Consider the following 223,042-nt stretch of genomic DNA (forward strand, 5'->3'; position numbering starts at 1 on the left):
CGACGCCGTCAGCGACACGCTGAGCGTCAGCTCGCTCGACGGCACGGCCAGCCACAACATCGTCGTCGCCATCACCGGCGCAGATGATGGTCCAGCTAGGCAGGCGCCGACCGACATTAAGCTGACGCCTGTCGTTCCGGCGGATAGCGTTAACTTCAATAGTTTTGAGTTCAGTGGGCTGCTGACGGCGACTGATCCCGACGCAGGTGGATTCAGCTTCAGCATTGCCTCGCAGTCGAATCCGGGCTTGTTTTCGATTACCGACAATACGCTTCATTCGGATGCGCTATCGACGAACGGTACATTTTCAGTGACGGTAACGGCAACGCAGACCGGTGATCCTATAGGCCCGGCCTTCGAAAAGACCGAGACGTTCACGATTATCACCGGTGGCAATGGCAACTCAGTGGACAATCCGACCGGTGGAACGGGCGACGATATGCTCTACGGCGGTGGCGGTAACGATATGATGTTCGGGCTCGGAGGTGACGACACTCTTTTCGGACAAGACGGCAACGACACCCTAAACGGTGGTGCTGGCAACAACACCCTGACCGGGGGCGTGGGAAATGATACCTTCTTTTTCCAAAAGTTTGCCACCACCACGAACCATATGACTGACTTCAACGCTGGGACGAATAACACAACCGTGGACAGGTTCCAGTTGGACGTCGGAGGCGGCACGTTCGAGTTCGCCGTCGGCAACAACAATACAAACGTGGACAATGTGAAGGTGGGAAACAACGGCACGATCAATGTTGCCGGAACGGAGGTTGCCGTCAAAACGGACGTGAGCGTCACGAACGCAACCGTCCAGAGCACCATCAATGGTTACAGCAACATAACCACAGGGGCATTGTTCGTGTTCCACAACACGGATCTCGGCCATGCGGCGGTCTACTACGATCAGAACCCAAGTTCAGCCGGCGGCGCGGTGCTGGTTGCTGAATTCGACAACATCACCACCCTCAGCGGGCTTACAAATTTCAACTCGGGCGACTTCTTGTTTAGCTGAGGCGGTCTGTGATCACCACCAGCATTCATCGCAGACGCAGCCCAATGGAGACCTCGCCTGCGGCGTACGTACTCGGGCCTGACGGGGAGGTCCCGGACGTTTGTGCGCCCAGCGCGCTGGGCGCGACGGATTCATCGGGTAGTGGATAGCATCAGGTCACACGCGTTGCGGCAGCCTTCCGATCTCAATTGCCGTCGTTGGGCCGTGCCTTGGCGCTGTCATTGCTGCTGTCCGAGGCGGTTTTTCCGTCCGGCTGTTGGCCGAAATAGGTGCCGCCGAGGTGGCCGCCGGCGCTGGTGTTCTTGACCTGCTGTTCGGCGCGTTTCTGAAGTTCACGGGCGTTGGTCTTGCTCATTTTCGGCTCCATATTTGAGGTCGACCTGTGGTCAACCGATGGAGGCCGACACTGTTCCATATTTTTCTGCGCCAACGCCGGGGCTGGCTGTTCGGTGAGAGCAAAAGATCGGCCGACTGGCTGGCATTTGTGAGACTGGGCGGGAACAGTTCGGGGTTTTGCCTGTTGTTCGAATTCAACATGGAGAAACGAACATGGGCATGACGACACCGAAAGACGGCGCCCCCGGCACGACCGACCAGTCACCCCGCTGGGAAGGGCCGAGGGGGAATAAGCCTCGCGGCTACATGAAGGCCAAGGATGATCCGGATCGCGACCGTGACGCGCATGGCGAAAACAATCGCGACCCCGAGACCAGAGATCTCGGCGATGCGCTGAAGCAGAAGGGCGATTGACATGGCCAACCCCGAGAAAGACGCGACCGGCCAGTTCGCCAAGTCGCGGGCCGACCGGAAGAGCACCGGCGTCGCCAGCGCCAAGCCGACCGTCATCACCGGCTCCGAGGATGCGACGGTAAACAAGAACCCGCCCGGCAAGAAAAAGCCTGAGAAGGATTGGGACATTAATTACGATCCCGCCGATAGGAACGAGAGCCGGTCGCACTAGCTCGGGCTGCCGCCGGTTCTCCTCACGAGCCAAGCCGGGAGGCATTTCCGTTTTTTTCCAGTCACGGAAATGCTCCATTTTTATATGCGGGCACGGTTACGCTACCCACCGAAATAGGCCGGGTGGTCGATATCGGCGAGGAGGCCGGGCTGTTGCGGCTGCCAGCCGAGCAGCGCGCGGGTATGCTCGCTCGAGGTCGGGACGTCGAAGCCGGCAAACATGCCGAACCAGCCGAAATGCTCGGCCGCTTCTTCCCGTGAGAGCGAGACGGCGGGCACATCGAGCCGACGGCCGATGACCTCGGCGATCTGCCTGAAGGGAACTCCCTCTTCCGCGACTGCCAGGAACGGACCGCCGACGGCGCCGCGCTCGATCGCCAGTCGATAGACCCGGGCGGCATCGAGCCGGTGCACGGCCGGCCAGCGGTTCTCCCCTTCGCCGATATAGGCCGAGACGCCCTTGCGCCGGGCCAAATCGATCAGGATCGGCACGAAGCCGTGGTCGCCATGGCCATGCACCGAGGGCGGGAGCCGGACGGTGGAGGCGCGCACGCCGCGGGCGACAAGCGATACCGCGGTGATTTCGGAGGCGCGAGGGTAGGTCTCCGACGTCGGCATGGGCGGATCCTTCTCGGTGCCGACACGGCCGGGGGCAAAGCCGAGGCCGGCCGTGACCAGCAGCGGACGATCGGAGCCTTGGAGGGCTTCGCCGAGCGCCTCGATGGCGCGCCGGTCGGCGGCGCAGTTCTCGGCGAATTTCGAGAAATCGTGGTTGAAAGCCGTGTGGATCACGGCGTCCGCCTCAGCGGCACCGCTCTTCAGACTTCCCAGGTCGTCGAGCGTGCCGTGATGGACTTCGGCACCGGCTGCCGCCAGTTGATCCGCTCCCTTGTCGGAGCGGGTGAGGCCGAGCACCTTGTGGCCGGCGGCGATCAATTCATCGACGACGGCCGAGCCGACCCAGCCGGTGGCTCCAGTGACGAATATGCGCATGTGATATCTCCAGTTTTTGCCGGAGACACATATCGGCTCTGCCTGTATCATGGTAAAGTAGTGACATTATCATGGTATAAAGGCTAACAGGATGGGTAAATTCATCACCTCGGATAACCGGCTCGGCGCCTATCTGAAGGGTCGCCGCGTCAGGCTCGATCCCGCCGCCTTCGGCTTTGCGGGGGAGCGGCGGCGCACGCCGGGTCTGCGGCGCGAGGAGGTGGCGAGCCGCGCCAATATCAGCCCGACCTGGTACACCTGGCTGGAGCAGGGGCGCGGCGGTGCGCCGTCTGCCGACGTGCTCGACCGGATCTCGCGCGCGCTGATGCTGACCGATGTCGAGCGCGAGCATCTCTTCCTCATCGGTCTCGGCCGCCCGCCCGAGGTGCGTTACCACAGGCAAGAGGGCGTGACGCCCAGGCTGCAGGGCGTGCTCGATGCGCTGGACCCGAGCCCTGCGCTGATCCGCACTGCGATCTGGGACGTCGTCGGCTGGAACCGGGCGGCAACCGTGCTTCTGACCGATTACGGCGCGCTGCCACCTGAGGAGCGCAACGTGCTCCGCTTCATCTTCCTCGATCCGCGCGTGCGCGCCGCCCAATACGACTGGGAAAGTGTTGCCCGTTTCGTCGTCGCCGCCTTCCGCGTGGATGCGGCCCGCGCGGGTGCCGCGGCCGAGGTCGAGCCCCTCGTCGACGAACTCTGCCGCAAGAGCCCCGAATTCCTAGCGATGTGGCGCGACAACGACGTGCGCAGCCACGGCGAGGGCGCCAAGCACATCAAACACCCCATCCTCGGCCCACTCGCTTTCGAATATTCCGCCTTCCAGGTGGATGGCCGGCCGGATCTCAGCATGGTGGTGTACAACCCGGCGACGGCGGAGGATACGGCGAAGATCAAGGGGTTGGTGGGCTGAGGCGAGGGCAATTGGTCGATCGATGGTATTGCGGTCTTCATCGCCTCAGTCCCGACAAATCTGCAGTCATTCTGTGGATAGGCGCGCCCAAGATTTGAGCCGCGCGGATGGGGGATTTCAATGAATTCATATCTGCCGCGGTCTTGGGCGCCGCTTCGGGCTTGCTAGCATGACAAAGCTGTGAAAGGCTAAAATACCACTCCTGCTAGAAAATTTATTGACCGACCCGGTTTCAGCTGCTTTCCTCCCGATAGACCAAGGCGAATGGAGCTTGAAGGAGATATCCATGGCAGTGCTTGCAAAACCTGTGGCGGTCGATGATGTCAGGAGCGCTTCCGAGAATGATGTGATCTCAGGCAATCTGCTGGATAATGATCTGGCAGGGGGCTCCGGCAACATGTTTCTCAACTTCTTCGACGGCGAGAGGGTGCTTGCCAAGAAGGATGGTGCGATTACCGATATCGAGGGTGAATACGGCACGTTCCACGTCAAGGCAGACGGCTCTTACACCTATACGCTGAACGAGGCGGCCAAGGCGGGCTTCGTTGACGGAATGACGCTGACGGAGACGATCGGCTACAAAATCTCCGACGGCGCCGGCAATACCGATGTCGGCCATTTCACGCTCGACATTCACGGGGTCACGAGCCCGCCGGTCGCGGTCGACGACGCCTTCTCGTTCCGCGAAGGAAGCGAGATGGCCGGCAACGTGCTTGCCAATGATCACGCTGGAGAGGCGGGCACGCTTTTCCTGCGTTCGGTCGAGGGCACGAGCATTCCTGCCGGTCAGGGGCAAGGGCAGACAACCGACGTGGCGGGTGAATTCGGCACCTTCCATTTCGCAGGAGATGGAAGCTTCACCTACGATCTCGATCCGGCCGTAAAGGCGGGCCTCAACGACGGCGAGCATATCACGGAGAAACTCCAATATTACAAGGTCTCCGACGGCGCCGGTCACGCGGATGCCGGCGTGATCACGCTGACCGTCGACGGCGTGACGGACGGGAAGTCGTTGAACACCAATCATGTCGAGGCCCAGGCGGATGTGGTGCGCCCCTTCCTGGACCATTACGAACTCCAGGGGGTCGCGATCGATCCGCTAACCGGCAAGTATTACGTCAGTTCCGGCCATGGTTTCCCAGATGGTTCCATGGTGAGCATTTACGACAACGCAGCCGCATTTGAAGCCGACAACGCCAGCGGCGCCATCTCTCTCGGCGACTATGACAAGGGCGAATATGACATCGGCGGAACCTATTTTTCGGTCCGCGGCGGCGAGATCATCGGAAGAACCAACGAGGCGAGAGGCGAGGAGGACCCTTTCCCCGATCAGACCTATCTCGCAAAGTGGGATGCCGCCGACGGATCGCTCGATCAGAAGGGCGACCCGATTCCCGGCCTTATCGGTAAGAACGGGGCGGGTACGTTCGACTGGGGTGGATACACGGCCGTCAATACGATGCAGGATTCGACCGGCATTTACGTCGTCGGCCGCATCGATGATGCTACCTGGCAGGTCTCCAAGATCGATCCCGACACGCTCAACCCGATCGAATCCAAGACCTTCGCGGCCGGCGGGCTCGGCTACGGCTTTGCCGTCGACGGCACGTTCTTCTTCGGCGATTCCTCCAGCAGCGAGCATATCAGCACGGCCTTCGACTTTGAAACCGGGGTCAAGACAGCGGTCGACGTCAACATCGCCATACCGGGAGACGACTTGATCACCAACGTGGTCTATGATTCAGCGGCGGATAATCTCTACATCACCAACACCGGGATCGACGAAATCTCCGTGGTGCACAATATCTCGGACGTCCTGTTCGTCTAGCGCATCGGCCCGAAAATCGGAATCGATTTTCGGAAAGCGCGATGCGAGGATTGACAGGTGTTAGAGCGTCCTTTGTGCGTCCGAAAGGACGCACGGCGTTCTATTGGGCCTTACCGCTCGAATGCCGACCCCGCCCGTTCTCTTCACGGCGGGGCCTTTAACGGCGGCGTGAGGCGCGGATGCGGGCAGCGGGCTGCCTTCCAGGCCGGTCGCTACCACTGAGACGCGGAACTTGCCGTCGAGGCAGCGGTCGAGATCACCCCGACGTATGCAGTCTTGCCGTTCCGGACAAGGCCGCTCTCCTGCCAGTACGAGGCGTCTCCGGCTGTCCTGGCAGCAAGAGCGGCGGGCCGTGCGGAACATGGATGGCGGCCGACGCCTTCAGCCGGCCGCGTAGACCGGTCTCGGCCGATGATTTGGAACCATGATCCCGCCGTACTGTTTAACAGGAAGGCGCGGAAGCGCCGATAACGGGGATGCCGATTGCCGGCCAACCCGGTAATGACGATCGGCCTTTCGGTTCGCCTATGGAGGAGCACGACATGCAAACGACCCGATCGAAAGAACTGGCGGACGAATACCTGCGGCTTGGCGGCAAACGGCTGGCCAAAATCGATGACAATATTGTCAAGATCCGCCACTGGGATGATGACACGCCGGAGGCCGAGGCCTTCTGGCAGAAGCACATTGAGCCGTTGGATGACAAGCGCCGCGTAGAGGTCGAAACGCACCTTCCGACGATCAACGACCGGTGATCGCGGCGATTTCGCCGGAGCGCAGGACATTGAAGCACGACAGCGCCGCGCGTCTGAAAAGACGCGGCAGGCTGTCGTGCTCGGATATGTCGCGCCGCTGCGCTTACTGCAGCGTGCGCGTCTGGATCTGTTCGGCGGCGTGAGGCGCGGATGCGGGCAGGGGGCTGCCTTCCAGACCGGTCGCTACCACCGAGACGCGGAACTTGCCGTCGAGGCTGCGGTCGAAGATCGCGCCGACGACGATATCGGCGTCTTCCTGCACTTCGTCACGAATGCGGCTTGCCGCCTCATCCACTTCGAACAGCGTCATATCCGAACCGCCGGAGATCGAGATCAGTACGCCCCTGGCGCCCCGCATCGAGATATCGTCGAGAAGCGGGTTGGCAATTGCCGCTTCCGCCGCCTTCATTGCGCGGCTTTCACCGGAGGCTTCGCCAGTGCCCATCATGGCGCGGCCCATGCCTGACATGACCGACTTCACGTCGGCAAAATCTAGGTTGATCAGGCCTTCCTTGACGATCAGGTCGGTAATGCAGCCGACGCCCGCATAGAGCACGCGGTCGGCGGTCATGAAAGCATCGGCGAACGTCGTTTTTGCATCAGCAATTCGGAAGAGGTTTTGATTGGGAATAACGATGACCGTATCGGCCGCCTGGCGAAGCGCCTCGATGCCGATTTCCGCCATCCGCATGCGGCGGTTGCCTTCAAAGGTAAAGGGCTTGGTGACGACGCCAACCGTCAGGATGCCTGCGGCACGCGCAGCGCGGGCGATGACAGGTGCAGCACCCGTGCCCGTGCCGCCGCCCATGCCGGCGGTGACGAAGCACATGTGCGAGCCGGCCAGGTGATCCATGATCTCATCGAGCGACTCTTCGGCAGCCGCATGGCCGACCTCCGGCAACGAACCGGCGCCGAGACCCTCCGTCACATTCGCGCCAAGCTGGATGCGGCGCGTCGCCTTGGAGGTGGCCAGCACCTGAGCGTCCGTGTTCGCAGCGACGAATTCGACGCCCGCCAGCTTTTCCGCGATCATATTGTTGATCGCATTGCCACCACCGCCGCCGACGCCAATGACTGTAATATGCGGCCGTAGTCCAGAAATGCCGCTCTTGGCGTCCGTCATCGCGCTCTCCTTTGATGCTTCGTTCATGCCCACCCTCGTTTGCGGACGGCGAATCGGGCGTCAGGATACGCGAGCAACAAGGCAGAGGCGAGGCGAAAGACGTCTCAGCAGGAGTGGAGATGATCGGCATCGCCTCAGCCATAGGTCGCGACGAGCAGGTTTGAGCCAGAAGCGGCTGTTGCGATGCGACCAAAAGAGGGACGTCAGTCACCTTTTGCTGCAATGTGATTTTGCGTTAAAAGACGGCGTGCAATTACATCACGACGTCACCAGATTCGCTGCCATTCTCAGGAAGTTAGCACTGTTGCTTATGGCCAACGGTGCTGTCTTTTGGGCTAGCCATGTCGAGACATGTCTGCGGGCTGTCGAAAACTCTGACACCTGGGGATTGCGCCGTTTCAAGGAGATGTTTGGCGGCACGGGTTCTCTGAATGACCTCGTTCTTCAACGCGACGGTAGCCCGCTTCTGCAGGAGAACGATGAACTTCGTGCCCTCCTTGACGAGGCTTGGATTCTGGCGGACGAGCTTGCCAGAAGGGAGTTATAGCGCTTCGCTTGCGGTTACAGGGCTTGCAGCCTCCGCCATTCGCTCCGCTTCGGTGCCTCTTCGGATGATCGGGTCTCCGAACTCCCTCGCGTCGACCGTTTCCCCCAATGTTTCAAGGGAGTACGCCCTCAAGGGATACTGAAAATTTGAGCCTTGCCGTTCATGGTCCAGGCGTGAGTCTCTGATAGGGTTTCTCCCAACCTGCTATGGGAAGCGGCGATATCCCGGTCATTACGGGTGGAGAACAGATGCGTAGATATTTCCCGATCTCGCTCGTCGGCCTTGTGGTGACGGGGGGCGTCTTCGTGCTTCAGGCCATACCGTTCACAGGCATCTTTCTGATGTTCGCGTTCGCCATGGCCTGGTCGATCGTGCTGGTTAATGCCAGCATGATCGGCGTTGCCATCGAGGCGGTTGTCGGGCGCGTGTCGCGTCTGTGGCTTTTGCTGCCGCTGATCTTTTACGGAGGATACTGGACGGCTGCGGCGCTCGATCATTTCGCCTTGCGTGATCTCGCCAGCCGCACGGATTCCGCCAATGCGCAGGTCGTGACCGGATTTGATCCCGCTCGCCAGGCGCTGGTCTTCGCGAAAGGCGGGGCGTGGGATGGGGCGTGGCTAACCCAGAATTTCGCCCTACCGGTCGCTTACTCCGTCAATCCCAACTTTCCAGAGGGATATCTGTCCGATCGGATGATCGACAGCGCGGTTTGCGCCAAAGTCCGCGCCACACGCGCGCTGCAGTCGGCCTTCGTACAAGCGCTCGATTTCCATGACGGCGAAGCACTTGACGACAGGCGCACGGAAAATCGTTTCTGCAATCTATCCATGCCGGAAAAGCCACAGCTGCCCATCGTCACCGTCAGTCAGGAGGAGACGAAGGAATTCGAGAAAAGCCTGCCGGTGAGACGGATCACGACGACGATCACCATGCCGGACGGTCGACGCTTCCAGCTTCTCGGAGGTACGGCTGCACCGCTCAGCTGGATACCCATGCCGATCATCGGATGCTTTCTCAACTCTGGAGCGCCGAGCTGGGACTGCAGCGCGCAATTCACGCGAAACGGATTCACGTCCATCTTCTCGGGCGATAGCCCATACAAGGGCGATTCCACGGCGCTCGCCCGGGCTCTCGGCCTCAAGCCCGTGGCGGTCGAGAACCGGGTGGGAAGCGATAGCGCTGTCATCCTGGCGAAGATCGCTGCGACAGAGGAGGCGACCCTGGCGCGCCAGATTGCCAATGTCGACGCCATGATCGCCGATCCGGCCGCCAAGGTCACCGAATGGCAGGTCGATGTCCTCATCAATAGCACCGACGCGCTTACCTCCCGTGCCGACGCGATCATGACGGGCATTGAGCGGGCAGCCGCGATGACAGGGCGATTGCGTTCTTCGGCACGGGAGAGCGGCCGTATTCTGGCCCGCCTGGCAGCCGCCCTGCCGCCGGACAAATTCGTGGAACTCGGCCCCCGTCTTCTGTCGGTTTATGCTGCTGCCGACAACGACCACTGGCTTTGGGAGGCGGAGCCGCTCTTGCGCCGGCTCGGCGATCTCGGCCCCGGCGCTTTGCCCTACCTCGCCAATCCGCGCGCATCTCTGCCTTCGGTCAATGGCGCGGGCGTCGAAGGCCTGTGCCGGGTCGGCTCATCAGGGCGTGCTGTTGCCGAACCTGTCCTGCTCGCGCTGTGGGCGAAGCCCAATCTCGGCTACGACAGACTTGGCGATTTGTTCGCTGCAATGCGGCGCATGGGAATCACGCCGCCGCCTCTGGTCGATGACAAGCGCAAACTCTTCCCGAGGCTGCAGGCCGACTGGGCCGATGTCTCGCCATCGTCGCCGCCTCGGGTCTGCGCAACCCGCGCGGAACGCGGCGCCCGGCAACAGGAAAAGAACGGCGGCGTCCGGCGGAATAACCTTTACTGACAAGCCGTTCGAGAATTGGCAAGCGCGCCTTTTCCGCAAGGTCTGGTTGTTTGACAACGTTCACCCTCAGCACGCCATTTCCGACCTTTTCATTGGGGGATCGACGGACCGAACCCGCGAGAGCGGTGTGGGAGCCTGCAGCGGCGGCGCGCTTCGAGATCAGCGAAAACGGGGCAAATTTCCACGACTTCGCGCGGCTCTTCCGCGACCATCTGAAATGCCCCGATGCCTTGTTTCTGGATGGCGGGCGAGGGGTGGGGATCTACAATTCCGAGATGGGCCGTAACGACTGGTCCTGGCATGGTGGGTATGGGCCGATGTTTGGCGTGGTGGAATGACGGCAGTTGCGGGAATGCGGCTTGTCCCCGAAACGGCCGGCTGGCGGATGCGACGGTCAGTAGGGCTGGCTCTGGGCTCTTTTCGAAGAAGAGGATCGATGGTCCCTAAAATCGACGGGAGTCAATGGGACGATTTGGATAGCGGGTGCACAGTTTATTTTGAGAGTACTGTAAAGGCCGTTTTGCACGAAGCAACAATTATGAGAATCGTCTGATAAGTTGTATTGCTTACGGCATGCGCTCTTTGGTAATGCGGAAGCAGAATTACTATCTGGACGGAAGATGTGTCTTTTGCCGAAAAGCGTTTACGCAGGCAGAACTCACCGACGAGCACATCATCCCCGAAGCTATCAATGGCTCCTTGGTGATACGCTACGGTTCCTGCAAGGAATGCGCTACGCGCTCCAATCAAGAATACGAGAACCAAGCGCTCAATGTCGACCTTAAAGTCCCCAGGTTGCTATTAGGTCTCCGTGGCAAGTCGAAAGGTAGCGGACCGCGCGACGCGCGACATATGCCTGAGGTCTTTGCAGGCAATTCGGTGATGGGCGAGGAGGGAAAACGCCTTGATTTCCCGATCGAGGACTACCCGAAACATTTCTCGCTAGTGCAGTTTAGTCAGGCGGGGCTCTTAGTTGGAATCGATCGAGGGGCTACTCTTGTTGATCCACGGCTGGCGTTCTTCAGCTTAGGGGGCAACGGTCTCGAAAATGTCAGGACTAGGGTTCCGTTTATCAATGGTCCGTTCGCAATGATGATTGCAAAAATTGGCTATTGCTATGCGATGGCCGAATACGGCGATGATTATTTCGATGCCACGGATATCCGCGCGCTTTTGATGGGAACGCGTGATGACGTTTACAACTTTGTTGGCAACGCAGAGAATCCCGAAAGGTTATCGACACGGCATCTTCACGGTCTGTATTTCCGTCGCAGGGCTGAATGGTTGACGGTCTTGGTTCACCTATTTGCTTCCTGTCACTCGCAGCAAGGCACGAATATTTGTAATCCGTACGAGGTCGTAGTCGGGAGAGCGTTGTGACAAATGATGAGAACCCAAAAGACGCTGATCACTCCGCGGCACTTTCACCTTCTATCGAACCAGCCCAAGCCCTACCGCGCCAATCGCACCGCCACCGGCAAACACAGCACACATCGCAACCCCACCGCCTCATTCGCCCCCAGCACCAGAGACCCACCATAAAGCCCCGCAAGCTCGTTGACGATGCTGAGGCCAAAGCCGTTGCCGGGGACGCGTTCGTCTTCGCGAACGCCCGGCAGGAGGACGGCGGTGAGGCGGTCCGCGGGGATGCCGGGGCCGTCGTCTTCGATGGTGATACAGGCGATCGGGCCGTCGCGGCGGGCGCGGAGGGTGACGCGGGAGGCGGCCCATTTGAAGGCGTTGTCGATCAGGTTACCGAGCATTTCCTCGACATCGCTTTCGTCGCAGGCGACCCGCAGGCCTTGGGCGATATCGGTGTCGAAGGCGATCTTGCGTTCGGCATGAATCTGGCCGATCGCCCGGTGCAGATCGGCGACCGATGCCGCCATCTCAGTGCTGGCGACATTGTCCGACGAGGCCATCACCCGGCGGGCTGCGGCGAGGTGATGCTTGATCCTGTTATCGATCCGGGCGGCGATGCTGCGCAATGCGCCTTGCGGATCGTTTTTCTCGTCGAGCGCCAGCAGCAGGCTCGCCACCGGTGTCTTGAGGCCATGGGCAAGGTTGGCGAACTGCATGCGTGTTGCCGCCAGCCGCTCTTCGTTGGCCGCCAGCAGCGTGTTGGTTTTCAGTGAGAGCGGCGTAAGCTCGACGGTCGCCTCATCGGGCAGGCGGGCGCGTTCGCCCCGGTTGATGGCATCGATATTGGCCGCCATGGATTTCAGGGGGCGCAGGCCGAAGCGGATCTGCCAGAGCGTACCGGCCATCAGCACGAGGCCGAGCAGCAGCATACAGGGCACAAGCCAGAAGAGCGCGCGGAGCGCCGGACCGACGAGGGCGATCATTGGTGCCGTCGCGGTGATCGTCAGCGTCATGCCGTCGATGCTGCGCACCGCCTGGCGAAGATAGAGCGGCCCTCTTCCCCGATCACCGCCGCTGCCTGATGTCGGCATGCCCATCAGCAAAAGACGCAAATCCTGCCGTGGCGGCGGTGCGTCTATCGTGCCATTCATCAGGGAGCGGGAGGTCAGGCGTTGCCGCCCGTCGTCGATCTGCCAGTACCAGCCGGAGGAGGGGCGATCGAAGGGCGGCGCATCGAGCGGCGTGGAGAGGGCGATCCGTCCCTCAGCGTCGCGCGTCACCGCGCCGGCAAGGGCGCCGATCTGGATGTCCAAACGCTGGTCGACCTGCTCGCGCACCACCGTTTTCAGCGCCAGCCAGAGCACGATGGCGGCCACAGCGAGCGCCAGCGTCACGAAGATGCCGGAAAACATCAGCAGCCGGCCGGCGATCGATCTCGGCTTGAGGGACGGGGCCTTCATGCCGCCACTGCTGCCGTCAGCATATAGCCGCGGCCGCGCACCGTCTCGATCCGATCGGCTCCGAGCTTCTTGCGCAGGCGAGCGATGATGACTTCGATGGAATTGGAGTCGACTTCGGCATCGCCGTCATAGACGCGCTCGGTGAGTTCGCGCCGGTCGACGATCATCTCCTTGCGCAACATCAGACAGGAGAGCACCCGCCATTCCAGCGCCGTCAGCTTCAGCGGTAGTCCGTCGAGCTCGAAGGTGCCGAGCTGCGCATCGAAGACCAGTGCGCCGCAGACGAGCCGCGAGGCGGCATGGCCGGACGCCCGGCGCACCAGAGCGCGCAGGCGCAGCACCAGTTCTTCCACCTTGAAAGGTTTGGCGAGGAAATCGTCGGCGCCGGCCTTGAAGCTCGAGACCTTGTCCGGCCAGCCGTCGCGGGCCGTCAGCACCAGAACCGGCAGATTGCGATCGCCCTCGCGCCAGCCCTTCAGCACGCTGACGCCATCGATCTTCGGCAGGCCGAGGTCAAGGATCGCGACATCGAAGAGTTCGGTGAGCCCCGCATGGAGAGCGTCCTCGCCGTTGCGGGCGATATCGACGACGAAGTTTTCCGATCGCAGCACGGCGGCGATCCGGCCGCTCAGGTCTTCGTCATCTTCGACGAGCAATACGCGCATGGGGCAGGGCTTTCATCGCAGGGCATCTCTGAGGACGGGCCAAAACTATCGGGCCGAGCTTAACTCAATCTGAACGGAGAGGTTCAGGCAGGCGAGGGGGTGTGGCGGCTAGATTGCGGCCATTACTGAAGCAAGGAGCAGATATATGCCTGATGAAGACCAGGACAACGGACATCCCGAAGGCGCCGCCACGCCTATGCCGCCAGGATACCGCCGGCGCCGACTGGCGATCCCCGTGATCGCTGCCGCTGTGGCGCTTGTCATCGGTGCTGCCGGGGGCGCGAGCGCCGTGAAGATGATGCGTCCCACGCCTGAAATGGCGCCGCTGACGCCTGTGGCGATTTCGGCCATGCCGGCATCGAGCCTCATCACCATCAAGGGCAAGGTCGCCGAGATCTATGGCAACAAGTTCGTGCTGCAGGACGAGAGCGGCAAGGCGCTTGTTGAAACGGGCCGGGCCGGCGAGGGTGGCGCCCTCGTCACCCGGGATGAAGCCGTCACCGTTCAGGGACGCTTCGACGATGGCTTCGTGCATGCAAGCTACCTCGTTCGCCAGGACGGACGAACCGAAGCGCTGCGACCGCCGAAAGGTCCGCCGCACAGACGATTTGCCGATTTCGATCACAGGCCCTGACGGGCGTGAACCAAAGCCGCGCTGCGGTGTTTACAGACACGCCTCATAACTCCGAAAGGAAAGCTTCTCATGCAACGACTTCTCCTATCAGGCCTTGCCCTTGCCGCACTGGCCGGCACCGCCTTCGCCCAGCAGCCGCCCGCTCCGCCATCCGCCGGCACTCCGCCCGTGGCGGGCGATCCGGCGTCACCGCCGCCTCCGCCTCCGCCGTCTCCGTCCGCCTCTGATGACGATGAGCGGATGATGGGCGAGCCGGATGCGCGGCCGGGAGATCGCCCCGATTACCGCTGGCATGGTCGGAGAGGCGACATGGGCTTCCGTGGCGACATGGGCTTCCGTGGTCATCGCCCGCCACCGCCACCGCCGTCCAAGGCAGCCCATTTCCGGATCGAGGATGGGAACACCCGGATCGATCTGAAATGCGCCGAGGACGAACCGATGAAGGCCTGCGCCGATCTGCTGCTGCAGGTGATGGATCGCCTGCAGGGCCAGGACTGATCATCCGCGCTTGAGGCGGATGCCGTACAATAATGCAACCGTCCGCGTCTTTCTCGCGGGCGGTTTTGCGGGTTTCTCGGGGGCCGTGACACCGCCGTCGAAGTCAAACGCCATCCTGTAGACCTCAAGGAATGATGCCGCCGCTCGAATTGCTCGATCCCCCGCATGGTTTGCCCTCAGCGACCAAGGGGCCAACGGGCATTGGCCTTCGGCTCACCGTGTGACGCGGGCCGCCGACGTTCCCGAGTAGCGGTCGCCGTGGATCTCGATGCCTGAGAAGACCGAGTCGATCTCGGCCAGTTCTTCCGATGTGAAGGTGATGTCGGCGGCGGCGATGTTTTCTTCCAGCCGGTGCAGCTTGGTGGTGCCGGGAATGGGGACGATCCAGGGCTTGCGCGCCATCAGCCAGGCGATGGCGATCTGGGCCGCAGTCGCGTTCCTGCGGCTGGCAATCGCCTCGATCGCATCGACCACCGGCTGGTTTGCCTTGCGGTTTTCGGCCGAGAGGCGCGGATTGGTGTTGCGGTGGTCGTTGCCGCCTTCGAAACTGGTGTTCTCATCCATCTTGCCGGTGAGGAAGCCGCGGCCGAGCGGGCTATAGGGCACGAAGCCGATGCCGAGTTCTTCGACGATGGCCAGGATTTCCCGTTCCGGGTTACGCCACCACAGCGAATATTCGCTTTGCAACACGGTGACGGGCTGCACGGCATGGGCGCGGCGGATAGAGTCGGCATCGGCTTCGGAGAGGCCGAAATGCAGCACTTTGCCGGCGTCGATCAGATCCTTGACCGTGCCTGCCACCTCTTCGATCGGTACGGCAGGGTCGACCCGATGCTGGTAGAAGATATCGATGCGATCGGTGCGAAGCCGCGTGAGGGCTTCTTCGATAACCTGCCGGATGCGAACCGGCCGGCTATCCAGGCCCACATCAGGCCGGCCATCCTTGAAGCCGAATTTCGTCGCGATCACCACCTCATCACGGATCGGCGCCAGCGCCTCGCCGACGAGATCTTCGTTGGTGAACGGCCCGTAGGCCTCTGCCGTGTCGAAGAAGGTCACGCCCCGCTCATGCGCCGCCCTCAAGAGCGCAATGGCATCGCCGCGCTCCATCGCCGGCCCGCGATGATAGTTCAGCCCCATGCAGCCGAAACCGATCGCCGAAACGTCAGGGCCTCTTTGGCCGAGCTTGCGTTTGATCATGCGGATGTCCTCCTCAGGTTTGATCCTACCCTAAGGGCAAAGGCTGGTATCGATTAGCCGGTGATATCGGCATGGGCTTATGAGTTGGGTTCATGAATGTCGCCCGACGAACTGGAAAACGGCGAATTGCAAAAGGGCGGGCGAGGGCTGGTTTGCGCTGAAGGCCGATGGCGTGACGTCATGACGCCAGCCGGAAGGCTCCGCTTTGCACGGCTTCGATAACCGCGCCCAGCGTCTCTTTCCTGCCTTGCCCATCCGTCGACAGAACATGTCGCTCAAACGCACCCAGCGATGAGAACTGTCGATGGAGCTCTGCAATAGGGCCGGGATCGGTCAGCGTATCGCCGCCACGCTCCCGGCAGCGCCGGATGGCGACATCGAGCGGCGGACGCAGAATCACGTAGTGGAGGGGTGTCGCGATTTTCCGGAACGGTTCCAGGAACCACGGCCCGACAATGCCGTCCACGATGACGAAGTAGCCTCCGCCGGCATAGCCCGCCGCGGCCTTCGTCAACACGTCGACGACAACGATGTTCTGTTCATGAGCTTCCGGCAGATAGGGCGGGATCACGCCGTTCTTGATGAAATGCCAGAAGTCGTCGGAATGAAGATGGACCTTCGGCGAGCCGGGCTCGCTGGCGAGCGCCTCGGCCGTCGTGGTTTTTCCGGAGCCCGGCGGCCCGGTGAGAATGAGAACTTCACCCGTGTGATCCATCGCGTGGCAATTTCGCACGAAGCAGCATCGTTTCGCAATTAGCCGATAGGGGGTGGGTAATAGCCCGGTATGCCCCTTCGTTCCGAGGACGCCGCTGAAGCGGCAGCTACTCCGGCAGTCCCGCCATCCTGAGAGCCTCGATATATCGATTGCGATCGTCCGGTCGCCGGAATGGTGGCAGCACGTCGGCGAGATTGGAAAGCCGGAGGGCGGGGTCCATCAGGCACAGGCGAGTGATCGTTTCCCCGGCTTGCGCCAGCCGTCCGGCCATGGCCTGGCCCGCCGCCATCACGCGCATGGCGCTCGGGTAGTTCGGCTGGTGCCGTAGCGATTTTCCCGCCCAAGCGGCAGCGTCGTCATAATGGCCAGCGCAAAAATGCGCGAGGCCGGTGTTGAACTGCCAGGCGAACAAGCGCGGATCCAAAGGGCTGAGGCGCATGGCAAGAGCTGCGTGTTCGACGGCCTTATCGGGCTCGCCCAGGCAGGCCTTCACCCAGCTGCTGACGCCGAGCGCAGCGGCCAGGTTCGGGTTGAGAAAGACTGCGCGATCGATGCAGGCCGCACTGTCGTCAAGGTCACCGCCGACATAACCGATGACATATCCGCCGTAAGTGAGCGCAACCGCATCGTCCCAGCCGAGTTCGACCGCTCTGCGGGCCAGCCGGGTGGCTTCGGCGGTTTCCTCTGCGGGATTGAGCATCCAGCCGTTGCTCTTTCGGGTGGCGTAGCAGCGCGCCGCTCGGGCATGGGCTATGGCGAATTCCGGGTCACGCTCGATCGCCTTCATGAAAAGCCGTAGGGCCTCGTCGATGACCGATCTGTTGGTGATCGTCCGGTCGAAGGCCGCCAGGCCGCGGAGATAGTAGTCGTAGGCGTCGAGGCTCTCGGTCGGCTTGCGTTTGGCGCGCTCGATCTCAGCCTCCTCCACTTTCGGCGTTATGGCGCCGACGATGCTCGAGGCGACCTGATCCTGAAGATCGAAGACATTCGCCAGGGTTCCGTCAAAACGATCGGCCCAAAGATGTGTACCGGTCGACGTATCGATGAGCTGCCCGGCAATGCGCAGGCGGTCACCCGTCCGGCGCACACTTCCTTCGACCACATAGCGTACGTCCAGCTCGCGTCCGACCTGCTTTATGTCGACCGCCTGACCTTTGTAGGTGAAGCTCGAATTCCGTGCGATGACATAGAGGTGGCGGAATTGAGCGAGCGCGATGGTGATGTCCTCAACGATGCCGTCGGCAAAATATTCTTGCTCCGCATCACCGCTCAGATTCTGAAACGGCAATACGGCAACCGATGGCCGGTCGTGATGTTTCGCCGGGGCTGGGAAGACCTGCGGCTGTAAGGCCACGTCGAGGCTGGGTGCCGTCCGCTGATGTTCGGATCCCTGGCGCGATTGCAGCGAAGCGGCCAGGGAAAAGGTCTCTGCCTCGGGTTCTGCCTGAAGATGCTTCCTCAAGAACGCCCGACAGGCTTCGAACTGGCGCAAGGCCGCGTTTTCGTGACCCCTGAGAGCGTGGATCCGCATCAGCGCCCGATGGGCGGCCTCCACGGTCGGGTCCACAGCCAGCAGCCTCTCGGCGAGCCCTTCGCAAGCCGATTCTTCCGCGGAGCCCGGCTCGGAGAACGCGAGGCTCAACCGCTCCACCAACTGCAGCGCCTTGCGTTGATATGTGCTCCGATAGGGTCCAAACCACTCATCCAGCCCGTCCGGAATGGCCTCGCCTGCGAGCACCTCGCCGCGGTAGAGGTCGGCGGCGAAGGCGAGATCGGCCGTCCGGCCGGCCTCCAGTTTACGGTCGAAGATCGAAATGTCGGTTTCATCAGGACCTGTTATCAGCGCAACGGTCTCCTGATCCCCGTCGATGTAGACGGCGGCATCTCCCCCGCTCGGGAACGATCGTCTGATATCCACCAGCGCCTGCCGCAGGCTATTGCGGGACTGCTCACTGCCTCGTCCCGGCCAGAAGGCTTCGGAAAGCAGTTCCCTGCGATGGCCACGGCGGCCTGCAAGCGCCAGGGCAGCAAAAAGAAGTGACGTCTTGCGCGTGGTGAAGCGGATTTGCCGGTGCTCCCGGGACGTCACTTCAAGGCCACCCAGCAACCTGATGCGCACAGATCGTCTCCCAGATTTCGGCCGCCACCGCAGAATAGCATTTCGGCAGATAGATTTAACACCGATTTAGCGGCGGCTTGTCGAAGTTTTCCTGGCCGTTCACGCTGAACCGAACAGCCGCAATACGTCCGCGTGTCAGCCTCCCATCTGCAAATCTCACAAATGGGAGACTGAAAATGGCTCACACGGAAACTCACGCCGGCATCAGCGCGCCGAAAGGACAGTTGTTCGGGTTCAGGTCCAACAGCGTCGCAATGATCGTCGCTGCCCTGAGGAAGTGGCAGCGGAGCGTCGCAAGACGGAATGCATTGGCAGACATGACGCCCGACCAACTGAGGGACATCGGCCATCCCCGGGCCAATCGACCCGTGCTCGAAATCAAAGCGGGGCTGATGACGAAGTTGATGTCGATGCGATAATCGGAACGTTCCACCGTGCGGACGCGTCGGTTGTCGGTCGACAAGGCGAGGATCCAAGGCGCAAGCTTTGACCGAAGGCAATCATTGATTCCTCCGAGGATGTAATGCCGATCGATTTTCAGCATGCACAGCCCCGTCAATGATTGGCGGGGTTTGTTGCTGTTCGGCGGCAGGTGGGCTGTGGGTGTGGGCGAGTCCGCTCTGTCGGGGCAGGGACCGTTGATCTGGCATTCACCCTTCGCCATCAGAGTCGTCTGTTTTTCCGCTGCGGCGATTTCGACTATGATGGGGCGCTGGAACGATCGGGAGGGCACGGCATGATCGATCATATCACCATCGCAGTGAGTGACCTTGAGAAGAGCAAGCTGTTCTATGAGCGCGCTTTCGACCCTCTGGGTTATCGCCTCTCCTTCGGAAAGGAGGGCGTGTTCTGGGCCTTCGATGTCGGCGGCAGTCTGTTCGAAATCCAGCGCACTGACGACAAGCCACCTTTGACGCGTGTGCACGTTGCCTTCCGGGTTCGGAGCAGGGCGGAGGTCGAGGCGTTTTATCGGGCCGCGCTCGACGCCGGCGCCCGGGACAATGGCGCGCCCGGCCCGCGGCCGGAATATGAAGAGAACTATTATGCCTGCTTCGTTCTCGATCCCGACGGATACAATATCGAAGCGATGCTCAATGAGCCGGCGCCGCAAGGGTGAGGCGCAGGGCTCCGCCCAAAGAATGCAATCGAGGGGGAGGTGGATATGTCGAGTTTCAGGAACGCCGTCGTCTCTTTGCCCGGCAAGGAGCGCGTGGCGAGGACGCCCTTTGGCGCGAGGATCGTCATCCATGCCACGGCCGCCGAGACCGGCGGCGCGCTCGGGATGTGGGAAACCTTCACACCGCCCGGTCATGGCCCGGCCCCGCACACGCATACGCGGGAGACGGAAGTCTTTCGGGTCATCCGCGGGCTCTATCGATTCCAATGCGGCGACGAGGCGTTCGACGCGCCTGTGGGAACCGTCGTCGTTCTGCCGCCACATGTGCCGCACAGCTGGCGAAACATAGGCGACGAACCCGGCCAGATGTTCGGCACGGTCACGCCAGGCGGCTGCGAGCAATTGTTCATCGATATCGAGGCTTTTGGTGCTGATACGCCCGAGAAAATCGCGGTGATCGAAGCGCGACTGGGGATCATCAACGACATCACGCTTGCCCTCGGATTGACAGGCCCGCAACCGCGCTGATCGTCCATCAGGGTGTCGATCGGATCCAGTTCAGACCTGCGCCATCGCCCGCCACAACAAGTCTCATTGGAGCGGCTCTTTGACTTGGGCATCGGCCCTCTTGCATCTCAGCCTTCAGTTTCGATGACAGCGGCAAGATCGGCAGTTGTGAACGGCTTGGTCAGCACCGGTCGGCCGGCAAAGGCGGGATCGATACCCGCTGGCCCATATCCGGTCGCGAAGGCAAACGGGATACCGCGCTGCTGAAGGACTGCCGCCACCGGGAATGACTGATGCCCGGCGAGGTTCACATCGAGAATGACGAAATCAAGATTACCGTCGCCGGCAACCTCCAGCGCCGTGGGCAATCGCGCGGCTGTCGCGACCACTTCGTGACCGAGGTCCATGAGCATGTCCTCGATCATCATGGCGATGGTCATTTCATCTTCAACGACAAGGACGCGCTTGGCCATGTCATTCATTCCGCAGACGGTCTGCGGGAGCGTCGAGACGGAAGGAAAAACCCGTTTCGGCGAACGAGATATCCACACTGCCTCCGGTCTCCGCGGCAAGGCCGCGCTGGATGAGGACCGTGCCGAATCCCTTCCTCTTCGGCTGCTCGACACGCGGTCCGCCATGTTCGTCCCAGTTTATGCGGTAGCGTTGCGTTCCGTCGTCGATGATTTGGAGGGAGCATTTGACGCTGACGGCGCCGCCATCATTCGACCATGCGCCATGACGGACAGCGTTTGTGCCGAGTTCGTGAAAGGCCATGGTCAGCGCCAGGGCCGTTTTTGCGGAAACCCGGATATCGTCTCCGGTCAGCTTCCATCGCTCGCCGTCCGGCCGATGCGGAACGGTCGCCTGGTCGAGCGTCTGTTTCAACGACGCGCTGCTCCACAGTTCGCCTGTCAACAGATCATTGGCACGGCCGAGCGACACCAGCCGCGCCGTGAAACTGTCCAGTGCACGAGGGATGTCTTCAGCATCGCGGAAGGTGCGGTACGCAAAAGCCTGCACCATCGCCAGATTGTTCTTAACGCGATGGTTGAGCTCATGAACGATAAGTTCCAGCTGTTGCTGCTTGCGTCGCCGCTCGGTGATATCGGTCGCGGCCCCAAACCATTCGACGATAGCGCCGCCGTCATTCAAGACTGGAACCGCTCGTGACAGCACCCAGCCGGTACTGCCGTCGGCCCGCCGGACGCGATGCTCACATTCGAAAACACCCTTGCTTGCGATGGCCTCGTCGATTACCGCCTGGATCGCGGGAATGTCCTCGGGAAACAGATAGGCCTCCTGCCACGCGACAGTTGGATTGGCCGTGTCTGCGAGAACATTGCGACCGTCGAGCTGCTGCATCTCCTTCCAGTCGGCGCTCATACGGTAGACGATGTCGGTCGTCGCAGTCGTGAACGCCCTGAACCTCTCTTCGCTCTCGCGCAGCCGACGCTGGGCAAGGACGCTTTTCGTGGTTTCGACGACGATCGCGATGACGCCGGCGGGTTTTCCGCTTTCGTCGAGGACTGGCGAATAGTCGAGGTTCATCCAGGCAGGAGCCGGACTGCCGTGGCGCAACAACGTCAACTCCTGATTCTCGTAGGCGAGTGTTTTCCCTGACAGTCCGACCTTCATCACATTGTCATTAAAGTCGGCAATTTCGCTCCAGCCCTCGCGGACCTTCGAACCGAGAAGATCCGGATGACGGCTGCCTGCGAACACGGAGTAGGCGTCGTTATAGATCATCACGCCGTCTTCGCCCCATAGAAGAACGATTGGCACGGGTGAAAGCAAGAGCATATTGGTGGCCGTCTTCAGACTTTGCGGCCAGAGGTCGAGAGGACCGAGCGGCGTTTTGCTCCAGTCGCGGGTCTGGATCAGCCGGCCAATTTCTCCGCCACCGACAGGAAAGCGAGCTGTGAGTGGCTGAGGGGATTCGGAATCCAAGGCTCGCTCCAAATTTTGATGGTGTTTCTAATTAGCGCATCCCTTGATTTTTTCCACCCATGGATGTCGTGGCTTCTCCCTACCAACCTCTCTTGAGCATCGGCGCTTATTGAGCCGATCACCCTCTACGCCCGCGACATCGCCCGCCAGGCGGCCGGCGGGGTGGCGAAGGCGCGGGAGAAGGCGCGGTTGAAGGCGGCTTCGGTGGCATAGCCGGCCTCGTAAGCGATCGCCGCGATCGGCTGGCTTGTGGTGGCGAGCGCCACGCTTGCGAGGTAGAGCCGCCAGTCCCTGATATAGCGGATCGGCGAGGTCGAGAGCACCGTCTGGAAGCGATCGGCGAGGGCGCTGCGCGAGAGGCCAGAGGCCGCCGCCAGTTGCTCCAGCGACCAGTCGCGTTTGGGATCGCCATGAATGAGGGAGAGGCAGCGCGAGAGCGCGGGGTCGCCAAGCGCTGCCAGCCAGCCGACGGAACGCGACTCGGCCATCATGATCTGATGGCGCAGGATCTCGATGAAGATGATTTCGGTCAGTCGCGGTAGCATCGAGACGCCACCGGCGCGCCGCCTGTCGACCTCCTCGACCATCTGGCGGATGGTGGCGCGCAGCCAGTCGGCCGTCATTGGCTGCCCGTGTCCTGACATGGATCAGCCTGGGCAGCGCCTGGCGCAGCGGCGCAAAGCTCAGCCCGCCCCATTGCAGATAGCCGCAGAGCAGCCGCACGCCTTGCGCGGCCTCGCCGTAGCGCAGCACGGGAATCTCACGCCACGGCTTTTGCGGCAGGTCGCGGGTCGGCAGCACCAGCTTGCCGTCTCTTCCCGCGCCGAGCTGATGTCCGGTGCCGAAGGGAAAGACCAGCACGTCGCCCGCCTCGAGATCGGCCTCTTCACCTTCCGTCTTCAGCCAGCAGCGGCCCTCCACAACGATGTGAAACGGCATCGTGCCCGAAGCCTTCGCCGAAAGGCTCGCCAAGGCCGGCGTGGCATCGGTCTGCCAGTCGCCCGTCGGCATGAAGCAGAACTGCAGTGATCCCGACAGGCGGATCGTCGACAGCAGCGCCGACAGCACGTCGTCACGCGCGACACCCGCAGCGCCTGGATTTTCGGACAAGGCTTCACGCATTCCGGCCAAATACGCGCCCCGCGCACCCTCCTATCATCAGCTCGTTCAAACCGGGTGAACGCTGTTCACCCTGACAAACGGGAGAATACTATGCAAACCCAAAGCGACAAACTGGTCGTGCTCGTCACCAAAGGCATCGAATCCGAACTTTCCTCCGTCGCCTTCACCATTGCCAATGGCGGCATCACCGCCGGGCTGAAGGTCTCGGTGTTCCTCACCAGCACCGGGATCGACTTGGTGCGCAAGGGCGGCCAGCGCATGACGCATGTGCCGCCGCTCGATCCGCTGTCGAGCCTGATCGAGAATTTCCAGCAGCGCGGCGGCACGATCTGGGCTTGCCCGCCCTGTGTGACCTCGCGCGGTTATACGCAGGAAGACTTGCTCGACGGCGTCGTCATCGTCGGTGCCAGCGCCATGCATGCCGAGATCAAGGAAGGAGCTGCGACGCTATCGTTTTGACGATACTCCGTCGGGATGGGCGGGAGTTTGGGCGGCGTCTCCCACCGGTTTCTTCAGGCTTTGCGGATCGGCGACAGGTGCAGAGAAATACCAAGCGCCTATTCTTGCATTCGGCAATATACTTGTGAGATTGTATCGATATACGTGCGATAATGCCTGGAGCGGCAGCGCGGGGGCTTCGATGACATCCGTGAGGGTCAATGAGCTGATATCGGTGGCGGAGCAGCCCGACGCCGCAGGTTTTGCCGCCTTCGCGGCTGATGGTTTTGCCGCCGTCATCAATGCCCGACCGGATGGCGAGGAGCCGGGGCAGCCGGGCAATACCGCGGAAAAGGCTTCCGCCGCCACCGCCGGGCTCGCCTACAGCTTCGTGCCGGTGAAGGGAACCGAGATCACCGAGGCCGATATCCGTGCCTTCCAGGCAGCGATGGCGCAGGCCAAGGGACCGGTCGTCGCCCATTGCAAGAGCGGCACACGAGCGTTGACGCTCTATGCACTGGGCGAGGTGCTCGACGGGCGGATGAAGCCCGGAGATGTCGAGGCCTTCGGTCAAAACCTCGGCTTCGATCTTGCCGGCGCGCGCCGCTTTCTGGAAAAGCGGGCAGGGCAGGCGGCTCATGTGAAGGCCTTCTTCGAGCCCCGCACCTGCAGTGTACAATATGTCGTTTCCGACCCGGCGACGAAACGCTGCGCCATCATCGACCCGGTCCTCGATTTCGACGAGATGTCGGGGGCGACGGGAACGGCCAACGCCGACGCCATCCTCGCTCATATCAAAAGTGAGGGGCTGACGGTCGAGTGGATCCTCGACACGCATCCGCATGCCGATCATTTCTCCGCCGCGGATTATCTGCATGAGAAGACCGGCGCGCCGACGGCGATCGGCGCCCATGTCACCGACGTGCAGATGCTCTGGAAGGAGATCTACAACTGGCCGGCGCTTAAAGCCGACGGTTCGCAATGGGACCAGCTGTTTGCCGATGGCGACACCTTCGAGATCGGTGCGCTTAAAGCCCGCGTGATGTTTTCGCCCGGGCACACACTCGCCTCAGTGACCTATGTAATCGGCGACGCCGCCTTCGTGCACGACACAGTGTTCACGCCGGATTCCGGCACGGCGCGAACCGATTTTCCGGGCGGCAGCGCCAGTGCCCTCTGGCGCTCGATCCAGGCCATCCTATTGCTGCCCGAGGAGACCCGGCTCTTTTCCGGCCACGACTACCAGCCCGGCGGCCGCCACCCCCGCTGGGAAAGCACGGTGACCGCCCAGAAAAGCGCCAATCCTCATATCGCAGGCATCGACGAGGCTGGCTTCGTTGCGCTGCGCCAGGCGCGCGACCGCACGCTGCCGAAGCCGAAGCTGATGTTGCATGCGCTGCAGGTCAATATCCGCGGCGGGCGGTTGCCCGAGCCGGAGGAGAACGGCCGGCGGTATTTGAAGATACCGCTGGATGCGTTGTAGGGGCGGAGTGAATAGAACGGCGACGGCGTCTGGACGATTGCGCCGCCGGACAAAGGGCTGAGTATCAGGAACGACCTTTGCCATCGAGCAATTCTGATACTGGAAGCGGCAGGTCTGGATGTGCACGACATAAATCGAGCAGATCTTCTCTTGCATCAGGGTAATCCTGAAGCGCTGCGCGACGGTACCATTTGAAAGCCTCTGTCAGATTGATCTCGCAGCCCACGCCGTGCTCTTTCATTTGGGCTAGCCTGTATTGCGCACCGGCATGATCCTGGTTTGCGGCCTGGCCGTACCATCTCACGGCGTCTGTTGGATCGATATCGCAACCGTCGCCGTCCTCTCTCATCAAGCCCAATAAATACTGTGCGTCGGCATGGCCTTGACTGGCGGCTCTATCAAGCCACTCGACGCCTTCCGGCGCGCTCTGTGCAACGCCGTCCCCCATGAGATACAGGCCAGCCAGGAGGAATTGCGCATCGACATGACCTTGTTCGCCCGCTTTCCGAAGCCATCTCGCGCCTTCGGCTTTATCCCCGGTGACACCTTCACCTCGTGCGGTCATATGGCCTAATTCAAATTGTGCTTGTGCATCGCCTTGCTCGGCTGCTTGGCGAATTGCGTCTATCCTGGCTGCGGCGAGATCGGTGCTATCCGGATTGCTCATTGCTACATCAGACCTCGTTGAAATCGGTGGCGCCAAAGCTATGTCGGGGGCCCGCCTTCCGCAATCCGTCGTGACGCACGCCGACTGATGACCCGACGCCAGCGCCGCAGACGATAGCTTTTGCCCGAGGGTGCTGGCGAGTTTTGCTTCGAGGTCTCGCAATTTGCCGCGGTGGGCCGGCACGATCCTCCGCAATAATCATTGACGTTAGGCAGCTCTGCGACGTAACTGGGTTCGACGGTTCCCTGACGATGACTCCAAGGGGATTAATAGGGAACACGGTGAGGACGACCCAGTAGGGACCGAGACCGTGGCTGCCCCCGCAACTGTAAGCGGATTGTCGATCATCTCAGGAGTGGCCAGCGACTGGCCATCTCTGAAGGGCCTATGGCCCTGCCACTGCGGATATCGCGGGAAGGCGGATGTAACGACGGATATCCGCAAGCCAGGAGACCTGCCGTCAATCACGATCCAATCAACCGGGCGGGGATGCCCGGACAAGGAACAGATATGATTGACCTACTGAACCTTCGCCGAATTTCGGCATGCATCCGTCTCGATTGGGCCTCCTGCGGCTAGGGCACGCCTAAGCGTGCTTTCGGTCCGCGCACATGCGCGGAACGGCCGTCATTTTTTCCTTCATCGAGGTTTTCCATGCGCCAGATTCTCGCCGCCATGACATTTGCCTTCGGGCTCGCCGGCCTTGCGGCACCAAGCCTTGCCGCGACCCACTACCCCCTGACCGTCAGTAATTGCGGCCAGCAGGTGACTTTTCAGAAGGCGCCCGCCAGGATCGTTTCGATCGGCCAGGGCATGACCGAAATTCTTTTCTCGCTCAGCCTTGCCGACAAGATCGCCGGGACGGCCGTCTGGGTCGGTCCAGTCCTGCCGCAATATGCCGAGGCCAACGGTAAGATAAAGCGGCTTGCCGACAACGATCCGAGCTTCGAATCCGTCGTCGGGCAGGAGCCCGACCTGGTGGCGGCCGAGTTCGAATGGCATGTCGGCGCGCAGGGCTCCGTCGGCAAGCGGGAACAGTTCAAGGATCTCGGGATCAATACCTATCTCGCGCCGGCCGATTGCGTCGCCAAGGTCAACACAGATGGCGGCGACGGCGTGCGTGGGGAATTGTTCACGATGGACCTGATCTACCGGGAAATCGCCGAGCTCTCGGAGATTTTCGACGTGAAGGACCGCGGCGATGCGCTGATTTCGGCGCTGAAGAAGCGCGAGGCGGATGCTGTCGCGTCGATATCGGGCGCATCGGGCAAGAACCTGCCCGTCGTCTTCTGGTTCTCCAGCAAAGAGGTCAGCGGCGACGCCTTCATCGCCGGCAAGAACAGCGCGCCCGCCTATATCCTGAAGACGATCGGTGCGAAGAACGTCGTCACCACGGAAGAGGAATGGCCGCTGGTGGGTTGGGAAACCATCGCCCAGGCGAACCCTGCCGTCATCGTGCTCGCGACCATGGACCGCCGCCGTTATGCGGCTGACGATCCTAAGGTCAAGGTCGATTTTCTTGAGAACGACCCTGTGACCAAGGAGCTCGACGCGGTCAAAAACAAGCACTTCGTGATGATGGACGCGCAGTCGATGAACCCGACGATCCGCACGATCGATGGCATCGAGACATTGGCGAACGGCATCAAGTCTTTCGGCCTGGCGCAGTGAAGGCAATGTCGGTCAGGCAACAGGGATGGTGGGCGCTTGCCGCGCTCACCATTGCCGCACTTCTCCTGCTCGGGCTGATGATCAGCCTTGCCGTTTCCATCGGCGAGATCGCAATTCCCGTTGCGACCACGGCGGAGGCGGTCTCGAACCGGCTGTTCGGGACGAATTTCGAGCTCAGCCGCATCCACCAGGGCATCGTCTGGGATTATCGTCTGAGCCGCGCGCTCGTCGCGGCCAGCGCCGGCGCATCGCTCTCGCTTTGCGGTGCGATCCTGCAGGCACTGCTGCGCAATCCGCTGGCCGAACCCTATGTGCTCGGCATCTCCGCCGGCGCCTCGACGGGCGCCGTCTGCGTGATGATCCTCGGCTTCGGCTACGGTATTCTCGGCCTCTCGAGCGGCGCCTTCATCGGTGCGGTGATCGCCTTTCTGCTGGTCGGCTTCCTGGCAACGGGTGCGGGAGGACGCGGCGAGCGCATCATCCTTTGCGGCGTCGCCGGTTCGCAGCTCTTCAATGCGCTGACCTCCTACATCGTGACGACATCGGCGAATGCCGAGCAGGCGCGCGGCATCCTGTTCTGGCTTTTGGGTTCGCTCAGTGGCGTGCGCTGGCCCGATGTCTATCTGTCGGTGCCGATCGCGCTTGCCGGCTTCATCATCTGCATGGCCCATGTGCGGGCGCTAGACGCCTTCGCTTTCGGCACGGATGCTGCCGCCTCGCTCGGCATTGCCGTACGCCGCGTCCAAATCGTGCTGTTCGGGATGACGGCGGCGATGACGGCAAGCGTCGTCAGCATGGTGGGTTCGATCGGCTTCGTTGGCCTCGTCATCCCTCACGCCGCCCGCTTCCTCGTCGGGCCGGGGCATGGGCGGCTGCTGCCGGCAACAGCGCTCGGCGGTGCGATTTACATGGTCGGCGCCGATATTGTTTCGCGCGTCATCATACCGCAGCAAATCCTGCCGATCGGCGTCGTCACCGCGCTCTTCGGCGCGCCGGCCTTCGCCATCATCCTCTATCGCGTGCGAGGGAATGCATGAGCATCAGCGTCGACGAGGTAAGCTTTGCCGCCGGCGATACCGTCATCGTCAACGGCGTCAGCCTAACGGTGGAAAGGGGCAAGGTGTTCGGCCTGCTTGGGCCGAACGGTTCCGGCAAATCGAGCCTTCTCAGATTGATTTGCCGGCTGCGCAAGGTTCGCAGCGGCGTCATCCGGCTGGGTGATGACGATATATCCTCGCTGTCGCGCGCAGCGCTTGCGCGGCGCGTCGCCTTCGTCGAGCAGCAGACGACGACGGATACGCAATTGACGGTGCGCGACGTGGTGCGGCTCGGCCGCACGCCGCATCGCGGGCTGTTGTCGTCCTGGGGCGCCGGAGACGACGCAGCCGTCGACGAGGCCCTGTCGCGGACGGGCCATGCGGGAGAGGGCGGGCCAGCTCTGGCAGACGCTGTCGGGCGGTGAGCGCCAGCGCGTCCATATTGCCAGATCGCTGGCGCAGGCGCCGAGCGAACTGCTGCTCGACGAGCCGACCAACCATCTCGATATCCAGCATCAGCTCGACATTCTCTCGCTGATCTCGAAGCTCGGCATCACCTGCATCGTCGCGCTGCACGATCTCAATCTGGCGGCGATGTTCTGCGACAGGCTGGCGGTGCTTCAGAAAGGCGAGGTCGTCGCCTCGGGGGCGCCGGAGGAGGTGCTGACGGAGGATATGATCGGCCGGGTCTTCGGCGTTCGCGCCCATGTCCAGAAATCGACCGTGCACGGCCGGCATCATATCCAATACGTCATGGATTGAGGAATGGCGGGGAATTTCGATCTCAAGAGGAGGTATGGCCTCGCTAGCCTTTTTCCCGGACTGGCGTATTATTTCCTGCGGTCGAATGGAGTTTCGAGATGCTCGAACGAAATCAGCTTCCCCTGCGCCCTGTCGCACCCGGCTTCGCGGTCGCCTGGGTCGTCGTCATTTCAGGTGCGAGCGTCGCTCTCAGCCTGCTTTTCGCCTGCATAACGCCCTTCGTGGCCTTGGCGGCGGTATCGGCTGTCATTCTTCCCCGGCGGATGGCGGTGACGGCGGTTCTGCTGGCCTGGCTTGCCAACCAGATGGTCGGATATCTCGTACTCGGTTATCCCCAGACCTGGGACAGTTATGCCTGGGGTCTGGCGATCGGTATCGCGGCATTTGCGTGCCTGGCTACGGCGCTCGGGGTACTTCGTCTGTCGACAGATCTTACCGTTACGATGGCCGGCGCCTTCCTGGCCGGGTTCGTTGCCTATGAAGGCGCGCTGTTTGCTGCAACGGCGGTGCTTCCGTCAGGTGAGGGCGCGTTTTCGGCAGCGGTGGTGGCGAATGTTCTGCTGATCAATTCTCTCGCGGCGATCGGGCTCATCTGCCTGCATGCCGGCGCGGCGGCCAGCCGGGCGCTTGTCGCAAGACAGCCGGGAACGGTGTTGTCTTAGGCTTCAGGCGCCGAAAACCGCATTGTCTCCCGCAGCAGCCCGATGGCTTCTGAGACCGATGGCCCTTTGACCGGTGGCGGCTCTGCGCGTTCGCAGAACTCGCGCCAGACAAACAGCGTCAGTTCCGCGCCATCCGTTGCGGTTTCCCCTGGTCCCTCTGCGAAATTCTCGAGCAGACGATAGCGAGCGTCCTTCCAGAACAACTCCTCCACCCAGTCATATATCGGGATCACATGAAAATGGATCGGGTAACCAGGCGAGTGCCCGTATCGGCCGATATAGACGCGCTGAGCATTCAATTGCTGTTTCAAAACACTCTGAGCTCTTGCGAGCAAAGGGCCGAATTCAGCCAAAGCATCTTCGGACAAATCCGACAGATCGTTGGTGTCGGTCTTGGAGCTGATGATGAGGTAACCGGGAAGGGCAGAATTGATGCGGTGGTTCACAAACCATCCTGCCGTCTCGGCGACGTGAAAGTGCTGGGGAATCTCCACGGACTTACTCCTGATGCACCCTTCAGGGGCTTCGATGAATCCCGCTAGAGGCCGGTATCGCGGTTACGTCAGAAAGGACGCTGTAACACATTGGATTGCTGCATCATTTTATTCTTAAATCGACTCCGATTTAAGGTATGGGTTGAGATAGCAGCCGGCAACGGTTATTTGGTGCCGACCTGCAAGCGGACTCTCCGCGAACGACAAGGCGCATAGCTCCCATGATCCCCGATTTCCTCGTCACCCATTCCGGTGGCTTTCATGCCGACGAATTGCTGTCGAGTGTCATCCTGACCCGGCTTTTCCCGCAGGCGCGGATCGTCCGCAGCCGGGCGCCGGAGTGGATCACGCCGGGCGAAGACCGGATCATCTATGATGTCGGCGGAGCCTATGATCCCGCTGCCGGGATGTTCGATCACCACCAGCGCGGCGCGCCGCTGCGCGACGATGGCCAGCCCTACAGCTCGTTCGGCCTGATCTGGAAGCATTACGGCCGTGATTATCTCACAGCCTTCGGCCTTCCCGAAGCACATGTGGAAGCGATGCACGGCTCTTTCGACGCCAGCTTCGTGCTGCCGGTCGATCTGACTGATAATGGCGCGCTCAGCCCCTCGGGGCCGTTGGCCGGGTTGACGCTGCCGGCGCTGCTGGAGACCCTGAAACCGGTTTTCGACGAAGCGGACCCTGAGGCCGATAACCGCGCCTTCCACGCGGCCCTTGCCATTGCCCGCAGTTTCGTTGAGGCCAGGATCGCCCAGAGTGCCGCAAAATTGCGGGCCGAGGCGATTGTGCATCGGGCAATCGAAGCTGCGGGGCAGGGGCGTGTTTTGGAATTGCCGAGGGGCATGCCTTTCCGTCCCGCCATCGTCAAGGCGAGCGCCGATCACCTGCTGTTCGTCGTTCATCCGCGCGAAAAGGACTGGTGCGTGACCGGCATCCGGCGCGCCGAGGAGGGGTTCGAGCTCAGGGCTGATCTGCCGGCGGCCTGGGCCGGGCTCACCAATGGCGCACTGGAGGCGGTTTGCGGCATAGAGGGCGCAAGCTTCTGCCACAACGGCCGCTTCATCGCCGCCGCCAGGACCCGCGAGGCGGTGCTTGCCATGGCCGATTTGGCGGTCAAGGAGGCGCTTTCAATCGGGGCGTAGTTAAATGGCGGCGGTTGAGGTTGCGCGAGGCCAGTATCATATCCAGTCCCGGCGGCAGGTCGCTGATCCTGTTGCCGCCCTCCGGACGTTCGCCCAGCCTTTCTGTGACGAAGGCGGTTTGCCCGTCTTCGCTATCCGGCCTGCAATGTCGCCATCTTGGCGCCGAAGCCGATGAAGACCACGCCTGTCGCGGCTTTCAGCCAGCGCTGGAAGCGCTGGTTGCGCGCAGCTCTGGCGAGCCTCGCAAAGAGCAGGACCATCGAGCCGAACCAGATGACGTTGAGGCTGGCATGGACGGTGACCAGAAGGAAAGCCTCGCCGATCGCGGCCCGGCCATTGGCATCGTGATAGATGAACTGCGGGAAGACCGCGAGGTAGAACATCGACACTTTCGGATTCAGGGCGTTGGTGAGGAACCCCTCGAGGAAGGCGCGGGGGAGATGCCTTACCTTACGGGAAGGGGCCACTGACGTTACGGAAGCATAACCGCGCCAAGCACCGACCAGCGCCTTGATACCGATCCAGCAGAGATAGGCGGCGCCAATCAATTTGACGACGAGGAAGGCCTGCGCCGACTGCGCCAGCAGCAGCGAGATGCCGCAGATCGACAGGGTGCCGTGCACATAGAAGGCGGCGACGAAGCCGGCAATATTGGCGAATCCGGCGCCACGCCCCGAGGCCGGCACCGTCTTGGCGATGAGGACGCCGTTAGGCCCGGGGGAAATGATCAGCAGCGCGGTGACGAAAGCAAAAGACAGAATTTCAGCAATCGACATTGCGCGCCTTTCCTGGGCTGGTTTCGAGGGCGGCTTTGAAGCCGACAGTCAAGTATGTCGTTGCCGATACCGCCGTCAATATCCAATCCTCGAGGGTGACCGACCCTCCCGGGAAGACTGGACCAGGCCTGGCCCGCGTCCCAATTGTGGAAGCGATTGACTTGCTATCGTGAAGGACTAAGCTTTACGCCATACAACCACCACTCACACGCGAGAGATAACGGAGGGTGTGAGTGGCTGGCAACCTTGAGGAGGATGAGGTTTGCCATGGATTACCGTGTTGTTCTGCTGATCGGCGCATTCGTGATTGCTCTTTTTCCTGGTAACGCCGGGGCGCAGGAGGGCGATGCGACGGCGGGTGCCACCGTTTTCAAGAAATGCGCGACCTGTCATGTCGCCGATACCGATACGAACAAGGTCGGCCCGTCGCTGAATAAGCTGTTCGGCAGAAAGGCCGGGACGCATCCGAATTTTGCCTATTCGGCCGGAATGAAGGCTGCCGGCGAGGGCGGTCTCGTCTGGGACGAGACAGTGCTGCGCGACTATCTCCACAATCCGAAAGCGAAGGTCAAGGGCACGAAAATGGCCTTCGTCGGCGTGAAGGACGACAAGGAGATCACCGATCTCATCGCCTATCTCAAGCAGTATTCCCAATGATGGGCAGCAATACTCCAAACGACGGTTCGCGGCCGGCGGCGCATGCCTAAATTGCCGTAATTGCCGATATTTTCTATCTGTGCGATAATAAAACAGACTTTTTTACGGAATGCGGTTTCACGGGTCGACTGCTCAGGGAGGAGCGGAAATGGCTGTCGTGCTGATCCTCGTCCTGATTGTCGTCGGCTCCGTGCTGTTCCATGTGCTGAGCCCGTGGTGGTGGACGCCGATCGCGTCCAACTGGACCTATATCGACAGCACGCTCGTCATCACCTTCTGGATCACCGGCATCGTCTTCGTGGCGGTGGTTTCGTTCATGGCCTATTGTGTCTTCCGCTTCCGGCACAAGCCGGGCAACAAGGCGCATTATGAGCCCGAGAACCGCAGGCTGGAATTGCTGCTGGGAGGAGGGACGGCGCTCGGCGTCGCGGCGATGCTGGCGCCCGGCCTCATCGTCTGGAACCAGTTCATCACGGTGCCTGCCGATGCCGCATCGGTTGAGGTCGTCAGCCAGCAGTGGCTATGGAGCTTCCGGCTGCCCGGAGCCGACGGAAAGCTCGGCCGCGCCGAGACGCGCGACGTCACCCCGGAAAATCCGCTCGGCCTCGACAAGAATGACGCAAGCGGTCTCGACGACGTTATCATCGAGGGCGGCGAGCTGCATCTGCCGATCGGCAAGCCGGTGCACATATTGCTGCGCTCCGTCGATGTGCTCCACGATTTCTATGTGCCGGAATTCCGCGCCAAGATGGACATGATCCCCGGCATGATCACCTATTTCTGGTTCACGCCAACGCGGACGGGGACCTTCGAGATTCTCTGCGCCGAACTCTGCGGCGTCGGCCATCCGCAAATGCGCGGCACCGTCGTCGTTGACGAGGATGCGGACTACCAGACCTGGCTCGGGCAGCAGCAGACATTCACCCAGTTGACGGCGTCATCGGAAGCGTTGCCGCCGGCAAATTGAACCGGTCAGGCGGCGTGCCGGTTCAAGGAACCGGCGGGGAAAAGGGAGGAGAGAGATCATGGTCGAGATTCCATCCGGAAGCATTCCATCCGGTAGTGCTGGCGCCATCCCCTCCGCCGAAGTCGAGGATGTCGAGCTTTATCATCCACATAGCTGGTGGACGAAATATGTGTTCAGCCAGGATGCCAAGATCATCGCCGTGCAATATTCGATCACCGCCATCGCAATCGGCCTGGTGGCGCTGGTGCTCTCCTGGCTGATGCGGATTCAGCTCGCCTTTCCCGGCTATTTCGCCTTCATCGATGCCGATCACTATTACCAATTCATCACCATGCACGGCATGATCATGGTGATCTATCTCCTGACTGCGCTCTTCCTCGGCGGCTTCGGCAATTATCTCATTCCGCTGATGGTCGGCGCGCGCGACATGGTCTTCCCTTACGCGAACATGCTGAGCTACTGGATCTATCTGCTTGCGGTGCTGATCCTCGCCGCCGGCTTTTTCGCGCCCGGCGGCCCGACGGGGGCGGGCTGGACGCTTTATCCGCCGCAATCGGTTCTGTCAGGCACGCCTGGCGGCAAGGACTGGGGCATCCTCTTGATGCTCTCCTCGCTGATCGTCTTCATCATCGGCTTCACCATGGGCGGGCTGAACTATGTGGTGACCGTGCTGCAGGGGCGGGCGCGCGGCATGACGCTGATGCGGATGCCGCTCACCGTCTGGGGCATCTTCACCGCGACCGTGATGGCGCTGCTTGCCTTTCCCGCGCTCTTCGTCGCCTGCGTCATGATGATGTTCGATCGCCTGCTCGGCACGAGCTTCTTCATGCCCGCCATCGTCGAAATGGGCACGCAGCTGCAGCACGGCGGCGGCAGCCCGATCCTGTTCCAGCACCTCTTCTGGTTCTTCGGGCATCCGGAGGTCTATATCGTCGCACTCCCGGCCTTCGGCATCGTTTCGGATCTGATCAGCACGCATGCGCGCAAGAACATCTTCGGCTATCGCATGATGGTCTGGGCGATCGTCATCATCGGGGCGCTGAGCTTCGTCGTCTGGGCCCACCACATGTATGTCAGCGGCATGAACCCGGCCTTCGGCTTCTTCTTCGCCACCACCACGCTGATCATCGCCGTGCCGACGGCGATCAAGGTCTACAATTGGGTGCTGACGCTCTGGCGCGGCGACATCCACCTGACGCTGCCGATGCTCTTTGCGCTCGCCTTCATCGTCACCTTCGTCAATGGTGGTCTGACCGGCCTCTTCCTTGGCAACGTCGTCGTCGACGTGCCGCTGTCGGATACGATGTTCGTCGTCGCGCATTTCCACATGGTCATGGGTGTGGCGCCGATCCTCGTCATCTTCGGGGCGATCTATCACTGGTATCCGAAGGTCACGGGACGCATGCTGAACGACGTGCTCGGCCATATCCACTTCTGGATCACCTTCCTCGGCACCTATGCGATCTTCTTTCCGATGCACTATCTCGGCCTGCTCGGCGTGCCGCGCCGCTACTTCGAGATGGGAGAGACGGCCTTCGTTCCGCCTTCGGCCCATACGCTGAACATCTTCATCACCGTCATGGCGCTGATCGTCGGGGTCGGGCAGATGGTCTTCCTGTTCAATCTGGTCTGGAGTCTTTTCCGGGGCAGGGAGTCCGGTGGTAATCCATGGCGGGCAACGACGCTCGAATGGCAGACGCCGCAGACGCCGCCCGCGCATGGCAACTGGGGCAAGGATCTGCCTGTCGTCTACCGCTGGGCCTATGACTACAGCGTGCCGGGGGCGGCCGAGGATTTCATTCCGCAGAATGTGCCGTCAGGCGGCGGCGTAACCCGGGAGGTCCACGCATGAACGTCATCCTGGTCTTCCTCGCCGCCATCGGCGCCATCATCATCTGGTGGCTGGCAGGGCAGCGGCTGACCTCGAAGCCCTGGCTGGAAACTGGGTCAGTACAGCTGCCGGCTCATGACGGCGTCGACCGGCAACCGTCGCCCGCGCCGGCAGTGAAAATCGGCCTCTTCGTGTTTCTCGGCGTCGTCGGCGCCGTCTTCAGTCTTGCCGTTAGCGCCTATTTCATGCGCATGGCGTCCGCCGACTGGTGGGCAATGCCGGTTCCTCGGCTGCTGTGGGTGAACACCGCAGCACTCGCCTTGAGCAGCGCCGCGCTGCAATGGGCCAAACGAGAAGCGGGGCATGGCCGCATGGAAAACCTGCGGCCGGCGCTTGCCGCCGCGTTTGTCCTTGCCGTCGCTTTTCTCGTCGGACAGGTCCAGGCATGGCGGGAGCTGGTGTCAGCCGGCTATGTGCTTGCCGACAATCCCTCCAACAGCTTCTTCTACATGCTGACCGGCCTGCACGGCCTGCATATCCTCGGCGGGCTTGCCGTGCTTTCGCACACGACGGTCAGGGCATTCTCTACCGACATTGCGCCGGAGAGGCTGCGCCTCAGCGTCGATCTTTCCGCCATTTATTCGCATTTCATGCTCGCCGTCTGGCTCTTGCTCTTCGCGCTCTTTGCTGGCTGGGCGAATGATTTCGTCGATCTCTGCCGCACACTTCTGAACTAGGAGATTTGCAGATGGCACAGACTATCGGGATACACGGTGAGCCAGACGTAAGGCCCGCCGGCCTGCGCGGTGTCGCCGCCGATTTCAGTTCGGATCAGCGCGCCTTCAAGACCGCCTCCTGGGGCAAGGCGATGATGTGGATCTTTCTGCTCAGCGACACCTTCGTCTTCGGCTGCTTCCTGATCGCCTATATGACCGCCCGCATGTCGACGCCCGTTCCATGGCCCAATCCGAGCGAGGTCTTCGCGCTGCATATCGGCGGCCAGGACGTGCCGCTGATCCTGATTGCGATCATGACCTTCGTGCTGATCTCGAGCAGCGGCACCATGGCGATGGCGGTCAATTTCGGCTATCGCCGCGACCGCCGCACGACGGCGATCCTGATGCTGCTGACGGCCGTTCTGGGCGCATGTTTCGTCGGCATGCAGGCTTTCGAATGGACGAAGCTGATCACCGAAGGCGTGCGCCCCTGGGAGAACCCGTGGGGAGCGGCACAGTTCGGATCGACCTTCTTCATGATCACCGGCTTTCACGGCACCCACGTGACGATCGGCGTCATCTTCCTCCTCATCGTCGCCCGCAAGGTCTGGCGGGGCGATTTCGACCAGGAACGGCGCGGCTTTTTCACCAGCCGGAAAGGCCGCTACGAGGCCGTAGAGATCATGGGCCTCTACTGGCACTTCGTCGACCTGGTCTGGGTCTTCATCTTCGCGTTTTTTTATCTGTGGTAGGGCTTCTATCTGTGGTGAGGTCGTCATGAGCGAAACAACGGCGCATGCACAAAGCCAAACGGTGCACGCACAAGCACACACCGGACAGCAGCACCCGATCCGGCTCTATCTCCTCGTCTGGGGCCTGCTCTTCGTGCTCAGCGCAGCGTCCTACATGGTCGATTATCTCGGCGTCCAGAGCTACTTGAGGTGGACGCTGATCCTGCTGTTCATGATGCTGAAGGCCGGTCTGATCGTCGCCGTCTTCATGCACATGGCCTGGGAACGGCTGGCGCTCGTCTACGCCATCCTGCTGCCGCCGCTGCTGGTGCTGGTTTTCGTGGCGCTGATGGTATCGGAAGCGGACTATACGATCTTCACTCGGCTCGCCTTCTTTGGGGCTGGGCCGTAGGGTCTGTTGGACAGGATCGATAGATCGGAGCGGACTTCGGCCATGACCCAGGAAATCCGGCTCTTTGGCGCTATTGCGGTTCGACCCGCCGTCCTTGCTCTCATATCCCAGTTCGAAAAGGCCACTGGATTCACAGTTGCGGTCAAGTGGGAGCTCAATCCTGTCGTCAAAAAGCAGATTGAAGCCGGGGGATCTTTTGACCTCGTCATCACCAATCCGAACCTGATCGAGGATCTGACCGCCTTGGGAAAAGTCAAGGCGGGGAGCGAGGTCGCATTCGGCCGCATAGCAATGGGGGTGGCGGCCAAGGCAGGCGGTCGGCCGCTCGACATTAGGTCGGTGGAAGCATTCAAACATGCGTTGAAGAGCGCCGGATCGATCGCCTACGCCAGCGAAGGAAGCAGCGGCGGCTACTTCTCCGGTTTGCTGGAACGCTTGGGAATAGCCGATGAGGTGAAGCCCAAGCTGGTGGCCATATCAGGAGGGCAGACAGCGCCGGCCGTAGGCCGTGGGGAGGCCGAGTTGGGCGTCGTTCCCGTGACTTCGATTCTCGCCGCCGCTCTCGAGGTCATGCTTGTCGGTCGGTTTCCGGCAGAACTCCAAAGTTACATCGACTTCGCCATTGGCATCAGCGCCGCTTCAACGGACGCAGAAGCTGCCAGGCAGCTGTCGGAATTTCTGACCTCGAAAGCCGTTGATGACATCCTGGCGGCAAAGGGCGTCGAGCGCCGCCACCGGGCAGGCGCAACGCCCAAGAGAGCCTCACCCTGAGTTGCCCCGGCGTTAGATACAATGGCGCAAGAAGCGACGCTGCGGCGTGTCCTTCGAGGCGATCCTGCGGATCGCCCCTCAGGAATGAGGGGCGTTGGAGATTGCCAAGCTTTGGCGTGGGCAGCAATCGGGCGATCTCCGTTGCCGCGCATCTTCGATCAACGTCTCGAAGATAGGTGGTTTCCCTTATTCTCCCAGGACCGCAGCGCACGCCAGAGCACCGTGTTGTCTGCATAACCCAGCACACGCGCAATCTCGGACATCGGTGCGACTTGTTGGTCGCCGAGATAGTGGGCGGCGAGTGTCTGGCGGTGCTGGCGAACGAGATCGCGAAGCGACAAGCCTTCCTCCGACAACCGGCGCTGCAGGCTTCGCGGCGACATCTTCAGTTCGGCGGCGAGGGTTGCGACCCTGATCGGCTTTCGGCCGAGATAGATGCTGATCAGAGCCTGGACCTTTTCCGTGACGACATCACCGGCCGCTGGCTCGTTGACCAGATCGCCGATATGCCGCTCCAGGATTTCGATCAGGCTTTTGTCTTCCGAACGGTACACACGATCGGCATCCGCCTTGTTCATGACGATACGGTTGCCGGATTGGCCGAACAGGATGGGCGCGCCATAGATGCGTTCCAGCACGCTGGCGTCGCGCGGGGTCTGATGCTCGAGCTGGATTTCGATCGGCCGCCAGCCACGGCGGAAGCACGAACGGACGAGCTGACACGAGGCGGCAATCGTGAATTCGCTGTCCTGCCGGCGTGGCCACATGCTGGGATCGACGATCCGGTAGGTCCAGACAAAATCGCCATTCTCCTCGAACACGCCGGAACTGGTCGCGCCCTGGACCGCGTTGACATATTTCGACAGCCGTTCGAAAGCGCTGCGAATGGTCGGCGAGAGCGCAAAGAGCATGCCGATAGGGCCGATGTCGGCGGGCTTGAATCCGGTGCCCATGCGGGCTCCCAGTGCCGGTTCGCCGGTTATGGTCGCCGCATCCTCGAACAGCGCGACATAACGCGCCATGGGCAGGACAGCATAGGGGTCTTCCAATTGCGAGCGCAGAATGCCGTGCGAAGCCAGAAGAAGGTCGGTTTTCCCGGATCTTTTATCGATTTGTTGCACCAGCGGGATCAAAACGGAGGCTCGAATTGAAGCAACTGAGGGCATGCGGCTGATCAAATGCGATGCAACTGCCATTTTCAGCGTCTCCGGTGACCTTCGTGGCGTGAATTATCGATTCTTTGGCATAAACTGCAATTTCGGGGCCAGATCGCCGCGCTTACCTTCTTCGCAACAGACAAGCAAAGAGGGGTTCTCCATGACACTGGAAGCAAGCATGCCCGCACCATCATCGCCGGAGCGTCGTCTGGCCAAGGACTCGGTGGGCCTCGCCCACATCGTGTTCTTCGTCGTTGCTGCGGCCGCGCCGCTCACGGCCGTCGTCGGCGCGTCGCCGGCCGCCTTCGCTTTTGGCAATGGCGCAGGCGTCCCCGGCGCTTTCGTGCTTGCCGGCCTGCTCTACCTGCTCTTCTCGGTCGGCTTCACCGCCATGAGCCGGCATGTGGGCGGGGCAGGAGCCTTCTACACCTATATCACCCATGGCATCGGCAAGCCGGCTGGCGTGGGTGGCGCCTTCATGGCGCTGGTCACCTATAGCGCGGTTCAGATCGCCATTTATGGCCTGTTCGGTTTCTTCATGGCCAATGCCATAGCGCCGCTTGGGCTGGTCCTGCCCTGGTGGGCTTGGGCCTTCGCAGCACTCGTCGTCGTGCTGGTCTGCGGTCAGCGCAACATCGCCTTCTCAGGCGCGATCCTCGGCGTCTGCATGATTGCCGAAATCGCCATATTGCTGGTTCTGGATCTTGCCATCGTCTTTTCAGGCGGCGGACCAGAAGGCATCAGCTTCTCCTCCTTTGCGCCATCGTCGGTCTTCGCGCCCGGTCTTGGTGTGGCGCTGGTCTTCGTCATCGGTTCCTTCATCGGCTTCGAAGCTACGGCCATTTTCGGCGAGGAAGCCGAAGATCCGGAAAAGACCATTCCCCGCGCCACCTATGTTGCCGTGCTGCTCATCACCCTCTTCTATGCTTTCTCCACCTGGGCAATCGTGCAATTCTACGGTCCGGGCAAGGTGCAGGCTGCTGCGGCTGCCAGTCTCGACAGCTTCTACTTCACCGCCGCCAATTCCGTGCTTGGCGCATGGTCGAGCCAGGCGATGAACGTGCTGCTGATCACCAGCCTGTTTGCCTGCATCCTGTCCTTCCACAATACGCTCAACCGCTATTTCTTCGCCCTTGGCCGTGAAGGCCTGGCCGCACAGGTGCTTGGCAAGGTTCACGCCAAGCATGGCTCACCCTATGCTGCAGGTCTGCTGCAAAGCCTGATCGCGGCCTTCGTCCTTGGCCTGTTCGTGATCTTCGGCGCCGATCCTTACACCGTCGTGTTCTCGTGGATGGCGGCGCTTGCGGGTATCGGTATCCTGCTGGTGCAGGTGCTTGTCTCCGTCGCGATCATCATGTTCTTCCGCAAGACGCCGAACAGCTACAGCGCCTGGACCACGATGATCGCTCAGACGCTCGCGCTCCTCGGCCTCATTGGTTCGCTGGTGCTGGTCAGTTCCAATCTTTCACTCCTTTCCGGCAGCGAAAGCCTCATCGTCAAGGCTTTCCCCTATGCCATGGTGCTGGTGGGCATTCTTGGCGCGCTGTTTGCGATCCGGATCAAGAGATCCAACCCCGCTCTCTACGCCTCGCTCGGAAAGGTCTTCGAATGAGTGCCGTTGCTGAATGTGCACCCGTCGATCGCCTTCTGGTTCTCGCGGTCGCGATCCTTGCCGGCGCAACATTGCTGGTTGCCGTCGAGGCCCACGCCTTCTGCTCGGTGTTCTGCATTCATGCAAACCAGATGATGATCGAGACGCAGATCTGCTCCGGTCGATCCTGATCACCGCAGCTTGCGACGCGCCATGGTGCGTCGTCTCTCCCGAAACCAAGAGGTATTTCAATGGACGCCGTTGTCGCAGTCACCCATCCGCTCGATCCCCTGAGCCTCGCTGAGATCGCTTCTGCCGTTGCCATACTCAAGGATAGGCAGACACTCGCACCCACCTTCCGCTTTCCGATAACCCGGCTGGAGGAGCCGACCAAGGCGGGTCTTGCCGCCCAACGCCTGGGCGACAGGCTGCCGCGCCTCGCCTTCATCCTGGCAATCGACATCAGCAATGGCGAAACCTTCGAGGGCATCGTCGACCTGACTACCGGCACGGTGTGCTCCTATATCCGGCTGCCTCTCGATGAACTGCCCTATGGCCAGCCGCCGATCATGCTGTGCGAATTCGAAACCGTTGAAGGCACCGTCAAATCCGATCCGCGCTGGATCGCTGCCGTCAAGAAGCGCGGCATTACCGACGAGGATATTCCGCTCATCCAGATCGATCCTTTTTCCTCGGGCTATTTTGGCCGCGAGTTCGAGAAGGGAAAGCGCATCGTCCGCGCGGTGTCCTATTGGCGCGAGGATATCCGTGACAACGGCTACGCGCATCCGATCGAGGGCGTGGTGGCTGTGGTCGATCTGATCACCAACCGAGTGGTCGATCTCGTCGACGATGAGAAGATCATTCCCGTCCCGAGGAAGAAGCGCAATTATGGCCGCGAAACCTTCCCGGAACCGCGGCCCGATCTCAAGCCGCTGCATATCGTTCAGCCGCAAGGGCCGAGCTTTACTGTCGACGGCTGGAAAGTCGAATGGCAGAACTGGAGTTTCCGTGTCGGTTTCACCCCGCGCGAGGGCCTCGTTCTGCATGAACTCGGCATCAAGGATCAGGGTAGGCTTCGGCCAGTCGTCTTTCGCGCCAGTGTCACTGAAATGGTCGTGCCTTACGCCGACCCGACCGCGAACCACTATTGGAAGAGCGCCTTCGATGCCGGCGAATATGGCCTCGGACGCCTGGCCAATTGCCTCGAACTCGGCTGCGACTGCCTCGGCCATATTCACTATTTCGACGTGCCGGCGGCGGATGATTTCGGCCAGCCCTTCACCATGAAGAACGCCATCTGCATGCATGAGGAAGATTACGGCATCCTCTGGAAGCATTACGAATTCCGCAACGGTATTTTCGAAGTGCGCCGTTCGCGCCGCCTCGTCATCTCCTTCTTCGCAACCGTCGGCAACTACGATTACGGCTTCTACTGGTATCTCTACCAGGACGGCACGATCCAACTCGAAGCCAAGCTCACCGGCATCATCCAGACGGCGGCGGTCGCGACCGGCGAAACCTATCCATGGGGCGGCATGGTCGATGACAATCTCGGCGGTCCGACCCATCAGCATTTCTTCAATGCGCGCCTGCACATGGATGTCGACGGCGGCGACAATACCGTGACCGAACATGAGTTCGTGCCGCGTCCCTGGGGTGAAGACAATCGCTATGGCAATGTCTTCGATACCAGGACACGTGTGCTGAAGCGCGAACTCGACTCCCCGGCACTCGCCAATGGCGAGACCGGCCGTTACTGGAAAGTCTCCAACCCCAACATCCAGAACAGTGTCGGCAAGGCGCCGGGCTACAAGATTGTCGTCATGCCGTCGCCTGTCATGCTTGCCCAGCCGGATTCGACCGTTGCCCAGCGCGGCGGCTTCGCCAAGAAGCACATCTGGGTCACCGCCTTCGATGCCAGGGAAAAATATGCGAGCGGCGATTACCCAAACGTGCACGCCGGCGGCGACGGTCTGCCGGGTTATGTCAAGCAGAATCGTAATATCGAGAATGCCGATGTCGTGCTCTGGCATTCCTTCGGCCATACCCATGTCTGCAAGCCCGAGGATTTTCCGATCATGCCCGTGGAATATGCCGGCTTCACGTTGAAACCGAACGGCTTCTTCGCGTCCAACATCGCCATGGACCTGCCGCCGGAAGGAAACGGCCAAAGTGTCGACAGTCGCCTGCAGCCTTCGCCCGACGACATCGGAAACGGTTCCTGCTGCCACACATAGCTGTAATACTACGGCTGTTCCTTTTTAAATTGCTTTTTGATAGTCCGACGGATTGTAAGAAAGGCAGGGAACAGAATGCAGTGGCTTCTCCAGCAGTTCGAAGATACCAACAAGCTGGCCGAGGCGCTCGACCAGCTCGGAATCTCCTACACATGGCACAAGGTCGTACCGTTTGTCGGCGAGCTCATCCCCGAGCCGGTCGTTGCTGATCCGGGTTCAGTGGTCATGTTCGGCTCCTACACGCTGTGGAAGAACGCCGAGGCGAACGGTTACCGGCCGGGTGTGTTTAAACTGCGTCCTTTTGTTCACGAACAGGCGTGGCACCCTTACCTCCTCAACGGTGCTGATGCGCTGTTCCTGACACTCCAGGATGTCCCCCAGCGTCTGGCGGATGACGGCAGGGACTGGTTCCTGCGCCCGGTCGACGACAGCAAGGAGGAGCCCGGAAATGTTAAATCGACCGGCGAGATCATCCGTATGGCAGAGAGGGTGCTGGCGCTCGACGAAGATGAAATCCCCAAGGGTTCACTTCGTCACGACACGCTGCTGATGCTCACCGAGCCCGTTCGCATCCTGCGCGAATGGCGTCTCTGGGTCGTCGACGGTCGGATCGTCACCTATTCGCTCTACAAAGACGGATCGCGTGTCGTCCATCGCCACGAGATCGATGACGATGCGCTGGACTTCGGGCAGCGCATGGTCGACATCAACCCCGGCTACTCCCAAGCTTATGTCATCGATGTCTGTCGGACAGAAGAGGGACTGAAGCTGCTCGAGACGAACTGTCTCAATGCCGCCGGGTTCTACGCCGCAGATCTCGTGAAGCTGGCGAGGGCGATCGACGGCCTGGCCCGCACCTGACGTCTTTCCGGCGAGGGAATGACGCTGTAGAGTTGCAGAATGTTGGCCCGACTATCCCACCCGGAGGCTCCGTATGGCTGAGGTCCTGTTGTTTCACCACGCACAAGGGCTAACCCCGGGTGTGTGCGCGTTCGCCGATGACATCAGGGCAGCCGGCCATATCGTGCACACGCCTGACCTGTTTAACGGACGCACATTCCCGAGCATCGAAGAGGGTCTCGCCTACATCGGGGAGATCGGATTCGACGAAGTCAGGGAGCGCGGTGTCCGGGTCGCCGACGAATTGCCGCCCGGGCTCGTCTATGCCGGGTTCTCGTTCGGCGTGCTGCCGGCGCAGAAGCTGGCGCAGACACGGCCCGGCGCCCGAGGGGCGTTGCTCTTCTATTCCTGCCTGCCGATCAGCGGCGAGTGGGCCTTCGGACCCTGGCCGGACGGCGTCGCGGTGCAGATCCACGGCATGGACAACGATCCGATTTTCACAGGTGAGGGCGACATCGACGCCGCCCGCGAGATCGTCGCGAAGGTCGAAGACGCGGAGCTTTTCCTGTACCCAGGCGATCAGCACTACTTTGCCGATAGCTCGCTGCCGTCCTATGACGCCGATGCGACCGCGCTGCTCACCCTCCGCGTGATCGAGTTCCTGAATCGCGTCTGATCCAGACATTCCGCGAGAGATCCGGTTTGGCTCCGGCAAGCCGTCCTGAGATGGGTGCCGTTCATCCTGCGTCGCGGCTTCGGCGCGGCGCGGACTATTCGGACGCCACGCAGAAATTGTTGCCTTCGGGATCATTCAAGACCGTGTAGCCATCTGCTTCCCGGACGAAGGTCGCTCCGAGGGATAAAAGCCGCTCTACCTCCCTGGCCCGATCGGGGGTGGCAATATCGAAATGAAGCCGGTTGCGGGCGGGACGTTCCCCCTGGCGGAGGTGGAAGCAAAGGCGGGTTCCGGGACCTTCGACCATCACGGTCGGGTCAGTTTCTGGCGTCAGTCCGAGAGCGGCCAGGCGGGCCAGTTCGTCGTCGTCATATGGCATCACTTCGTAGCCATCGAGCGCCTCCGCCCAGAACTGGGCGACACGCGAGGGAATGTCGCAATCAATGACGATTTCTTTCAGCCTTGCCATGGAGCTCTTCAAGAATTGTTCGGCCGGCGATGGCAAACGCGTTCAACGACCGCACCGCCGACTGCCGGCAGCAATGCAAAAAGCACGAGCTGCGGTGTCTCCGTCAGCCCCAAAAGGCCAGACATGAGGAAGGCGACCAGCAAACCTGCCAGCGCCCCCGCTGCATAGGGCAGATAATCTTTCAAGAGAGCCTCGGTCTTGTGCTGATATCAAACATTAGCTGCGTCATTCGCTTGAGATAGAGATCTTTGCGTTATCGGCAATGGTTGGCTGCGGTCGAACCTCACGCCGACCGATTGGCCTATGCCGAATGTCACAACGTTGATAGGGGGCAGGTCGATCAAACGATGTGACCCGGTGCGCCTGATTTTGCAGGAGACGACCATTTTCTTTCGCGCTATGAAGACTGACCGCATATCCCGCCACATCCGACACCGAGGTCCTTCCCATGGCTTTGAAAACCCTTTTCGTTGGCGGTACCGGCCAGATTTCATATCCGTGCGTCGAGCGCGCTGTGGCCCAGGGTCACCATGTCAGCGTCTACAACCGCAGTTTGAGGGGCGACCCATTGCCGGCGGGGGTTACCTCGATCGTCGGCGATCTCGCGGCACCCACCTATGCGGATCTCGCCAAGGCCAATTATGACGTTGTCTGCCAGTTCATTGCCTTTACACCCGATCAGATCGCGCGCGATATCGATGTGTTTGCGGGGCACTGTGGCCAGTACATCTTCATCTCTTCGGCCTCGGTCTATGAAAAGCCACCGCGCCACTACGTGATTACCGAGCAGACACCGGCGATCAACCCCTACTGGCGCTATAGCCAGGACAAGATTGCCTGCGAGACGCTGCTCAAGAATTCCCAGAATCTCGCCTGGACCATCGTCCGTCCCAGTCACACCGTTCGCACGGGCCTGCCCATCATGATGGGCGACAGCGATGTCATGGCGAGACGCATGCTGGATGGTGAGCCCACCATCGTGGCGGGCGATGGGCATACGCCCTGGACGCTGACCCGCTCGGTTGATTTTGCGGTGCCCTTTGTCGGGCTTTTCGGCAAGCCGGCGGCGTTGAACGAGATCTTCCACATCACCTCGGACCGCGCCCACATCTGGAACGATATTCAAACGGCGATCGCCAGATTGCTTGATGTCGAGGCCAGGATCGTACACGTGCCGACGGACACCTTGGTCCGCTACAATCCGGAGTGGGTTGGACCCCTCCGGGGCGACAAGGCGTGGTCGGCAATCTTTGACAATTCAAAGGTCAAAAGCGTGGCAGGCGACTTCACCTGCGCCGAGAGCCTTGATGAAATTCTGGCGGAGCCGATCATGCATCTCAAGCAGCGCCTGGCCAAGAACCGCCCGCCAAGGGGCGATCTTGATGCTTTGGTCGATCGGATTTGCGCTGCGCAAAGCGCTCTCGGCTAGGCAGGTCTCGTAGAGCAACTTTCCGAAAGACACGGCGCAGGCGGTCGTGCCTGCGCTGATCACCCGGACTTGCAATGTCGCCGATCTCGACAGCCTGTCGGGTTGGCTGGAAAACATCCATGCAGACCTCAACGGCGGATTGAGAGTTGTGGCCGGCGGCCCAAAGGATCGGACGAGGTATCACGGCAGGCATTCAAAAAAAATCCCAGCCTAAAACGCGTCCTAAAACATGATGGAGGTCGCGCCGGGTGAGGATCTCGGCAATGATGGCCATCTATTCGCCACTCCGATCCTACCAGGCCATGCTGTTCGTTCCGCTTCCCTTCGTCGTTGCCATTCTGCTGCTTGTCCTCTTCGTCACCGTCCTCCGGCGCGACGAGGAGACGCAGCCCAACCGGCCGTTTCTGGCACTGATCCTGCTCGCCGTGCTGCAATCTGTCCTCTCCGGGCTGCGCTGGGGCTACGGGGTGCAGGCTGTGGGCGTGATCGCGCCCGTCACCGCGGCGATGGTGCCGCCGCTTGCCTATGCCGGGGTTTCCAGGCTGGTGAGGACGAGTTGGCGGCCGCTGGCGGTGCGGATTGCGCTGCATGCCGTGCCCGCTGCCGTCATCCTCTTGTTGATGGTGGTCTGGCGGGATGTGATCGATATCGCGCTGGTGCTTGTTTTCGTCGGTTATGCCCTGGCGATCCTGCTTCTGATGCGGCCGGGCGCGGATGCGCTTCGGCTTGCGCCCTTCGAGGGAGCGGTGCCGGCCTATCGGGCAATCATCTTCGCGGCGGTGGCGCTGTGTCTGTCGGCCTCAGTCGATATCTTCGTCTTTCTCGATTTCACATGGACGCATGGCGAGCATGCGCTGACGCTGATCAGCGTCAGCAACCTTGCCGTCCTTGTCATCCTCGGCATTGCGGCCGCCGCCGCCAGCCGAAGCCGGGCGCCGGCCGAGACGATGGAGGCGGCGCTGAAGCTCGAAACGACCGAGGACAAGGAGACGATCGCCACGGTCGATGCGCTGATGGAGGCAAAGAGGCTCTATCGCGACGCCAATCTCAATCTCGACCGGCTGGCCCGCAAGGCCGGCATTCCCGCCCGCCAGATCTCGACCGCGATCAACCGGGCGATGGACAAGAACGTCTCGCAATATGTCAATGATTACAGGATCGGCGAGGCCTGCCGGCTGCTTGCCGCAACCCAGAAATCGGTGACCGAGGTGATGTTCGAGGTCGGCTTCCAGACGAAGTCCAACTTCAACCGCGAATTCCGCCGCGTCACTGATATGACGCCGATTGCGTGGCGGGAGAAGAAGGCGGAGCGGTGAGGAGCAGCCCCGACGGGCTTTGGTCCTCGTCAGTTTCGCTTGCCTATAACGCCTAGATGGGTGTGACTGAAGGCGGATGCGTATTTCAATCCATAACCCAGGCTTCGGTCAAAGCCCGCATGAGCCGTCAGAATGAGGGCGATCTGCCACAGCAGGTCGATGCCCAGCAGCCAGCCCGCGCCGGCGAGCAGTATGGCCGAGATGTAGCTGTGAACCGTATTGTAGACGATCGCTCCCAGCCGGGCATCGAGAGCATAGGCCGCGAAGCTGAGGTCCGGCGTGAAGAACAGAATGGCATAGAGCCAGGGGTTGCCGCCAGAGACGAAATAGACCGTTGTCGCGCCCGCCATGATCGCGAAAGCCTCGAGCCGCAGCACCTCACGCACGCCGCCGGTCACCGACCCTGCCGAAGGAGAGATGATGTTCGCTGCCTGGTTCATTGGTCTTGTTCCTTCATGACAATTGTCGCCGCACTGCCGGCGCCCTCTGATGCGGGGATTTTTTAGCATGAACACTGCGGGCGCCAAATTCGCGATCGATGAATAAGCGCCATACATGTTTGCAACGTTGGTTCGGTAGGCACTGACGTTTTCGAATGCCGAAATCCGCATTCGTCTGGACCGTCATTGCCGCACAATTCCGCAATTATGAACGACGTGCCGAGGGATGAGCGAGGAATAGGGCGCTGCCACACATACCTTCTCTCCGGCGGGGAGAAAGGGCTGGCACGCGAATGAAGGGGTGAGCAGTGGATCTACGAATGCTCGGCGCGTGAGCCAAGGGCAATGAGGGGCGTGCCGTGTGGCGCGCTCGTCCGACCCTTAGGGACCATCGAGAGGGGTCTCAACCCGTCCCACGGACCCCCGCTGGAGAGAAGAGGGGAGCAAGTCTCAGATCCGACAATTGCCGCCACCACGTACACAATCACGATCGAGGACTGTCTGGAACGTGTTCGAGGTCGCGATTTCAGCCGGGTCGGCGATGCTTGCGGCATGAACACGACATCAGAACATGACCGAGACCTTGCCGCCAAGCTGAGATCGCTTTCGATCGAGCCCGCGGCCTTCAAGACAGAGCCGCCGGAGCCCCGTGTCCGGCGGCGTGTGATCCCTCGAGCAATGCTGGCCCTTGCTGCGACTGCATCGCTGGCGGTGGTTCCCTTCTATCGGTCGGAGCCGCTGGAGCGCATCGAGACCATGCTTGCAGGCTTCGCGAACAGCGACCCTAGGATATCCGTTCGTGATGCGGAGGCGTCGGCCGAGGGCGGCGCTGCTGCCGAGCGCGGACGGGCGTTGCCTGCCGATGAAGCAGCGAGCCCGGCCTTGCCAATCCGGGAAGTCACCGGCTCCGGCTACGTCGTGGCACCCGATATCGCCACCGTCTTTTCCAAATATGAGGGCCGGATCATCGCCGTCGAAGTCGAGGCGGGCGGCAGGGTCGCGGCGGGGCAGGTGCTGCTGCGGCTCGATGATGCGGGCGCCCGCTTTGCGCTTCAGGGGGCCGAGATCGCCCGGCAATCGGCGGGGCTGGCGCTGGCGGCGAAGACTATCGAATTGGCGCAGGCGCGGTCTTCCCTTACGCGCGCCGTGCGGCTGGCCAGGCGCGATGCGATGTCCGCGCAGACGCTGGAGGAGGCGAAGACGGCGTTCGACACTGCCGAAAATGCCGCCCTCCAGGCACGGCAGGATGTGGCCAAGGCGGATCTCGATATCGACAGGGCGCGCGAGCAGGTGGATGCACTGGCCGTCCGGGCGCCGATATCAGGCACCGTCACGCGGCTTGACGCGCATGTTGGTGACACCGTGCTGTCGCGCGAAGACAGCGTGCGGGAGAATGAAAGCCTGCTTGCGATTGCCGACATGACAAACATGGTCATCGATGCCGATGTGGCCGAGGCCAACATTGCCCTGATGCGGCCGGGCTTGCGTGGCGAGGCGGTGCTCGACGGCTTTCCCGACCAGCCGTTTGCGGTCGAAGCATCGAAGATCGCGCCCATGATTTCGCGGGAGAAGGGGACGGTGATGCTTCGCCTGTCGCCCTCCTCGCCGCCGCCAGACATGCGCCCCGCCATGGCCGCGCGCATCCGCCTTGTGGTGGACGAAACAACAAATTTCGGCCCGCAGGCGGGCGGACCTGCGACCTTTCGGCCGCAGGCCGCGGATATCACAGACCATCAGTAAGGAGCAGAGCGATGATCGACTCTCAAGAACCCTATATCGCGCTTCGCGGCGTCCGGAAGGCATTCAGGATCGGCGCGGAGACGATCCCGATCTTTTCCGGGCTCGACCTTTCCATCGCGCGCGGCGATTTCATCGCCGTCATGGGGCCGTCGGGTTCGGGGAAATCGACGCTTCTCAACATGCTCGGCGGCATCGACAGCCCTGATGCCGGGGAAATCAGGATCGGCCGCAGCCATCTCGAGCAGATGGGCGAGGGCGCCAGAGCCGCATGGCGGGCGCATGGCATGGGCATCGTCTTTCAGTTCTACAATCTGCTGCCGATGCTGAATGCCGGCGAGAATATCGAGCTGCCGCTGCTCTTGAAGCCGCTCGGGCGAAAGGAGCGGCACGCCCGCGTCGAGACCGTGTTGGAGCTCGTCGGTCTTGCGGGCCGGCAGCGGCAGTTTCCATCGAGCATGTCCGGCGGGCAGCAGCAGCGCGTCGGTATCGCGCGCGCCATCGTCGGCGATCCCGACCTTTTGCTCTGCGACGAGCCGACCGGCGATCTCGACCGGAAGTCGGCCAACGATATCCTGGAGATGCTGGGCTTTCTCAATCGCGAGCTTCATAAGACCATCATCATGGTCACGCATGATCCCGAGGCCGCCGCCTTCGCCCGGCGCACGCTGCATCTCAACAAGGGCGAATTCGTCGAGCAGCAAGGGAGGGGCCGATGACCTTCTTCCAGCTCATGCGGCGCAATGCCTGCCGCAAGCGGTTCAGGGCAACACTACTGATGTTCTCGGTCGGCATCGCCTTCCTGATCTATGCCCTGACGGCGAGTTTCCTCGGCGGCAGCCAAGGGGCGGCCGGCGCCAGCGACAATCTGCTCGGCGTCTTCAACAAATCGGGCCGGGGGCTGCCGCTGCCGTTCGCCTATCTCAACCGGATCGCTGCGGATGGCGATGTCGCCGCGGTCGCCTATACCGCGCGCATGCGTGGGTTCGTCGAGGTGGAGAAGAATGTCGTCATGACGAGCGCGGTCGATCCACGCTCGATTGCCGCTGCCAATGGCGACGAGCTTGGGCTGACGTCCGCGCTCATCGCAGCGCTCGAAGAGGGCCGCGACCGGGTGCTCGTCGGCCGGGCGTTGGCGGAGGCGCAGGGCTGGTCGGTCGGCCAGCGCATCAGCGTCACCAGCCAGCTGATAAAGGCCGATGGCAGTCGTGACTGGAGCTTCGTGATCGCGGGTATCTTCGAGGGTGCGAATGCCAGCACCGACACTTATTTCATGCTCGCCCGCTACGACACGATCAATGCAGCCCGCGCGCGCGACAAGGATACGGTCGACGCCTTCGTGGTGCGCCCGCGCCAGGGCGTGTCGCCGGGCGTGCTGGCGGCGCGGATCGATGCACTGTTTGCCAACTCGGCGGCGCAGACGCGGACGCAATCGGAAAAGCAGTTCCTCGAAGCCTTCCTGCGTCAGTTCGCCGACGTTGGCCTGATCGTCAGCCTCGTCGTCGGCGCGGCCTTCGTGACCATCCTGATGATTACGGTGAACACCATGCTCTTCGCCATCCGGGAACGCAGCTTCGAGATCGGCGTCATGAAGGTGCTGGGCTTTTCGCGCGGCCGGATCATGACGCTGGTGCTCGGCGAGACGCTGTTCATCTTCGCCGCCGGTGGGGCGGGCGGGCTCCTTCTCGCCAGGCTTGCGACGCTGTTGATCGGCCCCGAGTTCGGCCTCGCCTTCAGTCTGTCGGTGCTGTTGAAGTCCGTCGCGATCCTTGCGGGGCTTGGTCTGCTGACTGGCCTGCTCCCCGCCCTCAACGCCACGCGCCTGCCCATCGTCAACGCCTTCAGAACGAGATAGTCCAATGTCATCAGCGCTCAAGCAGATCTTTCTCATGATCAGAGTCAATCTCGGCAGCCTGCCGCGGCGGCTCTGGATCTCGCTGTCGATGGTGCTGTCGGTCGCCCTCGTGGTGGCGGTGCTCTCGGGCTTTTTGGCGATGGCGCGTGGCTTCGAGGCCGCCCTTGTCGGGGCAGGCTCGCCCGATATCGCCGTCATCCTCGGCGGCGGCACCAACCAGGAAACCGGCTCGGATGTGCCGGCCGAAGAGATCCGCAGCCTGACCGCCGCAACCGGCGGGATCGGCGTGGCGCGGAATGCCGCAGGCGGCTTGGCGCTGTCGCGCGAAATCGTCGTTGCCGTCGATGTCACCAGGGCAAGCGACGGCGCCGATCAGAAGCTGTCGCTGCGGGGCATGGATCTGGCCGGCCCCGGCTTGCGCGACCTCGCCACGCTGTCGGCGGGCAGGCTGTTTTCACCAGGTGCCCGCGATATCGTCGTCGGCGCCCGCATCGCCAATGAATTCTCCGGCTTCGCCGTCGGCGACAAGGTGCGGCTCGGTGCGGTGGACTGGACGGTCGTCGGGCATTTCACCTCTGGCGGCAACGCCTTCGAATCCGAGATCTGGGCGGATCTGGAGGCGGTGCAATCGGCCTTCGACCGGCAGGGACAGGTGCAGAGCCTGCGCGTGCGTCTCGATGGGGCAGGCGGGTTGCCTGTGTTGCAGGAGCATCTCTCCGCATTTCCTGGTGCGCCGCTCACCGCCCTCTCCGAGGCCGATCTCTATGCCGCGCAATCTGAGCGTACCGCGAGCCTCATCCGCCTGTTCGGCTGGCCGCTGGCGCTCTTGATGGCGGTCGGGGCAACCGCCGGCGCTTTGAATACGATGATGAGCTCGGTCTCTGACCGCACCGTCGAAATCGCCACGCTGCGCCTGCTGGGTTTTGGCCGCCTGCCGGCCTTCACTGCCACCTGGGTCGAGGCCATGCTTCTCTCGGTCGCCGGGGCAGCGCTCGGCATCCTCGCCTCATGGCTCGCCTTCAATGGCTGGCAGGCAAGCACGATGGGCGCCAACAATACCAAGATAGCCTTCCAGCTCGACGTCACCACCGACGTGGCGCTGACCGCCGGCCTACTGGGCCTCGCCATCGGCGTGATCGGCGGCGCGTTGCCGGCGCTTGCGGCGACACGATTGCCGCTGACCTCGGCTTTGAGGGCGAGGGGGTAGAGGCTGGCTGTCTGAACCTTCCGGGCGGCTCACATTATCACGGCGACCCGTCCTGATCGGCCCGATGGAGACATCCGCAACAGGCGGAGCGCCGCCGCCTCATCTGTGCAGCCCACCGAAACTGTGGCATAACTGAGCCATGGCAATGAATGTCTTGGCGGTCCATCGCGACACGGTCGGGACGGAACAGGCGGCAGGCAATTCGCTTGCCGCCGCCTATTCCGTGGGCGTTCTCTGCTGGCTGCTCTCGGCCGGCGTCTATATCGCGGCGAAATGGGTTTCTACCGAGATGCCGCCCTGGGCGCTCTGCTTCTGGCGCGTGCTGATCGCCTTCGCGATCCTGATGCCGATCGTGCGCCGACATTTCGCCGACATGGTCGCGCTGATGTGGGCTCGCCCGCTCGAACTGCTTCTTATTGGCGGCGTGGGACTGGCGATCTGCCAGGGCATGATTTTTGTCGGCCTCGAACATGCCGATGCCACCACTGCCGGCATCATCATCGCCCTGATCCCGATCATCACCATGATCCTTGCCCGCTTGATGCTGGCCGAGCCGATGGGACGCTGGCAGGTGATCGGATCGATCCTGGCCTTTCTCGGGATCGTGGTCATCATCATCAAGGGCAGTCCGGCCGCGCTGATGCGGCTTGATTTCAACCCGGGTGAACTGTGGATCGTCGCCGGCGCGTTCTGTTTCAGTCTCTACACCGTCCTGCTCCGCCGCGCGAAATTCGACATGAATCGCCTTGCGCTCCTGGTGCTGCTGCTCGGTGCGGCGGTGCTGACGGCGCTGCCCTTCTACTTGTTCGAGCTATTCTCAGACGAACGCTCGACGCTCAATGGCAGCGGGCTCATCGCGCTCGCCTATGTCGCGATCCCTGGCGGGGCGGTCATGTACTATCTCTTCAATCGCAGCATCGAGGCACTTGGGGCGGCTCGGGCCGGCGTCCTCCTCTACATTCAGACCATCTTCATCGCCGTGCTCGCCTATCTGATACTCGGCGAGCAGTTGCAACGCTATCACCTCGAAGGGGCGGCACTCATCATCGCCGGCTTGCTTCTCATCATCCTGCTGAAGCCGAAGATCAAGGCCGAAGCGGCTAGGGCCTGAGGTCCCACCATCGCTGCGACATGGTTGCCGCTGACCTCGGCTTTGAGGGCGAGGGGGTAGGGTTTCACCTTGGAGTGCGCCTTTCGCTTACGCTCAAGGCGTTCGTCGCTGGCGCCCCTACACCTGAGCGCAAGCGAAGGCACGAATCACATGGCGCACAGACCGAAGGCGACGTACGCCTCGCGCAAACACGCCGCAATTTATTCACCTCGAAGTCGCCGATTTCATGGCTCAAGTTGTAACTTTCGTCACACCAGGCCATTGCCTGTGGAATAAGGCCTGCTAGGCGCTCATTGCCCCATTGACAACATCTTGTCGCCTTTTTGCCGTGGCCGGTTGCCCCCGCCGCATCCGATCGGCCGATCCTGGACGATCCCGGCGGCGACATTAGCGATCCGACGAACAGGGCAACATGGCGATATGACAGTCTACTATGTGAACTCAGCGACTGGCTCCGACCGCAACGGTGGAACGGGCCAGAACTCGGCTTTTGCGACTTTGTCCAAAGTGGAATCCTTGAAACTGAAACCCGGCGACAGCGTGCTTCTTGCCAAGGGGAGCGTGTTCAACGAGCAGTTCGATATCAAATATTCCGGCACCGAGAGTGCGCCGATCAAGATCGGCAGTTACGGGACGGGTGCTGCACCCGTCATCCACAGCAGCGGCGACGGCATCCACAGTCTCTATGCCTCCAACATCGTCATCGAGAACCTGAAGATATCGAACACCGGAGGTGCGGGCATTTATGGCGGCAGTGTCACGAACTGGACGGTCCGCGACGTCGAGATCGCCAAGACGGGATTGTCGGAAAACGCAGGCGCCGTCACCTTCCGGAGCAGCAAGAACGTTACGGTCGAAGACAGCAAGATATCGGGCGTCAAAGGCGACGGCTTCTGGATCGAAAAGGTCGCCGGCATCAAGCTTCTCAACAACACCGTCACCAGCGCGAGCGGCTCGACGGCCGATGCCGTGCAGATGAATGACAGCAGCAATATTCTGATGAAGGGCAATCATCTCGACCAGACGCATGCCAGCAGCCCCAAGGGCGTCATCGCGCTCGTAAGGCCCACCAATGCGGTTGTCGAGGACAATGTGCTCACCGGCGGCGGCTTCGGCATCAGCGCGCAGGCGGGCAAGAACGTCGCCATCCGCGACAACGACATATCCGGATATCACGGTTACAGCTGGTCCTTCGCCGTCGGTCTCGGCGACCAGGGCAATGCGCGGGACTATGATATTTCAGGCAACCATATTCATGACGGCGCGTGGGGCGTTGCCGTCAGCGGCCCCAGCGGCGCCAGCTATACCCGCACGAATATCAAGGTCCACGACAATGTCTTCGACGACCTCTCGCAGGCGGCGCTGAAGGTCGATAGGCCCGCCTCCGGCTCCTTCACTAACAATACGATCGAGACCGGCACCAAGGCTACCGCCATATCGCCTTCCATCGTCGACGCGCATACCTTTACCGTCAGCGGCAACAAGACGGTCGCCAATGTCGAGACGACGCTTGCCGCCGCCGATACCAAGGTTGCCGCAGCGACGGAGGTGTCCGCGGATTCGGCGGTTGTCGCCGTCCATGACAATTTGAAGATCTTCACCGATAATGGCGAGGCCCATCGCGGCAATCTTCTCGAAAACGACAGCTCTGACAACGACACCCTGGTTCTGCGCCGCTTCGGCGACGAAAGCGTCGGCAAGCACGGCCTGACGCTGACCGGCGACTACGGCGTCATCCACGTGGACCGGGAAGGCAACTATGCCTACACGCTCGACGAGACGAAGCTCCCTGACCATAGCGGACATGTGAGCGAGTCGTTCAGCTACGGGATCAACGATGGAACCTCGCATCACAGCGACGGGGATACGCTGACCGTCTTCATCCATCTGGATGGCTTGCTGAGCTGAGGTGAGTGTCCCGGGGAGGCGTTGCTTCTGGGGAAGCATGAATTCCCCCGGGGGAAGCGTTAACTCTTCCCGGGGAAGCGTTGCTCTCGCCGCCAAATGGCTCCGCAGCGCCCCTCATCCGGCTGCCGCCGGGTGAGGGTAAGGGGCTGTAATACGGCCTCAACCTTTCTGGCTTGCGACTGATCCGAAACAGGACGGTACGATTATCGTTCATTCACCTTTCGGTCGCTTTTTAGTAGATTGTTTTCGTATAAGTTGTAATTCATAGGATACCGCCACCGCCAGGCGTTTCTCGGGACCAAGGCCGGCCCACAGGGTCTGCCAACCGTCGTGAAGGCAATATCGAGGGCCCTCTTAGCATGGCCTTTAGCCCCGACCGCATCCGATCCACGCGTTGCAGCCGATCCAGACGGCTGCGCGGCAATTCGAGAACAAGGCGATATGGCAATCTATTATGTGAATCCTGCGATAGGCTCCAACGGCAACAATGGAACGAGCGAAGACACGCCGTTTGCATCCTTCTGGGCGGTGGAAAACTTGAAGCTGCAGCCGGGCGACAGCGTGCTGCTCGCCGCCGGAAGCGTGTTCAACGATCAGCTCGACTTGAAATATTCCGGCACAGTGAATGCCCCGATCACCATCGGCAGCTACGGGGTCGGCGATGCGCCGGTCATCCATAGCCCCAATGACGGCATCCACAGCCTCTATGCATCGAACATCGTCATCGAGAACATCAAGATCTCGGACACCGGCGGCGCGGCCATCTACGGCGGCTATGTTTCGAACTGGACCGTGCGCAACGTTGAGGTGGATCACACCGGACTGGCGGGCAAGTCAGGTTCCGTCACGTTCAGGACCGGTTCGAACATTACCATCGAAAACAGCACGATCAACGACGTGAACGGCGACGGCGTCTGGATCGAAAAAGTCAACGGCGTCAATTTTCTCAACAACACTGTCACCAACGCCCACGGCACGGCGGCAGATGCCGTCCAGATGAACGACAGCAGCAACATCGTGATCAGCGGCAATTACCTCGACCAGACCGGCGCCGCCACTCCGAAGGGCGTCATCGCGCTCGTTCGGCCCGTGAATGCCTTAGTCGAGGACAACGCGATTATCGGTGGCGGCTTCGGGATCGGTGCACAAGCGGGCACCAACGTCGCTATTCACGACAACGATATTTCAGGTTATGGCGGCTACAGCTGGTCCTACGCCATCGGTCTCGGCGATCAGGGCGATACGCGGGACTACGATATATCAGGCAATTACATCCATGACGGCGTATGGGGCGTGGCGGTCAGTGCCGCCGGCACGACCACTTATGTTCGCGAAGATATCGATATTCACAACAACGTCTTCGACGATCTGTCGCAGGCAGCGTTGAAGGTCGACAGGCCAGCATCCGGCTCCTTCCACGACAATGTCATCGCCAGCGATGTCACGCCCTACAGCATATCTCCCGCCATCATCGCCGCGAACACCTTTCCGGTCAGCAACAACACGACGCTCGACGAGGCCCAGGCGACGTTGCTTGCGAGCAGCGATAGTCTCGCAGTCGGCGATACGACGCATACGGACACAGCGCCTGCGCTTGTTGCAACCCATGACAGCCTGAAAATCTCGTCCGACCTGGACGCTGCCCATTACGGCAATCTCCTCGAAAACGACAGCTCGGCCAATGGAACCCTGCTGCTTCGCCGCTTCGAGGGCGAATACGTCGACAAGGACGGCGTGACGCTCACCGGCCACTACGGCACCATCCATGTCGATAGTGATGGCGATTACACCTATACGGCCGACGCGGCGAAACTTGCCGGGCTCAGCGGAGACGTGAGCGACACCTTCCATTACAAGATCTCCGACGGGACTTCACTGCATTTCGACACGGATACGTTGAGCATCGCCATCCATGTGGATGGCTTGCTGACCTGATGGGGGGCGTATTGCCCGGTTGGATACCGCGGTGGGCCACAAACCTAATAGGGCGTTGAATCATCGCGGTGGCGGTCCGCCCCGGCGCTTGCGAGGCTCTCATTGATCGCCGAGCAGGATCCTGATGACGTCGGCTTCGATTTCCGCGCAGATGATCTCGTATTCGGTGATGATTGCGGGATCGGCCGATCTATCCCGGCGCATGCGATCGAGGACGGAACAGGCTTCGCCATAGGCGCCGCATAATTCGTAAAAATGGGGCTGGCTCGCCGCGGCCACTCTGATCGTTCCCCGAGTCGCAGGCAGCCTCATCATCAGCCTGGCCAGCCCCTGTTCCGCGGTTTGCCGGGTGATATGGGCTACGCTTTCTTTCCTGACCATGCCATCATTCCTCGCTGCCTGTGTTTTCGTATCCAGGGGGTACGCAGTGCTCATCCCCGGAGTAGTACGCAGGAATGTTGCATCTGGTTTCATGCCGGATGAAGGATTGTCGACGCTGCGCCGCAAGCAGCCGGTGCTACCAGCGCAGGAGGCGGGGGCCGAGCAGCGCGCCGATCGCACCGGTCAGGAGGATGCCGAGCGAATACCAGAGGGTGACGAAGGGCAGGCCGTTTTCCGTGCAGAACCAGGAATAGACCCAGGCGCCGGATGCGCCGGCGGCAATGCCGGCGATGAAGCCTGTCACCCCGAGGTTGCTCGGCGCGCCGCCACGCAGCACCCAGGTATTTGCGATCAGGATCGGCATGGCAAAGGCAAAGATCAGCAGCGGGCAATGCAGGGCGGAGGAGCCGAGCACCAGCACGGGGTAGCTTGCGGCCGGCGACAAAGCGAGCTGGATGACCGCCATGACGGCGAGGGCGAGTACGATAGCCGCGGCAACCCCGAAAAAGCGGCCTTCCGAGCCATCCGGCCGGTATAGGCGGTAAACGGCTGCGAAGGCGGCGATGGCGAGCAGGGCGTTGTAGGCGGACTTGATCCAGAAGACCGGCAGCATCAGCGCCTGCGCCATGTCGGTGCGAAGGCCGACGACGACCAGCATAAGCAGCAGCGAGATTGCCAGAGCAGGCAGGATGGCGAGCGCGAAGCGGCGTTCGAGTGCATGCCTCGGCACCGGCTTCAGATCCCGGACAAGGCTGTCGATCACGTCCTCAGTCTCTCTCACATTCCACCTCGCAATCTTGCCGCCAGCGCCTTGATGCCTCTGTGAACACCGACCTTGATCGCCGATTCCGACTGTCCGGTGCGGCTTGCCGTATCGGCCACCGACTGCCCCTCGAGCTTGACCTGACGGATCAGATCCTGCTGGTGCTGCGGCAGGCCGCTCAACAGCCGTTCGACATCCATGCGCGCTGCAATCGCATCCTCCCTGAAATCGTCTTCGATCTCCTCGTCCAGCTCCATTTCCGCCCTGTACCGGCCGCCATGCTTTCGGTGGTGGTCGATCAGCTTGTAACGGGCAATCGAGAAGAACCACGCGGTGAACGGCCGCTCCCTGTCATAGGTTGCCCGGCGCGAATGCAGCGCCAGCAACGTCTCCTGCACGAGATCTTCCGTGTCGGATTTCGCGGTAGTGCCGATCCGCCCGCCATAATAGCCGACGAGCAGGGTCCGCAACGTCACGAGCAGACGCCGATAGGCTGCCTCGTCCCCGTCAAGGGAAAGAAGCATCAGCATCTTCAGTGCTTGTTCCGAATGGGCGCTCGTCATGTCGTCTGCAATATCATTCGGGTGGATGACGCTTTGGTTACAGGCGGGTTCAAAAAATCTTCCGGCGGCAATTCAAAGTGTACAGCGTCCTTTGCGCGTCTCTAAAAGACGCGCGGCCCTGTAGCGCTATCACATAAGCGTGAGGGCTGTAACCGCCTTCGCAAGGAGATCGAATTCAGGACTGTGAGCCGTCGGCGGGTGCTGGCGGACATGTCAATCGATCCGAGGAGACCCTCATGACCAAGATCCTTTCCAGCCTTGCCGCCTGCGCCTTCGTCATCGGCCTGTCGCTTGCCGGCGTCGCCAGCGCCCAAAGCAGCGATGCGATGAAGAAAGACAGCATGAAGACCGACACGATGTCGAAGGATGCGATGTCCAAGGACGCGATGAAGAAGGACAACATGGCGACCGGCAGCACCAAGGCCGACTGCACGCACAATGCGGGCATGGAGAAGGACAGCATGAAGAAGGACACGATGATGAAGGCCTGCGATGCGATGAAGTAAGCTCTGGCCGTGGCCGCTGAAACTTTATCGCCGGCGGCCGCGTCCTTTCTCGCGAAGACCTTTCACGCCGATCCGGAGGAATTACGATGGCCACGACCGATGCCGGCATGGCGAGCGGACGCACGCTCTTCTACCGCCATAGCCTGCTGGTGCGTCTGTCGCACTGGGTGAATGTGCTGTGCATGACGGTGCTGCTTTACAGCGGCCTGCAGATCTTCAACGCGCATCCGGCGCTCTATTGGGGCCAGTACGGCGCCGACGACGATCCGTCCTTCATTTCCATGGAGGCGGAGCAGGAAGGCGATGTGCTGAAGGGTGTGACGCGCGTCGGCGCATTCGCTTTTACAACGACCGGCGTTCTCGGAGTTTCGAACGTCGACGGCGACGCTACTGTGCGCGGTTTTCCGAACTGGCTGACTTTGCCAAGTTACCAGGATCTAGCATCGGGCCGGCGCTGGCATTTCTTCTTTGCTTGGCTGTTCGTCATCAACGGCTTCATCTATCTCGCTTACGGTTTTGTCAGCCGGCATTTCCGCCGCGATCTGCTGCCGGCGGCCGAAGAACTGAAGCCTTCGCATCTCGGCCGTGAGATCGTCAGTCACGCCCGGCTGCGCTTTCCCAAGGGGGCCGAGGCACGCCACTACAATACGCTGCAGAAACTCGCCTATGTCGCCGTGATCTTCGTGCTGCTGCCGCTGATGATCGGGACCGGGCTTACCATGTCGCCGGGCTTCAATGCGGTTGCGCCCTGGCTGCTCGATCTGTTCGGCGGCCGGCAATCGGCCCGCACGCTGCATTTCCTGACCGCCTTCTCGCTCGTTGCCTTCGTCGCGGTGCATGTGGCGATGGTGCTGGTTTCGGGCGTGTTCAATAATCTGCGCTCGATGATCACCGGTTATTACGACATCGGGCAGGGAGGAAAGTCATGAGCCGCATCATCACCAGACGTCGCTTCCTGATCGGCGCGAGCATGACGGCATCGGCGCTGGGGCTTGCCGGCTGCGACGCCCTCGTCGAAAGCGATCGGACGAAATCGGTGCTCAAGATCGCCGAAGGCTTCAGCATGAAGACGCAGCGCTTCCTGCTCGGTGACGACGCACTCGCCCGCGAATTCACGGAAGCCGATATCTCGCCGACCTTCCGCGCCAATGGCACGAGCATGCCTGATAATACCCGGTATATCGACTGGATGAACCAGCGGTTTTCAAGCTGGAAGCTCGAGGTCGGCGGGCTGGTCGACAAGCCGATGCAGCTGTCGCTGGCGGAGCTGAAAGCCCTGCCGGCGCGCACGCAGATCACCAGGCATGACTGCGTCGAAGGCTGGAGCGCGATCGGCAAATGGACCGGCGTGCCGCTCGGCGCGCTGCTGCAGTCGGCGGGTCTGAAACCTGAGGCCCGCTACATCGTCTTCCACTGCGCCGACGAATACGAAAAGACGCTGGATGGCAGTGGCTGGTACTACGAAAGCATTGATCTCGTCGATGCGTTCCACCCCCAGACGATCCTTGCCCACACCATGAACGGCCGCGATCTCGAAGTCGCCCATGGTGCGCCGCTCCGACTCCGGGTCGAACGCCAACTCGGCTACAAGCAGGCAAAATACCTGACCGGCATCGAAGCTGTCGCCGATCTCGGCCAGCTTTACGGCGGCAATGGCGGCTTCTGGGAGGATCGCGGTTATGAATGGTATGCGGGCATATAGGCGGCGTGCTCCGACCGACATGCCGACTTTGACCTCTTCCCCGTGCCGGATTCCACGGCCGGGGAGGTAGTCGTGGTCGAGGGGGCGGAGCTCAGACAGAAAGGCCGATCGTGATGGTGGCGGATAGCACGCCGCCGTCGAGCTTCTCGAAATCGAAGATGTGATCGGCAGCATCCTCCGGGATGATGCCGTCCTCGTCGTTGCGCGTATCGCGGGCAGGGCGCCCGAGATAGTCGGGATGCTCGCCATAGATGATATCGCTCAGCGTATCGTCGAAATAGATCTGGCTGACGAGAAGCTCCTTGCCCTCGACAAGGATGCGGCAGTGAACATGCGGCGTGCGGCCCTGATACCATCCGGGATAGGCCGTCAGGAAGCTTGCCTGCCCGTTTTCATCCGTCAGCTGGCGGCCGCGAAAGGCAAGCCCGCTGATCGCCTCGGCATCGCCAAGTGTACACATCTGCGCAGCCTCGCGGCCGGAATAGATGCCACGGTGATCGGTATGCCAGATTTCGATATCGGCATTTTCGACCGGCCGGCAATCGGCGGCGTGGACGATCCGAACGGCCAGCCGCAAGGGTAGCCCGGTCTTTCCTTCCGAGACGTCCTGACGTGTCGGAATATTGTTGACATGGCAGGGGCCGAGGGTCTGGGCGACGGTCACGACGCAATTCGGACTGCTGCGGAAGAGCGGCGCGGGCAGCTTTTCCACGGCAATCGACTTTGTGCCGCCGCTTAGAAAATCCGTTCCCTTCCAATCGAATGTCCTGGCGGCAACAGTGATATGCCGCCGTGGCCAGATTGCCGCCGCAGCCACGGATGATGCCACGATAGCCGCACCTCCAAGCACAAGGGTTCGCCTTTTCATCTGTCTTCCTTTGCCTCAAGACGCAGGATTTAAGGAGGGTAGACCAGAAATTCCAATTAAACCTGAGCAGAAAAGCTTTATGCCTGTCAGCTCAGCGAGTTTGTCCATGAGCTGGTCCTGGAAGGCCGGGTCCAGAACGTCGGCGGCGGGCCTGTGCCGTTCGCGGTGATACCAGTAGCCACCGGTTCTGGTGGCGGTATTACGTCATCCTCGGCCTTGCGCCTGACATTTTGCTGCGCGGTCTGCAGATGCTCGGGACCAGCCCGAGCATGACGAAAGAGGAGTTGGTCGCCTCAGGGACGCACGGGTTCGCCGCTGTTCTACGGAATGTCACTTCACCGGCATGACAACCGGAGCGTCCTTCTTCTTCAGCAGCACGACGATGAACTTCGCCGGTTTGGACTTGCTCGCATTGCGGCTGACCAGGTGAATGTCGGAAGGACCTTCGTAATAGGTCTCTCCCGGCGACAAGGTGACTTCCTTTTCGCCCTTGACCTGCATCACGATCGAGCCCTCCAGAACGTAGACGAATGCATTCGCCTCATGTTTGTGAATAGGCGAGGAGCCTCCCGGCCCATACTCGACCGATATCATCAGCCCTTCCTTGCCGGGATAATTCGGAAGGTCCTTTTTCATGAGCGGTGTGACGGCTGCGCCGTCTTCGGCGGCAACCGCCAAAGTGCCAAAAAGGCAAACCGTGGCCGACACACATAGCGATAACGAAGCTGAATTCATTGTCGCAATCCTTCTGCTCGTTGAATGCCGATGTGGATTTGCCTGGACTTACGTCGGCCGTTGGGACTGTCGAAACCAATCCGCAAAGTCGATCTTGCCGAGCCTCGCGCCCTCGCCGGGCACAAGCGAGCGATCGTCTAGTTCAGACCCGAAGTAGCGCGCATGAGCGTCTGCCTGGACTCTCCTCGGATCGTTGATGGCTTTCAGATACCGGGCAACGATCTCGTGCATGTGACCGCGCTCGGGACCGGCAATCTCGATCGTGCCGTTAAGCGGCTTTGAAAGCGCGACATCCGCCATCGCATCGGCAACGTCGTCCGATGCGATGGGCTGGAAAGCTGCGGGAGAAAGACGCGCGACGGTGCCGACGGTGGCTTCATCAGCGATGCCCTTCAGGAATTCGAGGAACTGGGTGGAGTGGACGATGGTGTAGGGGATGGGCGATGACTTGATGAGTTTCTCCTGCGCGAGTTTGGCACGGAAGTAGCCGTTCTCAGGCAGGCGCTCCGTTCCGACGATGGAGAGCGCAATATGGTGCTTGACGCCGGCCTTGGCTTCCGCGGCGAGCAGATTGCGGCTCGAGGTTTCGAAGAATTCGAGAACCGCCTTGTCCTCCCACGATGGTGAGTTTGCAAGGTCGACGACGACATCGGCGCCGGCCAGCGCTTGCGCCAGGCCCTCGCCGGTGATGGTGTTGACGCCGGTGCTTGGCGAGACGGCCAGCACCTCGTGGCCTTTAGCGCGCAGACGCGCCGCGGTCTTGGACCCGATGAGCCCGGTGCCGCCGATAAGAACGATTTTCATGACGAACCTCCCTGTTGACGCCCTTTCGAGCCAGATGTCTCAGATCTAGATCACGCAAGTCGGAATGAGCCGCGAAAGACGTTTGAGGCTGGACAAGTCGAAGTCGCCTTAGATCGTCGCCATGGCGGAGGTCATCCCAGACCGAACCTGGCATCGCGGTGCCGGGCAGAATCCTCCTTAATGCGATTAGGCGCAACTCAAATGGCGAGGGCGTGGAGATTCAGCGTCGCCACGTGACATACGCCGGGCGGGTTATTGAGGCGAGGGCGGTTCCAAGCAAGCTCAATACGGCTAGCCCTCAAGGAAATCGCTAGGTGTAGACCTGGCGTTGATAGCACAAAGCGAAAATTGTCTCCGGCAGCCTCTGGAGCAGCCGTTGCCAGGCCGGCGGTGTTTGCAGCACCACGCGTCTGTTCAGATGTGCAAGAACGCTGTAACACTTTGAATTGCTGCATTCTTCCCTAGATCGATTTCGATTTAAGAAAGAATGCCGTAGGCATCCAAGATTAGTTTCCGAGCCGGGGCAGAGGCATATGGAACCAACCCACTTGTTCGAGCTCGTCATCGCGATGTTTCTTGCGATCATCGCGCTGCACTATGCGGCCCACAGGCTCGGATTGCCGCCGTCCGTGGCGTTGCTGACGGGTGGTGCTTCGCTGGCGTTTGTGCCGGGGCTGCCGGCGATATCAATTGATCCCGGGCTGGTGCTGGTCATCTTCCTGCCGCCGCTGTTGATGGATGGCGCCTGGTCCATTGCCGCCGGGCGGTTGCGGCGGCATGTGATCGGCATCGCCTCGCTTGCCGTCGGCGCGGTGTTCTTCACCTGCGCGGTCGTCGCCGTTGTGGCCCACCTCATCTTTCCGTCGCTTCCCTGGGCGGCGTGCGCTGCCCTTGGCGCGATCGTTGCGCCGCCTGATGCGGTTGCGGCGCGCGCTGTGCTGCAGCGGGTCAGGCTGCCGCGGCGGCTTCAGATTCTGCTGGAAGGCGAGAGCCTGCTCAACGATGCCAGCGGCCTGGTTCTCTTCCGCTTTGCCGTTGCCGCTGCCGCAACGGGCGCCTTCAGCGCGGGGGAGGCGGCCGGCAGCTTCCTCGTGCTGGCGCTCGGCGGCGCCGTCGTCGGCATCGTTGTGGGAACGGCATGGTACAAACTTGTCCGGCGTCTCGGCGACGAATATCTCATCATCGCAGCCTCGGTGCTGCTCGGCTGGATTGCCTATCTGCTCGGCGAGCAGCTGCATGTTTCCGGCGTCATCGCCACGGTTACCGCCGGCCTGATCATGAGCTGGCACCAGCACACCGTGCTTTCAGCCGCAATGCGCATGCGCGGCATCTCGTTCTGGACGGTGATGATCTTCCTGATGGAAGCGGCGGTGTTCATCCTGATCGGGCTGTCGCTCCGGGATGTCGTCGAACGCGGCGGCGGCTTTGCCACCGTGATCGCGACCATGGGATTGCCGATGCTGGCGATCCTCGTGGCGCTCGTGCTCGCGCGTTTTGCCTGGGTCTTCGCCGCCGATTTCGTCATCAGGTTATGCACTGCCCTGGGGTTCACACGCGCCGCGCCGCTCGGCGTCGGCGGCGCCACCGTTCTCAGCTGGGCGGGCGTGCGCGGCGTGGTGACGCTTGCTTTGGCGCTGAGCTTGCCGGAAGGATTTCCCGGCCGCGATTTCATCCTCGTGACGGCCTTCGCCGTCATTCTCGGAACTGTGCTCATACAGGGCACGACATTGGGGCGGGTGATTGCCTGGGCGCGGCTGGTGGAGCCGGAGTCGGAAAGAGCGCGCCTGACGATGAGCCAGGCCGAAGCCGCCATGGCGCAGGCGCAGTTCGGGATCGTCCAGAGCCTGGCATATGATGCGGAGGGGAAACTCATCCATCCGCAATTGCTGGAGCGCTACCAGCGCCGGGCTACGTCGATCGTCGACTATGCCGAGAGAACCGAGCACTACATACCGGTGCTGCATGCGCACTTCGACGTCGTTCTCGAAGCAGTTGCCACGGGACGCCGGGAACTCATCCGCCTCCACCGCGCCGGCGAGATCGATGATGAGACGTTGCGCGAGCTGGAACGGGATCTCGATCTCGAGGAATTGAGCGCGATCTCGGCCAAAGCCTGATGTTCAGCGCCTCGCGCTTTCGCCATCATCGTCAACGCATTGCGATACCGGGGCTGATACCGGCGCGATCCTTATGTCGCCGAGCGGCGTCCTGACCTAAATGGCGATCTGTTCGCCGAGTTCGACGACGCGATTGGACGGCAAGTTGAAATAGTCGGAAGGATCAATCGCCAAGCCTTCCAGCGCCATGAATATGCGCTCCTGCCAGGCGGGCAGCCCGGTGTTCGGCGTCCTGACGAGGTTCCGGCGGCCGAGATAGAAGGAAGTCCTCATGATCTCGAACTTGAAGCCGCCCTCCCGGCAAAGAGCCAATGCCCTGGTGACATCTGGATCGTCCATGAAGCCGAAGGTGATGTCGAGGCGCACGAAACGCGGCGAGAGTTGGCTGATCTTGATGCGGCGGCTGTCGGGGACATAAGGTTCGTCCTCGGTCCACACGGTTAGGATGACGTTCTGTTCGTGGAGCACGTGGTTGTGCTTGAGATTGTGGAGCAGCACGTTCGGCGTCCGGTCCGGAACGCTGGTCAGGAACACTGCCGTTCCCGGAACGGTGACCGGCGAATGGTCCGACTTTCGCTCGATCGACCTGATGAAGGAATCGAGCGGGATCTCGTTGTTGGCTCGCAGTCTCTTTAGATAGGCCTGGCCTCGGGTCCATGTCCACATCAGGATCATGATTGCCAGCGCAAGGGCGACCGGAACCCAGCCGCCATCGTAGATCTTCAGCAGATTGGCCGCCAGGAACATGACTTCGATGGTGAAGAGCGGCAGCAGCCAGGCGGCGGCGAGCACGAGGGAGTAGCCCCAGACGACCCGAAGGAACTGGAAGACCAGCATGGTCGAGATGACCATGGTTCCAGTCACGGAGATGCCGTAGGCGGTCGCCAGCGACTCGGAGTCGCCGAAGGAAAAGATCAGCATCAGCACGCCGACCAGCAGGAGAAGATTGACGGCCGGCACGTAGATCTGGCCGGTGTTGGTCTCCGACGTGAACTTGATCCTGAGCCTCGGCAGGAAACCGAGGTGAACCGCCGAGCGGGACAGTGAAAATGCGCCTGTTATCACCGCCTGGCTGGCGATGATCGTCGCCATCGTCGCCAGAAGAACCATCGGCGGCAAGGCCCAGTCGGGATACATCAGAAAGAACGGGTTGCCGGCCGTTTCGGGATGGGCGAGAACCAGCGCACCTTGCCCGAGGTAGTTCAGCAACAATGCGGGAAAGACGAGTACGAACCATGCCATCTGGATCGGGCGGCGTCCGAAATGCCCGAGATCGGCATAGAGCGCCTCGGCACCCGTCACCGTCAGAAAAACGGCGCCGAGCACGATGAGGCCGACGCTGCCGGCATGGGTGAGGAACAGGAATGCATTGGCAGGATTGAGTGCGGCCAGAATCCTCCAGTCGTCGCCGATATGGATGAGGCCGCCGGCCGCCATGGCCAGGAACCACAACACCGTGATCGGCCCGAAAAGCTTGGAGACGGCCGCTGTTCCCCTCGACTGGACGGCAAAGAGGACGACCATGATCGCTGCCGACGCAAGCGGGACGTATTCGGCAAAGGCGGGTGTGATCAATTTCAGGCCCTCGAGCGCCGACATGACCGACAAAGCAGGCGTGATCATCGCATCGCCGATGAAGAGGGCAGCGCCGATCAGGCCGGCGAAGAAGAGCACCGGCACGTTTCGTCCCATCTTCTTCATCAGGAGGGCAAGGAGAGAAAGCGCGCCGCCTTCGCCGTCATTGTCCGCCCTGAGAAGGAAGAGCACATATTTGAAGGTCACGATGATCGTCAGCGTCCAGACCATCAGCGAAATCAGACCGATGACCTCGGTCTCATGCACGCCATCTGCGGCAAAGGGCCTCAACGCCTCGCGAAAGGCATAGAGCGGGCTAGTGCCGATATCGCCATAGACGACGCCGACCGCGCCGATGACCAGTCCGACAAAGCCCTTCCGGCCGACGCCATCCCCCGTCTTATCCATATGCGTCGACGTCATGGTTCCCCGCTCATGCCACTTGCCTATGAGAACAAACATATGCCGCATTGCAGAACGGCAAGCAAATTGATGCGGGTGCGAGTATTTTTGTGGGGGCGGATGCGGGGATGGGAGCGTTGCGATCCGTTCAATGTCGTCAGTTCGCATCCCCTTGCGATTGCGCTGTCGCATGGTAAAAAGGATGCATGACCTGCGCCCTGAATCTTTCGAGCTTCTATTACACGCTGCTCCCATAGAGCGGCGCAAGGTCATATTCCTGACACTCGAGACGCCGCACGGTCGGCGGCACGTGTGTCAACAGTAGGTCTCCGGCCTGATCGGCCCAAATGGAGACCCTCGTGATACTATCCTCTCAGTCCACCGGACCTAGATCCGACTTTCTTCGCACTCTGAGCGAACGCGGCTTCCTGCATCAATGCACCGACTTGGAAGCACTCGACAGCTGGCTTTGTTCAGGAGCCGGTACAGCCTATAACGGCTTCGATCTCACCGCCGACAGCCTGCATGTCGGGCAACTCGTTCCGATCATGATGCTGCGGTGGTTCCAGAAGACGGGCAACAAACCCATTGCGTTGCTCGGTGGTGCGACAAGCCGCCTGGGCGATCCGAGCTTCCGCGACACGTCACGTCCCTTTCTCAACGAAGAGCAGATCACGAAAAACCTGATCGGCATCCGGCGTGTCTTCGAGCGGTTCCTCGCTTTCGGGGACGGTCCGACAGATGCTGTCATGGTCAACAATGCCGACTGGTTGGGCGGGCTCAACTATCTCGATTTCCTGCGCGATATCGGGCCGCATTTTTCAGTCAACCGGATGCTTACATCGGAGAGTGTGCGCCAACGGTTGGAACGGGAGCAATCGCTGACATTGCTGGAATTCAACTACATGGTCATGCAGGCCTACGACTTTCATGTCCTCGCAGAAAGCCGCGGTTGCCTGCTTCAACTTGGTGGCTCCGACCAGTGGGGCAATATCGTCAGCGGCGTCGAATTTGGACGGCGGATTGGCGGACGCGCCCTGTTTGGATTGACTGCCCCGCTGCTGACGACGTCGTCGGGCGCGAAGATGGGCAAGAGCGTTTCGGGGGCGGTTTGGCTAAACGCAGACCGGTTGTCGCCCTATGAGTTCTGGCAATTCTGGAGAAACACCGGGGATGCGGATGTGGGTCGTTTTCTCAGGCTGTTCACCGAGTTACCCTTAGGTGAAATTGCACGCCTCGATGTGCTTCGGGATTCCGAGATCAACGAAGCGAAAAAGATCCTTGCCGACCAAATCACCAGCCTCTGCCACGGGGCAGATGCGGCAGCGCAAGCTTCCGAAACCTCCCGGCGCGCTTTCGAGGCGGGCGAGGTCCCGGCCGGTCTCCCGACGGTCAGGCTGCCGGATAGCCTTCGCGGCAATTTTCCGCTTGTCGACGCCATGGTTGTTGCCGGGCTCGCCAAGTCGAAAAGCGAAGCACGGCGGTTGATCGTCGGCGGCGGGGTTCGGGTGAACGGTGGCGGTGTAAACGACGAGGCAATGCGGCTTTGCGACTCCGACATCCAGGACGGCGTGATCCGGCTATCAATTGGCAAGAAGCGACACGTCCTCCTTCAGTTGGTTTAGTGTCGTGTCTTCAATTCGGGGAGCGGGCCAAGTCGACCACTTCGTCGCGCTCCCCATTGATACAGGCTTGATGTGGCAGCGTGTGTGGCCGCGGTCTTCATTCAACAAGAAAGAACAGCCGCGGGCAGAACGCCATTTTTCACCCGCACGACCGCGAACCGCCTGCTCAAGCCGCTCCAGGCTGTCTCGCCACTTCGTAGCGAGCCCGGCTCAGGCTGACCAGGCTCGCTATTGCCGCGCAGCCGCCCGCAGTGACGACCGCAAATTCGAGCGCGCTCGACAACGGCAATGTTGCGAAGATGATCGACATGCAGATCCCACCCAGGGTTTGGCCGAGAAGCCGCGCGGTGCCCTGCATGGCGCCGGCGGCGCCGCTTCTGGCTTTCGGTGCCGACAGAAGGAGAATTCGGTTGTTCGGCGTCTGGAACAGTCCGAAACCGAGGCCGGCGATCACAGTACCGACGAGAAACGCGATACCTCTCGGGTCGGGCGGGGTGAATCCGACCATCAGTAGGCCCAGGGCGAGCAGCGCGCCGCCGATGGCGCAAAGCCATGCCGTCTTGAAGCGGTTTGCCAAACGTCCCGAAATGGGCGCGATGATCGCGGTCGCGGCAGGCCAGGGCATCATGTATAGACCGGCCAAAACCGGCGTCATGTGCAACGTGTGTTGAAGGTAAAAGGGTAGCGCGATGTAGCTCAGCATCTGGCCGCAGAAGCACGATATCGAGGCGATGATCGCCACGCGGAATGCCGGTTCCGCCAGCAGGTCCGTGGGAACGATTGGTGCGTCACTGTTCCGTTCAAGGCGCAGCAGGACGAAAAGGCAGGCCAGCGAGGCGGCAATGAGGACGGCACCGCTTATCGGCGCGATCGCTATCCGGTCGGCGCCGCAGAAGAAAAGGATGAACATCAGCGTGTTGGCCAGCATCACCTTTGCGTTCAGCTTTCGCTTTGCGCCCTGAATTTGCCCGAGCAGACCGCCGCCGAGCAGAACGATGGCGCCGAGTGGTATATTGACTGCAAACAGCCAAGGCCAGGTCGTGACGGAAAGGATGGCGCCGGCAATGCCGGGGCCGGCAGCGGAAGAAATGGCGATGACCATGGCATTGATGCCGATGATCGGACCCAGCATGTGCTGCGGCACAGCCGAGCGCAGGTTCATCATGGCAAGCGCCATGATCGCGCCACCTCCCAAGCCCTGCGCGAAACGAGCGAGGATCAGTAAGGGAAGGTCGCCTGCGAAGGCGCAGGCTGCGGAAGCCGCGGTGAACAGCGCGACGCCGATCAGGAAGACCCGCCGCGCGCCGTAGATTTCACCCAGCGCACCACATGGAAGAATGGCAACAAGCACGGCCAGCTGATAGGCCGAGACGACCCATACGGTGTTACCCGCCTCCGCGTGCAGTGAGACCGCGATCGAGGGTAAGGCGACATTGGCAATGGCTCCGTCCAAAACGACAAGAACAAGCGTAAGGAGCAACATGGCAATAGCCAGGTACCGTCGAGGCGACGCCAGGCCGTCTTGAGAAATTGGTGCGGCGTAGGTGAGGGACATGAGAACTCCTCGATGTTTGTTGGACGGTCGACTACTTAGGCTTTGCTGATTGCCCGCGCCAGACGCAACAAAATCAATCGACCGTTGCGTAATGCGCCATGCCTGAATAGAATTGAGCCATGTCTGATCTCGATCTTAACCTCTTGGTGGCACTGGATGCGTTGCTGCGCGAGCAGAGCGTATCGGCCGCCGCCCGTCGGCTTGGCCTCAGCACGTCCGCCATGAGCCGGACGCTGTCACGGTTGAGGACCACGCTGGGTGATCCGATCCTTGTGCCGGCCGGGCGCGGCATGGTTGCGACGCCTCATGCCCTGGCGATTGGTGCCGAGGTACATTTGTTGAAAGAAGCCGTGCAAGCCGTGCTTAGTCCGCCGTCGACCGTCGAGATTCGGGAGGTGCGGCGCCACTTCACGATCCGTGCCAATGAAGCATTCGTGCTTCTCTACGCCGCGGGTCTGAGCGCCGCTGTGACGAACGCTGCGCCGGGGATAAGGCTTCGCTTTGCGCCGAGATCGGACAAGGACGTTCAGGCTTTGAGGGACGCGGCGATAGATTTGGACATCGGCGTCCTCCCGCGAGACAGCGGGGAGTTGCGTTGCCAAACTCTTTTCGAGGATCGGTATGTCGGTCTCGCAAGGGTAGGGCACCCGATATTCGATGCTGATCGGCTAACGGCCGAGCGCTATGCCGCCTGGGGTCACGTGCTCTTCTCGATGCAAGCGGATTTCGCCGGTCCGATCGACAGGGCGCTCGCCGAATTGGGCCATGTCCGTGATGTCAGACTGATCGTGCCAAGCTTTCCGGCAGTGATAGCAGTTGCGGCGGCATCCGATTTGATCGGCTCGATTCCGAAATCATATTGCAAGTCCGCGGCGATAAGCCATATCAAGACCTTTGACCTGCCTGTGGCTGTGTCGGGTTTCACCATCGTGCAGGCGTGGCACCCCCGCATGGACGCAGATCCCGTGCATCGCTGGCTGAGGGCGCTGATTTTTGAGACGTTCCACTCGATGAACTGAGTACGTGGCCCGTCAAAGCAAGCGCTTCGTTCCCGTTCCGCAGACGGGATCCCGCGATCTTATGCAGTGCAGCCTCCCGTTGATGCAGGGAGCGAGAATTGCTGCTCGGCACCGCCGAATGGTGATCGCTAATGGCGCCAATAAGCGGACACCAGTCGTGAGCGGCTGCTGTGAAATTACCGGCGGCTGCATCATGCTGACACTGGCTGTCAGCAAAGGTGGTCGATAATCCTGAGACCGCGGGTGTCCGAGCCAGTCGCCATTTCGTCGGAATGTCCGGCTATGCCGTCGGATGCCTGGGCTTCAATCCCGCCCCAATCGGAGCAGAGTCCCCGAGATGAAGCCGCACCACCGTATTTTCTTCATTCAGTTTGCCGTGGCCCTTTCCCTGGGGGCGTTTGTTTCGCGGCTGCCCGACCTTCAGCTTAAGTTCAGCCTTACGGAAGGGGAGCTTGGCCTTCTGCTCGCCGTCATGTCCTCCGGGGTTCTCTGCGGGTTGACGGTTTCGGTGAGGTTCATCGAGAGGCTCGGTGCGCGCACCACCGCTTTCGTCACCGTCTTCGGTGCGTCGTTTTTTTTCGCGCTGATCCCCTGGATGCCTTCAGCTCTCCTGGCGGTGCCATTGTTCTTCATTGCCGGCGTTTTCACCGGAGCATTCGAGATCAACGCCAATATCGAAACCGATCGCCATGAGGCGCTGCTTGGGTACCGCATCATGAGCCGGGCTCACGGTATGTGGAGCCTCGGCTTCTGCATCACCGCCCTTGTTGCCGCCGGCATGCGGCAGGCTGCCGTCTCCATCGAACTGCATACCTTCATCGTCCTCGTGACGGTCTTGATTGCCGGGTCGATCGTCTTCTCCGGGATCGAGAATGCGCCCCGGCGGCAGGACGCTCACTCCGGAGATACGCCGATCATCGCTTTTCCCACGATCGGACTGCTCCCCCTTTGCCTTGTCGCCGCAGCTCCGCTTCTTGCCGAAGGCGCAAGCGTCGACTGGTCGGCGATCTATATGCGGGACGTCTTCGCGGTCGAACCCTTCGTCGGCGGGCTCAGCGTGACCATTTTCTCCTCGTTCATCGCCATCGGGCGGCTCAGCATGGACCCTGTCATCGACCGCTTCAATCCGCGCCCGGTCGCAATCACTCTGCTTGGGATCGCGGCCATCGGTGTTGTCATGGTTGCGACGGCGACACACCCTGTTGTCGCGCTCGCAGGCTTTGGCCTGACAGGTATTGGCTGCTCTTCAGTTTATCCGCTTGCCATCTCGGCTGCGGCCCGACGCACGGATCGACCCGCACCCGTCAACGTTGCAGCGCTTGGGCAGACGACGTTCCTTGTGTTTTTCGCCGGGCCGCCACTGCTCGGTTTCGTTGCCGAACACTTCGGCATCCGCTTTTCGTACTGGGCGGTCGTCCCTGTTCTCGCCGCAGCATTGCTGGTCACCAGGGCACTTGCCGCTGATCCTGCCCCGGTCACAGGCCAACCCGAACCGGCGCAACCACGCGGTTGACACGCCACGCCGGCCTCCGCTCTCCTAAGCTCGTTCACGTCCGCACCGGAGGGCAACCTCCGGCTTTCGCTGGTGAATCGGGCGAGCGCAATGTATTTCCCATCGCGCCCAAGTATTATAAGTGGCCATCGGAAATATAGCTCGTATAGGTGAGGAGCTAATTCCGCGTACTGTCGTCAACTCTTGGCCAATGGTTTTGCTGCTCAAGCATTGCGGACACAGTCCATCTCGTCTGAATGGACCTGATTTGGATGGCGAAACTGCAGCCTTTCGGCCCGACAAAACATATGTTTTGTCGGGTTGTGATGGCCGTGTCCGGCCCCAAGGGGAGGCTCGCCGACGGAGTTCTGCGCCTCGCTTCGGACAAATTTCCGCCGCCAAAATGCCAGTATTAGTTGTTTCTAAATCACGCCATAATTCGCATCTACGTTGCCGCGGCTGTTTTATTCTTCGCCACATTTCGGAATTTCAACATTATACAAACAATGGTGGGTAACTATGAAGGTTATTCTCGTCATCGTCCTCACGGTGCTTGCCGTGCCCTGTGAGGCGGACATGCTCGGCACGGCGTCCAAGTACAAGAGCATGCATGAACGCTCCATCTCCTTCCTCAGCATCAATCCGCGCAGGGTGTCGTGGTGCGGTGCGTTCCTGGCCTTTGTCGCCAAGCGATCTTCGCGGGAACCGCCGCCCAACCCCAATATGGCGGCGTCTTGGAGAAAGTTCGGCAAGCCGGTGTTCTTCCGCGCCGCCAGGCGAGGGGATGTCGTGGTGATCCGCACCGGTCGACGCTTTCATGTCAGCCTGTTCGATCACATCGACCAGCGCCGCCAGTACGTCTACCTGTTCGGCGGCAATCAATCCAACCGGGTGCAGCTGTCGCGCTATCGCGCCAGCTCGGTGGTCGCCGTGCGACGATGATGTTGGGTGAGAACTCACCCTCCTTCCAAACCTCGATGGCGGCGGGAAAAACAGGCCCTACGCCTTGCGCGCCCTGATATGGAGGAAGATCGGTGCAATGCGGGTATCGGCGACCACTGGCTCGGCGAGAGCCACCTCGACTGACGCCATGGGCTCGCCGAAGGCTTCGATCGTCAGTCCCGATTCGACGATCATCGACACCCAGGTCGACAGCGTCCGGTGAAAGCGGGGGACGGCAAACGGCGTCAGCGTCGCCCGTTCGGCCTCGGGGATGGAGGAGAAGATCCAGCGATCGATCCGGCCGTCGCTCTCGTCGAAATAGTCGGCGATCTCAACCGCGACGGGCTCGCCGGCCTGATTGCGGATATTGCGGCGTGTCGGCGGCACGAAACAGGGGTGCAGGATCGAAAACTGCAGGAAGCCGCCCGGCTTCAGGACCCGGTGGATGCCCTTCAGCACCTCGCGCTGGTCGGCCATGTCCATCATCGACATGAAGGCGGTGACGAAATCGAAGCTCGCCTCCGGGAAATCGATGCTCTGGCCGTCGCCGAGCACATAGTCGATGCCGAGCGGCGCTTCTGCCTCGCTCTCGCGGGCATAGCGAATGAAGGTCGGGGCGATGTCGAGCCCGGTCATGCGGGCGCCGAGGCGGGCGACGGCGCGGGTATTGGAGCCTTCGCCGCAGCCTAGGTCGAGCCCCGCTAAGCCGGTGACCGACGGCAGCATGCCGAGAAAGGCCGGTGTGTTCAGCGCGTCGCGGTATTTGTCGTAGCCGGCGCGGCTGTAGATCGTCCAGGTCTCGGCATTGCTCTCCCAATGGGCGGCGACATCATTGGCGTTCATGGCTCTCCTCCTTGTGCGATCGGAACGGGCGGGGAGCTATAAGCGGAGCGTGTGGCAATGGGAAGACGGGCGGTCCACTGTAAGCGGTTCACGCCTATGGATCATGACCAAGTTCGCGTGCACTATCATTCGATCGAGAGGATAGGGGGCTGCTGTGTCCGACGAAGTGATCATCCGCGAGCTGGTCGGCCTCGATCAGACGATGACAATTTTCCCGCGGCCCCCGCAGCTTGGCCGCAAGTGCCACCACTAGCGCAAAGCGGGACGGACGGAAGAATTGCCCGCCTTGTGCTGGCGGCGATTTTACGGTCGCATGAACAGGCTTAGAGATGCCGGGGCACCTTTGCCTTCAGCAGCTGCACGAGCGCGGGGTCCATGAAATCGTAATCATCAGGAATATGAAGGCAGATCAACCGCTTGTCCTTGAGAGCTGACCGGTACTTGCCCTGGACTTTCGCACGGTGAGCCTTCTCCATGACAAAGACGATATCGGCCCATTCGACCAGCTCGTTCGATAACGGATTTTCGGCATCCTTGTTCGTACCTGCCGAGGAGACTTCGATTTCAGGCCAGTTCGCGAAGACCTGTTCGGCCGTCGGGCTGCGAAGCTTGTTCTGACTGCAGACGAACAGCACGTTTTTCACGTTTCTATCTCTCTTCAAGTGAATAGGGCCGGCGATAGCACAATTCCGTGTCCGGGCGAACCAAGGGAGTTGATGCATCACCCTCGGCTGACACTCTTGAACGCAGCGATGATGCTTTGTGCGGCGAGTTGCGCCTCATCTGACGTCGTCTGGAAATTGGTGACGGAGAGGCGCAGGACGTCGCGGCCGCGCCATTTGGCGCCGCCGGCGAAGATTATGCCGTCCGCCTGGATCTTTTCGATCGTCTTTCGCGTCAGCGCGTCGCCCTCTTCGGAGGGCAGGTCCGTTCCGAAGCGGATGACGAGCTGGTTCAGCACGACGTCGTTCAGTATGCCGATGCCCGGTTGCCGCGACAGGAGATCGGCGATCAGCCGCGCTGAGGTGCAGCACTGATCGATGAGGGTGGTGATGCCGTCGCGGCCGAGATGTTTCAGCATCGCCCAGGTGGCAAAGCCGCGTGCCCTTCTCGAAAGCTCGGGCACGTAATGGGAGGGATCGCGTTCGCCTTCGCCGGCGAGCGGCAGATAGCTCGCGGCAATCGTCATGGCGCGGCGATGAGCGAGTTCGTTACGGACGATCGCATAGCCGCAATCATAGGGCGTCTGCAGCCATTTGTGGCCGTCGGTCGCCCAGCTGTCGGCCGCTTCGATGCCGCGGCTGAGGTGGCTGGTCTTCATCGATGCCTGCGCCCAGAGGCCAAAGGCACCATCGACATGCACCCAGGCGCCTTTCGTCTTCAACAGCGGGATGATGGCGGCGAAATCGTCGAAGGCGCCAGTATTGATCTGCCCCGCCTGGAGAATGGCGATGACGGGACCGGAGACCGTATCGAGCGTGCCCGCCAGCGCGGCCGGGTCTATCCGGCCTACCGGATCGGTGCGCACGCGCAGCACGCGATCGTGGCCGAGGCCTAGGAATTGCAGCGCGGAGAATACCGTTGTGTGGGCATCGTCGCCAATCAGTACGGTAATCTCGGGGGCGCCGAACAGGCCGTTGGCATCGGCATCCCAGCCCACCTGGCGCAGCACCTCGCCGCGCGCGGCGGCAAGGCAGGTGAAGTTCGCCACCGTCGCACCCGTGACGAAACCGACCGAGCTTTCGGCCGGCAGCTGCAGGAGATCAAGGAGCCATCTCGCCGCGACGGTCTCGACAGCGGACGCGGCCGGGGCAACGGCATGGTTTCCGGCATTCTGGCCCCAGGCGCTGGTGAGGAAATCAGCCGCGACGCCGACCGGATGGGAGCCGCCGATGACCCAGCCGAAAAAGCGCGGCCCTGTGGTTGCATGCAGCCCGGGTTCGGCGCCGTCCGAGAGACGCCTGATGACATCAAGCATATCGGAACCGGCCGCCGGCAGCGGTTCGTCGAAACAGGCAAGCGAGGCTGCGTAGTCGTGGGTGGGCACGTGGCGGGCGGGCGCTGCCTGCCGGAATCTCGCCGCAAGGCGGGCGGCTTCCCGAAACAGAGATGCAATTGCCGTCATGCGGATCCCCCCTGCCGCCATCGATCCTGGAGGGGCACACCCTCGAAAGCAGGCTGCCGGCACACGCAATCTAGCCGATATCGCCGGGGCTGTCTTCGCCGTGGGCGATCCCGGATATGGGCTCCGGGGCCTTCCTTGGGCTTGCCCAGACCTCAAGATAAATTGAGCATCGGGGATGCGCTTCCTAAATATCTACAATAACTACCTTATACCGTTCTGTCCATTTTTGAAATTTCGTGGCTCTTGTTGAAAATGATTGCCTTTTTTTAAGTATCGTTCAATAATGTGGAAATATCATTTGCACCATTGTCAAGTTGGTGCTGCCAATTAGCGAGGGATGTGCACTGAAATATTTCCTTCTCTACGCGCTGACGTGCACGTTGGTCGGGATAGTTCTTCTCTTCATTATCCGTGAAGTTGTGCCATTCGCGATCGACAAGCCAACCGAGCAATCAGCGGCCGGACCAACCGGTGAGCCGTTGAACGCGGCAACCGGCGAGCCGGCGCCCGCGGCAACCGGAGAGTCGGTGCCCGGGCCAACAACCGATCAATCCGCCGTCCAGCCAGCCGATCCCTTGGTCGTCCGGTCTACCGGCCAGCCGGTCGACGGGCCAGCCCGTGAACCGGTGGTCGGGCCAACCGGTGAACCGGCTACGGGGCCGACCGATCAATTGAGGGGCGGTCCGAGCGGTGAACCGGCCGTCCGGAAGGGCGGTCGGCTGGGGAGCCCGGCGCAGTGATCGGCGCTTGAGATGATTGATTTCCGTTCGATCTCGTAACTCCGAGCCTAGGCTGAAGTACGAAGCTTGCTGACACCGGTTGACGGCTGGAGCCATCTGTATTGAGAGTAGCTCTCATCTTGCAGGAGGTCCCGATGGATGGAAGCGGCACGACGATCAGGCATATCCAGGCAGACGAAGTGGAGGCTTTCCGGCGCATCCGTCTGGAAGCGCTTCGCACCGAACCGTCTCTCTTTGCAAGCCGCTACGAAGACTGGGCGGCTCTTTCTCTCGAGGAGTGGCGCAATCGCTTGAACGAGCCGGTTTTCATCGCCTTTCAGGATGGTGAACCCGTCGGCATAACAGGCCTGCTCCGGCAGCGGTCGAGCAAGATGGCTCATCGCGCGACGATCATCATGGTCTACGTCAGACGGAGCCTGCGTGGAACGGGCCTTGCCGCGAAGCTGCTCAGCGCGGTGGCCGATCACGCGCGTGATATCGGTATCCTGCAGCTGGAACTCTTCGTCAGTGCGGAGAACCCGGCGGCAATACGGTTCTATCAGCGGGAAGGCTTTTCCGAGATCGGCAGAATTCCCGGCGGGGTTCTGGAGGAGGGCAGGGAGATCGACGACGTCATGATGGCTCTCCGTCTGGTCGGTTAGCTCTCACGCGATGTTTCGGCGCATATCGGTTTGCCTGAGCTATTGACCTCAAGCGGGGTTGGGGTTGCAGGATGCCGGTATGGGCTGGAGGGTTGGCTGTGACGAAAATCCTGAAAGACGAGGATCTTGTCGGTAGCGGGTTGATGGCGGTCGCGATCGATGCGCTCGAGACCGCTTTTCTCGCCAGAGCCGGCAATCGGCTGATCTCTCCGCCCCGGCATCATATCTCGTTTCCCGATCGGGGCGATCTCGTCTTCACCGTCGGTGGCATCCTTGGCGAGAAACCGCTCGCGGGCTTTCGGGTCTATGAAACATTCGACGGGGTGGAGCATTCGCAGATCGTCGCTGTGTGGTCGGCCGACGACGCCAGGCTCAAAGGCATCGTTCTCGGAGAGCGCCTCGGTAGCCTCAGAACCGGTGCGATCGGAGGTCTCGCCATCCGCCACCTCAGCGCGCCGGATGCCAAGACCGTCGGGATCCTCGGCAGCGGAGCCCAAGCGCAAACCCAGCTTGCCGCGGCTGCCACCGTTCGGAAACTGGACCGCGCACGCGTCTATAGCCGCGACGAGAAAAATCGCACCGCCTTCGCAGCTGAGATGCAGCACGCCTTGGGCATTGAGGTGGAGCCTGCCGGCAGCGCCTCTGAAGCCGTTGATGACGCCGACATCGTCATCTGCGCGACGACGAGCCAAACACCGGTCATCCATGCGCGGGATTTGAAGCCCGGGATGCACGTCAACACCGTTGGCCCGAAAACACATCAGGGATACGAACTGGGCCTGGATATCGCCGATGTCGCAGCCGTGATCGCGACGGACTCTCCCGAACAGACGCGCGCCTATGCTTCGCCCTTTTTCCTCGTCGGCTCCGGGAATGAGCATCGCATGGCCGATCTTGCCGATATCATTGCCGGGAAAGCGGCCGGTCGGGGATCGCCTGGCGATACGACCCTGTTTTGCTCCGTCGGGCTGGCCGGAACCGAAGTCGTCGTCGCCTCGGCAATCCTTGATAGCTTATAGGCCAGTTTCTCAGGCCAGCTCGAGAACATCTCCCATTGTGTATTCGCCGGGTGCGCGCCCTGCGACCCAGCGGGCGGCGGCAAGTGCGCCGCGGGCGAACATGCCGCGATCGAGAGCCGAATGGGAGAGCGTCACGACTTCCTCGGCGGCGGCAAACAGGACGCTGTGTTCTCCGACGATCCCGCCGGCGCGCAAGACGGCGAAGCCGATTTCGCCGGTCGGGCGCTCACCGGTGATGCCGTCACGCCCGCGCCGCTCGACGGATGCGAGGGAAACCCCGCGGCCCTCGGCGGCGGCTTCGCCGAGCATCAGCGCCGTACCGGACGGCGCGTCGATCTTCCTGTTGTGATGGGCTTCGAGGATTTCGATATCCCAGGCATGCGCGGGAAGGGCGCGGGCCGCCTGGGCGACGAGGCCGACCAGCATGTTGACGCCGATGGAGAAATTGCCGGAGCGCAGGATCGGAATCGTGCGAGCAGCCTCTGCGATCCGTTCGAGTTCATCCGGCTCGAAACCCGTCGCCCCGATCACCAGGGCCGGTCCACCGGCCAAAGCGCACAAGCCGGCAAGTTCGGCGGCAGCGTTTCCCGTCGTGAAATCCAGGATCACGTCGGCCGCTCCGATCGCGGCCGACCGGTCGATCAGCCCGGCGCCGATGGCGCCCTCACGGCCGATGCCGCCGACGAACGCAAAATCCGGATCGGCCGCCAGCAGCGGCAGGATGGCGCGCCCCATGCGGCCGTTCGCGCCGGAGACGGCTATTTTGATTGGTGAGGTCACGGTCTTTCCTTGGCTCGCGATGTTTTCGGCTGAGCGGCTATTTACATCCAGCATTCGTGCCGGAGAAGGCGACCTGCAACTATTGCATTCCGCTCCCGGCGCAAAACCGTATCTCCTGTGGTCCGTTTGGTCGTCCGGCGCTTACCAGTTGCCGGGATCGGCTGTGTGATCGATGCTGGCGAATTCGTCGGCCTTGTGCCGGTCCAGCTTCACCTCCGTTATCGCCTTCGTCTCGTCGGTGACAGAGTAGCGGTCAGGGATCGGTCCCGTTGATAGTTCCTGATACATGAGCAAGGCGGCTTCCTCGGCGGTATCGGCCTCGATCTCTCGGGTGATTGATACGGTGAACTTGTGCATGGCTTCGGCCCTCTCGATCGATGCGGCGGCGTGCGCAGTTTGCACAGTCTGACACGAGTTTTGTGTCGATGACACTAAAACTGCTCGCTTAGAATTTGATTCATGCGATGGCTTCAGGTCTTTGTTTTTATGGATGTCGTGGTGCCCGGCCGCCAGACAGTTTCGGGCGAACTCAGCTGAGGGGGGATAGGTCATGCGCCTGAACCAGGTAACCGTTACGATGCCTGACCTTGATGCGGGCTGGAACTTCTACTGCATTCTCGGTCTCAGGCCCGTCGTCGACGCCCGTCCCCGATATGCGCGCTTTGTCTGCCCGGACGGAGACAGCACCTTGTCTTTGCATCAGGGCGTAAGTGGTGGTGGTGGTGGTGGTGGTGGAACCATGGTGTATTTCGAGTGCGAGAACCTGGACGAGACGGTCGGCAGTCTCAGCGAAGCCGGTCTTCGTTTCGTGAGCGGGCCGGAGGACAAGAGTTGGCTCTGGCGTGAAGCGGAGTTGTTCGACCCCGGCGGCAACCGCATTATTCTCTATTCCGCCGGTTCGAACCGCCTCGATCCGCCGTGGCGGGTGGATCGAGGTCGGCCCGCTTGAGGTAGGTGCTCGGCCGTCCCCGAATTGACGAATCGCGGCCGCCTCGGCATCTTTGGCTCGGCGTGGCCTAACGCCGAACCTCTCCAGACCTTCCCCAGCAGGGTCTTCAACCGGAGGCAAAGGGACTTTCGTCTCGGGTCGTGATCTTGGTCCTGATGTTTTGGGCTGTTGCTGGGGAACGATGTCCGGAACGTGAGAGGCCCTGATATGACTGAGAATGGAAATTTCAAACGGCGGGTGCGTGCGCGCGCCGCCAAGACGGGTGAATCCTACACCACCGCCCGCATGCATGTTTTCCCCAAGTCGGCGAACGACGCAGCGCCCGAGGCAAGACGCCTGCGTCTCGCCGTGGCGCAGACCACCTATGCGGACGATCCCCGCGATATCGACAAGCTTCGCTGGAGCGGCCAGGAGATGCGCCTGCTGATGCGGCAGGCGCGGGAGGCGGGCGCGCGGCTCATCCATTTTCCCGAAGGAGCGACATCATCGCCCAACAAGCGCATCATGTCGGAAATCGGGCCGCGAGAGATCGGGCCCTCCGATTGGCGGCGGTTCGAATGGGCCGTGCTTCGCGAGGAGTTGGATTCAACGCGCAGGCTGGCGCACGAGTTGGGGCTCTGGGCGGTCATCGGCTCGGTGCATCCGCTGACGGCGCCGCACCGGCCGCACAACAGCCTCTATGTCATCTCCGACCGCGGCGAACTGGTGACGCGCTACGACGAGCGCCTACTGTCGAACACCAAGATCTCCTTCATGTACACGCCGGGTTCGATCCCCGTGACCTTCGAGGTCGACGGCATCCGCTTTGGCTGCGCTCTCGGCATGGAATGCCACTATCCGGAGATTTTTAGCGAATATGAGCGGCTCGACGTCCATTGCGTGCTGTTCTCGACAACAGGCGGTTCGCCGGCCAACGAGCCGTCCTTCGCCGCCGAGGCACAAGGGCATGCGGCGAGCAACAGCTACTGGGTCAGTTTCTCGATCCTTGCTCATCCCGGTCAGGCTGATCCGGCCTCTTCCGGGATCGTCGCGCCCGGCGGCCGATGGGCGGCGCAATGCCCTGCGGAAGGAACGGCCGCGATATCGCTCGCCGATATCGACGACAATCCCGGCGATCTTTCCCGGCCGTGGCGGCGCAAGGCGCGGAGCGGCCTCTACGAGCCGCACCGCGTGGCCGGCGATCCGCGCAGCGACGCGCGGAATATGTTTTAGATCGCGTCGCGTCCACGGCATGGGCGCCAAGTGAATGCAGATGACGCTGAATGCACTTGCGGAACTGTAATCCACAGTTCCGCAATCTCCCATTTGCAAAAGTATCTCCCGCGCCCAAGGACTTGGGCGCACTGGATCCCTCTGACGAGCACGGGGATGAAGAAAGGGGAGGTATGGCGGCGCCTCCACCAATTTAAGCGCTCGGCAATCGTCCGCGTGAAATCGCGCGGACTGGGCTGGAGAAAGACGGTTTGCCTCTTATTTCACTGAAAATTGCGAAACGAAGAGCGAGAGGACCGCGCAATGGCAAAGAACACGATCTGCGTATGGTACGACAAGGATGCCGAGGCCGCTGCCCGCTTCTATGCCGCGACTTTTCCCGACAGTACCGTGGACGCCGTTATCCGTGCACCGGGAGATTATCCCGAGGGTAAGCAGGGAGATGTGCTGGTTGTCGAATTCACCGTTGCGGGGATTCCCTGCATCGGCCTGAACGGCGGTCCCGCGATCAAACACAACGAGGCCTTCTCCTTTCAGATCGCGACCGACGATCAGGAGGAAACCGATCGCTATTGGAACGCCATCGTCGGCAATGGCGGCCAGGAAAGTGCATGCGGCTGGTGCAAAGACAAATGGGGCGTGTCCTGGCAGATCACGCCGCGCGTCCTCTCCGAAGCGCTCTCGGCAGGCGGTGGCCAGGCAAAGCGTGCTTTTGACGCGATGATGACCATGAGGAAGATCGACATCGCAGCGATCGAGGCTGCCCGGCGCGGCTGAGACAGCTCTCGCGGACCGATCTTTTGTCTTCGCAATCGGCCGGAGTTCGATAAGGGACAGGCTGTCAGAACCAGAGGTCGCGCACGCAGCGCCCTTTGGACGGAAGGTCTTCAAACGTGTCCAGGCCGTCGAAATGATCGATCGGCAGGTCCTGAACGAGATCGGCCGGCGCAAGCCGCATGTTGACGGCCATGCGCCGGCGGCCATCCTTTCGAGGCCGCAGGCCGCGCCAACTCAAGACACAGGCGCAGGATGGGCAGAATAATATTTCGAGAGACGGCGCGTCCCTGTCGGCGCGGGTGTAGGATGCGGTCTCACCGGTGAGAGCGATGCGCTCTCCCTCGTAGTCATAAGCCCACAGTGTGCCGTAGCGTCTGCAGAGCGTGCAGTTGCAGGCGGTGATCGAGCCGGGATCACCCTCAAGTGCCCAGCCGGCCTTGCCGCAATGACATGAGCCCGTCAGCATGAGCGTAGGTTCCGTCCTGTACCATACAACGATCGCAATCTGCCCCAATCCCGTGACGACCGCAATTGGCGCTTTTCGCCGCCGCCTGCTTCCTGCGCTTGCGAACCGCTACCTCCTGTTGGCAGATTTTCTGAAATTTCTAATTGAGATTGCAGCTGGAAGGTGATTTTCTGCGACCCAGCGTAGCTGAGTCCACGCCTCCTCCCGATTTTTGATCCGAGCGGCCCATGTCGATTTCAGATGCGATCTATCGTCCCTTCGAAACCTTGATCCGGCCGCTCGACATCCCCTACCGGCCGATGCCCACCAAGGGGCCCGTGGCAGTCCTCATACACTTCATCGCGATGTTTCGGGGCGTCATCATCACCATGGCGCTGACCTCGATGGCCATCGAAGCCATCAACCTTACGATCATCTGGGGTCTTTCGGTCATTGTCGACGGCGTGACGACACAAGGCGTAGAACTCTTCGTCGACAGTAATTTCCGGCTGCTGGCAGTCCTTGCCTTTCTGCTTTTTCCGGTGATGCCCATTCTCTTCTACATCACCAATATTCTCAATTCGCACACGATCGGCATCAGCCTGCCCGTTGCGATTCAATGGCAGGGGCACAAGGCCGTCGAGCGGCAGGACCTCGCCTTCTTCCATGATCTTTTCGCCGGCCAGGTCGCATCCCGGCTCGGTCAGGTCGCCAATGCCGTTCAGCAACAGATCCTAATCGCATTCCAGACGGCACCGCGCTTTCTGCTTCAGATCATCGGCTCCGTTGTTCTTCTGCTCGCGCTCTCCTGGCAGCTTGCGCTGCCAGTCATCGTCTGGGTTGCCTTCAACGTGCTCTTTGCGATCAAGGTCGTTCCGGATTTTACGGAGCGCGCCCGCCGCTCGGCAAAGCAGAACAGCCTCATCTCCGGTGCCCTGACGGACATCTACGGCAACATCCAGATGGTCAAGCAGTTTGCAGCTGAAGACAGCGAGGCAGGTGCGCTAAGAAAGATCATGTCCAAGGGGGTCGATACGCTTCACCACGAACAGCGCATCTACCGGACAACCGAACTCGTCGTCATCAGCCTCAACATGGTGCTCTGGCTTGTCATGCTCGGCATTGGTTTCTGGGGGCTGTTTGACCGATTCCTGACCGTGGGCGATTTCGCCGCAACGGTTTACATCCTCCAACGCCTCTCGGCAGGGTCCTTCACCTTCCTGCAAATGGGGCAGCAGATCTTCCGCGCGCTCGGCACGATCAAGGATGCCATGCCGGTCATGACAACACCGCCCACCATCACCGATCGGCCGGATGCGGCCGAACTGACGGTCAGCCGTGGGGAAATCTGTTTCGAGAACGTCCGCTTCGCCTACAAGTCCGGCAAGCCTGTCATCGATGACCTGTCGCTGACGGTTCGGCCCGGCGAAAAGGTTGGGCTCGTCGGCCTCTCAGGTGCTGGCAAGACGACGCTGGTCAGCTTGCTGCTGCGTTTTTACGACATAGAGGACGGCGCTATCCTGATCGGCGGGCAGGACATTCGCGCGGTCACGCAGGCAAGCCTTCGCCGCGCCATCGGTGTCGTCGCGCAGGACGTCGCGCTGCTGCACCGTTCGGTCGGCGACAATATCCGCTACGGCCGGCCGGAGGCGACGACGAACGAGATCGAAGCGGTGGCGAAGATGGCCAGCGCCGATGTCTTCATCGCCGATCTTTCCGACGGCGAAGGCCGCAGCGGCTATGATGCCTTCGTCGGCGACCGCGGGATCAAACTCTCGGGCGGCCAGCGCCAGCGTGTGGCGATCGCCCGCGTTCTCCTGAAGGACGCGCCGATCCTCGTGCTCGACGAGGCGACCTCCGCCCTTGACAGCGAATCCGAAGCCGCCATCCAGGAAAGGCTGAACCTCGTCATGGAGGGAAAGACGGTGATCGCCATCGCCCACCGCCTGTCGACCATTGCCAGGATGGACCGGATCGTCGTGCTCGATCACGGGCGCATCGTGGAGGAGGGCAGCCCGGACGAACTGGTCGAACGCGACGGCTTGTTTGCCCGCCTGTGGAAACGCCAGACCGGCGGCTTCATTCCAGAAGATATCGACGAACCCTTGCCGGTCTCGCCTGCGACCTGACCGAGTGGCTGGCCCTCCCGTAAGCTGGGGTGACGTCAGCGAACTAAGAGCAGGCGGTCGCCGATCAAGATGAGGCCGGCGCCCATCACGCATTTGATGTTAGCCTTGAACCGCAGGAAGCTGGCGGATACGCGCCGCCCCTCCTTAGCGAAGGCGCATGCCGACGAGATCGCCCATTTTGCGCGGCCGACCGAACAGGCCGGCGCCGAAAGCGTACGGGATCGTCACTTTATCGGTCGCCGCACCCTTGACGACCGCGGCGAGCGTCCTGCCTATTGCCGGCAAGGGAACCGAGGGGCAGGGTGGTCGTGAGCAATCAGTCGAGCAGGTCGGGCAGACGCGACCCCGATGTCACCATCCGTCGCATTCTCAAGGTCAACCATGCGGGCGAGTTCGGCGCTATCAGGATCTATGGTGCCCAGATCCTGGTGGCCCGGCGGCTGTTCCCCGACATCGTGCCGACGCTTGAAGAGATGCGTAAGGACGAGATCGACCATTGCCGCCTGTTTCGCGAGGCCATGCCTGCAAGGGGTGCCAAGCCTTGTCGCGTCATGTCATTCTGGAGCCTCGGCGGTTCTGTGCTCGGCCTCCTGACGGCGCTTAGTGGGCGCAACATGATCTGGATCTGTACCGAGGCGGTCGAAAGCACGGTCCACCGCCATCTCGAAGACCAATTGGCTTTCCTTCAAAAGCGCGATCCCGAGCTTCATGGCCTCATCGGGTCAATTCAGGAACAGGAACTGGCGCACCTCACGAAGGCCGAAAACAGCCAGACAAGGCGGGGCTTGAGCCACGCGCTGTTCCTGCCCGTCGTTGGTGCCCTTACCGACGTGATGATCTGGCTCTCGACTTGGGGAGACTCGAGCTGGATGCGCGCCGAAATGGCGCGTGTGAGGAGAGGCTAGTCTCGCCGTGCAAACGATGATTGCTGCTGTCGGGCCTTTGGCCAAATGCGAGTGCGCTACTCGATAAGCCCGAAGATAGGGCCGTAGCCGCCGTGCCAGGACCAGTCGTTGCGGCCCATTGCCGGATTGTAAAGTCCCACGCCTCGTCCGCCATCGAGAAACAAGGCGTCTGCGCATTTCAAATGATCGCGGAAGAGGCGTGCAAAATCATGGAAATTCACTCCGTCTTCGCTGATCGCGAAACGAACCGCGCCGCGCTCGCAGGTTCCGACACCGCTGCGGCGGGTCCGGTCTGTCGAGCCGACGATGAAGATCGGGTTCAGCTTGTTGGCGATGACAAGCATTGGGCCGGATTGGGTGGCGAACCGCGCCTTGGGCCGGCGTTTCAGAAATTCATCGGTCGGGAGTATTCCAGCACCTGCTTGACCCAGAAAGAACACGCCGTTCGGCTTCTTATAAAAATTCGGCACCTGACCCGAGGAGCTTTCGGCCTCTGTCATATTGGCGGGCTGCAATTCCCTGCCGTTCTCGACATAAAGTCCCATCGGCGAAAAATCGGCCCGATACATCCCGGCGTTGACGGCGAAAGTCAGCGTTCGCCCTTCGGCGCGAACGGCTTCGGCTAGGCTTGAAAAAGCGCGGTATGGCGCGCCATCGACGTTCTTCCAGAACAATTGCAGGTCGGCGTTGCCCGGTTCCAGAGTGCAAATGACGTATTTCGCCTCTTCGAAGCTTTCCTGCTCGCATGGTTGCGCATGCGCCTGATGCAGGGATGTCATCGTTGCTGCCAGCATGATGGCGGCGGCGAGCACGCTGTGTTTGAGACAGGTCATTGGTGCTACGTCCTCGAGCTGCTCACCATGTGCCTGACAAAGCCGTGCAGGCGAGCAGCACCCCGGTCAGGATGTTCGCCAGGAACAGGCGATAATTCATGTCCGGGCGGGCAAGATCGATCCGCCGGGTCTGCCAGGCAAGATGGACGGCGATCACCAGCATTCCGACAGCATAAGGCGGCGACATTTCCAACAGCCAGCCCCCGAGCGACCACGCGCCGACCGCCAGAGCATAGAACAGGCCGATAAAGGTCTTGCCGTGCCGGCCGAACAGAATTGCCGTCGATTTCAGGCCAAGACGGGTGTCATCCTTTAGATCGACATAGGCATAGATCGTATCATAGCCGATCTGCCAGGCGATGGCCCCGGCCCACATCAGCACGGCGCCGACCGGGATATGTCCGGCAGCCTCGGCCCATGCCATCAGCATCCCCCAATTGAACGCCGCCCCCAGGACGGCCTGCGGCCAGTAGGTGAAGCGCTTGCAGAGCGGATAGACAAAGACGAGCGGCAGCACATATATCGCGATGAGGCGGGTGTAAGGCGTCAGGAAAAACAGAAGCGAAGCCGCCAGTGCGAGTTCAACGGTCAGGAAGATAAAGGCCGGCAGCGTGGCGATCTCTCCGCTTGCCAAGGGCCGAAAGCGGGTCCGCTCGACATGGCCGTCAAACTTCCGATCAGCGATGTCGTTGACCGTGGAACCGGCGCTTCTCATCAGAAGAGCGCCGAGAGAGAAGATCGCCAATTGCCTGAGGTCCGGGAGACTGTGGGATGCCTGGATAAGGGCGGCCCAGCACGGGAAGAGCGTCAGCCATATTCCGACCGGGCGATCCAGCCGCGCCAACCGCGTATATGGCCGCCATGCGGCCGGCAGCCGGCGATCCACCCAGTCGCCACGGTGGATATCGCTGAGATCGGGGCGGCTCAGAGTCGTCATGATGTGATCCAAATTTCCTGTCGCAAATAGCCGTGAAGCCTCAGGTTTTAGTCGCCATCGGCGTTGCCCAGAATAGAAATTTTTGCAGCCACGGCAATAACCGCCCGTTTGCGATTGGTCGCTGACCTTCTGCGGAAAACGCGGCTATATGTTCTTGTTGTGTTCACATGCTTGCGATATGAATTCTCCCGATCTTGGAGCAGCGAAAGGGAAGATCATGAGTGTCTACGCAACCGTCGGCGCAATCGATTCCGTCAAATCGAATGGCTTCTATGATGCGAGCTTGGCAACGATCGGATGGAGCAAACATCGAGAGTTTCCCGGATGGAGCGCCTATTCCGAAGGCGGGAAGGGTGAAGGTTTCGTTCTATGGGTTTGCAAGCCGTTCAACGGTGAGCCGGCGAGCGCCGGAAATGGCTCGATGGTTGCTTTCATCGCCAAGTCCCGCGCCCAGGTGGACGCTTTTTACGACGCCGCCATGACCAACGGCGGAACGGACGAGGGCGCGCCTGGTCTACGTCCGCACTATGGACCGAACTGGTATTCCGCTTACGTGCGTGACCCCGCCGGAAACAAGATTGCTGTCGTCTACGACGGCTGAGGCCAGCTCGATTGCCGTAACTCGACATCTCGGGGATTTCCCTATTTCCCGGCGAATATGACGTGGGGACCGGCGCCGCGATCCGGCGCATCCCTGGGGAGGCCGAAGAAGCGTTTTGCCATTTCGGTCGGACCGATATCCTCCAGGGATGTGAAGCCCAAGCTCAGCAATCGGTTCGCAAGGTCCTCGGGATCGAAGTGCGTCAGCCATGGCTCGCCGGCCGCGGCTGTGCGCGCTCCCGTTTCCGCGGCGCGGGCACGGCGTTCGGGCGAATAGTTTTCGAGGGGTTCGCTATAGTCGAAGACGATGGATGCGCTCGGCAGGCCGACGACGAAGCGTAGCACGGCAAAGACCGACGCCTCCCTGAGATAGGGCACGACGCCAAGCCAGATGAAGAAGGACGGCGTCTTGGGCTCGAGGCCGGAATCGATGAGACGCGCTTTCAAATCCTCATGTTCGAAATCGACAGGAACGAATGTTGGTAGGCTCTGGGTCAGTCCGGTCTCGTCAAGCCGCATCTGCTTCCAGCTTTGCGTGGCGGGATGATCGACTTCGAAGACCTTCAGGCCGGCATGGGGATTGCGCAGCGCAAAGGTGTCGAGCCCGGCGCCGAGGATGACGGCTTGCCTGACGCCCTTTGCAAAGGAGAGGGCAAGGCAATCTTCGGCATATCGGCTTCGCGCCGCCATGAACAGGCGAAAGGATCGTGTGGAGGGGTCCTGGGCTTTCAGGTCTGCTTCTGCGCAGGCAACCTCGCCGAGGATGCGGCGGGCATAGGGGTCTAAGAAGATGGCGCCGCCATCCACGCTCTGGTGCGCTGCTCGATATGCGGCCGCGCCGATCGCGGTGCGGCTTGATTCCGATGCTCGCATGAAAGCCTCTTTCTCTGTAAATCTGCTGCTGGCGCGGGCAGGAAGCTTGCCGGAACCCGAACCGCGGCGGATACCTTGTCATCGCGGGAAGGCTAGGGCATGATTTTAACGATGTAAAGATTAGATCGAGACATGGCCACGCACGACGGATCGACCCGCTACCATCATGGCAACCTACGCCCCACGCTGCTGTCCGTGGCGAGGGCGCTGCTGGAGGAGGGAGGCCCGGCTGCGCTGAGCATACGGGAGATCGGTCGCCGCTCCGGTGTCTCGGCTCCGGCGGCGTATCACTATTTCAACAGCCTGGATGCCATCGCGGCAGCACTCGCCGAACAAGGGTTTGTCGAACTCAGCGAAAGCATCGATGCCGCCCTAGCCGGTCCTCGGCGCAATCTGCTTGCCGGCGGCATCGCCTATGTCGCCTTTGCCCGCGCGAATCCCGGTCTCTACCGGCTGATGTTCGGGGAGGGTTTTCAGGCCTATTCCAAGGGAAACGAGGCAATACGCGCCCTGCGAATGCAGGTCTACGGGCAGATGAAGGACGACCTGGAAAAGCGCCTGACGCCCGAGGACGTGCCGAACGCCGCGCTCTTTCTCTGGTCTCTGACGCATGGCCTTGCCTTGCTGATGATAGACGGCCAGGTCGAACCCGGCGCCGATCCCGACGCAAAGGTCGAGGATATCCTGAAGCTCGCCGGCATGGGGCTGCCTGCCGCGAGATAAGCTGTCGACGCGCTCGGCTTCATCCATCTCCGCGTGGGCGATCCAGCCAGGATTGCTTCGATCCTATTGTCGACGGCGATGCGGCGACATTAATCCCTACCAGGCGGTACGGGCGGTGCCGAGCGCTGTTGTATGAGAGGATGAGACCTGGGCGACGTGCGCCTTGAGCGACACGACGCAGTTTCCCGGAAAGCTGAGATTGTGCAACGTCAAGTGTTTCAGCAATGTCTCCGCATCGCGCTTTTCGGTTAGCGGAAATGTCACAGTCATGTGAGTTCTCCAACGAATAAACTGAGCATCCGAAAAAATTAATGTCTAAATTCTTGTGCGCCGCAACAAGAAAATTTTAACGATAAAATTAAAATCGATTAGCTTGCCGAGCTGCTTTTTTAAAATCGTTTGAAATTGGATTCGCACTTCTCCGTGGATGCCTTGACTGCCCGGTCAGCCACGAAAGGAAGGTGCCGTCAATGGGGGCATTAGTCGGAGCGTTAGTGCGCTGAAGATCGAGCGGTCATCTGCTGTTGCGGGCCGCCCAGCTCCTGAGCCGCAATCCGTTGAGCCTGATGAAGCCTTCGGCATCATGATGATCGTAGGCGATGGCGCTTTCCTCGAAGGTGACGAGGTCGGCGGAGTAGAGTGACAAGGGGGAGGTGCGCGAGATGACCGAAGCGCTTCCCTTGTAGAGCCTTACCATCACTTCGCCGCTGACGAAGGTTTGGCTTTGGTCGATCAAGGCTTGCAGCATTTCCCGCTCGGGCGCGAACCAGAAGCCGTTATAGATCAGCTCGGCGTAGCGGGGCATGATCTCGTCCTTCAGATGCGCTGCGGCACGATCGAGCGTGATCGATTCAATGCCGCGATGCGCAGCGAGCAGGATCGTCCCTCCCGGCGTTTCGTAAATTCCCCTCGACTTCATGCCGATGAAACGGTTTTCGACCAGATCGAGCCGCCCGATGCCATGCCGGCCGCCCAGTCCATTGAGTTCGGTCAGCAATGCGGCCGGTGTCATGGACTTGCCGTTCACCGAAACCGGATCGCCCCTCTCGAAACCGATGGTGATGATCTCGGGCGTGTCGGGAGCGTCGACGGGATCGACCGTGCGCTGATAGACATGATCGGGCACGACCTCCGCCGGATTTTCGAGAATCTTGCCCTCGGTCGAGGTATGCAGCAGGTTGGCGTCGATCGAGAACGGCGCCTCGCCGCGCTTGTCACTCGGCACCGGGATATGATGCTTCTCGGCATATTCCAGAAGCTGCATGCGGGAGCGGATGTTCCATTGGCGCCATGGAGCAATGATCTTAATCGACGGGTCGAGCGCATTGACGGCCAGCTCGAACCGGACCTGATCATTGCCCTTGCCTGTCGCACCGTGGGCAACTGCATGCGCGCCAACCTCCCGGGCTATGCCGACCAGATGCTTGGCAATTAGCGGCCGTGCGATGGAACTGCCCAGCAGATATTGCCCCTCATAGAGCGCGTTCGCCCGCAGCATTGGAAAGACGAAATCGCTGACGAACTCCTCACGCAGATCAACGATACGGATGTCCTTGACCCCTGACATCTCCGCTTTGGCGCGTGCCGGCTCGAGCTCCTCGCCCTGGCCGAGATCGGCGGTGAAAGTCACCACCTCGCATCCGTAGGTTTCCTGCAACCATTTGAGGATGATCGAGGTATCCAGCCCGCCCGAATAAGAAAGCACAATTTTTTCTATTTTCGTCATTTACCCATCTCCATCTCAATGCTGGAACGATAGGCCAAGTCCTGCGCAATGAGCTTGCGAAGCATCCGTAAAATTGCGAAAGTTTGGCATATTATGCCATTGTGGAATCAATCGGAGCTATAAAATGCCAGTCATCCTGGACCCGATCGACCGTCATATCCTGCGCGTGCTTCAGCGTGACGGACGTATTTCGAACGTCGATCTGGCGAAGGAGGTAGGCCTATCGCCTTCGCCCTGCCTGCGTCGCGTCCGGCTGCTGGAAGAGGCCGGGATCATCGATCGCTACGTCGCCGTGCTGGATCCTGCAAAGGTCGGGGCGGGGCTGACGGTTTTTGCTCGCGTGTGGTTCAAGACCCAGGACGCCGAGGTGACGCTCCGGTTCGCCGAAGCCGTCAGGCGGTTTCCCGAGGTGATGGAATGCTACCTGACGACAGGGGAATGCGATGCCGTGCTTCGGATTGTCACCGCCGACCTGCACAGCTACTGGCGTTTTCAGGCCGATCACCTGACGCGCATCCCGAGCGTCCTCAGCGTCAAGACCGACGTGCCGATGGAAACGCTGAAGCGGAGCTTCGAGCTGCCGTTGGGATAGGCGTCGTGGCTCGATCCCTATCCTAGGGGAGAGGCGTTCCGGTTCCTTGCCAGCCAGGCGAGGCCGGTGACCAGCAGCAGGATCATCACGGCATGGGTGATGTAATCGAGCGTGGTTCGCGGGCCGACGCCGACGGCGATGGTGAAGGCGCCGACGAGGGTGCCGAGGAGGGCGAAGGACTGGGCCGAGATCGCAGCCGTGCGGCTCCACGGTCGGTCAAGGCTGAGCGAGATCAGGCCGAGAAGGAGGACGGCCGATATCACCGCTTCAGCAATCATCGCCTGTCGGTGTTCGTGGCCTTCGAGGACGAACCCGGCATGGGTGAGCGAGGCAGTGGCATAAAGACAGATTTCGATCAGGAAGAGGATCGCGAGGGCTGAACGCATGGCATGGCTCCCTGAGGGATGTAGCCTGGGGCGGCTGCAGCGGCGATTGCCGGACTTCCGTTTATCATTGCATGGAGGGCAGACGGAGGACACCGCCGCCTGCGACTTTGTTTGCAATTACGCCTTCAGCGCTGCGGCATAATCTGCCGCGTAAGTCTTCAACGAACGCGGTGCCTTGCCCGTCAGCGTCTCGACATCGCCGGTCACGACGGCCGTCCAGCCTTGGCGAACCGGATAGAAGATTGAAGCGAGGAAGCTCGCATAGTCGGCCGGTACACCAGCGCCGGTGAGAATGCCGATGAAGGCGTCGTCCGTGATGGCGTTGTAAGCGATCGGCTTGCCGATGACCGCGGAAAGGATGGCGGCGGCCTCAGCATAGGACAGGGCTTCCGGCCCGGTCAGGTTGAACGCCTTGCCGTCGAAGGCCGCGGAGGTAAGGGCGGCCACGGCGCTTGCAGCGATGTCGCGGGCGTCGATGAAGCCGGACTTACCCTCGGCGGCGGGAAGCGCGATCTGGCCATGGTCGATGCCGGCCTTCCAGAAGGTGTGAAAATTGTCGGCGAACCAGTTCGGGCGCAGGATGACGTAAGGTGTACCTGACGTTTCCAGGGCGATCTCGACCTGGCGATAGGGAATGGAGTCGTCGGCGTCGACGCCGAAAACGCTCTGGAACACGACCTTTACCTTGCGGCTGGCGGCCGCTTCGATGATGGGCAGCAGCAGGCCCTTGGCATCGACATAACCGGAAGGCAGAAGCACATGGGCGCGGTCGACGCCCTCGAAGGCTGGGCCATGGGTTTCCGGCTTGCCATGGTCGAAGATGACGCCCTCGGCGCCCGCCACGGGCTTGCCCGTGCGGGAAGCGGCCTTGACGGCCTCGCCCTTTGCCAGAAGCCCATCCACCAGATGTTTGCCGACGGTGCCTGTCGCGCCGAGAACGAGAATCTTGCTGCTCATGTCACTCTCCTTGGTATCTATTGGAAACTATCTTTCAATAGGTTAGATACAGTGAAATTCGGATTAGAAAAGAGAGCACTTTTTTGTCACATGGTTTCCTCCGGGAAACCGTACCGGGAGGGAAAGAACAGATGACGGCGATGCAACAGGCCTACAATGTCTATGAGGACCGCTGCCCGACGCGGCTGGTGCTGGATCGGCTGGCGGATAAATGGGCGCTGCTTATCCTCGACCGGTTGGAAGGCGAGCCCGTGCGTTTCAATCATATCCGCCGCGACATCAAGGGCATATCGCAGAAGGTTCTTGCGCAGACGCTGCGGAAGCTGGAGCGCAACGGGCTGATCTCGCGCACGATCTTCCCGACCGTGCCGGTGACCGTAGAATATGCGCTGACGCCGCTGGGGCGCACGCTGACGGATACCGTTTCCGCCCTTGCCCACTGGGCGGAGAAGAATATGGACGCCATCTTTGCTGCACAGCGTGCCTATGACGAAACCCACCCAGTTTGACAGCTCGGGAAAGGAGCCGCGACCGCGATCGATACTGCGCGCTGCCGCTCCTGAGGGGCTGGACCAGAGGGACCGGCGAGAGAATCACTCGACCTGGATATGAATATGGTCGTCGTGGCGGGCGGCGCGGCAGCCTTGAAAGCGGATATGGCTGTCGATGATCCCAAGCGCGTTCTTCAGATGCGGCTCGATGAAGATCTTTTGCAAGCCGAAGCGCGTCACACCTTCGCTCGTCAACCAGCCGATCGCGGCCGATGTGCGCTGCTCTTCGATCCGATAGGCCGGAAACAGAGGTTGCAGCACATCGAAGTTCCAGCGGGTGGTGAGCCAGTCGTTGCGCCCTTGGCATGGCAGTTCGTCGCCGGGGGCGGGTTGCTCGAAGGCGAAATAGCCGATCGGGGAGCGGGTGGCGCCATTCAGGAAGGCACCGTCCACATCCTTGTAATAATAGGCGAAGTCGAGCTTTTTCCCGTCGGCATGCGACAGATGCGGCAGCAGCGGAAAGCCTCTCACGAAAGGGAAATTCCCATCCAGCGCGACCGTGACGGTTCCCGGAAATTCCTTATCCATGTGGGTGGCAAGCGCCTTTGCCAGATCGCGCATGTCCGGGGTGACGTAGTTGCGGTTCAGCAGGCAATAGATCGGGGAGCGGATCACGAGCCTGTCTGCGGCGCCGGCGACACAGGAGAGGGGAACCCGTCCGAAGATCGGAGCGGCGAGGCTTGCGGCAAGCGTGGCGCTGCCATAGCAAAGCAGGAAGATTGTAAGCTTTCCCGGAAATCGCCGTAGGCCGCAGGCGCGTGAGGCGGCCAGCGCCACGAGATAGGCGATGCCGCCGATCTGCGTCAGCAACGTCAGAATGAGAACGATCACGGCGTGGAAAGCAAAACGGAACACGGAAGGGGCCTTGGGAACGTTGCCATTCCCATAGGCGAGGGGATGGTAGCGCGCAAGGCGGATGGCGGGGACCGCGCGGCTCATTTGCGTGTCCCTTGGAATGCTTTGAATTGACAGGATCAATTACCTGACTAAAGTCAGATAATATGGCTTACGATCCTATCTCTCGTGTCCGTCGCTTCAACCGTGCCGTTACCTCCGAAGTCGGCGCTCTCGATACGTCTTTCCTCGGACGCGGCCGTCCGCTGGGTGCTGCCCGCGTCCTCAATTCGATCGGCCGGGGGCAATCGGATGTTGCGGTGATCCGCGATTATCTCGGTCTCGACTCCGGCTTGATGAGCCGTCTGCTGCGCAGTCTGGAAGAGGAGGGTCTCATCGAGACGGTGCCGAACCCTCAGGACGCGCGTCGCCGCGTTGCCAGGCTGACCGAAACCGGCCATTCCGAGTTTCGGGCTTATGAAGCGCTTTCCAATGCGCAGGCGAAAGCATTTCTGGCGCGCCATCGCCGCCCGGACGAATTGCTGCGCGCCATGGATATCGTCGCTTCCTCGCTGAGACGTGAGCAGATCGTGCTCGAGGAGAAAGACGCTCGGCACGAGGACGCCAGCTATTGTCTTAACGAATACTACGGCGAACTTGCACGCCGCTTCGAGAAGGGTTTTGATGTAGCGTTTTCTCGCGATCCCGACGCCAAGGATATGATCCGTCCGCACGGTGCGTTCCTGGTCGCCATCTCGGATGGCCTGCCGATCGGCTGTGTCGGGCTGAAGGGCAATGGCGGTGAAGTCGCGGAGATCAAAAGGCTCTGGGTCGCCCTATCCGCGCGTGGCCTTGGGCTCGCAACGCGCCTTATGACGGCCGCCGAGAACATCGCCCGCGAGCTGTCCATCAAGCTCCTGCGTCTGGATACGAATAGCGCTCTGCCCGAGGCAACACGGCTTTATCGCGGAACTGGCTGGAGCGAGATCGACCGTTTCAATGATGACCCATACTCGGACACGTTCTTTGAAAAACGCCTTTAAGCGAAGGTCGCTTTGTGCTGCCAAAATGTTGATCGTGCGAACGTCCGAGTTTTTGGCCCTTCGGCAATTTGAAACGGAACACCAGTCAAGGTGATAGCAGATGTTCCCCATTCTCCTCCCTCCTTCCTGTGGCGAGCACAGGAAGGAGGGAGGAAGGCGCCGCCTGGCCCTTCGCATGGCTCAGGGCGCTCGGCCCTGCAATCGATTCACTGGATCGATCGCTCCTGCTTCGCAGGACCGGGCCTCACCCCTGAGAATCAGGCAGCGAAGCGCTCGGCGGGCGGGCGGCGGCGCAGGTTCGGCTGTGTCACCGCAGGCGGGTTGTAGGCTGCCTCCAGCGGGCCGGTGTCGGTGCCGGGCGGGACGATCGCGTCGATCCGGTCGAGGATTTCGTCCGTCAGGCTCACCCCGGCGCCGGCAAGCAGATCGTCAAAGTGCTCCATCGTGCGCGGGCCGATGATTGCCGAGGTGACGGCGGGATGGGCGATAGCGAAGGCCATCGCCATGTGTGCCAGCGAAAGCCCTGCCTGCTGCGCGAGCGGGATGAGCCGTTCGACCGCGTCCAGCCGGCGCTCGTCGTTCATCTGCCTGGGGAAGCGTTTGGCGCGGGCGCTGTCGGGTTGCGGTGCACCCTTGCGATACTTGCCGGTGAGCATGCCCATCGCCAGCGGGCTCCACACCATCGCACCCATTCCGTAACGCTCGCAGGCGGGCAGAACCTCGCGTTCGATACCGCGGTTGAGGATCGAATAGGGCGGCTGCTCGACGCGGAAGCGGGCCAGCCCGCGGCGCTCGGAAACCCATTGCGCCTCGACGATTTCCGAAACGGGAAAGGTCGACGATCCCAGCGCCCGCACCTTTCCCGCCCGCATGAGGTCGGTAAGGGCGGATAGCGTCTCCTCGATGTCGGTATCGGGCGCTGGCCGGTGGATCAGGTAGAGATCGATATGGTCGGTCTGCAGGCGGCGCAGCGTCTCCTCGACCGCCCGCGTCAGCCAGCGGCGGGAGTTGCCCTGGCGGTTTGGGTCGTCGCCCATCGGCAGATGCGCCTTGGTGGCGAGCACGACGTCGTCGCGCCGGCCCTTGAGCGCCTTGCCGACGATCTCCTCGGATTCGCCGCGGCTGTAGATATCGGCGGTGTCGATGAAGTTTATGCCGGCATCGAGCGCCTTGTGGATGATCCGGATCGAATCCTCGTGGTCGGGATTGCCAGCAGCGCCGAACATCATCGCGCCGAGGCAATAGGGGCTGACCTTGATGCCGGTTCTTCCAAGCGTGCGGTATTGCATGGTCTGTTCCTTTTATTGGGGAGGCGGACTTCGTGCGCGTCGATGTGGCCAACACCGTCACGCCATGTTAGATAAGCGGAACCGCATTCCGTTTATATACGGAACAATGTTCCGTTTCGCAAGTGAGTGAATGATGAGCGACGAGAGAAAAGAGCAGGAGGACGGCCGGCGAGCTGGGGAAAGAGCGGAGAAGCCCGTGCGCGCCGACGCCAAACGCAATCTCGACGGACTGCTTCAGGCGGCAATGACGGTATTTGCGAGTTCTGGCGTCGACGCCCCAGTGCGCGAGATTGCGGAGAAGGCCGGCGTCGGCATCGGCACCGTCTACCGGCATTTTCCCGAGCGTTCCGATCTTGTCGTCGCTGTCTTCCGCCGCGAAATCGATGCCTGCGCCGACGCCGCGCCGATCCTTGCAGCCGAACATGCGCCGGGCGAGGCACTGGCCAGATGGATGCAGCGGTTCGTGGATTTCATCGCGGCCAAGCGCGGGCTTGCGGCGGCCCTGCACTCCGGCAACCCGGCCTTCGATCCCTTGCCCGCCTACTTCCAGCAGCGACTGCATCCCGCCCTTCGTTCGCTTCTCGACGCCGCCGCTGCCGCCGGCGAGGTGCGCACCGATATCGCTGCCGAGGATCTTCTGAATGCGGCTGCGAGCCTCAGCATGCACGCCTACGCCCAAGGGCCTGAACATGCCCGGCGCATGGTTTCCCTGCTGGTCGACGGGCTGCGCTACGGCGCGGTTCCGAGATGAAGATGCGCCGATGAAACGGGCTGTCGCCCGCCGCCGCTATGCGTTGGGGCGGGCGACAGCCTGGGATCATCAGGTCCGCATCGACAGCTCAATATCTTCTTCGAATGGCGTCGAGAGGTAGCCGGCTGCGGGCGAGCGTACGCGGGCGAGGTATTCCGGGCAGAGGTCGGCATTGTCGGCGACGATAAGGGCGCCTGGCCTCAGGCGGTCTTCGACCAGTTCCAGGATATCGCGATAGAGCGCCTTGGCGCCATCGAGGAAGAGCAGGTCGATCGTCTCCGGGAGATCGGTGCTCAGGGTCTTAAGGGCATCGCCTTCGCGGATCTCGACGAGGTCGATGAGGCCGCCGGCCGTCAGGTTGGCGCGGGCGCGGACCAGCTTCGACGGCTCGAACTCGCTGGTGATCAGCCGGCCGCCGCCATTGTCGCGCAGCGCGGCTGCGAGATGGAGGGTCGAGATGCCGAAGGATGTGCCGAATTCGACGATCGTACGTGCGCGGCTGCTTCGCGCCAGCATGTAGAGCAGCGCGCCGGCCTCCCTGGAGACGGGAAGCCAGAGATCCCTGAGGCGCCCGTAAAGGTCGAGATATTCGGTCTTGCTGCCGATCAGGCGCATTCGCTCATCACCTGACAGGGCCGACATTGCCGGGCTCGTCGCCGTGGCGGCCTCTTCGAATAGGCCATCGAGCAGGGGCGCCAGCGGGGCGGTGGTCAGTGTCGTCATGTCATATCTCCTTGGTGACAGGTTCTTGTGTGGAGTGAAAAATACGAGTAATTCGTCGCATCTGCTATTCGCATTGCGGAGCGCTGCCATGACCGATCGCCCAAGAGCCCGGATTTCCTCGCGAAAACAGCCCAAGCAGGCCCGCTCGGCGGAACTCGTGGCGGCGATCCTGGATGCCGCTGCTCAGGTTTTGGCGCGGGAAGGCGCGCAACGCTTCACCACGGCGCGGGTGGCCGAAAGGGCGGGCGTCAGCATCGGATCGCTCTACCAGTATTTCCCCAACAAGGCGGCGATCCTCTTCCGGCTGCAGAGCGACGAATGGCGGCAGACAACGGACATGCTCGGCGGCATCCTCGCCGATGCGCAAAGGCCGCCGCTCGAACGGCTGCGCCGCCTCGTCCATGCCTTCCTCCGCTCGGAGTGCGAGGAGGCGGCGATGCGCGTGGCGCTCCATGACGCAGCACCCCTTTATCGCGATGCGCCGGAGGCGCAGGCGGCGAGGGCATCGGGGGACCGCATCGTCGAGCTATTCATGCAGGAGGCTTTACCCTACGCGCCGGAGGCGACCCGGACCCTTGCCGGCGACCTGATCACCACGACGCTCGGCACGGTGGGCAAGCAGTTCTCGGAGGCACCCCGAAGCGCTGCCGAGATCGACGCCTATGCCGACGCCATGGCCGATATGTTCTGTGCCTACCTCGAACAGCTTGGGGCTGGCCGGGACGGGGCATGATGTTCCGGCTGCGCTCCATTGGGCCCGGTGCTCCCAACACCCTGGCACTCCGGGGCGCTGGCGCGAGGTGGCGGTGTGAGGGGATGGCAAGCGAAAGCGCTGCATTCCAGCGCCTGTCATCGCAGAATGCTATGGTGCCTCAATGGATGGAGTAGGTCCTACTGGTGGTCCAGTTGCTTCGACAGCGCGGCAAAAAGCCTGTCGCAGTCGGTGTTCATCTGGACGAGATCGACGGCGACGGTGATGGCGTGGCGTCCTTCGATGCTGTCGATGTCGAGCTTCCTCCCGCAGCACCATTGCCGAACGGCATCGGTGACGATGGTTATTTCATCATCATTGAGCGAGATGAGCGACAGGAGCATCTTCGTACCCTCCATGAAGCGGCAAGAGCACCTATGGTCTCTCAAGCGGTCGTGTCGATGTTCCGATGGCGTTTACTCTACGCTCATTCCGCGGCAATACCACGGCCATTTTGACACGGCTTGGTGACAGCCGAACGATCCCGGCAGGCGGCCGTGAGCGGGTCACCTGCCAGGATTATTTGATCTTCTGCAATGGGATTTTCGTCTTGATGTTGCGGACGCCTTCGATGCGGCCGAGGTATTCCATCTGGACGCGCCTAGGATACCGACCGGGGCGCGTTTATTTCGCGAGCACGATATGCGTGGCGTGTTCGGTTGCGACATGCTCGGCAACACGGAAGCCGAGGGCCGGTAGGTCGATGCCCGTGAACATCGCTTCGCCCTTGCCGAGGACGACCGGCGAGATGGCGAAATGCAATTCGTCGATCAGGCCAGCCTGCAGATATTGGCGGACGGTGCTGACGCCGCCACCGATTTTCACGTCCTTGTCGCCGGCCGCAGCCAGCGCCTTGTCAAGCGCTTCCTCGATGCCGCCGGTGACGAAGTGAAACGTCGTGCCGCCCTCCATGACGATCGGTTCGCGGGGATAATGCGACAGGATATAGGTCGGCGCGTGATAGGGCGGGTTCGGCCCCCACCAGCCTTTCCAGGCGTCATCCGGCCACTCGCCGCGGATGGGGCCGAACATGTTGCGCCCGAGAATGAAGGCGCCGAAATTGGCCATGCCCCGAGCCGCATAATCCTCGTCAACGCCTTCGGAACCGCCGTCCTTTCCGATCATGGCGCGAAAGGTGCGCGTGCGGAAAAACCATTCGAACATCTCCGTCCCCCGCTTGCCCAGCGGATCGCTCATGCTTTGTTCCGGCCCGGCGCCGAAACCATCTACGGAAAGGGAAAATGCTGCGACACGCACCTTGGGCATGCTCTCCTCCATATGATTGCAATTTGAAACTGGTTGCGTTGTCGCATAAGTGATCCTATATTGCAACCAGTTTTTAATAGGAGAATATCGTGGATATCGAACTGCGGTCGGGTTGCCCGATCAACCTGACGATGGAAGTGCTGGGCGACCGGTGGAGCCTCATCATCATCAGGGACATCATGTTTGGCAATCGCCGCCATTTCCGCGATCTTCTGACTCATTCGGAGGAGGGGATCGCCTCCAACATTCTCGCCGCCAGGCTGAAGCGTCTGCTTTCGCTAGGGTTCATCAGCAAGCGGGACGATCCGAGCCACAGTCAGAAAGCGATCTACAGCCTCCTGGAGCCGGCGATTCAGCTCGTTCCCGTCTTCGCCATGATCGGCGCTTGGGGGCGGCGCCATCTACCTGTGAGCGAGGAACTGAGCATCCGCGCGCAGCTTCTCGAAGAAGGCGGGCCGCCGCTCTGGGACGAGTTCATGGACGATCTCAGGCAGATCCACATCGTCGATCCGATCGGTGGCGCCAACGGAACATGCACCTCGCCCGTACTGGCGAAGCTGACGGCGGCATTCCTAGAGGTTCGCGCGAGATCGTTGTCACAGGCATTCTGAATATACAGGAAAGTAGTCAGCCCGATCAGCCTCCGGCGCCCTGGTATTTGCCGGTGGCGTAGCGCCAATGAGCGATTGCTATCAACACCCAAATTGGGCCGGCCACAAGAGATGCTGGCCCGGCCCAATTCCCGAGGATCGGGATCGGCTTGCCGAGCAGGGCGCCGACAGGGACGGAACTGGTCAGGGCGAGCGGAACCGCGGTTATGAGGATGGTTTGTATGCCGCCGGGGAAAATGTTGAGCGGGTAGCGCGTCAATTCCCAAAAGCCGAAGAAGATCGAGAACAGGTGGTTGGAGCGTACCCAGATCAGCGCCGTGGCGCCGATCATGGTAATAAGGGCAGCGGTCAGCAGCGTTGCGCTGATGAGCGCAGCAACGAGGAACGACACGGGCCAGACCGACCAGGCGAAGTCGACGGACAGGACCGCCCAGCCCATCAGCACCACCGCGAGGATGACGTGGCCGGTATAGCCGATATTGAGGCCGGAAAAGACCAGATAGGCCCAGGGGCTGAAAGGCTTGATCAACAGTGTGTCGAAAGTGCCGAGCCGCACCAGTTCTTCGAGATCGCGCAGTTGCACGAAACTCATCGCGGCGCCGAGCGAATAAGCCAGCAACTGGAAGCTGAACAGCAGCGCAAGCTCCGGCCAGGTCCAGCCGCCAAGCGTGGCGAAGCGGGCGAGCAGGATGCCGATGGTGGCGAAGACGCTGCCATAGGAAAGGATCTGCGCAAGACGGTCGAGCCAGAAGGCGCCGCGATATTCCATCTGGGAGCGGACATGCATCCGGACCAGCAGCGGAAGGACGCGCAGGTGATGTATGAGCACGATCAACCTCCCTGCACGGTGATGCGGCCGGAGGCCCGGCGCCACAGCCAGAGGACGCCGGCAAGGAACAACGCGGCCCAGGCAAGGCCCAGGCCGAAATGAAGCCAGACATCGGCCATGGAAAGCCTGCCGAGATAGACCGCATTGGGATAATAGACCACCCAGGCGAAGGGCAGGTGGCGGGCAATTGTGGCCAGCGGTTCGGGGAAGAACCAGAACGGTATCAGCAGGCCCGAGAATAATTGAAGCAGGGCGCCCAGGATCCAGTCCAGCGAGAAGCTTGTCATCAGCCAGAAGGCGACGAGGCCGAAGAGCGCCGACATCAGGAACAGCAGCGTAAAGGATAGCGCCCAGAAGGCGATGAACATCAGGCCATCGAACAGGCTTGCCGGCGGCAGCATGCCGTAAAACAACGCGGTGAAGGCGACGGTCGGAATGACCTGGGTCATCAGGCGATAACCAAAGCTGCCGCATTCGTTGGCGAAGAGATAGAGCGGATAGGATAAGGGCTTGAGCAGCCAGACTGCGACATCGCCCGTTTTGAGCGACCGGCCGATCTCGCCGATGATCCTTTCGGGGCGGGTTGCGCCCATCACAGCGCCGCCGAGCAGCGCATAGGTCACCATCTGCTGCAGGGAGACCCCGTCGACCACGATTGCGCCGACGCCGGCATAGGCCGCCTGCCAGATGGCGACACGCGCGAAAACCTGCACGAGTTTGCCGAAGATATTGGCCCATACTTCGTTGCGGTAGGCGAGTTGCGAATGGAAGGAACTGCGCGCGAAGGCGAAATAGGCGCTCATGATGCCCGGGCCTTGGCATTGCTACGCTGGTCGGCGTTGCGGCGCTGGTAGAAGGTGCGGATGACCTCTTCGATGTCGGGCTCGTGCAGCGCCACGTCCTTGAGGTCGCGCCCGCTACCGACCTCCGACAGGATTGCGACCAGCGAGATGTCTTCACGCTCGATGAGATAGTTCTTGCGCAAGCCCTCGTCGCTGACGAGGGCCGCTGTGCGCAATGGGAGCGGTCCAGGGTCACTGGCAAATTCGAGTGTCAGCCGCCGGGCAGAGCCCAATGCCGCGCGCAGGCTCTTCAACTCGCCGTCGAAGATGAGCCTGCTGTGATCGACCATGATCAGCCGCGGGCAGATGGTCTCGATGTCCTGCAGGTCATGGGTGGTGAGAATGATGGTGACGCCGCGCTCGCGGTTGATTTCGGCGAGAAAGCGCCGAACCGCATCCTTGGCGACCACATCAAGACCGATGGTCGGTTCGTCCAGAAAGAGGATCTTGGGGTCGTGCAGCAGTGACATCACGATCTCGGCGCGCATGCGCTGACCGAGGCTGAGCTGGCGCACCGCGCGGTCGAGAAAGGGCGTCAAATCCAGCAATTCGCTGAATCGCCGGAGATTATCCGCATAACGCGCGACGGGGATATCATAGATGCGCTGGTGCAAGGTAAAACTGTCGACCAACGGCAGGTCCCACCACAGCTGGCTGCGTTGGCCGAAGACAACGCCGATCTCGCGCGCATTGTCCATCCGCCTGAGATGTGGCGTCCGGCCGAGCACCGAGAGCGCGCCGGCGCTCGGCACCAGGATGCCGGTCATCATCTTGATCATCGTCGATTTGCCGGCGCCATTGGGGCCGAGATAACCCACAGCTTCGCCCGCCACGATGTCGAAACCGATGTCGGAAACGGCCAGGACTTCTGTATATTCGTTGGTCACCAACGTCTTCAGGGCGCCGAGCAGGCCCGGAAATCGCTTGTGCTGCCGGAAGCGTTTGCTGACGCCCCGCGCCTCGATCAAAGCCGTCATGTGTATTTCCTCGAGGGTAATTCCAGCCGATTCGGCAGCAGCATCCAGGCTAACGCGGGGTGCGGCCAGTTCAAGCAAAAGTCGCTTTTTTGGCGTTACTCAATCGAACCTGGCCTTTTGCGTTGACAGCCATGATCAATCGATTCCTGCTAGGATCATGAGGATTCTCGCAATATCCGGCAGCGCCCGGCTCAATTCTACCAATACGGCTATGCTGCGGGCGATCCGTGCCATAGCGCCCAGTGATATCGAGGTTTCGATCTTCGATGGCGTCGGACGGTTGCCGGTATTCTCGCCTGACCTCGAGGGAGAATCTCTACCGGAGGCGGTGCGGGATTTCATAGATGTGATCGCCAAGAGCGACGGGGTGATCATTGCCAGCCCGGAATATGTGCGATCCATCCCCGGCGGCCTCAAGAATGCGATCGACTGGCTCGTATCAGGAGAGCAGATCGTTCATAAGCCGATCGCCTTGCTGCACGCCTCGCATCGGGGCGACGACATGCTGGCGGGTCTTCGCACCGTTCTTGGGACCATCACCGACCGTTTCGCGGAGGATATCTTCCTCCGGCTCCCTTTGATGAAACTGGATCCAGCCGAGGTGCTTCGAAGCATCGAGACAGCGGAGAACCGTTCCAGGGTGCGGGCCTATCTTCACGCATTTTCGGCCTATTGCGGGGCAGACGCCGAGACTGCCTGAGGCTCGCCTCTCCATCATCGAACCTCCATCAGAAGGCCGCTCTCGAACGCCGATTTGTCGTGAAGGGTGTGCAGAATGACAAGCGGGGCTGCGAGCAGTGCGGCGAGGATGAAGGCGGAGAGGAAGTGTCTCGTCAGGAGACGAAGGATAGGTCGGATCATCTTGATCTCCAGCTGCCGCGAATATTCTTTGTGCTGGACCTCAACAATTGCAGCAGCATGACCGGCTGCCTTGCAAGCTCCGCAATGCTGCTGCAACCCTTGTGGCAGACAGAGGGGGTGAGCGAGACAATGGACGGGCGATGCGGATACTGCTGATAGAGGATGAGAGGGAGCTGGCCGAGGCGCTGTCGGCCGCGCTCGGCAAACATGGGATCGTCACCGACCACACGATGCATCTGGCAGACGCCGTCGAGTTGACGCGGCAGAACCTCTACGATGCGATCCTGCTTGACCGGCGCCTGCCTGACGGGGAGGGGCTGAGCTTCATTCCGGAGCTCAGGCGGACGGGCAAGGATACGCCGATCATCGTGCTGACGGCGCGCAACGAACCGAAGGAGCGGATCGAAGGCCTCGACCTCGGGGCCGACGACTATCTCGGCAAGCCGTTCCTGGTCGAGGAGCTGATGGCGCGGTTGAGAGCCGTGCTGCGGCGATCGCCTGAACTGGCCGAACTCAAGATCACTGCCGGACGGATGGTGATCGACCCACTGCATCTGAGCGTCACCGTCGATGCCGTGCCGCTGGACCTGCCCCGGCGCGAACTTCTGGTGCTGGCGGCACTCGCAAGGCGCAAGGAGAAGACCGTGCTGCGCTCGACGCTGGAAGCGGCTGTCTACAACTACGAAGAGGAAATCCAGTCGAACGCGCTCGACGCGCATATATCGCGGCTGCGCAAGCGGCTGATCGATGCTGGCGCCGGCGTCGCGATCCATAATATTCGCGGCGTCGGTTACCTCATGAAGGAAGAATGATGACCAAGGCGCAATACACCAATCCGTCGCTTTGGTGGCGGCTGAGCTGGCAACTCAGCATTGTATTCGTCGCCGTGGTGGCGGCGGTGATCTTCGGTCTCTGTGTTTATGGTGCGACGATCCTTTCTCCCAACGTCGCGCTGGAGGATCATGTCACCGCGGTACTGGCCCGGTCCGTCGCGCTCGATGCGCAGGGCCAGCTTGAAATACGCGATACGCCAGAGCTGGCGTCGCTCAAGGAGCAGTATGACGGGCTTTGGTATGTCGCCGCCACGACGAACGGTTCTTCGGTATCCTATGGCGCCATTCCTGCAGCCTATAGTGAACTTGCGCATCTCACCCATTTGTTCCAGGGCGCAGACATCAGGGGATCGGTCGGCACCAACGAGATCGCGTCCGTTGAAAACGTGGAGACTGCCATAGGCGAGCTCCGAGTTCTGTTTGGCGGCGTCGCCGACAAGGGTTGGCCCGTTCTTGTCCTTATGGGCGCCGTCTATCCGATCTATGTCTCGCTGCTCACCGTCGCCTTGCCGGCGGTTTTTCTTGCCGTTCCGCGAATTGTCAGGCGTGCCCTGGCCAGTGTCAGCGAGGTTGCCCGCAAGGCATCGGAGATCGAACCTCGCCGCTACGATGCACGCCTGCCTCTGGACGGCATCCCCAAGGAGGTGGCCCCGCTGGTGATTGCCTTCAACGAGGCGCTTGACCGGCTGGAAAATGAATTCCGCAAACGGCAACACTTCCTTATCGATGCCGCGCATGAACTCAGGACGCCGATCGCGATCATGCAGACGCGGATCGACGGAACACCCGAGGGTCAGGACCGCAGGCGATTGCTCGATGACGTCGCGCGCCTCGCCGAGACTGCCGAACAACTGCTCGATTTCGAGCGTAACAATCAGGCGATCGATCTGCACGAAACGATCGATCTCGTCGAAGTCGCCCGAACGGTCGTTGCCGATCTCGCGCCGCTGGCGATTGCCGACGGCTATCAAATCTCGTTCCTGAGCGAGGCGGAGAGCCTTGAACGCCGGGGCAGCCCTTCCGCCCTGCCGCGGGCGATGAGCAACTTGGTGCGCAACGCCATCGACCACGGCGGCAACAGGGGGATGATCACGGTTTCGGTATCGCGCTCGCCTTCCGGCGGCGGCCGGATCAGTGTCGCCGACGAAGGGCCGGGTATTCCGGCCGAACATCGGGAGCTGGTGTTCGAGCCTTTCTATCGCGTCACCCCGAAAAGCAGGGGCGCCGGTCTCGGCCTCAGCCTCGTCAAACAGGTCGCCGCAAACCATGGCGGCGAGGTCAGCATCGAGAGCAGTGCTGCCGGAACGCGGGTGACGATCGAACTCGCATAGGTCAGGCCTGCTTGAGTAGAATCCACCTTGGTTCTGATCAGGAAAGGCTCTAGGAAGCGATCTGTAATGTTGCGGCAATTGTCGACCGCCACTTTCGCCCGACACTAGAGCGCCGCGCGTCCGACAAGACGCGCTAGGACGCTCTAGCACTTTAAACTGCGCATGATCCTTTCCGAAAATCGATTTCGATTTTAGGGGTTATGCGCTATCGGCGACGGAGGCCAGACAGCGTGCGCAGCAATCCATTCCCATTTTCCTTCCCATTGGCGTCGAGAGGCTTGTCTCTCGCACTGCCCTTGGCGCTCGCCATGGCCGCGGCCGGTTGCAGCTCGGTGCCACTGAAGGAGGCCGGCACGCTTTCTTCCTATGGCAATCTCGGCGCGCCGAAGGGCAAGCTGTCGAAATCGCGCGTCTATGTCGATGGGACGCGCCTTAGCCCGGCAAAGACGGTGAGCATCGTGCCGACGACCTTCGCCTTCGACGCCGCGACCCGCGTCAAATCGGACGCCGACCGCGTGATGGTGGCGAACGCGCTGGACCGGGCGCTCTGCATTTCGCTCAGCGACAAATATCAGCTGGTCTCAGCCGGCCAGCCGGCGGACCTGACAATCCGCTCGGTCGTCACCGACATCGTGCCGACCAACAAGGCGATGGCCGGTGTTTCGACCGTCGTGACCGTCGGTACCGGTTTCGTGCTGCCGGTCGGCGTGCCGCGGCTGCCGGCCGGCCTGGGCGGACTGGCGGTCGAGGCGGAAGCCGTCGACAGCGGTGGCGTGCAGCGGGCGGCCATCGTCTGGTCGCGCGGGGCAAACTCGCTGCAGAACAACCCCCGCGTTTCCGAAGTCGGCGACGCCTATAGCCTGGCTTCGAAATTCAGCAGCGAGTTTTCCCGCATGTTGATCAAAGGCAAGGAGCCGAAGGGATTGGATATCTCGCTGCCGTCGGGGCAGCGGATGAAATCGTGGCTCGGCGGAAAACCGAAATACGCCGCCTGCGACGCCTTCGGCCGACCGCCCGGACTGATGGGGGCTGTGGCTGCCAAATACGGCGCGCCGCCGCAATGGACCGAGAAGAAGCCGAAACCGGCCGCGACCTATTGAGAGACGATGTGCGGCGGCGCCGACTGCCCCCGCGACCAGCACTCAGCCCGCCCCAGGCTGACGGGACGGACGGAGCAAAGGCGGGCAAGGCCTGTGCTCCGTCCGTCTGGAATTCCGTCGCGCTTCATTTCAGCTGGCGGTTCCGGGCCTCAGCCAGAAATACAGTTTGATCTGATCGGGCCTGTCGGAGGGATTCGGGCCGCGCATGAACAATTCGCCGCCATTGCGCTCGATCACCCGCCGCGAGGCGTCGTTGTCCTCGTTGCAGAGGACGACCAGGCGGTCGAGGCCTTCCTTCGATGCCACAGCCATCAGAAGGCTCAGCGCGGTGGTCGCGTGGCCATTGCGCTGTTTCCACGGTACGACGGAATATCCCACATGGCCAGACACCTCGGGCGGCAGCTCCTCGGTGCCCGCTTGAAAGCGGAGGCTGATGCTGCCGCAGAATTCTCCGTCCCAGATCCAGAACAGACGGGTGGTGAGAGGCGGCGATCCGAATCCAGCCCGCTGTCTACCATCAGGAATGAGATCGTGGAGAAACCCTAATCTGTTCTGGCGCAGCCGCTGAAGCTCGCCGTGAACATAGGCCTCATTGCCCGCGCAGCGCGGATCGGGAGACCAGCCGGCGGCAAGCGCCGCTTCGAAACCCGACAGGTTTTCCAGATCCGGCTGCAGCAGGACGACGCGGCCGGCGCACTTTGCTGTTTCTCCAGACGTCATCTAGCACCTAGGTTCGCGTCGCCTAACCAAGTGTGCGCCCCCCACTCGCGTAGACAAACACGCCCCACTGGCGATTGGAAGCCGTGCAACGGGCTTTCGGCCATCAAAAAAGCCCCGCATTTCATGCGAGGCTTGCTCTGATGGATAGGTCGGACTAGCGGCACTGGCGGCGCGGGCCGTAGTTCGGCTGGTAGGTATTGTCATAGGCGCGGTAGGACCGATAGCGGGAGTAGCAATAATCGGCATGTGAGCTGTACCCTTGCGAGGTATAGGCCCGCGGCTGCGAGGCAATGATGCCGCCGATGAGGGCGCCGGCCGCCAGACCGCCTATGATGGCGCCGGTGTTGTCATTATGGCGCCAGCCGCGATCGTAGCGTCGATACGAGCCATAACGGTCGTCGCGATAATAATCCCGGTCGCGGTAGTGGTGACGGTTGCGATACCACCTGCGATTATTACCGAACTGACCCGGGCAGTTTGTGAAGTTATTGCAGCCGACGGTCATGATGCGGGCACCGGTATTTCCCGGTACCGGCTGCGCCGCCGATTGGACCGGGCTCGGCACGAAGGCCGGGCCTGCCGAGGCCGGCATTCCGGAGAAGGCCGTCGCTATCGACAGGGCAATGATGGCGAATCTGTTCATTTTACTCACCTTGGGTCAACGGATGTATCGAGGGGGTAACGCAGCGGAAGGGAATAGGTTTCATTTTGGGATGGAATGAGGCGGCGTATGTGCGTTTTTGCTAACATAATAGGCCTGTGCACCACTACCGGACGTCAGGAACCGACCGGTCCTAAAACGCTGGACAGCTTCGCCACCGCCAATGGGCGGGAATGTCTGAGAAGATCGCACCGACGACGCGGCGCAGACGAACTTTACTCTTATCGGAGCTCAATGTCGGACGGCTCGTTCGGGGGGCGGCATGTGCGTCGAAAGCGCGACATTGATGGCACCAGCGTGCGACACCATCCGTCGGGCATACGCCTGGCCCTTCGGCTATCCGATCATGCGGCAGCCAGCCGGCTCGTCAGCCTTTTCGACCAAGCCATCACTGGGCGCTCCACCATGATCCACGATACCAAAGCGGTGAGTACGGATAACGATCCAGCGACGAGCATCGTAAGCGGGCCGCGCGAGAAGAAGTCACCGACGCCAAAACGGGCGCTCAATGCAAAAAGAACCGCCCAGACCGGAAGATGGAAGAGATAGGCGCCGTAGCTGATCCGGCCCAAGCCGCTGAGAGATCTGTTCGCAAGGATTTTGAGAAACTGCCCTTTTGAGGCCACTGCCACGATTGCGGCCAGCGGCAAGACGAGGGCGGCCTCGAGGACGACCCATTGAACGAGGTTTCCCAAGTCAAAAGCGATTTGCATGATAGATCCAGCCAAACCGACCGGTACTGACAACCAGAGGAGCCATCGCGGAGCGCTCCACCCTTCTGCAGACAGGAACGACAAAGCGGCACCGGCCGCCAAAGCATCGATTGAATCGAAAGGCAGCGCATTGGCTTCATCAACCTTGCCGAGGGCAAATGCGCAAACGCGGTAGAGTACGGTGCAGGAAACAAGTGCGCCGCATAATTTCAGAAAATGACGGGACGGCAACGCCAGGATCACAAAAGGCCAAATCAGGTAGAATTGCTCTTCGACTGCAAGTGTCCAAAGGTGCCCTAGTGCCCAAGGCTCGGACCCGTGCGTTGCATACCAGATGTTGGAGAGGAACAATGCATGCCACGGCAACGACTCCTGCATCATCGGGAGACGTAACGGGCCTGCTGCCAGCCAACAAAATCCCAGCGTCAGGAAGTAGGGTGGCCAAATTCTCGCTGCTCTTCGCGCGAAGAACACAGTTATACCAGCCGTGTGATTATCGTGTCCCTTGACGTCTAACAGAATGTTTGTGATGAGGAATCCGCTCAACACAAAGAAGAACCGAACTCCGAGGTGGCCAAGGTTCGAGCTTTCTTGCCAGAAATGAGAATAAAACACTGACAGAAGTGCAAACGCTCGTAATCCGTCTAGCTGATGCTCCCGCAATCGACACCCCGATGCTTAAATCTCACAAAAGATACAGGACGTTTCCTTGGTGGCGATAATAAAGCTCTTCGAAAATTGCAATGTCAAATTACTCCTGCAGCGCATCGCTACCGGCTGATTTGCTAGAGCTACACAGCAGGCCGCTGGCGCAGCACTACTCGCTCTATAACGACAGGGGAAATCAACGGGCTGGGAGGCGCTGAGCGAGAGGCTGGCGCGGGCCGGGGTCTGACACGGGTGCCAGGGATATCGTCATTGGATGTCATCGAAGGACGTTGACGCCATAGCAATCTCTCTTGAAATCATAGAGCGGTTTCCGATGTTCAATATTAATACGGCGGTCAACCTCATGTGTAACGAAGTCTTAACTTCGTTTGGTAACCAGATATTAAGACTTTCCTTGAGCCGTGTTGCTGTTTCTGTTTTCGTACGCCGGCAAATACTCTGAGATAAGGGTCTTCCACATGGCGCAACCGACGCAATACATCATCATGGAGCCGCTGGGTGGCATGACCGATCTCGACTCCATACGCATGAGGCTTGCCGAGATCGGGCTGGCCCGCGAGGCGTTCTCCCTGGATTCGGATGTAGGCCGGCTCAGGCTGACCTTCTGGGAGCCGGATCGAATTGAGGCATTGCGCATATTGGCGCGGCTGGATCATTCCAATCCATGTTGATCGGGCACCCTCCGGGAAGAGAGAAACGTGACGTGTGCGATCGGCAGAGAATAATTTTGAAGGGGAGCAAAGACAAAATGACAACGATCAGTTTTCAACGTCCGAAGCCATCGGTGTGGAGCCGCTTGGTCGAGGCGCTTCGTGCGCTGTTTTTCGCTGGCGTATCCGGAGAATGGCATTGGCACGGCAATGTCATGCGTCGCCGGCTTTCCGACGGCACGATTGTGACCAGAGAGCCGACTCCGGGGGAGATTTACAACAGGGACAGAGGTCTGGCTTCGTAGGGCCTTCCCCGCGGCGCGCTTTTCACCTTGCCACCATCGCCCTCTCTTCGAGGGTACGATCACCAATGGCAGAACTGACGCCGAAGCAGCGCCTGTATGTGGCGGAATATCTGAAGGATTTGAATGCGAAGCACGCGGCGATGCGGACGGGGTATGGCGGAAAGTCGCGTGCCAATGGCAATCGCTTGATGCGAATGAGGCTGTGCGGGCGGAGATTGAGAGAGCATTAGCGCCACGTCTTGCCGAGATGGAGACTTCCGCCGAGTGGGTGCTTGTCGCCATTGCCTACGTCGCGTTTGGTGATGTCCGTGACGTGTTCGATGACCAGGGGCCGCTGAAGGCGCCTTCGGAGTGGGATGAGCGGACGGCGGCAAGCGTTGTGGGGCTGGAGATCGGCACCTCGGCCAAGGGCAAGGGGGAGGTGGTGCATGCGGCGAAGATCAAGCGGGCGGACCGGTTGCGGGCGCTGGATATGCTGGCGCGGCATCACTCGCTCTATAACGACGGGATATTTTTACAATCATTCGCGATCCCGCAACGCGGTTTCAGCCGCTGCAGATTGCGGTCGCATCCGGCCACGGCATCGGCAAATCGGCCCTCATGGGCGATGTCCTGCTGGAATGAGGCGACGCTGGCGACGGACGGCCAATACCGACACGCAGATGCACCAAGACGGCCGGAGATATCGGCAAATGGGTTCCGCTCTTCGATCGCGTGCAGGCGACCTCGGTCCGCGCCCGGGAAAAGGCGGTGTCGGACTCGCAGCTAGCTCGACGTCTCGCGCTATCAGGCTCACGTTCCGCCGGCCAGCAATCGGAGCTGGCTTTCGTCGTGCACACCCTGGCGGTAAAGCTCGATGATGAGGGCGCCCAGACGGTCGGCTTCCTTGCTTGATCTGTCGATCTTTGACCCGCTACAGAGAGCTTCATGAACACGCCTGCACACATCCAGATCTTCGGAGGCGAGCGGTTCGTCCCGTGTGCTGAACAGCTTGTCTGACATCGCAATTTGCCCTTTTTGGATGCCGTGAATCGCTTTCGTGAAAAGATAATTTCGCGATGTTTGCTCTGCAAGATGGGCGAAGGTCCGAAATTCAAAAAGAATTCGGGGCACGCACGGAAAGACGCGGGCGTGGGCGGCAGGGCATGGATATGAGATCGATCGGCGTGCCGATCGGATAGTGCGAGTGTGGGATCTACTTGGTTGCGGGGTCCTTGGCGCCCTGCTGTGACAGGCGCAGCTCTTTCAGCCGCTTGGTTTTTTCCCGGCGGGCTCGCTGCTCCGCCTCGATGGTTTCCTTGGCGGCTCGCTCGGTGTTTTCGAAACGATCCTGCCGGTAAGCCTTTGATGAGGGTTCACGTTCTCTTTTCATGGCCGCTAAACGCAAAGCGGCGAAAACGGTTTCATCGGAAATGCGTAACTGGCCGTCAATCGATCGACGTGGCCCGGCGGCCTGGGCGTGGGACGGCAAACAGCCAGTCACCATTTATAATTCACTCTGCCGGTCGTATCCGTCACGTGCGTTCGCACCTTTCCCCGCTGCAGCTTGCTGTTTTGGCCGATCGACCTCTGCTGCGCCGATTTGGCCAGGCATTTGACGGCGTGACCGGCTGCGTTCCTGCAGGGTGCGGCGGAGGCGGGGTTGGCGGAGATCATGGCGATGGCGATTGCCGCAAGCAGGTTGATACGGAGCATCGGAATTCACCCAGTTTAGCCGCGTGGAGATTAAATTTGGTCATGCCGATGTCAAGCCGCTCATGGTAACCGGGCGCCTCGTCGGCGCCCGGTAACATCACGGATCAACCTTTGATGAAGGCAAGGATGTCGGGATTTATGATGTCGGCATGAGTGGTGCACATGCCGTGCGGGAATTTCTCGTAGACCTTCAGCGTGGCGTTCTGCAGCAGCTTGGCCGAGAGCAGGGCGGAGTCAGCGATCGGCACGATCTGATCGTCGTCGCCGTGCATGACGAGGGTCGGTACGGTGATGATCTTCAGGTCTTCTGTGAAGTCGGTTTCCGAAAAGGCCTTGATGCCGTCGTAATGCGCTTTGGCGCCGCCGATCATGCCCTGGCGCCACCAATTGTTGATGATCGGCTCCGACACTTTCGCGCCTGGTCGGTTGAAGCTGTAGAACGGGCCGGCCGGCAGATCGTAATAAAACTGCGCGCGATTCGCGGCGAGCTGCTTGCGCAGGCCATCGAAGACTTCGATCGGCAGGCCGCCGGGATTGGCATCCGTCTTCACCATGATGGGCGGCACGGCGCCGATGATGACGAGCTTGGCGACACGGCCCTGCGGCTGGCCGTGGCGGGCGACATAATGGGTCGCTTCGCCGCCGCCGGTGGAGTGGCCGACATGGACGGTGTTCCTAAGATCGAGATGCTCGACGACGGTTGCGGCATCGGCGGCGTAGTGATCCATGTCGTGACCGTCGCCCACCTGGGTGGAGCGGCCGTGGCCGCGCCGGTCATGGGCGACGACGCGGTAGCCCTTCTCAAGGAAGAACAGCATCTGGGTATCCCAGTCGTCGGAGCATAGCGGCCAGCCGTGATGGAACATGATCGGCTGGGCGGTCTTCGGCCCCCAATCCTTGTAGAAGATCTCGACGCCGTCCTTGGTTGTGACTGTGCTCATCTTTCGGCTCCATTAATTGGGGTTGGATTCATGCGGTCAGAAGTTTGCGCCGTTGCCGGCAGAATTGGCAAGGCCACGAGCGCCGTTGCGCCGGAGGCTTGGGGCAAGTAGGTCGCGCCTTAGGGGATAAGTCGGCTCTGAATATGCTGATGTGCTAATTGAATGGCTCTTTCTATTCTATTGATATAACAGAAGTTTGTATGTCTCTGCGCGACGGGCGCACAGCACCCCATCTCGTATGAAGGGACGGGGATTTGGCGATCCTCGCCTGGCTGCTTCGTGCTGCGAACATTCTTTTGATCCGCGGTATGTCGGCCTGTTCCACTCCTCAGGCAGGTTCGTCATGGGTAGCGAAGGCAGCTGATTTGACGGGCGAATGTCTGCAATGAGCCAATTTTTGGCCGTGCGTTCAAGATATCTGTTCGGGTAGTTCAGCATATCTATCCGGGTAGGCGTGTTGACATTCTCTGCGTTGCGCGCATTGCAGACCGCCGCCGGCGCTCACTTGAACACGGGTCTATGCCCAACCATCTAATCCTCAAACAACACCACAATGGCGAACCTTCGCAATCGCGACCGCTTCGCCGGCGGCGGGACGGCCGTTATTGCCGCCTGAGGATCAAATAATGGGTTACATGGATAAGGACATAGCGCCTCAGAATGATGGGGCGCTGATCGATGCCTATTCGCAATCGATCGCTGCAGCAGTCGATATCGTCGGGCCGGCAGTCAGCCGGATCGAGAGGGTGGGTGGCCGGCAAGGGCACGGGTCGGGCTTCGCTGTCTCGCCTGACGGTCTGATCATCACCAACAACCACGTCGTCGACGACTCCAAGGTGGTTCGCGTCACCACGCCTGACGGCTTCGTTACCGAGGGCCGAGTGCTTGGCCGGGATGTGGATACCGATATCGCCCTCATTCGCGCCAATACAAGCACCGGCGCCTGGGCGAAGCTCGGAGATTCCCAGCGCCTGCGCAGGGGGCATATCGCAATCGCGATCGGAAACCCGCTCGGCTTCGAATGGACGGTTACCGCCGGTATCGTCTCGGCGCTCGGCCGGTCGATGCGGGCAGCCAGCGGCCGGCTGATGGACGACGTCATCCAGACCGATGCGGCGCTCAATCCCGGCAACTCAGGCGGGCCGCTGGTGTCTTCGGGCGGAGAGGTCATCGGCGTCAATACCGCCGTGATCCAAGGTGCGCAGAGCATCGCCTTTGCTGTGGCGTCGAATACGGCCAATTTCGTGGTTTCGGAGATTCTCCGTTATGGCCAGGTCAGGCGCGCCTTCATCGGCATATCAGGCGATACGATTGTGCTGCCGCGCCGGGTGGCACTCGCCGCTGGCACGGCACAAACGACCTCCGTTCGCATCCGGCGCGTCGAAGCCGATGGGCCTGCGGCAAAGGGAGGGCTGCAGGAGGGCGATTATATCCTCGCCATCGACGGCAGCCCGGTCGGCGGCGTCGACGATATCGTCCGATTGATGGATGGCAGCAGGATCGGGAGGTATACGGAGATCCTGGTGTTCTCGGTGGCCGGCCGGATCGAGAAGAAGATCTTGCTACCGATGGCGCGGTTGTGACGCCGCTTCGCGTCAGGCGCTGACCGCCTCCTGATCTGTTCCCGAAAAATCCACCGCCGCAAAGGCGGCCGCCAGCACTTCCGGTCCGGCGCCGGTTTTGGCCGCGTCGGTCGAGAGGATCTGGCGGTAGCGCCTTGCGCCCGGCAGGCCGGTGAAGAGGCCGACCATGTGGCGCGCCACGTGCTGCAGCCGGCCGCCGCTGGCGATGTGGCGTTCGGCATAGGCCATCATCCGATCGCGCAACGCTTCCCAGTCCGGTTCGGCCGCAGGCGCACCGAAGAAGCGCTGGTCGATGTCGGCAAGGATCGCGGCATTCTGATAGGCGGCGCGGCCGAGCATGACGCCATCGACATGGGTTAGGTGGGTTGCTGCCTCGTCGAGCGTGCGGATGCCGCCATTGATGCCGATGAAGACATCGGGCCAGCGTTGTTTCATCCGGTAGACGATGTCGTAGTCGAGCGGCGGGATTTCGCGGTTTTCCTTGGGGCTCAGGCCCTTCAGCCAGGCCTTGCGCGCATGGATCCAGATCGCATCGGCGCCGGCATCGAGAACGCGGGTGATCAGCTCGGGCAGCGCCTGTTCCGGCTCCTGCTCGTCGACGCCGATCCGGCATTTCACCGTCACCGGCACGGTCGCAACCCTCTTCATCGCCGCGATGCATTCGGCCACTGTCTCCGGCGTCAACATCAGGCAGGCGCCGAAGGTGCCCGACTGCACACGGTCGGAGGGGCAGCCGACATTGAGGTTGATCTCGTCATAGCCATAGGGTTCGGCGATCTGCACCGCGTCGGCAAGCTTTGCCGGGTCCGATCCGCCGAGTTGCAGCGCCAGCGGATGCTCGGCGGCGTCATGACCGAGCAGCCGCTCGCGCGGGCCGTGGATGATCGCATCGGCCACCACCATCTCGGTATAGAGCAGCGCCTCGCGGCTGATCTGCCGGTGGAAATAGCGGCAATGCCGATCCGTCCAATCGATCATCGGGGCGACCGCAAAAATTGGCCTCTTCTGCGTCATAGATGTTCCATCGTTCGTTGTTCCCGGGCGCCGCACTGCGGTGCCCCGCTGCCTCGATGCAGCGCCATATGGGCGGGATCATCCATAAGCGCGCATATAACACTTGCCGATGTGATCGACAAATCGAGCGCCAAAACAGAAACAGCGCCCCTTGCGGAGCGCCGTTCATGCCGCGTGAGCGGAAGTCTGACTTACGAAGCCGAGATGTTGACGGCCTTCGGGCCCTTGCCCATGCGGTCCGGCTCGGTGTCGAAAGTAACCTGCTGGCCTTCGCGCAGCGACTGGATGCCAGAAGCCTGCAGCGCAGAGATATGGACGAAAACGTCCTTTGCGCCGCCATCCGGCGTGATGAAACCAAAACCCTTGTCCTGGTTGAAGAATTTTACGGTGCCCTTGGTGGCCATTGGGATCGTCCTTTTCCCTTAGTCTGTGTAGTATCCGCGCCCCCGAGAGGAAGCGGACGGCTTTAGCTTTCGCCCCGATCGATTGGGACGAAGGGTCAGTCGGAGAAGTCACGTACGGGGAAAGAACGTCTACGTAGGCGGGTATTCCCGCGCCGCCTTCCAAACGGAAGGGATTACCACATCAGTCCAGTCACCGGCATGCAAATGCCCGAGTAAGTCAATTCGTGCCAGCATTTCGGGCAAAAAGCAAGCGGGATTCTTTTGGCATACCTGCATCGATGTCGGGAAATGCCGAAGATTCAGATACTTGACGGTGGGTTAACGGATTCTTGCCCGGCTGTGCCATCGTGGGATTCCGTGCCGAAACGGGATGACGGGCGGATTCGATAGCCGGCATGGATTTGTTCGTGGGGCGGTCGGGTCGACAGGCACACCGATCAGCCCTCATGGTGGGTGAGGAACGGAGCAATCGATTGCAGTGACAAACGCAGGGTCGCCTCGAACCACAAGGGCGGGTGATTGGGCCGCCCGCCTACTGCGCGTCACCCAGCAACGCGCTCAGGCTCCATGGATTATCACCCTTCTGGTTGGCGATGTCGTCGACCTTCCAGCCGCCATGTTCACGCACCAGGGTGTAGAAGAGCGTCACCTCTTCGCCGTTTTCGAACTGCACCTCCACCTCGGCCTTATCATCCAGCAGGATCGGTTGGCCGATCCTGACGTCGCTGGCGGCGCCGTCCTGGCCTGCGATGACGGGATCGAAATCGATCGCGCCGACATCGCCCTCCGGCGTGTTGTCGAGATCGGTCTGGAGGAGTTTGTTCAGGTGGTCGGAGAAGAAGGCGGAATAGGGCGAGGGCGCCTCGGCGTCGCTGTTGTCGGTGTCGTAGCTATAGAGCGCCTTGAGCAGCGCCTTCGGCGTCTTGTAGGTTGCCGCCGATGCGGGCAAGGCTGCGAGCGCCGCCATGGCCAGGGCGAGGATGAATGTGGGCAGGCGCATGCGGGCTCTCCTCGGATGGGCAGGAAATCATAGCGGAATCGGGCGTGGAGGTGGAGCGGCATTTTTGGAAGGGTGCCCGGGCACGGCCGGTGCCTGTGGCGATCGCCAGGAAGTTCGGCCGGTGGGAGTTGCCTGACGGCAAATCCCACCTTTGTGTCGACAGCGTCGGTGACGCATCTCGGCGTCCGCCGGCTATCCCATCGCGCGGCTAGATCAACGCCTCATGCGACAAGCTCGAAAACGACGGCTCGAAGACGTCCTTTACGGCCACCGTGAAATCGTGGCTGGTTGCGTTTCCGGCCGCGTCATAGGCCTCGGCGGTGAAGGTCAGGCTGTGGGTGCTTTCGTAGTCGATCACAGCCTTGGTCTGGATCTTGTTACCGACGAGTTTGAAGGTACCGTCGGCATCGTCCGTCAGCCGCCATTTCACGGCGCCGCCTTCCGGATCGACCGCCGTGAGGAGGCCGACCGAGGTGCCGATCGCGACATTCTCGTTGACCGAGTTGCGCGAGAAGGCGAGATTGGTCGGCGCCTTGTTGACCGGCGTCTCGTTGACGTCGAGGACGTTGATCGTGATGTCCTTTTCGACCGTGACCTTGCCATCCGAAACAGCGACCTTGATCGTGTGCGACTTGTCCGTCTCGTAGTCCAGAGCCTTCGAGGTGACGATACGGTTGCCATTGATCCGGAAGTGGTCGTTGGCTCCGTCGATCAGCGTATAGGTGAGCGCGTCGCCATCGGCGTCCTTGGCGCTGAGCAGGCCGACCGTGGTCCAGATCGGTGTGCTCTCCAACAGGGAAGTTTTCGAGAGCTGTATATTGATGGGCGCGCTATTGCTGCCGTCGGGCGTGAACTTTCCCTTGGCGAAATCGTAGACGCCGTCGGCAAAACGGGCGAATTCAACATCGGTCAGCGTATCCTTGCCCTCCAGGGCGCTCGTCAGGATGTGGCTGCCATTGTTCAACGCGAAGGAGTATTTGGCGAAATTCCCTGAGAAGACTGCCGTATCGATGCCCGCACCGCCCAACAGCACGTCGTTGCCGGCGCCGCCTTCGAACCTGTCATTGCCGCCGGTTCCGAAGAAATAGTCGTCGCCGCCACCGGTCTTGACGTCAATGCCGAAGGCGGTGCCGAAAATGTCGACGTGGCGGTTTGCCAGCTCGTCGGAGAGATCGGCATGGGCGCTGTCCGTCAAAGTCAGTGCGAGGACATCGTTCTCGTAGCCTGGCTTGTCGTATTTGACGATCTTGTCGAAGCTTTCGAACTGGGCGGCCGAAGCGAGAACCTCGGCTCCCGCCGTTTCAAGAATTTCGACGTTCTTGATCGTCAGGCCGGCAAGCCCGATGAATTCCATGCCAGGGCCTAACGTGGGCTTGATAACTTGCAGCGTGTCGGTGCCTGCGCCACCGTCGATCACCCCGGAAATCGCGGAAGAATGTGTCTGCAGGTTGATGGCATCATTGCCATCGCCGGCGTCAATATCGAAGGTCTCAGGAGCGGTGGAAAGGTTATCCCCATCAGTGATCTTGTCGTCGCCCGCGCCGCCCCTGATAACGTCATTTCCAACGCCGCCGAAGATCTGGTCGTTGCCGTCGCCGCCGGTCAACTTGTCATTGCCGGCATAGCCGTTGATCACGTCGTTGCCCGCGCCGCCATCGAAGGTGTCGTTGCCGTCTGTGCCCTCCAGTTTGTCGTTGCCGGTACCCGTCGTCACGTCGATACCAGAGACGTTGCCGTATATCTGTGCCTGACGGCCAGCGAGCTCGTCAGAGAGATCGAGATGGGCGCCGTCCGTCAATCGCAGGAAGACGGCATTGGTCGTATTCGAGTTGATGATCGTATCGAAACTTTCGAATTGGGCGGCCGAACCGACACCCGCAAATCCCGCTGTATCAAGGGTTTCGAAGTTCTTGATCGTCAGGCCACTCAGATGGCTGGCTTGCAGCTTGTCAGTGCCCGCACCACCATCGACTATTCCGGAAAGCGCGGTGTCGTCGTTCTGCAAGATCACGAAGTCATTGCCGTCGCCGGCATCAATGTCGAAGGTTTCGGGGTTAACGGCAATCATTTCGCCATCGAAGATCGTGTCGTTGCCAGTGCCGCCCCTGATGACGTCATTGCCCGCGTCGCCTTGGATGGTGTCGTTGCCGGCTCCGCCAGTCAACCGGTCATTTCCCTCATAGCCACGGAGTGTGTCGTTGCCTCCGCCGCCATCGAGGGTGTCATTCACGCTGGACCCGAAGAGCTGATCCCATGTACCGCCGGTCGTGACATCGATGCCGGTGGCGTAATAGTCAGCGTAGATGGAGACCGCGCCGGGTCCCAGCTCTTGCGAAAGGTCGAGATGGGCGCTGTCCGTCAACCGCAAGGTGATGCCAGAGGTGGAGCCGGGACTGACGGTGGAGTTGATAATCTTCTCGAAGCTTTCGAACTGCGCGGACGATCCGGTAACGTCGAATCCGCGCGTGTCGAGGATTTCGAAGCTTTTGACCGTCAAGCCGGTCAAAATGGTGGCTTGCAGCGTGTCGACACCGGGACCGCCATCGACTTTACCGGAGGGCGTAGCGCCAAACAAACCCTGCGACAACTGCAAGGTGTCCTTGCCTTCACCCGCGTCGATATTGAAGACCTCGGTAGTATTCCCTACATCGACAATAAAATCGTCGCCTGCACCACCCTTGATAACGTCATTGCCGGCCTCGCCGAAGATCTTGTCATTGCCGTCGCCGCCATTCAGCACGTCGTCGCCGGCTCCGCCGTGGATCAGATCGTCGCCGGCACCGCCGCTCAGCGTATCTGCGCCGTCATCGCCTGAGATGGTGTCGTTGCCGGCGCCCGTCGTAATTGTGTTATCGCCGATCGAGCCGGTCACGTTTGCGGAAACCGAGCCCAGCTGGTCGGCCAAGTCTGCCACGCCGGAACCTGAGACGGCGAGGGTGACAGCGGCGAGGGGAGTGGCTTCGGAGTGGCGGATGACGTCGTAGGCTTCGAACTCAGCGCCGGTCTTGGTAGCTGTGGCGCCGTTCGTGTCCAGAATATTCAAGGCCATGTTAAACTTTCCAGAAGATGCGTTGGATTCTGCAAGAACGGATTGTGTCTGCCGTTCCGGGTGGAGAAGGTTCGTGCGGGAGGTGTCAGCCGCCTTATTCGGAGAGGCGGCGACCGCAGGTTGGAAGCTCGGGGGAGTGGCAGCACCGGGTGCTCGTTTAAGCGGGCACGCTGGCGCATCCTGCCCCGCTGCGGAATGCATGTCTGCGTCCCGCAGCAGTGTTGCGACTAGATCAAAGCGTCGTGCAGCAGGCTCGAAACCGACGGCTCGAAGACGTCCTTCACGGCCACCGTGAAATCGTGGCTGGTGGCGTTTCCAGCCGCGTCATAGGCCTCTGCGGTGAAGGTCAGGCTGTGGGTGCTTTCGTAGTCGATCGCAGCCTTTGTCTGGATCTTGTTGCCGACGAGCTTGAAGATGCCGTCGGCATCGTCCGTCAGCCGCCATTTCACGGCGCCGCCTTCCGGATCGACCGCCGTGAGGAGGCCGACCGAGGTGCCGATGGCGATATTCTCGGAGACCGAGCCGCGCGAGAAGGCGAGCTTGGTCGGCGCCTGGTTGACAGGGGCTTCGTTGACGTCGAGGACGTTGATCGTGATGTCCTTCTGGACGGTGACCTTGCCGTCCGAAACCGCGACCTTGATCGTGTGCGACTTGTCCGTCTCGTAATCCAGAGCCTTCGAGGTGACGATGCGATTGCCCTTTATCCGGAAGTGATCGTTCGCCCCGTCGAGCAGCGTATAGGTGAGCGCGTCGCCATCGGCGTCCTTGGCGCTGACCAGACCGACCGTGGTCCAGATCGGCGTGTCCTCGGACAGGGCGGTTTTCGAGAGCTGGATATTGGTCGGCGCGGTGTTGCTGCCGTCGAGCGAGAAGGTTCCCTTGGCGAAATCGTAGACGCCATCGGCAAAGTGCGCGAATTCGACGTCTGTCAGCGTATCCGTCCCTTCCGCGGCGCTCGTCAGGATGTGATCGCCATTGTTCAATGCGAAGGAATAATTGGCGAAATTGCCGGAGAAGATCGCCGTGTCGATGCCCGCACCGCCAAACAGCGCGTCGTTGCCGGCGCCGCCCGTCAATTTGTCGTTGCCGCCATTACCATTGATGATGTCGTTGCCGCCACTGCCGTCGAAAATGTCGTTGCCGTTCGTACCCGTAAACTCGTCGTCGCCGCCGCCGGTCTTGACGTCAATGCCGGAGATATTGCCGGCAATGAAAGCCCCGCGATCTCCCAACTCGTCGGAAAGATCGAGGTGGGCGCTGTCCGTCAACACCAAGTCGGCTTTATAATTCAAGGTCGGATCGGTCGAATAGACGATCTTGTCAAAGCTTTCGAACTGCGCGCTCGAGCCGGCAACTGACCATCCCACCGTTTCAAGGACTTCGATGTTCTTGAGCGTTAGGCCCTGCAGCGACGAGGCTTGCAGGGCATCAATCCCGGCACCGCCATCGATTGTTCCGGAAAGCGGTGGAGCGAATTGTAAGGTGATAGCATCGTCGCCGTCGCCAGCGTCGATGTCGACAACTTCCGGGGTAGAGCCGAAGTGCTCACCATCTGAGATCGTATCGTTGCCCGCACCGCCTCTGATGACGTCATTTCCTGCGTCTCCCCAGAGCAGGTCATTGCCGTCACCGCCATTCAGCGTGTCATTGCCATTTCCGCCATTGATCTCATCGTTTCCGATGCCGCCATTCAGTGTGTCATTGCCAGTTTCGCCACGGATCTCATCGTTTCCGGCGCCGCCGTTCAACGTGTCTACGCCGTCACCGCCATTGATTTTGTCTTGGCCTGCACCCGTCGTGATCACATTGTCGCCGCTTGAGCCCGTCACATTCGCGGAGCCTGAGCCCAGTTCGTCTGCAAGGTCCACCGTCCCTGAATCCGAGATGACCAGGTTCACTGGGACGAGAGGATTGATTGCGGAGTTGCGGATGACGTCGTAAGCTTCGAACTCCGCGCCGGTCCTGATAATCGTGGCGCCGTTCGTGTCCAGGATATTCAGCGGAGTACCCGGCTCGGTGCTGTTGACGGTGAAGGTTTCCGTGGCGAAATTGTAGACGCCATCGGCAAAGCGCGCGAATTCGACGTCTGTCAGCTTGTCCGTGCCCTCAAGTGCGCTCGTCAGGACACGGCTGCCATTGTCGATCGCGAGGGAATAATTGGCAAAGTTGCCTGAGAAGACCGCGGTGTCGGTCCCGTCGCCGCCATCGATGGTGTCGTTGCCGGTGCCGCCGGTCAATTTGTCATTGCCGGCATTGCCATTGATTAGGTCGTCGCCGCCGCTGCCGTCGAAAATATCATTGACGTCGGTGCCCCAAAACTCGTCGTCGCCACTGCCGGTCTTGGCGTCAACGCCGTCATAGCCGGTAATGAAAGCCCCACGGGCTCCCAATTCGTCGGAAAGATCGAGGTGGGTGCTGTCGGTCACCGTCAATGACGGACGAATATTAAAAAATGGATCGCTCGAGCCGACGATCTTATCAAAGCTTTCGAACTGTGCGCTCGAACCGCGAACCTGCGAAAACCCCGTATCAAGGATTTCGATATTCTTGATCGTCAGGCCCTGGAGCGACGGCGCTTGCAGCGTATCGATCCCGGTGCCGCCATCGATTGTTCCTGAAATCTGTAACGCGAGTCTGTCTATGGTTATGGAATCGTCGCCAGCGCCGGCGTCAATGTCGATGAGCTCCGGCTGCGGGCCGCCAGGTCCCGGCAGAAAGACGGGAAAACCACCATCAGTGATCCTATCGTTGCCGCCGCCGCCGATCAGTTTGTCGTTGCCGCCATTACCGTTGATCGTGTCGTCGCCGGCGCCGCCGTTCAGCGTGTCCGCGCCGTCACCACCCAGCAGCGTGTCGTTGCCTGTGCCAGTCGTTATCGTGCTGCCGTTGCTCGAACCAGTCACCCTCGCGGAGACCGAACCCAGTTCATCGGCCAGATCGGCCACGCCGGAATCCGAGACAATCAAAGTGACAGGCGAGGAAGGATTTGCGGCGGAGTCCCGGATGACGTCGTAAGCTTCGAACTCGGCGCCGGTCTTGGTAATCGTCGCGCCGTTCGTGTCCAGAATATTCAAGGCCATATTAAACTTTCCAAAAAGATGCGTTGCATTCTATGAAAATGAGAAATCCTCAGTAGAACTGTTCTTGCAGCTTCAACGGACGACAACCCCCTGGGGATCTATGCCAATCCCCGAATAAGTTTTCAATGCAAAATTGTGTCTTTTAATTGCTTTTTTAATGAAAAACTAAGGATGAAATACTGGGAAAACGAATTTTAATTTGAGAACTCAAAGCCATGCTTTGGTTTCGTAAATAGTATTATCTTTCATTTTCGGATGGGATGCTCTCGCGAAAATTGTGTTTTCAGCGGGTTCTTCGGTAGGTGCTGCGCCGCGCGACCATTCGCGTCACTATCGCAGGTTGGTGTTCGCTTCGACTTGTTCAGGCTTCCCGCGCGGGAGACCTCACATCAGCTTGATGAGGCCTGCTTCCGTGGGTCTGAAGCCGCAGGCGCGGTAGAAGCCGGTCAGGTGCGGCTCGAAATCGACATGCAGCCATTCGGCGCCCCGCTCCCGCGCAATCCGCGTCGCCTCCCTGACCAGCCGCGTCGCGATCCCCTGCCTTCGCATATCAGGGTGAACCGAGGTGTCGAGGATGAAGGCATGGATGCCGCCGTCCCATGCGACGTTGACGAAGCCGACGAGCTGGTTGTCGTGGTAGGCGCCGATATGGGCGAGGCTGCGGGACAGGATGGGGGTGAAGTCGCGCGGGGCAGGGACGCCCCAGGCGGCGGACCAGAGGGCGTCGAATTCGGCGGCGGAGGGGAAGGGGTCGATGCGGAGTTCTGGCATTGGCGATTCCCTTCATTCAGCGGAGCATGGCGCGGAGGCCTTCCCGATAACGGGCCACGTCGGCGTCGCGAGCTCATTCCGTCACAGTGACGAGCCGGCCGTCGCGTCGCTCGAATATCCTGTCGTAGAGAAAGTCGATGCCGCGCTGGGCTGGAGCTCGTGGAGGGCCATGTCCGTCTTGTCATAGGCCGGTGGCGAACTTCATCTGTCGCTACGAAGCTGCTCCTTACAATGCGCTGCTGACCGACCGATACGATGAACCATTTGATCGACGACCAACTGAGTGGCAGACGTTTGGCAGCCTCACCGTCCCGGCCGCCCGGTCTTCCCCTTCGTCCGCCCCTTGCGCTTCTGCTCGCCCGGGTCCTCATAACTGCCCACGCCCGTCTTCCCGCGCACGACCGGCCGCACGTCATCGCGCTCCGGCTGGCCTTCAAGCAGCGGTGAAAACCGCTTCGTGCCCTTGGCGGCTTCCGGCTTCTCCGGCAGCGCCCCAATGACGGGCTTTTCCGTTCGGCCGACGGTCATTTCGTCGAGGTCGTTTTTGCGGAAGAGAGTCTTCTTTGCGGGTTCGGTGATGTCGCGGCCCATCTCGTCCAAGGCGGGCTTGCGGAAGAGGGGGGTGGTGGTGTCGGTGCCTGGGCCCATGTCGTCGATGGAGGGTTTGGCGAAATAGGAGGTTTGCATCTCGGTTGCCGGCTTGGATCCCCGGGTCGAGCCCTGGGTTGACGGAGGAGCGGAGGAGCTGCGCGCTTTCCCTTCCATCGCCTGCGCTTCTTCGCGTGCCATCGGGTCGTCCATGGCGGCGAGTTCCACGGCCTTGAGGCGTTTGATTTCGTCGCGGAGGCGGGCGGCTTTTTCGAAGTCGAGGTCGGCGGCAGCGTCGCGCATGCTCTTTTCGAGCGCGTTGAGGTGGGTCTGCAGGTTGTTGCCGACGAGGTTGCCGCCATCGGCGAAGCCCTTGCCCGAAACGCCGGAGATATCGGCGCGGACGTGGTCGCGTTCGTAGACGGAGTCGAGGATGTCGGAGATCCTGGCCTTGACCGATTCCGGGGTAATGCCGTGTTCCTGGTTATAGATCATCTGCTTTTCGCGGCGGCGGCCGGTTTCCTCCATCGCCCGCTTCATCGAGCCGGTGACCTGGTCGGCATAGAGGATGACCTTGCCGTCGACGTTGCGCGCGGCGCGGCCGATCGTCTGGATCAGCGAGGTCTCCGAGCGCAGGAAACCTTCCTTGTCGGCGTCGAGGATGGCGACGAAGCCGCATTCGGGAATGTCGAGGCCTTCGCGCAGAAGGTTGATCCCGACCAGCACGTCGAAGGCGCCGAGGCGGAGATCGCGGAGGATCTCGATACGTTCAAGCGTGTCGATGTCCGAGTGCATGTAGCGTACGCGCACGCCCTGCTCATGCAGATATTCGGTCAGGTCCTCGGCCATGCGCTTGGTCAGCACGGTGCAGAGGGTGCGGTAGCCCTTGGCCGCGGTTTCGCGGATTTCGCCGAGCACGTCGTCGACCTGGGTGCGGGCCGAGCGGACCTCGACTGGCGGGTCGATCAGGCCGGTCGGGCGGATCACCTGTTCGGCGAAGACGCCGCCCGACTGCTCCATCTCCCAGCCGCCGGGGGTGGCCGAAACAGCGATGGTGTCGGGGCGCATGGCGTCCCATTCCTCGAAGCGCAGCGGCCGGTTGTCCATGCAGGAGGGCAGGCGGAAGCCGTATTCGGCCAGCGTCGCTTTGCGCCTGAAGTCGCCCCGGTACATGCCGCCGATCTGCGGCACGGTGACATGGCTTTCGTCGATGAAGACGAGGGCGTTGTCGGGGATATATTCGAACAGCGTCGGCGGCGGATCGCCGGGGTCGCGGCCGGTGAGGTAACGCGAATAGTTCTCGATGCCCTGGCAGGAACCTGTGGCTTCGAGCATTTCGATATCGTAGCGGGTGCGCTGCTCGAGGCGCTGGGCCTCCAGCAGGCGGCCGGCCTTTTCCAGCTCGGCCAGGCGCAGCCTGAGCTCCTCCTTGATCGACTTGATGGCGCCGTTCAGCGTCGGGCGCGGGGTGACATAGTGCGAATTGGCGTAGATCTTCACCGATTTCAGGTCGCCGACCTTCTGGCCGGTGAGCGGGTCGAATTCGGTGATGGCGTCGATCTCGTCGCCGAACATCGAGATGCGCCAGGCGGCATCCTCAAGGTGGGCGGGGAAGAGCTCGATCGTATCGCCGCGCACCCGGAAGGAACCACGGGTGAAATCCATATCGCGGCGTTTGTATTGCTGGGCCACGAGGTCGGCCAGCAGCTGGCGCTGGTCGAGCCGGTCGCCGACCGACATCTGGAAGGTCATCGCCGTATAGGTCTCGACCGAGCCGATACCATAGATGCAGGAGACCGAGGCGACGATGATGCAGTCGTCGCGTTCGAGCAGCGAGCGCGTCGCCGAGTGGCGCATGCGGTCGATCTGCTCGTTGATCGAGGATTCCTTCTCGATGTAGGTGTCGGAGCGCGGCACATAGGCTTCCGGCTGGTAATAATCGTAGTAGGAAACGAAATATTCCACCGCATTGTCGGGGAAAAAGTTCTTGAATTCGGAATAGAGCTGGGCGGCCAGCGTCTTGTTCGGCGCCAGGATGACGGCCGGGCGCTGCGTCGCCTCGATCACCTTGGCCATGGTGAAGGTCTTGCCGGAGCCGGTGACGCCGAGCAACACCTGGCTGCGGTCGCCATTCTCCAGGCCTTCGACGAGATCGCGGATGGCGGTCGGCTGATCGCCGGCCGGCTCGTAATCCGACTGCATGCGGATGGCGATGCCGCCTTCGGATTTGTCGGGCCGGGCAGGGCGGTGCGGTGTCCAGATCTTGCCGTTCTTGTGCAGCGGATTGCCGCTCTCGATCAGCGCCGACAGCGCCTCGACCGTGGCAGTGACGGCGGTGCCGGCCTGCAGCGACGAGGCTTCTTCCAGCGTCGTATCCATGCCCGACACGGGATTGAGGCCGGCGGCGGCACGTGTCTTCGGGTCGGTCGAGCCGCCCATGGAGGTGCCGCGCGCCGATTTCGACGCGCTGACGCCGCCGTCGCTGGTTTTCGTCCTGGCGGCGATTTCCACCTTCTTGCGATGTTTGCCGGCCTTGGAGGCAATCTGGCGCTGGGTCTCGACGCCCGAGGTTTCGGCATCGGCCTCCAGCTGCTTCACCCAATCGGCAACCGAGCCTGAGAGGGGGGCTCCCTCAAAAGACGATTGAGGGGCTTCCTCGAAGCCATTCGGGGCGGGGGATTTCTTCGGAGATCTGGCCATGGCGGGAATATGGAGAGAGTCACCGCGAAAGGGAAGAGGGAAAGAGTACAAAAGGGAAACGAACTGTGTGTTCGGAAGTTGGAATAGTGAGGGGGCGGATCTTGCTCCCTCTTCTCCCCAGCGGGGAGAAGGTGCCCGTAGGGCGGATGAGGGGGCCAAACGGCACGCCATTCATTGCGCTTCGCTTGCGCTTCGCTTGCGCTTCGCTTGCGCTTCGCTTGCGCTTCGCTTGCGCTTCGCTTGCGCTTCGCTTGCGCTTCGCTTGCGCTTCGCTTGCGCTTCGCTTGCGCTCAGCGTATTCGCGGCTTTGCCGCTCACCCCCTCATCGCCTCGCTATCGCTCCGGCACTTCTCCCCGCTGGGGAGAAGAGATTCGTGGCAGCGCCTTGGTCCCCGCCTGACGGCATCGCGGGTGCGCCAATAGCGGTCGTGCACACTCAAGGCTTGGTCTCCGTCGAGCAACTCATATTCGCATTGAAGAAATTGAGATGAATGCGGAGTTTTCCGGCAGTACTGCTGAGCTGGACGGTGACGCCTTCCCCCGAGGGTGAAGTGAATCTGGCGTCGATATTCGATATCCATGTCGGCCCAACCGGGAATGTCACAATGGTCGTTGCCGGCTCGCCATATTTTATTCGAAAGTCTTGCACGATCAATGCAAACTCATGAAGTTCGCCGTCGCGGTGCTGTTGGATAGAGGCGATTTTGTCGTCGCATACGAAAAGACCGAGATTCGACCCTTCCACGACCCATTGACCGGGAAGGAAAGAAGAAAGATCGGGATGGAAGGAAGAAAGCTCCTTCAATTTCCAACCTTTTTCGCTCGCATTCCGTTGGGCATCGGCAAACGAGCTACCCAATTTGAAATCGTGCAAGTCGTCCGGCGTTTGCGCGCAAGTTGCGCCGCTTGACAGTGCCGTCAGGGCAAAAGCAAAGCTGCAAATTAAAAGCAGTCCATTGGGCATGAAGGCCGGTCCCTGTCTCGAATGTTCAACGCAGAAATTGTTAAACAGATTGGGAATACCGCCGCAACGCTAACAATTAGGACGATCGCCAAAACGGGAAAAGCCGGAGAAACGCTATCCTATGGGATAACTGAGATCGCGGCTTGCTCCCTCTTCTCCCGTCGTCGATCGAGCGGCCAAGAGTGTGCTTGCGCCATGCCTCTCTGCAACGTATCGGTGCGTAATCGAGGGAACGAGGAGCGCAATGATCCGCATTTTGCAAGACGACGACCAAGCGCAATGGCGTGCGTTGTGGACGGAATATCTGAACTTCGATGGCAGCACACTCGACGCCGCCGTCCATGATCACACCTGGACTCGTCTTTTGAAAGAAGGGGAACCGATGCACTGTGCGCTTGCCCTGGCTGGTGGCAAAGCGGTGGGCTTCGCGCATTATATCTTCCATCCTTCGACCTGGAGTCTCAGCAATTCCTGCTATCTACAGGATTTATTTGTCGCGCCGACGGTTCGCGGGAAAGGTTATGGCCGAGCGCTGATCGCCCATGTGTGTGAACAGGCGGCTGCGGCTGGATCGTCGCGCGTGTATTGGCAAACGCAGGAGGATAACGCCCCGGCGATCGCGCTTTATGAAAAAGTCGCCGAGCGCTCGGGCTACATCCAGTTTCGCAAGTCGGTTCCGAGCTGAACTCTGGGGGTGTCTCTTAAGGGCGCTAACCTTGCCTTGGGCAGTGACGGCGACGGCAGCTTCCCCCCATTCCTGTGACATCCCTCGGGTTAAACCCGAGGACAGGAATGGGGGTGGAGGGATGTCGCCGCCGCTGCCTCACCACTACGCCAAGTGTTCTTCCGCCGGTCTCCCAATAACCAAGCAGAGCATATCATCAAGCCGAACGCTGGTCCGCCGGCCCCTCCAGCCGCGCGAGGTTCCACGCACTGTTGATCAACCCGACATGGCTGAAGGCCTGCGGGAAGTTGCCGAGCATGCGGCGGGCGGCGGGATCATATTCTTCCGCCAGAAGCCCGACATCGTTGCAGATAGAAAGCAGCCGCTCGAACAGGCGCAGCGCATCGTCGCTTCGGCCGATCATGCCGAGGGCGTCGACGAGCCAGAAGCTGCAAGCGAGGAACGCGCCTTCGCCTGGCGGCAGGCCGTCGTCCACCTCCTGCGTCTCGTAGCGCAGCAGCAGGCCATCGCGCAGCAGCTTGCGCTCGATCGCCTCGACTGTCGCGACATAGCGCGGATCATCAGGCGGGATGAAGCCGACCATGCCGAGATGCAGCAGGCTGGCATCAAGCGCCTTGGAGCCGTAGGCCTGCACGAAACAGCCGAGTTCGGGATCGAAAGCCTTCTCGCAAACCTCGGCATGGATGTGATCTGCGAGCGTGCGCCAACGTGCGGCGGCCTCGGGCTCGCCGTCCGCCTCGGCAATCTGGACGGCGCGGTCGAAGGCCACCCAGGCCATGACCTTCGAATAGGTGAAATGCTGGCGCTGGCCGCGCACCTCCCAGATGCCTTCATCGGGCTCCACCCAGATTTTTTCGAGAAAGGGCAGAATGGCCGCCGCCAGTTCGCGTTCGCGGTGATGCGGCGGAAGCCCGCCCTTGCGGGCCTGCAGTATGGCGTCGGCCACCTCGCCATAGACATCGAGCTGCACCTGTTCGGCAGCGGCATTGCCGATGCGTACGGGTGTCGAGCCCTCGTAGCCACTCAGCCAGGGAACCTGCCATTCCAGCAGATTGCGCTCGCCAGCGACGCCATACATGATCTGCATCTGCGCCGGGGCGCCGGCGACCGCCCGCAGCAACCACTTGCGCCAGGCGCTGGCTTCCTTGTAATAGCCGAGTTTCATCAGGGCGAGCAGGGTCAGCGTCGCGTCGCGCAGCCAGCAATAGCGGTAGTCCCAGTTGCGCGGCCCGCCGATCTTTTCCGGCAGGGAGGTTGTCGCCGCGGCGACGATGCCGCCCGTAGGCATGTAGGTCAGTGCCTTGAGCGTGATGAGCGAGCGTTTGACCTGTTCCGTCCACCGGCCTACTTTCGGGCAGGTCGCGGCAAAGGATTGCCAGAATTCCTCCGTGTCCGGCAGCGCATATTCCACCTGCCGCTGAGCCGGCTGCGGCATATGCGAGGGGGACCAGGTCAGGGTGAAGATCTGGCTCTCGCCAGCGGCAACCTGGAAGGAGCCGACCGTGCTCAGGCCGCGGCCTTCGAGCGGGACGGCGCAATTCAGGGTTAGCCTGTCCGGGCCGGCAATGGCGGTGATGCCGCCATCCTCGCCATGCGTGACCCAGGGAACGGTTCGGCCGTAATCGAAGCGAAGGTTGAGCTCCATATCGAAGGCGACAGTGCCGCTCTTGCCCTCGACGATGCGCATCAGATCGCTCGTGCCATCGCGAAGCGGCATGAAGTCGATGAGAACGGCGGTGCCGGTCTCTGTCTGAAACTCGGTTTCGAGAATGAGCGTATCGTTGCGGTAGCGGCGCGTGACGTGGACATTTTCACCTGACGGTGACAGCGACCAGAAGCCGTTATCCTCGGCGCCGAGCAGGGCGGCAAAACAGGCGGGGGAATCGAAGCGCGGAAAACAGAGCCAGTCGATCGAGCCGTTCTTCGAGACGAGTGCGGCGGTTTCGCAATCGCCGATGAGCGCGTAGTCCTCGATGGGTACCGACACCGGAGCCTCCTTTGCATAGCAGTCGGGCTTTTAGGTAGAGGCCGTGCGCGGAGGTCAAGCACGGAAACTAACGGGGCGGTAGGCGTGCCGGCTATCATGTAAACTCCGGATATCAATTGTGGGAAGATCTCCGACCGCAGCTTTGACTGCCGCGCTCTGACGGATGATATCTGCACGGAGAGCGCGTTTCCCTTGTTCGCCATTGCCCAGGTGAATTCCGACGACCGCCGCGCGTCCGGTCGCCGTCGTGGTCAAGAGCGGACCTCCACTAGCGCCACTGCCGGAATCGCAAAGGTGGCGAAGCTCCGGACCACCCGACGGATTGACCTGACACAGGCTGAGGACGAATTGGTTACGGTCGCTTACGAAGCCGGTAAACCGAGCCGAAAAGCGGCGCGCCCTCAAAAGACGATTGAGGGGCTTCCTTTAAACCGTCAGGGGCGGGGGATTTCTTCGGAGATCTGGCCATGGCGGGAATGTGGAGAGCGTCAGCGCGAAGGGGAAGAGGGAAAGAGTACAAAGGGGAAACGAACTGTTTGTTCGGATTGGTTCAACAGTTGCGAAATTTATGGCGCTGCGAGGTGGAGCGCCCGCCCCGCCCTTCGAGGTGCCTCTGGGTGAGGCTCTCTTGGGCGCTGGCGCGACATTCCTTCAGCGCCGGCTGTTCTGCTACCGCATACTCCGACGCTCCTCATGCTGAGGTGCGCAGCCCGCAGGGTGAAGCCTCGAAGCACGCGCCGCAACGTGGCTGCTGGCGGCCATTGCCTCCCCTGGAATGGATTACCGGCGCCCGTGATGTCCGACCGCGATCATTCGGCCCTGCACTGGAACCGAGATCGGCCTCGCGCAGTTAATTTCCAGTCACTTCACCTCTAGGTGCTACTGCCATTAGCGATCATTCTGCCTTCTGGGAAAACTCCATCTCGATCGACCTCGATACCGGCGAACGGCTGGTTTTGCGCTCACCGCAGGATGCGCTGTATGCACTCGTCTCAGACTGGCCGGTCAATGGCGGCGTCCATCAGCAGAGGGCGATCGATTTCTGCCGCGCCTGGCTTGCCGGGCGGATGCCGGCCGAGACGGTGCGGCAGGCCTTTATCCTGGCGGCGCTGGAAGCCGGGGTGGTGATCAACGATGATGATGAAGATGGTGCCGGAAGCTCTGTTTTGAATCCATCAGTGTAGGTGAGCCAACACTGATATATCCGCGTCACGCAGCGGGTATCCCGCAGCTGCAGCAATTTTCCCATGATGTATTGCAAATATTATTCTCGCTGTGTTTGTGGGAATACACAGCGTTTATTTGCGCTCCGATTCTTTTAGGGATTCAGCTGAATGAAAATGAAAGTCCTTGTTTACGCCGCGCTGCTGGCTCTCGCCGGCTGCAATGCCCCTGTGTCGCAATCTGTTGCAGATTCCCAGCGTCCTCCCTCGAGTGACGTCCGGCAGAATTTCATCAACATCGTGTTCAAGAGAAGCTACAGGCACGAAGCAGGAGAAGTCGTATGGGCCCGCATTTCCAGCGTGGTTCTGCTTGAGCCCGAGAAAAAGACTTATGCTTACTGTGTGCGGGTGGTGCCCAAGCGCAGCTGGGGAGACTGGGCCTATCTCGGCGTCTCCTTCACGGATGGCAAAATATTAGGCGCGACGGCGAATGACGATCGCTGCCGCGACAAGCGGCTGCGCTATTATCCGTTTACCGAGTTGACCGGCATGAAGACCTGACGCAGGGGCGAAGGCTCCGGCCGCGTCGCCGTTCGAGGCTTTGTTGAGCGGCGGCGCGACATGCTTCCAGCGTCCCGAAGGCGCGGCATCCTCCAACCTTCCTCATGCGGAAGTGAGCAGCCCGCAGGGCGGAGCCTCGAAGGACAGGCTGTGACGCTGCTGCTTGCAGCCATCGCCTTTTGGAAAACTCGATCTATCGACCTTGATACTGGAGGTTCAACTGAATGAAGATTAAGTTCCTTGCTTACGCTGCCCTGCTGGCACTGGCCGGCTGCCAAACTGCGACGCCGCAATCCGTTGCAGATTCCCAGCGCCCGCCCTCCAGCGCAGTTCGACGCGAGTACGTCGATGCTCTGCGGGGGACCATTAAACCGGGGAACTTCGTGAAGGCCGAGATTTCCAGCGTGGTTCTGCTTAATCCGGAAAAGCAGATATATGCTTATTGCACGCGAACGACGGAACGTGGCTCCCCAAACTGGTCCTATATCGGCCTGGGCTTGCAACACGACATGATACTGTATCTGAAAAAGAATGACTATCGCTGCCACGACGAACGGTTGCGTTACTATGATTTTCCGGAACTGCGGAACATGAAGTACTGAGGCAGAGACGGGGTCTTCGCCAGCCTCGCCGGTTCCCTTTCGGACGCGATCAAAACCAGAGATCCCTCACACAGCGGCCATGGGAAGAGATGTCGTCGAATGTATCGAGGCCATCGAAATGGTCGATCGGCAGTCGGCGACGAGTTCCGGGGGCCGCTGGTTGACGGCCATGCGGCGGCTCTCCTTTTTGCAGGGGCAGGCCGGGCAGAACAGTATTTCGAGCGACGGGTTTCTTTGCCGGAGTGGGTGTAGGAGGCGGTCTCTAAGCGGACTGCGTATCCCGCAGTCCGCGAGGACCATCGTCACACTTTGCTCAAGCAAAGACGGCTTCCCTGGAATCATCCGCTGTCGACGCCCTGCAGTACCATACGAGGACGACAACCGTTCCAATAGGAAATAATAGTCCAAGAAGCTGCCACCATCCGCTTCGGTTGATGTCGTGAAGGCGTCGGGCGGCCATGGCGATCGACGGAAGAAATGTTGTCAGCGACCAGATCCGGCTCAAAGTTTCGCTCCGATCAACGGCGTACAAAGCGATGGAGACGAGAACGACGAAGAGCGTCGAAAACCAGAATTCCGATCGGCTCGCTCTGCCGCTAAAGTTCACATAGTTCTTGAAAAAGCTTCCGATCGCCTGGCCGAAACCCATGGCCGGCGGTAGGCCGCCGAAGCGGTTCGGCCCGGCTAGCGGTTTTCGGAAGACGAAGATCAACGGCACGCCGATCAGGATCAAGACGATCAACCAGTGCCACAAAGAAAAACTGCCCATGAGATACCCCAGCTGTCAAAACAGCTTAGAGATAAGCGAGGTTTGTTTCCGGAGGATTAACTTGCTTGTAATCCGATGTGTTTGACAATCACAGCGTGAGAAATCGCGGCTGCCATGTTGGGGACGGGGCGATGGTCAAGGTTTTGCCAGCACCTGTGCCCGCACCGGCTGCTCGATGCCCTTCAACGTAAGGACGCGTGTCTCTGAGCCGCCTGTGAGATCCGGAGCCTTCGCCGCGGTTTCGGCCGAGATCAGGATCTCGCCGGCCGCGGCCTGGGATTCCAGCCTCGCGGCCTGATTGACGACGCCGCCGATGGCGGTGAAATCACTGCGGAAGCTCGAGAATTCGCCGATCTGGACCTCACCGGAATGGATGCCGACGCCGACGCCGAGGGTGCGGCCGGGTAATGCCTCGAGCGCCAGACCGTTCAGCGCGACGGCGCAGTTTTGCTGGATTTCCTGCGCGGCCAGGATCGCGGCGCCGGCGTGATCCTTTCTGACGATCGGGAAATTGAAGATCGCCATCAGGCCGTCGCCCATCTGCTTGTTGACGATGCCGTCATGTGCCCAGATCGCCTGCGCGCAGCGATCCTGGAACAGGCTGACGATCTCGCTCAGCTGCACCGCCTCGATGCGCTCAGACAGATCCGTGAAGCCCCTGATATCGGCAAACAGGATGGTGGCGTCGACAGTGATCTGGCGCTGCTTCTTGACATATTGGAAGGAGCGCTCGCAAATCGTGCAGATATCGGGGTTCATCTTGCTGCGGGTGATGCCGAAGGCGCGGAAGGGCAAAGCGAGGGGGCCGCCGATCGGAATCGGCATGTGCATCTGGTCCCAGCAGCCTCGGCAGATCCTTGCGCTGCCATGCCTGGTTGGCTCCGTGGAAGAGGCTGCCGTCATATCTCCAAATCCATCGCTTGAGAGCCAAAAAAAGAAGCTTCCGATACTCGGTTGCTTTTGGCAACTCTCCCAATGATCGAAGACAACGATGGCTTGAAGTATTTCGTCCGGCGCCATCCTTATCGGACAAATCGCCGCCAAGTTGAATATCGTGCGGCGCGGCGATAGCATCGCGATGGAACCTCCTGTAGGATATTGTTAACAATACATTCGCTCTCCAGGAAAGACCGGGGATGGAGCGCCGTCTTGCAGCAATCCTGATCGCTGATGTCGTCGGTTACAGTCGATTGAGCCAGATCGACGAAGAGGGCACCCGCGTGCGTTTTCAGGCGGACCAGAATGATGTCTTCGAGCCGGCGATCGAGCGTCATCACGGCCGGCTGGTGAAAACTATGGGCGATGGTCTGCTGGTCGAATTCCAGAGTGTCGTCGATGCCTTGCGCTGCGCGGTGGAGGTTCAGCAACTGAAAACCACGCAGAGTGCCGCGGCGCTGCCTGAGCACAGGCTCGAGTTCCGGATCGGCATCAATCTCGGTGATATCATTGTCGAGGGCGAAGATATCCAGGGTGACGGCGTCAATATCGCCGATCGAATACAGGCGCTGGCGGAACCGGGCGGCATCTCGATATCAGGCACGACATACGACCAGGTGAAATCGAAAATCCCGGTCGGTTTCGCTTCGCTCGGCGAACAGAGGTTAAAGAGCATCACCGAACCGGTCCGGGTCTATCGCGTCCTGCTTGACCCCACTGCTGCCGGCAAAACCCTCACAAACCGGAGGCGCCTGCCGAGACGCCGGCTCTTTGCAGGCATCGCAGCGGCCGTCGTCCTTGCTGTTGCGGGCGCAGCACTCTGGTGGCAGCCATGGATGCCGGCAAAACCGGCGGGGCCCGGTGAACGTTTCGCCTATCCGCTGCCGGACAGGCCCTCGGTCGCGGTTCTGCCTTTCATCAATGTCAGCGGCGATACCGAGCATGACCATCTCGCAGAGGGTCTGACGGACGACCTGATCACCGAATTGTCCAAAGTATCGGGTCTCTTCGTCATCGCTCGCCATTCGGTCTTCGCCATCCAGGACTCCGTCGGCAAGATCCAGGATGTGGCTGCCGAACTCGGCGTTCAGTACGTGCTCGAAGGGACCTTGCAGCGTGCCGGGCCACGACTGCGGATCAATGTCAAACTGATCGACGCGGTCACCGGCTTGTCGCTCTGGGCCGAGCGCTATGATCGCCAATATGCCGACCTCTTCGCCGTTCAGGACGATGTGATCGGCAAGATCATCTCGGCTCTGTCGGTCAAGCTCAGCGCCCGCGAGCGCGATCAACTGGCCCGGATCCCGACCGAAAATCTCGAAGCCTATGATTATTACATGCGGGCCGAGCAGGAGGGCTTCATCTTCAGGGATGTCGACACCTATCGCCGGACCTTGTCCTTCTACCAGAAGGCGATCGACCTTGATCCGGGCTTTGCCAATGCCCATGCGGGAATCGCCCGCGTCGCCGTCGATGTCTGGCGCAACGACTATAATTACCTCTGGTCGGCCGCCGTCGCTCGCAAGATTGCCTATGACGCCGCCGGGCAGGCTCTCAAGCTGGATCCCAGCAATGCCAGGGCGCACACCGTTCTTGCCCTGCTGCAATGGGTGGACGGGCGCGAGACGGAGGCCAGGAATTCCGCCAGCATGGCGGTTGCGATGGAGCCGAACGATGCGGAGGCCGCCGCCAACCTCGCTCTCATCCTGGTCCACACCGGAAGCAGCGGGCAGGCCGTCACTGAGATGGAAAAAGCTTTGCGGCTCGACCCTTCGCCGGCGTCGAGCTTTCAGCTGCTGGCGGGGATCGTCTTTTACACCGCAGGCGACGATCGGCGCGCGATCTCGCTGATAGAGCCGACGCTCGCCGGCCTGCCGAAGGTCGAGCCAGCACGCGAATATCTGGCGGCGGCCTATGCGGATCAGGGCAATGAAACCAAGGCAGCGGCGGAGACGGCAAAGCTGCTGGAACTCTTCCCGGAAAGCAATCTCACCTATTACGGTTATCTCTATGATTACTGGCGGGACGGCGATCTGCAGCGCCATCTGGCCGCATTGCGCAAGGCCGGCATTCCCGAATGGCCCTTCGGTTTTACAGGCAATCAAGCCGACAGGCTCGGCGAGGCAGAGCTGCGCAATCTCGTCGACGGCAAGAGCTGGACCGGCAAACACAAGAACGGCACGGATTTCATCCAGTATTTCGACAAGGCCGGAAATACCGCCTATCGCAGCGCGAATACCAACATCACCGGCATTGTCGAGGTGCGGGGCGACAGAATCTGCGAAAAATTCGACGGCTATTTCCTCGACCGGATGGTGTGCGGATATGTTTACCGCAACACGTCGGGCGAGCAGGGCGACAGGCAGTACATACATGTGACGCCGCGCGCCCTGACGTTCTTTTCACCCGCACCCTGAGGGGCCAGGCATGGCGGCTTCATTTCGTAGCCGGTTGCTGCCAGACGGTATGCATCTTCTCCGAAATCAGTGTCTGCTGAACCTCGGACCAATGTTTCTTCGAGTCGGTCACCTTGGTCGGGTTCTTCTCCATGCCTTCTGCAGCCCCGGGATCATAGCTCAGATACAGTTTGCCATCGATGATCCGCCAGGCCTTGGGATCGATATTGGTGGTCACTGTCCCGAAAGACACGCCGTCGGCGCAATAGCCGCCATATTGCGGCGCATATCTGGACGGATCGCCCTTGAAGAGATCGCGATTTCTAGCGCTGGCGAAATACCAGGTCGCGCCAAGCCAGTGGTAGGAATATGTCTCGGATCCTTCGATGGCCTGGTTTTCAGTGAAATAGGCGACCGGGTCATAGCCCTTGATCGCGACATCGCCGAAATAGCCGGTATTGACGAATTCCTCGGCCCCCGCAGGCTGAAGGAAGGAAAGCAGCATCACCGCAGCGCCAACAACCACGCCCATTCGTGTACCGCATTTTTGCACATGATAAGACATAACAAGCTCCGTTCCCGGACGCGGTCTGTTACCTCAAGCGAAATGCTATTGCCGTTTGGTGCATTCCTTGTAGAGCGGTTCGCCCACAAGCTCGGCTTTCTGGCAAACAGCACCGGCTTCCATGAGTAATTTGGCCGTATCCCAATGCGCCCGCCACCCGGCTTGAGTGAGAGGCGTGTACCCGTTTCTTTCCGTCGCTTCGACATCCGCATTATTGGTCAAGAGAAAAGCCACTATCTCGGTACGGCCTTCTTCGGCGGCGCCGTGCAGCGGCGACATCTGATAGAAATTCTTCCTGTCGTTGACATCAGCTCCCTCTGCGACAAGCAGTTTCACCACCTCCAGATTTCCTCCATAGGCTGCCGCATGCAGTGCCGTCAGCCCACCCTTGTTGCGAACTTCGATGTCGGCGCCGCGATCCAGCAAAAGAGCGACGACATCGGCACGGCCCGCCAATGACGCGATAATCAGCGCCGGCTCGCCCGCCTCATCGGGCTCCGACAGATCGGAGCTCTGGCTCAGCAACTGTGTGACGCGGGCGATATCGCCGTCCTTGGCCGCGTCGTGCAAAGGACCTGCCCATGAGGGCATAACGCCAATGATAAGCGCAGCAACAGTCGCGATTAAAACATTCACGGGCACGATCTCGGTTTGATCAGGGTTCGTATGCGCCGTGTTGCGTTCTAGCACGCGGCCCATTCGTAAACAAGATTACGCTAATGGACGCGCTCCCGGCCAGCACCACGCACGCGCCACGGCTATGACCGACGGCTCCAGGGAATACGGTCACACTTGTTACTCCCCCTGTTCGATTTCCGATGCGAAACTATCTCAGACCAATGCGTGATGAACCGGCTTCCAAGCCCGGGAAATCGCCCTAATGAGGAGATTGAAAGCCATGACTGTTTCAGCCGAGAATGGAAAAGGCGGACAAGCCATGCATAAACCACCGGTCGTGTCGCCGCAGGCTTGGGAGGCGGCGCGCGAGCAACTGCTCGTGAAGGAAAAGGCTGAGACCCGCGCCCGCGACGCGCTGGCCGCCGAGCGCCGACGCATGCCGTGGATGGCTGTCGAGAAGGGCTATGCGTTTGAGGGACCTCAGGGCAAGGTCAGCCTGCTCGACCTGTTCGACAACAGACACCAGCTCATCCTCTACCGCGCCTTCTACGAGCCCAGCGTGTTCGGCTGGCCCGAACATGCCTGCCGCGGCTGCTCGATGGTAGCCGACCAGGTTGCCCATGTCGCCCATCTCAACGCCCGCGACACGACGCTGGTCTTCGCCTCGCGCGCGCCGCAGGCCGACATTGCACGGCTGAAGGCGCGGATGGGCTGGACGATGCCGTGGGTCACGATCACCGACAGATTCGACAAGGACTTCGGCGTCGACGAGTGGCACGGCACCAACGTGTTCTACCGCGACGGCGAGCGCATCTTCCGCACCTATTTCATCAATAACCGCGGCGACGAGCAGATGGGTGGCACCTGGAACTACCTCGACATCACGCCGCTCGGACGCCAGGAGGTCTGGGAGGATTCGCCGAAGGGCTATCCCCAGACCCCGACCTACAAGTGGTGGAACTGGCACGACAGCTATATGCCGGACGCCGAGCCCGATAAGAAATGGGTCGAGGTGTCAGATGCAGGAGAGGCGGCGTTTCGGGCCGAGAGCGCAAACGAGAAATCGTGAGCGCGGCGGATTGCGGCCGGGGAGCTCCGATCCGTCGTGCCGCGCCGCCGAATCTTCGCGTCGCCCGCCATAGAGCCGTTTGCCTTGCCGCTCACGGCCCATGCATAGTGGCCTGCGACGCGGAGGGGCCGATGAGAAGATTGCATGTGCTTGTTCTGATGATGATTCTGACGCCCGCCGCAGCGCAAGCCGAGCAGCGCTGCGGCTGGCTGGACAATCCCGCCACGCGGACCTAGTCGCTGAACGATGCCGATGGCGGCTGGGGCATCATGGACAATACAGGCGGTCCGACGGCTGAGGGAATGGATGAGATTCCCGACCTGACGAATGGCGAATATATCTACACGAATGCCGGTCACGGCTATGCCTGCGCCTGCATGAACGTCGATACGGATGACGAAAGGGCGATCATCCGGATTCATTCCGTGCGGCAATTGCCGCTTTCCCGATGCCGGAGCGACCGCGCCATCGGCTGGTTCCTCCACAAGGACCAATAGCAGAACCGGTAACGCGGCGCTGCCCGCCGATCGCCAAATTATTCTTCTCAAAGTGGAAACATTCCGGGGACGGTTGCGTTGTACCCGCTACCGGTAGTGCGCCTAACTGCCCGTCTATGAGGAGGCTTATTCATGAAGGTCATGATTGTAGAAGACGAGAATTTTATCGCTCTGGAACTCGAACGCATTGCGCAAGAGGCTGGACACCAGACCATCGGCCCGGTTTCGACGGTGGAGCAGGCTCTCGCCCACGCTCAGAGAAGTGATGTCGCGCTCGTCGATCTCAGTCTCTCCGACGGGCTGAGCGGCGCTCAGCTCGCGCGCCGGTTGATCGACCGACATCGGGTTGACGTCATCTTCGTGACCGGTAGTCCCGAGAATGTCGGTCACGGTATCGAAGGCGCGCTTGATGTGATCTCCAAGCCCTTCACCGATGAGAGGATCGCCAGCGCACTCTCGCGGGCGGAGCAGCGACGCAAAAACTTCGACAGCAGCAAGACTGCTTTGTGAACAGCAGCAAGCTGCGTTGTGATAAGAAGGAGATCGACGTCGTTCAGGCCGCTACTGCCTGCCCGAGGAGATAGTCCGGATGAAATACGCGCTCATTGGCGTTCTTTTCGCCCTCTCGGCCTGCGCCAGCGCAGGGGATCCGCAGCCGCTTCCGGGCAGCCTCACCTATGGCGGAAAGGTCCTCCATTCGCCCTATCGTCCAGGAACGGTGGTCAAGAATACCTTTCTTGGCGATTTCGGTTACCGTGTGTTCGAGACCTATGTCGTTCAGCCGGACGGGACGCTCAAGCTGACGTCGCAGAGCACCGGGCCGGACTTCCTTTGGCAGTGAGGGCTCCGCAATCCAGAGGGGCGCGAGGAGCGCGCGCTTCGGGTGTCTGAGGCTGGTCGTCGACTTTCGCGTTTCTCATTTCAGCGCAATTGAATGTTGCGCTGCGATAAAAATCTCGTCTATACAACAGGCATTCACCACGGACCCGGTGAGACCCCGGGTGGCTCTTCTGGCCGCCGATCCGCCAGACAACGCAAAACCTGCATGCCATCACGCGACCGCTCGACAGAGTAGGGCCGGACATGCTTTGCGAGAATCCATCCTATGCTGCTTTCCTCCATCCGTCGTGATTGGTCCGCCAATCCCATGCGCGAAATGCTTGCCGGAGCGGTGGCGACTTTCGCTCTGATCCCCGAGGTGATCGCTTTCTCGTTCGTGGCCGGGGTCGATCCCGAGGTCGGGCTGTTCGCCTCTTTCGTGATCGGCATCGTCATCGCCTTTACCGGCGGACGCCCGGCGATGATTTCGGCCGCCGCCGGATCGGTGGCGCTGGTCGCGGCACCGCTGGTGCATGCCCACGGCTTGCCCTATCTCTTTGCGGCCGGGCTGGTGGCGGGGTTAATCCAGATCGCCTTCGGCGTGCTGCGGCTTGGCGTGTTGATGCGCTTCGTGTCGAAATCCGTCCGCACCGGCTTCGTCAATGCGCTGGCTATTCTGATCTTTGCCGCGCAGATGCCGCATATTGTCGGCGCCGGCTGGATGGAATATGCCGTGCTGATTGCCGGGCTTGTCATCATTTACCTGACGCCGCGGATCACCACCGCGATCCCGTCGCCGCTGATCTGCATCCTGATCCTGACCGTCGCTTCGATGGCGCTCGGACTTCCCGTTCTCACCGTCGCCGACCTCGGCAAGCTGCCGGATTCGCTGCCTGTTTTCGGCTGGCCGGCGGTGCCGCTGACGGTTGAAACGTTTCGGATCATCGCCGGACCTGCATTTGCCATCGCCATGGTCGGGTTGCTGGAATCGATGATGACGGCGAGCGTCGTCGACGATCTCACGGATACGCCAAGCTCGAAGAACCGTGAATGCACTGGTCTCGGCCTCGCCAACGCGGCCGCGAGCCTGTTCGGAGGTATCGCCGGCTGCGGCATGATCGGCCAGACGGTGAGCAACGTGAAATATGGTGGGCGCGGCCGGCTCTCGACGCTATTTGCCGGCGCGTTCCTGCTGATCCTGATGGTGCTCCTGAAGCCGTGGGTCTCCGAGGTTCCGGTCGCCGCGCTGGTGGCGATCATGGTCATGGTGTCGATCGACACGTTCGACTGGTCGTCGCTTAGATCCGTTGTGGTTCATCCCAGGATGTCGAGCGCCGTCATGGTGGCAACCGTTGTCGTCACCGTCTTCACCGCCAATCTGGCGCTCGGGGTGACGGTCGGAGTGCTGCTCAGCGGCGTGTTCTTCACCTTCAAGGTTGCCGGCCTGCTGCGCGTTGACGTGGCGCCCGACCAAGCTGCCGGGCGGTTGACCTATCGCGTGTCCGGCCAAGTGTTCTTTGCCTCCGCCGACGTCTTCGTCGAAGCCTTCGACGTTCAGGATGCGATCGGCAGGTCTGTGCTGATCGACGTGTCCGAGGCACATTTCTGGGACATCACCGCCGTTGCCGCACTCGACAAGGTCGTTCAACGGTTCAGGGCGCACGGCATCGCCGTGGAGGTCGTGGGCCTCAACCAGGCGAGCGCGACCTTGATCGGAAGCCTCGACAGCAAGGTGGTGCTGGAAGAGGTGTGACGGCGCGAGAGCGGGCGGATTTCCTAGAGCATGATGCCGAAAAGTGTGAGCGGTTTTCGGACGACATCCTGGTCTAGCGCGAGACGATCGCGAAATCATCGCCGCCGCCGATTCCCGTGGCGTTCAGCCGTCTGACGGCCAGTTCGATGAATGCCTTGACCAAAGGCGGCAGGTGTCGGCTGCTGGGATAGACGACATGCAAGCCGCCGGCCGGGGTCGTATAGCCGTCGAGAACGCGGCGCAGCCGCCCGTCCTTGATGCAGGCTTCGGCGAATCGGTGCGGCAATTGGGCGATGCCATGGCCGGCGATCGCGGCGGCCATCACCGCCTGCATCTCGTTGGCGGCGAAGCGGCCCGAAACCGCGACCGTTTCCTGACCGTGCGGCCCTTCCAGCAACCATTGCGCATGTGTGGCCTGGCAGGCGATGACGCAGTCGTGGCGGGCGAGATCTTCAGGCACACCAGGTGGGCCGCAGCGGGCGAGATAGTCCGGGTTTGCGCAGAGAAGGCGGTGCATCGAACCGAGTTTGCGGGCCACCAAGGTAGAATCTTCGAGGACGCCGGTGCGGAAGGCGAGGTCTATACCGCTTTCGACGAGGTTCAGCCTGTCGTCGGTCAGGCGCAGCTCGACGCTCGTCTTCGGGTAGCTCGAAAGAAATTCGAAGATCGCATCCTGGAGGAAGTGGCCACCGAAGCCGACCGGCGCCGATATACTGATCGTGCCGGCAGGCTCCGAACGCGCTTCGGCAAGCCGCTGGTTGGCGCCCTCGATCGTGCGCAGCGCCTGGCTGCTTTCTTCGTAGTAGAGACGCCCTGAAGCCGTCAGGTTGAGGCTGCGGGTCGTGCGCTGCAGAAGCCGGATGCCGAGTTCGCGCTCGAGTGCGGCGATACGGCGGCTGACCGTCGTCTTCGGCATGCCGAGCAAGCGCGCGGCGGCGGTGAAGCTGCCCGATTCGACGACGCGGGCGAAAATCATGATATCGTTGAGATCGAGCATTGTATCCTGGTGTGGCACGATGTTTTCCAATTATAGGCCATTATGGTTCAATACGACAGGCCTTACCTCTGCTGCATCAGTCACAACAAGGAGAAGACAGATGAGCAATACACGAAGCGTACTGGTCACAGGCGCCACCGGCCAGCAAGGCGGCGCGGTCGTGCGTGCGCTGATCGCGCGAGGCCACCGCGTCAAGGCAATCAGCCGCCGGCCGGAGAGCGATGGCGCAAAGCGGCTGGCTGCGGCAGGGGTCGAGGTCGTCGCCGGCAATCTCGATGACGGGGCATCCGTGGCGGCGGCAGCAGAGGGCGTCGACGCGATGTTCCTGATGGGCAACAGCTACGAAGCCGGAACGGACGCGGAAACCCGTCAGGGCATTGCCGCCGCCGATGCGGCAAAGGCCGCCGGCATCGGCCACCTGATCTATTCGTCCGTCGCCGATGCGCACAAGAAGACCGGCATACCGCATTTCGACAGCAAGTATCTCGTCGAGAAGCACATTGCAGGCCTCGGCATTCCCTACACGATCAGCGCGCCCGTCGCCTTCATGGAGAACACCGTGGCGCCGTGGGCGATCGACGGGCTGCGCCAAGGCGTCTATGCCGCAGCGCTGCCGCCCGCCCGCGTGCTGCAACAGGTCACCATCGATGACATCGGCGCTTTCGTCGCGACCTTGGCCGAGAGGCGCGAGCAGGTGTTCGGCAAGCGTTTCGATATTGCCGGCGACGAATTGTCCGGCGCGCAGCAGGCGACGATCCTGTCCGAGGTGCTCGGCCGCCCAATCACTTACCGGGAATTGCCGATCGCGGCGATACGGCAGCAGAGCGAGGATACGGCGCTGATGTTCGAATGGTTCGACCGTACCGGCTACGACGCCGATATCGCCGCCCTGCGCCGCGACTTCCCCGATGTCGGCTGGCACAGCTACGCCGACTGGGCACGCGGTTTTGACTGGAGTGTGCTCGATAAGGCGGCTGGGTGAGTTCGCTGTGACACCGGTGATCTGACCGGTGTCACCGACAGGTGATGATGGCCTTGGCCACACTCTCCGTCATCCTTGAGCTATACACTTAAGCCGCGGATCAACGCCATGGCCGCTCACGGGTGCCGCGTGGATGCTCGGGTCAAGCCCGGGCATGACGGAGAGCAAAGGCATGTCCGAACTCTACATCGCAGAATTGAAGCGCGCTGGACTGGCAGATCGACCGTTCCACGCCGCATGGCGATTGTCCTGCTGTTCAAGATCGACGGGAGCCGTCGCTGCCAACGATACCTCACGCCTGAGCGGTCGGCCTAACAACGATGTCGCTGATATCGACATCGGCGGGTTGCTCGATGGCGAAGGCTATGGCGCGGGCGATGGCATCGGGTGAAATTGCCATCTCGTCCATGCGCTTTGCCATCTCGGCCTTGATCTCTGGGCTGGTCATGGAGCCGGTGAAATCGGTTCTTATAAATCCCGGCGAGATGTTGGTGACGCGCAGATGCGGGCCGGCCTCCAGCCGCAGGCCTTCGGCGATGGTGCGCATGGCGTTTTTCGTGCCGGCATAGACGGCCATGGTCGGCTTGATGATGAGGCCGGCGGTCGAGAGCGTGTTGACGAAGTGGCCGGAACCCTGCCGGCGGAACACCGGCAAGGCCGCGGCGATGCCATAGAGCGGCCCCTTGATGTTGACGTCGATCATCTCCTCCCAATCCTCGACCCGCAGTTCATCAAGAAGGGAGATCGGCCCGATGCCGGCATTGTTGATCATCACGTCGATCCTACCATAGTTGTTGCAGGCAAGCGCCACGAGAGCTGTGAGGTCCTCGCGCTTTTTTACGTCCATGGCGAGGCAGACGGCCTCGCCGCCGTTTTCGGTGATACGTCGCGCCAGGGCCTGCAGCCGGTCGGCGCGGCGGGCTCCAAGCACGAGCTTTGCGCCGCGCCCGGCCAGCAGCAGCGCCGTGGCTTCGCCGATGCCGCTGCTGGCACCCGTGATTGCAATAACCTTGTCCTTGATATCAGGCATCTTCGTTCTCCTTTGTGCTTTTGAGGATTGCAGGTGCTGCCTGGAGAATCTATGCTGGTTGCTCCATGATTTCGTCGAGATCGTCCAGAACCCATGATCGATCCCTTGTCCGATGTCTTTTCGCTGCTCGAGCTAGAGAGTGCGCGCTGCACACGTTTCGAGGTCGGAGGGCAATGGGCGTTTCGTTTTCCGGCCAAGCCCGCGCTCAAGTTCGTTGCTGTCCTGCGCGGCGCGTGCTCGATCGTTCTGCCGGGTGAGCCGCCATTTTCGCTTGTCGCGGGCGACACCTTCCTGCTTGCCAATGCGCCCGCCTATGTGATCGCCAACGATCTCGATAGGGAGTCGGAGGACGGGATCGCCTTCTTCGACTGGGAGCATTCCAACATCGCCCGGCACGGCGGTGGCGAGACCGCGCTGATCGGCGGCAGCTTCGTCATCGGAGGCGGCAACGCCCGGCTGCTGCTCGACGCGCTGCCGCCGTTCATTCATATCCCGGCCAGCGACCGGGCCGCCGCGCTCCTCAGCACTACGCTCGCAACCCTCGACGACGAACTCGAGGCCGGGCAGATGGGCTCGACGCTGATGACGCGGCGCATGGGCGACATCCTGCTCGTGCAGGCGCTGCGGGCCTATGTGGGCCGGGAGGGTGCTGCCGAAACGGGATGGATCGGCGCGCTGACAAATCCGCAGATCGGCGCGGCGATCAGCCTGATCCACAACAGCCCCGGCCATCGCTGGACGGTCGAGGCGCTGGCGACCCGGATCGGCATGTCGCGCTCCGCCTTTGCGCAACGTTTCAAGGAACTGGTCGGCGTTGCACCCCTCGACTATCTCACGCGCTGGCGCATGCATCGCGCCCGCGAAGCCCTGCGCCGGGAGGATGTCTCGGTCGCCGGCCTTGCCGCGGCACTCGGATATTCCTCCGAAAGCGCCTTCGGAAACGCGTTCAAGCGTGTGTTCGGGCGCGCACCGAAGCGCTACTGGTCGGACGCGAAGGTCGGGTGAGAAGGCTGTTCCGCTTGCGAGGGTTGCTGGGGAATCCTATTGTCCGTCGACAGACCATCGTCCTTGAAGGGGGAGACTTCAATGCCGTCGAGTTTCAATGTCGAAAGTGCTGATGGTTATGAACGGCTGATGGGGCGCTGGAGCAGGAAGCTGGCGCCGATGCTGGTCGACTTCGCCGGTCTCGCGGATGGCGATCGCGTGCTCGATGTCGGCTGCGGCACCGGCAGCCTGGCGTTCACGCTGGCGGAAACGCCGGGTCTGCAGGAGATCGTCGCCGTCGACTATTCGCCGGTTTTCATCGAGGCCGCAACGCGACGCAACACCGATCCGCGGATCACGATCCGGCAGGCCGATGCCTGCGCGCTTCCCTTCAAGGATAATCGCTTCGACAGGGCGATGTCACTGCTGGTGCTGCATTTCGTGCCGGAGGCGGGAAAGGCGGTGTCCGAGATGTGCCGTGTGGTGCGCCCGGGTGGCGTGGTCGCCGCCGCCGTCTGGGACCATTATGGCGGCATGTCCGGCATGCGGATGATGTGGGATACGGTGGCGATGCTCGACGAAAACGCTCTGCCCCTGCGCCGCAAATATTGTTTCCAGCCGATGATGCGGCCGGGGGAAATGCAGGAGAGCTTCATCGCGCAGGGCCTGGCTGATGTCGAGGAGACCTCGTTGCTGATCCGTATGGAATATCTTTCCTTCGGGGATTACTGGGATCCGATCGCCGCCGGCGAGGGACCGCTCGGCAAATATGTCGCGGGGCTCGACCCGGCGAAGCGAAAAGCGGTCGATAGCGCCGTCAGGGCCGCTTACGAGGCCGGCGAGCCCGATGGGCCACGGTCGTTCGCATCGGTGGCGTGGGCGTGCCGGGGCAGGGTGCCGGGCGGCGGTTAGGTTGGTTGTGATGACCGGCCGTTACGGCCGCATCCGCCTTCCTGCCGATTGGTCTGAGTGCCCGCTCCACTCTCCCTCATTCCTGTGACGAGCACAGGAATGAGGGAAGAGAGGTTGTGGGTTCCCTCTGGCGTCGATGACAAAGGATAGGTGTCGAGGTTCCCATATCGGGGAATGGGAGCGCCCGATGCTGCCGCGCTTCCGCAAGGCAGCGTCGATCACGTAAAACGTGATGGAACTAGGCCAGTATCGCTGACATTATCCCCGCTGTCTCGACTGCGACCGAGCGCTCCCCGCGCAATAGCAGCCCTTGACAGCCACAACCTGCCCGTTTCGGGCACCCCTTCCGACGGCATCCGGAATTGCCCGCCTCGCCGCCGCTTTCGGACGGAGGAATATCAGATGTCCGCTTTGGAAAGCCTGCGCCGGCTGACGCCGCAGCAGCGCAATACCGTCATCGCCAGCTATCTCGGCTGGACGCTCGACGCTTTCGATTTCTTCATTCTCGTCTTTGTTCTCAAATATATCGCCGAGGAATTCCATACCGACGTTCCCGCCGTCTCGGTGGCGATCTTCCTGACGCTTGCCATGCGGGCGCTCGGCGCATTGATCTTCGGGTTGGCCGCCGACCGCTACGGGCGACGCATCACGCTGATGGCCGACGTGCTGCTCTATTCGCTGTTCGAGTTCCTGACGGGCTTTTCCACGGGGCTCACGATGTTTCTTGTGCTCAGGGCGCTCTATGGCATCGCCATGGGCGGCGAATGGGGCGTCGGCGCCTCGCTTGTTATGGAGACGGTGCCGGAGGAAAGCCGCGGCATCGTTTCCGGCATCCTGCAGGCGGGCTATCCCTCGGGCTATCTGATCGCCTCGATCGTGTTCTTCCTGCTCTTCCCGGTCATCGGCTGGCGCGGCATGTTTTTTGTCGGCGCGGTGCCGGCGCTGCTGGTGCTCTACATCAGGCGCAATGTCGAGGAAAGCCCAGCCTTCCTGAAGCGGCAGGCCAAGGGGCGGCGACCATTCCTGTCGGTGCTGCGCGAGAATCGTCCGCTGTTCATCTGGGCAGTGCTCCTGATGACGGCGTTCAACTTCTTCAGCCACGGCACGCAGGATATCTACCCGACTTTCCTCGAAACCCAGCGCAACTATTCGAGCTATACGGTCGGCGCCATCGCCATCGTCTACAATATCGGGGCGATCTGCGGCGGGCTGTTCTTCGGCGCACTGTCGCAGCGGATCGGCCGGAAGAAGGCCATCGTCATCGCCGCGCTGATTGCCGTGCCCGTCGCGCCGCTCTGGGCCTATGCGCCCGGGCCGGTGCTGCTCGCCATCGGCGCTTTCCTGATGCAGTTCTTCGTCCAGGGCGCCTGGGGCATCGTGCCGGTGCATCTGAACGAGCTGTCCCCGGACGAGGTGCGCGGCACCTTTCCCGGCTTCGCCTACCAGCTCGGTAACCTGCTCGCCTCGGGCAATGCAACGCTGCAGGCGGGGCTGGCCGCCCGCTGGGACGGCGACTATGCCTATGCGCTCCTGATCGTCGCGGCCGTGGCGTTCATCGTCGCGGCCCTTGCCGGCTTCGGCTACGAGAAGAAGGATGTCCGCTTCGGCACGGAGGAGGCCGAGGGACCGCATGGCGCGATGCGAATCTAGCGCTGCCTGCGGTTATGAAGGCCGGCGGCGATGTCGCCGGCCTTTCAGCTCTTGAGCACTTTGCAACCGCAGATGCGATTGTAAAACGTTGACCGCAACAGGGTGATGCTGGAAGGCAAGCCGCTGCGCAAGTTGCCGCTGATCCCAATCTGTCGTGAGACGATTGGTCCGAGCCTTGAGGGCTTGCCGTCGGATGGCGGCGTGCTAGGTAAAGCCCGCTGGCATCTCACCGGCTCGATCCTTCCTCCACAGCCCCCGAGTTTCTCCATGTCCTTTTCTCCCGCCGCCGTCTGGCCCGTCGTCATGCTGTTTGCCTCCAACATCTTCATGACCTTTGCCTGGTACGGGCATCTGAAGCACAAGAGCAGCGCGATCTTCCTCGCCATCATCGTCAGCTGGGGCATTGCCTTCTTTGAATATTGCCTGGCGGTGCCGGCGAACCGCATCGGATCGGCGGTCTATACGACGGCTCAGTTGAAGACGATGCAGGAGGTGATCACGCTGATCGTCTTTTCCGGCTTCTCGATTTTCTGGCTCGGCGAGAACCTGACCTGGAACCATGCGATCGGCTTTGCCCTGATCGCAATTGGTGCATCCTTCATCTTCCGTGCATAAACTTTAGCCTTTTCAACAGATTACAAATCGTCCATGTCTAGATATCGCCGCATTTCCTACAGATTGCGGTCGCAATCGGCTGGCAGCCTGTCACCTCAAGCATTTCCGGGCACGGAAATGCTCTGACTTTTGTTTGACGCAATTCCGGACACAAAACCGCGACGCACTTTTGTTGGAATTGCTTTAGCGGTGATCATGAGGTGAACGGCCATGAGCCTGTCTTTCCCGACGATGGCGGCGATCCGGTTCGGTTATGGTTTCCGGCCAGGCGAGGCGCCGCCGAGCAGCAAGGACGAGCTCATCGGCCAGCTGCGCAAGGGGGTGGCGGCGATGCCGGACTTTCCCCTCGGCGGCCCCGAGATGCGTCACCAGGCGATCCTCAGCCTGCAGCAGCAGCTCAAGCAGATCCGGCAGGACGCCAAGACGGTGACCGACGATACGACGCAGCGCGAGATCCGCAAAGGGGTGCAGCATCAGGCGCAGCAGCAGTTTCAACATGATGCGAACCTGCGGCTGATGCAGGCGGTGTTGTCGCCGTACGGCTTCTACGAGCGGCTGGCGACCTTCTGGACCGATCATTTCTCCACCAGCGCCAACAAGAGCCTGCCGATGCGCCTCATCGTGCCGCTCTACGAGGCCGAGGCGGTCCGGCCGTTCATATCAGGCAAGTTCGGCGATCTGCTGCGCAATGCCACCGCCCATCCGGCCATGCTGATCTATCTCGACCAGGCGGATTCACTCGGGCCGGATTCGGCCGGCGGCATGAAACGCAATAAGGGGCTGAACGAAAATCTCGGCCGCGAACTGCTGGAGCTGCACACGCTCGGCGCCGGCAGCGGCTATAGCCAGGCGGACGTCACGGCGGCCGCCATGGTACTGACGGGGCTCACCATCGACCGCAAGGAGATGGACATCGCCTTCCGGCCAAATATATCAGAACCCGGCTCACATGAGGTGCTCGGCGTCAGCTATGGCGGGCGCAGGCGCTCGCGCGACGATTATCTCGACATGCTCGACGATCTCGCGCTCCATCCGAAGACGGCGGCGCATATCAGCCGCAAGCTCGCGGTGCATTTCATCTCCGACCAGCCCGACGAGGGGATGGTGTCCGACATGGCCGAAGCCTGGAAGAAAACGGATGGCGACCTCACCGCCGTCTACACTGCGATGCTCGACCATCCCGCCGCCTGGCGCGACGAGGGCGCCAAGGCGCGCCAGCCTTTCGACTACGTCGTCGCCGGCCTGAGGGCGTTGAATGCGGGACCGGTCAACGGCGTCGTCGGCAGTTTCCTGGCCGCCAACCAGCAGGGTACCGACGAGGGCGACATGGCAGCGAACACGCCTGGTATGGCAGGAGCGCCGGTGCCGACGGATCCCGCCGGCGAGGCGAGGGAGAAGCGCCTCAAAGCCTTCCAGACGGCGCGGGCGCTGGGGCAGGGGGCACTCAAGCGCATGGGGCAGCCGACCTGGCTGCCGCCGAGCCCGGCCGGTTTCGAGGAAGGCTTCTCCGCCTGGATCACCGGCAGCCAGCTCGCTGAGCGGCTGGCCTGGGCAAGGCGGGCCGCGGCCCAGTTCGGTCGCGACCAGGATCCGCGTGAATTCCTGAAGTCGACGCTTGCCGATGCCGCCCGCGACGAGACGATCCGCGTGGTATCGCAGGCGCCGAACAAGATCAGCGGGCTGACGCTGGTGCTGGCATCGCCCGAATTCAATCGCCGCTAAGCAGACTTTCGTTGGCAAGCCAACGCTTCGTCTGCTTAGCTTTTTGGTTTTGTCGCAGGTTCTGGCCGGAAAACCGTTGGACACTTTTCCGGAACCTGCTTAGGAGGCCCCGCCCATGACGCTGCCCACGAACCGGATTTCGCTGTCCCGCCGCGGCTTTCTGACCTCTGCCTGCTGTCTTGCCGCCGCCCCCATCTTCACGCCGGTCACTTTCGCGGCGATGCCGGGTGACAACCGTTTCGTCACCATCGTGCTGCGCGGCGCGATGGACGGGCTGGATCTTGTGCAGCCCTATGGCGATGCCGGCTTTGCGGCGCTCAGGCCGACACTGGCGCTGACGCCCGATACCGGGCTTCTCGATCTCGATGGCCATTTTGGCCTCAATCCAGCGGCCGCCGAGCTGATGCCCCTGTGGAAGAGCCGGGAGCTCGCCTTCGTGCATGCGGTGTCGACGCCCTACCGCGACCAGCGCAGCCATTTCGACGGGCAGGACATGCTGGAATCCGGTGGCGAGCATGTCGCCGAGGAAAAGACCGGCTGGCTGAACCGGGCGCTCGCCGTCATTCCGCGCTCGGATGCGCGCAAGGCGATCGACATCAACACTTCGACGGAGCTGATCCTCTCCGGACCCAACAATGTCGATGTCTGGGCGTCGGATTCCAATCTGGCGCCGGCGCGCGACGAGATGCAGTTCCTGGCGCGGCTCTATGCCGGTGATCCGCCGTTCGCCGAAGCACTTGCCGAGGCGACGCGGGCCGACAGCGCCTCGATGATGGTCGAGCCGGAGGGGCAGCGCGGCGCCAAGATCGCCGATGTGGCGGCGCTCGCCGGCAACATGCTGAAGGGCGATTACCGCATCGCCAGCTTCTCGATCAGCGGCTGGGACACGCATATCGGCCAGGCCGGCCAGTTCAAGCGGCCGGTGCAGGACCTTTCGCAGGCGATCAATACGTTGAAGACCACGCTCGGGCCTGAGATCTGGGCAAAGACGGTGGTGCTTGCCATGACGGAGTTCGGCCGCACCGTGCGCCAGAACGGCTCAGCCGGCACAGACCACGGCACCGGCGGCTGCGCGCTGCTTGCCGGCGGCGCCATCAACGGCGGCCGCATCCTCGGCCGTTGGCCGGGCATCGGCGACGGCCAGCTGCTCGACGACCGCGACCTGATGCCGACCGCCGACGTGCGCGAGCTCGCCGCGGCGATGCTGTACCGGCAGTTCGATGTGTCTGCCGATGATTTGACGGGGAAGATCTTTCCGGGACTGGGGTTCGACAAGGGATCGCAGTTTCTGCGGGGGTAGGCCCGATCTCGCAAAGCGTGAGCGATGATCCAGTGAATCGATCGCAGAGGCCGAACGCCCTGAGCCCAAGCGAAAGGGCGGGCGGCATCGGCGACAAGCCTTATCGGCCGGTCATCTTCAGTGCTGCCTCGGGAAGCCGCTCGCCTTGGACTTCGATGCCGGAGAGGGCGGCGTCGATCTCGGCGAGGTCGTCGGCGAGCAGGTCGACGTCTACCGCCCCGAGATTCTCTTCCAGCCGATGCTGCTTCGTTGTTCCCGGGATCGGAACGATCCATGGCTTTTGGGCCAGCAGCCAGGAGAGGGCGATCTGTGCGGGTGTTGCGCCCTTGCGATCGCCGATCCGCCTGATCAGGTCGACGAGCGCAAAATTGGCCTTGCGCGCCTCAGGTGAAAAGCGTGGCACGATGTTGCGGAAATCGCTCGCATCGAACTTGGTGTTCTCGTCGATCTTGCCGGTCAGGAAGCCTGCGCCGAGCGGGCTGAAGGGCACGAAACCGATGCCGAGTTCCTGAAGGGCGGGCAGCAGTTCCGCTTCGGGGCCGCGCCAGAAGAGCGAATATTCGCTCTGGACGCCAGTCACTTTCTGAACGGAATGGGCGCGGCGGATCGTTTGAACGCCGGCTTCGGAAAGGCCGAAATGTTTGACCTTGCCGGCCGCGATCAGGTCCTTGACGGCGCCCGCCACGTCTTCGATCGGCACGTCGGGATCGACGCGGTGCTGGTAGAACAGGTCGATGTGATCCGTCTTCAGTCGGCGCAGCGAGGCATCGGCAACCGCCTTGACATGATCGGGGCGGCTGTTCGTGCCGCCGCGGCGTTCACCGGTTTGCTGATCGATATCGAAGCCAAATTTGGTGGCGATGACCACCTGGTCGCGGATCGGTGCGAGGGCCTTGCCGACAAGCTCTTCATTGGCAAAAGGGCCATAGGCTTCGGCCGTGTCGAAGAAGGTCACGCCCTGCTCATGGGCGGTGCGCATCAATCTGATCATGTCGCCTTCGTCGGCGGGCGGGCCGTAGGCGACGCTCATGCTCATGCAGCCGAGACCGAGTGCCGAGACTTGGAGATCGCCGATATTGCGTATTTTCATGGTCGTATCCGCGCTTGTTTTGCGAGGCGAAGGCGAAGAAGCGTCATCGGACGCAGCGGCTGCCCCAGGTCTCGCAGTTGAGTTGACGTGAACTTAGTCCTCGTGTCAGCTTTCGATTAGATGCTGTAATGCGCATGGACCTATAAGGCGGACTAATGAATGCCCCAGGACAACAATTTCAACGAACTCGTCGCCTTTCTCACCGTCGCCAGGGAACGGAGCTTCACCAGGGCCGCCGCCAAGCTCGGCGTGTCGCAATCGGCGTTGAGCCAGACGGTGCGTGGCCTCGAAGAGAAGCTGGGGCTTCGCCTCTTGACCCGCACGACCAGAAGCGTGTCGCCGACACAGGCAGGGGAACGTCTGCTGGAACGGGTTGGACCGAGATTTGAGGAAATCCAGTTCGAGATCGCCGCCTTGAGCGAAATGCGTGAGCGGCCGGCTGGCACCATTCGCATCACGGCAGGCGAGCATCCTGCGATTTCCGTTCTCGCCCCGGCATTGGCGCGATTTCTTCCTGATAATCCCGATATCAATGTCGAGGTGATCGTCGACTACGGCCTGACCGACATCGTGGCGGAGCGTTACGACGCCGGCATCCGGCTCGGCGAGCATTTGGCGAAGGACATGATCGCGGTTCGGATCGGCCCCGAGGTATGCATGGCAGTCGTTGGCGCGCCCTCCTATTTCGACCACCATCCGCGCCCTGATGTCCCGCAAGATCTGACGGCTCACAACTGCATCAATATGCGGCTGCCGACGCACGGGACGATATATCCCTGGGAGTTCGAGAAGGACGGACGTGAACTGCGCGTCCGTGTCGAGGGCCAAACGGTGTTCAATAACATCGCCATGCGGATCGGCGCCGTGCTGGACGGGTTGGGACTGGCCTACATGCCCGAGGACCAGGTTCAGTCCTACATTGAAGACGGGCGGCTGATTCGGGTTCTGGAGGACTGGTGCCAACCCTTCCCTGGATACCATCTCTACTATCCGAACAGGCGGCATGCATCTCCCGCCTTCACCCTGTTCGTCGATGCGCTCCGCTATAGAGGAAAGTAATGCCGATTTTATTCCATCACGGCTTATCAACAGCTCGTGATTAATTAGTCCGCCTAATAGACCCTAGCTGTCCGAGGCGTCTAATCCTTTCGGTCCGATGCCGTTACCTTCTCGCCATCTGAAACGAAGCGAGAAGCCTACATGCGATATGGATTGTCCAACACCCTGGCCGCATTGCTGCTTGCCTCAGCGCAGCTTGCCGCGCCATTGGCGACAGCTGCCGATGCGGTAAAGCCCGAGCCATTGGTTATCCAGGAGCAGGGCAGCTTTGCCGTCGGAGGAACCAGCACGACGGCGCCCGGAACCTTCGATCCGCTGAAACCTCTCGATCCCGCAGGGCAGACCTATCACGGCGATCATGCCTTTACCTTCTATCAGGTGCCGGCAAACCCGCGTCAGTACCCGATCGTGATGTGGCACGGTGCCGGACAATTCTCCAAGACCTGGGAGACGACGCCCGACGGCCGCGAAGGCTTCCAGAACATCTTCCTGCGTCGAGGATTCTCCACCTATCTCGTCGACCAGCCGCGCCGGGGCGGAGCGGGACGGAGCATGGCCGAGACAACAGTGAAGCCGACGCCAGACGAGCAGCTCTGGTTCAACCAGTTCCGTGTCGGCATCTGGCCGAACTATTTCGACGGCGTGCAATTCTCCCGTGATCCGGAAGCGCTGAACCAGTATTTTCGCGCGATGACGCCGAACACCGGGCCGTTCGACATGGACGTCGTGTCGAATGCGGTGGCAAAGCTGTTCGAGAAAATCGGTCCCGGCATTCTTTTCACTCACTCGCAGGGCGGCGGACCGGGCTGGCTAACGGCCATCAAGAACGACAGGGTTAAAGCCATCGTTGCCTTCGAACCCGGCAGCAGCTTTGTATTCCCGGCAGGCGAGGTCCCAGCCGATATGCCGAGCGCCTTCGACACGCTGAAGGGCGTGCCGGTGCCGATGGACGACTTCATCAAGCTGACGAAGATCCCGATTATCATCTACTACGGCGACAACATTCCCGACCAGCCGACGACGATGCCGGCACAGGACAGCTGGCGCGTGCGCCTGGCAATGGCGCGTCTGTGGCGCGACACGGTGAACAGGCATGGCGGCGATGTCACCGTCGTGCACCTTCCCGAAATTGGCATCCGCGGCAACACCCACTTCGCGTTCTCGGACTTGAACAACGTAGAGATCGCCGATCTGGTCACGACGTTCCTCCGCGAGAAGAAGCTCGACTGATCCCGGAAATCATGAGGTGAAGACCATGAAACAACTGTTGGGAAACCTGATGCTGTCGGCAGGCATGATGCTGGCCGTTCTGCCGGGCGTCGTCAGTGCTCAGACACCGGCAGAAGGGGACGACAAGTCCCGGCGCTCACGCGCCCAGCAGCTGATGGGCGCGACCGCGCCGAAGCTGGCTGAACTGACCGACGACGTCCTCTATGGCGACATATGGGAGCGCCCGCAACTGGCGAAGCGGGATCGCAGCCTGGTCACTGTTGCCGCGCTGATCGCTATGAACCGGCCCGATCAGCTCAGATCCCATCTTGCCATGGCCCGCCAGAACGGTGTGACCGAGGACGAGCTGATCGAGACGATCACCCACCTTGCCTTCTACGCCGGCTGGCCGAATGCGGTCTCGGCCATTGCCGTCGCGAAAGACGTGTTCGGACGTGAATGAGACGAGGGGCCTTCCGCTTTTGCCGAAGCCGGTCGCCCGAATCTTCCGCACAAAACCAGGAAAAGACATCCATGCGTCATCTCATCAAGCGCATTTCCATCCTCTTTGCCATGGCCGGCGTTGCGGTTCTGGTCGGGTGGAAGGTCGACGCCGAGCCGAACCGGACGACGCTGCCGGAATTGGCTGGCCTCGTTCATTACACGACCGTCAGGCGCGGCAACGTGACTGAGCACATCATGACGACGAACGAAGCGATCCAGGCGGTGAAGAACGGGCAGCCTGCTCCAGACGGTACGCACTTCGTGCTGGTCGATTACCGCGATGGGGAAGTCTATCGCACCTTCGTCATGGAAAAGGGTTCCGGCTGGGGCGGCGATTATGACGCAGACCGTCGCACTGGCGACTGGCAGTTCCAATGGTTCAAGCCGGACGGCAGCGTCAACATGGCCGAGAACACGGCGCGGTGTCAGTCCTGTCATTCGTCCAGGGCCGACGAAGACTTCCTCTACACTCTCGACGCTCTCAAGGAATTTGACGGAGCCGTCATTGACTAGGCCGGATCGAACCCCTGGCGAGGGCGTCGCATCGTGAGTCCTTTTTTCGTGATCCGCCTCGTGCTCGACTTCACCGCGGCCGGACTACTTTTTGTCGCGCTCGCCTACTGGTGGCTCGACAACACCACGCATGAATTGATCGGCACGGGTATGTTCATTCTTCTCCTATCGCACAACGTCTTCAACAGACGATGGTGGGCGAGGCTTCCGAAGGCGGCGCGCGGCAGGCCGAGTTTTCTGACAATCGCTTCGAATATTTCGATCGCCTTGGCGATATCAGCATTGCTGGTGACCAGCGTGCTGATTTCCCGCACGGTATTTGCTTTCCTTCCCTTGAGCGGCGGGCCGACGGCACGCGAAATTCACATCCTCGCGGCCTATTGGGCATTCATCCTCGCTGCCGTCCATCTTGGCCTTCACTGGTCGATGATCATGGCCGTAGCGGGCCGGCTGTTGCGGGTCGGGCCGCCGGACGCGATCAGGACTGCATCCCTTCGTGCAGTTGCAGGCGGAATAGCGGCGTTAGGCATCCACAGCCTGTTCGTCATGGGAATCGGAAACCGGCTCATTGCCCGGCCATCGATCGATTTCTGGGACTTCCAGGAGTCCACGATCGGGTTCTTCCTGCATCACATCGCGATCCTGGCAGCGTGTGCGTGCGCTGCGCATTATGCGGCCGTCTGGCTTCGATGGGCGGGTGGGGTGCGCAGGGTCACGGACGCCGGCGAGTGATGTGTGCGACGGCTTTGTGGGGATGGAGTTTGCGGCTACCCTTCGCATGGGCTCAGGGCGTTCGACCTGGCAATCGATTCACTGGATCGATTGCCCCGCGCTTCGCGGGACCACGTCTCACCCTAGACCATCATAGAGACGGAAGATGAAGCTTATCTGGTAGATCAGGTTGGCGATGACGAAGGTGGCGTGGAAGCGGCGGTTGGGAGTCCAGGCGGCGATGGTGCAGAGGATGATGTAGACAATGTTGCGCGCGGGATATTCCCAGCCGAGAGAGAGGATGCGTTCATGACCTTTGATCGCCGTATCGAGAATATCGACGGCGTAGGTCAGGCCGAGGATGCCGAAGAACCATTTGCGCCGGGAAATGAAATATTCTTCGTAGCCGCCATATTCGTCGAGCGAGGCAGGAAAGAGCAGGGCGCAGAGCAGGAAGAACAGGCTGCAGAAGCAGATCAGGAAGAGATAGATGCCGAAGCCGATGGCCGGCACGGCCTGCAAGCGATATTCCCACCACCAGATATGGATGATGAACAGGAACATCGACAGCGCCCAGCCGAGATGGATGGGGTAGACCTTGGCCTTGGCTGGATGCTGGACGATGCCGGCAACGCCGGTCAGCACCCTGGCGAGCGAAAGGCTGATGACCATGCCCATCACCACCTTGATGTGAAGGAAGACCTCCGGCGAACTGACCGTTTCCATGTTGTCGATCCCCGGCCTGTCACTCCTCGGGGACTTGCTTGGGCTTGCCCTCTTCGTCGAGCGCCACCATGATGAAGGTGCCGGCCGTCACTTTTTCCATTTTGGCATAACGGGCGCGGTTCGCCCAGGCTTCGACGCAGAGCGTGATCGAGGTGCGGCCGACGCGCTCGATATCGGTATAGACCGACAGCGTATCGCCGATCTTGACCGGCAGCTCGAAAGCCATCTCCTTGACGGCGGCAGTGACGACACGGCCCCTGGCGCGCTCAGTGGCGCGGATGCCGGAGGCAAGGTCCATCTGCGCCATGACCCAGCCGCCGAAGATATCGCCAGCCGGATTGGCATCACCGGGCATCGCAAGTGTGCGCAGCGTCAGTTCGCCTCTCGGCTTGGCGGCATCGGTCATCAAGTTTTCTCCATCTGGGTGCGGCGTCGGGCCGGCGATTCACTGGAGAGTACCCTAGTGCAAAGGCCGTGGGCTGTAAAAGACAGCAATGCCGGGTGCTAGAGGCAGCCGGCGGGAAAAATGTTGCCGCCTTTGCCGATCGAAATTTCATTCGATTTCAAATGGTTGAATTTTACGGCTGTCACCTGACGTTACGTTATTTAATGGCCTTCTAATTAAGCTTTACGCTCCAGTAATTCCGGCAATTCAGAATGCGATCGATCTCAAATACAAGAATCGCCGGGAACCTCATGCGCAACGTCAAGATTTCCACCCGTCTCTACTGCCTCGTCGGATTCACGCTTGCCGTGCTTGCGGCGACGATGGTCTTCTTTCTGAACTATTCCTATTCCGAGCTGGAAGCGGAGCGGAAGGCGGGGCTGGCGCAAATGGATGCGACGGCGCTCGGCATCTTCGACAAATATTACAAGATGGAACAGGCGGGCACGATGACCCGCGAACAGGCGCAGGCGGCCGCCAAGGACGTGATCGGCGCGATGCGCTACGGCGCCGACGGTTATTTCTGGATCAACGACATGCGTCCCACCATGGTGATGCACCCGATCAAGCCGCAGCTGAACGGCACCGATATCTCCCAGATGAAGGATCCGACGGGCAAGTTCCTGTTCGTTGAGTTCGTCAACAAGGTGAAGAAGGACGGCAAGGGCTTCGTCGATTATCTTTGGCCGAAGCCGGGCGCCGACCAGCCAGTGCTGAAGTATTCCTATGTCGCCGGTTTCGAGCCCTGGGGCTGGATCGTCGGCACCGGTGTCTATGCGGATGATCTTGCCGCGCTCTATCGCCAGAACGCGATGTGGGCCGCAGTGCTCTGCCTGCTTGGCGCCGCCGCCACGATCGCGATCGCCTATGCCATCGTGCGCAGCGTCACGGCGCCGATCGCCCGGCTGAAGGCAGCGATGAACGCGATTGCCGCCGAAGAAGCATCGGTGGAGATCGCCGGCAGTGACCGTCGCGATGAGATCGGCCAGATGGCCAAGGTGCTGCTGGTGCTGCGCGACTCCGTCGATGAGCGTAGCGCGCTGCGCGGGCGGGAAGACGATAGGCAGCGGCAGATCGAGGAAGAGCGTCGCGGCAACGAGGCAAGTCTGCGTTCGGCGTCCGAGCGGCAAACTCTAGCGATGCAGGCGCTCGGCGTCGGCCTGGAGAAGCTTGCGGGCGGTGACCTGACGGTTGCGATCGGCGATATCGGCGAGGATTACGCCAAGCTGAGGGGCGATTTCAACGCCGCTGTCGATGCACTGAACGGCGTGATCCATGCGATCGCCGAATCGAGCCATGTCGTCAACGAAAGCGCTTCCGACATCAGCGAGGCGACCGGCAACCTGTCGAAGCGCACGGAGCAGCAGGCGGCCGCACTCGAAGAGACGGCGGCAGCGCTCGACGAGATCACCGCGACGGTCAAGACGGCATCCGAACGGGCGAACGAGGCGCGCGAGATGGTGGCCGAGACCAAGGCAAGTGCCGGAAAATCCGGCGAGATCGTCCGCAATGCGGTGACCGCGATGGGCCGGATCGAGGATTCCTCCAACCGCATTGGTCAGATCATCTCGGTCATCGACGAGATCGCCTTCCAGACGAATCTTCTGGCGCTGAATGCGGGCGTCGAGGCCGCACGTGCCGGCGAAGCGGGCCGCGGCTTTGCGGTCGTTGCGCAAGAGGTGCGCGAACTCGCCCAGCGTTCCGCCAATGCGGCCAAGGAGATTAAGGAACTGATCAGCCGATCGGCGACGGAAGTCGAGGGCGGGGTGGCGCTGGTGCGCTCGACGGGCGAAGCGCTGCTGGAAATCGAGGCGCTGGTCAATCAGGTCAACGACCACGTCGCCTCGATCGCCACGGCGGCACGCGAGCAGTCGACCGGGCTGAACGAGATCAACGGTTCCGTCAACCACATGGACCAGATGACCCAGCAGAATGCTGCAATGGTCGAAGAGACGACGGCGGCAAGCCGTACACTCGCCGACGAGAGCACCCAGCTGAAGACGCTGCTTGCGAATTTCCGCCTGCGCGGGGAGCAGTCAGCAGGGACCCGATACACACGGGCAGCGTGAGGAAGCGGAGAGATCAAAGGTCGGGAAACCGGCCTTTTTCAATTCCGTCGCGTTCAGATTGTGCCGGTAAGTTTTCATTCACCGTTTTTAATTAAAATTAGAGTGAGTTTTTTCGGTCACTGCCCAGCCAGCCTGCGGAAGCGATAAGAGTATGGCGTTTGTTTCCTTTCCTCGGCGAACCCTTTTGCCCGTTATCCTTTCGGCGGCGCTGACCACCTGTTCGATCAGCGACGGACTGGTGCCGCCGGCCAATGTCGACAACGGCACCAGGGTCAGCTCGATCTCGCCCGCGCGGGCGCCAGCGGCGCGCATGGCGCCCTCGGTCCGAATGGCACCTGTGGAAAGTCAGGCCTCCTATCCGATTTCCAGCGCGCCCGTTGGCAATAGCCAGGGCTCCGTCGATTACCTTGACACGCCGAACCTTGCCGGTACCGGCCACGCTGCACGAGCCGCTCCGCCGCAAACCGCACCGGGGCGCAAGCTGCCGATGATCGACAGTGACGAGGCGCTGGCGCAGCAGAACCAGAACTGGGGCGGCACGCAGGATCTTGCGATCCCATCCGGCGGCGTCAACATGGATGATGAGCTCGGGGCCGAGCCGGTCGTCGGGCTGGCGCAGGAACAACAGCAGCAGATCGCCGAGGGCAATGCCACCGAGCCTGTTGTCGACGGCATCGGCACCGACAATCCGACGCAGCTCAACCAGCCTATGCGCCAGCCCGCGCAGCAACCAATGCCGCAGCCGGCTGCGCAGACGCAGATGAGCCGGGCGCCCGCCTGGAACGATGGCAGCCCGGTGGTGGCGCCGACCCGTGTTCCCGAAGAGGACGAGAGCGAAGAGGTCGCGATGCTGCGGCCGAACAATCCGATGATGAGCGAGCCGGCGGCACCCGTCGATCCCAGCGTCATGCCATCCTCCGAGCTTGCCTGCCGGCGCGAGTTGAAGCGCATGGGCGTGCTCTTCGACGACAAGCCGCCGATTTCGAACGGTCCGGCCTGCCAGGTGCCTTATCCGGTGTCGCTGAAGGGGCTTTCCGGCAATATCGGCGTCCGCCCGGCTGTAACGCTGAACTGCCAGGTGACGCTCGCCTTCGCCAAATGGGTCAAGAACGAACTGGCGCCGTCCGCCCGCTACCGTTACTGGTCCGGCATCAAGACGATCCAGCCGCTCGGCGGCTATTCCTGCCGGCGCATGAACAACAGCCGGCAGAAATACAATCCGATGTCGGAACACGCCCGCGGCAACGCCATCGACGTCGGCAAGTTCGTGCTGAAGAACGGCCACGAGATCGACGTGCGCAAGAAGGGCCTGTTCTCGCTGCGCGAGGGGCGGCTGCTGAAGGCGGTGCGCAGCGACAGCTGCCGCTATTTCAACACCGTGCTGGGGCCTGGCAGCAACCCGGAGCACTGGAACCACTTCCACTTCGATCTTCGCTCCCGCAAAAGCGGCAAGGCCTATTGCGACTGATGCATGTCCTCCTGAACCATGCGGCGGATGCTGATGTTGCGGCCGCAATTGGGCCGGCTGGCAGAAAACGGTTCATCCCCGCCGCAGGGCACGCTATAGATCGGCCAGGCGGATTGCCGTTTCGAGAGTTTGATCCATGAGCTATGATTTCCACGTCGGCCAGAAGGTCGTCTGCATCAACGATACCTTCAAGCATGTCAGCATCGACCAGCTCATCCGCAAAGGCGAGATCTATACGATCCGCTGGGTGGGCGAATATACCCATTATATCGACGGCACCTTCATCGGGGTGAAGCTTGCGGAAATCAATCGCGGCAATGACGACGGGCCGGAGGGTTATGGTGCTGCCGACATGCCCTATCGCGCGACGCGCTTCCGGCCGTTGGTGAAGGACAAGATCGGATCGCTGCGCAAACTTCTGGCCCCGACGCCCGATGCGCCGGTGGAACCGAAGGAAAAAATCAGGAAGAAAGAGAAGGTCTGAGCGCCGCTCGGCGACATCGGCATTTTCCCGACTTTATGCGCGCGACATCAACGCCGTGATGACGCGATTGTACCTTCAGGGTGCCTGTGCAACAGTCCGCGTCGGACATGTTGAGGAGGGGCCGTGAGACCGATTTCGAGAATTCTGGCGCTTTGCGCCGCCATCGCCATCATGATCTCGGCAGCGGGGGCGGCGTCAGCCGATCCGCTGGTTTTCAACTATCATGGATGGCAGGTCGATCTCACCAACGCCAAGGGCGCGGAGCCCGACCGGGAGATGGTCGCGGCCGTCAAGCGGCAGCTCGACATTGTCGAGCATGTCGATCTTAAACCCGATGTTCTCACCTTCATGCGCACGATCAGGATCTGGGCCAACCCAGCCGCCGCAAAAGCCGGGCCCGGCCATTACAGCAGCAAGACCGGCATCGACCTGCGCGTCAAAAGTCTTGCGCCCGACAAGCCGATCATCCTGCATGAACTTCTGCATGCCTATCACGACCGGATGCTTCCGGGCGGATTCGACAATCCCGATGTCAAGCAATTCTTCGATATCGGCCGGCGGGTCTGGCCGGGCGATTCCTACATGATGAGCAATGGTCACGAGTTCTTCGCGGTCACGGCCAGCGTCTACCTGTTCGGTGACATCGATCGGCCGCCTTATTCGCGCAGCCAGCTGCGAGAGCAGCAGCCGCGATACTACCAGTGGCTCGCCACGCTGTTCGACGACGGCCGGCCGCGCTCGTAACGTCGCAGCAGATGCAGTGATCGGATCAGGCCGTCTTCCTGCTCAAGAACAGCGCAGTTTCCTTGCGGACCTCAAGCACGCCGTTGCACTGCCTGAACGCATCGGCAATGGCTTGACGGAACTTGGTGAGCTGCAGTTCGCCGGCGCCATCGCCGGGTGGATAGGAGGTGAGCGCCAGGAATACATCCTCGGGCTCAGTGATCCGCAGGCTTGCCGGATGCTGCGACATGCTCACGTTTCCAAATTGCGACCGCATCAATCGTTCGGCAGCGTCATATCCGAAGGCTTCGGCAGCCGGATCGGATGGGGCACTGCCGAATATGGTCGTTAGCTCGTAGATCTCGCGCATATTGCCGGCGCCGTTGGTTGTGACCGCGAGTAAGCCGCCTGGTTTCAGCACTCTTGACATGTCCGCGATGCCGGCGGCCGGGTTGGGCAGGTGATAGACCATATGCATCGCGACCACGGCATCGAACACGCCATCTTCGAAGGGGAGTGCGGCTGCGTCGGCTTGGCAACCCCGGACGGAGCCGAATGGCAGGGCGCTGCAACGCGCCACCGCCTCGTCGACCATGCCTTGTGAAAGGTCGGCGAGCGTCAGGTCAAGATTCTCCGGCAGCAGACCTGCCGTTGTTGCCCAGAACCAGGCCGGCCCGCAGCCGACGTCGAGGACACGAGCGCCTGGCTTCAGGGACAACCGCGCCGCAACCCATGGAAACCAGGCCGTCTCGGCGATGGTGTATTGGCTGTGCAGCCGAGCCCGCGCGGCGAGCTTCCGGCTGTCCCCATACTGTCCCGCATTGTCTGCTGTTATGGAGGACATGTCATCTCTCCGGGCTTTTCATGGACGCCACCTCGCGCTTGCCGGCAGAACCTATAGAGGGCTCTGTTCCCGGGCAAGACGTGACTTTGCTCAGCGGATAGGTCTGCTCGCGCAGCTGCCGTCGAGGATTGCCTTGATGTGATGAGTTTGTCGGAGAAACAAATCGTATCCGATTAAATCGGAATGTTGTTGACATCGGTTTTGGTGCGGCGTATTAGAGCGCATCCGATTTAATCGGATGCGTAATAAATCCAAACCGAAAGGATATCACCATGACCGAGAAGCTTCTCTTTACCGGCAAAACCCACATCTCCGGCGGCCGCAACGGCTCTGCACGCAGCAGCGACGGCACGATCGACATCAAGCTGCCGCAACCTCATCCAGCTGCCGAAAACCTGTTCGGCATCGCCTGGTCGGCCTGCTATATCGGCGCCATCGAGTTCGCCGCCTCGCAGCGGAAGATCACGCTGCCGGCCGGTCCCGAGGTCGATGCGGAGATCGATCTTAACGTCGATAACGGTTCCTTCTTCCTCAGGGCGCGCCTCAATGTCAGCCTGCTCGGCATCGATCGCGACGTCGCGCAGGAGCTGATCGAGGCAGCCCATGGCATCTGCCCTTATTCCAAGGCGACACACGGCAATATCGACGTCGAGACCAAGCTTGTCTGAGCGCGGAAGGGTAGACCTCACCGCCAGAGGATTTGATGCGGAGGGCCTGCCGATCGCCGGCAGACCCCTTCCTGAGGTAGCAGGCACCGGAAATCTTGCCGATCTGGAGAATACGCCATGATCAATAGCCACGCCCAACCGCACCAGGCCTATGACGAGTTTTCGCTCGTGCTCGATCCTGATGTCTATGAGCCGTTGCCCGATGACTGGCTGATCGGCATCACCGACGTCGTCAGCTCGACCGCGGCGATCCGGTCGGGGCGCTATGAAGACGTCAACTATGCCGGCGCATCTGTTATCGCGGCGCTCGGCAATGCCTGGGGTTCGTTCGATTTCCCCTTCGTGTTTCGTGGGGATGGGGCGGCATTCGCCTTGCCGCCGCACGGCATCATGGCCGCGACCTCGGCGTTGCGGCAGGTCGCGAGCTTTGCAAGAAGCGATCTCGATCTTACCCTTCGGATCGGGCTGCTGACCGTGCGTGAAATCCGCAATAGTGGGCGCGACGTCAGAATTGCCCGCTATGCGGCTTCGGAAAACGCGACCTATGCGATGTTTGCAGGGGGAGGGCTCAAATGGGCGGAGCAGCAGATCAAGAGCGGCCGGTATCTGGTCAAGCCGGGCCGCTACGCGACGAAGCCTGATCTGGCTGGCCTCAGCTGTGACTGGACCCCGTTCCCAAGCCAACGTGGCGAGATCCTGTCGCTGCTGGTCGAGCCAAGTGACCATATCGGTCCCGAGGTCTTTGCGGCGCTGGCGAAACGTGTGCTTGCGGTTTTCGATGCCGCGCCGCGCCAGTCTCATCCGCTTCCCGGCGGTGTTCCTTTGTCAGGAGAAAGTGGGAAGCAGGTCGATGCGAAAGGCTGGTCGGAGGTCGCCGCCAATTCGGATTTCCGCAAGTTCGACGACGGTTTGCGCCTGACGCTGGACTGCACGCCGCAACAGATCGACAGGGTCGAAGCGATCCTCGTTCCGGCAAGGGCGCGCGGCGAGATCAACTTCGGACTGCACCGCCAGTCGCATGCGCTGATGACTTGTCTCGTGCCATCGGACAGGCCGGATTCGCACCTGCATTTTCTCGACGGAATGGGCGGCGGTTATGCGAGGGCGGCCGAGATGATGGAGGCTGGTGCGCTTGACGACGTCCAGCATCATGCGCGCTGAAGGCCCGTTCAGCCGGCGGGACGTCGTGACCGCCAAGCGACCTAAGCGGGCGTGCCTGGTTCCCGCATGGCCAGGTTTGCCAGCATCTCAGTGAGCTGAGGCAACGCCAATTCGGCTTCTTTTTCTATCGCGGCGGCGGTGAACCATCTGAGCTCGGTGTGTTCATCACCGATAAGTCGCGGCCGGCCGTGCCATTTATCGACGTGATAGACATGGAACGTGACGGATGCTTCGGGCGGGCCTTCCGATCCGAACCGTCCTGCAAACTGCCAGAGCTCCGGCGTCACGCCTATTTCTTCCATCAATTCCCGGCACATTGCCGTCTCGGCGTCTTCACCCTCTTCGATATGGCCGCCCGGGAGGCTCCAGCGATCCGGGTGCACCTTGCGCTCCGAACTGCGCCTGGCCAGAAGAACGGTTCCGTTCTGGCTCAAGACGCCCATCGCGATGTCGGGCATGCATTCTCCTCTCCTCATCAATCTCGCGCCGATGCTGCCCACAGCCACGGCTCTTTGCAATGACCAGTCGTCCATCGAGACAGTCGAGGTACAGCCTGACAGGGTAAGTTGACCCCTGTATTGCCCGGGCGCATAGTCCCCGGACAGACGCGAATGACCTGCTGCTGCGAACGAGGTCGGTCAGTCGATCTTCGTCCGTTTCCGAACAGATCAAACGGAGAGGAGAGCGTCATGCCACCCACATCCCTATCAACGCCCACGCGGCGCGAGCTGCTTGCGGCCACGGCCGCCGCCGGGGCCATCGGCATGCTTGGCGGGACGCGCAGCGCTGAGGCAAACGGCGACGGGCTTAGCCCCTTCAGCGTCAATTTCCCCGAGGATCAGCTTGACGATCTGCGCCGGCGCGTCGCGGCCACCCGTTGGCCTGACAAGGAGACTGTTGCGGACGAATCCCAGGGCGTGCAGCTCGCAACGATCCAGAAACTCGCGAAACATTGGGCGACGGATTACGACTGGCGTAAGATGGAGGCGCGGCTCAATGCTTTGCCGCAATTCATCACCGAGATCGACGGGCTGGATATCCACTTCATTCACGTGCGCTCCCAGCATAAAAATGCGCTGCCGTTGATCGTCACACATGGATGGCCTGGCTCGATCATCGAGCAGCTGAAGATCATCGAACCGCTCACGGATCCCACGGCGCATGGCGGGAGCGAAGAGGACGCATTTGACGTGGTGATCCCGTCTTTGCCGGGCTACGGCTTTTCCGGGAAACCGACGGGGTCGGGGAACTGGAACCCGCCGCGCATCGCGCACGCCTGGGTGACGCTGATGCAACGTCTCGGCTACACGAAGTTCGTGGCGCAGGGTGGCGACTGGGGCAACGCGGTCACCGAATTGATGGCGGTGCAGGAGCCGCCGGGATTGCTCGGCATCCACACGAACATGGCGGCCACGGTTCCGGCTGACATCGCCAAGGCTCTTGCCGCCGGCGGCATGCCGCCAGCCGACCTGTCGCCGGACGAAAGGCGCGCCTTCGATCAGCTCGACGATTTCTACAAGAATGGGCTGGGCTATGCCATCGAGATGAACAACCGGCCGCAGACGCTCTACGGCATCGTCGACTCGCCGATCGGGCTTGCGTCGTGGATGCTCGATCACGACATCCGCAGTTACCGGCTAATCGCCCGCGTTTTCGACGGAGAGCCCGAGGGGCTGACCAAGGACGATATCCTCGACAACGTCACGCTCTACTGGCTGACGAACACCGCAATCTCCTCGGCACGCCTCTATTGGGACAACGCGCACCATCCGTCGGGCGGGTTCTTCGACCCCAGGGGCATCAAGATCCCGGTGGCGGTCAGTGCTTTTCCCGATGAGATCTACCAGGCGCCGCAGAGCTGGGCGGAGAAGGCCTATCCGAAGCTCATCCACTACAACCGGCTGCCGAAGGGCGGTCACTTCGCCGCCTGGGAACAGCCGATGGCTTTCACTGCCGAGCTTAGGACGGCGTTCCGGCCGCTGCGGCAGTAGACCCGGCCCGGATCAGGCGACTGATGCCGCGATCACGATTTCCCCGGTTCGCCCTGCGTTGACCGCAGCAGGTTGTCGCGTAGCGTCGTCACCGATTTCTGCACGACGGGAAAGTCGTCGCCGAGGCCGATGGCGCCAAGCAGCGCGTTGCCGGGATCGGTTTCAACCAGTTGGCGTCCTGCCGGCGTCAGGCTGACCCGCACCTGCCGTTCATCGGCGGGATCGCGGTGACGGGTGATAAAACCATTCGACTCCAGCTTCTTGAGGATGGGAGTCAGGGTGTTGGATTCGAGGAACATCTTTTCCCCCAACACGCCGACGGTCTGGTCGTCCTCTTCGGAGAGGGCCACCATAGCGATATATTGGGTGTAGGTCAGGCCAAGCTCGTCCAGGATTGGCTTATAGGCGCGGCCGAAGGCGAGATTTGCCGAATAGACCGCGAAGCACAGGAAATTCGAAAGTTTCCGGCCGTCCTTGCCCGCCGGCGGGGAGGCGGGCGCGGGCATATCCGGCCCCTTAGCTGCTTTAGATGTCGGCATCGGTCCATCCTGTCCGGGCTTTCTAACGATGAGACCTATATAAGTCGTATCCGATTAAATCGCAATGGTGTCGAAGTCGGTTTTCGATCCTGCCGTGGTGACCCGACAAAGATCAGCGGAAACTCCTGGGAGGCTTCCCATACTTCTTGCGAAAAGCGGTCGCGAAATGGGCGGAGTCGGAGAATCCGATTTCAAAGGCGATCGCCGTCATGGGCAGTGGGCTATTTTCGACCAGAAAACGGCCATAGCGCAATCTCGTCTCGACGATAAAGCGCTTCGGGGTCATGCCGATATTGTCCTGGAAGAGACGCGCGAACTGGCGTGGCGACAGGCCGACCATAAAGGCCACCTGTTCCGGTGAGACGTCGCGGCCTTTCCGACTCTCGATGAGAACGACGGCTCGCTGTATGCGCGAATCTTCTGTGCGGCGAAATGTTGTGGCGCGGCCGTGATCGAAGACGCTCATGTGCTTCTGCTCCGTGAGCGAAAGCTGGTGCACCGCCTTAGCCGCCCGATCCGGTCCGCAATGCGTGCGGATGAGTTCAGTCATCAGCGACAGGATCGATACGCCGCCAGGCACGGTAATGCGACCGTTTTCGATCAGGAAATCATCGCGCGTGGAGAAGGCTAGACGCGGAAAGGCAATCCGGAAATCCTCCGCATGAAACGGATGAACGCACGCCTTGCGTCCGGCAAGCAGTCCTTCCTGCGCCAAGACGAAGGCGCCCGTGCAAACACCAATTACCGGGACACCTGCCGATGCCGCCACCCTGAGATAGTCGCGATGCTTGCTGGGTGCAGCGCGCAGATGTGGCAGCAGGCCACCGATAACCACGACGTAGTCGAAGTCGGTCGGGTTGGTGTAGGGCGCATCGGCATGAACCCGGATGCCGCAGCTGGCGACCGCTGCATGGCCCGGAGCCCCCATGATCGACCAGCGACAATGTAATGGACGGGAATTGTCGGCGAAGTCCGCCGCATGCCTGAGAGGCTCGACGATACCCGTCAGCGACATCATCGGGAAGGTCGGCCAGAGGAGAATGCCGACGGAGAGATCGGCCTTTCGGTCGCGTGCGACCAGAAGCCGCTCGGCCCAAAGATCGTCGAGCCAGCGCACATAGTCTGGCTCGCCGGCGGATGCTTCAGGAGGTTGCTCGGATGTGATCATGGCGCAGCCATGTCCTTTTTTCAAAGAAAATGTCTGATTTATAAAATTCAGGCGCGGTCTTCAGTGTCAAGTTTCTTCTCGTCGAACGCGACATCCGGGGAGCAGAAACCACCGGACCGGGGAACCAACAAATCAAGGATCACAGAACAATGGCACTTTCTCTTTCGAGAAGGATGGTGACGTGCGCTCTGCTGGCAGGCAGCTTCATGTCCCTTTCATCTATCGCCAATGCTTTCGAACTTGCCGAGCAGGGCAAGCTGACGGTTGCCTTCACCGGCGACATGCCCGGCTCCGGCTGGCAGGACGGGAAGCTGATAGGCTACGACGGTGAAATCATGCAGCGCATTGCCGACAAGCTCGGCCTCAAGATTGAGCCGGCGCTCATGGAATGGTCGGGTACGATCGCCTCCGTTCAGTCAGGCCGCGTCGACGTCATGCTCGGCACCATGGGCTGGACCGAAAAGCGTACGAAGATCATGAGTTTGTCTGAGCCGATCCACTACTTCAAAAATGGCATCATGCAATCGACGAAGACGAGTTGGGACAAGCTTTCCGATTTGGAAGGCAAGAAGATCGGCACGATCACCGGCTTTTCGTTCATTCCGGAATTGAAGAGCATCAAAGATCTTCAGCTCTCGCTCTACGACACGTCCGACGCGGCCGTGCGCGATCTTATTGCCGGGCGCATCGACGCGGTCATCGGCGATCCGCCGGTGGTCTCCTATGCCATCAAGCAGAACCCTGATTGGAATATGCACTTCCTTGCCTTCACCGATAACAGCCCGGACTTCCCGCTGCTGACCGGTCTCGGCCAGGTGGTCTATGGCCTCAATCAGAAGAACGACGATCTGCGCCAGAAGATGGACGCCATCATCGCTGATATGTGGAAGACTTGCGAGATGAAGGAAATCGGCGCCCGCTACGGATTGTCGTCGGATGTCTGGTTCAAGCCGGTGGGCCAAAACTTCCGAGCCGGCGTCGATCGCCCGGCAGATTACAAGCTGCCGTCTTGCGCAGCTGGCGGCTGAACGGCCGTGCGGACGGAATCTACACGGCAGCTTTCGTCCACCCTCTTCGCCTACTGCATAATTCCTTAAATCGGAATCGATTTCAGGAGAAAATTATCCAGCAATTCAAAGTGCTACAGCGTCCTTGGCGCGTCTGAAAAGACGCGCGGCGCTGTAGATATAATCGCATAAGGAAACGGCGATGAATGCGCTTCTCAGCGTTGCAGGCCTGCGCAAGAGCTATGGTCCTATCGAAGTTCTCAAAGGCATTGATTTCGATGTCGCGCCAGGTGAGAAGATTGCCCTGATCGGTCCATCCGGCTCTGGGAAATCCACCTGTCTGCGCTGCATGAATTTTCTGGAAAAGCCCAGTGCCGGCGAGATCCGCCTCGATGGCGAGCGCATCGGTGCGCGCAACGGCCATGTCATGAGCGACCGGCAACTTGCACCGCAACGCGCCGAGATGGGCATGGTCTTCCAGCTCTTCAATCTCTGGCCGCATCTGTCGGTGACGGAAAACGTGGCGATCGCGGCGCGCAAGGTGCGCGGCCTGCCTGCTGCCGAGGCCCGCGAACTGGCGTTGGAGATGTTGGCCAAAGTCCATATGACGCACCGCGCCGACGCCTCACCGCTCGAACTGTCCGGTGGCCAGCAGCAACGTGTCGCTATCGCGCGGGCGCTTGCCCAGAAGCCAAAGCTCATGCTGTTCGACGAGCCGACATCCGCACTCGATCCCGAACTGGTCCAGGAGGTTCTGAAAGTGATGGAGGAGCTGGCAGCCGAAGGGCGCACGATGCTGATCGTCACGCACGAGATTGCGTTTGCGCGCGACATTGCCGATCGCGTCCTGTTTCTTGACGGCGGCACCATCGTCGAAGCCGGGCCGGCGCGCCAGGTCATAACCGCTCCCCGCGAAGCGCGAACGCAAGCGTTTCTCAACAAGATCCGGCACTAGGCGCGTCATGACCGGATTTTCGATATTCTTCTCGGTCGTCCAGGGGCTCGTCGCCGGGCTTGGCGTAACCGTTTTCGTCACGATCGCCTCGCTGGCGCTCGCAGCCGCCTTCGGGTTCCTTCTCGCCCTGCTCAGGCAATTTGCCGGGATCAAATTCATCGATCTGGCGATCGATGTCTGCTGCGAGATTCTCTGCAATGTGCCGGCCTTGACGCATCTGTTCATCCTCTACTTCGGGCTTGCCAGCATCGGCGTGAAATTGACGTCGATCACGGCGGCCGTCCTGGGCCTCGGGCTCATCGGAGCGGCGATCACCTGTGCAATCTTTCGCGCCGGTTTCGCCGCGCTGCCTGGCGGGCAGGCGGAGGCGGCGCTTGCCGCAGGGCTGACCCCGCTCCAGACCATCTTTGAGATCCTGACGCCGCAGGCCATGCGGATAGCGCTTCCAGGGCTCGGGAACTACGCGGTGCAGCTTCTCAAGGATACATCCGTCGTCTCGGCCATCGCGGCGCCGGAAATCATGTTCTTTGCCCGCTCAATGGTGACGTCGTCCTTCCAGACAACAATGATCTACGCGACGGCGGCGGCACTCTACCTGTTGCTGAGCTTGCCATTGATGCAGGTCACGCGGTTCCTCGAAAGACGTTATGGGAGATTGAAAGGATGAGCGCTTTCCTAGCGCCCTATGGCGATTATGGTGCCGAATGGCTGCCTCTCCTGCTGCGGGCGATGGTGAATACGGCCCTGCTTTCCGTTTGTGCCTTTGCCCTGGCATTCGTTTTTGGCTTGCTGCTTTCGCTCTGCCAGAAATCCAGTTTCGCGGCGCTAAGGTATTTTGCGGCCCTCTATGTGACGATCGTGCGTGGCGTGCCGCTGCTGGCGGTTTTGTTTCTGCTTTATTTCGGCTTGCCGGGTATCGGGATCGTCTTTGATGCTTTCGGCGCGGCGATTGCGGGCCTGGCGTTGTGTTTCGCGGCCCAGGTCGCAGAGCTTTTCCGCGCCGGCCTGAAGGCTATACCTGCCGGGCAGAGCGAGGCAGCGTTGGCCGCGGGCTTCACCCCGGTCCAGAGCTTCGTCCTGATCATCCTGCCGCAGGTCGCGCGTGTCATTCTGGCGCCCATGATCATCACCTTCGTCTCGCTGCTCAAGGATTCTTCGCTCGCTTCGCTGATTACCGTCAACGAACTGGTTCTCACCGGGCGGTCAATGGCGACCGAGTATTTCCTGCCCTTGCAAATCTACATTGCCGTCGGCCTCTGCTATTTCGCGATAGCCTGGCCTTTCTCGGTCCTCTCGCGCCGGCTAGCCCTTCCGGCCACCCGCTAACTCGTCATCACAAGGCCAAGACCATGACCATTGAAACGACCGTTGCCACCGGCGACGCACGTCGGCATGCAACGCAATCGGATGAACCTCGTTGGCCGGTGATCCTCATGACGCCCGACCTCAGCGAAGCGCCTGATGCTCCGACCGAGAAGGAGTATGTGGTACGCGCCAACTATGCGGACGCCATAGCCGAGGCAGGGGGAATTCCGTTGATCCTGCCTTACAATACCCGGAACCTGGCACCGGCCTTGGCACTCGCCGATGGAATCCTCCTTACCGGTGCGCGGCCGGGGACGGAGGTGACAGGGGCGCGCAGGCAGTTCGAAATTCAGCTGGTCGAGCAAGCCTTGAAAACCGGCAAGCCGCTTCTCGGCATCTGCCATGGCATGCAACTGATCGGTGAATGCCTTGGAGGCAAATTTCAAACCGAGCTGCCGGCCGCCGCCGCCGTATCCCACATCCCGCAAGATGTCCCCGACGTGCTGGCGCACGAGATCATCGTCGAGCAGGGCAGCGTGCTCGCCAACTGGGTCGGGAAGAGGTCGGCGCGCGTCAACAGCCTGCATCGGCATGCTTTGGCCGGCCACGGACGATTCCGTGTCGCTGCAAGGGCGCCGGACGGCATCATCGAGGCATTCGAAGGAGAAACAGACGGCTTTTGCCTGGGTATCCAATGGCACCCGGAATACCGGCTGACTGAACTCGACAGGAATATCATGAGGGCCTTCGTCGACCGCAGCGCAGAAGCGGCGGCCCGCAAGGCACGCAATGCTTCGTCGGCTGGAAGCAATCGCGTGCGCGAACGGCTGGTACAGCTCGAGCTTGCCCTACCGGAAGCATCCTCGCCGCCGGGTGCATTTTCCGGAGCTGTGCGGACCGGCAATATCATCACCATTTCCGGTCAAGTGCCGTTGAAGGATGGCGTGGTGCTGCAGACGGGACACCTCGGAGCATCAGTCTCCATCGAAGAGGGGCGAGAATGTGCGCGTTGGGCGCTTCTCAATGCGCTTGCCCAGTTGGAGGGAGCTGCGGGCGGCTTCCGCAAGATCCTGGGCTTCGTACGGCTGGCGGGCTATGTCGCGGCAGATGCTGCTTTCGAGCGCCACGGCGCGGTCGTCGATGGCGCTTCGGAACTGCTCCGAGAGCTTTTCCCGGATCGATGGACGCATGCCCGCATCGCGGTCGGCGTTGCATCCCTGCCACGTGGGGTTCCTGTTGAAGTCGAGCTGACGGCCATCGTCGGCGACGAGGCCTGAGATGGGGCGCGTTGCGGTGATCGGCGCCGGCGTCATCGGCGTGTCGTCGGCCTATCTTCTCGCCCGGGCCGGGCATGATGTGACACTTGTCGATGCGGCGGGCGAGCCGGGCACGGGGGCGAGTGCCGGCAACGCCGCGCAACTGTCCTGGGCCTACGGTGACGCAATGGCATCGCCAGCCCTGCTGAAGCATCTGCCAGCCATTGCGATGGGGCGCGATCCGGCCTTCCGCATCCACTGGCAACTCGACCGGGACTTTCTGCGTTGGGGGCTGAAATTTATTGCCAATACCCCGTTCAGGCGTTGGTGGAACAATACGCAGGATATCCTGCGCCTCGCCGAGCAATCCCGTTACGAACTCGCGATCCTGCTTAAGGAAACCGATGTCGAATTCGATTACCGTGTCGCCGGAAAGCTGCATCTCTACGCCGACCGGCAGAGTTTTGCTGCCGCCCATTCCAGTGTCGTGCGCAAGAATGCCCTTGGCTTCGAACAGCGCCTGCTGACGCGGATGGAGGCGGAAAACATCGAACCGGCGCTTGCCGCGTATCAGGGAGAGATTGCCGGCGCCGTTTATACCCCGGATGATGCCCTCGGCGATGCGGCCGAATTTTGCCGCCAGCTGACCGCCTGGATGATCGGGCGCGGGCAGGTGTCGACGCTTTTCGGCAGAAGGGTTTCGAGCTTTGTCCAAACGGGAGGGGTGCTGACAGGGTTGAGGTTCGAGGATCGCGACGAGCTTCACGTCGACGCCGCCGTTGTCGCCGCAGGACCGCAGATCCGTTCCCTCGTGTCCGATCTGCCCGAGGCCCGGGACATACGCTCCGTCAGAGGCTACTCGCTCACCATTCCAAGATCCGGCCTTGCACCAAGTGTCAGCCTGACAGACGTCAAGCGAAAGCTTGCCTTTGCGGCAATCGGCGACCGTTTTCGTGTTGCCGGACTGGCAGACATCGAGCGTCCCGGAGCCGGTTTTGATGTCGGGCGTTTCGACACGCTCAAGCTGGCCGCGTCCGCAGTGCTGCCCGATCTTTTCGACCGATCGGACGAACTGACGAGATGGTCGGGCGAGAGGCCCATGACTCCGACCTCCAAGCCCATGATCGCCGCCTCCCGACGCATCAAAGGTCTCTACATCAATGCCGGCCACGGCATGTTGGGATGGACGCTCGCATTGGGTTCTGCCCGCCGCGTGGTCGATCTCCTTCGATAAGTCGGTGGTTGGCGCCCGGTGCTCACAGTTGCGGACGCCCACCTGCCGCAGCGTTCCGGCAGATGCGGGGACTTCGCTCAATTCATACCCCTTCACATCCATCGGATCGCTTCGGATCATAAAATCCGGAGCGAAGTGAGTGAGCGCGCGTCACCAATGGAATCTGTGGAATGACCCCTAGCCGAATTTCTCAGTCGTGTCGGCCTTGCCGAACACCCAATAGCCGGATGCCTTGATCCAGCCGAGCGGGCAACCTCGTTCCAGCAGATAGGCGCGGAGATCGCGTGTTACCGAGGCTTCCGCCGCGACCCAGATGAAGGTTTCCGGTTGGATATCGACCGTGCTCAACAATTTCAGCAGCGCTGCGGCATCCGTTGCCTGCGAGAGAGGCCGATGCGCCCAGTGGATGTGCAGTTCGACTGATGTCGTGAAGACCTGCTCTTCCAACGGGCCGGTGACGGCTGCGATTGTGGTGATGACGGTTCCGGCACTGCTCTCCTCGATCCGGCGGCCGATTGCCGGCAGTGCCGTTTCGTCGCCGATCAGCAGCCATCGTTTGACTGTCTTCGAAACCACGGCGGAGCCCCTTGGTCCGCCGATCTCGAGCCTGTCGCCGGGGCGCGCGTCGATCGCCCATTGGGTCACGGGGCCTGCCTCGTGCAAGGCGAAGTCGATGGTCAGTCTGCGTTCGGCATTGTCGTAGCGGCGCGGCGTGTAGTCACGGCGTTCTTCCCCGCCATCGGTGGCCGGTACGAAAATCTTGATGTGGTCATCGGGTGCAAGACTGGTGAAGTCGGCGAGATCGCCGCCGGTCAATTCGATGCGGCGCATGCCGGGGGTGATGTCGATGACGCTTTCGACCATCAGGGTGCGCCGTCGCGTGTCGTGGCGGATCCGCTCGATGACAGGGGCGGGTGAAGTCTGTTCTTTGAGTTGATTGTTATCCATGTGTCCTTCCGGGGCTTTGAAGCTCGATCCGCAGGACATAGTCGCGCAGATCGAAGCCGCAAAAGCCGTTCGATCATACGCGTTGAGTGACGTTAACGCTTACGTGGCCGGGTGACCCGACCATTGAGCGCATGATGTAACCGACGCCGGCGGCATGTGCAACGGCAAGGTGGCCAACAAGGGCGATAATTGCCAAAGTTTAACTTTCCGGCGGTGTTTCGGTCGGGCAATGATCATCTGCTCAACGCGCATGAATTTCGTGCAGGCGGTCATGGAGAAGACAATGGGCAGCGGAATCCAGGACGTGCTCGACATCTATCACGCGATGATCGAGACGGAGCATAACAGCCCGCGCGAACTGCCTCCGGGCGGCCGCGACGGAGGACAGGATCAGCGGCTGCGCGCAGTCGGGCCGGAGACTGGGCAGTTCATCAATATCCTCGCCAGGAGCCTCAAGGCGCCGACGATCCTCGAACTCGGCACCTCCTTTGGTTATTCCGGGATATGGCTGGCGGAAGCCGCGCGCGCTTCCGGCGGGCGGCTGATCACCATGGAAATGCACGGTTACAAGTCTGCCTACGCACGCGACATGGCCGTCAGGGCAGGGCTTGCCGAGTATGTGGAATTCAAGGTCGGGGATGCCGTCCAGATGATCGGCGCGCTTTCCTCCGGCATCGACTTCGTGCTGGTGGATCTGTGGAAGGATCTCTACGTTCCCTGCCTCGAAGCCTTCTATCCCAAGCTCAATCCGGGCGCGATCATCGTCGCCGACAACATGCTGCGCCCGGGAGGCGATGATCTCAAACGCTATGGTGAGGCTGTCCGTGCCAAGCCAGGGATATCAAGCGTGCTGCTGCCGGTCGGCAGCGGGCTTGAGGTCAGTCGGTTCGATTGAGGCTGAGGTGAGATTAGCTGTCATTTTGTTTTTTGGTTGCAGAAAAAAAGAAGACACGTTTTAAGCTAATTTCCGACACGTTCCCGATCAAAGCTCTGCGTTATTGCGAGCTTTGGAGATGTGATGTCGGGCATTCTTGTCGCCACCCTTTTGGCAACGGTTTCTGCAAAGATTCCAGCCGGGTTTTCCAGCGGTGACGTTCTCTATTCTGATTGCAGCGAGTCCCGGCAGTTTGTCGTCGGGTATGTTGCCGGTTGGTTGGACAAATGGAATAGTGATGAGCAACTCGCTCGTCGCATTTTTACCGAAGCCGCTCCCAGACCCAGCAGGATGGTGAACTCGGCGCATTTTGCAATCGCCGTTGGTGTCAACGTCTGTATCCCAGTCGGAACTACGGCGGAAGCGATCGGCAATACGCTATGCACGTTCCTGGAGGAGAATCCCGGCATACGCGGGGCCACCGGCGACGAGTTGATGACCACCATGGCTCATTATAAATACCACTGCCCGATTCCTTAGGGAGATTCACGCTGGCTTGTTGGCCTCGATGAAACGGCTGAGCGAGGTGGCGGCGTTGAGCATATGGGCGCGCATGCGCCGTGACGCCATCTCGCCGTCGCCTTCGGCGATCGCCTGCATGATGGCCTCGTGTTCGTCGCGGGAGCGGCTCAGCCTTTCGCCCTGGCGCAGTTGCGTGCGTCGGAAGGCGTTCAGGCGGTTGCGGATGGCGATCGCCTGTTCGGCGAGGAAGCCGTTATGGGTGGCGCAGTAGATGGTCTCGTGGAACTGACGGTTGAAGCTATCATAGGCGTTGACGTCGCCGCTTTCGACGATTGGCCGTGAGAGCTCGTGCAGTTCGATCAGGCGGCTGCGCTCCAGCGGCGTCATGCGGTAGGTCGCGAGCCTGACGCAGACGGCCTCGATCTCGGCCACCGTCTCGAACATCTCCATGATGCGCTCCGGCGTCATACGGGCGACGACGCCGCCGCGCCGGGCGCGAAGCTCGACGAGGCCGCCCGCCGCCAGCTGACGCAGCGCTTCGCGAACCGGCGTGCGGGAGGCGCCGAAACGATCGGCAAGCTGCTGTTCGTCCAACGCTGCGCCCGCCGCCAGCCTGCCGGCGGCGATCTCGTCCGTCAGGGCGTTGCGAATGCGATCGGAGAGCAAGCCGCGATCATCACCGTCATCCTCGGTTTCGAAACCATTCTCCATTCCGTTATCTCCGATCTGTTTCAACATCGACGGCTCGATCGATTGTGTATGCAAATGCGACTGTGCTTGCCGCTCAACGTATACACTTATGGCATCACGAAGGTGTTACGTATTCAATAATTGACTTTGTATCGAATGGGAATACATAAATCTCCAGCGAGCAGGCTTCTGCATACACGAGCCGCTTCAATTACCGAATTTGAGTACGACGGGAGCCGCAACGCGACGAGGGCCAGCGCCCGCCGGGCAAAGCGAACCGTTCCGACACGGCATCACAGACCAACCGATTTTGACTTGGCTTCCGTTCTTCGGTCCCGAGCCGACATGCTTTCGATCCTTCAATTCCTGGACGCACAAGGAGCCAGATCATGATGATGAACAGACGGACTTTCTCGGCCGCCCTTGTTGCCGGCGCCGCCGCTTCTCTGCTTGCCACCCGCGGCATGGCCGCGACATCCGCTCCCTTGAAGGCGCGCAACGTCGTGCTGGCGCACGGACTGTTTGCCGACGGCTCGTGCTGGACCGAGGTGATCGCGCGCCTGCAGGCGGCTGGGCTCAATGCCACGGCGGTACAGAACCCGCTGACGACGCTGCCCGAGGCTGTCGCTGCCGTGAAGCGGGTGCTCGACCGACAAGACGGCCCGACGGTTCTCGTTGGGCATTCGTTTTCCGGCATGATGGTCACCGAGGCCGGCGTGCACCCGGATGTTTCGGCGCTCGTCTACGTGGCGGCGCGGGCGCCGGATGCAGGTGAGGATTATACCGCTCTCGCCAAGACCTTCCCAACGCCGCCCGCTTCGGCCGGCATCGTCTTTGACGGTGACGAGGGTCGGCTGAGCGAGGAAGCCTTCCTGCGTGATTTCGCCGGCGACCTGCCGGAGGCGAAGGCGAAAGTTCTTTACGCCGTGCAGCAGCCGTTTCAAAAGGCGCTGCTGACCGGCAAGACGACACAGGCTGCTTGGCGTTCGAAGCCGAGCTGGTATGCCGTCTCGACCGAGGACCGGACGATCAATCCCGATCTCGAACGCTTCATGGCCAAACGCATGGGAGCAAAGACCATTGAAATCCAGGCCAGCCATCTGTCGTTGATCTCCCACCCGGACGAGATCACGAAGCTGATCCTCACGGCGGCGGGGCAGAATAGGGACTGATGCCGAGGCCGGGAAGCGGCAGGGCCGCGGCGGCATCCCTAAGCGGCGAGGGGCCGCCGCTCCTCTCATATCGGTCGGCGCAGCGGCCTGAACGCTGCTCGAAGCTCGGCGGAGAAGAGCTCCGGCTGCTCCCAGGCGGCGAAGTGGCCGCCCTTGTCGACCTTGTGGAAATAGATAAGGTTGCGATAGGCGCGACGGGCCCATGTCTCCGGGGCCTGGTAGCTCTCCCCAGGAAAGACGGTGATGGCGACCGGAAGCGCGATCTTGGAGGTCTTCTCCCCGGCCGCAAGGACGGGACTGCGCCCGCCGCCATATTCCCAGTAGATCCGGGCCGAGGAAGCGGCGCTGTTGGTCAACCAGTAAAGCGTGATGTCGTCGAGCACCTCGTCGGGAGACTTTTCGGGATCGCTGCTGTCGTAGGTCCAGTGCGTGAAGCCTGGATGACCGAGCGTCCATGCCGCAAGGCCGGCCGGGGAGTCCGATATGGCGTAGCCGATCGTCTGCGGCCTCGTGCCCATCATCGTGGCATAGGACCTGTTCCCCATCTTGGCTGCGGCGCTGAGGGCATCGAACGCCGCGCGTTCCTCGCTGGAGAGTCGCTGCGGCGCCGGCCCGCCCGCGGCGAGCACCGCGGCAACTTCGGGCGGCACGACAGCCGGCAGGTTGATGTGGATGCCGAGCAGACCTTGTGGCGCGAGCCGTCCCATTGCGCCGGAGACCGGCGAGCCCCAGTCGCCGCCCTGGGCGACGTAGCTGCTGTAAGCGAGGCGCTTCATCAGTTCCGCCCAGGCCCGCGCGATGCGGTCCGGCCCCCAGCCGGTGCCGGTCGGCTTGCCGGAGAAGCCGTAGCCCGGCATCGACGGAATGACCACGTCGAACGCATCTTCGGCGCGTCCGCCATGAGCGGTCGGATCGGTGAGCGGGCCGATGATCTTGAGGTTCTCGAATATCGATCCCGGCCAGCCATGGGTGATGATGACGGGCAGGGCATTCGGATGTTTCGAGTGGACGTGAATGAAGTGGATGTCTAGGCCGTCGATCTCGGTGATGAACTGCGGCAGCGCGTTCAGCTTCGCTTCCGCCTTTCGCCAGTCGTAGCCGGTGCCCCAATAATCGACGAGCGGCTTGATCTTCTCGAGCTGTATGCCCTGCGTCTGGTCGTCGACCGTCTCGCGTTCGGGCCAGCGTGTTGCCAGCACGCGCCGGCGAAGGTCGAGGAGGTCCGCCTCGGGAGTGTCGACGCGAAACGGGCGGACAGCATCTCCCGCGGCAGCCGATGCCTGATAGGACGGAAACAGGCTGGTCGCGCCCGCGGCGGCAATCCCGATCGCCGCGGTGGTCAGGAACCTGCGCCGGTCGCGGTTCAGGGATTCCGAGCTGGCACTTGTGAGCAGTTTGAAGAGCATGGTCATGGCATTGTCCTTTGAAGCAGACGCCTTGGGCAAGACTTCGATAAGTTCGGCCATCGTCAGAATAGCATGGGCGTAGGTCGGGCCGTTCAGCTTTTGCGCCGCACGCATCATTAGGTGCGAGAAGGCGGCCGTCGCGTCGCTCACCAGGGTCGCGAAATAACCGAGTTCCATGGCGAAGCGGGCGGTGGATTCGATACAGCTATTCCCGCCGGATCATCTCGATGCGAGGCCGGCCGTATTGCGCAGGTGATCGGGATGCGTGCCGCCGCCCATACTTCTCGCCACCATCGCGACGATGGTTTCGAAGAGTTCGTTCTTTGCCTCGACGGCGGTGATGTCGCCCGACGCGGCGGCATAGGAGAGGGCTTCGGCGGCGCCGAGCATGGCCCAGAGGCCGGCTGCGGCGATCGTGCCGGCACCGGTAAAGGGCGAAAGCGCGATGCGGCATTTTTCGATGAAGGCCGCTTCGTATTCGCGCTTGATCCTTTCGAGTTCCGGCGAGCCGGCAAGTGCTGCGATCACACCGGGGATTTCGCGGCCCTGAAGCAGCACGCAGTCGACATAGGAGGTGGCGATGACTGTGGCCCGGTCGGCAAGCGACGGCTGGCTTGCCGCAAGGGCTGCGTCCATCACAGTCGTCTGGCGGGCGTCGAATTCGCGGTAGAGCGCTGCGAGCAGGCCGGGGCGGGTTTCGAAATGATCATAGACCACGGGTTTCGTTACACCGGCCCGCTCGGAAAGCCGGCCGAGGGTCAGCGCTTCCGTTCCCTCGTCACGGGCGATCTGCCAAGCGACGTCGAGCAACTGGCGATGCCGATCCTGACGCGACAGGCGGCGGCGCGGTTGCGGATCGGTCGGCTGACCTGTTGTTTCGGCGCTTGACATCGCTATATACCAAAAGTAACTTACTGAAAGTAGCTTACCAAAGGTATACAGGCTGCGTCTTCCATCCGCAATCATTCAGCAGGAGTTTTCGCCATGCACGCGCTCATCGTCGTCGCGCATCCCGATCCCCAGTCGCTCACCCACCGCGTCGCCGCCCATCTTGCCGAAGGTGTCACACTTTCCGATGCCGGCCATTCCGTCGAGTTTGCCGATCTCGCGGCCGAGGGCTTCGATCCCCGGTTCACCGCGGCCGATTTTGCTCTGCATCTGAGGAAAGGGGTGCTGCCCGCCGACGTTGCCGCCGAGCAGGCAAGGGTCGACCGCGCCGATGCGCTGGTGCTCGTCTATCCCGTCTACTGGTGGTCGATGCCGGGGCTTATCAAGGGATGGATCGACCGGGTGTTCACCAATGGCTGGGCTTACGACGATCGCCCGGATACCGGGCTGGTGAAGTTGCTTGGCCGCCTGCCGGTGCATCTGGTCGGCCTCGGCGGCGCCGATGCCGGGACCTATGTGCGGCACGGCTATTTCGGCGCCATGAAGACGCAGATCGATCACGGGATCTTCGACTATTGCGGCGCCCGCGTCGTGACATCGGAGCTGTTGCTCGAAGCCGGACCGAACCATGCGGCCGCCCATCTGGAGACTGCGCGCGCCGTTGGCCGCAGGCTCTTCGACACATCCAGGCGATACGAGGCGACTGACCGCGTAAAGGTGCCCGAGTTCCGGTAAGGTTTATCGGCTGGCTAAGGCAGAGTCTTGCGCCGCCGGCCTTTTCACGAGACAAGCCTTGGATGAGTATTCCGACGACACATCCCTTCGACTTTGATCCGACCTACGGCAAGCAGCTCGCAGACCTCCTTGCCGTCAAGCAGCCCGAGGCGCCTGAGGGTTTCGACGATTTCTGGGAAGCGCGTTATCTCAGGGCGCTGACGGTCGATCCGCAGCCGGTGCTGCGCCGGAGCAAAATCAGCCATCCCGACTGGCATGTGCATGATCTCGTCTATATCTCGACCGGGTCATTCAGGATCGGCGGCTGGCTCATCCTGCCGCGTCAGGGGGAGGTGCGGCGCGGCCTCGTCGTCGGGCATGGTTATGGCGGGCGGGATCGGCCTGAATTCGATCTGCCGGTCAAGGAAACGGCAGTGCTTTTTCCCTGCTGCCGCGGGCTGTCGCTTAGCGCTCGTCCGCCGATCTCGCAAAATCCCTCCTGGCATGTGCTCCACGATATCGACAAGCCGAAATCCTATATCATCGGCGGCTGCGTCGAAGATCTGTGGCTTGCCGTCTCGACACTTGTTGCGCTCTATCCCTGGCTTTCGGGGCATATCGGCTACAGCGGAATCAGCTTCGGCGGCGGTGTCGGGGCGATGGCGATCGCTTACGACCAGCGCATCGATCGCGGTCACCTTGCGCTGCCGAGCTTCGGGGATCAGCCGCTGCGGCTGATCTTGCCGACCGTCGGCAGCGCGCAATCGGTGCAGGAGTATCATAAGGAACACGCAGATGTGCTCGAGACGCTTCGGCTCTACGATGCGGCAACGGCCGCTTCGCGGATCAAGGTGCCGATGCTGGTTGCCGTTGCGCTGTTCGATCCTTCGGTGGCGCCACCCTGTCAGTTCGCTGTCGCAAATGCGCTACCGAAATTTAATGAAATCTTCATCCTGGATGCCGGGCATTTCGACTATCCTGGCAGCGCTGAGCAAGAGGCGGTTCTCCGCGACAAGGTGGGACAGTTTTTCAGGGTGCCATGAACCGCGAATATCTGCGCTGGTACAGTCAGCGGCTGCATCGAGACATGGAGATGCTGCTGCATAATTCCTTCAATCGGACTCGATTTACGGACAAAATTATGCAGCCATTCAAAGTGCTACAGCGTCCTTTGCGCGTCTGAAAAGACGCGCGGCGCTGTAGTGTTCGGCCATGCCGGCGCCAAGGTGCTGGTCTTTCCGACGCGGGACGGGCGCTTCTTCGAGTATGAACAGCTCGGGCTGGTCGCGAGCCTCGCAGACAAGCTCGGGGCCGGCCATCTCCAGCTCTATTGCATCGAGGGCCTGGCGGCAGAAACCTTCTATGGCTTTCACCGTCACCCGGCCGAGCGCATCCGCCGGCATGGTGCGCTCGAGGATTACATCCTGAATGAGGTGCTGCCGCTGATGGCGGCGAAGAATTCGCATGACTGCACCATCGTGCATGGCTGCAGCCTCGGCGCCTTCCAGGCGGCAAGCCTGTTCTTTCGCCATCCGCATCTCTTCCGCAAGCTCGTCGCCTTTTCCGGCCGCTACGACCTGACGATGAGGGTGGAATCCTTCGGCGACCTGTTCGACGGCTATTACGACGACAGCGTCTATTTCCACACGCCGACGCATTTCCTGCCCGGACTTGGCGACGACTGGCGGCTCGACAGGCTGCGTCAGTTCGACATCGTTCTCACCATTGGCGATGCCGATCCTTTCCTCGACAACAACCGCTATCTCAGCCGGCTGCTTGGCGAGAAGAATGTCGGCCATCAGTTGCATGTCTGGGACGGACGCGCCCACCGTGCCGGCGCCTGGAGGAAGATGGCAGCGCTTTACATCTGACACCCTTGGGATGCCGTCACGGCCAGTGCAAAGCCGCCGTCGCCACCGGCGCGTCCCAGAGGGCGATTTCCTCGTCGGTCAGTAAGGCAAGGGTGACGGACAGTCCCTGCATGTCGAGCGAGGTGACGTAGGTTCCGACCAGTGAGCGCTCGATCGGGATGCCTCTTTCCTCGATGAAACGGCGGGCGCCGTTATAGGCGAGGTAGAGTTCGGCGGGCGGCGTGCCGCCGAGGCCGTTGACGAAGAGCAACGCCTTGGCGCCTGGCGCTGCCGCGATGTCGCCGGCGATGGTCTGGCAGAGATGGCCGATGATGGCGTCGGAGGCGGCGAAGGGCTGCCTGGCATGGCCGGGTTCGCCATGGATGCCGACGCCAATCTCCATTTCGTCGGGTCCGAGCGAAAATGTGGTGCGCTCGGTCTGCGGCACCGTCACGCCATTCAGCGCCACACCCATTGAGCGGATGCGCGTATTCAAACCTTCCCCAAGCTGCTTCAATGCGGAAAGTGTCATGCCGCGTTCGGCCGCAGCGCCGAGGATCTTTTCGACGACCAGCGTTCCGGCGACGCCGCGTCGGCCTCTGCCTTCGCCGATCTTCGATGTTTCGATATCGTCACTGACGACCACCATGTCGAGGCTGTGGCGATCTCCGGCCATTTCGATTGCCATTTCGAAATTCATCAGGTCGCCGTCGTAATTCTTGACCACGAGCAGGCAGCCGGCGCCGGTATCGGTCTCTTCGATCGCGGCGATGATCTGACCCGGCGTCGGCGAGGTGAAGATATGGCCGACGCAGGCGGCGTCCAGCATGCCGTGTCCGACGAAGCCGATATGCATCGGCTCATGGCCGGCGCCGCCGCCTGATATAAGCGCCACCTTGCCAGGGGTGAGATGGCGGCGGCGGATGCATCTGCGCTCAGGCCCGAACACCACGAAGGCCTCATGGGCGCGCACGAAGCCTTCGACGCTTTCGGCGACCATGGTTTCCGCAGTGTTCATGAACTTCTTCATCAAGCCTCTCCCAAGGCCAAAAGCGTTACGTTACGTCAACCAGCTTACTCGTCATTCCGCACCCGATATCGCGACGATTTTCTGCACCAGATCTGAGATCGCCTCTTCCAGCAGGCGGTTTTTCCTGTCGTCGCCGAAATCAGGCACCATCAGCGACAGGTGTCGCAATTTCTCGGAATGGCCGAGATCCGGCAACTTGCCGGGATGGGCGGCCTGATAGGCTTCGAGAAAGCGCTCCTGTTCGGCAGCGCTGAAATGGCAGACGCGGACAATCGTCGCGAGATGGCGCGCCGGCAGCGGCGTTGCATAGGTCGGGCTGGTGATCTGGGTGACGAAGCTGCGATGTTTTCCAAGCGCCGTCGCCAGTCGCTGGCGCGTGCCCGATGGCCTGTTGTCGATGATCTGCGCCAGAATGGACTTGTAGGCGATAATGGCGTCTTCTATGTCTTCGCGCGCCATCCTACTCTCCGGCTGCCCTTGTGCCATCGGCATTGAGGCCGATGATCGCCGATCTTATCGCGGGACGCCGGGCCGGCGCCACGGAAAAATGCCGGAGGCCGGCAGCGAGCAGCCTGGGCAGATAGCTGGGATCGCCGGCCATGTCGCCACAGATACTGACTGGCTTGCCGGCGGAAAGCTTCACCGCCAGGGCGAGCAGCCGGAGCACGGCGGGTGCAGCCTTGCCGGCATCGGCGTCCATATCGTCGCGGGCGGAGGCGGCGAGATATTGGGTGAGGTCGTTGGTTCCGAACGAGAAGAAAGCCGCCGACCCGAAGGCGTCGAGCATCAAGGCGGCTGATGGTACCTCCACCATCATGCCGATCGGCGGCATTCGGTGGGGCAGGGCACGGCGGCCCAGCTTTTCGGCTTCCTCGCGGAATAGCTCGCGCATCCTGTCGACCTCGTCGGGAAACGTCACCATCGGCAGCATCACCGACAGCCTGCCGAAGACAGCGGCGCGCAACAGGGCGCGGGCCTGGACGCGGGCGATTTCCGGCCGGGCAAGCAGCAGCCGGATGCCGCGCAGGCCCGAGGCGAGAGCCGGCAGGTCTTCCAGGCCGGCGAGCGGCTTGTCGCCGCCGATATCGAGCATTCTTATGATCACCGGCCTGTCGCCCGCCTGCTCCAGCACGCGGCGATAGATTGCCAGCTGTCGTACCTCATTGGCAGCATCGGCGACCGAGGCAACTGAAAATTCCGAGCGCATCAGGCCGACGCCCGCCGTTGCCGGATCGAGCGCATCGATCTCGGCGGGATCGTTGATATTGATGGAGAGCAGGATCGGCACGCCGTCCGCCGTGCGCAGCTCACTGCTGCCAGTTTGCGTGTCGCTGGCAGGTGCTTGCGCCGGTGCCGGAATCAGCATGCCGCCGGCCTTCAGGACGACCGCACCGGCGTCGCCATCCACGCGAACGGGATCTCCATCTGCTGCCGAAAAGCGACCCGTGCCGACCACCATCGGCACCGATTTCGCCCGGGCAAGCAGAGCGACATGGCCGGCGGTGCTGCCCGCAAACAGCGCGATGCCGCCGCCTTTCGACCAGTCATGGGCGAGAAAGCGGCTCGGCTCCATATCCTTGCCAACGAAGACCGAGCCGGGCGGGAAATCGGCGATCGGGGTGCCGGCGAGCGCCCCGAGCACGCGGTTCTTGATGTCGAGAATATCGACGGCGCGTGCCCGCATCTGCTCCTCGTCGGCCGCTTCGAGTTCACCGATATAGGCGTCGAGGGTGGCGACCCAGGCGAAGACGACATTCTCGTCGGCCTCCATGCGCGCGCCCGTCGCTTCCGCGATCGTCGGATCGCGCAGCACCTCGATCTGGAAATCGATGATATCCCGGCTTTCGGCATCGGCTCCATCGGCAAGGTGCTCGAGCTCGCCGATCGAGATGTCGATCGCCTTCTCCAGCGCGCTGTATCCACCGACGGCTCGGGATGCAGGGGCGGCGTCCGGCCGCTCGGCAAGAAAGGCCGGGCCAGATGCGATGCCCGGGGATGCGCTCTTCGCTTTCAGTCTACGCGGTTCGGCCATGTTTCTTTTCCTCATCGAAGTTGCGCTCGATGAGTTCCTTCAGCGCGCGGATCGCCTCTTCGGCGAGAATACCGTCGGCGCGGATCCTGAGGATCGACCCTTTTCGGATTCTCGCACCCATGATCTTGATGATGCTCTTGCCGTTGAGCCAGACGTCGCTGCCGTTGACAGCGATCTCGATCGAACAGGGGAAGGACTTGGCAAGCCGCGTGAAGGTGACGGAGGGGCGGGCATGCAGCCCGACACCGTGCTTGACTTCCACCTCCGTCTGGCAAGTCACGTGCAATGGGTCGGGCTCCTGTTTTTCACTACGCAATCCGCTCGTCATCAGGGGGACAGTTCCTCGGCTGTGGCGACGACTTTGGCCAGCGACGCGCCCCCCGACGCCTCGGCAGCGGCGATGACGGCGCCTTCAACCAAAGGCGCGTTGCAGATGGAGACGAGGGCCGCGCGGGGAAGGCCCAGCATTTCGATCGCCATCTCGCTGTTGGTCTCGGCGCCACCGAGATCGACGAAGACGGCGACGCCGGCATCGGACCATGCGGCCTCGATCGCTCTCAGGATGCCGCCGGCATCGGTGCCGAGGTCGCCGTGGACGTTGCCACCCGACCAGGCGAGCGGTACGCAGTCGCCGACCATCTGCCGCACCATGTCGGCGATCCCCCTTGCCACCAGCGGCGAGTGGGAGACGATCACGATACCAACATTTGCGGTCTTTCCATTCATTGCGGACGGTGCTCCCCGAGATAGCGGCAGATCGCCGTGGTCAGCAGCGCGCAGCTCGACGCGCCGGGATCGACATGACCGATGGAGCGGTCGCCGAGATAGGCCGCGCGCCCGCGCATTGCCTTCATGTCAGCAGTGCGGTTGGCGGAACGCTCGGCCCTGCGGGCGATTGCGCCGAGCGGCGAGCGGCTGGCAAGTGCCGCATGCACGGGATAGAGCACGTCGAGCAGGGTTTTGTCGCCGGCATGCGCGCGACCGCGTCTGGCTACGGCATCGATCGCCTGTTTCAGCACCTGCGAAAAATCGGCCTTTTCCTCGCTTTTGCGAAGCTCGCGGCCGATCTCCATCAGCAGCGTGCCGTAGAGAGGCCCGGCGGCACCGCCGACATTCATCACCAGCGTCAGGCCGATCTTTTCCACGGCGTCGGGAAAGGGCAGGCTGGACAGGCTTTCGCCTTCGGCGCTCACTGCCTCGCAGCCGCGCCGCATGTTGGTTCCGTGATCGCCATCGCCGATGGCGCGATCGAGCGCGCAGAGATGATCACTGTTTGCCGCGATCGTCGCGCGGCACACTTCGATCAATCCTGCCACAAGCACCGGTTCCGCCTGCACTGCCATCCTCCCTGTCGCCGCGTCTCCCGCACAGCTCTCAAACTTCACTCGGTCAGGCGAGGCTTGCCGCCACGCCGAACGCGCCGGCAACCGCGACGGCGCCGGGATCGGCGACACCCGCCAGATCCCTTTCGCCGACATAGGAGGCGCGTCCGGCTTTCGCCTTCATCATCGTCTTCGTCGACTCCGCACCCGCTGCCGCAGCTCTTGCCGCGGCGGCGACATCGCCGGATGCGAGCGCCTGCAGGGCAGGCGACAACGCATCGACCATCGTCCGGTCGCCGACTCCGGCTCCGCCATAGAACGTCATCCTGTCGAGCCCGGCAAGAAGGGCTGCTGATATATCGGCTTTGTCAGCCATCGCCTTTGCCGCGGCGGTGAAGAAGATCGACAGCAGCACGCCGCTCGATCCGCCCATGCTGGTGCCGAGGATATCGCCGAGCGAGGCAAGCGTTGCCGCCGGCCGGTCGAGCGGCAGCGTGTCGAGGCGGGCAAGCACACTGCGGGCGCCCGAGGCCACCGTCGAGCCGGTATCGCCGTCGCCGACGCGCCCGTCCAGCCGGTTGAGTTCGCTTTCCTGTGAGATCAGATGCTCGCAGAGCGCCGTGATGAGGCGCCGGTTGCGATCATTTTCTCCGGCCTTGCCGTTGGCGCCGTTCAATCCGGCTGATGTTCTCGGTGCGGCGACGATCCTGATCTCGTGGCGTTCGACGGCCGGCATCCAGGCGTGCGGCTCGACCGCTGCCGTCAGCGCCGCCTCGCGCTCGGCATCCAGCCGGATCAGCGACAGCGAGAAGCCGTTCATGTTGAGCGCGGTCATCATCGGCGCCGGGCCGATGATCAGCCGGACGCGGCGGCCAAGCGGCGAGGACAGCACTGCATTGGCGATGACTGTCATTTCAAGCGGCGGCACGGCGCCGAGATTGTTGATCAGGAGGGCATGACTTCCTCCTTCACGCAGCGTTGGCGTGAGGCGCGCCACCATGGTGGCGACGATATCGGTGACTGGCTGCAGCGCGATGCGCTCGACGCCAGGCTCGCCATGGATGCCGAGGCCGAGCTCGCCTTCGTCCGCGCCGAGACGGTCCTCATGCGCCTGGCCGGGCACGCTGCAGGTGGACAGCGACATGCCGAGCGAGACGATGTCGCCGGCAGCTGCCGCGGCATAGGCCGTGACTGTCTTCAGATCCTCGCCTCGTTCGGCGTGATGGCCAGCGATTTTGTGGACGAATAGCGTGCCGGCGACGCCGCGCGGCTGGTTGATGCCGGGGATGGCGATATCGTCGGCGACGATGACCATTTCGACGTCGAAGCCCTCGGCGCGCGCCTTTTCGGCGGCAAGGCCGAAATTCAGCCGGTCGCCGGTGTAGTTTTTGACGATCAGCAGGGCGCCCTTCGAGCCGGCAACGGCGCGGATCGCCGTCAGCACGGCATCGACGCTCGGCGAGGCGAAAATTTCCCCGGATACGGCCGCCGTCAGCATGCCCTTGCCGACAAAGCCGGCATGGGAGGGCTCATGGCCGGCGCCGCCGCCGGAGATGATCGCCACCTTCGACTTGTCCCAGTCCGCGCGCAGGATCACCTTGATGTCGGGAAAGCTGTCGAGGCGGACCAGACGGCCATTGCTGCTCGTCAGAAGCAGACCGTCCAAGGCTTCGGTGACGATGTTTTCCCTGCGGTTGAAGAAGTGTTTCATCGATTGAGACCCGTCTGTTTGTTTTTCATGCCATCATCATGTCTGTTTGCCGGTCAGGAAAGGCGCTGTCCACTCGCGTCGAAATAAAGCGGATCGCGCAATGTCAGGCTGATCCGGTCTCCCGGCGCGATCGCCAGATATGGATCCGCAAGTGTGACGAGCTTGTGATTGCCGGCCCTGATATGCAGATGGTTCTGGTCGCCGAGATGTTCGATCCAGTCGATCTCGGCATTGGCATCCTTGCCGACAATGATGTCGAGATGTTCGGTGCGGGCGCCGACGGTCTTTGTGCCGGCCGGCGGCTGGCCGCCCGGGAGCAGGTCCGCAGGCAGTAGGTTGATGTGCGGTTGGCCGAGGCGGGCGGCGACATGCAGGTTGGCGGGATTGCCGTAGATCTCGCGCGGTGTTCCCACTTGCATCAAGCGACCCTCGGCGACGATGCCGATCCGGTCGGCCATGGTCATGGCTTCCACCTGGTCGTGGGTGACATAGAGCAGCGTCGAGCCGAGTTCCTTCTGGATACGCTTTAGCTCCAAGCGCAGTTCGGCGCGCAGCTTGGCGTCGAGCGAGGACAAAGGTTCGTCCATCAGGTAGATCGCCGGCCGGCGCACCAATGCCCGTCCGATCGCGACACGCTGCATCTCGCCGCCGGAAAGCCTGGTCGAGCGGTTCTCCAGCTTGTGGTCGATCCTGACCATGCGGGCGACCTCGCGGACGCGGCGGTCGATCTCCTCGGTGCTGAGTTTGCGGACCGGCGCCTTCAGCGGGAAAGCAAGGTTCTCGTAAACCGTCATGTGCGGATAGAGCGAATATTGCTGGAAGACGAAGGCGACGTCGCGTTCGGCGGGGGCTTCGGCGGCGACATTGCGGCCGCCGATTTCGATGCGGCCGCTATCGGGCCTTTCGAGGCCTGCGATCAGCCGCAGCGTCGTGGTTTTGCCGGCACCGGTCGGGCCGAGCAGCACGACGAACTCACCGTCGCGGATCGAAAGATCGAGATCGGCCAGAGCCTGGGTGTCGCCGAAGCGCTTGGCGAGGTTCCTGAGGACGACATCAGCCATGCCGGGTCTCCTGATAGAGCGAGGACGGGACGGCACGGCCCGATGTGCAGTCGAAGAGCGCGAGTTTCGCCGGATTGAATTCCAGGCCGACCCTCTCGCCGATCTGGAAGCTGCGATTGGCGGGAACGCGGGCCTTGATCAGCCCGCCCGGGGTTTCCACAGCCACGACCTGATTGGTGCCGAGATATTCGCTGCCATAGACGGCGCCGCGGAGCCGCGAGGCGTCGCTGAAGCGGATATGCTCCGGCCGCACACCGAGCGCCAGCTCGCTTTCGGCCATGTCCTGATGGATCTCGGGAACGGCGACATCGACGCCGTCGAGCAGGATGGAGCGGTCGCCGCTCTTCAGACCCGAGGTGAAACGCATGAAGTTCATCGGCGGCGAGCCGATGAAATCGGCGACATACATGGTCGCCGGCTTTGCATAGATCTCCTGCGGCGTGCCGAACTGCTCGATGACGCCGTGGTTCATGACGGCGATCTTGTCGGCCATCGCCATTGCCTCGTGCTGGTCGTGGGTGACGTAGACGGTGGTCGCGTGGATGCGGTTGTGCAGTTCGCGCAATTCGTGGACCATGATCTCGCGGAACTCGGCGTCGAGCGTGCCGAGCGGCTCGTCCATCAGGAAGCATTTCGGACGCCGGACGATGGCGCGGCCGAGCGCCACGCGCTGCCGGTCGCCGCCGGCAAGGCCGGAGACCGAGCGGTTGAGAATATGGTCGATCTGCAGCAGGCGGGCGGTCTCTTCCACGCGTTGACGGATTTCGGACTTGGCCATGCCCTGCGACAGCAGCGGGAAGCCGATATTCCTACGCACGTTCATATGCGGGTAGAGCGCGAAGAGCTGGAAGACGAAGGCGATGTCGCGGGCGCTGGCGCGGTTGAAGGTGACGTCCTCGCCGTCGAGATAGATCTTGCCACTGCTTGGCAGCTCGAGGCCGGCGATCATGCGCAGCGTGGTGGTCTTGCCGCAGCCGGAAGGCCCGAGCAGCGCCAGGAACTCGCCGTCATGGACGGTGAAGCTGGAATCCTGAACGGCGACGAAACTGCCGAATTCCTTGCGGAGATTTTCGATCCGGATGTCCGCCATGGTTCACTCCGGGAATTTCGAAACGATGATGAACATGACGGTGCCTGCAAGCAGGGTCACCAGCGAATAGGTGTAGAGCACCAGCAGGAAGGGCTGGAACAGCATCAGGAAGCCCAACCCGATCAGCACAGTCGCGATGGTTTCCATCGGGCCGCGGCGTAGGAAGAACGGCCGTTTCTGGCGGGCAGGGATGGGTGTTTCGATCAGGTGGCTCATTTGCGGACGGCTCCGAAGGTGATGCCGCGCAGCAGCTGCTTGCGCAGGAGAATGGTGAAGACGAGGATCGGGATCAGGAAGATCGTCGTGCCGGCGGCGACCGCCGGCCAGTCCTGCCCGCCTTCGCCGATGATTGTCGGGATGAAGGGCGGCGCGGTCTGGGCCTCGCCCGAGGTCAGAAGGGCGGCGAAGGCATATTCGTTCCAGGCGAAGATCAGGCAGAAGATCGCGGTGGCGGCAATGCCCGTCGTCGCCTGCGGCAGTACGACCTTGCGGAAGGCCTGCAGTCTTGTATAGCCGTCGATCATCGCCGCTTCCTCGTATTCGCGCGGGATTTCGTCGATGAAACCCTTGAGCAGCCAGACGGCGAGCGAGACGTTGACGGCGGTGTAGAGCAGGATCATGCCGAGCGCCGTGTCCGACAGGCCGAGCTCGCGGTACATCAGGTAGATCGGGATGGCGACGGCGATCGGCGGCATCATGCGCGTCGACAGAATGAAGAACAGCAGGTCGTCGGCGAGCGGCACCTTGAAGCGGGAGAAGCCATAGGCGGCGAGCGTGCCGAGAAAGACCGCAAGGAAGGTGGAGCCGAAGGCGATCACCAGCGAATTGACGAAGCGCGGCAGGAAGTTCGACGGGCCGGCGATCACCATGTTGCGCCTGCGCGTTACCTCGTCACAGGCGCCGACCGGCGCCGGCAGCGAGGCGATATAATCAGGCGTCTGCCGGGTGCGTGTGGTGAACAGGTTGCAATAGCCTTCGAGCGACGGCGTGAAGACGATCTTCGGGGGATAGCTGATCGAATCCGGCGGCGACTTGATGCTGGTCAGGAAGATCCAGACGAGCGGGATGAGGGTGATCAGCGCATAGATGACGACGATGGTGCCGGCGATGCGCTTGCTGGACAGGCTCGGTTCGACGACCGAATGGGCTGAGTTGGCGGCGCTCATCGTTGCTTCACCTTGTTCAGTGCCTTGACGTAGATGTTGGCGAGACCGAACACCGCGACGAAGAGGATGATGGCAAAGGCCGAGGCCCGGCCGGTCGCCCAGCTTTCGAAGGCGGCGCGTTTCAGCGTGATCGAGGCGACCTCAGTGACTGAGCCCGGCCCGCCGCCAGTGAGCAGCGTCACCATGTCGAACATCTTGAAATTCTCGATGCCGCGGAAGAGCACGGCGAGCATGATGAAGGGCAGGGCCATCGGCACGGTGATCGACCAGAACTGGCGCCATGGCGAAGCGCGATCGACCTCGGCAGCCTCATAGATATAGTCGGGGATGGAGCGCAGGCCGGCAAGGCAGATCAGCATCACATAGGGCGTCCACATCCAGGTATCGACGATGATAATCGCCCAGGGCGCCAGAGAGACATTACCGAGCATCTGGATATCCGATGTCGGGATGCCAGACACCATCGACACGGCATAGGCGAAGAGGCCGATCTGAGGCTCGTAGAGAAAGCGCCAGAAATTGCCGACCACGGCAGGCGACAGCATCATCGGGATCAGGATGATCGTCGTCCAGAAGGCATGGCCGCGAAACTTGCGGTCGATCAGATAGGCGAGCGTGAAGCCGATCACCGTCTGCAGCACGATCGTCCAGAAAACGAAATGCGCGGTGGTCTGCATCGCCTGCCAGATATCGGGATCGTTGAGGACGCGCTGGTAATTTCCAAGGCCGACGCCCTGGACCGGCGCATTCGGCCGGTTGGCGCGGTAATTGGTGAAGGAGAGGTAGACCGCCCAAAGCAGCGGAAAGATGTTGATCGCCAGCAGCAAGGTGATAGCCGGCGCAATGAACAGCCAGGCGATCGCCCTGTCGGAGAGGCCGCGGACGCGCCGGGCGACCGAGACGGGCGTCGCCCTTGCTGTCGCATCGGCTGTTTTCTCGACGATCGAGGAAGGGGAAATAGTCAAGTTTTCACCCGGTCTTTTGGGATATGGGAAATTTGGCGGCCCGGCTCGTCTGCCGATCCGGGCCGCCATCCTGAGGATGGCACGCATCAGGGATGCCGCGCGCTAGATCTTGCCGTCGTCCTTGAAGACGTCGCTCCAGTCCTTCACCAGACCGTCGAGCGCTTCCTTAGCGGTGCCATTGCCGGCGACCACGTAGTTATGGACGCGCTTCTGCATGGCCTGCAGCAGCGAGGCGTAGCTCGGCTCGGCCCAGAAGTCCTTGACGATCGCCATCGAGTCGAGGAAGGCCTGGGCATAGGGCTGGCTCTTGGCAAAGCCCGGCGCATTGACGACGGAGTTCAGGCAGGAAAAACCGCCGAGTTCCCACCATTTGGCCTGCACGTCGGGCTGTGCGAACCACTTGATGTATTGCAGGGCGGCATCGCGCTTGTCGGAATAGGAGACCACCGAGATGCCCTGGCCGCCGAGCTGGGCGAAGTGCGCCTTTTCAGCCGGATTGGGGAAGAAGCCGATCCTGTCGCCGCCGACCTTCTCGTCCTTGTAAAGGCCGGGCCAGGTGAAGGCGAAGTTCATCTGCATGGCGACCTGGCCGGATTTGAAGGCGTCGGCGGATTCGACCATGTAGACGTTGGAGCTGCCGGGCGGTGTGCAGCAATCATAAAGGGACTTGTAGAATTCGAGGCCCTTGACCGCGTCGGCCGAGTTGACGAAGCCTTCCATGTCATAGGGCTTTTTCGGGTTTTCGTACTGGAAGCCCCAGTCGTAGAGGACGTTGGTCACGCCCATGGTGATGCCTTCGGAGCCGCGCTCGGTATAGATCGAGGCGCCGTAGACGGTCTTGCCGTCGATCTCACGTTTCTGGAAGAACTCGGCGATTTGCTTCAGCTCATCGTAGGTCTTCGGCGCTGCGAGATCCCGGCCGTATTTCGCCTTGAATTCCTTCTGCAGTTCCGGCTTCTCGAACCAGTCCTTGCGGTAGGTCCAGCCGACGACGTCGCCCATGGCGGGCAGCGCCCAGTAGTTCGGCGTGTTCTTCGGCCATTCCGAGTAGCCGACGACGGTCGCCGGCACGAAGTCATCCATCTTGATGCCTTCCTTGTCGAAGAAGTCGTTGAGCTTGACATAGTGGCCGTTCTCGGCCGAGCCGCCGATCCACTGGCTGTCGCCGATGATGAGGTCGCAGAGCTTGCCATGGGAATTCAGCTCGTTGAGGAAGCGGTCGGCATAACTCGTCCAGGGAACGAATTCGAACTTCATCTGCGTGCCGGTCTTGGCGGTGAAGTCTTTCGACAGCTCGACGAGCGCATTGGCCGGGTCCCATGCGGCCCAGCACAGCGTCAGTTCATCGGCTTTGGCGAGATTGGGCAATGCCGACGACATGACGAATGCCGTGGCCAGCCCCAAAAGGGCTTTCGATGTTTTCTGCATAAGTTCCTCCCAGAACCAAAAGCCGGCTCCCCGCCGGCGTCGCATGTTCACCCACTTCAGAGAATGCTCACATGAACTCCTCAATCATCATGTTTAGCAATATGTTTAGTGATATCTATTTTTATAAACATTGCAAGCGCCAATCGTTGCTGCAATGCGACAAGTGTGGCGCCACATGGGCGGATATTTTTGGGAGCCGATCTTTTCGGCCGATCTCGAAAAATTCTTTGGCAAGCGTACCGATGCAGCGACATCTGGCCTCGCTGCGACATGGATCGCACGGTATGGACTGCGCGCCGCTCCTGTTTTCCCCGGAGCGGATCAAGCTTGGCCTCGCTTCGGCGGGGCCTTTTTCTTGAATCTTTTTTTTAGCTGCCCGTAATCCGGATGCATCGGGAATATTCCTGCGCAGTGCGAGATTTAGCCTTTCCGCCCCGCTGCAACGGGCGTATTCAGCCAGTGCGCGGCTTTCCATGTCCGCGCTCCCCGCGCGGCAGATCTCCGATCGGCTTCTTCCCGTTTCCCTGCCGCGTCATCCGGAATTTCTATTGGCAGATCCATGACCACGGCAGAGACGAGCGAGAATGGGCAACAGGCGGCGAGCGGCCGCCAGGCGAAGATCGTGGCGCTGGTCGTTGCCGTTTCCTTCTTCATGCAGATCCTCGACGGCACGATCGTCACCACCTCGTTGCCGCAGATGGCGGCTAGCTTCGGCGTGCAGCCGGTATCGATGAGCATCGGCATCACCGTCTACATGCTGACGATGGCCGCCTTCATTCCGCTGTCGGGCTGGCTCGGCGATCGGTTCGGTGCGCGCCGCATCTTCCTGATGTCGATTGCCGTCTTTACCGGCGCCTCGCTGTTTTGCGGGCTGTCCGGCAGCCTTGCAGAATTCGTGCTATGGCGCGCCGTGCAGGGGGCGGGCAGCGCGCTGATGACGCCGGTCGGGCGTATCATCGTGCTGAAAAACGCCCGCAAGTCGGAACTGGTCCAGGCGATCGCACTGATCACCTGGCCGGCACTGACGGCGCCGGTGATCGGCCCAGTGCTCGGCGGCTTCATCACCACCTATGCCAGCTGGCACTGGAACTTCCTCATCAACATCCCGATCGGCATTCTCGGCATCGCGCTGGTGCTGCGTTTCGTGCCGGAGCAGCGCGAGACCAATCCCGGCCGGCTGGATCTCATGGGCTTCGTCCTTAGCGCTGCGGGCCTGACCTTCCTGCTCGCCGCCCTCGAACTCTCGGTCAAATGGGAGGGCGGGCTTTTGCCCGTCATATCAATGCTTGCGGCGGGCATCGTACTGTCGGTCATGGCGACGCGGCATTTCCTCGCCGTCGACAACCCGCTGCTCGACCTTTCGGCTTTCCGCATCCAGACCTTCTCGATGTCGACGCTGTCGGCGGGCACGGCCTGCCGGATGGCGATCAACGCGACGCCGTTCCTGCTGCCTCTGCTGTTCCAGCTCGGCTTCGGCCTGAGCTCGATTGCCGCCGGCACCTATCTGCTCGTTTATTTCCTCGGCAATTTCAGCATGAAGGCGGTGACGACGCCGCTGCTGCGCTTCTTCGGCTTTCGCACCGTGCTTGGGGTCAACGGGCTGATCGCGGCGCTTTCGATCGCCGCCTGCGGTTTCCTTTCGCCGGAGACGCCGCCGTTTTTCATCCATACGCTGCTCTTTCTCGCCGGCCTGTCGCGGTCGATGGAATTCACCGCGCTGAACACGTTGGCCTTCGCCGATATCGGCCCGGCGCAGCGAAGCTCGGCCTCTACGCTGTCGAGCATGCTGCAGCAGGTATCGATGCTGCTCGGCGTGGCGGTGGCGGCGGCCGTGCTCAACATTGGCTCGGCTCTCAGGGGCGCCGACAATCCCGTTCTTGCCGATTTCCGCTGGGCTTTCGTCGCGGTCGGCGCGATCGGCGTCGTCTCGTCGCTGCGCTTTCTGCAATTGCCGGCAGAGGCAGGGGCCGAAGTATCCGGCCATCGGAAAATCCAGAAAAATTAGCTTATTGGCGGAACCAATCGAGTCGCTCAGCGTTCACGCATTTCATTTCAGGTTTTTCGTTTCCCATCTCTTTCAACGGCTTCCATGGGGAACCTCCCCAGGCCAGGGTCATGTTCTGAAAATGCCGGCTTCCCGACATCCTCCTTCCGTGCCGCCTGCGACAAGAGCGAGGGATAACCGCTGTTTACCCCAGACGGCCAATGCAATACGACATTCCCATGCGGACGACTCGGACGCTTGCGGGCGGTCGTCGCTGCGAGAGAACGCCGGGAGACTGAATGAGCAATTCTAGCGGCGATGCGGATGCCCTGATCCACATCCTCTATATCGACGACGACGAGGGGCTTGCCCTGCTGATGCAGAAAAACCTGCGTCGGTGTGGCTTTTCGGTCGAGTGGGCCGAGAGCGGCGATGCCGGCCTTGCGAGACTCGGCGAAGGCGGTATCGACGCCGTCGTGCTCGATCATATCCTGGCCGGCGAGACCGGCCTCGACATTCTGCCCTGCATCACGGCGATGCCGGATCATCCGCCAGTGATCTATGCGACGGGTTCGGACGATACCAGCATCGCGGTCGCGGCGCTGAAGGCCGGCGCCGACGATTACATGCTCAAGGGGATCTCCGCCGATTATTTCGACCTGCTCGCGGCCGCGCTCGAACAGGCGCTGGAGCGGGCGCGTTTTCGCCGCGAGACGGCGCAGGCGCAGGAGGTGATCCGCCAGCAGCGCGACCTTGCCGAAATGCTGCTTGCCGAGGTCAATCACCGCATCGCCAACAGCCTCGGCCTCGTCGGCGCGCTGATCCGCATGCAATCCTCGATGACCAAAGACCAGGTGGCGATCGATGCGCTGCACGAAACGCAGATGCGCATCAACGCCATCGCCAGCGTGCACCGTCGGCTCTACACCAACCGGCAGGTCGGCTCGGTGCAGGTCGACGAATATCTGAACAGCCTGCTCACCGAACTCGAAGCCTCGATGCGCGACGACAAGCGGCCGCATCGGATCGTGCTCACCGCGCAGCCGGTCAACCTGGCGACCGACAAGGTGATCACGCTCGGGCTGATCGTCAGCGAGCTCGTCACCAATGCCTTCAAATATGCCTATCCGGACAGCGTGTCAGGCGAGATCCGCGTCATCGTCGACCAGACGGACGAGGCATTGCGCGTCATCGTCGAGGATGACGGCGCCGGTTTCGATCCGTCGAGCCCGGCCCGGGGGACCGGCCTTGGTACACGCATTCTGACGGCCATGGCCGCCAGCTTGAAATCGGATTTCGCCTATGACCCCGGCCATGACGGAACCAAGGCGACGCTGGTGTTCTCGTTGCATGAGGGGAAGTAGGGTATTCCCCGTTCAGTGCTGAGTTTGTCGCCATGCGGAACGCCGTATGTCCTATCACTACAACAGCTTGCCGACGATACATCAAGAAACATGACGCTAGGGGAGGAACATGGCGACGATCCGCACACCGAAGGAAGTCTATGATTTCTGGTTCGTCAGATGCGGCCGGGAGCTGTGGTTCCGCGCGACGCCTGACCTCGATGCAGAGATCAGCATGGTCTTTCGCGATACTCATCTGGCCCTTGCCGCGGAGGTTGGCGCCGAATGGCGGGCGGATGCGGAGAGCCGGCTGGCGGCTGTCATCGTGCTCGACCAGTTTCCCCGCAACATCTATCGCGGCACGCCGCTTGCCGTTGCGACCGACGGGCTGGCGCTTCGCGAAGCCAAACTCGCGCTGGCATCCGGCGCCGACCGGGTGGTGGAGACCGCATGCCGTACCTTCTTCTACTTGCCGTTCGAACATGCCGAAGACCTTGGCGAACAGGAACGATCGGTGGCGTTGTTTACCGCCCTCGGCGATGAAGAATATCTCGATTATGCGATCCGCCACCGCGACGTGATCGCTGCCTATGGCCGTTTTCCGCACCGCAATGCCATGCTTGGGCGGGAGTCGACGGCTGGGGAGCGCGACTATCTTTCCAAGCCCGGCGCCGGTTTCTAGGCCTTTCCAGGGAGCTTCCGCCTTTCTGTCGCCTTTCTTTACTATGACAAGCTGGCATTCTACCTCGACGACAACCCTTCCGGAGGCGCTTTTGCGGCTGAGACCTATCCTGCTTCGCACCATTCTTCTGCTGACGCTGGCGGTCGCTGGCGCGCATTTCAAGGGTGCTGCGGCCTTTGCGCAGGAGCCACAGGCACCGGCGGCCGCGCAGGCGCCGCTTGCCGATACGCCGCTCGACCAGGCGACAAAGGAGATCGACAAGGCGAAGGTCCAACTGACGGCTCTTCAGGACGGCGTCAAGCAGAATGCCGACAATGACGATGCCCTGGTCGGGCTTGCAACCAAGGCCGACGAGCTCAGCCGCGCCGTCATCACCATATCGGTCAATCTCAGGCCGCGTTTCGACCAGATCAAGAACCGGCTTGCCGAGATCGGTGATCCGCCGAAGGACGGGCAGCCGCCTGAAGCCGAGATCGTCACCCAGGAGCGCAACGCGCTCGCCGCCGAACGCGCGCAGATCAACGCGCTGACGGGCGACGCCGAAAACCTCTCGATCACGGTGACGAAGCTCGTCAACGAGATCACCGAGATGCGGCGGCGGCTGTTTGCCGATACGCTGCTCAGGCGCACCGAGATTTCAGTCTCGGTGCTCGACGATGCCGGCAGCGCCTTTGTGCACGAGGCCAGCGAATTCTTGCAGGCCCTGTCAAGTTGGGCCACGTTCGTCTGGAAATTCAAGCGTTTCCCGATGTTTGCCGCGATCTTCCTGTCGCTCGCCTCGGCGCTGATCCTGCTCTCTGGCAGTTACCGGCTGTTCGGCTCCTACCTGCGGCGCGACGAGGCTGTCGAGAACCCGTCCTATATCGGCCGGCTGTCGATCGCCTTCTGGTCGACGCTGATCCGCACCCTGGCGCTCTCGGTGCTGCTCGTCACCTCGTTCTTTTTCCTTAACGGGTTCAATGTGCTGAGGCCCGATATCGCACCTGTCATCGGCGCGCTGTTCGGGGCGATCGGGCTCGTCTATTTCGTCGGCCGCTTCGTCAACGCCATCTTCGCGCCGAACGAACCGCACTGGCGGCTCGTTCGGCTTTCCAATCTCGGCGCGCGTTCGATCGGTTATTGCCTGCTGGCGATGGCGATCGTCAACGCGCTCGATTATCTGTTCGGTACGATCGGCGAGTCGATGGGCTCGCCACTGGTGCTGACCGTGGTCAGGAGCCTGATCGCGGCGCTGATCATCGGCCTGATCCTGATCGCGGCCTCCTTCGGCAAGCCGATGCTGGCGAAGAACGGCGATCCCGATGCACCGGGAAGGCATTGGCCGCGCGGCATGGCGATCATCCTACGGGTCGTCGGCGCCGGCCTCATCCTCACCGCGCTGACTGGTTATGTCGGGCTGGCACGCTTCGTCGCCACGCAGCTCATCATCACCGGCGCGGTCGTCGTCACGATGTATGTCGGCCTGCTTTCTGGCAAGGCGATATCCAGGCAGGAAAGCTTCGGTGACACCTTCTTCGCTCGCTTCCTGACGCGCCGTTTCAAGTTGGGGCCTGTGGCGATCGACCAGGCTGGCCTGGTCGTCGGCCTTGCCATCTATGCCGTGGCGCTTATCGTCGGCATCCCCCTGATCCTGCTGCTCTGGGGTTTCCATGTGCAGGACCTGCAGATGCTTGCCTATAGGCTGTTCACCGAGGTCAGGCTCGGTGGCATCAGCATCTCGCTGCTCGGCATCTGCACCGGTATCCTGCTGTTTGCCGGCGTCTACCTGCTGACGCGCTGGCTGCAGCGCTGGCTCGATGGCAATGTGATGGCGCGAAGCCATGTCGATCTCGGCGTGCGCAATTCGGTCAAGACAGGTATCGGCTATCTCGGCGTCGGCATCGCGGCGATCATCGGCGTTTCGGCAGCAGGTATCGACCTCTCAAGCTTCGCGCTAGTCGCCTCGGCACTCTCGGTCGGTATCGGTTTCGGGCTGCAGAACATCGTCTCTAACTTCGTCTCCGGCTTGATCCTGCTTGTCGAGCGGCCGTTCAAGGTCGGTGATCATGTCGTTTCCGGCACGGCTGAAGGCATCGTCAAACGCATTTCGGTGCGCGCCACCGAGATCGAGACGTTCCGCAAGCAGTCGATCATCGTGCCGAATTCCGAGCTGATCAACGGCCTCGTCGGTAACTGGACACACCGCAACAAGATCGGTCGCTCGGAAATTCCGGTTTCCGTTGCCTACAACGCCGATCCGCAGCAGGTAATGGACATCCTGCTGGAACTGACGGCCAAGATACCGCTCGTCATGCGCAATCCGGAGCCGCATGTCGAATTCCTGCGCTTCGGGCCATATTCGCTGGATTTCGAGCTGCGTTTCTTCCTCGCCGACATGGGTGACGGCATGGCGGTGCGCAACAATCTCAGGATCGAGATCCTTAAGCGCTTCAAGGCCGAGGGAATCGAGATCCCGCTGCCACAGACTGATCTTACCATCCATCGGGAGGCTCGTCCCGCGCTTGCCGATGCGGGCAAGGATCAACCCAACGAGCAGGAAAACTCGGCGGATACGCTCATGGGGGAGGAAGAGCAGCCGGTGCGGCAATTGCGCAGTAAGACGGCAGACGGCAATCGGAAAGGCTGAACGGGTCATTCAGCCATCATTCACAGCTATATGTGCATGATCTCCACTATCGGGATCGCTGCCGGGGGCAGCACCGATCGTTCGAGGGGAGGGCGCGCCAGCGCCGCCGCACATGATGGCAAGATTTGCCGCCGTTCTGCTTGTCCCGCTGCTTGCCGCGCCCGCGGTTGAAGCGGCATCCATCACCAACACCGATCCCGCCGCCGTCGTGCTCGTCATCACGGAGAGCGGCCAGCGCGTCGAGGTCGTCGTCGATGCCGGCGCTTCGGAAAGCCTCTGCCCTTCCGGCTGCTTCATGACGACGCCCGACGGCGACCGCATTGGGCTTGACGGCGGCGAGACGATCGACATCGTCAAGGGCTCGGCCGTCGTCAAGTAGCGGCTGCACTGATTAATGCGCTCAGGCTTCTCCGGGGTTGGGAACGGTTTCCAACCGGGCAACCGGGCGCGTCAGTCGCATAATAGCGGAGAATGCGGCGACGGCGATGGTGCTGAGCAATGCTGCGATCGACAGTGACCATGATACGCCGAGATAGCCCATCAGGAAGGCGAGTGCGAACGGCGCCATCGAGGAGACGACGAGACGGGCCGACATGATTTGTCCTTGCCGCCGGCCGTAGCCATCGCTTCCGAAGAGCGCGAGCGGTAAGGTTCCGTAGACGATGCTGTTAAGGCCGGAGCCGAGGCCGAAGACGACGGCGAAGGCCAGCGCGCCGGGAACCGAGGGTGCGGTGGCGATGAGGATGACAAGGGCCGCCGGCAGCAGGATGGCGCAGATGATCGCCAGCATCACTTGCGACAAGCTCTCACCAAAGACCATATTGATGAGGCGGCTTAACACCTGTGACGGGCCGAAGAGCGTTCCGACCACCACTGCCATGGCGCCGAGGCCGAGTGCAGACATGACAGGCACCATGTGAACCAGAAGTGCCGAGTTCACGAAGCTTTCCAAAGCAAAGCCCGTTACCATCAGGATAAAGGCCGGCCGGCGCACCGACGGCTGAAGGCTCGGCTCGACGCGTTTGGCGGCCTCCTCTCCGGTCCGTCTCCTGGTCTCGCTGACGCCACGGGAGAGCCAGGCATGAATGGGAAGGCAGATGGCGAGATGAAGCGCGGCGAAGATCAGATAGACATTCTGCCATGTGAGATGCGCGTGCAGCGCCGTGGTGATCGGCCAAAAGATGGTCGAGGCGAAGCCGGCGATCAGCGTCAGGTAGGTGATACTACGCTGGGCGACGCGCGGCCTGATCTGCACGAGCAGGGCGAAGGCGGCGCCATATTGCACCAGGTTCGAGGCGATCTCGATGCCGATCAATGCCGCGACGAAAGCGACCTTTCCTGGCGCAAGGGCGCAGGCAACAAGCGCGGCAGCCGCAATCGCCGAGCCTGAAGTCATGATTTTCCCGGCGCCGAAACGATCGATACATCTGCCCATGAGAGGTGCGGCCAGGCCGCCGATCAGAAGGGCTAGGGAGAGCGCAGCGAAGATCCATTCCGACGACCAGTTGAGATCACGGGCCATGTCAGGGGCGAGGATGCTGAAGCTGTAATAGAGCGATCCATAGCCGATGATCTGCGTCAGCCCGAGTGCGGCAATGGCAGCTACCGGCGGTCGTTCGGTGCTGATGATTGTCATAAGGATCTGAGGCTCACGCGCTGTTCAAGCTTCTCCGCTTCTTCTTTGCGCTCACTGTAGCGGTCAGTCAGATGGTTCGAGACATCACGGGTCAGTAGCGTGAACTTCACCAGTTCCTCGCAGACGTCGACAACGCGGTCGTAATAGGATGAGGGTTTCATACGGCCGTCCGCGTCGAATTCCTGGAAAGCTTTGGCGACCGAGGACTGATTGGGAATTGTGATCATCCGCATCCAGCGGCCAAGAATGCGGAGCTGACCCACCGCGTTGAAGGACTGGGAACCGCCGGAGACCTGCATCACTGCCAGCGTTTTACCCTGTGTCGGCCGGACCGAGCCGACCGATAGGGGGATCCAGTCGATCTGCGCTTTCATGATACCGCTCATTGCTCCATGACGTTCAGGGCTGACCCAAACCTGGCCTTCCGACCATGCCGACAATTCGCGCAGTTCCTGAACTTTTGGGTGGCTCGCCGGCTCGGCGTCGGGCAACGGCAGGTCTTCCGGATTGAAGATACGCACTTCACAGCCGAAATATTCGAGCAGCCGTGCCGCCTCCTGTGCGAGGAGGCGGCTATAGGACACCGCTCGCAAGGAGCCATAAAGGATCAGGATGCGGGGCTTGTGCGTCGAGAACGCCGGCCTGAGTGCGTCCATATCCGGTTGACGCAGATGCATCGGCGATACGGCAGGCAGATCAGACAATGCGCTTGCCCCCGGCATCGAGCACCTTCTCGCCATCTTCCTTGGTGAAGGCGCCCTTGTGCGTTTCCGGCAGGATTTCGAGGACAAGTTCCGACGGTCGCGACAGGCGCGTACCGAGAGGGGTGACGACGAAAGGCCGGTTGATCAGGATCGGATCTTTCAGCATCGCGTCGAGAAGCTGATCGTCGCTTAGATCGGGATTGTCGAGGCCGAGTTCGGCGTAGGGTGTATCCTTCTGGCGAATGGCATCGCGCACGGTGAGGCTGGCATCGGCAATCATCCCGACCAGTTCCTGCCGTGACGGCGGGTTTTCCAGATATTCGATGATATCAGGTTCTATGCCGGCATTGCGGATCATCGCCAGCGTGTTGCGGGAGGTGCCGCATGCCGGGTTGTGGTAGATGGTGACGTTCATAGCTTTGCCTCTGACGATAGGGTTGATGAAGCGCCTGGCTGCAGCAGCCAGGTGAACAGGAGAAGGGCTGCGACCGCGCCTGTTATTTCGGCGATCCAGAAGCCGGGAAGATCGACCGGGCGGATGCCGGAGAAGGTATCGGTCAGCGAGCGGGCCAAAGCGACGGCCGGATTGGCAAAGGAGGTCGAAGCGGTGAACCAGTATGCGGCGGTGATATAGAGCCCGACCAGCCACGGCACCGCCTTCTGCTCAAACTTGATGCCGGCGAGGATCACCGCCGCCAGGCCGAAGGTCGCCATGCCTTCGGAAAACCATTGCGCGCCGCCGGTGCGCACCTTGCTCGACATTTCTATAAGTGGCAGGGCAAACATCAGATGGGCCGCGACGGTCCCGACGATGCCGCCGAAGATTTGCGCAGCGATATATCCGGCGAGATCGCGTTTTGCCAGCGAGCCCGACATCGCAAAGATCAGCGAGACCGCCGGGTTGAAGTGGGCGCCGGAGATCTGTCCGAGCACAGTGACCAGCACCACCAGGATGGCGCCGGTCGCGAGCGTGTTGCTGAGCAGAACAAGTCCTACGTCCTGCGTCAGCGATGTCGCCATGATACCCGAACCGACAACTGTCGCGACCAGCATGGCGGTGCCGAGACCCTCGGCGACGAGCCGGCGTGGTAGATCGAAGCCCGTCATCAGCCCATCCTCGTCGTGCCGCGGAACGGCGCATCGCCAATGCGGTCTGCGGTCATTGCAATTCCTCTTTCGTCGCAGGTGCACAGCAGGCGGCGACGGCGGCAGCCGGCGCGCAGATCTGAGGGTTTCCGCTGCAGCAATCCTCCATCAGGAAGCGGATCAGGCCGCCCAACGCCTCGTAATTGGCGGTGTAGATGATCGAGCGGGATTCGCGTTGTTGCGTAATCAGGCCTGAGCGTTCGAGCTCCTTCAGGTGGAAGGAAATATTGGACGGCGAGACCTCCGCCTTCTCCGCGATTGCACCTGCCGCCATGCCATTGGGGCCAGAGACCACGAGCATGCGGACGATGTGCAGGCGAGTCTCTTGCGAGAGAGCACCGAATGCGACGAGGGCTTGACGTTGATCCATATTTCAATGATCCTTGAATTATTGAAATGAGGATTAGCTGATATGAACGCGATCGACAACGGAAAAATTCAAGAGGACGACATCAACCTTGGCCTGCTGCTCAATACGCTCGACGGCGAAAGGGACGCGCCGCTGGTTTTCTATTATGACGGCCGGCCGGTGAAGCCTGGTTATCATATCACCGAGGTCAAAGCGGGCCAGTTCTCGGCCCTCGATTGCGGCGCCAATCCTGAGGCCTGGACGGAGATCTTCATCCAGCTCTGGGACATCGAAGAGGGCGACCGCACACACATGCCGGCCGGCAAGTTCCAGGCGATCATCCGCAAGGTTACCGACCACGTGCAGCTGGATGGTTCGGCGAAGCTGACCTTCGAAGTCAGCGATGGCGTGCGCCCGATGCAACTCTATTGCGCGGCGATGCCGATTCTCAGCGCTGGAACCGTCCATGTTTCGCTTTCGCCACGGCCGGCAAGCTGCAAGCCGCGCGACCGCTGGCTGGCAGAGGAAAACAGCAAGGCGGCGGCCTGCTGTGGGCCGCGAACGGCAACGCGCGGCTGCTGCGCGTAAGGGACACATGATTGTGCGGCAGGGCAGCGCGGGATCGTATTGACTGACCGCCAGTCAGTCATATAAATGGAGGCTGTCGGTTTGATGCCGGCGCCGCCCGTTTCACACCCGGAGATCGCAATGAGCGCGCAGACCCTGTTGAACTCTCTGTTCCGATACAAAGCCAGCGTTGACGATGAGCTTCTCGATGCCTTGAATGCGCTCGGGGCTGAGGCGCGATCTGGCGACTTTCGCTCAGCCCTTCGTGTGCTCAATCACGCCCATCTCGTCGATCGTATTTTCGTCGCCAATCTTCAGCGGCTCAATCATTCCTACGCGGCGAGCTGGAGCAGCGAAGCGCCGCCGTTGGCGCAGCTGTCGTCCGATATCCGGGAAACCGACCGTTGGTATACCGACTATACCTCGCGTATAACGCTTCCGGAAATGGAGGAAGTCATAGACTTCACCTTCACCGATGGTGGGCGCGGGCGCATGTCCCGCGAAGAGATGCTGGCCCATGTGGTGACGCATGCCGGTTATCATCGCGGTGAGGTCGGTCGCCTGCTGCCAGAAATCGAGAGCACCGCCATGCGCGACGTTTTTACCGGCTACCTGCACAGGACCGATCCCACGCGCCGTCAATGAGAGTGGAGCAGCGTGTCGATGCCGGCCGATCCTGTTTCTAAACCGAGAACCAAGCCTCCCGAGGAGCGACGCGACGAGCTGATGACCGCGGCCGAACTGCTGTTTCTGGAAAAGGGTGTGGAGCAGACCACGATCGAGGAGATCACGACGGGGGCGGGGGTCGCCAAGGGCACCTTCTACCTGCACTTCTCCTCGAAGGCTGATGTTCTCCAGGCGCTGCGCGCCCGTTTCGTGCAGGGCGTGCTGGATGGCATCGTCGCGGCGGTCGAAGGACGGAGACAAGAGGATTGGCGCGGGAGACTGGCGGCCTGGTCCATGGCGTGCACCACCGGCTATCTCGACGCGGCCGGGCTGCATCATCTCGCCTTCGTGACGGCACCTCCCGCAACAAGGGAAGGGCTTTCGCGCAACATCCTGATCGACCATCTGAATGAATTGCTTGCCGCTGGCGCTGGCGAGAATGCCTGGTCGATCGACGATCCCGGCTTCACGGCGGTCTTTCTGTTCAATGCCCTGCACGGCGTGGTCAATCAGGCCGGCATCGGCGAGACGCCCTCGGCCCGTGCCGAATTGCTGCGTGCGATCGAGGCGCATTTCCTGCGCGCGCTGGGTTTGCCGTCAGGCATTGATTGAGGGCTGGGCATTCCACCATCTCAGCACCCGCATAGCCCGGAGCGTCACCCATCGCGACGGCTTGCCTTGCCCGTCGTCGATCTCGAACCACACCCGACCTGCAGGGCTCCCGTCCAGCTGCCAGCTGCCGTCCTGAAGGCGTCTGGAACGCAGGTGCTCGATCGCCTCGCCGAGACGCGGATCGGGATTATTGCCGGTCAGGATCGCGCTGGAGCGGAAATAGTCGAGCGCACGCAGAATGTCGTAGCGCCAGCGGTTCGGGTGCAGGAAGTGCAGGAAGCGCTCGTCGGCCGGCTCGCCGGTGCCGAGGCGGCGGAAGAGGTTGCGGGCCAGCAGAAACTCCTCGCCCGTCCTACGCGCCTCTTGAGACCGATGCGTGCCGCCGGTCGACCTCTCGTATTCCAGCAAGCCTTCCAGCACGTTGATGGTGCTGGCGAAAGATGAGCGGACAGAGCCATTGATCCGCTCGCAGTTCCAGCCGCCGTCGTCGAGACGCTCGCCGGCCAGCCTGTCGACGATGGGCGAGACGTCAATCCCGAAATAGGCGCCATCGGCAATTGTGCGGCCGTTGATGCACTCCTCGACTTCGCCTTCCCAGTAGGGCTGGCCGCCTTCTTCCCAACGGGCGTTGGCGCCGATCAATTCGACGGTGCGCCTGGCGCACCCGCAGGCGGGATCGAGACCGAACTCCCTCAATTGCGACAGCGAGAAAGTCGTGGCCGTCCACGGCTGGCCACGCTCCTTCCACTCGCGAGCGTCGAAACCGGCGGGCAAGAAGGCGCCGCCCGCCCACTGCCCGTCCTCGTCCTGGCAGGAGAGCAGCCTGGCGCCCCAACCCTCGGTCTCGACTTTGGCCCGCTCGGCCATCCATTCCCTATCTGGGGCATCGAGCAGGTCGCGCATCACCTGCCACCGGATCGACGGATCGGAGTCGAGAAGCCATTCGATCACCGGGTCGGATTGGATCATGGGGCGAACCTGTCGGCGGATCGGGTCGATGGCTCGTTTATAATCGCTTCGGCTGAGCAGTACCACCCGGACAGGCCCACGGGAAATCGTCTAAATCCGACGTGGTCGCGTCAGGCGCTGGCGCTTGCGAAGCCGTGGCCGGACTATGCCAAGGAAAGCACGAAGCTGAAGATCAAAATGCTCGGTTCGACCTATAATGCGACGGTTGTCGGCGAAAGCCCGCTCGATGCCTGGGAATGCGGCGCTTCGCGCCTGATTTCTTAATCATATCCGCAAAGAAATCGGAGGCGGCCCCATTGAGCCGCCTCTTCGTTTAGAACTGGGCGCGCCGATTAATAATTATTCAAATCAATTGATGTATCAGTTTGATCAGGGGACAGATTTTACATCAAAGGTTTGCTATGGCGTTTCTAGGTATTTCGGGGATGCAATATTCCGGGGAAATGTTTGCTGGTGCGCGTATTATTGTCGCGGAAGATTCCAACGTATTCACCTCGATGATCAGCAAACGCCTCAAGGAGCTGTTCGACATCGAGGTCGAGATTTGCCGCAGCTTCGAGGATCTGCAGGTTTCCTACGACAAGTCTTCCGATCCGATCACGCTGGCGATCTCGAACATCAATCTGCCCGGCGCCGAAAACGGCGAAGCGCTCGAATATCTGGTCGATCTCTCCATACCCACAATCGTCTTTACCGGCACCTTCCATGAAAGCATGCGCGACAAGCTGATGGCCAAGGATATCGTGGACTATATCCTCAAGGACAATATCTTTGCCGTCGACCTGCTGGCGGAATCGATCTGCCGCTTCCTCACCAATCACCGCCACCACGTGCTGATCGTCGATGATAGTGCGACCGCGCGCGCCCTGCTGTCGAGCCGGCTGAAGCGCTACAATTTTCGTGTCAGCGTCGCCGAGAGCGGCGGCAAGGCGCTGGAGATCCTGAAGGCCAACCGCGATATCGGCCTGATGATCACCGACTACAACATGCCCGACATAGACGGCTTCGAACTGACGCGGCGCATCCGCGCCAGCATCGGCTCGCACGAGCTGCGCATCATCGGTGTTTCCTCCTCCTCGAACCGGCTGCTTTCGGCGCGATTCCTGAAGGCCGGCGGCAATGATTTCATGCTGCGTCCCTTCATTGACGAGGAGTTCTATTGCCGCGTCAACCAGAACCTCGATACGCTGCTGCAGATTCAATCGATGCGTAAGGAGCGGGCGGTTGCCTGACGGCTCTTCCCGTATCGGTATCGCCAGGGGAGCGGATATCACGCTCGGGGACAGTCGTCGAATTTCTGCAATTACAGGTAATGTCGCTATTATTTGTCCCCTTCACGCGCACAGGCCTCTCGGTTATCGTCCCCGCCGGGGAGAGGGCCGAGTCGAGCCCATCGGACGGACCGGGGAGTAGGAGCTGTGGCTTTTCAAGCGGATTTCCAGCGGGATGGTATCGGGCTGCGCTCCGGCGGGCTCAAGATACTTCTGGTTGAAGATTCCCGGATGTTTTCCGCCGTGCTCTGTCACCGATTCCAGACGGAGCTCGGCCTTGCCGTCAAATCCTGCCCGTCGCTGAAAGCACTTCGCAAGGAACTTGCTGACGACGGTCACGGCTACACCATGGCCGTCGTCGACCTCAACCTGCCGGATTCGCCCTATGGTGAAGCGCTCGACTGCACGATCGAGCACGATATCCCGGCAATCGTCTTCACGGCGACATTCGATCTCAACACGCGCAACAAGATCATGGAGCGCAATGTCATCGATTACGTGCTGAAGGACAATGAATTCGCGCTCGACAATCTGGTCGCCACCGTCCGGCGGGCGATCTCCAACCGCAAGACGCGGGTGCTCGTCGTCGACGATGTCGTCTCGGCACGCCAGGTGCTCGTCGACCTGCTCAAGGCACAGCAATATCTCGTCGTCGAGGCAAATTCGGGGCTCGAGGCGCTGGCGGCGCTCGAGGCCTACAGCGATATCGAGCTCGTCGTCACCGACCACCATATGCCCGATATGAGCGGCTACGAGCTGACGCGGCGCATTCGCCATCGCTTCGGCTCGGACAGGCTGCGTGTCATCGGCGTTTCCTCCTCCAACGACCGCATGCTTTCGGCGAGTTTCCTCAAGGCCGGCGCCAGCGATTTCGTTTACCGGCCCTTCGTTGCCGAGGAGCTGCAATGCCGCATCGCCAACAATGCCGAAACGCTGGCGCAGATGCGGCAGCTGAGGGCGGCGGCGGCCTGCGACTACCTGACCGGCCTCTATAACCGCCGCTATTTCTACGACAACGGCCCGAAGCTGGTGAACGAGTGCCTGCGGCTGAAGGTACCGAGCTCCGTCGCCATTCTCGATATTGACCATTTCAAACGGCTGAATGACACCTATGGCCACGAGATCGGCGACAAGGTGCTGAAGGCTGTCGCAAACAGGCTGTTTACGATCTTCGAGGGCAGCGACAATCTTCTGTCGCGCCTCGGGGGCGAGGAATTCGCCATCCTCTTCCCGCAGATGGATTCCGCTGCCGCGACCAAGCTCTGCGACGAGATCCGCTCGGATATTTCGCGGCTGAAGGTCACGGCCGATGATGAGGAACTCGGCGTCACGATTTCGATCGGCATTGCCGAGATCGGCGGTTACGAGACCTTCGAGAATTACCTCAACGCCGCCGACCAGTTTCTCTACATGGCCAAACACCGGGGCCGCAACCAGGTCTATTCCGACGCCAGGATGACGGAAGAGGCGGCGCAATAGCGCCATCCGAAGGGCAGAGCCAAGCCGCCGCCTTTCATATCAGGCGGCAGATGGCCGTCTTATCATCTCAAGCGGCGACCGTCTTTTATTGTCTCAGGCGGCGACTGTCCTATATTGTCTCAGGCGGCGACGGCCTGGCGAGCGGTCGCCATGGTCATCTTTCGCTCGGCGCGCTCCTGCTGCGGTGAGCGATGGTAGAGTTCGCGATAACACTTGGAGAAGTGCGAGGCCGAGACGAAACCGCAGGCGACGGCGACCTCGACGACGGGCATCGAGGACTGCACCAGGAGGTGGCGCGCACGGTCGAGGCGGATTTCCAGATAGTAGCGGGCCGGCGAACGGCCCATCTCCTGGCGGAACAGCCGTTCGATCTGGCGACGGGAGAGGCCGGCGCCGTCGGCGATCTCGATCAGCGACAGCGGCTCGGCGAGATTGCCTTCCATCAACTCGATGATCGACAGCACCTTGGCGTTCTGCACGCCGAGGCGGGCGCGCAGCGGCAGACGCTGGCGGTCGTGCGGGTTGCGCACGCGGTCGGTCAGGTGCTGCTCGCAGATGCGGTTGACGAGGCTTTCGCCGAAATCCTCGCCGACGAGGTTCAGCATCATGTCGAGCGAGGCGGTGCCGCCGGCGCAGGTATAGAGATTGCCGTCGATCTCGTAGAGATCGGCATAGACCTCCGCCTGCGGGAAGGCTTCCGAAAAGCCCGGGAGGTTTTCCCAGTGGATGGCGCAGCGCTTGCCGTTCAGGAGGCCGGCCTGAGCAAGCACATGCGCGCCCGTACAGAGGCTGCCGACGGCAACGCCGCGATTGTAGCATTCACGCAGCCAGGCATTGACCGATTTGTTGTTGAACTGCTCGACATCGATGCCGGAACAGACGAGCACCATGCCCGGCCGGTTTTCGCCGCCGAGATGGCGGCGCTCCTCGGCAAGCGAGGAATTGGCCTCGACGCCGATGCCGCAGGAGGAATAGACTTTTTCCCCATCGACGGAGGTCAGTCGCCAGGTATAGGCCTGATAACCGAGCATGCGATTGGCGATGCGCAAGGTGTCCACGGCCGCCGAAAAGGGCAGCATGGTGAATTGCGGTACCATAAAGAAGACCAGCGAACGCTTCTTGATCTGCATCCTGTTCATAGCGAAATCCATGCTCGAGGGACGATGACACATTCGTTGCGCGGAATGCGTCGCGCCGATGTCCTGAAAGCGACACTGGCATGGAAAAATGCGGCCGGGAAGAGCAAATATGCGACATCGGCCACGATTTGGCCGATCAAACTGCCGGAATGGCTGCGGATAGGGCTGATGACGGGCTGATAGGCGACTGAAATTCAAGACTGAAAAGGGCTTGGGAATGGACGGTCAGGCCACGAAAAGGCGGCGTTGCGCAAAGCAGACGCCGCCCTTATCTTGGGTGGAATGTCGCATTCATTACAGCCAGCTGATGTTCATTGCGCTGTCGTTGAAATTTCGTCAAAAGGCATGCGGGAAGCACACTTGGCGCTGCATGACCCACGCCAAGATGGTGCAGTGTTTCCTGAAGAGTATTCTAGTCGGAGCTTTCACAACGACTCGTCGCATTTAATCCAAAAGGCAGCATTGAATGAAGGACCTCGCTTTTCAGGGCACGTGGCGAGCATATCAGCAGAAGATACTTGATGATCTTGCAAATCTCATAGGCGATGACGGATTGCATATTGTCGCGGCACCCGGCTCCGGTAAAACGGTTTTAGGTCTTGAAGTGATGTGCAGGCTCGGCGAGGCGACTTTGATTCTGGCTCCGAGCAAGACCATCCGGGACCAATGGGCGCATCGGCTGCGCACGATGTTCCTGCCCGCCGACCTTGCGGAACCGGAGTGGATTTCCCACGATGTGAGAGCGCCCGGAACCGTCACGATCATCACCTATCAAGCTCTGCATGCGGCGTTCTCGGGCCATCCGTCCGAAGAAGAAATCCTCGACTGTGAAGATGAGGGCAGCGGCGGGGCGGAATCCGGCGAACCAGGCAAGCAGGAAACGGAGAAGGCGAGAAAGAAAATCATCGCGAAGCTGCGCGAGGAGAAGGTTCGCACCCTTGTGCTCGATGAAGCGCACCATCTTAGAAACGAGTGGTGGAAGGCGCTGACGATGCTCAAGGAAGCACTAGGCCAAACCACTGTCGTCGCGCTGACAGCTACGCCTCCTTATGATGTAGATCCTCAGGAATGGGACCGCTATCAGGCGCTTTGCGGGCCGATCGACGGTGAAATTTCCGTGCCGGAACTTGTGTTGCAAGGCGATCTTTGCCCGCATCAGGATTATGTCCACTTCAGCCTGCCGAGTGCACTGGAAGCACAGAAGTTGGCCGAGTTTCGCGCGCAGATCGGAGACTTTATCGAAACGCTGCTTGAGACTGCAGAATTCAAAGAGGCAATTCTGCGCCATCCATGGATTACGCAGCCGATCGAGAATGTGGAGCATATACTGGACGATGCACGCTTTTTCTCCAGCATGCTCATCTTCCTGAATTCACAATATGTCGACCTGCCGCAGTCGACTCTCGACATTCTCGGCGTCAAGGCGCGTGAAATACCGGATCTGACGGTTGAATGGATAGAGGTATTGCTGAACGGCGTTATCTACACCTATCGCAATGATTTCGAAGAAGCTGAACAGGCAATCCGCTGCCAGCAAGACAGGCTGAGGGAAATTAGGGCAGTGGAGCACAGCAGAGTGCGACTGACTGATCCACGATCGGTTCAGAAGGTGCTGGTATCAAGCGCGAGCAAGCTCAACGCGATCGTCGATATTTCCCGGCTCGAAAGCGCGTCGATGCGTGACGAACTCCGTATGGTTATCCTTTCCGACTATATAAGGAAGGATGCGCTGCCCACTGCCCCCGCGGACCTTCAGCCCATCGAGAGAATGGGCGTCGTGCCAATCTTCGAGACGCTGCGGCGGTCCGAACTTGATCTCAAGCTTGGAATTCTGACCGGGAGTCTGGTTGTCATTCCGGCGGGGTCAAAAGGAATTCTTGACGAGATCGCAGACTGTCTTGGCATAGGTGCAGAACATATCCGTTATCAGCAGACGGCATTCGATGCCGGCTTTCTGAGCGTGGAACTTGGCGGCGAGCTGAGCCGCAATATTGTCCATATGATCACTGAACTGTTCAGTCGCGGCGGGATCACGGTCCTGGTCGGCACCCAGGCTTTGCTGGGTGAAGGATGGGACGCACCGTCCGTAAACACTTTGATTCTGGCAAGTACGGTGGGATCATACGTGCTCTCCAATCAGATGCGCGGTCGTGCCATTCGCATCGATCCTCGAAGCCCTCAGAAGGCCGCGAACGTCTGGCATCTGGCGGTCATCGACCCTGAAAAGCTCGAGCAGAGAATACCGCTGCGCTTCGGGAGGAAATCGACCGACAGAAAAGCGCCCGATCCCTATGACACCATGACAATAGACCTGGGCAGCGACGTCGATGCGCTAAAACGCCGATTTTACGCGTTTGAGGCTTTGTCCTTCGGCGAGCCTCCGCTGATCCAAAGCGGTTTTCAACGATTGATGCTGGGTACTGCCAAATGGAATGCGCGCGGTATTGATGACATCAACAAAATGATGGAACGGAGAGCTGCAGACCGCAAATCACTGAAATCCCGCTGGCATAGCGCGCTGCACAGCAAACGCGCCGTTGCGAGGATGCAAGAAACATTGGAGAGCAACTATGCCCCTAAGGGGCTAGTTAACTGGAATACGACAAAGTTTCTGTTTGCGCACAGCGCCGCGCTCGCCGGCATGATCTTGAACGGATTTTTGCACAGCTTTCGCGTTACGCACATCCGATCGCTCCAACAACTGGAGTTGGTCCTGTTCGTTATGTTCGCAATACTGGCCATCTTCTGCTTGCCGGGCGCACTCAAAGCTAGTTTGTTGTTGCTGCGGAACGGCTCCCTGGAAGGGAGCATGAAGCAAGTGGGAATAACCGTTCTGGAGACGCTGCATCATATGGGCGTCATAAGGACCGAGTTGGGAAAAGTGAGTGTCGAGGCGACGCTCGACCAAAACGGCATGATTTACTGCCGGCTTGAGGGTGCCACGACAATTGAGCGGTCCCGCTTTCTCGACGCTCTACGGGAAGTCCTCATTCCCCCACAGAATCCCCGCTACATTCTCGTCAGGTCGTCAAAATTCTGGCGGCTGAACCGGGTGGATTATCATGCAGTACCGTCGATCATCGGCCGGAAAAGGGAGGATGCCATATATTTCGCCCAGCTGTGGAATCGTTACGTCGGTTATTCGGAACTTGTATACACGCGCAGTGCCCAGGGTCGCCTGAAACTGCTCCAATTCCGCGCGAAGTCATTCGCTTCCGCGTTTACAAGGAAAACCGATAGAATTAGCCGGTGGGAGTAATTGGGAAAGCCTGATGCGCTCCCCACTTGCCGCGGCGCGTTTGCGCCTGATGTGCAGTTGCGGGGCCATCCAATGCCGGAAGGCGAGCGACAATCGACAAGTAGATTCGGGAATTCGGAAGACGAAAAAGGCGGCGTTGCGTAGTGCAGACGCCGCCCTTATCTTGAGAGGGATGTCGCATTCATTACATGGTCCGGTGTTTGCTGTCGTCCGTGCTCGGCCAGCCGATGTCCTTGCGGATGTCGAAGGGCATGGCTTCGATTTCACGAGCCGTCTGCCAGCGTGTCCAGGCGAGGGTGAGCTTGCGGGCATAATGTGCCAGATCGAAGCGGCCTTGGCCGGAGGTGAGGGACTTACCACCACCGCGATAGGTGAGCGTGGTCATTTTCCGGTTCCTTTCTAGGGTCAGGGGCATGGTCGTCAATGGGAGGTTCGTCCATGTCCATAATCACAATATGGGCCTTGGGAACTCATCATTCAAACGAATAGAACTTATGGATAACATCAGAGATATTGAATGATGGCGGTGCGCCCGTCAGCCCGTCGGAGGCCACTATTATGGACGGAAAAAAAGTTTGCCGCTCAATTGAAAAAAGTCTGCCTCAAACGGAAAAAAGTTCGCCTTCCGGAATCAATCTTTTTTCCTTCAGGGAGTATTTTCAATAGGTTACAAGTTCAGCGAAACTAATGTTCGGCGCCAGCTTTGCGAATGCTATCTAGCTCGAATTGTGAGCTCCTTCAGCTTGTCGCGCTACTGTTGTCGAACCCGCTTTAAAGCGAAACAAAACTGTCGCCACCAATCATTTCGTCCGCTCCAGACAAAGGAATGGAATTCTGCACATAGCTAATTGGAATTCCTGAATCGCGTTTCTTTCGTCAGGCGCGCGAAATCAAGCACGTAGGTGTAGGAATCTCTTGCTCGTGAACCAGCCCTGCAGAGCTCGCCCAAAATAAGCAGTTGCGATTTCGAACAATATAAAGGGATTTTTGCCGAAGGCCATGGGATGGCTCCTTGCCATTGACCTCACAATCGCGCATCGGGGTTGCATCGGAAAACACTGCAGGTAAGAGATCAATGAGGCCGCGCGGCTACCGGCCAAAGTTCCGGCGCCTAAGCCGCGTTGTCTAGGCGGGCGGCATCTTGCGGAAGCCAGCCTGGCCGAGAGGTTGGTTTGACGAACTCCAGCCTCTGCACCTTGAACCCCGATCCTAGCACATACGCGTTTTGGGGCGCACTACGCATCGCTTTTTTGGTCTACTGCAGGGCGGATTCTGCTTGGATTCGCTTCGATGTCGGCTAGGCGGGTGGGTGTATCCGTCTTCGATCACGAACAGCCTCCGAACTACTCCTTGAGCGACTTACCCCGCAAGAGAACCTGCGGTATTTCACGACGCAGCGAATGGTAGAGGTTCTAACTGAGCATTCCTCGTCGCGCGCGACACCTCGAGGCTATGAGTCGTTCGAGGAGGGGGAATGATCCTTCGACTCCGATGACGCAATATTTCCGAGTCTGTTCAGGGTTTTGAAATCATCCTTCGTGTTCGCATTGAACACACCCCAACCTTCGCCGCCACTTGGCGCGACGAACTTGATGCCCTGATCCTCGTAAAACCGCTGTACCGTCGAGACGTAGTGAATGACGACACCTTTGTCGCGTTCCATCTTGGTGATCGTCTTGCGAGATATGCCGAGAACTCCCGCGACGTCGTCCTGGCTGAGGCCAAGAAACTCACGTGCAATCCGAAGAAGGGGCGGCGGTACAGGGTGCATAAGGATTCATAAGCACGGATCTGTGGGTGAGCAAAATCCGACGTCAACAAATGTTGACGCCGGTTCCCATTTTGGATCTAAAGGTTACATAAAGAGAACTTGATTCCCTAAATGGGTATCGAATCCTTGGCTCATCTCGTCCCAATTTTCGTGGAGGCACGCGAATCATGGAGTTCCACACTTGTGAACAGATCTCTCGACTGCACCGGCTTGTCACTGATTTGAAGCGTCTTGAAGCCGGTCTCGTCCGCCCGCCGGATCTTATGGCGGAGCCCTTCCTTGACAATTGGCGTCACTCGGCCCGGCAGGTGCCTTGCCTGGGTATCGTTGAGGGACATCCGTCTTTTCCAGAC

Annotated in this window: 227 protein-coding genes, 5 pseudogenes, 1 riboswitch and 1 other annotated feature; of the genes and pseudogenes, 127 read left to right on the forward strand and 105 right to left on the reverse strand. The window is 61.2% G+C overall.

The window, feature by feature from the left end:
- Positions 1–1,015, forward strand: a 1,015-nt coding sequence (locus BS629_RS26725; protein WP_198943675.1) for a calcium-binding protein, incomplete at its 5' end; no start/stop codon positions are given.
- A gap of 184 nt (positions 1,016–1,199) precedes the next feature.
- Here BS629_RS26725 and BS629_RS39365 read toward each other — a convergent pair.
- Positions 1,200–1,370 carry a hypothetical protein gene (locus tag BS629_RS39365; protein WP_018242662.1) on the reverse strand — a complete coding sequence of 57 codons (171 nt, stop codon included), beginning with the start codon at positions 1,368–1,370 and terminating at the stop codon, positions 1,200–1,202.
- A gap of 194 nt (positions 1,371–1,564) precedes the next feature.
- On the opposite strand from BS629_RS39365, the gene BS629_RS26730 reads away from it, so the two are divergent.
- Both BS629_RS26730 and BS629_RS26735 read left to right on the forward strand, forming a co-directional pair.
- The gene (locus tag BS629_RS26730) at positions 1,565–1,765 is read left to right on the forward strand and encodes a hypothetical protein (protein WP_018242661.1); all 201 of its coding nucleotides are present in this window, start codon (positions 1,565–1,567) and stop codon (positions 1,763–1,765) included.
- 1 nt (position 1,766) lies between these two features.
- Positions 1,767–1,976 (forward strand): hypothetical protein, encoded by a 210-nt coding sequence (locus BS629_RS26735; protein WP_018447086.1) that lies wholly within the window; start codon positions 1,767–1,769, stop codon positions 1,974–1,976.
- A 101-nt stretch (positions 1,977–2,077) separates the two neighbouring features.
- On the opposite strand, the gene BS629_RS26740 is transcribed toward BS629_RS26735, so the two are convergent.
- A complete protein-coding gene (locus BS629_RS26740) occupies positions 2,078–2,968 on the reverse strand; it encodes an SDR family oxidoreductase (protein WP_018242659.1) in 891 nt (296 codons plus the stop codon).
- A 91-nt stretch (positions 2,969–3,059) separates the two neighbouring features.
- Between BS629_RS26740 and BS629_RS26745 the strand changes: the two genes are divergently transcribed.
- The 3 genes from BS629_RS26745 to BS629_RS26755 all read left to right on the forward strand — a co-directional run bounded on the left by BS629_RS26745 (position 3,060) and on the right by BS629_RS26755 (position 6,467).
- Complete coding sequence (locus BS629_RS26745) at positions 3,060–3,884, forward strand: helix-turn-helix transcriptional regulator (RefSeq protein WP_018242658.1); 825 nt, start codon at positions 3,060–3,062, stop codon at positions 3,882–3,884.
- A gap of 286 nt (positions 3,885–4,170) precedes the next feature.
- Entirely contained in the window at positions 4,171–5,712 is a 1,542-nt protein-coding gene (locus BS629_RS26750; RefSeq protein ID WP_018242657.1) for an Ig-like domain-containing protein, read from the forward strand.
- Between the two features lie 476 nt (positions 5,713–6,188).
- Positions 6,189–6,467, forward strand: a complete 279-nt coding sequence (locus BS629_RS26755; RefSeq protein WP_018074348.1) for a hypothetical protein — start codon at positions 6,189–6,191, stop codon at positions 6,465–6,467.
- Positions 6,468–6,570: 103 nt separating this feature from the next.
- Here BS629_RS26755 and ftsZ read toward each other — a convergent pair whose 3' ends face one another.
- The gene (gene ftsZ / locus BS629_RS26760) at positions 6,571–7,590 is read right to left on the reverse strand and encodes a cell division protein FtsZ (protein ID WP_012758070.1); all 1,020 of its coding nucleotides are present in this window, start codon (positions 7,588–7,590) and stop codon (positions 6,571–6,573) included.
- Between the two features lie 160 nt (positions 7,591–7,750).
- Between ftsZ and BS629_RS26765 the strand changes: the two genes are divergently transcribed.
- The 4 genes and pseudogenes from BS629_RS26765 (at position 7,751) to BS629_RS26780 (ending at position 11,439) form a co-directional block, all read left to right on the forward strand.
- Positions 7,751–8,137, forward strand: a complete 387-nt coding sequence (locus tag BS629_RS26765) for a DUF6966 domain-containing protein (protein ID WP_018242655.1) — start codon at positions 7,751–7,753, stop codon at positions 8,135–8,137.
- A gap of 248 nt (positions 8,138–8,385) precedes the next feature.
- A complete protein-coding gene (locus BS629_RS26770) occupies positions 8,386–10,059 on the forward strand; it encodes a hypothetical protein (protein ID WP_018242654.1) in 1,674 nt (557 codons plus the stop codon).
- Between the two features lie 91 nt (positions 10,060–10,150).
- Positions 10,151–10,397, forward strand: a pseudogene (locus tag BS629_RS26775) (phosphodiester glycosidase family protein); the annotation flags it as partial.
- 250 nt (positions 10,398–10,647) lie between these two features.
- Positions 10,648–11,439 carry an HNH endonuclease gene (locus tag BS629_RS26780; RefSeq protein WP_245268235.1) on the forward strand — a complete coding sequence of 264 codons (792 nt, stop codon included), beginning with the start codon at positions 10,648–10,650 and terminating at the stop codon, positions 11,437–11,439.
- A gap of 71 nt (positions 11,440–11,510) precedes the next feature.
- On the opposite strand, the gene BS629_RS26785 is transcribed toward BS629_RS26780, so the two are convergent.
- Together BS629_RS26785 and BS629_RS26790 are read right to left on the reverse strand one after the other, a co-directional pair.
- Positions 11,511–12,881: a sensor histidine kinase gene (locus BS629_RS26785; RefSeq protein ID WP_018242652.1), complete on the reverse strand. Its 1,371-nt coding sequence runs from the start codon at positions 12,879–12,881 to the stop codon at positions 11,511–11,513.
- Positions 12,878–13,546, reverse strand: a complete 669-nt coding sequence (locus tag BS629_RS26790; RefSeq protein WP_018242651.1) for a response regulator transcription factor — start codon at positions 13,544–13,546, stop codon at positions 12,878–12,880. The genes BS629_RS26785 and BS629_RS26790 overlap by 4 nt, the downstream gene beginning before the upstream one ends.
- 145 nt (positions 13,547–13,691) lie before the next feature.
- Here BS629_RS26790 and BS629_RS26795 point away from each other — a divergent pair, with 145 nt between their 5' ends.
- Entirely contained in the window at positions 13,692–14,180 is a 489-nt protein-coding gene (locus BS629_RS26795) for a hypothetical protein (protein ID WP_018242650.1), read from the forward strand.
- Positions 14,181–14,249: 69 nt separating this feature from the next.
- Positions 14,250–14,678, forward strand: a complete 429-nt coding sequence (locus BS629_RS26800) for a hypothetical protein (RefSeq protein WP_018242649.1) — start codon at positions 14,250–14,252, stop codon at positions 14,676–14,678.
- A 213-nt stretch (positions 14,679–14,891) separates the two neighbouring features.
- Here the strand turns inward: BS629_RS26800 and BS629_RS26805 are convergent, their stop codons facing one another.
- From BS629_RS26805 to BS629_RS26815, 3 genes are all read right to left on the reverse strand, one after another.
- Positions 14,892–15,878: an aldo/keto reductase gene (locus BS629_RS26805; protein ID WP_018242647.1), complete on the reverse strand. Its 987-nt coding sequence runs from the start codon at positions 15,876–15,878 to the stop codon at positions 14,892–14,894.
- A gap of 178 nt (positions 15,879–16,056) precedes the next feature.
- Positions 16,057–16,593, reverse strand: coding sequence for an ATP-binding protein (locus tag BS629_RS26810; RefSeq protein ID WP_018242646.1), 537 nt, complete (start codon positions 16,591–16,593; stop codon positions 16,057–16,059).
- A 106-nt stretch (positions 16,594–16,699) separates the two neighbouring features.
- Entirely contained in the window at positions 16,700–18,712 is a 2,013-nt protein-coding gene (locus BS629_RS26815; protein ID WP_018242645.1) for a BTAD domain-containing putative transcriptional regulator, read from the reverse strand.
- 176 nt (positions 18,713–18,888) lie between these two features.
- Here BS629_RS26815 and BS629_RS26820 point away from each other — a divergent pair, with 176 nt between their 5' ends.
- The 3 genes from BS629_RS26820 to BS629_RS26835 all read left to right on the forward strand — a co-directional run bounded on the left by BS629_RS26820 (position 18,889) and on the right by BS629_RS26835 (position 20,357).
- The gene (locus BS629_RS26820) at positions 18,889–19,131 is read left to right on the forward strand and encodes a DUF1127 domain-containing protein (RefSeq protein ID WP_018242644.1); all 243 of its coding nucleotides are present in this window, start codon (positions 18,889–18,891) and stop codon (positions 19,129–19,131) included.
- Between the two features lie 317 nt (positions 19,132–19,448).
- Entirely contained in the window at positions 19,449–19,829 is a 381-nt protein-coding gene (locus tag BS629_RS26830) for a VOC family protein (protein WP_018242642.1), read from the forward strand.
- 45 nt (positions 19,830–19,874) lie between these two features.
- On the forward strand, positions 19,875–20,357 hold the full coding sequence (locus BS629_RS26835) for a cupin domain-containing protein (RefSeq protein ID WP_032980477.1): 483 nt from the start codon (positions 19,875–19,877) through the stop codon (positions 20,355–20,357).
- 107 nt (positions 20,358–20,464) lie between these two features.
- On the opposite strand, the gene BS629_RS26840 is transcribed toward BS629_RS26835, so the two are convergent.
- From BS629_RS26840 to BS629_RS26850, 3 genes and pseudogenes are all read right to left on the reverse strand, one after another.
- Positions 20,465–20,809: a response regulator gene (locus tag BS629_RS26840; protein ID WP_018242640.1), complete on the reverse strand. Its 345-nt coding sequence runs from the start codon at positions 20,807–20,809 to the stop codon at positions 20,465–20,467.
- Position 20,810: 1 nt separating this feature from the next.
- Positions 20,811–22,283, reverse strand: coding sequence for a sensor histidine kinase (locus BS629_RS26845; RefSeq protein WP_018242639.1), 1,473 nt, complete (start codon positions 22,281–22,283; stop codon positions 20,811–20,813).
- Between the two features lie 125 nt (positions 22,284–22,408).
- Positions 22,409–23,405: pseudogene (locus BS629_RS26850) on the reverse strand (AraC family transcriptional regulator).
- Between the two features lie 90 nt (positions 23,406–23,495).
- On the opposite strand from BS629_RS26850, the gene BS629_RS26855 reads away from it, so the two are divergent.
- Together BS629_RS26855 and blh are read left to right on the forward strand one after the other, a co-directional pair.
- The gene (locus tag BS629_RS26855; protein ID WP_018242638.1) at positions 23,496–23,864 is read left to right on the forward strand and encodes a DsrE family protein; all 369 of its coding nucleotides are present in this window, start codon (positions 23,496–23,498) and stop codon (positions 23,862–23,864) included.
- 181 nt (positions 23,865–24,045) lie between these two features.
- The gene (blh, locus tag BS629_RS26860) at positions 24,046–25,326 is read left to right on the forward strand and encodes a bifunctional sulfur transferase/dioxygenase Blh (protein ID WP_018242637.1); all 1,281 of its coding nucleotides are present in this window, start codon (positions 24,046–24,048) and stop codon (positions 25,324–25,326) included.
- A 64-nt stretch (positions 25,327–25,390) separates the two neighbouring features.
- Here the strand turns inward: blh and BS629_RS26865 are convergent, their stop codons facing one another.
- A complete protein-coding gene (locus BS629_RS26865; RefSeq protein ID WP_020572879.1) occupies positions 25,391–25,993 on the reverse strand; it encodes a tetratricopeptide repeat protein in 603 nt (200 codons plus the stop codon).
- Positions 25,994–26,214: 221 nt separating this feature from the next.
- A riboswitch (cobalamin riboswitch) is annotated at positions 26,215–26,469 on the forward strand.
- A gap of 178 nt (positions 26,470–26,647) precedes the next feature.
- On the opposite strand from BS629_RS26865, the gene BS629_RS26870 reads away from it, so the two are divergent.
- The 4 genes and pseudogenes from BS629_RS26870 to BS629_RS26885 all read left to right on the forward strand — a co-directional run bounded on the left by BS629_RS26870 (position 26,648) and on the right by BS629_RS26885 (position 30,125).
- Positions 26,648–27,664: an ABC transporter substrate-binding protein gene (locus BS629_RS26870; protein ID WP_018242635.1), complete on the forward strand. Its 1,017-nt coding sequence runs from the start codon at positions 26,648–26,650 to the stop codon at positions 27,662–27,664.
- Positions 27,665–27,669: 5 nt separating this feature from the next.
- Positions 27,670–28,701 carry a FecCD family ABC transporter permease gene (locus tag BS629_RS26875; RefSeq protein WP_018242634.1) on the forward strand — a complete coding sequence of 344 codons (1,032 nt, stop codon included), beginning with the start codon at positions 27,670–27,672 and terminating at the stop codon, positions 28,699–28,701.
- Positions 28,698–29,463, forward strand: a pseudogene (locus BS629_RS26880) (ABC transporter ATP-binding protein). Before BS629_RS26875 ends, BS629_RS26880 begins: the two are co-directional and overlap by 4 nt.
- 98 nt (positions 29,464–29,561) lie before the next feature.
- Complete coding sequence (locus BS629_RS26885) at positions 29,562–30,125, forward strand: hypothetical protein (protein ID WP_018242633.1); 564 nt, start codon at positions 29,562–29,564, stop codon at positions 30,123–30,125.
- Here the strand turns inward: BS629_RS26885 and BS629_RS26890 are convergent.
- The gene (locus BS629_RS26890; protein ID WP_018242632.1) at positions 30,122–30,619 is read right to left on the reverse strand and encodes an HIT family protein; all 498 of its coding nucleotides are present in this window, start codon (positions 30,617–30,619) and stop codon (positions 30,122–30,124) included. The genes BS629_RS26885 and BS629_RS26890 overlap by 4 nt on opposite strands.
- A 221-nt stretch (positions 30,620–30,840) precedes the next feature.
- Here BS629_RS26890 and BS629_RS26895 point away from each other — a divergent pair, with 221 nt between their 5' ends.
- A complete protein-coding gene (locus BS629_RS26895; RefSeq protein WP_018242631.1) occupies positions 30,841–31,764 on the forward strand; it encodes an MYG1 family protein in 924 nt (307 codons plus the stop codon).
- A gap of 131 nt (positions 31,765–31,895) precedes the next feature.
- On the opposite strand, the gene BS629_RS26900 is transcribed toward BS629_RS26895, so the two are convergent.
- Positions 31,896–32,540: a LysE family translocator gene (locus BS629_RS26900; RefSeq protein ID WP_018242630.1), complete on the reverse strand. Its 645-nt coding sequence runs from the start codon at positions 32,538–32,540 to the stop codon at positions 31,896–31,898.
- A gap of 267 nt (positions 32,541–32,807) precedes the next feature.
- Here BS629_RS26900 and BS629_RS26905 point away from each other — a divergent pair, with 267 nt between their 5' ends.
- From BS629_RS26905 to modA, 7 genes are all read left to right on the forward strand, one after another.
- Positions 32,808–33,197, forward strand: a complete 390-nt coding sequence (locus BS629_RS26905) for a c-type cytochrome (protein ID WP_018242629.1) — start codon at positions 32,808–32,810, stop codon at positions 33,195–33,197.
- A 148-nt stretch (positions 33,198–33,345) separates the two neighbouring features.
- On the forward strand, positions 33,346–34,164 hold the full coding sequence (locus tag BS629_RS26910) for a cytochrome c oxidase subunit II (protein ID WP_018242628.1): 819 nt from the start codon (positions 33,346–33,348) through the stop codon (positions 34,162–34,164).
- A 58-nt stretch (positions 34,165–34,222) separates the two neighbouring features.
- On the forward strand, positions 34,223–36,016 hold the full coding sequence (gene ctaD / locus BS629_RS26915) for a cytochrome c oxidase subunit I (protein WP_018242627.1): 1,794 nt from the start codon (positions 34,223–34,225) through the stop codon (positions 36,014–36,016).
- Positions 36,013–36,732: a cytochrome c oxidase subunit 3 gene (locus tag BS629_RS26920; protein WP_018242626.1), complete on the forward strand. Its 720-nt coding sequence runs from the start codon at positions 36,013–36,015 to the stop codon at positions 36,730–36,732. The genes ctaD and BS629_RS26920 overlap by 4 nt, the downstream gene beginning before the upstream one ends.
- Positions 36,733–36,743: 11 nt before the next feature.
- Positions 36,744–37,463: a heme-copper oxidase subunit III family protein gene (locus tag BS629_RS26925; protein ID WP_018242625.1), complete on the forward strand. Its 720-nt coding sequence runs from the start codon at positions 36,744–36,746 to the stop codon at positions 37,461–37,463.
- 25 nt (positions 37,464–37,488) lie between these two features.
- Positions 37,489–37,854 (forward strand): cytochrome C oxidase subunit IV family protein, encoded by a 366-nt coding sequence (locus tag BS629_RS26930; RefSeq protein ID WP_018242624.1) that lies wholly within the window; start codon positions 37,489–37,491, stop codon positions 37,852–37,854.
- Positions 37,855–37,896: 42 nt separating this feature from the next.
- Positions 37,897–38,625 carry a molybdate ABC transporter substrate-binding protein gene (gene modA / locus BS629_RS26935; protein WP_172643989.1) on the forward strand — a complete coding sequence of 243 codons (729 nt, stop codon included), beginning with the start codon at positions 37,897–37,899 and terminating at the stop codon, positions 38,623–38,625.
- Between the two features lie 158 nt (positions 38,626–38,783).
- On the opposite strand, the gene BS629_RS26940 is transcribed toward modA, so the two are convergent.
- Positions 38,784–39,821 carry an AraC family transcriptional regulator gene (locus BS629_RS26940; RefSeq protein ID WP_018242622.1) on the reverse strand — a complete coding sequence of 346 codons (1,038 nt, stop codon included), beginning with the start codon at positions 39,819–39,821 and terminating at the stop codon, positions 38,784–38,786.
- A 121-nt stretch (positions 39,822–39,942) separates the two neighbouring features.
- On the opposite strand from BS629_RS26940, the gene BS629_RS26945 reads away from it, so the two are divergent.
- The 5 genes from BS629_RS26945 (at position 39,943) to BS629_RS26960 (ending at position 45,129) form a co-directional block, all read left to right on the forward strand.
- The gene (locus BS629_RS26945; protein ID WP_018516419.1) at positions 39,943–41,394 is read left to right on the forward strand and encodes an APC family permease; all 1,452 of its coding nucleotides are present in this window, start codon (positions 39,943–39,945) and stop codon (positions 41,392–41,394) included.
- Positions 41,391–41,564: a hypothetical protein gene (locus tag BS629_RS39370; protein ID WP_018242620.1), complete on the forward strand. Its 174-nt coding sequence runs from the start codon at positions 41,391–41,393 to the stop codon at positions 41,562–41,564. The genes BS629_RS26945 and BS629_RS39370 overlap by 4 nt, the downstream gene beginning before the upstream one ends.
- Before the next feature lie 60 nt (positions 41,565–41,624).
- Positions 41,625–43,613 (forward strand): primary-amine oxidase, encoded by a 1,989-nt coding sequence (locus BS629_RS26950; protein WP_018516420.1) that lies wholly within the window; start codon positions 41,625–41,627, stop codon positions 43,611–43,613.
- Positions 43,614–43,688: 75 nt separating this feature from the next.
- Entirely contained in the window at positions 43,689–44,474 is a 786-nt protein-coding gene (locus tag BS629_RS26955) for an ATP-grasp domain-containing protein (protein WP_018242618.1), read from the forward strand.
- A gap of 73 nt (positions 44,475–44,547) precedes the next feature.
- Complete coding sequence (locus tag BS629_RS26960) at positions 44,548–45,129, forward strand: dienelactone hydrolase family protein (protein WP_018242617.1); 582 nt, start codon at positions 44,548–44,550, stop codon at positions 45,127–45,129.
- A gap of 94 nt (positions 45,130–45,223) precedes the next feature.
- Here the strand turns inward: BS629_RS26960 and BS629_RS26965 are convergent, their stop codons facing one another.
- The gene (locus BS629_RS26965) at positions 45,224–45,598 is read right to left on the reverse strand and encodes a VOC family protein (RefSeq protein WP_018242616.1); all 375 of its coding nucleotides are present in this window, start codon (positions 45,596–45,598) and stop codon (positions 45,224–45,226) included.
- A gap of 8 nt (positions 45,599–45,606) precedes the next feature.
- Entirely contained in the window at positions 45,607–45,783 is a 177-nt protein-coding gene (locus BS629_RS39375) for a hypothetical protein (RefSeq protein ID WP_018242615.1), read from the reverse strand.
- A 263-nt stretch (positions 45,784–46,046) separates the two neighbouring features.
- Here BS629_RS39375 and BS629_RS26970 point away from each other — a divergent pair, with 263 nt between their 5' ends.
- Positions 46,047–47,027, forward strand: a complete 981-nt coding sequence (locus BS629_RS26970; protein WP_018242614.1) for an SDR family oxidoreductase — start codon at positions 46,047–46,049, stop codon at positions 47,025–47,027.
- 263 nt (positions 47,028–47,290) lie between these two features.
- Complete coding sequence (locus tag BS629_RS26975; RefSeq protein WP_018242613.1) at positions 47,291–48,343, forward strand: helix-turn-helix domain-containing protein; 1,053 nt, start codon at positions 47,291–47,293, stop codon at positions 48,341–48,343.
- 29 nt (positions 48,344–48,372) lie between these two features.
- On the opposite strand, the gene BS629_RS26980 is transcribed toward BS629_RS26975, so the two are convergent.
- Positions 48,373–48,783 carry a DUF4260 domain-containing protein gene (locus tag BS629_RS26980; RefSeq protein WP_018242612.1) on the reverse strand — a complete coding sequence of 137 codons (411 nt, stop codon included), beginning with the start codon at positions 48,781–48,783 and terminating at the stop codon, positions 48,373–48,375.
- Between the two features lie 552 nt (positions 48,784–49,335).
- Here BS629_RS26980 and BS629_RS26985 point away from each other — a divergent pair.
- The 7 genes from BS629_RS26985 (at position 49,336) to BS629_RS27020 (ending at position 58,536) form a co-directional block, all read left to right on the forward strand.
- Positions 49,336–50,523, forward strand: coding sequence for an efflux RND transporter periplasmic adaptor subunit (locus tag BS629_RS26985; protein WP_245268234.1), 1,188 nt, complete (start codon positions 49,336–49,338; stop codon positions 50,521–50,523).
- 11 nt (positions 50,524–50,534) lie between these two features.
- Positions 50,535–51,239, forward strand: a complete 705-nt coding sequence (locus BS629_RS26990) for an ABC transporter ATP-binding protein (RefSeq protein ID WP_018242611.1) — start codon at positions 50,535–50,537, stop codon at positions 51,237–51,239.
- On the forward strand, positions 51,236–52,375 hold the full coding sequence (locus BS629_RS26995; protein WP_018242610.1) for an ABC transporter permease: 1,140 nt from the start codon (positions 51,236–51,238) through the stop codon (positions 52,373–52,375). Before BS629_RS26990 ends, BS629_RS26995 begins: the two co-directional genes overlap by 4 nt.
- Positions 52,376–52,379: 4 nt before the next feature.
- The gene (locus BS629_RS27000) at positions 52,380–53,582 is read left to right on the forward strand and encodes an ABC transporter permease (RefSeq protein ID WP_018242609.1); all 1,203 of its coding nucleotides are present in this window, start codon (positions 52,380–52,382) and stop codon (positions 53,580–53,582) included.
- A 139-nt stretch (positions 53,583–53,721) separates the two neighbouring features.
- On the forward strand, positions 53,722–54,693 hold the full coding sequence (locus tag BS629_RS27005; RefSeq protein WP_018242608.1) for a DMT family transporter: 972 nt from the start codon (positions 53,722–53,724) through the stop codon (positions 54,691–54,693).
- Between the two features lie 420 nt (positions 54,694–55,113).
- Positions 55,114–56,601 (forward strand): right-handed parallel beta-helix repeat-containing protein, encoded by a 1,488-nt coding sequence (locus BS629_RS27015; protein WP_018516421.1) that lies wholly within the window; start codon positions 55,114–55,116, stop codon positions 56,599–56,601.
- Positions 56,602–57,042: 441 nt separating this feature from the next.
- A complete protein-coding gene (locus BS629_RS27020; RefSeq protein ID WP_018242605.1) occupies positions 57,043–58,536 on the forward strand; it encodes a right-handed parallel beta-helix repeat-containing protein in 1,494 nt (497 codons plus the stop codon).
- A 99-nt stretch (positions 58,537–58,635) separates the two neighbouring features.
- Here BS629_RS27020 and BS629_RS27025 read toward each other — a convergent pair whose 3' ends face one another.
- The 3 genes from BS629_RS27025 to BS629_RS27035 form a co-directional block, all read right to left on the reverse strand.
- Positions 58,636–58,917, reverse strand: a complete 282-nt coding sequence (locus BS629_RS27025) for a nodulation protein (RefSeq protein WP_077988622.1) — start codon at positions 58,915–58,917, stop codon at positions 58,636–58,638.
- A gap of 136 nt (positions 58,918–59,053) precedes the next feature.
- The gene (locus BS629_RS27030) at positions 59,054–59,698 is read right to left on the reverse strand and encodes an NrsF family protein (RefSeq protein WP_018242603.1); all 645 of its coding nucleotides are present in this window, start codon (positions 59,696–59,698) and stop codon (positions 59,054–59,056) included.
- Entirely contained in the window at positions 59,695–60,243 is a 549-nt protein-coding gene (locus tag BS629_RS27035; protein ID WP_018242602.1) for a sigma-70 family RNA polymerase sigma factor, read from the reverse strand. Before BS629_RS27035 ends, BS629_RS27030 begins: the two co-directional genes overlap by 4 nt.
- A gap of 236 nt (positions 60,244–60,479) precedes the next feature.
- On the opposite strand from BS629_RS27035, the gene BS629_RS27040 reads away from it, so the two are divergent.
- The 3 genes from BS629_RS27040 (at position 60,480) to BS629_RS27050 (ending at position 62,451) form a co-directional block, all read left to right on the forward strand.
- Positions 60,480–60,749, forward strand: a complete 270-nt coding sequence (locus tag BS629_RS27040) for a pentapeptide MXKDX repeat protein (protein WP_018242601.1) — start codon at positions 60,480–60,482, stop codon at positions 60,747–60,749.
- 86 nt (positions 60,750–60,835) lie between these two features.
- Positions 60,836–61,678 carry a cytochrome b/b6 domain-containing protein gene (locus BS629_RS27045; RefSeq protein WP_018242600.1) on the forward strand — a complete coding sequence of 281 codons (843 nt, stop codon included), beginning with the start codon at positions 60,836–60,838 and terminating at the stop codon, positions 61,676–61,678.
- Complete coding sequence (locus BS629_RS27050) at positions 61,675–62,451, forward strand: molybdopterin-binding protein (RefSeq protein WP_018242599.1); 777 nt, start codon at positions 61,675–61,677, stop codon at positions 62,449–62,451. Before BS629_RS27045 ends, BS629_RS27050 begins: the two co-directional genes overlap by 4 nt.
- Positions 62,452–62,542: 91 nt before the next feature.
- On the opposite strand, the gene BS629_RS27055 is transcribed toward BS629_RS27050, so the two are convergent.
- The 3 genes from BS629_RS27055 to BS629_RS27065 all read right to left on the reverse strand — a co-directional run bounded on the left by BS629_RS27055 (position 62,543) and on the right by BS629_RS27065 (position 64,858).
- Positions 62,543–63,319, reverse strand: a complete 777-nt coding sequence (locus BS629_RS27055; RefSeq protein ID WP_018242598.1) for a dioxygenase family protein — start codon at positions 63,317–63,319, stop codon at positions 62,543–62,545.
- Between the two features lie 330 nt (positions 63,320–63,649).
- Positions 63,650–64,054, reverse strand: coding sequence for a cupin domain-containing protein (locus tag BS629_RS27060; RefSeq protein WP_172643988.1), 405 nt, complete (start codon positions 64,052–64,054; stop codon positions 63,650–63,652).
- Between the two features lie 48 nt (positions 64,055–64,102).
- Positions 64,103–64,858 (reverse strand): SDR family oxidoreductase, encoded by a 756-nt coding sequence (locus tag BS629_RS27065; RefSeq protein WP_018242596.1) that lies wholly within the window; start codon positions 64,856–64,858, stop codon positions 64,103–64,105.
- A 533-nt stretch (positions 64,859–65,391) separates the two neighbouring features.
- Between BS629_RS27065 and BS629_RS27070 the strand changes: the two genes are divergently transcribed.
- Complete coding sequence (locus BS629_RS27070; RefSeq protein WP_018242595.1) at positions 65,392–66,975, forward strand: Na+/H+ antiporter; 1,584 nt, start codon at positions 65,392–65,394, stop codon at positions 66,973–66,975.
- 96 nt (positions 66,976–67,071) lie between these two features.
- Here the strand turns inward: BS629_RS27070 and BS629_RS27075 are convergent, their stop codons facing one another.
- Complete coding sequence (locus BS629_RS27075; protein ID WP_018242594.1) at positions 67,072–68,973, reverse strand: potassium transporter Kup; 1,902 nt, start codon at positions 68,971–68,973, stop codon at positions 67,072–67,074.
- A gap of 326 nt (positions 68,974–69,299) precedes the next feature.
- On the opposite strand from BS629_RS27075, the gene tyrS reads away from it, so the two are divergent.
- Complete coding sequence (tyrS, locus tag BS629_RS27080; RefSeq protein ID WP_018516422.1) at positions 69,300–70,577, forward strand: tyrosine--tRNA ligase; 1,278 nt, start codon at positions 69,300–69,302, stop codon at positions 70,575–70,577.
- Positions 70,578–70,743: 166 nt separating this feature from the next.
- Here the strand turns inward: tyrS and BS629_RS27085 are convergent, their stop codons facing one another.
- A complete protein-coding gene (locus BS629_RS27085) occupies positions 70,744–72,060 on the reverse strand; it encodes an MFS transporter (RefSeq protein ID WP_018242592.1) in 1,317 nt (438 codons plus the stop codon).
- Between the two features lie 191 nt (positions 72,061–72,251).
- Here BS629_RS27085 and BS629_RS27090 point away from each other — a divergent pair, with 191 nt between their 5' ends.
- The 3 genes from BS629_RS27090 (at position 72,252) to BS629_RS27105 (ending at position 75,585) form a co-directional block, all read left to right on the forward strand.
- A complete protein-coding gene (locus tag BS629_RS27090) occupies positions 72,252–73,151 on the forward strand; it encodes a LysR family transcriptional regulator (protein WP_077988623.1) in 900 nt (299 codons plus the stop codon).
- A gap of 337 nt (positions 73,152–73,488) precedes the next feature.
- On the forward strand, positions 73,489–74,664 hold the full coding sequence (locus tag BS629_RS27095; RefSeq protein ID WP_018242590.1) for an MFS transporter: 1,176 nt from the start codon (positions 73,489–73,491) through the stop codon (positions 74,662–74,664).
- Between the two features lie 498 nt (positions 74,665–75,162).
- Entirely contained in the window at positions 75,163–75,585 is a 423-nt protein-coding gene (locus tag BS629_RS27105; RefSeq protein WP_018242589.1) for a TIGR02594 family protein, read from the forward strand.
- A 57-nt stretch (positions 75,586–75,642) separates the two neighbouring features.
- On the opposite strand, the gene BS629_RS27110 is transcribed toward BS629_RS27105, so the two are convergent.
- The 3 genes from BS629_RS27110 to BS629_RS27120 form a co-directional block, all read right to left on the reverse strand.
- Entirely contained in the window at positions 75,643–76,428 is a 786-nt protein-coding gene (locus tag BS629_RS27110) for a class I SAM-dependent methyltransferase (protein WP_018242588.1), read from the reverse strand.
- Between the two features lie 323 nt (positions 76,429–76,751).
- A complete protein-coding gene (locus tag BS629_RS27115; protein WP_026188445.1) occupies positions 76,752–77,072 on the reverse strand; it encodes a low molecular weight protein tyrosine phosphatase family protein in 321 nt (106 codons plus the stop codon).
- 77 nt (positions 77,073–77,149) lie between these two features.
- A complete protein-coding gene (locus BS629_RS27120; protein WP_026188444.1) occupies positions 77,150–78,553 on the reverse strand; it encodes a pyridoxal phosphate-dependent decarboxylase family protein in 1,404 nt (467 codons plus the stop codon).
- Between the two features lie 314 nt (positions 78,554–78,867).
- Between BS629_RS27120 and BS629_RS40035 the strand changes: the two genes are divergently transcribed.
- From BS629_RS40035 to BS629_RS27135, 3 genes are all read left to right on the forward strand, one after another.
- Complete coding sequence (locus BS629_RS40035; protein ID WP_018242585.1) at positions 78,868–79,293, forward strand: hypothetical protein; 426 nt, start codon at positions 78,868–78,870, stop codon at positions 79,291–79,293.
- A gap of 134 nt (positions 79,294–79,427) precedes the next feature.
- Positions 79,428–79,934, forward strand: a complete 507-nt coding sequence (locus tag BS629_RS27130) for a GNAT family N-acetyltransferase (RefSeq protein WP_018242584.1) — start codon at positions 79,428–79,430, stop codon at positions 79,932–79,934.
- Positions 79,935–80,032: 98 nt separating this feature from the next.
- The gene (locus tag BS629_RS27135; protein WP_020493397.1) at positions 80,033–80,953 is read left to right on the forward strand and encodes an ornithine cyclodeaminase family protein; all 921 of its coding nucleotides are present in this window, start codon (positions 80,033–80,035) and stop codon (positions 80,951–80,953) included.
- Between the two features lie 9 nt (positions 80,954–80,962).
- Here BS629_RS27135 and dapB read toward each other — a convergent pair whose 3' ends face one another.
- Positions 80,963–81,787, reverse strand: coding sequence for a 4-hydroxy-tetrahydrodipicolinate reductase (gene dapB / locus BS629_RS27140; protein ID WP_018242582.1), 825 nt, complete (start codon positions 81,785–81,787; stop codon positions 80,963–80,965).
- Between the two features lie 87 nt (positions 81,788–81,874).
- The gene (locus BS629_RS27145; protein ID WP_018242581.1) at positions 81,875–82,090 is read right to left on the reverse strand and encodes a hypothetical protein; all 216 of its coding nucleotides are present in this window, start codon (positions 82,088–82,090) and stop codon (positions 81,875–81,877) included.
- 193 nt (positions 82,091–82,283) lie between these two features.
- On the opposite strand from BS629_RS27145, the gene BS629_RS27150 reads away from it, so the two are divergent.
- The 3 genes from BS629_RS27150 (at position 82,284) to BS629_RS27160 (ending at position 84,671) form a co-directional block, all read left to right on the forward strand.
- Positions 82,284–82,682: a VOC family protein gene (locus tag BS629_RS27150; protein WP_018242580.1), complete on the forward strand. Its 399-nt coding sequence runs from the start codon at positions 82,284–82,286 to the stop codon at positions 82,680–82,682.
- A 207-nt stretch (positions 82,683–82,889) separates the two neighbouring features.
- The gene (locus BS629_RS27155) at positions 82,890–83,894 is read left to right on the forward strand and encodes a carbon-nitrogen hydrolase family protein (protein WP_018242579.1); all 1,005 of its coding nucleotides are present in this window, start codon (positions 82,890–82,892) and stop codon (positions 83,892–83,894) included.
- A 303-nt stretch (positions 83,895–84,197) separates the two neighbouring features.
- The gene (locus BS629_RS27160; protein ID WP_018242578.1) at positions 84,198–84,671 is read left to right on the forward strand and encodes a VOC family protein; all 474 of its coding nucleotides are present in this window, start codon (positions 84,198–84,200) and stop codon (positions 84,669–84,671) included.
- Positions 84,672–84,735: 64 nt separating this feature from the next.
- On the opposite strand, the gene BS629_RS27165 is transcribed toward BS629_RS27160, so the two are convergent.
- Complete coding sequence (locus BS629_RS27165; RefSeq protein ID WP_018242577.1) at positions 84,736–85,137, reverse strand: GFA family protein; 402 nt, start codon at positions 85,135–85,137, stop codon at positions 84,736–84,738.
- Positions 85,138–85,364: 227 nt separating this feature from the next.
- Here BS629_RS27165 and BS629_RS27170 point away from each other — a divergent pair, with 227 nt between their 5' ends.
- The gene (locus BS629_RS27170) at positions 85,365–87,245 is read left to right on the forward strand and encodes an ABC transporter ATP-binding protein (RefSeq protein WP_077988624.1); all 1,881 of its coding nucleotides are present in this window, start codon (positions 85,365–85,367) and stop codon (positions 87,243–87,245) included.
- Positions 87,246–87,553: 308 nt separating this feature from the next.
- Positions 87,554–88,150 carry a demethoxyubiquinone hydroxylase family protein gene (locus BS629_RS27180; RefSeq protein ID WP_026188442.1) on the forward strand — a complete coding sequence of 199 codons (597 nt, stop codon included), beginning with the start codon at positions 87,554–87,556 and terminating at the stop codon, positions 88,148–88,150.
- Positions 88,151–88,206: 56 nt separating this feature from the next.
- Here the strand turns inward: BS629_RS27180 and BS629_RS27185 are convergent, their stop codons facing one another.
- Together BS629_RS27185 and ubiA are read right to left on the reverse strand one after the other, a co-directional pair.
- Positions 88,207–88,983: a phosphodiester glycosidase family protein gene (locus BS629_RS27185; protein WP_018242573.1), complete on the reverse strand. Its 777-nt coding sequence runs from the start codon at positions 88,981–88,983 to the stop codon at positions 88,207–88,209.
- Positions 88,984–89,005: 22 nt separating this feature from the next.
- Entirely contained in the window at positions 89,006–89,920 is a 915-nt protein-coding gene (gene ubiA, locus BS629_RS27190; RefSeq protein WP_018242572.1) for a 4-hydroxybenzoate octaprenyltransferase, read from the reverse strand.
- 217 nt (positions 89,921–90,137) lie between these two features.
- Between ubiA and BS629_RS27195 the strand changes: the two genes are divergently transcribed.
- Positions 90,138–90,521 carry a VOC family protein gene (locus BS629_RS27195; protein ID WP_018242571.1) on the forward strand — a complete coding sequence of 128 codons (384 nt, stop codon included), beginning with the start codon at positions 90,138–90,140 and terminating at the stop codon, positions 90,519–90,521.
- Between the two features lie 41 nt (positions 90,522–90,562).
- Here the strand turns inward: BS629_RS27195 and BS629_RS27200 are convergent, their stop codons facing one another.
- Positions 90,563–91,393 (reverse strand): class I SAM-dependent methyltransferase, encoded by an 831-nt coding sequence (locus BS629_RS27200; RefSeq protein ID WP_018242570.1) that lies wholly within the window; start codon positions 91,391–91,393, stop codon positions 90,563–90,565.
- 132 nt (positions 91,394–91,525) lie between these two features.
- On the opposite strand from BS629_RS27200, the gene BS629_RS27205 reads away from it, so the two are divergent.
- Complete coding sequence (locus BS629_RS27205; protein ID WP_018242569.1) at positions 91,526–92,116, forward strand: TetR/AcrR family transcriptional regulator; 591 nt, start codon at positions 91,526–91,528, stop codon at positions 92,114–92,116.
- Between the two features lie 96 nt (positions 92,117–92,212).
- On the opposite strand, the gene BS629_RS39380 is transcribed toward BS629_RS27205, so the two are convergent.
- Entirely contained in the window at positions 92,213–92,386 is a 174-nt protein-coding gene (locus BS629_RS39380; RefSeq protein WP_018242568.1) for a hypothetical protein, read from the reverse strand.
- 244 nt (positions 92,387–92,630) lie between these two features.
- On the reverse strand, positions 92,631–93,842 hold the full coding sequence (locus BS629_RS27210) for an argininosuccinate synthase (RefSeq protein ID WP_018242567.1): 1,212 nt from the start codon (positions 93,840–93,842) through the stop codon (positions 92,631–92,633).
- 124 nt (positions 93,843–93,966) lie between these two features.
- Between BS629_RS27210 and BS629_RS27215 the strand changes: the two genes are divergently transcribed.
- A complete protein-coding gene (locus tag BS629_RS27215; protein ID WP_018242566.1) occupies positions 93,967–94,434 on the forward strand; it encodes an Lrp/AsnC family transcriptional regulator in 468 nt (155 codons plus the stop codon).
- A gap of 17 nt (positions 94,435–94,451) precedes the next feature.
- Here the strand turns inward: BS629_RS27215 and BS629_RS27220 are convergent, their stop codons facing one another.
- Positions 94,452–94,820 carry a hypothetical protein gene (locus BS629_RS27220; protein WP_018242565.1) on the reverse strand — a complete coding sequence of 123 codons (369 nt, stop codon included), beginning with the start codon at positions 94,818–94,820 and terminating at the stop codon, positions 94,452–94,454.
- A gap of 117 nt (positions 94,821–94,937) precedes the next feature.
- The gene (locus BS629_RS27225; RefSeq protein WP_018242564.1) at positions 94,938–95,777 is read right to left on the reverse strand and encodes an SDR family oxidoreductase; all 840 of its coding nucleotides are present in this window, start codon (positions 95,775–95,777) and stop codon (positions 94,938–94,940) included.
- A 131-nt stretch (positions 95,778–95,908) separates the two neighbouring features.
- Between BS629_RS27225 and BS629_RS27230 the strand changes: the two genes are divergently transcribed.
- Complete coding sequence (locus tag BS629_RS27230; RefSeq protein WP_018242563.1) at positions 95,909–96,286, forward strand: winged helix-turn-helix transcriptional regulator; 378 nt, start codon at positions 95,909–95,911, stop codon at positions 96,284–96,286.
- An 84-nt stretch (positions 96,287–96,370) separates the two neighbouring features.
- On the opposite strand, the gene BS629_RS27235 is transcribed toward BS629_RS27230, so the two are convergent.
- Positions 96,371–97,267: a hypothetical protein gene (locus BS629_RS27235; RefSeq protein ID WP_018242562.1), complete on the reverse strand. Its 897-nt coding sequence runs from the start codon at positions 97,265–97,267 to the stop codon at positions 96,371–96,373.
- A gap of 62 nt (positions 97,268–97,329) precedes the next feature.
- Here BS629_RS27235 and BS629_RS27240 point away from each other — a divergent pair, with 62 nt between their 5' ends.
- The gene (locus tag BS629_RS27240) at positions 97,330–98,205 is read left to right on the forward strand and encodes a bifunctional helix-turn-helix transcriptional regulator/GNAT family N-acetyltransferase (protein ID WP_018242561.1); all 876 of its coding nucleotides are present in this window, start codon (positions 97,330–97,332) and stop codon (positions 98,203–98,205) included.
- Between the two features lie 257 nt (positions 98,206–98,462).
- Here BS629_RS27240 and BS629_RS27245 read toward each other — a convergent pair whose 3' ends face one another.
- Positions 98,463–99,494, reverse strand: coding sequence for an aldo/keto reductase (locus BS629_RS27245; RefSeq protein WP_018242560.1), 1,032 nt, complete (start codon positions 99,492–99,494; stop codon positions 98,463–98,465).
- Positions 99,495–99,624: 130 nt separating this feature from the next.
- Between BS629_RS27245 and BS629_RS27250 the strand changes: the two genes are divergently transcribed.
- Positions 99,625–100,245 (forward strand): TetR/AcrR family transcriptional regulator, encoded by a 621-nt coding sequence (locus BS629_RS27250; protein ID WP_018242559.1) that lies wholly within the window; start codon positions 99,625–99,627, stop codon positions 100,243–100,245.
- 69 nt (positions 100,246–100,314) lie between these two features.
- Here the strand turns inward: BS629_RS27250 and BS629_RS27255 are convergent, their stop codons facing one another.
- Positions 100,315–100,968 carry an O-methyltransferase gene (locus BS629_RS27255; protein ID WP_018516424.1) on the reverse strand — a complete coding sequence of 218 codons (654 nt, stop codon included), beginning with the start codon at positions 100,966–100,968 and terminating at the stop codon, positions 100,315–100,317.
- 88 nt (positions 100,969–101,056) lie between these two features.
- Here BS629_RS27255 and BS629_RS27260 point away from each other — a divergent pair, with 88 nt between their 5' ends.
- Positions 101,057–101,701 carry a TetR/AcrR family transcriptional regulator gene (locus tag BS629_RS27260; RefSeq protein WP_018242558.1) on the forward strand — a complete coding sequence of 215 codons (645 nt, stop codon included), beginning with the start codon at positions 101,057–101,059 and terminating at the stop codon, positions 101,699–101,701.
- A 158-nt stretch (positions 101,702–101,859) separates the two neighbouring features.
- Here BS629_RS27260 and BS629_RS27265 read toward each other — a convergent pair whose 3' ends face one another.
- Positions 101,860–102,063, reverse strand: coding sequence for a hypothetical protein (locus BS629_RS27265; RefSeq protein ID WP_026188440.1), 204 nt, complete (start codon positions 102,061–102,063; stop codon positions 101,860–101,862).
- A 280-nt stretch (positions 102,064–102,343) separates the two neighbouring features.
- Positions 102,344–102,985, reverse strand: a complete 642-nt coding sequence (locus tag BS629_RS27270) for a dihydrofolate reductase family protein (protein ID WP_018447175.1) — start codon at positions 102,983–102,985, stop codon at positions 102,344–102,346.
- 89 nt (positions 102,986–103,074) lie between these two features.
- Between BS629_RS27270 and BS629_RS27275 the strand changes: the two genes are divergently transcribed.
- Complete coding sequence (locus BS629_RS27275) at positions 103,075–103,596, forward strand: winged helix-turn-helix transcriptional regulator (RefSeq protein ID WP_018242555.1); 522 nt, start codon at positions 103,075–103,077, stop codon at positions 103,594–103,596.
- A 25-nt stretch (positions 103,597–103,621) separates the two neighbouring features.
- Here the strand turns inward: BS629_RS27275 and BS629_RS27280 are convergent, their stop codons facing one another.
- The 3 genes from BS629_RS27280 to BS629_RS27290 are packed head-to-tail and all read right to left on the reverse strand — an operon-like array spanning position 103,622 to position 106,244.
- Positions 103,622–104,425, reverse strand: coding sequence for an ABC transporter permease (locus BS629_RS27280; RefSeq protein ID WP_026188439.1), 804 nt, complete (start codon positions 104,423–104,425; stop codon positions 103,622–103,624).
- A 2-nt stretch (positions 104,426–104,427) separates the two neighbouring features.
- Positions 104,428–105,228: an ABC transporter permease gene (locus tag BS629_RS27285; protein ID WP_018242553.1), complete on the reverse strand. Its 801-nt coding sequence runs from the start codon at positions 105,226–105,228 to the stop codon at positions 104,428–104,430.
- Positions 105,225–106,244: an ABC transporter ATP-binding protein gene (locus BS629_RS27290; protein WP_018242552.1), complete on the reverse strand. Its 1,020-nt coding sequence runs from the start codon at positions 106,242–106,244 to the stop codon at positions 105,225–105,227. Before BS629_RS27290 ends, BS629_RS27285 begins: the two co-directional genes overlap by 4 nt.
- Before the next feature lie 157 nt (positions 106,245–106,401).
- Here BS629_RS27290 and BS629_RS27295 point away from each other — a divergent pair, with 157 nt between their 5' ends.
- Positions 106,402–106,944, forward strand: a complete 543-nt coding sequence (locus BS629_RS27295) for an NADPH-dependent FMN reductase (protein WP_018242551.1) — start codon at positions 106,402–106,404, stop codon at positions 106,942–106,944.
- Positions 106,945–106,958: 14 nt separating this feature from the next.
- On the opposite strand, the gene BS629_RS39385 is transcribed toward BS629_RS27295, so the two are convergent.
- Positions 106,959–107,105, reverse strand: coding sequence for a hypothetical protein (locus BS629_RS39385; RefSeq protein WP_018242550.1), 147 nt, complete (start codon positions 107,103–107,105; stop codon positions 106,959–106,961).
- Positions 107,106–107,245: 140 nt separating this feature from the next.
- Here BS629_RS39385 and BS629_RS27300 point away from each other — a divergent pair, with 140 nt between their 5' ends.
- The 3 genes from BS629_RS27300 to BS629_RS27310 all read left to right on the forward strand — a co-directional run bounded on the left by BS629_RS27300 (position 107,246) and on the right by BS629_RS27310 (position 110,369).
- On the forward strand, positions 107,246–107,917 hold the full coding sequence (locus tag BS629_RS27300) for a response regulator transcription factor (RefSeq protein WP_018242549.1): 672 nt from the start codon (positions 107,246–107,248) through the stop codon (positions 107,915–107,917).
- Positions 107,914–109,269: a sensor histidine kinase gene (locus tag BS629_RS27305; protein ID WP_018242548.1), complete on the forward strand. Its 1,356-nt coding sequence runs from the start codon at positions 107,914–107,916 to the stop codon at positions 109,267–109,269. The genes BS629_RS27300 and BS629_RS27305 overlap by 4 nt, the downstream gene beginning before the upstream one ends.
- Positions 109,270–109,469: 200 nt before the next feature.
- On the forward strand, positions 109,470–110,369 hold the full coding sequence (locus tag BS629_RS27310) for a DUF3313 domain-containing protein (protein WP_018242547.1): 900 nt from the start codon (positions 109,470–109,472) through the stop codon (positions 110,367–110,369).
- Between the two features lie 129 nt (positions 110,370–110,498).
- Here BS629_RS27310 and BS629_RS27315 read toward each other — a convergent pair whose 3' ends face one another.
- From BS629_RS27315 to BS629_RS27325, 3 genes are all read right to left on the reverse strand, one after another.
- Positions 110,499–111,089, reverse strand: coding sequence for a GNAT family N-acetyltransferase (locus BS629_RS27315; RefSeq protein WP_018242546.1), 591 nt, complete (start codon positions 111,087–111,089; stop codon positions 110,499–110,501).
- Positions 111,090–111,243: 154 nt separating this feature from the next.
- Complete coding sequence (locus tag BS629_RS27320; RefSeq protein ID WP_018242545.1) at positions 111,244–111,732, reverse strand: BA14K family protein; 489 nt, start codon at positions 111,730–111,732, stop codon at positions 111,244–111,246.
- Between the two features lie 362 nt (positions 111,733–112,094).
- The gene (locus BS629_RS27325; RefSeq protein ID WP_018242544.1) at positions 112,095–113,126 is read right to left on the reverse strand and encodes an acyltransferase family protein; all 1,032 of its coding nucleotides are present in this window, start codon (positions 113,124–113,126) and stop codon (positions 112,095–112,097) included.
- 464 nt (positions 113,127–113,590) lie between these two features.
- On the opposite strand from BS629_RS27325, the gene BS629_RS27330 reads away from it, so the two are divergent.
- Both BS629_RS27330 and BS629_RS27340 read left to right on the forward strand, forming a co-directional pair.
- Positions 113,591–113,803: a hypothetical protein gene (locus BS629_RS27330; RefSeq protein ID WP_018447183.1), complete on the forward strand. Its 213-nt coding sequence runs from the start codon at positions 113,591–113,593 to the stop codon at positions 113,801–113,803.
- Between the two features lie 349 nt (positions 113,804–114,152).
- Positions 114,153–114,856: pseudogene (locus tag BS629_RS27340) on the forward strand (terminase small subunit).
- Between the two features lie 23 nt (positions 114,857–114,879).
- Here the strand turns inward: BS629_RS27340 and BS629_RS27345 are convergent.
- The 4 genes from BS629_RS27345 to BS629_RS27360 all read right to left on the reverse strand — a co-directional run bounded on the left by BS629_RS27345 (position 114,880) and on the right by BS629_RS27360 (position 116,723).
- Positions 114,880–115,089, reverse strand: a complete 210-nt coding sequence (locus BS629_RS27345; RefSeq protein ID WP_018242541.1) for a hypothetical protein — start codon at positions 115,087–115,089, stop codon at positions 114,880–114,882.
- 193 nt (positions 115,090–115,282) lie between these two features.
- Complete coding sequence (locus tag BS629_RS27350) at positions 115,283–115,573, reverse strand: hypothetical protein (RefSeq protein ID WP_018242540.1); 291 nt, start codon at positions 115,571–115,573, stop codon at positions 115,283–115,285.
- Positions 115,567–115,782, reverse strand: coding sequence for a hypothetical protein (locus BS629_RS27355; RefSeq protein ID WP_018242539.1), 216 nt, complete (start codon positions 115,780–115,782; stop codon positions 115,567–115,569). Before BS629_RS27355 ends, BS629_RS27350 begins: the two co-directional genes overlap by 7 nt.
- Before the next feature lie 104 nt (positions 115,783–115,886).
- Entirely contained in the window at positions 115,887–116,723 is an 837-nt protein-coding gene (locus BS629_RS27360) for an alpha/beta fold hydrolase (protein WP_018242538.1), read from the reverse strand.
- A 626-nt stretch (positions 116,724–117,349) separates the two neighbouring features.
- On the opposite strand from BS629_RS27360, the gene BS629_RS27365 reads away from it, so the two are divergent.
- Positions 117,350–118,306 carry a S1C family serine protease gene (locus BS629_RS27365; RefSeq protein ID WP_018242537.1) on the forward strand — a complete coding sequence of 319 codons (957 nt, stop codon included), beginning with the start codon at positions 117,350–117,352 and terminating at the stop codon, positions 118,304–118,306.
- Positions 118,307–118,318: 12 nt separating this feature from the next.
- Here BS629_RS27365 and dusA read toward each other — a convergent pair whose 3' ends face one another.
- The 9 genes from dusA to BS629_RS27405 form a co-directional block, all read right to left on the reverse strand.
- Complete coding sequence (dusA, locus tag BS629_RS27370; RefSeq protein ID WP_018447189.1) at positions 118,319–119,320, reverse strand: tRNA dihydrouridine(20/20a) synthase DusA; 1,002 nt, start codon at positions 119,318–119,320, stop codon at positions 118,319–118,321.
- A gap of 191 nt (positions 119,321–119,511) precedes the next feature.
- Positions 119,512–119,724, reverse strand: a complete 213-nt coding sequence (locus BS629_RS27375) for a cold-shock protein (protein ID WP_003540801.1) — start codon at positions 119,722–119,724, stop codon at positions 119,512–119,514.
- Positions 119,725–119,941: 217 nt separating this feature from the next.
- Positions 119,942–120,070 carry a hypothetical protein gene (locus BS629_RS40260; RefSeq protein WP_261320200.1) on the reverse strand — a complete coding sequence of 43 codons (129 nt, stop codon included), beginning with the start codon at positions 120,068–120,070 and terminating at the stop codon, positions 119,942–119,944.
- 186 nt (positions 120,071–120,256) lie between these two features.
- Positions 120,257–120,724, reverse strand: coding sequence for a DUF3828 domain-containing protein (locus BS629_RS27380; RefSeq protein ID WP_018242519.1), 468 nt, complete (start codon positions 120,722–120,724; stop codon positions 120,257–120,259).
- Between the two features lie 208 nt (positions 120,725–120,932).
- Positions 120,933–123,773 (reverse strand): cadherin domain-containing protein, encoded by a 2,841-nt coding sequence (locus tag BS629_RS27385; RefSeq protein WP_018242518.1) that lies wholly within the window; start codon positions 123,771–123,773, stop codon positions 120,933–120,935.
- A gap of 227 nt (positions 123,774–124,000) precedes the next feature.
- Positions 124,001–126,853 carry a cadherin domain-containing protein gene (locus BS629_RS27390; protein ID WP_018242517.1) on the reverse strand — a complete coding sequence of 951 codons (2,853 nt, stop codon included), beginning with the start codon at positions 126,851–126,853 and terminating at the stop codon, positions 124,001–124,003.
- A gap of 384 nt (positions 126,854–127,237) precedes the next feature.
- Positions 127,238–127,624 (reverse strand): GNAT family N-acetyltransferase, encoded by a 387-nt coding sequence (locus BS629_RS27395; RefSeq protein WP_018242516.1) that lies wholly within the window; start codon positions 127,622–127,624, stop codon positions 127,238–127,240.
- A gap of 303 nt (positions 127,625–127,927) precedes the next feature.
- Entirely contained in the window at positions 127,928–130,912 is a 2,985-nt protein-coding gene (gene uvrB, locus BS629_RS27400; protein ID WP_018242515.1) for an excinuclease ABC subunit UvrB, read from the reverse strand.
- Positions 130,913–131,348: 436 nt separating this feature from the next.
- The gene (locus tag BS629_RS27405; protein WP_018242514.1) at positions 131,349–131,876 is read right to left on the reverse strand and encodes a hypothetical protein; all 528 of its coding nucleotides are present in this window, start codon (positions 131,874–131,876) and stop codon (positions 131,349–131,351) included.
- Between the two features lie 244 nt (positions 131,877–132,120).
- On the opposite strand from BS629_RS27405, the gene BS629_RS27410 reads away from it, so the two are divergent.
- Entirely contained in the window at positions 132,121–132,561 is a 441-nt protein-coding gene (locus BS629_RS27410; protein ID WP_018242513.1) for a GNAT family N-acetyltransferase, read from the forward strand.
- Between the two features lie 196 nt (positions 132,562–132,757).
- Here the strand turns inward: BS629_RS27410 and BS629_RS27415 are convergent, their stop codons facing one another.
- The gene (locus BS629_RS27415; RefSeq protein WP_018242512.1) at positions 132,758–134,548 is read right to left on the reverse strand and encodes a glycoside hydrolase family 15 protein; all 1,791 of its coding nucleotides are present in this window, start codon (positions 134,546–134,548) and stop codon (positions 132,758–132,760) included.
- 956 nt (positions 134,549–135,504) lie between these two features.
- Here BS629_RS27415 and BS629_RS27420 point away from each other — a divergent pair.
- The 3 genes from BS629_RS27420 (at position 135,505) to BS629_RS27430 (ending at position 136,874) form a co-directional block, all read left to right on the forward strand.
- Positions 135,505–135,732 (forward strand): DUF982 domain-containing protein, encoded by a 228-nt coding sequence (locus BS629_RS27420; RefSeq protein ID WP_018242511.1) that lies wholly within the window; start codon positions 135,505–135,507, stop codon positions 135,730–135,732.
- A gap of 156 nt (positions 135,733–135,888) precedes the next feature.
- Entirely contained in the window at positions 135,889–136,272 is a 384-nt protein-coding gene (locus tag BS629_RS27425) for a hypothetical protein (RefSeq protein ID WP_018242510.1), read from the forward strand.
- Between the two features lie 224 nt (positions 136,273–136,496).
- Positions 136,497–136,874, forward strand: coding sequence for a hypothetical protein (locus BS629_RS27430; protein ID WP_018242509.1), 378 nt, complete (start codon positions 136,497–136,499; stop codon positions 136,872–136,874).
- A 49-nt stretch (positions 136,875–136,923) separates the two neighbouring features.
- On the opposite strand, the pseudogene BS629_RS40040 reads toward BS629_RS27430, so the two are convergent.
- The 3 genes and pseudogenes from BS629_RS40040 to BS629_RS27440 form a co-directional block, all read right to left on the reverse strand.
- A pseudogene (locus BS629_RS40040) lies at positions 136,924–137,173 on the reverse strand (GFA family protein); the annotation flags it as partial.
- A 14-nt stretch (positions 137,174–137,187) separates the two neighbouring features.
- Entirely contained in the window at positions 137,188–137,643 is a 456-nt protein-coding gene (locus BS629_RS27435; RefSeq protein ID WP_026188433.1) for a DUF805 domain-containing protein, read from the reverse strand.
- Positions 137,644–137,778: 135 nt separating this feature from the next.
- Positions 137,779–138,546: an adenylate/guanylate cyclase domain-containing protein gene (locus BS629_RS27440; protein WP_026188432.1), complete on the reverse strand. Its 768-nt coding sequence runs from the start codon at positions 138,544–138,546 to the stop codon at positions 137,779–137,781.
- A 233-nt stretch (positions 138,547–138,779) separates the two neighbouring features.
- Here BS629_RS27440 and BS629_RS27445 point away from each other — a divergent pair, with 233 nt between their 5' ends.
- The gene (locus BS629_RS27445; RefSeq protein ID WP_018242506.1) at positions 138,780–140,996 is read left to right on the forward strand and encodes an adenylate/guanylate cyclase domain-containing protein; all 2,217 of its coding nucleotides are present in this window, start codon (positions 138,780–138,782) and stop codon (positions 140,994–140,996) included.
- Between the two features lie 19 nt (positions 140,997–141,015).
- On the opposite strand, the gene BS629_RS27450 is transcribed toward BS629_RS27445, so the two are convergent.
- Positions 141,016–141,507, reverse strand: coding sequence for a YHS domain-containing (seleno)protein (locus BS629_RS27450; protein WP_018242505.1), 492 nt, complete (start codon positions 141,505–141,507; stop codon positions 141,016–141,018).
- Positions 141,508–141,585: 78 nt separating this feature from the next.
- On the reverse strand, positions 141,586–142,230 hold the full coding sequence (locus BS629_RS27455) for an ankyrin repeat domain-containing protein (RefSeq protein WP_026188431.1): 645 nt from the start codon (positions 142,228–142,230) through the stop codon (positions 141,586–141,588).
- A gap of 208 nt (positions 142,231–142,438) precedes the next feature.
- On the opposite strand from BS629_RS27455, the gene BS629_RS27460 reads away from it, so the two are divergent.
- The 5 genes from BS629_RS27460 (at position 142,439) to BS629_RS27480 (ending at position 146,296) form a co-directional block, all read left to right on the forward strand.
- Positions 142,439–143,227: a DUF899 domain-containing protein gene (locus BS629_RS27460; RefSeq protein ID WP_018242503.1), complete on the forward strand. Its 789-nt coding sequence runs from the start codon at positions 142,439–142,441 to the stop codon at positions 143,225–143,227.
- A gap of 239 nt (positions 143,228–143,466) precedes the next feature.
- Positions 143,467–143,724 carry a DUF4087 domain-containing protein gene (locus BS629_RS40050; protein WP_261316312.1) on the forward strand — a complete coding sequence of 86 codons (258 nt, stop codon included), beginning with the start codon at positions 143,467–143,469 and terminating at the stop codon, positions 143,722–143,724.
- 132 nt (positions 143,725–143,856) lie between these two features.
- A complete protein-coding gene (locus tag BS629_RS27470; RefSeq protein WP_018242500.1) occupies positions 143,857–144,234 on the forward strand; it encodes a response regulator in 378 nt (125 codons plus the stop codon).
- A 79-nt stretch (positions 144,235–144,313) separates the two neighbouring features.
- Complete coding sequence (locus tag BS629_RS27475) at positions 144,314–144,565, forward strand: hypothetical protein (RefSeq protein WP_018242499.1); 252 nt, start codon at positions 144,314–144,316, stop codon at positions 144,563–144,565.
- 138 nt (positions 144,566–144,703) lie between these two features.
- Positions 144,704–144,759: a sequence feature (sul1 is cis-regulatory element that is thought to sense ions involved in sulfur or methionine metabolism; They are found in Alphaproteobacteria), on the forward strand.
- A gap of 70 nt (positions 144,760–144,829) precedes the next feature.
- On the forward strand, positions 144,830–146,296 hold the full coding sequence (locus BS629_RS27480; protein WP_018242498.1) for a SulP family inorganic anion transporter: 1,467 nt from the start codon (positions 144,830–144,832) through the stop codon (positions 146,294–146,296).
- A 73-nt stretch (positions 146,297–146,369) separates the two neighbouring features.
- Here BS629_RS27480 and BS629_RS27485 read toward each other — a convergent pair whose 3' ends face one another.
- Positions 146,370–147,293 carry a LysR family transcriptional regulator gene (locus BS629_RS27485; protein WP_077988628.1) on the reverse strand — a complete coding sequence of 308 codons (924 nt, stop codon included), beginning with the start codon at positions 147,291–147,293 and terminating at the stop codon, positions 146,370–146,372.
- Between the two features lie 100 nt (positions 147,294–147,393).
- Between BS629_RS27485 and BS629_RS27490 the strand changes: the two genes are divergently transcribed.
- Entirely contained in the window at positions 147,394–148,275 is an 882-nt protein-coding gene (locus BS629_RS27490) for an NmrA/HSCARG family protein (RefSeq protein ID WP_018242496.1), read from the forward strand.
- A 292-nt stretch (positions 148,276–148,567) separates the two neighbouring features.
- Here the strand turns inward: BS629_RS27490 and BS629_RS27495 are convergent, their stop codons facing one another.
- Positions 148,568–149,305 (reverse strand): SDR family oxidoreductase, encoded by a 738-nt coding sequence (locus BS629_RS27495; RefSeq protein WP_018242495.1) that lies wholly within the window; start codon positions 149,303–149,305, stop codon positions 148,568–148,570.
- A 93-nt stretch (positions 149,306–149,398) separates the two neighbouring features.
- Here BS629_RS27495 and BS629_RS27500 point away from each other — a divergent pair, with 93 nt between their 5' ends.
- The 6 genes from BS629_RS27500 (at position 149,399) to BS629_RS27525 (ending at position 156,488) form a co-directional block, all read left to right on the forward strand.
- On the forward strand, positions 149,399–150,310 hold the full coding sequence (locus BS629_RS27500) for an AraC family transcriptional regulator (RefSeq protein WP_018242494.1): 912 nt from the start codon (positions 149,399–149,401) through the stop codon (positions 150,308–150,310).
- Positions 150,311–150,391: 81 nt separating this feature from the next.
- Positions 150,392–151,201: a class I SAM-dependent methyltransferase gene (locus tag BS629_RS27505; protein ID WP_018242493.1), complete on the forward strand. Its 810-nt coding sequence runs from the start codon at positions 150,392–150,394 to the stop codon at positions 151,199–151,201.
- 402 nt (positions 151,202–151,603) lie between these two features.
- Positions 151,604–152,851 carry an MFS transporter gene (locus BS629_RS27510; protein ID WP_018242492.1) on the forward strand — a complete coding sequence of 416 codons (1,248 nt, stop codon included), beginning with the start codon at positions 151,604–151,606 and terminating at the stop codon, positions 152,849–152,851.
- 267 nt (positions 152,852–153,118) lie between these two features.
- Positions 153,119–153,466 carry a DMT family protein gene (locus BS629_RS27515; RefSeq protein WP_003560330.1) on the forward strand — a complete coding sequence of 116 codons (348 nt, stop codon included), beginning with the start codon at positions 153,119–153,121 and terminating at the stop codon, positions 153,464–153,466.
- 210 nt (positions 153,467–153,676) lie between these two features.
- Positions 153,677–155,188 carry a DUF1800 domain-containing protein gene (locus BS629_RS27520; protein WP_018242490.1) on the forward strand — a complete coding sequence of 504 codons (1,512 nt, stop codon included), beginning with the start codon at positions 153,677–153,679 and terminating at the stop codon, positions 155,186–155,188.
- Positions 155,189–155,303: 115 nt separating this feature from the next.
- Complete coding sequence (locus BS629_RS27525; protein WP_018242489.1) at positions 155,304–156,488, forward strand: DUF1501 domain-containing protein; 1,185 nt, start codon at positions 155,304–155,306, stop codon at positions 156,486–156,488.
- A gap of 100 nt (positions 156,489–156,588) precedes the next feature.
- On the opposite strand, the gene BS629_RS27530 is transcribed toward BS629_RS27525, so the two are convergent.
- A complete protein-coding gene (locus tag BS629_RS27530; RefSeq protein WP_018242488.1) occupies positions 156,589–157,578 on the reverse strand; it encodes an aldo/keto reductase in 990 nt (329 codons plus the stop codon).
- A 159-nt stretch (positions 157,579–157,737) separates the two neighbouring features.
- Here BS629_RS27530 and BS629_RS27535 point away from each other — a divergent pair, with 159 nt between their 5' ends.
- The 5 genes from BS629_RS27535 to BS629_RS27555 all read left to right on the forward strand — a co-directional run bounded on the left by BS629_RS27535 (position 157,738) and on the right by BS629_RS27555 (position 161,595).
- Entirely contained in the window at positions 157,738–158,637 is a 900-nt protein-coding gene (locus BS629_RS27535) for a LysR family transcriptional regulator (RefSeq protein ID WP_018242487.1), read from the forward strand.
- 141 nt (positions 158,638–158,778) lie between these two features.
- On the forward strand, positions 158,779–159,867 hold the full coding sequence (locus BS629_RS27540) for an alpha/beta hydrolase (RefSeq protein ID WP_018242486.1): 1,089 nt from the start codon (positions 158,779–158,781) through the stop codon (positions 159,865–159,867).
- Between the two features lie 25 nt (positions 159,868–159,892).
- Positions 159,893–160,309: a carboxymuconolactone decarboxylase family protein gene (locus BS629_RS27545; RefSeq protein WP_026188430.1), complete on the forward strand. Its 417-nt coding sequence runs from the start codon at positions 159,893–159,895 to the stop codon at positions 160,307–160,309.
- 71 nt (positions 160,310–160,380) lie between these two features.
- Positions 160,381–160,863 (forward strand): cytochrome P460 family protein, encoded by a 483-nt coding sequence (locus tag BS629_RS27550; RefSeq protein ID WP_018242484.1) that lies wholly within the window; start codon positions 160,381–160,383, stop codon positions 160,861–160,863.
- A gap of 33 nt (positions 160,864–160,896) precedes the next feature.
- Positions 160,897–161,595, forward strand: coding sequence for a DUF4405 domain-containing protein (locus BS629_RS27555; RefSeq protein ID WP_018242483.1), 699 nt, complete (start codon positions 160,897–160,899; stop codon positions 161,593–161,595).
- A gap of 117 nt (positions 161,596–161,712) precedes the next feature.
- On the opposite strand, the gene BS629_RS27560 is transcribed toward BS629_RS27555, so the two are convergent.
- A complete protein-coding gene (locus tag BS629_RS27560) occupies positions 161,713–162,300 on the reverse strand; it encodes a hypothetical protein (RefSeq protein ID WP_018242482.1) in 588 nt (195 codons plus the stop codon).
- Between the two features lie 19 nt (positions 162,301–162,319).
- Positions 162,320–162,706: an acyl-CoA thioesterase gene (locus BS629_RS27565; RefSeq protein ID WP_003560314.1), complete on the reverse strand. Its 387-nt coding sequence runs from the start codon at positions 162,704–162,706 to the stop codon at positions 162,320–162,322.
- Between the two features lie 290 nt (positions 162,707–162,996).
- On the opposite strand from BS629_RS27565, the gene BS629_RS27570 reads away from it, so the two are divergent.
- The 4 genes from BS629_RS27570 (at position 162,997) to BS629_RS27585 (ending at position 167,510) form a co-directional block, all read left to right on the forward strand.
- Positions 162,997–164,814, forward strand: coding sequence for a methyl-accepting chemotaxis protein (locus BS629_RS27570; protein WP_026188429.1), 1,818 nt, complete (start codon positions 162,997–162,999; stop codon positions 164,812–164,814).
- Between the two features lie 151 nt (positions 164,815–164,965).
- Entirely contained in the window at positions 164,966–166,282 is a 1,317-nt protein-coding gene (locus BS629_RS27575; RefSeq protein ID WP_018242480.1) for an extensin-like domain-containing protein, read from the forward strand.
- Positions 166,283–166,418: 136 nt separating this feature from the next.
- Positions 166,419–166,766: a CAP-Gly domain-containing protein gene (locus BS629_RS27580; RefSeq protein WP_003560309.1), complete on the forward strand. Its 348-nt coding sequence runs from the start codon at positions 166,419–166,421 to the stop codon at positions 166,764–166,766.
- A gap of 123 nt (positions 166,767–166,889) precedes the next feature.
- Complete coding sequence (locus tag BS629_RS27585; RefSeq protein ID WP_018242479.1) at positions 166,890–167,510, forward strand: hypothetical protein; 621 nt, start codon at positions 166,890–166,892, stop codon at positions 167,508–167,510.
- A gap of 25 nt (positions 167,511–167,535) precedes the next feature.
- Here BS629_RS27585 and BS629_RS27590 read toward each other — a convergent pair whose 3' ends face one another.
- A complete protein-coding gene (locus BS629_RS27590; RefSeq protein ID WP_018242478.1) occupies positions 167,536–168,333 on the reverse strand; it encodes a class I SAM-dependent methyltransferase in 798 nt (265 codons plus the stop codon).
- 272 nt (positions 168,334–168,605) lie between these two features.
- On the opposite strand from BS629_RS27590, the gene BS629_RS27595 reads away from it, so the two are divergent.
- Complete coding sequence (locus tag BS629_RS27595; RefSeq protein ID WP_018242477.1) at positions 168,606–169,001, forward strand: Ohr family peroxiredoxin; 396 nt, start codon at positions 168,606–168,608, stop codon at positions 168,999–169,001.
- A 117-nt stretch (positions 169,002–169,118) separates the two neighbouring features.
- On the forward strand, positions 169,119–170,162 hold the full coding sequence (locus BS629_RS27600) for a DUF3095 family protein (protein WP_018242476.1): 1,044 nt from the start codon (positions 169,119–169,121) through the stop codon (positions 170,160–170,162).
- Between the two features lie 41 nt (positions 170,163–170,203).
- Here BS629_RS27600 and BS629_RS27605 read toward each other — a convergent pair whose 3' ends face one another.
- Positions 170,204–170,620, reverse strand: a complete 417-nt coding sequence (locus BS629_RS27605; RefSeq protein WP_018242475.1) for an NUDIX hydrolase — start codon at positions 170,618–170,620, stop codon at positions 170,204–170,206.
- A gap of 231 nt (positions 170,621–170,851) precedes the next feature.
- Between BS629_RS27605 and BS629_RS27610 the strand changes: the two genes are divergently transcribed.
- The gene (locus tag BS629_RS27610) at positions 170,852–172,153 is read left to right on the forward strand and encodes an epoxide hydrolase (RefSeq protein ID WP_018242474.1); all 1,302 of its coding nucleotides are present in this window, start codon (positions 170,852–170,854) and stop codon (positions 172,151–172,153) included.
- 32 nt (positions 172,154–172,185) lie between these two features.
- On the opposite strand, the gene BS629_RS27615 is transcribed toward BS629_RS27610, so the two are convergent.
- On the reverse strand, positions 172,186–172,659 hold the full coding sequence (locus BS629_RS27615) for a MarR family winged helix-turn-helix transcriptional regulator (protein WP_018242473.1): 474 nt from the start codon (positions 172,657–172,659) through the stop codon (positions 172,186–172,188).
- Positions 172,660–172,804: 145 nt separating this feature from the next.
- Entirely contained in the window at positions 172,805–173,860 is a 1,056-nt protein-coding gene (locus BS629_RS27620) for a GlxA family transcriptional regulator (RefSeq protein ID WP_018242472.1), read from the reverse strand.
- A 149-nt stretch (positions 173,861–174,009) separates the two neighbouring features.
- On the opposite strand from BS629_RS27620, the gene BS629_RS27625 reads away from it, so the two are divergent.
- The 6 genes from BS629_RS27625 (at position 174,010) to BS629_RS27650 (ending at position 179,617) form a co-directional block, all read left to right on the forward strand.
- Complete coding sequence (locus tag BS629_RS27625) at positions 174,010–174,888, forward strand: ABC transporter substrate-binding protein (protein ID WP_018242471.1); 879 nt, start codon at positions 174,010–174,012, stop codon at positions 174,886–174,888.
- A gap of 181 nt (positions 174,889–175,069) precedes the next feature.
- Positions 175,070–175,822 (forward strand): amino acid ABC transporter ATP-binding protein, encoded by a 753-nt coding sequence (locus BS629_RS27630; protein ID WP_018242470.1) that lies wholly within the window; start codon positions 175,070–175,072, stop codon positions 175,820–175,822.
- A 7-nt stretch (positions 175,823–175,829) separates the two neighbouring features.
- Positions 175,830–176,489, forward strand: coding sequence for an amino acid ABC transporter permease (locus BS629_RS27635; RefSeq protein WP_018242469.1), 660 nt, complete (start codon positions 175,830–175,832; stop codon positions 176,487–176,489).
- Positions 176,486–177,148, forward strand: coding sequence for an amino acid ABC transporter permease (locus tag BS629_RS27640; RefSeq protein ID WP_018242468.1), 663 nt, complete (start codon positions 176,486–176,488; stop codon positions 177,146–177,148). Before BS629_RS27635 ends, BS629_RS27640 begins: the two co-directional genes overlap by 4 nt.
- Positions 177,149–177,171: 23 nt before the next feature.
- Positions 177,172–178,404 (forward strand): Atu1372/SO_1960 family protein, encoded by a 1,233-nt coding sequence (locus BS629_RS27645; RefSeq protein WP_018242467.1) that lies wholly within the window; start codon positions 177,172–177,174, stop codon positions 178,402–178,404.
- 1 nt (position 178,405) lies between these two features.
- Complete coding sequence (locus BS629_RS27650; protein WP_018242466.1) at positions 178,406–179,617, forward strand: FAD-dependent oxidoreductase; 1,212 nt, start codon at positions 178,406–178,408, stop codon at positions 179,615–179,617.
- Positions 179,618–179,794: 177 nt separating this feature from the next.
- On the opposite strand, the gene BS629_RS27655 is transcribed toward BS629_RS27650, so the two are convergent.
- On the reverse strand, positions 179,795–180,565 hold the full coding sequence (locus tag BS629_RS27655) for a siderophore-interacting protein (protein ID WP_018242465.1): 771 nt from the start codon (positions 180,563–180,565) through the stop codon (positions 179,795–179,797).
- 283 nt (positions 180,566–180,848) lie between these two features.
- Between BS629_RS27655 and BS629_RS27660 the strand changes: the two genes are divergently transcribed.
- A complete protein-coding gene (locus tag BS629_RS27660; RefSeq protein WP_026188427.1) occupies positions 180,849–181,460 on the forward strand; it encodes an O-methyltransferase in 612 nt (203 codons plus the stop codon).
- Between the two features lie 123 nt (positions 181,461–181,583).
- Complete coding sequence (locus BS629_RS27665; protein ID WP_018242463.1) at positions 181,584–181,979, forward strand: hypothetical protein; 396 nt, start codon at positions 181,584–181,586, stop codon at positions 181,977–181,979.
- Between the two features lie 6 nt (positions 181,980–181,985).
- Here the strand turns inward: BS629_RS27665 and BS629_RS27670 are convergent, their stop codons facing one another.
- Positions 181,986–182,672: a GntR family transcriptional regulator gene (locus BS629_RS27670; RefSeq protein ID WP_018242462.1), complete on the reverse strand. Its 687-nt coding sequence runs from the start codon at positions 182,670–182,672 to the stop codon at positions 181,986–181,988.
- A gap of 368 nt (positions 182,673–183,040) precedes the next feature.
- Here BS629_RS27670 and BS629_RS27675 point away from each other — a divergent pair, with 368 nt between their 5' ends.
- Positions 183,041–183,823, forward strand: coding sequence for an alpha/beta fold hydrolase (locus BS629_RS27675; protein ID WP_018242461.1), 783 nt, complete (start codon positions 183,041–183,043; stop codon positions 183,821–183,823).
- Between the two features lie 65 nt (positions 183,824–183,888).
- Here the strand turns inward: BS629_RS27675 and BS629_RS27680 are convergent, their stop codons facing one another.
- A complete protein-coding gene (locus tag BS629_RS27680; RefSeq protein WP_018242460.1) occupies positions 183,889–185,406 on the reverse strand; it encodes an epoxide hydrolase family protein in 1,518 nt (505 codons plus the stop codon).
- A gap of 42 nt (positions 185,407–185,448) precedes the next feature.
- Positions 185,449–186,120, reverse strand: coding sequence for a TetR/AcrR family transcriptional regulator (locus BS629_RS27685; protein WP_018242459.1), 672 nt, complete (start codon positions 186,118–186,120; stop codon positions 185,449–185,451).
- A gap of 93 nt (positions 186,121–186,213) precedes the next feature.
- Between BS629_RS27685 and BS629_RS27690 the strand changes: the two genes are divergently transcribed.
- The 3 genes from BS629_RS27690 to BS629_RS27700 all read left to right on the forward strand — a co-directional run bounded on the left by BS629_RS27690 (position 186,214) and on the right by BS629_RS27700 (position 188,702).
- Positions 186,214–186,852 (forward strand): NAD(P)H-dependent oxidoreductase, encoded by a 639-nt coding sequence (locus BS629_RS27690; RefSeq protein WP_018242458.1) that lies wholly within the window; start codon positions 186,214–186,216, stop codon positions 186,850–186,852.
- A gap of 62 nt (positions 186,853–186,914) precedes the next feature.
- Positions 186,915–187,874, forward strand: coding sequence for an acetylxylan esterase (locus BS629_RS27695; protein ID WP_018242457.1), 960 nt, complete (start codon positions 186,915–186,917; stop codon positions 187,872–187,874).
- Between the two features lie 159 nt (positions 187,875–188,033).
- Positions 188,034–188,702, forward strand: a complete 669-nt coding sequence (locus BS629_RS27700) for an esterase family protein (RefSeq protein ID WP_018447241.1) — start codon at positions 188,034–188,036, stop codon at positions 188,700–188,702.
- A 16-nt stretch (positions 188,703–188,718) separates the two neighbouring features.
- Here BS629_RS27700 and BS629_RS27705 read toward each other — a convergent pair whose 3' ends face one another.
- The 13 genes from BS629_RS27705 to BS629_RS27765 all read right to left on the reverse strand — a co-directional run bounded on the left by BS629_RS27705 (position 188,719) and on the right by BS629_RS27765 (position 200,486).
- Positions 188,719–189,711 (reverse strand): dihydroxyacetone kinase subunit DhaK, encoded by a 993-nt coding sequence (locus BS629_RS27705; RefSeq protein ID WP_018242456.1) that lies wholly within the window; start codon positions 189,709–189,711, stop codon positions 188,719–188,721.
- 51 nt (positions 189,712–189,762) lie between these two features.
- Entirely contained in the window at positions 189,763–190,170 is a 408-nt protein-coding gene (locus BS629_RS27710; RefSeq protein WP_018242455.1) for a hypothetical protein, read from the reverse strand.
- 1 nt (position 190,171) lies between these two features.
- Positions 190,172–191,743, reverse strand: coding sequence for a putative PEP-binding protein (locus tag BS629_RS27715; protein WP_018242454.1), 1,572 nt, complete (start codon positions 191,741–191,743; stop codon positions 190,172–190,174).
- Positions 191,727–192,071 (reverse strand): HPr family phosphocarrier protein, encoded by a 345-nt coding sequence (locus BS629_RS27720; RefSeq protein ID WP_018242453.1) that lies wholly within the window; start codon positions 192,069–192,071, stop codon positions 191,727–191,729. The genes BS629_RS27715 and BS629_RS27720 overlap by 17 nt, the downstream gene beginning before the upstream one ends.
- Positions 192,071–192,469 (reverse strand): dihydroxyacetone kinase phosphoryl donor subunit DhaM, encoded by a 399-nt coding sequence (gene dhaM, locus BS629_RS27725; protein WP_018242452.1) that lies wholly within the window; start codon positions 192,467–192,469, stop codon positions 192,071–192,073. The genes BS629_RS27720 and dhaM overlap by 1 nt, the downstream gene beginning before the upstream one ends.
- A complete protein-coding gene (gene dhaL, locus BS629_RS27730; RefSeq protein WP_018242451.1) occupies positions 192,466–193,086 on the reverse strand; it encodes a dihydroxyacetone kinase subunit DhaL in 621 nt (206 codons plus the stop codon). The genes dhaM and dhaL overlap by 4 nt, the downstream gene beginning before the upstream one ends.
- Before the next feature lie 46 nt (positions 193,087–193,132).
- Positions 193,133–194,776: a dihydroxyacetone kinase subunit DhaK gene (locus tag BS629_RS27735; RefSeq protein ID WP_018242450.1), complete on the reverse strand. Its 1,644-nt coding sequence runs from the start codon at positions 194,774–194,776 to the stop codon at positions 193,133–193,135.
- 53 nt (positions 194,777–194,829) lie between these two features.
- Positions 194,830–195,837: an ABC transporter ATP-binding protein gene (locus BS629_RS27740; RefSeq protein ID WP_018242449.1), complete on the reverse strand. Its 1,008-nt coding sequence runs from the start codon at positions 195,835–195,837 to the stop codon at positions 194,830–194,832.
- Complete coding sequence (locus BS629_RS27745; protein WP_018242448.1) at positions 195,830–196,927, reverse strand: ABC transporter ATP-binding protein; 1,098 nt, start codon at positions 196,925–196,927, stop codon at positions 195,830–195,832. Before BS629_RS27745 ends, BS629_RS27740 begins: the two co-directional genes overlap by 8 nt.
- Positions 196,928–196,930: 3 nt before the next feature.
- Positions 196,931–197,143, reverse strand: a complete 213-nt coding sequence (locus BS629_RS27750; RefSeq protein WP_018242447.1) for a hypothetical protein — start codon at positions 197,141–197,143, stop codon at positions 196,931–196,933.
- Complete coding sequence (locus tag BS629_RS27755) at positions 197,140–198,093, reverse strand: carbohydrate ABC transporter permease (protein ID WP_018242446.1); 954 nt, start codon at positions 198,091–198,093, stop codon at positions 197,140–197,142. The genes BS629_RS27750 and BS629_RS27755 overlap by 4 nt, the downstream gene beginning before the upstream one ends.
- The gene (locus BS629_RS27760; RefSeq protein ID WP_018242445.1) at positions 198,090–199,058 is read right to left on the reverse strand and encodes a carbohydrate ABC transporter permease; all 969 of its coding nucleotides are present in this window, start codon (positions 199,056–199,058) and stop codon (positions 198,090–198,092) included. The genes BS629_RS27755 and BS629_RS27760 overlap by 4 nt, the downstream gene beginning before the upstream one ends.
- A gap of 102 nt (positions 199,059–199,160) precedes the next feature.
- Positions 199,161–200,486: an ABC transporter substrate-binding protein gene (locus BS629_RS27765; RefSeq protein ID WP_018242444.1), complete on the reverse strand. Its 1,326-nt coding sequence runs from the start codon at positions 200,484–200,486 to the stop codon at positions 199,161–199,163.
- Between the two features lie 71 nt (positions 200,487–200,557).
- Between BS629_RS27765 and BS629_RS38995 the strand changes: the two genes are divergently transcribed.
- The 6 genes from BS629_RS38995 to BS629_RS27795 all read left to right on the forward strand — a co-directional run bounded on the left by BS629_RS38995 (position 200,558) and on the right by BS629_RS27795 (position 207,500).
- Complete coding sequence (locus BS629_RS38995; protein WP_155256922.1) at positions 200,558–200,845, forward strand: hypothetical protein; 288 nt, start codon at positions 200,558–200,560, stop codon at positions 200,843–200,845.
- A gap of 200 nt (positions 200,846–201,045) precedes the next feature.
- Positions 201,046–202,491 carry an MFS transporter gene (locus BS629_RS27775; protein WP_018242442.1) on the forward strand — a complete coding sequence of 482 codons (1,446 nt, stop codon included), beginning with the start codon at positions 201,046–201,048 and terminating at the stop codon, positions 202,489–202,491.
- Positions 202,492–202,769: 278 nt separating this feature from the next.
- Positions 202,770–203,834, forward strand: a complete 1,065-nt coding sequence (locus BS629_RS27780; protein WP_018242441.1) for a histidine kinase dimerization/phosphoacceptor domain -containing protein — start codon at positions 202,770–202,772, stop codon at positions 203,832–203,834.
- Between the two features lie 109 nt (positions 203,835–203,943).
- Positions 203,944–204,495 (forward strand): DUF924 family protein, encoded by a 552-nt coding sequence (locus BS629_RS27785; RefSeq protein ID WP_018242440.1) that lies wholly within the window; start codon positions 203,944–203,946, stop codon positions 204,493–204,495.
- 91 nt (positions 204,496–204,586) lie between these two features.
- Complete coding sequence (locus BS629_RS27790; protein ID WP_026188426.1) at positions 204,587–207,121, forward strand: mechanosensitive ion channel family protein; 2,535 nt, start codon at positions 204,587–204,589, stop codon at positions 207,119–207,121.
- 112 nt (positions 207,122–207,233) lie between these two features.
- Entirely contained in the window at positions 207,234–207,500 is a 267-nt protein-coding gene (locus BS629_RS27795; protein WP_018242438.1) for a hypothetical protein, read from the forward strand.
- Positions 207,501–207,521: 21 nt separating this feature from the next.
- Here the strand turns inward: BS629_RS27795 and arsK are convergent, their stop codons facing one another.
- The 5 genes from arsK to BS629_RS27820 are packed head-to-tail and all read right to left on the reverse strand — an operon-like array spanning position 207,522 to position 210,977.
- Positions 207,522–208,757 (reverse strand): arsenite efflux MFS transporter ArsK, encoded by a 1,236-nt coding sequence (arsK, locus tag BS629_RS27800; protein WP_018242437.1) that lies wholly within the window; start codon positions 208,755–208,757, stop codon positions 207,522–207,524.
- A complete protein-coding gene (arsH, locus tag BS629_RS27805; RefSeq protein WP_018242436.1) occupies positions 208,754–209,479 on the reverse strand; it encodes an arsenical resistance protein ArsH in 726 nt (241 codons plus the stop codon). Before arsH ends, arsK begins: the two co-directional genes overlap by 4 nt.
- The gene (arsC, locus tag BS629_RS27810; RefSeq protein WP_018242435.1) at positions 209,454–209,876 is read right to left on the reverse strand and encodes an arsenate reductase (glutaredoxin); all 423 of its coding nucleotides are present in this window, start codon (positions 209,874–209,876) and stop codon (positions 209,454–209,456) included. Before arsC ends, arsH begins: the two co-directional genes overlap by 26 nt.
- Positions 209,873–210,568 (reverse strand): aquaporin, encoded by a 696-nt coding sequence (locus tag BS629_RS27815; RefSeq protein ID WP_018242434.1) that lies wholly within the window; start codon positions 210,566–210,568, stop codon positions 209,873–209,875. The genes arsC and BS629_RS27815 overlap by 4 nt, the downstream gene beginning before the upstream one ends.
- 52 nt (positions 210,569–210,620) lie before the next feature.
- On the reverse strand, positions 210,621–210,977 hold the full coding sequence (locus tag BS629_RS27820) for an ArsR/SmtB family transcription factor (RefSeq protein ID WP_018242433.1): 357 nt from the start codon (positions 210,975–210,977) through the stop codon (positions 210,621–210,623).
- A gap of 42 nt (positions 210,978–211,019) precedes the next feature.
- Between BS629_RS27820 and BS629_RS27825 the strand changes: the two genes are divergently transcribed.
- From BS629_RS27825 to BS629_RS27835, 3 genes are all read left to right on the forward strand, one after another.
- Complete coding sequence (locus BS629_RS27825) at positions 211,020–211,544, forward strand: DUF6428 family protein (protein WP_018242432.1); 525 nt, start codon at positions 211,020–211,022, stop codon at positions 211,542–211,544.
- A 120-nt stretch (positions 211,545–211,664) separates the two neighbouring features.
- The gene (locus BS629_RS27830) at positions 211,665–212,168 is read left to right on the forward strand and encodes a DinB family protein (protein ID WP_018242431.1); all 504 of its coding nucleotides are present in this window, start codon (positions 211,665–211,667) and stop codon (positions 212,166–212,168) included.
- Between the two features lie 18 nt (positions 212,169–212,186).
- Positions 212,187–212,801 (forward strand): TetR/AcrR family transcriptional regulator, encoded by a 615-nt coding sequence (locus tag BS629_RS27835; protein WP_018242430.1) that lies wholly within the window; start codon positions 212,187–212,189, stop codon positions 212,799–212,801.
- On the opposite strand, the gene BS629_RS27840 is transcribed toward BS629_RS27835, so the two are convergent.
- Positions 212,787–213,770, reverse strand: coding sequence for a hypothetical protein (locus BS629_RS27840; protein WP_018242429.1), 984 nt, complete (start codon positions 213,768–213,770; stop codon positions 212,787–212,789). The two genes, BS629_RS27835 and BS629_RS27840, sit on opposite strands and share 15 nt — an antisense overlap.
- 401 nt (positions 213,771–214,171) lie before the next feature.
- On the opposite strand from BS629_RS27840, the gene BS629_RS27845 reads away from it, so the two are divergent.
- Together BS629_RS27845 and BS629_RS27850 are read left to right on the forward strand one after the other, a co-directional pair.
- Positions 214,172–215,002 (forward strand): response regulator, encoded by an 831-nt coding sequence (locus BS629_RS27845; protein WP_032980464.1) that lies wholly within the window; start codon positions 214,172–214,174, stop codon positions 215,000–215,002.
- Between the two features lie 186 nt (positions 215,003–215,188).
- Positions 215,189–216,520 (forward strand): diguanylate cyclase, encoded by a 1,332-nt coding sequence (locus tag BS629_RS27850; RefSeq protein WP_018074553.1) that lies wholly within the window; start codon positions 215,189–215,191, stop codon positions 216,518–216,520.
- Positions 216,521–216,639: 119 nt separating this feature from the next.
- Here the strand turns inward: BS629_RS27850 and BS629_RS40590 are convergent, their stop codons facing one another.
- Positions 216,640–217,659: a GlxA family transcriptional regulator gene (locus BS629_RS40590; protein ID WP_018242426.1), complete on the reverse strand. Its 1,020-nt coding sequence runs from the start codon at positions 217,657–217,659 to the stop codon at positions 216,640–216,642.
- 466 nt (positions 217,660–218,125) lie between these two features.
- Between BS629_RS40590 and BS629_RS27865 the strand changes: the two genes are divergently transcribed.
- Complete coding sequence (locus BS629_RS27865) at positions 218,126–220,918, forward strand: DEAD/DEAH box helicase family protein (RefSeq protein WP_018242423.1); 2,793 nt, start codon at positions 218,126–218,128, stop codon at positions 220,916–220,918.
- A 184-nt stretch (positions 220,919–221,102) separates the two neighbouring features.
- Here BS629_RS27865 and BS629_RS27870 read toward each other — a convergent pair whose 3' ends face one another.
- Entirely contained in the window at positions 221,103–221,303 is a 201-nt protein-coding gene (locus tag BS629_RS27870) for a hypothetical protein (RefSeq protein WP_018447267.1), read from the reverse strand.
- A gap of 1,065 nt (positions 221,304–222,368) precedes the next feature.
- Complete coding sequence (locus tag BS629_RS27875; protein ID WP_077988629.1) at positions 222,369–222,689, reverse strand: helix-turn-helix domain-containing protein; 321 nt, start codon at positions 222,687–222,689, stop codon at positions 222,369–222,371.
- Positions 222,690–223,042: the final 353 nt, after the last annotated feature.

The organism is Rhizobium leguminosarum bv. viciae USDA 2370, from assembly GCF_002008365.1.
Lineage (GTDB): Bacteria > Pseudomonadota > Alphaproteobacteria > Rhizobiales > Rhizobiaceae > Rhizobium > Rhizobium leguminosarum.

Coding starts and splice junctions, on each gene's coding strand:
- BS629_RS27450 (WP_018242505.1), bottom strand. CDS start 141,507: ATGGGCGTGGTTGTTGGCGCTGCGGTGATGCTGCTTTCCTTCCTTCAG.
- ctaD (WP_018242627.1), top strand. CDS start 34,223: ATGGTCGAGATTCCATCCGGAAGCATTCCATCCGGTAGTGCTGGCGCC.
- BS629_RS26995 (WP_018242610.1), top strand. CDS start 51,236: ATGACCTTCTTCCAGCTCATGCGGCGCAATGCCTGCCGCAAGCGGTTC.
- BS629_RS27535 (WP_018242487.1), top strand. CDS start 157,738: ATGCCCCAGGACAACAATTTCAACGAACTCGTCGCCTTTCTCACCGTC.
- BS629_RS27840 (WP_018242429.1), bottom strand. CDS start 213,770: ATGATCCAATCCGACCCGGTGATCGAATGGCTTCTCGACTCCGATCCG.
- ftsZ (WP_012758070.1), bottom strand. CDS start 7,590: ATGACGGACGCCAAGAGCGGCATTTCTGGACTACGGCCGCATATTACA.
- BS629_RS27690 (WP_018242458.1), top strand. CDS start 186,214: ATGCACGCGCTCATCGTCGTCGCGCATCCCGATCCCCAGTCGCTCACC.
- BS629_RS27245 (WP_018242560.1), bottom strand. CDS start 99,494: ATGCAATACCGCACGCTTGGAAGAACCGGCATCAAGGTCAGCCCCTAT.
- BS629_RS27000 (WP_018242609.1), top strand. CDS start 52,380: ATGTCATCAGCGCTCAAGCAGATCTTTCTCATGATCAGAGTCAATCTC.
- BS629_RS26800 (WP_018242649.1), top strand. CDS start 14,250: ATGCAACGACTTCTCCTATCAGGCCTTGCCCTTGCCGCACTGGCCGGC.
- BS629_RS27685 (WP_018242459.1), bottom strand. CDS start 186,120: ATGTCAAGCGCCGAAACAACAGGTCAGCCGACCGATCCGCAACCGCGC.
- BS629_RS27505 (WP_018242493.1), top strand. CDS start 150,392: ATGCCGTCGAGTTTCAATGTCGAAAGTGCTGATGGTTATGAACGGCTG.
- BS629_RS39380 (WP_018242568.1), bottom strand. CDS start 92,386: ATGACTGTGACATTTCCGCTAACCGAAAAGCGCGATGCGGAGACATTG.
- BS629_RS27065 (WP_018242596.1), bottom strand. CDS start 64,858: ATGAAAATCGTTCTTATCGGCGGCACCGGGCTCATCGGGTCCAAGACC.
- BS629_RS27500 (WP_018242494.1), top strand. CDS start 149,399: ATGATCGATCCCTTGTCCGATGTCTTTTCGCTGCTCGAGCTAGAGAGT.
- BS629_RS26745 (WP_018242658.1), top strand. CDS start 3,060: ATGGGTAAATTCATCACCTCGGATAACCGGCTCGGCGCCTATCTGAAG.
- BS629_RS40260 (WP_261320200.1), bottom strand. CDS start 120,070: ATGGCACAGCCGGGCAAGAATCCGTTAACCCACCGTCAAGTATCTGAA.
- BS629_RS26790 (WP_018242651.1), bottom strand. CDS start 13,546: ATGCGCGTATTGCTCGTCGAAGATGACGAAGACCTGAGCGGCCGGATC.
- BS629_RS27055 (WP_018242598.1), bottom strand. CDS start 63,319: ATGAAAAGGCGAACCCTTGTGCTTGGAGGTGCGGCTATCGTGGCATCA.
- BS629_RS27520 (WP_018242490.1), top strand. CDS start 153,677: ATGAGCCTGTCTTTCCCGACGATGGCGGCGATCCGGTTCGGTTATGGT.
- BS629_RS27355 (WP_018242539.1), bottom strand. CDS start 115,782: ATGCTCCGTATCAACCTGCTTGCGGCAATCGCCATCGCCATGATCTCC.
- BS629_RS27150 (WP_018242580.1), top strand. CDS start 82,284: ATGCGCCTGAACCAGGTAACCGTTACGATGCCTGACCTTGATGCGGGC.
- BS629_RS27295 (WP_018242551.1), top strand. CDS start 106,402: ATGAGGATTCTCGCAATATCCGGCAGCGCCCGGCTCAATTCTACCAAT.
- BS629_RS27735 (WP_018242450.1), bottom strand. CDS start 194,776: ATGAAACACTTCTTCAACCGCAGGGAAAACATCGTCACCGAAGCCTTG.
- BS629_RS26960 (WP_018242617.1), top strand. CDS start 44,548: ATGGCTGAGGTCCTGTTGTTTCACCACGCACAAGGGCTAACCCCGGGT.
- BS629_RS27720 (WP_018242453.1), bottom strand. CDS start 192,071: ATGACGAGCGGATTGCGTAGTGAAAAACAGGAGCCCGACCCATTGCAC.
- BS629_RS26780 (WP_245268235.1), top strand. CDS start 10,648: ATGCGGAAGCAGAATTACTATCTGGACGGAAGATGTGTCTTTTGCCGA.
- BS629_RS27045 (WP_018242600.1), top strand. CDS start 60,836: ATGGCCACGACCGATGCCGGCATGGCGAGCGGACGCACGCTCTTCTAC.
- BS629_RS27605 (WP_018242475.1), bottom strand. CDS start 170,620: ATGCCCGACATCGCGATGGGCGTCTTGAGCCAGAACGGAACCGTTCTT.
- BS629_RS26750 (WP_018242657.1), top strand. CDS start 4,171: ATGGCAGTGCTTGCAAAACCTGTGGCGGTCGATGATGTCAGGAGCGCT.
- BS629_RS27330 (WP_018447183.1), top strand. CDS start 113,591: ATGGCGCAACCGACGCAATACATCATCATGGAGCCGCTGGGTGGCATG.
- BS629_RS27170 (WP_077988624.1), top strand. CDS start 85,365: ATGTCGATTTCAGATGCGATCTATCGTCCCTTCGAAACCTTGATCCGG.
- BS629_RS27515 (WP_003560330.1), top strand. CDS start 153,119: ATGTCCTTTTCTCCCGCCGCCGTCTGGCCCGTCGTCATGCTGTTTGCC.
- BS629_RS27085 (WP_018242592.1), bottom strand. CDS start 72,060: ATGTTGCTCCTTACGCTTGTTCTTGTCGTTTTGGACGGAGCCATTGCC.
- BS629_RS27795 (WP_018242438.1), top strand. CDS start 207,234: ATGATGGCAAGATTTGCCGCCGTTCTGCTTGTCCCGCTGCTTGCCGCG.
- BS629_RS26940 (WP_018242622.1), bottom strand. CDS start 39,821: ATGGCAGTTGCATCGCATTTGATCAGCCGCATGCCCTCAGTTGCTTCA.
- BS629_RS27185 (WP_018242573.1), bottom strand. CDS start 88,983: ATGACCTGTCTCAAACACAGCGTGCTCGCCGCCGCCATCATGCTGGCA.
- BS629_RS27380 (WP_018242519.1), bottom strand. CDS start 120,724: ATGCGCCTGCCCACATTCATCCTCGCCCTGGCCATGGCGGCGCTCGCA.
- BS629_RS26855 (WP_018242638.1), top strand. CDS start 23,496: ATGCAAACCCAAAGCGACAAACTGGTCGTGCTCGTCACCAAAGGCATC.
- BS629_RS27825 (WP_018242432.1), top strand. CDS start 211,020: ATGAACGCGATCGACAACGGAAAAATTCAAGAGGACGACATCAACCTT.
- BS629_RS26930 (WP_018242624.1), top strand. CDS start 37,489: ATGAGCGAAACAACGGCGCATGCACAAAGCCAAACGGTGCACGCACAA.
- BS629_RS27035 (WP_018242602.1), bottom strand. CDS start 60,243: ATGACGAGCGCCCATTCGGAACAAGCACTGAAGATGCTGATGCTTCTT.
- BS629_RS27300 (WP_018242549.1), top strand. CDS start 107,246: ATGCGGATACTGCTGATAGAGGATGAGAGGGAGCTGGCCGAGGCGCTG.
- BS629_RS27820 (WP_018242433.1), bottom strand. CDS start 210,977: ATGGATCAACGTCAAGCCCTCGTCGCATTCGGTGCTCTCTCGCAAGAG.
- BS629_RS27090 (WP_077988623.1), top strand. CDS start 72,252: ATGTCTGATCTCGATCTTAACCTCTTGGTGGCACTGGATGCGTTGCTG.
- BS629_RS39385 (WP_018242550.1), bottom strand. CDS start 107,105: ATGATCCGACCTATCCTTCGTCTCCTGACGAGACACTTCCTCTCCGCC.
- BS629_RS26980 (WP_018242612.1), bottom strand. CDS start 48,783: ATGAACCAGGCAGCGAACATCATCTCTCCTTCGGCAGGGTCGGTGACC.
- BS629_RS27040 (WP_018242601.1), top strand. CDS start 60,480: ATGACCAAGATCCTTTCCAGCCTTGCCGCCTGCGCCTTCGTCATCGGC.
- BS629_RS26875 (WP_018242634.1), top strand. CDS start 27,670: ATGTCGGTCAGGCAACAGGGATGGTGGGCGCTTGCCGCGCTCACCATT.
- BS629_RS27815 (WP_018242434.1), bottom strand. CDS start 210,568: ATGACGGGCTTCGATCTACCACGCCGGCTCGTCGCCGAGGGTCTCGGC.
- BS629_RS27655 (WP_018242465.1), bottom strand. CDS start 180,565: ATGGATAACAATCAACTCAAAGAACAGACTTCACCCGCCCCTGTCATC.
- BS629_RS27675 (WP_018242461.1), top strand. CDS start 183,041: ATGATGATGAACAGACGGACTTTCTCGGCCGCCCTTGTTGCCGGCGCC.
- BS629_RS27240 (WP_018242561.1), top strand. CDS start 97,330: ATGGCTTACGATCCTATCTCTCGTGTCCGTCGCTTCAACCGTGCCGTT.
- BS629_RS27470 (WP_018242500.1), top strand. CDS start 143,857: ATGAAGGTCATGATTGTAGAAGACGAGAATTTTATCGCTCTGGAACTC.
- BS629_RS26975 (WP_018242613.1), top strand. CDS start 47,291: ATGATGGCCATCTATTCGCCACTCCGATCCTACCAGGCCATGCTGTTC.
- BS629_RS27635 (WP_018242469.1), top strand. CDS start 175,830: ATGACCGGATTTTCGATATTCTTCTCGGTCGTCCAGGGGCTCGTCGCC.
- BS629_RS27495 (WP_018242495.1), bottom strand. CDS start 149,305: ATGCCTGATATCAAGGACAAGGTTATTGCAATCACGGGTGCCAGCAGC.
- BS629_RS27660 (WP_026188427.1), top strand. CDS start 180,849: ATGGGCAGCGGAATCCAGGACGTGCTCGACATCTATCACGCGATGATC.
- BS629_RS27765 (WP_018242444.1), bottom strand. CDS start 200,486: ATGCAGAAAACATCGAAAGCCCTTTTGGGGCTGGCCACGGCATTCGTC.
- BS629_RS27600 (WP_018242476.1), top strand. CDS start 169,119: ATGATCAATAGCCACGCCCAACCGCACCAGGCCTATGACGAGTTTTCG.
- BS629_RS27845 (WP_032980464.1), top strand. CDS start 214,172: ATGGCGTTTCTAGGTATTTCGGGGATGCAATATTCCGGGGAAATGTTT.
- BS629_RS27485 (WP_077988628.1), bottom strand. CDS start 147,293: ATGCTCGATCTCAACGATATCATGATTTTCGCCCGCGTCGTCGAATCG.
- BS629_RS27780 (WP_018242441.1), top strand. CDS start 202,770: ATGAGCAATTCTAGCGGCGATGCGGATGCCCTGATCCACATCCTCTAT.
- BS629_RS27305 (WP_018242548.1), top strand. CDS start 107,914: ATGATGACCAAGGCGCAATACACCAATCCGTCGCTTTGGTGGCGGCTG.
- BS629_RS26820 (WP_018242644.1), top strand. CDS start 18,889: ATGGCTCACACGGAAACTCACGCCGGCATCAGCGCGCCGAAAGGACAG.
- arsC (WP_018242435.1), bottom strand. CDS start 209,876: ATGAACGTCACCATCTACCACAACCCGGCATGCGGCACCTCCCGCAAC.
- BS629_RS26755 (WP_018074348.1), top strand. CDS start 6,189: ATGCCGATTGCCGGCCAACCCGGTAATGACGATCGGCCTTTCGGTTCG.
- BS629_RS27475 (WP_018242499.1), top strand. CDS start 144,314: ATGAAATACGCGCTCATTGGCGTTCTTTTCGCCCTCTCGGCCTGCGCC.
- BS629_RS27235 (WP_018242562.1), bottom strand. CDS start 97,267: ATGAGCCGCGCGGTCCCCGCCATCCGCCTTGCGCGCTACCATCCCCTC.
- BS629_RS26920 (WP_018242626.1), top strand. CDS start 36,013: ATGAACGTCATCCTGGTCTTCCTCGCCGCCATCGGCGCCATCATCATC.
- BS629_RS27750 (WP_018242447.1), bottom strand. CDS start 197,143: ATGAGCCACCTGATCGAAACACCCATCCCTGCCCGCCAGAAACGGCCG.
- BS629_RS26965 (WP_018242616.1), bottom strand. CDS start 45,598: ATGGCAAGGCTGAAAGAAATCGTCATTGATTGCGACATTCCCTCGCGT.
- BS629_RS26970 (WP_018242614.1), top strand. CDS start 46,047: ATGGCTTTGAAAACCCTTTTCGTTGGCGGTACCGGCCAGATTTCATAT.
- BS629_RS26740 (WP_018242659.1), bottom strand. CDS start 2,968: ATGCGCATATTCGTCACTGGAGCCACCGGCTGGGTCGGCTCGGCCGTC.
- BS629_RS27315 (WP_018242546.1), bottom strand. CDS start 111,089: ATGACGTCTGGAGAAACAGCAAAGTGCGCCGGCCGCGTCGTCCTGCTG.
- BS629_RS27360 (WP_018242538.1), bottom strand. CDS start 116,723: ATGAGCACAGTCACAACCAAGGACGGCGTCGAGATCTTCTACAAGGAT.
- BS629_RS27835 (WP_018242430.1), top strand. CDS start 212,187: ATGCCGGCCGATCCTGTTTCTAAACCGAGAACCAAGCCTCCCGAGGAG.
- BS629_RS27620 (WP_018242472.1), bottom strand. CDS start 173,860: ATGATCACATCCGAGCAACCTCCTGAAGCATCCGCCGGCGAGCCAGAC.
- BS629_RS26785 (WP_018242652.1), bottom strand. CDS start 12,881: ATGAAGGCCCCGTCCCTCAAGCCGAGATCGATCGCCGGCCGGCTGCTG.
- BS629_RS39370 (WP_018242620.1), top strand. CDS start 41,391: ATGAGTGCCGTTGCTGAATGTGCACCCGTCGATCGCCTTCTGGTTCTC.
- BS629_RS27155 (WP_018242579.1), top strand. CDS start 82,890: ATGACTGAGAATGGAAATTTCAAACGGCGGGTGCGTGCGCGCGCCGCC.
- BS629_RS38995 (WP_155256922.1), top strand. CDS start 200,558: ATGAACTCCTCAATCATCATGTTTAGCAATATGTTTAGTGATATCTAT.
- BS629_RS27755 (WP_018242446.1), bottom strand. CDS start 198,093: ATGAGCGCCGCCAACTCAGCCCATTCGGTCGTCGAACCGAGCCTGTCC.
- arsK (WP_018242437.1), bottom strand. CDS start 208,757: ATGACAATCATCAGCACCGAACGACCGCCGGTAGCTGCCATTGCCGCA.
- BS629_RS27740 (WP_018242449.1), bottom strand. CDS start 195,837: ATGGCTGATGTCGTCCTCAGGAACCTCGCCAAGCGCTTCGGCGACACC.
- BS629_RS27445 (WP_018242506.1), top strand. CDS start 138,780: ATGGAGCGCCGTCTTGCAGCAATCCTGATCGCTGATGTCGTCGGTTAC.
- BS629_RS27570 (WP_026188429.1), top strand. CDS start 162,997: ATGCGCAACGTCAAGATTTCCACCCGTCTCTACTGCCTCGTCGGATTC.
- BS629_RS27650 (WP_018242466.1), top strand. CDS start 178,406: ATGGGGCGCGTTGCGGTGATCGGCGCCGGCGTCATCGGCGTGTCGTCG.
- BS629_RS27830 (WP_018242431.1), top strand. CDS start 211,665: ATGAGCGCGCAGACCCTGTTGAACTCTCTGTTCCGATACAAAGCCAGC.
- BS629_RS27020 (WP_018242605.1), top strand. CDS start 57,043: ATGGCAATCTATTATGTGAATCCTGCGATAGGCTCCAACGGCAACAAT.
- BS629_RS27260 (WP_018242558.1), top strand. CDS start 101,057: ATGACCGATCGCCCAAGAGCCCGGATTTCCTCGCGAAAACAGCCCAAG.
- BS629_RS26950 (WP_018516420.1), top strand. CDS start 41,625: ATGGACGCCGTTGTCGCAGTCACCCATCCGCTCGATCCCCTGAGCCTC.
- BS629_RS27215 (WP_018242566.1), top strand. CDS start 93,967: ATGCCAGTCATCCTGGACCCGATCGACCGTCATATCCTGCGCGTGCTT.
- BS629_RS27695 (WP_018242457.1), top strand. CDS start 186,915: ATGAGTATTCCGACGACACATCCCTTCGACTTTGATCCGACCTACGGC.
- ubiA (WP_018242572.1), bottom strand. CDS start 89,920: ATGACGACTCTGAGCCGCCCCGATCTCAGCGATATCCACCGTGGCGAC.
- BS629_RS27200 (WP_018242570.1), bottom strand. CDS start 91,393: ATGCGAGCATCGGAATCAAGCCGCACCGCGATCGGCGCGGCCGCATAT.
- BS629_RS27440 (WP_026188432.1), bottom strand. CDS start 138,546: ATGACGGCAGCCTCTTCCACGGAGCCAACCAGGCATGGCAGCGCAAGG.
- BS629_RS26955 (WP_018242618.1), top strand. CDS start 43,689: ATGCAGTGGCTTCTCCAGCAGTTCGAAGATACCAACAAGCTGGCCGAG.
- BS629_RS26910 (WP_018242628.1), top strand. CDS start 33,346: ATGGCTGTCGTGCTGATCCTCGTCCTGATTGTCGTCGGCTCCGTGCTG.
- BS629_RS27095 (WP_018242590.1), top strand. CDS start 73,489: ATGAAGCCGCACCACCGTATTTTCTTCATTCAGTTTGCCGTGGCCCTT.
- BS629_RS27405 (WP_018242514.1), bottom strand. CDS start 131,876: ATGCCCAATGGACTGCTTTTAATTTGCAGCTTTGCTTTTGCCCTGACG.
- BS629_RS27130 (WP_018242584.1), top strand. CDS start 79,428: ATGGATGGAAGCGGCACGACGATCAGGCATATCCAGGCAGACGAAGTG.
- BS629_RS27395 (WP_018242516.1), bottom strand. CDS start 127,624: ATGCCAGAACTCCGCATCGACCCCTTCCCCTCCGCCGCCGAATTCGAC.
- BS629_RS27425 (WP_018242510.1), top strand. CDS start 135,889: ATGAAAGTCCTTGTTTACGCCGCGCTGCTGGCTCTCGCCGGCTGCAAT.
- BS629_RS27365 (WP_018242537.1), top strand. CDS start 117,350: ATGGGTTACATGGATAAGGACATAGCGCCTCAGAATGATGGGGCGCTG.
- BS629_RS27875 (WP_077988629.1), bottom strand. CDS start 222,689: ATGCACCCTGTACCGCCGCCCCTTCTTCGGATTGCACGTGAGTTTCTT.
- BS629_RS27510 (WP_018242492.1), top strand. CDS start 151,604: ATGTCCGCTTTGGAAAGCCTGCGCCGGCTGACGCCGCAGCAGCGCAAT.
- BS629_RS27705 (WP_018242456.1), bottom strand. CDS start 189,711: ATGAAGAAGTTCATGAACACTGCGGAAACCATGGTCGCCGAAAGCGTC.
- BS629_RS26990 (WP_018242611.1), top strand. CDS start 50,535: ATGATCGACTCTCAAGAACCCTATATCGCGCTTCGCGGCGTCCGGAAG.
- BS629_RS27530 (WP_018242488.1), bottom strand. CDS start 157,578: ATGAAAATACGCAATATCGGCGATCTCCAAGTCTCGGCACTCGGTCTC.
- BS629_RS27110 (WP_018242588.1), bottom strand. CDS start 76,428: ATGAACGCCAATGATGTCGCCGCCCATTGGGAGAGCAATGCCGAGACC.
- BS629_RS27025 (WP_077988622.1), bottom strand. CDS start 58,917: ATGGTCAGGAAAGAAAGCGTAGCCCATATCACCCGGCAAACCGCGGAA.
- modA (WP_172643989.1), top strand. CDS start 37,897: ATGACCCAGGAAATCCGGCTCTTTGGCGCTATTGCGGTTCGACCCGCC.
- BS629_RS27145 (WP_018242581.1), bottom strand. CDS start 82,090: ATGCACAAGTTCACCGTATCAATCACCCGAGAGATCGAGGCCGATACC.
- BS629_RS27610 (WP_018242474.1), top strand. CDS start 170,852: ATGCCACCCACATCCCTATCAACGCCCACGCGGCGCGAGCTGCTTGCG.
- BS629_RS26925 (WP_018242625.1), top strand. CDS start 36,744: ATGGCACAGACTATCGGGATACACGGTGAGCCAGACGTAAGGCCCGCC.
- BS629_RS26885 (WP_018242633.1), top strand. CDS start 29,562: ATGCTCGAACGAAATCAGCTTCCCCTGCGCCCTGTCGCACCCGGCTTC.
- dusA (WP_018447189.1), bottom strand. CDS start 119,320: ATGACGCAGAAGAGGCCAATTTTTGCGGTCGCCCCGATGATCGATTGG.
- BS629_RS26905 (WP_018242629.1), top strand. CDS start 32,808: ATGGATTACCGTGTTGTTCTGCTGATCGGCGCATTCGTGATTGCTCTT.
- BS629_RS27665 (WP_018242463.1), top strand. CDS start 181,584: ATGTCGGGCATTCTTGTCGCCACCCTTTTGGCAACGGTTTCTGCAAAG.
- BS629_RS27375 (WP_003540801.1), bottom strand. CDS start 119,724: ATGGCCACCAAGGGCACCGTAAAATTCTTCAACCAGGACAAGGGTTTT.
- BS629_RS26730 (WP_018242661.1), top strand. CDS start 1,565: ATGGGCATGACGACACCGAAAGACGGCGCCCCCGGCACGACCGACCAG.
- BS629_RS26840 (WP_018242640.1), bottom strand. CDS start 20,809: ATGGCCAAGCGCGTCCTTGTCGTTGAAGATGAAATGACCATCGCCATG.
- BS629_RS27590 (WP_018242478.1), bottom strand. CDS start 168,333: ATGTCCTCCATAACAGCAGACAATGCGGGACAGTATGGGGACAGCCGG.
- BS629_RS39365 (WP_018242662.1), bottom strand. CDS start 1,370: ATGAGCAAGACCAACGCCCGTGAACTTCAGAAACGCGCCGAACAGCAG.
- BS629_RS27775 (WP_018242442.1), top strand. CDS start 201,046: ATGACCACGGCAGAGACGAGCGAGAATGGGCAACAGGCGGCGAGCGGC.
- BS629_RS27595 (WP_018242477.1), top strand. CDS start 168,606: ATGACCGAGAAGCTTCTCTTTACCGGCAAAACCCACATCTCCGGCGGC.
- BS629_RS27290 (WP_018242552.1), bottom strand. CDS start 106,244: ATGACGGCTTTGATCGAGGCGCGGGGCGTCAGCAAACGCTTCCGGCAG.
- BS629_RS27350 (WP_018242540.1), bottom strand. CDS start 115,573: ATGGTGACTGGCTGTTTGCCGTCCCACGCCCAGGCCGCCGGGCCACGT.
- dapB (WP_018242582.1), bottom strand. CDS start 81,787: ATGCTGGATGTAAATAGCCGCTCAGCCGAAAACATCGCGAGCCAAGGA.
- BS629_RS27165 (WP_018242577.1), bottom strand. CDS start 85,137: ATGCTGACGGGCTCATGTCATTGCGGCAAGGCCGGCTGGGCACTTGAG.
- BS629_RS26805 (WP_018242647.1), bottom strand. CDS start 15,878: ATGATCAAACGCAAGCTCGGCCAAAGAGGCCCTGACGTTTCGGCGATC.
- BS629_RS40590 (WP_018242426.1), bottom strand. CDS start 217,659: ATGAACAGGATGCAGATCAAGAAGCGTTCGCTGGTCTTCTTTATGGTA.
- BS629_RS27865 (WP_018242423.1), top strand. CDS start 218,126: ATGAAGGACCTCGCTTTTCAGGGCACGTGGCGAGCATATCAGCAGAAG.
- BS629_RS27710 (WP_018242455.1), bottom strand. CDS start 190,170: ATGGCGCGCGAAGACATAGAAGACGCCATTATCGCCTACAAGTCCATT.
- BS629_RS27220 (WP_018242565.1), bottom strand. CDS start 94,820: ATGCGTTCAGCCCTCGCGATCCTCTTCCTGATCGAAATCTGTCTTTAT.
- blh (WP_018242637.1), top strand. CDS start 24,046: ATGACATCCGTGAGGGTCAATGAGCTGATATCGGTGGCGGAGCAGCCC.
- BS629_RS27390 (WP_018242517.1), bottom strand. CDS start 126,853: ATGGCCTTGAATATTCTGGACACGAACGGCGCGACGATTACCAAGACC.
- BS629_RS27490 (WP_018242496.1), top strand. CDS start 147,394: ATGAGCAATACACGAAGCGTACTGGTCACAGGCGCCACCGGCCAGCAA.
- BS629_RS26900 (WP_018242630.1), bottom strand. CDS start 32,540: ATGTCGATTGCTGAAATTCTGTCTTTTGCTTTCGTCACCGCGCTGCTG.
- BS629_RS27310 (WP_018242547.1), top strand. CDS start 109,470: ATGCGCTATCGGCGACGGAGGCCAGACAGCGTGCGCAGCAATCCATTC.
- BS629_RS27195 (WP_018242571.1), top strand. CDS start 90,138: ATGAGTGTCTACGCAACCGTCGGCGCAATCGATTCCGTCAAATCGAAT.
- BS629_RS27270 (WP_018447175.1), bottom strand. CDS start 102,985: ATGCCCAAGGTGCGTGTCGCAGCATTTTCCCTTTCCGTAGATGGTTTC.
- BS629_RS27105 (WP_018242589.1), top strand. CDS start 75,163: ATGAAGGTTATTCTCGTCATCGTCCTCACGGTGCTTGCCGTGCCCTGT.
- BS629_RS27540 (WP_018242486.1), top strand. CDS start 158,779: ATGCGATATGGATTGTCCAACACCCTGGCCGCATTGCTGCTTGCCTCA.
- BS629_RS27680 (WP_018242460.1), bottom strand. CDS start 185,406: ATGGAACTCGGTTATTTCGCGACCCTGGTGAGCGACGCGACGGCCGCC.
- BS629_RS27120 (WP_026188444.1), bottom strand. CDS start 78,553: ATGACGGCAATTGCATCTCTGTTTCGGGAAGCCGCCCGCCTTGCGGCG.
- BS629_RS27050 (WP_018242599.1), top strand. CDS start 61,675: ATGAGCCGCATCATCACCAGACGTCGCTTCCTGATCGGCGCGAGCATG.
- BS629_RS27015 (WP_018516421.1), top strand. CDS start 55,114: ATGACAGTCTACTATGTGAACTCAGCGACTGGCTCCGACCGCAACGGT.
- BS629_RS27580 (WP_003560309.1), top strand. CDS start 166,419: ATGAGCTATGATTTCCACGTCGGCCAGAAGGTCGTCTGCATCAACGAT.
- BS629_RS27060 (WP_172643988.1), bottom strand. CDS start 64,054: ATGAATTCAGCTTCGTTATCGCTATGTGTGTCGGCCACGGTTTGCCTT.
- dhaM (WP_018242452.1), bottom strand. CDS start 192,469: ATGAATGGAAAGACCGCAAATGTTGGTATCGTGATCGTCTCCCACTCG.
- BS629_RS27670 (WP_018242462.1), bottom strand. CDS start 182,672: ATGGAGAATGGTTTCGAAACCGAGGATGACGGTGATGATCGCGGCTTG.
- tyrS (WP_018516422.1), top strand. CDS start 69,300: ATGGAGACCCTCGTGATACTATCCTCTCAGTCCACCGGACCTAGATCC.
- BS629_RS27210 (WP_018242567.1), bottom strand. CDS start 93,842: ATGACGAAAATAGAAAAAATTGTGCTTTCTTATTCGGGCGGGCTGGAT.
- BS629_RS26830 (WP_018242642.1), top strand. CDS start 19,449: ATGATCGATCATATCACCATCGCAGTGAGTGACCTTGAGAAGAGCAAG.
- BS629_RS27320 (WP_018242545.1), bottom strand. CDS start 111,732: ATGAACAGATTCGCCATCATTGCCCTGTCGATAGCGACGGCCTTCTCC.
- BS629_RS27560 (WP_018242482.1), bottom strand. CDS start 162,300: ATGGAAACGGTCAGTTCGCCGGAGGTCTTCCTTCACATCAAGGTGGTG.
- BS629_RS27225 (WP_018242564.1), bottom strand. CDS start 95,777: ATGAGCAGCAAGATTCTCGTTCTCGGCGCGACAGGCACCGTCGGCAAA.
- BS629_RS27550 (WP_018242484.1), top strand. CDS start 160,381: ATGCGTCATCTCATCAAGCGCATTTCCATCCTCTTTGCCATGGCCGGC.
- BS629_RS26770 (WP_018242654.1), top strand. CDS start 8,386: ATGCGTAGATATTTCCCGATCTCGCTCGTCGGCCTTGTGGTGACGGGG.
- BS629_RS27255 (WP_018516424.1), bottom strand. CDS start 100,968: ATGACGACACTGACCACCGCCCCGCTGGCGCCCCTGCTCGATGGCCTA.
- BS629_RS27715 (WP_018242454.1), bottom strand. CDS start 191,743: ATGGCCGAACCGCGTAGACTGAAAGCGAAGAGCGCATCCCCGGGCATC.
- BS629_RS26865 (WP_020572879.1), bottom strand. CDS start 25,993: ATGAGCAATCCGGATAGCACCGATCTCGCCGCAGCCAGGATAGACGCA.
- BS629_RS27265 (WP_026188440.1), bottom strand. CDS start 102,063: ATGCTCCTGTCGCTCATCTCGCTCAATGATGATGAAATAACCATCGTC.
- BS629_RS27625 (WP_018242471.1), top strand. CDS start 174,010: ATGGCACTTTCTCTTTCGAGAAGGATGGTGACGTGCGCTCTGCTGGCA.
- BS629_RS27005 (WP_018242608.1), top strand. CDS start 53,722: ATGGCAATGAATGTCTTGGCGGTCCATCGCGACACGGTCGGGACGGAA.
- BS629_RS26870 (WP_018242635.1), top strand. CDS start 26,648: ATGCGCCAGATTCTCGCCGCCATGACATTTGCCTTCGGGCTCGCCGGC.
- BS629_RS27435 (WP_026188433.1), bottom strand. CDS start 137,643: ATGGGCAGTTTTTCTTTGTGGCACTGGTTGATCGTCTTGATCCTGATC.
- BS629_RS26945 (WP_018516419.1), top strand. CDS start 39,943: ATGACACTGGAAGCAAGCATGCCCGCACCATCATCGCCGGAGCGTCGT.
- BS629_RS27250 (WP_018242559.1), top strand. CDS start 99,625: ATGATGAGCGACGAGAGAAAAGAGCAGGAGGACGGCCGGCGAGCTGGG.
- BS629_RS27430 (WP_018242509.1), top strand. CDS start 136,497: ATGAAGATTAAGTTCCTTGCTTACGCTGCCCTGCTGGCACTGGCCGGC.
- arsH (WP_018242436.1), bottom strand. CDS start 209,479: ATGCCGGGGGCAAGCGCATTGTCTGATCTGCCTGCCGTATCGCCGATG.
- BS629_RS27205 (WP_018242569.1), top strand. CDS start 91,526: ATGGCCACGCACGACGGATCGACCCGCTACCATCATGGCAACCTACGC.
- BS629_RS27630 (WP_018242470.1), top strand. CDS start 175,070: ATGAATGCGCTTCTCAGCGTTGCAGGCCTGCGCAAGAGCTATGGTCCT.
- BS629_RS27410 (WP_018242513.1), top strand. CDS start 132,121: ATGATCCGCATTTTGCAAGACGACGACCAAGCGCAATGGCGTGCGTTG.
- BS629_RS26810 (WP_018242646.1), bottom strand. CDS start 16,593: ATGGATCACACGGGTGAAGTTCTCATTCTCACCGGGCCGCCGGGCTCC.
- BS629_RS27075 (WP_018242594.1), bottom strand. CDS start 68,973: ATGACGTCGACGCATATGGATAAGACGGGGGATGGCGTCGGCCGGAAG.
- BS629_RS27460 (WP_018242503.1), top strand. CDS start 142,439: ATGACTGTTTCAGCCGAGAATGGAAAAGGCGGACAAGCCATGCATAAA.
- BS629_RS26895 (WP_018242631.1), top strand. CDS start 30,841: ATGATCCCCGATTTCCTCGTCACCCATTCCGGTGGCTTTCATGCCGAC.
- BS629_RS27870 (WP_018447267.1), bottom strand. CDS start 221,303: ATGACCACGCTCACCTATCGCGGTGGTGGTAAGTCCCTCACCTCCGGC.
- uvrB (WP_018242515.1), bottom strand. CDS start 130,912: ATGGCCAGATCTCCGAAGAAATCCCCCGCCCCGAATGGCTTCGAGGAA.
- BS629_RS27385 (WP_018242518.1), bottom strand. CDS start 123,773: ATGGCCTTGAATATTCTGGACACGAACGGCGCCACAGCTACCAAGACC.
- BS629_RS27160 (WP_018242578.1), top strand. CDS start 84,198: ATGGCAAAGAACACGATCTGCGTATGGTACGACAAGGATGCCGAGGCC.
- BS629_RS27345 (WP_018242541.1), bottom strand. CDS start 115,089: ATGTCAGACAAGCTGTTCAGCACACGGGACGAACCGCTCGCCTCCGAA.
- BS629_RS27565 (WP_003560314.1), bottom strand. CDS start 162,706: ATGACCGATGCCGCCAAGCCGAGAGGCGAACTGACGCTGCGCACACTT.
- BS629_RS26985 (WP_245268234.1), top strand. CDS start 49,336: ATGAACACGACATCAGAACATGACCGAGACCTTGCCGCCAAGCTGAGA.
- BS629_RS26835 (WP_032980477.1), top strand. CDS start 19,875: ATGTCGAGTTTCAGGAACGCCGTCGTCTCTTTGCCCGGCAAGGAGCGC.
- BS629_RS26795 (WP_018242650.1), top strand. CDS start 13,692: ATGCCTGATGAAGACCAGGACAACGGACATCCCGAAGGCGCCGCCACG.
- BS629_RS27230 (WP_018242563.1), top strand. CDS start 95,909: ATGACGGCGATGCAACAGGCCTACAATGTCTATGAGGACCGCTGCCCG.
- BS629_RS27785 (WP_018242440.1), top strand. CDS start 203,944: ATGGCGACGATCCGCACACCGAAGGAAGTCTATGATTTCTGGTTCGTC.
- BS629_RS27615 (WP_018242473.1), bottom strand. CDS start 172,659: ATGCCCGCGCCCGCCTCCCCGCCGGCGGGCAAGGACGGCCGGAAACTT.
- BS629_RS26735 (WP_018447086.1), top strand. CDS start 1,767: ATGGCCAACCCCGAGAAAGACGCGACCGGCCAGTTCGCCAAGTCGCGG.
- BS629_RS27525 (WP_018242489.1), top strand. CDS start 155,304: ATGACGCTGCCCACGAACCGGATTTCGCTGTCCCGCCGCGGCTTTCTG.
- BS629_RS27575 (WP_018242480.1), top strand. CDS start 164,966: ATGGCGTTTGTTTCCTTTCCTCGGCGAACCCTTTTGCCCGTTATCCTT.
- BS629_RS27285 (WP_018242553.1), bottom strand. CDS start 105,228: ATGAGCGCCTATTTCGCCTTCGCGCGCAGTTCCTTCCATTCGCAACTC.
- dhaL (WP_018242451.1), bottom strand. CDS start 193,086: ATGGCAGTGCAGGCGGAACCGGTGCTTGTGGCAGGATTGATCGAAGTG.
- BS629_RS27545 (WP_026188430.1), top strand. CDS start 159,893: ATGAAACAACTGTTGGGAAACCTGATGCTGTCGGCAGGCATGATGCTG.
- BS629_RS27745 (WP_018242448.1), bottom strand. CDS start 196,927: ATGGCGGACATCCGGATCGAAAATCTCCGCAAGGAATTCGGCAGTTTC.
- BS629_RS27645 (WP_018242467.1), top strand. CDS start 177,172: ATGACCATTGAAACGACCGTTGCCACCGGCGACGCACGTCGGCATGCA.
- BS629_RS27070 (WP_018242595.1), top strand. CDS start 65,392: ATGGAACCAACCCACTTGTTCGAGCTCGTCATCGCGATGTTTCTTGCG.
- BS629_RS27640 (WP_018242468.1), top strand. CDS start 176,486: ATGAGCGCTTTCCTAGCGCCCTATGGCGATTATGGTGCCGAATGGCTG.
- BS629_RS27480 (WP_018242498.1), top strand. CDS start 144,830: ATGCTGCTTTCCTCCATCCGTCGTGATTGGTCCGCCAATCCCATGCGC.